211 protein-coding genes and 5 pseudogenes (2 of these 216 running past the window's edge) are annotated in these 227736 nt (G+C 63.9%); 84 read left to right on the top strand and 132 right to left on the bottom strand.

What is annotated here, in order from left to right; translation table 11 throughout:
* Positions 1-534, bottom strand: partial view of an ABC transporter permease gene (locus A6723_RS30440; protein WP_024764976.1) — the 5' portion only. 273 nt of this gene lie to the left of the window's left edge; only the first 534 of its 807 coding nucleotides appear in the window; its start codon is at positions 532-534; the stop codon falls past the left edge of the window.
* A 57-nt stretch (positions 535-591) separates the two neighbouring features.
* Positions 592-1566 carry an ABC transporter substrate-binding protein gene (locus A6723_RS30435; protein ID WP_024764977.1) on the bottom strand — a complete coding sequence of 325 codons (975 nt, stop codon included), beginning with the start codon at positions 1564-1566 and terminating at the stop codon, positions 592-594.
* Between the two features lie 318 nt (positions 1567-1884).
* On the opposite strand from A6723_RS30435, the gene A6723_RS30425 reads away from it, so the two are divergent.
* The 5 genes from A6723_RS30425 to A6723_RS30405 all read left to right on the top strand — a co-directional run bounded on the left by A6723_RS30425 (position 1885) and on the right by A6723_RS30405 (position 8354).
* Positions 1885-4290, top strand: a complete 2406-nt coding sequence (locus A6723_RS30425; RefSeq protein ID WP_054907615.1) for a hypothetical protein — start codon at positions 1885-1887, stop codon at positions 4288-4290.
* Between the two features lie 85 nt (positions 4291-4375).
* Positions 4376-5344, top strand: coding sequence for an AEC family transporter (locus A6723_RS30420; RefSeq protein WP_175405598.1), 969 nt, complete (start codon positions 4376-4378; stop codon positions 5342-5344).
* 143 nt (positions 5345-5487) lie between these two features.
* On the top strand, positions 5488-6024 hold the full coding sequence (locus A6723_RS30415) for a hypothetical protein (protein WP_054907613.1): 537 nt from the start codon (positions 5488-5490) through the stop codon (positions 6022-6024).
* Positions 6025-6255: 231 nt separating this feature from the next.
* Positions 6256-7560 (top strand): CitMHS family transporter, encoded by a 1305-nt coding sequence (locus A6723_RS30410; protein ID WP_054907612.1) that lies wholly within the window; start codon positions 6256-6258, stop codon positions 7558-7560.
* Positions 7561-7592: 32 nt separating this feature from the next.
* Positions 7593-8354, top strand: coding sequence for a TerC family protein (locus tag A6723_RS30405; protein ID WP_054907611.1), 762 nt, complete (start codon positions 7593-7595; stop codon positions 8352-8354).
* Between the two features lie 63 nt (positions 8355-8417).
* On the opposite strand, the gene A6723_RS30400 is transcribed toward A6723_RS30405, so the two are convergent.
* Entirely contained in the window at positions 8418-8891 is a 474-nt protein-coding gene (locus A6723_RS30400) for an LEA type 2 family protein (RefSeq protein ID WP_054907610.1), read from the bottom strand.
* 17 nt (positions 8892-8908) lie between these two features.
* Positions 8909-10216: a sorbosone dehydrogenase family protein gene (locus tag A6723_RS30395; protein ID WP_054907609.1), complete on the bottom strand. Its 1308-nt coding sequence runs from the start codon at positions 10214-10216 to the stop codon at positions 8909-8911.
* 355 nt (positions 10217-10571) lie between these two features.
* On the opposite strand from A6723_RS30395, the gene A6723_RS30390 reads away from it, so the two are divergent.
* Both A6723_RS30390 and A6723_RS30385 read left to right on the top strand, forming a co-directional pair.
* A complete protein-coding gene (locus A6723_RS30390) occupies positions 10572-12296 on the top strand; it encodes a Na/Pi cotransporter family protein (RefSeq protein WP_054907608.1) in 1725 nt (574 codons plus the stop codon).
* 96 nt (positions 12297-12392) lie between these two features.
* Positions 12393-13427, top strand: coding sequence for an AraC family transcriptional regulator (locus tag A6723_RS30385; RefSeq protein ID WP_054907607.1), 1035 nt, complete (start codon positions 12393-12395; stop codon positions 13425-13427).
* A 70-nt stretch (positions 13428-13497) separates the two neighbouring features.
* Here the strand turns inward: A6723_RS30385 and A6723_RS30380 are convergent, their stop codons facing one another.
* Positions 13498-14454: an NAD-dependent epimerase/dehydratase family protein gene (locus tag A6723_RS30380; protein WP_054907606.1), complete on the bottom strand. Its 957-nt coding sequence runs from the start codon at positions 14452-14454 to the stop codon at positions 13498-13500.
* 206 nt (positions 14455-14660) lie between these two features.
* On the opposite strand from A6723_RS30380, the gene A6723_RS30375 reads away from it, so the two are divergent.
* Positions 14661-16034, top strand: a complete 1374-nt coding sequence (locus A6723_RS30375) for a pitrilysin family protein (protein ID WP_054907605.1) — start codon at positions 14661-14663, stop codon at positions 16032-16034.
* Between the two features lie 23 nt (positions 16035-16057).
* Here A6723_RS30375 and A6723_RS30370 read toward each other — a convergent pair whose 3' ends face one another.
* Complete coding sequence (locus A6723_RS30370; RefSeq protein WP_054907604.1) at positions 16058-16609, bottom strand: GNAT family N-acetyltransferase; 552 nt, start codon at positions 16607-16609, stop codon at positions 16058-16060.
* Between the two features lie 124 nt (positions 16610-16733).
* Positions 16734-18023 carry an MFS transporter gene (locus tag A6723_RS30365; RefSeq protein ID WP_054907603.1) on the bottom strand — a complete coding sequence of 430 codons (1290 nt, stop codon included), beginning with the start codon at positions 18021-18023 and terminating at the stop codon, positions 16734-16736.
* A 420-nt stretch (positions 18024-18443) separates the two neighbouring features.
* Here A6723_RS30365 and A6723_RS30360 point away from each other — a divergent pair, with 420 nt between their 5' ends.
* Positions 18444-19094 (top strand): S1C family serine protease, encoded by a 651-nt coding sequence (locus tag A6723_RS30360; protein ID WP_233296842.1) that lies wholly within the window; start codon positions 18444-18446, stop codon positions 19092-19094.
* Here A6723_RS30360 and A6723_RS30355 read toward each other — a convergent pair.
* Together A6723_RS30355 and gltP are read right to left on the bottom strand one after the other, a co-directional pair.
* Positions 19076-20305 (bottom strand): nucleoside recognition domain-containing protein, encoded by a 1230-nt coding sequence (locus A6723_RS30355; protein WP_054907602.1) that lies wholly within the window; start codon positions 20303-20305, stop codon positions 19076-19078. The two genes, A6723_RS30360 and A6723_RS30355, sit on opposite strands and share 19 nt — an antisense overlap.
* Positions 20306-20413: 108 nt before the next feature.
* Positions 20414-21763, bottom strand: a complete 1350-nt coding sequence (gltP, locus tag A6723_RS30350) for a glutamate/aspartate:proton symporter GltP (RefSeq protein WP_054907601.1) — start codon at positions 21761-21763, stop codon at positions 20414-20416.
* A gap of 665 nt (positions 21764-22428) precedes the next feature.
* Here gltP and A6723_RS30345 point away from each other — a divergent pair.
* On the top strand, positions 22429-23088 hold the full coding sequence (locus tag A6723_RS30345; RefSeq protein WP_054907600.1) for a DUF3313 domain-containing protein: 660 nt from the start codon (positions 22429-22431) through the stop codon (positions 23086-23088).
* 189 nt (positions 23089-23277) lie between these two features.
* On the opposite strand, the gene A6723_RS30340 is transcribed toward A6723_RS30345, so the two are convergent.
* From A6723_RS30340 to A6723_RS30320, 5 genes are all read right to left on the bottom strand, one after another.
* Positions 23278-23748 (bottom strand): inhibitor of vertebrate lysozyme family protein, encoded by a 471-nt coding sequence (locus A6723_RS30340; protein WP_054907599.1) that lies wholly within the window; start codon positions 23746-23748, stop codon positions 23278-23280.
* A gap of 40 nt (positions 23749-23788) precedes the next feature.
* Complete coding sequence (locus A6723_RS30335) at positions 23789-23950, bottom strand: DUF1328 domain-containing protein (protein WP_017518828.1); 162 nt, start codon at positions 23948-23950, stop codon at positions 23789-23791.
* Positions 23951-24124: 174 nt separating this feature from the next.
* Positions 24125-24442, bottom strand: a complete 318-nt coding sequence (locus tag A6723_RS30330; RefSeq protein WP_054907598.1) for a hypothetical protein — start codon at positions 24440-24442, stop codon at positions 24125-24127.
* Positions 24443-24720: 278 nt separating this feature from the next.
* A complete protein-coding gene (locus tag A6723_RS30325; RefSeq protein WP_054907597.1) occupies positions 24721-25155 on the bottom strand; it encodes a PA2169 family four-helix-bundle protein in 435 nt (144 codons plus the stop codon).
* Positions 25156-25187: 32 nt separating this feature from the next.
* Entirely contained in the window at positions 25188-26042 is an 855-nt protein-coding gene (locus tag A6723_RS30320; protein ID WP_054907596.1) for a BON domain-containing protein, read from the bottom strand.
* A 227-nt stretch (positions 26043-26269) separates the two neighbouring features.
* Here A6723_RS30320 and algB point away from each other — a divergent pair, with 227 nt between their 5' ends.
* Positions 26270-27616: a sigma-54-dependent response regulator transcription factor AlgB gene (gene algB / locus A6723_RS30315; RefSeq protein WP_054907595.1), complete on the top strand. Its 1347-nt coding sequence runs from the start codon at positions 26270-26272 to the stop codon at positions 27614-27616.
* 2 nt (positions 27617-27618) lie between these two features.
* The gene (locus tag A6723_RS30310; RefSeq protein WP_054907638.1) at positions 27619-29406 is read left to right on the top strand and encodes a KinB sensor domain-containing domain; all 1788 of its coding nucleotides are present in this window, start codon (positions 27619-27621) and stop codon (positions 29404-29406) included.
* Here the strand turns inward: A6723_RS30310 and A6723_RS30305 are convergent.
* The 21 genes from A6723_RS30305 to rpmH all read right to left on the bottom strand — a co-directional run bounded on the left by A6723_RS30305 (position 29403) and on the right by rpmH (position 48436).
* Positions 29403-30185, bottom strand: a complete 783-nt coding sequence (locus A6723_RS30305) for an N-acetylmuramoyl-L-alanine amidase (RefSeq protein ID WP_054907594.1) — start codon at positions 30183-30185, stop codon at positions 29403-29405. The genes A6723_RS30310 and A6723_RS30305 overlap by 4 nt on opposite strands.
* A 22-nt stretch (positions 30186-30207) precedes the next feature.
* Positions 30208-30795: a MarC family protein gene (locus tag A6723_RS30300; RefSeq protein ID WP_017518835.1), complete on the bottom strand. Its 588-nt coding sequence runs from the start codon at positions 30793-30795 to the stop codon at positions 30208-30210.
* Positions 30796-30913: 118 nt separating this feature from the next.
* On the bottom strand, positions 30914-32281 hold the full coding sequence (gene glmU / locus A6723_RS30295; RefSeq protein WP_054907593.1) for a bifunctional UDP-N-acetylglucosamine diphosphorylase/glucosamine-1-phosphate N-acetyltransferase GlmU: 1368 nt from the start codon (positions 32279-32281) through the stop codon (positions 30914-30916).
* Positions 32282-32392: 111 nt separating this feature from the next.
* Entirely contained in the window at positions 32393-32818 is a 426-nt protein-coding gene (locus A6723_RS30290; protein WP_017518837.1) for a F0F1 ATP synthase subunit epsilon, read from the bottom strand.
* 40 nt (positions 32819-32858) lie between these two features.
* Complete coding sequence (atpD, locus tag A6723_RS30285) at positions 32859-34235, bottom strand: F0F1 ATP synthase subunit beta (protein ID WP_045213787.1); 1377 nt, start codon at positions 34233-34235, stop codon at positions 32859-32861.
* Between the two features lie 30 nt (positions 34236-34265).
* The gene (atpG, locus tag A6723_RS30280) at positions 34266-35126 is read right to left on the bottom strand and encodes a F0F1 ATP synthase subunit gamma (protein WP_017518839.1); all 861 of its coding nucleotides are present in this window, start codon (positions 35124-35126) and stop codon (positions 34266-34268) included.
* A 52-nt stretch (positions 35127-35178) separates the two neighbouring features.
* Positions 35179-36723 carry a F0F1 ATP synthase subunit alpha gene (atpA, locus tag A6723_RS30275; RefSeq protein ID WP_017518840.1) on the bottom strand — a complete coding sequence of 515 codons (1545 nt, stop codon included), beginning with the start codon at positions 36721-36723 and terminating at the stop codon, positions 35179-35181.
* An 18-nt stretch (positions 36724-36741) separates the two neighbouring features.
* Entirely contained in the window at positions 36742-37278 is a 537-nt protein-coding gene (locus tag A6723_RS30270; protein ID WP_045213782.1) for a F0F1 ATP synthase subunit delta, read from the bottom strand.
* 12 nt (positions 37279-37290) lie between these two features.
* On the bottom strand, positions 37291-37761 hold the full coding sequence (locus A6723_RS30265) for a F0F1 ATP synthase subunit B (protein WP_017518842.1): 471 nt from the start codon (positions 37759-37761) through the stop codon (positions 37291-37293).
* Positions 37762-37813: 52 nt separating this feature from the next.
* On the bottom strand, positions 37814-38071 hold the full coding sequence (gene atpE, locus A6723_RS30260; RefSeq protein ID WP_043256731.1) for a F0F1 ATP synthase subunit C: 258 nt from the start codon (positions 38069-38071) through the stop codon (positions 37814-37816).
* A 110-nt stretch (positions 38072-38181) separates the two neighbouring features.
* Positions 38182-39051 (bottom strand): F0F1 ATP synthase subunit A, encoded by an 870-nt coding sequence (gene atpB, locus A6723_RS30255; protein WP_017518843.1) that lies wholly within the window; start codon positions 39049-39051, stop codon positions 38182-38184.
* Between the two features lie 16 nt (positions 39052-39067).
* Positions 39068-39475 carry a F0F1 ATP synthase subunit I gene (locus tag A6723_RS30250; RefSeq protein ID WP_037010316.1) on the bottom strand — a complete coding sequence of 136 codons (408 nt, stop codon included), beginning with the start codon at positions 39473-39475 and terminating at the stop codon, positions 39068-39070.
* 151 nt (positions 39476-39626) lie between these two features.
* Positions 39627-40499, bottom strand: coding sequence for a ParB/RepB/Spo0J family partition protein (locus tag A6723_RS30245; RefSeq protein ID WP_054907592.1), 873 nt, complete (start codon positions 40497-40499; stop codon positions 39627-39629).
* A 17-nt stretch (positions 40500-40516) separates the two neighbouring features.
* On the bottom strand, positions 40517-41305 hold the full coding sequence (locus A6723_RS30240; protein ID WP_024765005.1) for a ParA family protein: 789 nt from the start codon (positions 41303-41305) through the stop codon (positions 40517-40519).
* A gap of 18 nt (positions 41306-41323) precedes the next feature.
* The gene (gene rsmG / locus A6723_RS30235; protein ID WP_054907591.1) at positions 41324-41974 is read right to left on the bottom strand and encodes a 16S rRNA (guanine(527)-N(7))-methyltransferase RsmG; all 651 of its coding nucleotides are present in this window, start codon (positions 41972-41974) and stop codon (positions 41324-41326) included.
* Positions 41974-43866 carry a tRNA uridine-5-carboxymethylaminomethyl(34) synthesis enzyme MnmG gene (gene mnmG / locus A6723_RS30230; protein ID WP_054907590.1) on the bottom strand — a complete coding sequence of 631 codons (1893 nt, stop codon included), beginning with the start codon at positions 43864-43866 and terminating at the stop codon, positions 41974-41976. The genes rsmG and mnmG overlap by 1 nt, the downstream gene beginning before the upstream one ends.
* A 546-nt stretch (positions 43867-44412) precedes the next feature.
* Positions 44413-45780, bottom strand: a complete 1368-nt coding sequence (gene mnmE / locus A6723_RS30225) for a tRNA uridine-5-carboxymethylaminomethyl(34) synthesis GTPase MnmE (protein ID WP_054907589.1) — start codon at positions 45778-45780, stop codon at positions 44413-44415.
* Positions 45781-45887: 107 nt separating this feature from the next.
* A complete protein-coding gene (gene yidC / locus A6723_RS30220; RefSeq protein ID WP_054907588.1) occupies positions 45888-47636 on the bottom strand; it encodes a membrane protein insertase YidC in 1749 nt (582 codons plus the stop codon).
* Between the two features lie 2 nt (positions 47637-47638).
* On the bottom strand, positions 47639-47887 hold the full coding sequence (gene yidD / locus A6723_RS31540) for a membrane protein insertion efficiency factor YidD (protein WP_037007231.1): 249 nt from the start codon (positions 47885-47887) through the stop codon (positions 47639-47641).
* Positions 47880-48287, bottom strand: a complete 408-nt coding sequence (rnpA, locus tag A6723_RS30215) for a ribonuclease P protein component (RefSeq protein WP_054907587.1) — start codon at positions 48285-48287, stop codon at positions 47880-47882. Before rnpA ends, yidD begins: the two co-directional genes overlap by 8 nt.
* A 14-nt stretch (positions 48288-48301) precedes the next feature.
* Entirely contained in the window at positions 48302-48436 is a 135-nt protein-coding gene (gene rpmH / locus A6723_RS30210; RefSeq protein ID WP_003100258.1) for a 50S ribosomal protein L34, read from the bottom strand.
* Positions 48437-48957: 521 nt separating this feature from the next.
* Here rpmH and dnaA point away from each other — a divergent pair.
* The 4 genes and pseudogenes from dnaA to gyrB all read left to right on the top strand — a co-directional run bounded on the left by dnaA (position 48958) and on the right by gyrB (position 55156).
* Positions 48958-50487 (top strand): chromosomal replication initiator protein DnaA, encoded by a 1530-nt coding sequence (gene dnaA / locus A6723_RS30205; protein WP_054907586.1) that lies wholly within the window; start codon positions 48958-48960, stop codon positions 50485-50487.
* A 29-nt stretch (positions 50488-50516) separates the two neighbouring features.
* Entirely contained in the window at positions 50517-51623 is a 1107-nt protein-coding gene (gene dnaN, locus A6723_RS30200) for a DNA polymerase III subunit beta (protein ID WP_054907585.1), read from the top strand.
* A gap of 9 nt (positions 51624-51632) precedes the next feature.
* Positions 51633-52735, top strand: a pseudogene (gene recF / locus A6723_RS30195) (DNA replication/repair protein RecF).
* Between the two features lie 3 nt (positions 52736-52738).
* A complete protein-coding gene (gyrB, locus tag A6723_RS30190; protein ID WP_054907583.1) occupies positions 52739-55156 on the top strand; it encodes a DNA topoisomerase (ATP-hydrolyzing) subunit B in 2418 nt (805 codons plus the stop codon).
* 66 nt (positions 55157-55222) lie between these two features.
* Here the strand turns inward: gyrB and A6723_RS30185 are convergent, their stop codons facing one another.
* The 4 genes from A6723_RS30185 to glyQ form a co-directional block, all read right to left on the bottom strand.
* The gene (locus A6723_RS30185; protein ID WP_054907582.1) at positions 55223-55996 is read right to left on the bottom strand and encodes a 1-acyl-sn-glycerol-3-phosphate acyltransferase; all 774 of its coding nucleotides are present in this window, start codon (positions 55994-55996) and stop codon (positions 55223-55225) included.
* 13 nt (positions 55997-56009) lie between these two features.
* A complete protein-coding gene (gene gmhB / locus A6723_RS30180) occupies positions 56010-56540 on the bottom strand; it encodes a D-glycero-beta-D-manno-heptose 1,7-bisphosphate 7-phosphatase (RefSeq protein ID WP_054907581.1) in 531 nt (176 codons plus the stop codon).
* Between the two features lie 101 nt (positions 56541-56641).
* Positions 56642-58696, bottom strand: coding sequence for a glycine--tRNA ligase subunit beta (gene glyS / locus A6723_RS30175; protein WP_054907580.1), 2055 nt, complete (start codon positions 58694-58696; stop codon positions 56642-56644).
* Positions 58696-59643, bottom strand: coding sequence for a glycine--tRNA ligase subunit alpha (gene glyQ, locus A6723_RS30170; RefSeq protein ID WP_015474809.1), 948 nt, complete (start codon positions 59641-59643; stop codon positions 58696-58698). Before glyQ ends, glyS begins: the two co-directional genes overlap by 1 nt.
* A 189-nt stretch (positions 59644-59832) precedes the next feature.
* Between glyQ and A6723_RS30165 the strand changes: the two genes are divergently transcribed.
* A complete protein-coding gene (locus A6723_RS30165) occupies positions 59833-60387 on the top strand; it encodes a DNA-3-methyladenine glycosylase I (protein ID WP_054907579.1) in 555 nt (184 codons plus the stop codon).
* Here the strand turns inward: A6723_RS30165 and xrtQ are convergent.
* Positions 60384-61721, bottom strand: coding sequence for an exosortase Q (gene xrtQ / locus A6723_RS32315; RefSeq protein ID WP_218187769.1), 1338 nt, complete (start codon positions 61719-61721; stop codon positions 60384-60386). The two genes, A6723_RS30165 and xrtQ, sit on opposite strands and share 4 nt — an antisense overlap.
* Positions 61718-63709, bottom strand: coding sequence for a VIT domain-containing protein (locus A6723_RS30155; protein ID WP_054907578.1), 1992 nt, complete (start codon positions 63707-63709; stop codon positions 61718-61720). The genes xrtQ and A6723_RS30155 overlap by 4 nt, the downstream gene beginning before the upstream one ends.
* Positions 63710-63879: 170 nt before the next feature.
* Between A6723_RS30155 and A6723_RS30150 the strand changes: the two genes are divergently transcribed.
* From A6723_RS30150 to A6723_RS30140, 3 genes are all read left to right on the top strand, one after another.
* Entirely contained in the window at positions 63880-64767 is an 888-nt protein-coding gene (locus tag A6723_RS30150; protein WP_045214198.1) for a lysophospholipid acyltransferase, read from the top strand.
* 97 nt (positions 64768-64864) lie between these two features.
* Positions 64865-66178 carry an Nramp family divalent metal transporter gene (locus A6723_RS30145; protein WP_054907577.1) on the top strand — a complete coding sequence of 438 codons (1314 nt, stop codon included), beginning with the start codon at positions 64865-64867 and terminating at the stop codon, positions 66176-66178.
* A 57-nt stretch (positions 66179-66235) separates the two neighbouring features.
* Positions 66236-66502 carry a PilZ domain-containing protein gene (locus tag A6723_RS30140; protein ID WP_024765017.1) on the top strand — a complete coding sequence of 89 codons (267 nt, stop codon included), beginning with the start codon at positions 66236-66238 and terminating at the stop codon, positions 66500-66502.
* Between the two features lie 72 nt (positions 66503-66574).
* On the opposite strand, the gene ehuA is transcribed toward A6723_RS30140, so the two are convergent.
* The 4 genes from ehuA to ehuB form a co-directional block, all read right to left on the bottom strand.
* Complete coding sequence (gene ehuA, locus A6723_RS30135) at positions 66575-67399, bottom strand: ectoine/hydroxyectoine ABC transporter ATP-binding protein EhuA (protein WP_054907636.1); 825 nt, start codon at positions 67397-67399, stop codon at positions 66575-66577.
* 56 nt (positions 67400-67455) lie between these two features.
* Entirely contained in the window at positions 67456-68112 is a 657-nt protein-coding gene (ehuD, locus tag A6723_RS30130) for an ectoine/hydroxyectoine ABC transporter permease subunit EhuD (protein ID WP_024765019.1), read from the bottom strand.
* Positions 68112-68768 carry an ectoine/hydroxyectoine ABC transporter permease subunit EhuC gene (gene ehuC, locus A6723_RS30125; protein WP_054907576.1) on the bottom strand — a complete coding sequence of 219 codons (657 nt, stop codon included), beginning with the start codon at positions 68766-68768 and terminating at the stop codon, positions 68112-68114. The genes ehuD and ehuC overlap by 1 nt, the downstream gene beginning before the upstream one ends.
* Positions 68769-68845: 77 nt before the next feature.
* Positions 68846-69700 (bottom strand): ectoine/hydroxyectoine ABC transporter substrate-binding protein EhuB, encoded by an 855-nt coding sequence (gene ehuB, locus A6723_RS30120; protein WP_054907575.1) that lies wholly within the window; start codon positions 69698-69700, stop codon positions 68846-68848.
* 407 nt (positions 69701-70107) lie between these two features.
* Between ehuB and A6723_RS30115 the strand changes: the two genes are divergently transcribed.
* The 9 genes from A6723_RS30115 (at position 70108) to A6723_RS30075 (ending at position 80491) form a co-directional block, all read left to right on the top strand.
* Positions 70108-71502: a PLP-dependent aminotransferase family protein gene (locus A6723_RS30115; RefSeq protein WP_054907574.1), complete on the top strand. Its 1395-nt coding sequence runs from the start codon at positions 70108-70110 to the stop codon at positions 71500-71502.
* Positions 71503-71799: 297 nt separating this feature from the next.
* Positions 71800-72774 carry a hydroxyectoine utilization dehydratase EutB gene (eutB, locus tag A6723_RS30110; protein WP_054907573.1) on the top strand — a complete coding sequence of 325 codons (975 nt, stop codon included), beginning with the start codon at positions 71800-71802 and terminating at the stop codon, positions 72772-72774.
* Positions 72767-73759, top strand: coding sequence for a cyclodeaminase (locus A6723_RS30105; protein WP_054907572.1), 993 nt, complete (start codon positions 72767-72769; stop codon positions 73757-73759). Before eutB ends, A6723_RS30105 begins: the two co-directional genes overlap by 8 nt.
* A gap of 124 nt (positions 73760-73883) precedes the next feature.
* Positions 73884-75074 carry an ectoine hydrolase DoeA gene (gene doeA, locus A6723_RS30100; RefSeq protein ID WP_054907571.1) on the top strand — a complete coding sequence of 397 codons (1191 nt, stop codon included), beginning with the start codon at positions 73884-73886 and terminating at the stop codon, positions 75072-75074.
* 4 nt (positions 75075-75078) lie between these two features.
* Positions 75079-76095, top strand: a complete 1017-nt coding sequence (doeB, locus tag A6723_RS30095) for a N(2)-acetyl-L-2,4-diaminobutanoate deacetylase DoeB (RefSeq protein ID WP_054907570.1) — start codon at positions 75079-75081, stop codon at positions 76093-76095.
* A gap of 12 nt (positions 76096-76107) precedes the next feature.
* Positions 76108-76596 (top strand): Lrp/AsnC family transcriptional regulator, encoded by a 489-nt coding sequence (locus A6723_RS30090; protein WP_054907569.1) that lies wholly within the window; start codon positions 76108-76110, stop codon positions 76594-76596.
* A gap of 259 nt (positions 76597-76855) precedes the next feature.
* Complete coding sequence (locus tag A6723_RS30085; RefSeq protein ID WP_054907568.1) at positions 76856-77503, top strand: 7-cyano-7-deazaguanine/7-aminomethyl-7-deazaguanine transporter; 648 nt, start codon at positions 76856-76858, stop codon at positions 77501-77503.
* A 134-nt stretch (positions 77504-77637) separates the two neighbouring features.
* On the top strand, positions 77638-79095 hold the full coding sequence (locus A6723_RS30080) for an NAD-dependent succinate-semialdehyde dehydrogenase (RefSeq protein ID WP_054907567.1): 1458 nt from the start codon (positions 77638-77640) through the stop codon (positions 79093-79095).
* 16 nt (positions 79096-79111) lie between these two features.
* Complete coding sequence (locus A6723_RS30075) at positions 79112-80491, top strand: aspartate aminotransferase family protein (RefSeq protein WP_054907566.1); 1380 nt, start codon at positions 79112-79114, stop codon at positions 80489-80491.
* A gap of 161 nt (positions 80492-80652) precedes the next feature.
* On the opposite strand, the gene A6723_RS30070 is transcribed toward A6723_RS30075, so the two are convergent.
* The 6 genes from A6723_RS30070 to def form a co-directional block, all read right to left on the bottom strand.
* Positions 80653-80970: a tetratricopeptide repeat protein gene (locus tag A6723_RS30070; protein ID WP_054907565.1), complete on the bottom strand. Its 318-nt coding sequence runs from the start codon at positions 80968-80970 to the stop codon at positions 80653-80655.
* Positions 80971-81017: 47 nt separating this feature from the next.
* Positions 81018-82469, bottom strand: coding sequence for a TrkH family potassium uptake protein (locus tag A6723_RS30065; protein WP_054907564.1), 1452 nt, complete (start codon positions 82467-82469; stop codon positions 81018-81020).
* Between the two features lie 127 nt (positions 82470-82596).
* The gene (trkA, locus tag A6723_RS30060; protein WP_054907563.1) at positions 82597-83970 is read right to left on the bottom strand and encodes a Trk system potassium transporter TrkA; all 1374 of its coding nucleotides are present in this window, start codon (positions 83968-83970) and stop codon (positions 82597-82599) included.
* Between the two features lie 43 nt (positions 83971-84013).
* Positions 84014-85324, bottom strand: coding sequence for a 16S rRNA (cytosine(967)-C(5))-methyltransferase RsmB (rsmB, locus tag A6723_RS30055; protein ID WP_054907562.1), 1311 nt, complete (start codon positions 85322-85324; stop codon positions 84014-84016).
* Positions 85321-86280 carry a methionyl-tRNA formyltransferase gene (gene fmt / locus A6723_RS30050; protein ID WP_054907561.1) on the bottom strand — a complete coding sequence of 320 codons (960 nt, stop codon included), beginning with the start codon at positions 86278-86280 and terminating at the stop codon, positions 85321-85323. Before fmt ends, rsmB begins: the two co-directional genes overlap by 4 nt.
* 54 nt (positions 86281-86334) lie before the next feature.
* The gene (gene def, locus A6723_RS30045) at positions 86335-86841 is read right to left on the bottom strand and encodes a peptide deformylase (RefSeq protein WP_054907560.1); all 507 of its coding nucleotides are present in this window, start codon (positions 86839-86841) and stop codon (positions 86335-86337) included.
* Positions 86842-86979: 138 nt separating this feature from the next.
* On the opposite strand from def, the gene A6723_RS30040 reads away from it, so the two are divergent.
* From A6723_RS30040 to A6723_RS30030, 3 genes are all read left to right on the top strand, one after another.
* Positions 86980-88005 (top strand): LysM peptidoglycan-binding domain-containing protein, encoded by a 1026-nt coding sequence (locus tag A6723_RS30040; protein ID WP_054907559.1) that lies wholly within the window; start codon positions 86980-86982, stop codon positions 88003-88005.
* Positions 88006-88134: 129 nt separating this feature from the next.
* On the top strand, positions 88135-89235 hold the full coding sequence (gene dprA / locus A6723_RS30035; RefSeq protein WP_054907558.1) for a DNA-processing protein DprA: 1101 nt from the start codon (positions 88135-88137) through the stop codon (positions 89233-89235).
* 41 nt (positions 89236-89276) lie between these two features.
* Entirely contained in the window at positions 89277-89834 is a 558-nt protein-coding gene (locus A6723_RS30030) for an L-threonylcarbamoyladenylate synthase (RefSeq protein WP_054907557.1), read from the top strand.
* A 111-nt stretch (positions 89835-89945) separates the two neighbouring features.
* Here the strand turns inward: A6723_RS30030 and A6723_RS30025 are convergent, their stop codons facing one another.
* Positions 89946-90923: an NADPH:quinone reductase gene (locus A6723_RS30025; protein WP_054907556.1), complete on the bottom strand. Its 978-nt coding sequence runs from the start codon at positions 90921-90923 to the stop codon at positions 89946-89948.
* A gap of 182 nt (positions 90924-91105) precedes the next feature.
* Between A6723_RS30025 and hemF the strand changes: the two genes are divergently transcribed.
* Positions 91106-92020, top strand: coding sequence for an oxygen-dependent coproporphyrinogen oxidase (gene hemF / locus A6723_RS30020; protein ID WP_024763659.1), 915 nt, complete (start codon positions 91106-91108; stop codon positions 92018-92020).
* Positions 92021-92184: 164 nt separating this feature from the next.
* The gene (gene aroE, locus A6723_RS30015) at positions 92185-93006 is read left to right on the top strand and encodes a shikimate dehydrogenase (protein WP_054907555.1); all 822 of its coding nucleotides are present in this window, start codon (positions 92185-92187) and stop codon (positions 93004-93006) included.
* Between the two features lie 122 nt (positions 93007-93128).
* Here the strand turns inward: aroE and A6723_RS30010 are convergent, their stop codons facing one another.
* The 3 genes from A6723_RS30010 to betC are packed head-to-tail and all read right to left on the bottom strand — an operon-like array spanning position 93129 to position 97179.
* Positions 93129-94688: a SulP family inorganic anion transporter gene (locus tag A6723_RS30010; RefSeq protein WP_054907554.1), complete on the bottom strand. Its 1560-nt coding sequence runs from the start codon at positions 94686-94688 to the stop codon at positions 93129-93131.
* A 7-nt stretch (positions 94689-94695) separates the two neighbouring features.
* Positions 94696-95631 carry a choline ABC transporter substrate-binding protein gene (locus A6723_RS30005; RefSeq protein WP_054907553.1) on the bottom strand — a complete coding sequence of 312 codons (936 nt, stop codon included), beginning with the start codon at positions 95629-95631 and terminating at the stop codon, positions 94696-94698.
* A gap of 33 nt (positions 95632-95664) precedes the next feature.
* Positions 95665-97179, bottom strand: a complete 1515-nt coding sequence (gene betC / locus A6723_RS30000; RefSeq protein ID WP_054907552.1) for a choline-sulfatase — start codon at positions 97177-97179, stop codon at positions 95665-95667.
* A 141-nt stretch (positions 97180-97320) separates the two neighbouring features.
* Here betC and A6723_RS29995 point away from each other — a divergent pair, with 141 nt between their 5' ends.
* From A6723_RS29995 to A6723_RS29975, 5 genes are all read left to right on the top strand, one after another.
* Complete coding sequence (locus tag A6723_RS29995) at positions 97321-98217, top strand: LysR family transcriptional regulator (RefSeq protein WP_054907551.1); 897 nt, start codon at positions 97321-97323, stop codon at positions 98215-98217.
* Positions 98214-98552 (top strand): DOPA 4,5-dioxygenase family protein, encoded by a 339-nt coding sequence (locus A6723_RS29990; protein ID WP_054907550.1) that lies wholly within the window; start codon positions 98214-98216, stop codon positions 98550-98552. The genes A6723_RS29995 and A6723_RS29990 overlap by 4 nt, the downstream gene beginning before the upstream one ends.
* 103 nt (positions 98553-98655) lie before the next feature.
* A complete protein-coding gene (locus A6723_RS29985; RefSeq protein WP_054907549.1) occupies positions 98656-99177 on the top strand; it encodes a sigma-70 family RNA polymerase sigma factor in 522 nt (173 codons plus the stop codon).
* Positions 99174-100115, top strand: coding sequence for a FecR family protein (locus tag A6723_RS29980; RefSeq protein WP_054907548.1), 942 nt, complete (start codon positions 99174-99176; stop codon positions 100113-100115). Before A6723_RS29985 ends, A6723_RS29980 begins: the two co-directional genes overlap by 4 nt.
* Before the next feature lie 249 nt (positions 100116-100364).
* The gene (locus tag A6723_RS29975) at positions 100365-102749 is read left to right on the top strand and encodes a TonB-dependent receptor (protein ID WP_054907547.1); all 2385 of its coding nucleotides are present in this window, start codon (positions 100365-100367) and stop codon (positions 102747-102749) included.
* 45 nt (positions 102750-102794) lie between these two features.
* Here A6723_RS29975 and A6723_RS29970 read toward each other — a convergent pair whose 3' ends face one another.
* Positions 102795-103112: a putative quinol monooxygenase gene (locus tag A6723_RS29970; protein ID WP_054907546.1), complete on the bottom strand. Its 318-nt coding sequence runs from the start codon at positions 103110-103112 to the stop codon at positions 102795-102797.
* A gap of 311 nt (positions 103113-103423) precedes the next feature.
* Between A6723_RS29970 and A6723_RS29965 the strand changes: the two genes are divergently transcribed.
* The gene (locus tag A6723_RS29965) at positions 103424-104365 is read left to right on the top strand and encodes an AraC family transcriptional regulator (protein WP_024763669.1); all 942 of its coding nucleotides are present in this window, start codon (positions 103424-103426) and stop codon (positions 104363-104365) included.
* A gap of 122 nt (positions 104366-104487) precedes the next feature.
* Here A6723_RS29965 and A6723_RS29960 read toward each other — a convergent pair whose 3' ends face one another.
* On the bottom strand, positions 104488-104874 hold the full coding sequence (locus tag A6723_RS29960; RefSeq protein WP_054907545.1) for a VOC family protein: 387 nt from the start codon (positions 104872-104874) through the stop codon (positions 104488-104490).
* Between the two features lie 191 nt (positions 104875-105065).
* Between A6723_RS29960 and A6723_RS29955 the strand changes: the two genes are divergently transcribed.
* Positions 105066-106577 carry a YdgA family protein gene (locus tag A6723_RS29955; protein WP_054907544.1) on the top strand — a complete coding sequence of 504 codons (1512 nt, stop codon included), beginning with the start codon at positions 105066-105068 and terminating at the stop codon, positions 106575-106577.
* A 145-nt stretch (positions 106578-106722) separates the two neighbouring features.
* Here A6723_RS29955 and trpA read toward each other — a convergent pair whose 3' ends face one another.
* Together trpA and trpB are read right to left on the bottom strand one after the other, a co-directional pair.
* Positions 106723-107529 carry a tryptophan synthase subunit alpha gene (trpA, locus tag A6723_RS29950; RefSeq protein ID WP_054907543.1) on the bottom strand — a complete coding sequence of 269 codons (807 nt, stop codon included), beginning with the start codon at positions 107527-107529 and terminating at the stop codon, positions 106723-106725.
* A complete protein-coding gene (trpB, locus tag A6723_RS29945; RefSeq protein ID WP_054907542.1) occupies positions 107526-108734 on the bottom strand; it encodes a tryptophan synthase subunit beta in 1209 nt (402 codons plus the stop codon). The genes trpA and trpB overlap by 4 nt, the downstream gene beginning before the upstream one ends.
* Before the next feature lie 304 nt (positions 108735-109038).
* Between trpB and A6723_RS29940 the strand changes: the two genes are divergently transcribed.
* The 5 genes from A6723_RS29940 (at position 109039) to A6723_RS29920 (ending at position 111505) form a co-directional block, all read left to right on the top strand.
* Positions 109039-109935, top strand: a complete 897-nt coding sequence (locus A6723_RS29940) for a LysR family transcriptional regulator (protein WP_054907541.1) — start codon at positions 109039-109041, stop codon at positions 109933-109935.
* 101 nt (positions 109936-110036) lie between these two features.
* Positions 110037-110252 carry a dodecin gene (locus A6723_RS29935; protein ID WP_017518905.1) on the top strand — a complete coding sequence of 72 codons (216 nt, stop codon included), beginning with the start codon at positions 110037-110039 and terminating at the stop codon, positions 110250-110252.
* 118 nt (positions 110253-110370) lie between these two features.
* Positions 110371-110592 (top strand): DUF1161 domain-containing protein, encoded by a 222-nt coding sequence (locus A6723_RS29930; protein ID WP_024763675.1) that lies wholly within the window; start codon positions 110371-110373, stop codon positions 110590-110592.
* 162 nt (positions 110593-110754) lie between these two features.
* The gene (locus tag A6723_RS29925) at positions 110755-111177 is read left to right on the top strand and encodes an OsmC family protein (protein WP_054907540.1); all 423 of its coding nucleotides are present in this window, start codon (positions 110755-110757) and stop codon (positions 111175-111177) included.
* Between the two features lie 91 nt (positions 111178-111268).
* Positions 111269-111505 (top strand): DUF1161 domain-containing protein, encoded by a 237-nt coding sequence (locus tag A6723_RS29920; protein ID WP_054907539.1) that lies wholly within the window; start codon positions 111269-111271, stop codon positions 111503-111505.
* A gap of 168 nt (positions 111506-111673) precedes the next feature.
* On the opposite strand, the gene A6723_RS29915 is transcribed toward A6723_RS29920, so the two are convergent.
* The gene (locus A6723_RS29915) at positions 111674-112114 is read right to left on the bottom strand and encodes a hypothetical protein (RefSeq protein ID WP_054907538.1); all 441 of its coding nucleotides are present in this window, start codon (positions 112112-112114) and stop codon (positions 111674-111676) included.
* A gap of 43 nt (positions 112115-112157) precedes the next feature.
* Positions 112158-112573, bottom strand: a pseudogene (locus A6723_RS29910) (hypothetical protein).
* Between the two features lie 65 nt (positions 112574-112638).
* Here A6723_RS29910 and A6723_RS29905 point away from each other — a divergent pair.
* On the top strand, positions 112639-113730 hold the full coding sequence (locus A6723_RS29905) for an aminopeptidase (RefSeq protein WP_054907537.1): 1092 nt from the start codon (positions 112639-112641) through the stop codon (positions 113728-113730).
* 124 nt (positions 113731-113854) lie between these two features.
* Here the strand turns inward: A6723_RS29905 and A6723_RS29900 are convergent, their stop codons facing one another.
* From A6723_RS29900 to A6723_RS29885, 4 genes are all read right to left on the bottom strand, one after another.
* On the bottom strand, positions 113855-115270 hold the full coding sequence (locus A6723_RS29900) for a DUF1254 domain-containing protein (RefSeq protein WP_054907536.1): 1416 nt from the start codon (positions 115268-115270) through the stop codon (positions 113855-113857).
* Between the two features lie 2 nt (positions 115271-115272).
* Positions 115273-116631, bottom strand: coding sequence for a DUF1254 domain-containing protein (locus A6723_RS29895; protein ID WP_054907535.1), 1359 nt, complete (start codon positions 116629-116631; stop codon positions 115273-115275).
* Positions 116632-116768: 137 nt separating this feature from the next.
* Positions 116769-118292 carry a 3-hydroxyacyl-CoA dehydrogenase gene (locus A6723_RS29890; protein ID WP_054907635.1) on the bottom strand — a complete coding sequence of 508 codons (1524 nt, stop codon included), beginning with the start codon at positions 118290-118292 and terminating at the stop codon, positions 116769-116771.
* Positions 118293-118339: 47 nt separating this feature from the next.
* Positions 118340-119971 (bottom strand): long-chain fatty acid--CoA ligase, encoded by a 1632-nt coding sequence (locus A6723_RS29885; RefSeq protein WP_054907534.1) that lies wholly within the window; start codon positions 119969-119971, stop codon positions 118340-118342.
* A 198-nt stretch (positions 119972-120169) separates the two neighbouring features.
* Between A6723_RS29885 and A6723_RS29880 the strand changes: the two genes are divergently transcribed.
* On the top strand, positions 120170-120955 hold the full coding sequence (locus A6723_RS29880; RefSeq protein ID WP_024763684.1) for an IclR family transcriptional regulator: 786 nt from the start codon (positions 120170-120172) through the stop codon (positions 120953-120955).
* A gap of 444 nt (positions 120956-121399) precedes the next feature.
* On the opposite strand, the gene A6723_RS29875 is transcribed toward A6723_RS29880, so the two are convergent.
* The 6 genes from A6723_RS29875 to A6723_RS29850 all read right to left on the bottom strand — a co-directional run bounded on the left by A6723_RS29875 (position 121400) and on the right by A6723_RS29850 (position 130422).
* Positions 121400-122530, bottom strand: coding sequence for an acyl-CoA dehydrogenase family protein (locus tag A6723_RS29875; RefSeq protein ID WP_054907533.1), 1131 nt, complete (start codon positions 122528-122530; stop codon positions 121400-121402).
* A gap of 10 nt (positions 122531-122540) precedes the next feature.
* Complete coding sequence (locus tag A6723_RS29870; RefSeq protein WP_038803460.1) at positions 122541-123731, bottom strand: acyl-CoA dehydrogenase family protein; 1191 nt, start codon at positions 123729-123731, stop codon at positions 122541-122543.
* A 9-nt stretch (positions 123732-123740) separates the two neighbouring features.
* Positions 123741-125834, bottom strand: a complete 2094-nt coding sequence (locus tag A6723_RS29865) for a 3-hydroxyacyl-CoA dehydrogenase NAD-binding domain-containing protein (protein ID WP_054907532.1) — start codon at positions 125832-125834, stop codon at positions 123741-123743.
* A 476-nt stretch (positions 125835-126310) separates the two neighbouring features.
* Positions 126311-127648 (bottom strand): DUF1329 domain-containing protein, encoded by a 1338-nt coding sequence (locus tag A6723_RS29860; RefSeq protein WP_082450554.1) that lies wholly within the window; start codon positions 127646-127648, stop codon positions 126311-126313.
* An 11-nt stretch (positions 127649-127659) separates the two neighbouring features.
* Complete coding sequence (locus A6723_RS29855; RefSeq protein WP_054907530.1) at positions 127660-129489, bottom strand: DUF1302 domain-containing protein; 1830 nt, start codon at positions 129487-129489, stop codon at positions 127660-127662.
* Positions 129490-129573: 84 nt separating this feature from the next.
* Positions 129574-130422: an AraC family transcriptional regulator gene (locus A6723_RS29850; protein ID WP_054907529.1), complete on the bottom strand. Its 849-nt coding sequence runs from the start codon at positions 130420-130422 to the stop codon at positions 129574-129576.
* A 96-nt stretch (positions 130423-130518) separates the two neighbouring features.
* On the opposite strand from A6723_RS29850, the gene A6723_RS29845 reads away from it, so the two are divergent.
* The gene (locus tag A6723_RS29845; RefSeq protein ID WP_054907528.1) at positions 130519-131445 is read left to right on the top strand and encodes a LysR family transcriptional regulator; all 927 of its coding nucleotides are present in this window, start codon (positions 130519-130521) and stop codon (positions 131443-131445) included.
* Between the two features lie 223 nt (positions 131446-131668).
* Here the strand turns inward: A6723_RS29845 and A6723_RS29840 are convergent, their stop codons facing one another.
* Together A6723_RS29840 and A6723_RS29835 are read right to left on the bottom strand one after the other, a co-directional pair.
* Positions 131669-131953: a hypothetical protein gene (locus A6723_RS29840; RefSeq protein WP_054907527.1), complete on the bottom strand. Its 285-nt coding sequence runs from the start codon at positions 131951-131953 to the stop codon at positions 131669-131671.
* A 71-nt stretch (positions 131954-132024) separates the two neighbouring features.
* Positions 132025-132951 carry a LysR family transcriptional regulator gene (locus A6723_RS29835; protein WP_054907526.1) on the bottom strand — a complete coding sequence of 309 codons (927 nt, stop codon included), beginning with the start codon at positions 132949-132951 and terminating at the stop codon, positions 132025-132027.
* A gap of 212 nt (positions 132952-133163) precedes the next feature.
* Between A6723_RS29835 and A6723_RS29830 the strand changes: the two genes are divergently transcribed.
* Positions 133164-134114, top strand: coding sequence for an alpha/beta fold hydrolase (locus A6723_RS29830; RefSeq protein WP_054907525.1), 951 nt, complete (start codon positions 133164-133166; stop codon positions 134112-134114).
* Between the two features lie 73 nt (positions 134115-134187).
* Positions 134188-135216 carry an AraC family transcriptional regulator gene (locus A6723_RS29825; protein WP_054907524.1) on the top strand — a complete coding sequence of 343 codons (1029 nt, stop codon included), beginning with the start codon at positions 134188-134190 and terminating at the stop codon, positions 135214-135216.
* A 1-nt stretch (position 135217) separates the two neighbouring features.
* On the opposite strand, the gene A6723_RS29820 is transcribed toward A6723_RS29825, so the two are convergent.
* Both A6723_RS29820 and A6723_RS29815 read right to left on the bottom strand, forming a co-directional pair.
* Positions 135218-135673, bottom strand: coding sequence for a GNAT family N-acetyltransferase (locus A6723_RS29820; RefSeq protein ID WP_054907523.1), 456 nt, complete (start codon positions 135671-135673; stop codon positions 135218-135220).
* Positions 135674-135716: 43 nt separating this feature from the next.
* Positions 135717-136634 (bottom strand): LysR family transcriptional regulator, encoded by a 918-nt coding sequence (locus A6723_RS29815; RefSeq protein ID WP_024763695.1) that lies wholly within the window; start codon positions 136632-136634, stop codon positions 135717-135719.
* 97 nt (positions 136635-136731) lie between these two features.
* Between A6723_RS29815 and A6723_RS29810 the strand changes: the two genes are divergently transcribed.
* Positions 136732-137019, top strand: coding sequence for a DUF2218 domain-containing protein (locus A6723_RS29810; protein WP_054907522.1), 288 nt, complete (start codon positions 136732-136734; stop codon positions 137017-137019).
* 243 nt (positions 137020-137262) lie between these two features.
* Here A6723_RS29810 and A6723_RS29805 read toward each other — a convergent pair whose 3' ends face one another.
* Together A6723_RS29805 and A6723_RS29800 are read right to left on the bottom strand one after the other, a co-directional pair.
* Entirely contained in the window at positions 137263-137544 is a 282-nt protein-coding gene (locus tag A6723_RS29805) for a type II toxin-antitoxin system RelE/ParE family toxin (protein ID WP_037011736.1), read from the bottom strand.
* Positions 137541-137768, bottom strand: a complete 228-nt coding sequence (locus tag A6723_RS29800; RefSeq protein ID WP_024763698.1) for a CopG family ribbon-helix-helix protein — start codon at positions 137766-137768, stop codon at positions 137541-137543. The genes A6723_RS29805 and A6723_RS29800 overlap by 4 nt, the downstream gene beginning before the upstream one ends.
* Positions 137769-138008: 240 nt before the next feature.
* Here A6723_RS29800 and A6723_RS29795 point away from each other — a divergent pair, with 240 nt between their 5' ends.
* The 5 genes from A6723_RS29795 (at position 138009) to A6723_RS29775 (ending at position 142507) form a co-directional block, all read left to right on the top strand.
* Entirely contained in the window at positions 138009-139394 is a 1386-nt protein-coding gene (locus A6723_RS29795; protein ID WP_054907521.1) for a sodium:solute symporter, read from the top strand.
* A 27-nt stretch (positions 139395-139421) separates the two neighbouring features.
* Positions 139422-140378, top strand: a complete 957-nt coding sequence (gene speB, locus A6723_RS29790; RefSeq protein ID WP_054907520.1) for an agmatinase — start codon at positions 139422-139424, stop codon at positions 140376-140378.
* A 75-nt stretch (positions 140379-140453) separates the two neighbouring features.
* Positions 140454-141380, top strand: coding sequence for a LysR family transcriptional regulator (locus tag A6723_RS29785; RefSeq protein ID WP_054907519.1), 927 nt, complete (start codon positions 140454-140456; stop codon positions 141378-141380).
* A complete protein-coding gene (locus A6723_RS29780) occupies positions 141377-142090 on the top strand; it encodes a phytanoyl-CoA dioxygenase family protein (protein ID WP_054907518.1) in 714 nt (237 codons plus the stop codon). Before A6723_RS29785 ends, A6723_RS29780 begins: the two co-directional genes overlap by 4 nt.
* A gap of 15 nt (positions 142091-142105) precedes the next feature.
* Entirely contained in the window at positions 142106-142507 is a 402-nt protein-coding gene (locus A6723_RS29775; RefSeq protein WP_024763702.1) for a GFA family protein, read from the top strand.
* Positions 142508-142638: 131 nt separating this feature from the next.
* On the opposite strand, the gene A6723_RS29770 is transcribed toward A6723_RS29775, so the two are convergent.
* The 5 genes from A6723_RS29770 to A6723_RS29750 all read right to left on the bottom strand — a co-directional run bounded on the left by A6723_RS29770 (position 142639) and on the right by A6723_RS29750 (position 145982).
* Positions 142639-144597: a DUF4105 domain-containing protein gene (locus tag A6723_RS29770; RefSeq protein ID WP_054907517.1), complete on the bottom strand. Its 1959-nt coding sequence runs from the start codon at positions 144595-144597 to the stop codon at positions 142639-142641.
* Entirely contained in the window at positions 144594-144929 is a 336-nt protein-coding gene (locus A6723_RS29765; protein WP_024763704.1) for a DUF2388 domain-containing protein, read from the bottom strand. The genes A6723_RS29770 and A6723_RS29765 overlap by 4 nt, the downstream gene beginning before the upstream one ends.
* A 37-nt stretch (positions 144930-144966) precedes the next feature.
* Positions 144967-145260 (bottom strand): DUF2388 domain-containing protein, encoded by a 294-nt coding sequence (locus A6723_RS29760; protein ID WP_024763705.1) that lies wholly within the window; start codon positions 145258-145260, stop codon positions 144967-144969.
* Positions 145261-145371: 111 nt separating this feature from the next.
* Positions 145372-145692 (bottom strand): DUF2388 domain-containing protein, encoded by a 321-nt coding sequence (locus tag A6723_RS29755; RefSeq protein WP_024763706.1) that lies wholly within the window; start codon positions 145690-145692, stop codon positions 145372-145374.
* Positions 145693-145784: 92 nt separating this feature from the next.
* On the bottom strand, positions 145785-145982 hold the full coding sequence (locus A6723_RS29750; protein ID WP_054907516.1) for a DUF1127 domain-containing protein: 198 nt from the start codon (positions 145980-145982) through the stop codon (positions 145785-145787).
* A gap of 283 nt (positions 145983-146265) precedes the next feature.
* Here A6723_RS29750 and A6723_RS29745 point away from each other — a divergent pair, with 283 nt between their 5' ends.
* From A6723_RS29745 to A6723_RS29725, 5 genes are read left to right on the top strand one after another with little or no spacing between them, the layout of a single operon-like run.
* Positions 146266-147717 carry a glycosyltransferase gene (locus A6723_RS29745; protein ID WP_054907515.1) on the top strand — a complete coding sequence of 484 codons (1452 nt, stop codon included), beginning with the start codon at positions 146266-146268 and terminating at the stop codon, positions 147715-147717.
* Entirely contained in the window at positions 147714-149216 is a 1503-nt protein-coding gene (locus tag A6723_RS29740; RefSeq protein ID WP_054907514.1) for a glycosyltransferase, read from the top strand. Before A6723_RS29745 ends, A6723_RS29740 begins: the two co-directional genes overlap by 4 nt.
* Before the next feature lie 39 nt (positions 149217-149255).
* The gene (locus tag A6723_RS29735) at positions 149256-150086 is read left to right on the top strand and encodes a bifunctional 2-polyprenyl-6-hydroxyphenol methylase/3-demethylubiquinol 3-O-methyltransferase UbiG (RefSeq protein WP_054907513.1); all 831 of its coding nucleotides are present in this window, start codon (positions 149256-149258) and stop codon (positions 150084-150086) included.
* 13 nt (positions 150087-150099) lie between these two features.
* Positions 150100-151539, top strand: a complete 1440-nt coding sequence (locus A6723_RS29730) for a hypothetical protein (protein WP_175405597.1) — start codon at positions 150100-150102, stop codon at positions 151537-151539.
* A 53-nt stretch (positions 151540-151592) separates the two neighbouring features.
* Complete coding sequence (locus A6723_RS29725) at positions 151593-152984, top strand: hypothetical protein (RefSeq protein ID WP_139093102.1); 1392 nt, start codon at positions 151593-151595, stop codon at positions 152982-152984.
* Here A6723_RS29725 and A6723_RS29720 read toward each other — a convergent pair.
* From A6723_RS29720 to A6723_RS29685, 7 genes are read right to left on the bottom strand one after another with little or no spacing between them, the layout of a single operon-like run.
* The gene (locus A6723_RS29720) at positions 152976-154073 is read right to left on the bottom strand and encodes an acyltransferase (RefSeq protein ID WP_054907511.1); all 1098 of its coding nucleotides are present in this window, start codon (positions 154071-154073) and stop codon (positions 152976-152978) included. The two genes, A6723_RS29725 and A6723_RS29720, sit on opposite strands and share 9 nt — an antisense overlap.
* A gap of 6 nt (positions 154074-154079) precedes the next feature.
* The gene (locus tag A6723_RS29715) at positions 154080-155168 is read right to left on the bottom strand and encodes an acyltransferase (RefSeq protein WP_054907510.1); all 1089 of its coding nucleotides are present in this window, start codon (positions 155166-155168) and stop codon (positions 154080-154082) included.
* Between the two features lie 28 nt (positions 155169-155196).
* Positions 155197-157062, bottom strand: coding sequence for a hypothetical protein (locus A6723_RS29710; RefSeq protein ID WP_065348221.1), 1866 nt, complete (start codon positions 157060-157062; stop codon positions 155197-155199).
* A 27-nt stretch (positions 157063-157089) separates the two neighbouring features.
* A complete protein-coding gene (locus A6723_RS29705; RefSeq protein ID WP_054907508.1) occupies positions 157090-158952 on the bottom strand; it encodes a hypothetical protein in 1863 nt (620 codons plus the stop codon).
* Between the two features lie 13 nt (positions 158953-158965).
* Positions 158966-159679, bottom strand: a complete 714-nt coding sequence (locus A6723_RS29700) for an SDR family oxidoreductase (protein WP_054907507.1) — start codon at positions 159677-159679, stop codon at positions 158966-158968.
* Complete coding sequence (locus A6723_RS31530) at positions 159676-160959, bottom strand: FAD-binding protein (RefSeq protein WP_256233655.1); 1284 nt, start codon at positions 160957-160959, stop codon at positions 159676-159678. Before A6723_RS31530 ends, A6723_RS29700 begins: the two co-directional genes overlap by 4 nt.
* Positions 160959-161360 (bottom strand): GtrA family protein, encoded by a 402-nt coding sequence (locus A6723_RS29685; protein WP_054907504.1) that lies wholly within the window; start codon positions 161358-161360, stop codon positions 160959-160961. Before A6723_RS29685 ends, A6723_RS31530 begins: the two co-directional genes overlap by 1 nt.
* A 290-nt stretch (positions 161361-161650) precedes the next feature.
* Here A6723_RS29685 and A6723_RS29680 point away from each other — a divergent pair, with 290 nt between their 5' ends.
* The 8 genes and pseudogenes from A6723_RS29680 (at position 161651) to A6723_RS29645 (ending at position 170885) form a co-directional block, all read left to right on the top strand.
* Positions 161651-162556, top strand: a complete 906-nt coding sequence (locus A6723_RS29680; RefSeq protein ID WP_054907633.1) for a GDP-mannose 4,6-dehydratase — start codon at positions 161651-161653, stop codon at positions 162554-162556.
* Positions 162516-163720 (top strand): annotated as a pseudogene (locus A6723_RS29675) (GDP-mannose 4,6-dehydratase). The gene A6723_RS29680 and the pseudogene A6723_RS29675 overlap by 41 nt, the downstream one beginning before the upstream one ends.
* Positions 163721-163723: 3 nt before the next feature.
* Complete coding sequence (locus tag A6723_RS29670; RefSeq protein ID WP_054907503.1) at positions 163724-165160, top strand: mannose-1-phosphate guanylyltransferase/mannose-6-phosphate isomerase; 1437 nt, start codon at positions 163724-163726, stop codon at positions 165158-165160.
* The gene (locus A6723_RS29665; RefSeq protein WP_037011720.1) at positions 165160-165957 is read left to right on the top strand and encodes an ABC transporter permease; all 798 of its coding nucleotides are present in this window, start codon (positions 165160-165162) and stop codon (positions 165955-165957) included. The genes A6723_RS29670 and A6723_RS29665 overlap by 1 nt, the downstream gene beginning before the upstream one ends.
* The gene (locus A6723_RS29660) at positions 165957-167219 is read left to right on the top strand and encodes an ABC transporter ATP-binding protein (protein WP_054907502.1); all 1263 of its coding nucleotides are present in this window, start codon (positions 165957-165959) and stop codon (positions 167217-167219) included. Before A6723_RS29665 ends, A6723_RS29660 begins: the two co-directional genes overlap by 1 nt.
* Positions 167216-168592 carry a glycosyltransferase family 1 protein gene (locus tag A6723_RS29655; RefSeq protein WP_054907501.1) on the top strand — a complete coding sequence of 459 codons (1377 nt, stop codon included), beginning with the start codon at positions 167216-167218 and terminating at the stop codon, positions 168590-168592. Before A6723_RS29660 ends, A6723_RS29655 begins: the two co-directional genes overlap by 4 nt.
* A 1-nt stretch (position 168593) precedes the next feature.
* The gene (locus A6723_RS29650) at positions 168594-169727 is read left to right on the top strand and encodes a glycosyltransferase family 1 protein (RefSeq protein WP_054907500.1); all 1134 of its coding nucleotides are present in this window, start codon (positions 168594-168596) and stop codon (positions 169725-169727) included.
* Positions 169728-170885 (top strand): glycosyltransferase family 4 protein, encoded by a 1158-nt coding sequence (locus A6723_RS29645; RefSeq protein WP_054907499.1) that lies wholly within the window; start codon positions 169728-169730, stop codon positions 170883-170885.
* A gap of 72 nt (positions 170886-170957) precedes the next feature.
* On the opposite strand, the gene A6723_RS29640 is transcribed toward A6723_RS29645, so the two are convergent.
* The 10 genes from A6723_RS29640 to A6723_RS29595 all read right to left on the bottom strand — a co-directional run bounded on the left by A6723_RS29640 (position 170958) and on the right by A6723_RS29595 (position 180920).
* On the bottom strand, positions 170958-171164 hold the full coding sequence (locus A6723_RS29640) for a DUF1127 domain-containing protein (RefSeq protein WP_015474893.1): 207 nt from the start codon (positions 171162-171164) through the stop codon (positions 170958-170960).
* Between the two features lie 357 nt (positions 171165-171521).
* Positions 171522-173018, bottom strand: coding sequence for an acetyl-CoA hydrolase/transferase family protein (locus A6723_RS29635; RefSeq protein ID WP_054907498.1), 1497 nt, complete (start codon positions 173016-173018; stop codon positions 171522-171524).
* Between the two features lie 186 nt (positions 173019-173204).
* Positions 173205-174641, bottom strand: a complete 1437-nt coding sequence (locus A6723_RS29630; RefSeq protein ID WP_065348220.1) for an NAD(P)(+) transhydrogenase (Re/Si-specific) subunit beta — start codon at positions 174639-174641, stop codon at positions 173205-173207.
* 1 nt (position 174642) lies between these two features.
* Complete coding sequence (locus tag A6723_RS29625) at positions 174643-174957, bottom strand: NAD(P) transhydrogenase subunit alpha (RefSeq protein ID WP_015474896.1); 315 nt, start codon at positions 174955-174957, stop codon at positions 174643-174645.
* A gap of 65 nt (positions 174958-175022) precedes the next feature.
* On the bottom strand, positions 175023-176141 hold the full coding sequence (locus tag A6723_RS29620; RefSeq protein WP_054907497.1) for a Re/Si-specific NAD(P)(+) transhydrogenase subunit alpha: 1119 nt from the start codon (positions 176139-176141) through the stop codon (positions 175023-175025).
* A 616-nt stretch (positions 176142-176757) separates the two neighbouring features.
* Positions 176758-177393, bottom strand: coding sequence for an SCO family protein (locus tag A6723_RS29615; RefSeq protein ID WP_054907496.1), 636 nt, complete (start codon positions 177391-177393; stop codon positions 176758-176760).
* Positions 177394-177511: 118 nt separating this feature from the next.
* The gene (gene cyoE / locus A6723_RS29610; RefSeq protein ID WP_054907495.1) at positions 177512-178414 is read right to left on the bottom strand and encodes a heme o synthase; all 903 of its coding nucleotides are present in this window, start codon (positions 178412-178414) and stop codon (positions 177512-177514) included.
* Positions 178415-178489: 75 nt separating this feature from the next.
* Positions 178490-179563 (bottom strand): heme A synthase, encoded by a 1074-nt coding sequence (locus A6723_RS29605; protein WP_065348219.1) that lies wholly within the window; start codon positions 179561-179563, stop codon positions 178490-178492.
* 51 nt (positions 179564-179614) lie between these two features.
* Positions 179615-180178: a hypothetical protein gene (locus tag A6723_RS29600; RefSeq protein WP_054910653.1), complete on the bottom strand. Its 564-nt coding sequence runs from the start codon at positions 180176-180178 to the stop codon at positions 179615-179617.
* Positions 180156-180920 (bottom strand): SURF1 family protein, encoded by a 765-nt coding sequence (locus tag A6723_RS29595; RefSeq protein ID WP_054910652.1) that lies wholly within the window; start codon positions 180918-180920, stop codon positions 180156-180158. The genes A6723_RS29600 and A6723_RS29595 overlap by 23 nt, the downstream gene beginning before the upstream one ends.
* A 44-nt stretch (positions 180921-180964) precedes the next feature.
* Here A6723_RS29595 and A6723_RS29590 point away from each other — a divergent pair, with 44 nt between their 5' ends.
* Positions 180965-181174 (top strand): twin transmembrane helix small protein, encoded by a 210-nt coding sequence (locus A6723_RS29590; protein WP_054910651.1) that lies wholly within the window; start codon positions 180965-180967, stop codon positions 181172-181174.
* Positions 181175-181214: 40 nt separating this feature from the next.
* Here the strand turns inward: A6723_RS29590 and A6723_RS29585 are convergent, their stop codons facing one another.
* The 4 genes from A6723_RS29585 to coxB all read right to left on the bottom strand — a co-directional run bounded on the left by A6723_RS29585 (position 181215) and on the right by coxB (position 185523).
* Positions 181215-182102, bottom strand: a complete 888-nt coding sequence (locus A6723_RS29585; protein WP_054910650.1) for a cytochrome c oxidase subunit 3 — start codon at positions 182100-182102, stop codon at positions 181215-181217.
* A 22-nt stretch (positions 182103-182124) separates the two neighbouring features.
* A complete protein-coding gene (locus tag A6723_RS29580; protein WP_054910649.1) occupies positions 182125-182682 on the bottom strand; it encodes a cytochrome c oxidase assembly protein in 558 nt (185 codons plus the stop codon).
* Positions 182683-182792: 110 nt separating this feature from the next.
* The gene (ctaD, locus tag A6723_RS29575) at positions 182793-184388 is read right to left on the bottom strand and encodes a cytochrome c oxidase subunit I (protein WP_065348218.1); all 1596 of its coding nucleotides are present in this window, start codon (positions 184386-184388) and stop codon (positions 182793-182795) included.
* A gap of 10 nt (positions 184389-184398) precedes the next feature.
* The gene (coxB, locus tag A6723_RS29570) at positions 184399-185523 is read right to left on the bottom strand and encodes a cytochrome c oxidase subunit II (protein WP_082450863.1); all 1125 of its coding nucleotides are present in this window, start codon (positions 185521-185523) and stop codon (positions 184399-184401) included.
* Positions 185524-185940: 417 nt separating this feature from the next.
* Between coxB and A6723_RS29565 the strand changes: the two genes are divergently transcribed.
* Positions 185941-186585, top strand: a complete 645-nt coding sequence (locus tag A6723_RS29565) for a hypothetical protein (RefSeq protein WP_024763723.1) — start codon at positions 185941-185943, stop codon at positions 186583-186585.
* A 3-nt stretch (positions 186586-186588) separates the two neighbouring features.
* On the opposite strand, the gene A6723_RS29560 is transcribed toward A6723_RS29565, so the two are convergent.
* The 3 genes and pseudogenes from A6723_RS29560 to A6723_RS29550 form a co-directional block, all read right to left on the bottom strand.
* Positions 186589-188124 carry a SulP family inorganic anion transporter gene (locus A6723_RS29560; protein ID WP_054910646.1) on the bottom strand — a complete coding sequence of 512 codons (1536 nt, stop codon included), beginning with the start codon at positions 188122-188124 and terminating at the stop codon, positions 186589-186591.
* A gap of 193 nt (positions 188125-188317) precedes the next feature.
* The gene (locus A6723_RS29555) at positions 188318-189034 is read right to left on the bottom strand and encodes a carbonic anhydrase (RefSeq protein ID WP_045213528.1); all 717 of its coding nucleotides are present in this window, start codon (positions 189032-189034) and stop codon (positions 188318-188320) included.
* Between the two features lie 279 nt (positions 189035-189313).
* Positions 189314-190150 (bottom strand): annotated as a pseudogene (locus A6723_RS29550) (PA0069 family radical SAM protein); the annotation flags it as partial.
* 38 nt (positions 190151-190188) lie between these two features.
* On the opposite strand from A6723_RS29550, the gene A6723_RS31525 reads away from it, so the two are divergent.
* The 3 genes from A6723_RS31525 to A6723_RS31520 all read left to right on the top strand — a co-directional run bounded on the left by A6723_RS31525 (position 190189) and on the right by A6723_RS31520 (position 194351).
* On the top strand, positions 190189-191790 hold the full coding sequence (locus tag A6723_RS31525; protein ID WP_082450861.1) for a recombinase family protein: 1602 nt from the start codon (positions 190189-190191) through the stop codon (positions 191788-191790).
* Between the two features lie 268 nt (positions 191791-192058).
* Positions 192059-192472 carry a plasmid mobilization relaxosome protein MobC gene (gene mobC, locus A6723_RS31965; protein WP_024015010.1) on the top strand — a complete coding sequence of 138 codons (414 nt, stop codon included), beginning with the start codon at positions 192059-192061 and terminating at the stop codon, positions 192470-192472.
* Between the two features lies 1 nt (position 192473).
* Entirely contained in the window at positions 192474-194351 is a 1878-nt protein-coding gene (locus tag A6723_RS31520; RefSeq protein ID WP_082450859.1) for a relaxase/mobilization nuclease domain-containing protein, read from the top strand.
* 24 nt (positions 194352-194375) lie between these two features.
* On the opposite strand, the gene A6723_RS31960 is transcribed toward A6723_RS31520, so the two are convergent.
* Positions 194376-194822: a hypothetical protein gene (locus A6723_RS31960; RefSeq protein WP_139093100.1), complete on the bottom strand. Its 447-nt coding sequence runs from the start codon at positions 194820-194822 to the stop codon at positions 194376-194378.
* Between the two features lie 19 nt (positions 194823-194841).
* Positions 194842-195717 carry a hypothetical protein gene (locus tag A6723_RS31955; protein ID WP_139093099.1) on the bottom strand — a complete coding sequence of 292 codons (876 nt, stop codon included), beginning with the start codon at positions 195715-195717 and terminating at the stop codon, positions 194842-194844.
* 571 nt (positions 195718-196288) lie between these two features.
* Between A6723_RS31955 and A6723_RS31950 the strand changes: the two genes are divergently transcribed.
* Entirely contained in the window at positions 196289-196912 is a 624-nt protein-coding gene (locus A6723_RS31950; protein ID WP_024015014.1) for a hypothetical protein, read from the top strand.
* Between the two features lie 53 nt (positions 196913-196965).
* Here A6723_RS31950 and A6723_RS29540 read toward each other — a convergent pair.
* From A6723_RS29540 to prlC, 6 genes and pseudogenes are all read right to left on the bottom strand, one after another.
* A pseudogene (locus tag A6723_RS29540) lies at positions 196966-197217 on the bottom strand (radical SAM protein); the annotation flags it as partial.
* A gap of 227 nt (positions 197218-197444) precedes the next feature.
* The gene (locus A6723_RS29535) at positions 197445-199049 is read right to left on the bottom strand and encodes an inorganic phosphate transporter (RefSeq protein ID WP_054910643.1); all 1605 of its coding nucleotides are present in this window, start codon (positions 199047-199049) and stop codon (positions 197445-197447) included.
* Positions 199050-199267: 218 nt separating this feature from the next.
* Positions 199268-199552 carry a type II toxin-antitoxin system RelE/ParE family toxin gene (locus tag A6723_RS29530; RefSeq protein ID WP_054910642.1) on the bottom strand — a complete coding sequence of 95 codons (285 nt, stop codon included), beginning with the start codon at positions 199550-199552 and terminating at the stop codon, positions 199268-199270.
* A complete protein-coding gene (locus A6723_RS29525) occupies positions 199542-199787 on the bottom strand; it encodes a type II toxin-antitoxin system Phd/YefM family antitoxin (protein WP_054910641.1) in 246 nt (81 codons plus the stop codon). The genes A6723_RS29530 and A6723_RS29525 overlap by 11 nt, the downstream gene beginning before the upstream one ends.
* 118 nt (positions 199788-199905) lie before the next feature.
* Positions 199906-200175 carry a YheV family putative zinc ribbon protein gene (locus A6723_RS29520; protein ID WP_024763727.1) on the bottom strand — a complete coding sequence of 90 codons (270 nt, stop codon included), beginning with the start codon at positions 200173-200175 and terminating at the stop codon, positions 199906-199908.
* A complete protein-coding gene (gene prlC, locus A6723_RS29515) occupies positions 200175-202220 on the bottom strand; it encodes an oligopeptidase A (protein WP_139093098.1) in 2046 nt (681 codons plus the stop codon). Before prlC ends, A6723_RS29520 begins: the two co-directional genes overlap by 1 nt.
* A 76-nt stretch (positions 202221-202296) precedes the next feature.
* On the opposite strand from prlC, the gene A6723_RS29510 reads away from it, so the two are divergent.
* From A6723_RS29510 to A6723_RS29495, 4 genes are all read left to right on the top strand, one after another.
* Positions 202297-202839, top strand: coding sequence for a gamma carbonic anhydrase family protein (locus A6723_RS29510; protein WP_037011704.1), 543 nt, complete (start codon positions 202297-202299; stop codon positions 202837-202839).
* Between the two features lie 248 nt (positions 202840-203087).
* Positions 203088-204248, top strand: coding sequence for a hypothetical protein (locus tag A6723_RS29505; protein ID WP_054910639.1), 1161 nt, complete (start codon positions 203088-203090; stop codon positions 204246-204248).
* Between the two features lie 58 nt (positions 204249-204306).
* Positions 204307-204780, top strand: a complete 474-nt coding sequence (locus A6723_RS29500) for a hypothetical protein (RefSeq protein ID WP_054910638.1) — start codon at positions 204307-204309, stop codon at positions 204778-204780.
* A 56-nt stretch (positions 204781-204836) separates the two neighbouring features.
* The gene (locus A6723_RS29495; RefSeq protein WP_054910637.1) at positions 204837-205481 is read left to right on the top strand and encodes an HAD family hydrolase; all 645 of its coding nucleotides are present in this window, start codon (positions 204837-204839) and stop codon (positions 205479-205481) included.
* Positions 205482-205948: 467 nt separating this feature from the next.
* On the opposite strand, the gene argE is transcribed toward A6723_RS29495, so the two are convergent.
* The 5 genes from argE to A6723_RS29470 all read right to left on the bottom strand — a co-directional run bounded on the left by argE (position 205949) and on the right by A6723_RS29470 (position 211158).
* Complete coding sequence (gene argE / locus A6723_RS29490; protein ID WP_139093097.1) at positions 205949-207100, bottom strand: acetylornithine deacetylase; 1152 nt, start codon at positions 207098-207100, stop codon at positions 205949-205951.
* A gap of 113 nt (positions 207101-207213) precedes the next feature.
* Positions 207214-207888: a DUF1028 domain-containing protein gene (locus tag A6723_RS29485; RefSeq protein ID WP_054910635.1), complete on the bottom strand. Its 675-nt coding sequence runs from the start codon at positions 207886-207888 to the stop codon at positions 207214-207216.
* A 192-nt stretch (positions 207889-208080) separates the two neighbouring features.
* On the bottom strand, positions 208081-208491 hold the full coding sequence (locus A6723_RS29480) for a RidA family protein (protein ID WP_015474916.1): 411 nt from the start codon (positions 208489-208491) through the stop codon (positions 208081-208083).
* 3 nt (positions 208492-208494) lie between these two features.
* Positions 208495-209826 (bottom strand): NAD(P)/FAD-dependent oxidoreductase, encoded by a 1332-nt coding sequence (locus A6723_RS29475; RefSeq protein ID WP_054910634.1) that lies wholly within the window; start codon positions 209824-209826, stop codon positions 208495-208497.
* A 411-nt stretch (positions 209827-210237) separates the two neighbouring features.
* Positions 210238-211158, bottom strand: a complete 921-nt coding sequence (locus A6723_RS29470; protein WP_024763735.1) for a LysR family transcriptional regulator — start codon at positions 211156-211158, stop codon at positions 210238-210240.
* A gap of 137 nt (positions 211159-211295) precedes the next feature.
* Here A6723_RS29470 and A6723_RS29465 point away from each other — a divergent pair, with 137 nt between their 5' ends.
* The 3 genes from A6723_RS29465 to A6723_RS29455 all read left to right on the top strand — a co-directional run bounded on the left by A6723_RS29465 (position 211296) and on the right by A6723_RS29455 (position 214624).
* Entirely contained in the window at positions 211296-212642 is a 1347-nt protein-coding gene (locus A6723_RS29465; protein ID WP_045213504.1) for an aspartate aminotransferase family protein, read from the top strand.
* Complete coding sequence (locus tag A6723_RS29460) at positions 212643-212954, top strand: cupin domain-containing protein (protein WP_054910633.1); 312 nt, start codon at positions 212643-212645, stop codon at positions 212952-212954.
* A 173-nt stretch (positions 212955-213127) separates the two neighbouring features.
* The gene (locus tag A6723_RS29455; protein WP_054910632.1) at positions 213128-214624 is read left to right on the top strand and encodes a CoA-acylating methylmalonate-semialdehyde dehydrogenase; all 1497 of its coding nucleotides are present in this window, start codon (positions 213128-213130) and stop codon (positions 214622-214624) included.
* A 128-nt stretch (positions 214625-214752) separates the two neighbouring features.
* Here A6723_RS29455 and A6723_RS29450 read toward each other — a convergent pair whose 3' ends face one another.
* The 5 genes from A6723_RS29450 to A6723_RS29430 form a co-directional block, all read right to left on the bottom strand.
* Positions 214753-215280: a transposase gene (locus A6723_RS29450; RefSeq protein WP_054910631.1), complete on the bottom strand. Its 528-nt coding sequence runs from the start codon at positions 215278-215280 to the stop codon at positions 214753-214755.
* A 133-nt stretch (positions 215281-215413) separates the two neighbouring features.
* Positions 215414-215866 carry a BRO family protein gene (locus A6723_RS29445; protein WP_054910630.1) on the bottom strand — a complete coding sequence of 151 codons (453 nt, stop codon included), beginning with the start codon at positions 215864-215866 and terminating at the stop codon, positions 215414-215416.
* A gap of 1021 nt (positions 215867-216887) precedes the next feature.
* Positions 216888-217313, bottom strand: coding sequence for a GNAT family N-acetyltransferase (locus A6723_RS29440; RefSeq protein ID WP_054910629.1), 426 nt, complete (start codon positions 217311-217313; stop codon positions 216888-216890).
* A 194-nt stretch (positions 217314-217507) separates the two neighbouring features.
* Positions 217508-217822 (bottom strand): DUF2845 domain-containing protein, encoded by a 315-nt coding sequence (locus A6723_RS29435; protein WP_054910628.1) that lies wholly within the window; start codon positions 217820-217822, stop codon positions 217508-217510.
* Positions 217823-217909: 87 nt separating this feature from the next.
* Positions 217910-218713: an NYN domain-containing protein gene (locus A6723_RS29430; protein ID WP_054910627.1), complete on the bottom strand. Its 804-nt coding sequence runs from the start codon at positions 218711-218713 to the stop codon at positions 217910-217912.
* 202 nt (positions 218714-218915) lie between these two features.
* Here A6723_RS29430 and A6723_RS29425 point away from each other — a divergent pair, with 202 nt between their 5' ends.
* A complete protein-coding gene (locus A6723_RS29425; RefSeq protein ID WP_082450857.1) occupies positions 218916-219473 on the top strand; it encodes a hypothetical protein in 558 nt (185 codons plus the stop codon).
* 56 nt (positions 219474-219529) lie between these two features.
* Here A6723_RS29425 and siaD read toward each other — a convergent pair whose 3' ends face one another.
* The 8 genes from siaD to A6723_RS29385 all read right to left on the bottom strand — a co-directional run.
* Positions 219530-220318: a biofilm regulation diguanylate cyclase SiaD gene (gene siaD / locus A6723_RS29420; RefSeq protein WP_054910626.1), complete on the bottom strand. Its 789-nt coding sequence runs from the start codon at positions 220316-220318 to the stop codon at positions 219530-219532.
* 5 nt (positions 220319-220323) lie between these two features.
* A complete protein-coding gene (gene siaC, locus A6723_RS29415) occupies positions 220324-220704 on the bottom strand; it encodes a biofilm regulation phosphoprotein SiaC (protein WP_065348217.1) in 381 nt (126 codons plus the stop codon).
* A gap of 25 nt (positions 220705-220729) precedes the next feature.
* Positions 220730-221272, bottom strand: coding sequence for a biofilm regulation protein kinase SiaB (gene siaB, locus A6723_RS29410; protein WP_024766249.1), 543 nt, complete (start codon positions 221270-221272; stop codon positions 220730-220732).
* 10 nt (positions 221273-221282) lie between these two features.
* A complete protein-coding gene (gene siaA / locus A6723_RS29405) occupies positions 221283-223271 on the bottom strand; it encodes a biofilm regulation protein phosphatase SiaA (protein WP_054910301.1) in 1989 nt (662 codons plus the stop codon).
* Positions 223272-223461: 190 nt separating this feature from the next.
* Entirely contained in the window at positions 223462-224517 is a 1056-nt protein-coding gene (locus A6723_RS29400) for a chemotaxis response regulator protein-glutamate methylesterase (protein WP_054910300.1), read from the bottom strand.
* A gap of 15 nt (positions 224518-224532) precedes the next feature.
* The gene (gene cheD / locus A6723_RS29395; RefSeq protein ID WP_054910299.1) at positions 224533-225126 is read right to left on the bottom strand and encodes a chemoreceptor glutamine deamidase CheD; all 594 of its coding nucleotides are present in this window, start codon (positions 225124-225126) and stop codon (positions 224533-224535) included.
* Positions 225126-225968 carry a CheR family methyltransferase gene (locus A6723_RS29390; protein WP_054910298.1) on the bottom strand — a complete coding sequence of 281 codons (843 nt, stop codon included), beginning with the start codon at positions 225966-225968 and terminating at the stop codon, positions 225126-225128. Before A6723_RS29390 ends, cheD begins: the two co-directional genes overlap by 1 nt.
* Positions 225969-226335: 367 nt before the next feature.
* Positions 226336-227736 carry the 3' portion of a methyl-accepting chemotaxis protein gene (locus A6723_RS29385; protein WP_054910297.1) on the bottom strand. It continues 624 nt past the right edge of the window, so the window shows 1401 of its 2025 coding nt (coding positions 625-2025); the start codon falls outside the window, past its right edge; its stop codon occupies positions 226336-226338.

The raw sequence follows: 227736 nt of genomic DNA, 5'->3' as shown, positions 1-227736 counted from the left end.
GTTGCAGCCCAGGGTGTAGGAGGCGTTGACCAGGTCCTTGGCGACGCCGCGGGAAACGTCCGCGATCATCACCAGTTGCTGGAAGAACACGCCGAAGATGATCACGGTGACGCGCTGTTCCAGGCCGATGCCGATCCACAGGATGAACAGCGGCACGAAGGAGGTCACCGGCAGGTAGCGAATGAAGTTCACCAGCGGTTCGAGGAAGGCCTGGACAATGCGGAAGCTGCCCATCAACAGGCCCAGCGGCACCGCCACCAGCGAGGAGATGATGAAGCCGATCATCACCACCTTGACGCTGGCCATCACGTGGGTGGCGAGGGTGCCGTCACTGGCCAGGCGCACGCCGGCCGCGAGCACCGCGTCCGGGGTGGGCAGGAACATCGCCGGCACCACGCCGCCATAGGAGAGCCCGGCCCACAGGCCGAACACGAGCAGCCAGCACAGGGTGCCGGCGGACCAGACCAGCTTCAGCGGCAGGTCGACCTTGGGCGTCAGGCAACGGCTGAGCCAGGATTGCGAACGACGAGGCATCGCGGATTCCTCCAGGCGAGCGGCACGGCGCCGCCCGCGGGGACAAGAGTGAGACGGTTACTCGGAGACGAAGCGCGGGTCGACCAGGTCGTCGTAGCTGACTTCCAGGCGCTTGCCCTGCAGGCCGCTCCAGGTTTCGTTGGCGAGGCGGATCAAGCCCTTGATGTCGCCGGGCTTGCCGGGAGTGCCAATGAGTTGCTCGCTCATGGCCTTGTCGTAGAAGCGCACTCCCTTGGCGGCATCGGCCAGTGCCTTGGGATCGGAGAGGTAGCCGCCGACGCCCTTGGCCATGATGGCGTAGGCCTCGTCCGGGTGCTCCTTGGTGTACTGCACGGCCTTGTACAGGCCTTTCACCAGGGCCTTGACGTCCTCGGGCTGCTTCTCGATCACGTCGCAGTTGAGGGCGACCACGTCGACGATCACACCGGGGGTGGTGGAACTGTCCACCAGCACCTTGCCCTGCTGCTTCTCGCGTACCAGCGAGAGGTGCGGTTCCCAGGTCACAGCGGCGGGTACGCGGCCGGCGATGAAGGCGCTGGCGGCATCGTCGGCGGTCATGTTCTGCACCTTGATGTCGCTCATGCTCATGCCGGCGTGCTTGAGCAGGTAGGCCAGCCAGAACTGCGAGACGGAGCCTTCGTTGACCGCCACTTCCTGACCCTTGAGCTGGGCCAGGGAGGTGACGTCCTTGCCCACCAGCACGCCGTCGCCACCGTGGCTGTCGTCCAGCGCAGCCACGGCCTTGAAGCAGAACTTCGGCCGGTACTTGAGGATCTCGTCGATGGTGGAAGCGGAGCCGGAGAGCTGGCCGGAGGCCTGGGCTGCCATGTACATCGAGGCTTCCTCGATGGTGGTCAGTTGCAGGTCGAGGCCCTGCTCCTTGAAGTAGCCCAGGTCGCGGGCGAGGTAGAGCGTGCCGTAGCCAACCCAGGTGGTGTGGCCGATGGACAGGGTGCCGGCCTGCGCGCCAGAAGCGGCGGCGAGAGCCAGGGCGGAACACGCGATGGAACGCACGAGCAAGGACTTGATCATGAAGCACTCCCACAGCCGTTTGGCTTTGTTGTTGATTTACTGCGGCAGTGGCCAGGAGGCCGGTAGAACCGGGACATGGGCGGCATCGGGCTCTATGGCCCAGCGTCTGAAGGCTTTGTCTCGCGACATGTCTGACAGGCCGATGGTGGCCGAAGCGGGAGGCTCGGAAAATTATTAAATATGTCGTTGCGCCATAAGAAAAAGCTGCCTTGCCGGCGAAATTGCACCAGCATGGCGCAGGGGAGAGCTCGGCCGCGCGCGGGTTGTTCCGCGCTGCACTATGGTTGAACGCAGCTCTCCTCAAGGAAGGTTTCCAGCATGGCCCCCCGCCCCATTCTCTCAGCCCTGGCGCTCGTCGCCGGGCTGTCGTTGCATCCCGCTGCCGCCGTTGCCGCCCAGGGCCAACCACAGGCCAGTGCGCCCGTTCCGCCGGCAGCCGCCGAAGAACTGAAATGGCCACGGGATTTCGCCCTGGGCGACCAGCACGTGCAGATATTCCAGCCGCAGATCGAAGACTGGGACGGCACCCGCATGGGCGGCCGGGCGGCCATCGCCATCGGCGCCGCCAATGCCGCGCCCACCTACGGGGTGGCGCAGTTCTCCGCCGCCGCCGCCATCGACAAGGCCAGCGGCCTGGTGCAACTCACCGACCTGCGCATCGAAAAGGTCGAAGTCCCCACCGCACCAGACAGCGCCGACAAGGTGCGCGATGCCCTGGTGGCGCGGCTGCCCAAAGAAGGCCTGACAGTCTCCCTCGACCAATTGCAGGCCAGCTACGCGGTGAACCAGCAACTGGACAAGCTGCGCCACGTGGAAGTGAAGAACGACGCACCGCAGATCATTTTCGCCAGCACCCCGACCGTGCTGGTGATGATCGACGGCCAGCCGAAGTGGCAAGCCCTGACGGGCAGCGACTTCGAACGGGTTATCAACAGCCGCGTACTGCTCCTGCGCGACGCCCAGGGCAACAACTACCTGAACGCCGCCGGTAACTGGTACACGGCGCAGGCGCTGGACGGCACCTGGCTGGTGCTCAGCCAACCGCCCAAGGCGCTGGTCAGCGCCCAGCAGGCGGCGGAGAAGGCCGGCCCGGTGGACGCGCTGCTGCCCAAGAACGGCAAGAAGCCGGGCAAGGCGCCGGCCGTGCGGGTGGCCACGCAGCCCACCGAACTGATCGTCAGCGACGGCACCGCGCAGATGGCGCCGGTGGACGGCGTCAGCCTGCTGAGCCTGAACAATGCCGATCACGCGGTGTTCGTCGATCCGACCCACAACACCTGGTACGTGCTGGTATCCGGCCGCTGGTTCAGCGGCCCAGGTGAGAAAGGCCCGTGGACCTATGTGCCCGGCAAGGACCTGCCCGCCGACTTCGCGAAGATCTCCGCCAAGGACCCGAAAGCCAACGTCCTCGTGTCGGTTCCCGGTACGCCCCAGGCCAAGGAAGCCGCCATCGCCGCGAGCATCCCGCAGACCGCCAGCGTCTCGCGCAGCAAGGCCACGTTGAAGGTGACCTACGACGGCGCGCCGAACTTCCAGCCGATCACCGGCACCAGCCTGAACTATGCGGTGAACACGCCGACGCCGGTGATCGAAGTGGCGGCTAACCAGTTCTTCGCCGTAAGCAACGGCGTCTGGTTCACCGCGCCCAGCCCGACCGGCCCGTGGCAGGTGGCAGCCGAAGTACCCGCGGCGATCTACGGCATCCCGCCCAGTTCGCCGGTGTACTACGTGACGTATGTGCACATCTACTCGGTGACCCCGCAAACCGTGGTTGTCGGCTACACGCCGGGCTACCTGGGCGTGGTGGTCAACAGCGACGGCACGGTGGTGTACGGCACGGGCTACACCTATCCCGCCTATGTCAGCAGCACCACGTACTACGGTTATCCACCGACCTACGGCTATGGCGCAGGCTTTGCCGTCGGCGCGCTGACCGGCTTCGCCTTCGGCTATGCCGCCGGAGCCTGGTGGGGCTCGCCGGAGCCTTGCTGGGGACCGTACTGGGGACCTTATCCACAGGGCGGCTGGAGTTATACCAACATCAACCAGGCCAACTTCTACGGGCGCTGGGGCCAGGGCACCGTCACCCATGCCTATGGCTACAACGCCTGGACCGGCACCCAGTGGCAGGGCAGCTCGGCAGCCGGCTACAACCCGCGCACCGGTACCCGCTTCGCCGGCAGCCAGGGCGCGGCGTTCAACCCCTATACCGATCAGGGAGTGGCCGGGCGGCGCGGGGCCTATTCCAATGCTTCCACCGGTATCTCCGCCGCAGGGCGCAGTGGCGTGGCCTACGATGCCGATAGCGGCGACTTCAAGGCCGGCCAGCAGGGCGTGAAGCACAACGCCCAGACCGGTCGCACCACCATCGCCGAACGCGGGGTATCCGGCGATGTGGATGACGGCCGCGGCAGCTACGACCACGACAACCGTGGCGTGACCTACAACCGGCGCACCGGCAACGCCGTGGCCTGGAAGAATGGCGACGTCTACGCCGGCCACGATGGCAACGTCTACCAGCACACCGACAACGGCTGGCAGCAACACACCAGCAATGGTTGGCAGCCGGTCCAGCCGAACCAGGCCAACATGCGTGGGCAACTGGAGCAGCAGTACCAGTCGCGGCAGGTCGGCCAGCAGCGCTTCAACCAGACGCAGCGGCAATGGGGCGGCGGCGGGCATTTCGGTGGCGGCCACATTGGCGGCGGCGGTTTCCGCCGCTGAGGGTGTGGACAAGGTTTTCCACACCGCCTGAGCCTGTGGAAAACCACGTCGGGCAAGGATCGGCACTTATCCACACGCCTTGCCCTTGCCCACTCACCCTCGGCAAGATGCCCGCTCCCACCACCCTCTCGGGGTTGCCGTGACCGCTCTGTTCCAGGCCCTGTGGCCATTGTTCGCGTTGATCGTCGGCGGCTTCGTGCTGCGCCGCAAGGGTTTCCCCGGCGAGGCCTTCTGGCCGGCGGCCGAGCGGCTCAACTACTTCATCCTGTTCCCTGCGCTACTGGCCAGCAGCCTGGCCAGCGCGCCGCTGAACGACCCCGGCCTCGCCCGCCAGGCACTGGCAGTGGTGCTCGGGCTGGGTATCGCCTGGATTGCCCTGCTCATCGCCAAACGCCTGCGCAGCTGGAATGCGGCACGCTTCGGCGCCATCGCCCAGGGCGTGCTGCGCTTCAACACCTACCTGGGGCTGGCTGCCGTGGGCAGCCTCTATGGCAAACCGGGCCTGACCCTGGCCGCGCTGATGCTGGCGCTGATGGTGCCGACAGTGAACGTGATGTCAGTCTGGGCGCTGACTGCCGAACGCGGCATCAGCCTGCGTTCGCTACTGCTGCCGATCATCAGGAATCCACTGATCCTCGCCTGCGTGGTGGGTGCGTTGCTGAATGTGAGCGGCATCGGCCTGCCCGGCGGCACGGACCGGCTGTTCAACCTGCTGGCCGTAGCGAGCCTGCCGCTGGGCCTGCTCTGCGTGGGGGCAGCGCTGCAGCCCCAGGAGCTGCGCGCGGAAGCCTCGGCACTGGGCTGGAACTGCGCGATCCGCCTGCTGGCCATGCCCTTGCTGGCCTTCGCCATCGCTCGCCTGCTGGCGCTGCCGCCGCTGGAGAGCGCGCTGCTGGTGATGTTCTTCGCCTTACCCACAGCCCCGACAGCGTACGTACTGACCCGCCAGCTGGGCGGCGAAAGCGGGCTGATGGCGGGGATCATCACCCTGCAGACACTGCTGGCCGGCGCCAGCCTGCTGCTGGTGATAGGTGCGATCCAGGCGCTCAGGTGATCGCTACGCACCAAAGGCCCGGGGCGCTTCCATTTGCCGCGAAAACCGCGTCAACGTGGCGATCGCCCAGTGGACCATCGCAAGAGTAGGATGCCAGCAAGCGATATTATCCACAGAGCCTGTCCATCGAATAAGGAAGTTTCATGCGCCACTGGCTATCTCTGCTGCTCTTGCTGGCGATGCCCGCTGCCTACGCCACCGGGAAGGACTATCTGACCTTCGACAACACCGCTTACCTTCATCGCTGGAGTTACTCCGGCCAACATGAGTTCACGCCAAGCGGTCAGGAGAATCTGGAAAAGTGGTCGGACATGATCACCCTGCAACGCTATGACAAGGTGAATAGCCTTGAGCGGTTGACGATAGCGGCCAACACCGTGCTAGAGGCGTACCGGAAAGCTGGTGCAACCATCCTCAAGGTGGAGTCGCAGCCCGCGGCCAACGACCGCCCGCCAGAGTTTCTGCTCGTCGCGGTGATCCCCCAGAGCGACATGCTCGAAGCGGTGTTCAGCCGATTCAGGCTGGTGAATGGAGTTGGAACAAGCACCCTCTATTCGCATCGCCTGTACGGTCATGACATCAACGACAACATGATCACCTGGCTGAAGCAGAACATGGATTCCAGAGCTCGGCTGTTGATGGCCTGGCAGCCTGACACGCAGGCCTACCAGGATCGCTGATCCTTCCTCTCATCCCGTCAACAGGCTTGCGAAAGCCTGCTGAAAGCTTGACCCCCTAGCATCGCCGCCTCGGTCCTCCCGGCCGGACCTGCGTTCGCGCAGCGTACAAAAACAACAATCGGTGATCGCTCATGCCCCGTTTCCTGTCCGCCCCCGCTCCCACTCCGTCCGCACCATTGGTGCTTATCCACAGCCGCTGCTGAACCCCTGCGCCGAGACGGAGTTATCCCCATGCTGACTTTCCTCGCCTTCGCCATGGTGGCGACCTTCATGTTCCTGATCATGACCAAGCGGCTGTCGGCGCTGATCGCGCTGATCCTGGTCCCGATCGCCTTCGCCCTGCTCGGCGGCTTCGCCAAGGGCCTGGGGCCGATGATGCTGGACGGCATCCGCACGCTGGCGCCAACCGGCGTGATGCTGATGTTCGCCATCCTCTACTTCGCCATCATGATCGACTCCGGGCTGTTCGACCCGGCGGTGCGGCGCATCCTCAAACTGGTGAAGGGCGACCCGCTGAAGGTGTCGATGGGCACCGCCGCGCTGGCGATGATCGTCTCGCTGGATGGTGACGGCTCGACCACCTACATGATCTGCGTGGCCGCCGTGCTGCCGCTGTACAGCCGCCTGGGCATGAGCCCGCTGCTGATGGCCTGCCTGATCATGCTCTCCAGCGGCGTGCTGAACATGACGCCCTGGGGCGGCCCCACCGCCCGCGCAGCCAGCGCGCTGCACGTCGACCCGGCGGACATCTTCGTGCCGATGATCCCGGCCATGCTGGCCGGGATCGCGGCGATCTTCGCCCTCGCCTGGGTCTACGGCAAGCGCGAGCGCGCCCGCCTGGGCGAGCTGCACCTGCCGACCGACCACGAAGCGATGGCGGACGTAAGTGTGTCGCAATACCCCGAGGCGCGTCGGCCGAAGCTGCTGTGGTTCAACGCCGTGCTGACCGTTGTGCTGATGGGAACCCTGATCGCCGGCCTGTTGCCGATGCCGGTGCTGTTCATGATCGCCTTCGGGATCGCGATGATCGTCAACTATCCCTGCATCCTTGAGCAAAAGAAGCGCATCGGTGCTCACGCCGAGAACGTTCTCGCGGTGGTCTCGCTGATTTTCGCCGCGGGCGTATTCACCGGGATCCTCTCCGGAACGGGCATGGTCGAAGCCATGTCCAAGAGCCTGCTGGCGGTGATCCCGCCGGCGCTGGGGCCGTACCTGGCGACCATCACGGCGCTGGTGAGCATGCCGTTCACGTTCTTCATGTCCAACGACGCTTTCTACTACGGCGTGCTCCCGGTACTCTCCCAGGCCGCCGCGCAGTACGGCATCACGCCGGTGGAAATGGCCCGCGCCTCCATCGTCGGCCAGCCGGTGCACCTGCTCAGCCCGCTCGTGCCCTCGACCTACCTGCTGGTAGGCCTGGCCAAGATCGACTTCGGCGATCATCAGCGCTTCACCCTCAAATGGGCCGTGCTGGTGTGCCTGGCGATCCTCGCTGCCGCGCTGCTGCTGGGCCTGTTCCCGCTGTTCAATGACTGACCGATCAACGACCGACTTCGAGTACCGCGACAATGGAATGGCTGACCAGCCCTGAAATCTGGATTGCGTTCTTCACCCTGACTGCCCTGGAAATCGTCCTGGGCATCGACAACATCATCATGATCTCCATCCTGGTCGGCCGCATGCCCAAGCACATGCAGCCGCGCACGCGCTTCTTCGGACTGGCGCTGGCGATGGTCACGCGCATCCTGCTGCTGCTCTCGATCACCTGGGTCATGCGCCTGACCGCCGACCTGTTCCACGTATTCGGCCAGGGCATCTCCGGGCGCGATCTGATCCTGTTCTTCGGCGGCCTGTTCCTGCTGTGGAAAAGCAGCAGCGAAATCTTCCACGGCCTGGAGGGCGAGGATGAAACCGAGGGCGAACCCAAGAGCGTGATGGGCGGCTTCATCGGCACCATCATCCAGATCGCCATCATCGACATCGTGTTCTCGCTGGACTCGGTGATCACCGCCGTGGGCATGGTTTCCAATGTGCCGGTGATGGTCGCGGCCATCGTCGTCGCGGTGATGGTGATGATGCTCTGCGCCGGCGCCATCAGCGATTTCATCGACAAGCACCCGTCGTTGAAGATGCTCGCGCTGTCCTTCCTTATCGTGGTCGGCACCGTGCTCATCGCCGAAGCCTTCGAAGTCCATGTGCCCAAGGGCTACGTCTACTTCGCCATGGCCTTCTCGCTGGCGGTGGAAGCGCTGAACATCCGCATGCGCACTGCGCGTGGGAAGAAGGAAGTGGACCCGGTGAAACTGCGCAAGGACATCCCAGGCCAGTAGTCCACAGGCAGGCAATAAAAAACCGGGCTATCCACAGCCCGGTTTATCCACAGCAAGGTCCCCTCAAGGGCGTGCGACCGGCTCCGGCCAGTTCAGCACGCCCTTGTCGTTGAAGCGCACCGTACCGAACAACCCACCGGCCAGTTTGCCGCTGATCTCGTAGGGCATGCCCTGGCGCGGCGGGCCGCCGGACAGGCCCCAGGCCTGGCGGAGCGCAGAGAAAGCCGAGATGCTCACCGGCACACTGATCACCGTTTCGCCGAAACGCGGCACCTGCCCGCTGGCGTCGCTCACCCCGCTGGCCAGCGGCTGGCCGTTCACTGAAAGGTCCAGGGCGATACCGTTGTAGTCGATGACCTGGTCATTGGGGTTCTGCACCCGCAGCTTGACCGTGAAGCGCGCTTCCATGCCCTGCCCGGTCGCCGGTTCCAGGCCGACCAGATCGATGCGCAACGGATCGCGCGTGCCGAACAGACTGCTGCACGCGCCCAGCATCAGTAGCGCGGCCATCAGGATCAGGCGATGTAGCTTGGCCATGCGGTCTCCTCGTCGATTCACTTCAGGGTAGCCGGGCGCAGCCGCCACACGGTGTTGCCCACATCATCGGCCACCAGCACGCCGCCAAACTTATCCACAGCGACGCCGACAGGACGGCCCATGGCTTCTTCCTGGTCGTTGACGAAACCGTCCAGCACCGTCACCGGCTGGCCGTTGGGCTTGCCGCTGCCGAAGGGGATGAACACCACCTGGTAACCACTGCGTGGCTTGCGGTTCCACGAGCCGTGCTGGCCGATGAACACGCCGCCACGATAACGCTCCGGCAGCAGGCTGCCCTGATAGAAGGCAAGGCCGAGGGAGGCGGTGTGTGAACCCAGGGCGTAGTCGGGCACCAGGGCCTTCTGCACCATGTCCGGGCGCGGCGGCTCGACGCGTTTATCCACATGCTGGCCGAAGTAGCTCCAGGGCCAGCCGTAGAAGCCGCCGTCCTTCACCGAGGTCATGTAGTCGGGCACCAGGTCGTTGCCCAGTTCGTCGCGCTCGTTCACGGCTGTCCACAGCGCGCCGGTGTTCGGCTCCCAGCCCAGCCCATTGGGGTTGCGCAGGCCGGAGGCGAACACCCGCACGTTACGGTTGGAGAGGTCGATCTGCAGGATCGCCGCACGGTTCTTCTCCGCGTCCAGCCCGTTCTCGCCGACGTTGCTGTTGGACCCCACGGTGGCGTACAGGTAACGGCCGTCAGGGCTGGCGAGGATGTTCTTGGTCCAGTGGTGGTTGATCGGCCCGCCCGGCAGGTCGACGACCTTTTCCGCCGGTGCGCTGATCGTCGTCTCGCCAGTCTTGTACGGGAAGCGCACCACGGCATCGGCGTTGGCCACATACAGCCAGTTATCCACAAGCGCCATGCCGAAGGGCGAGAACAGGCCTTCCAGCAGCACGCTGCGCTGTTCCGGCACGCCATCGCCATCGGCGTCGCGCAGCAGGGTGATGCGGTTGGCGCTGGGTACCGAGGCCCCGGCCTTGGCCATGACCTTGCCGGCGACCCAGTCCTTCAACCCGCCGGACTCTTCCTTGGGCGGTGCCGAGCTTTCCGCCACCAGCACATCGCCGTTGGGCAGCACGTAAAGCCAACGCGGGTGTTCCAGCTTGTCGGCGAAGCGCTGCACCTCCAGGCCTTCAGCAGCACGGGGCATCTGCCCGGCGGGCCAGCCGGTGGCGGTGGCGATGTTGACGGTGGGCAGCACGCTGCTCTGGGGTTCGGGCAATTGCGGTTGAGGTCCGGTGCCGGCGGTGAACGGCAGCGCCGACTTGTCGCCGCAACCGGCCAACGCCAATACGATCAGGAGGGGGAACGACCTACGCATGCGACTTCTCCTCGGCCTGTGGCGCATCCATGTCGATTAGCACTTCTGTCAGCAAATGGTTAGGCAGTCTAGACATATCCGCCCGCCGATCCGTGCGAAATAACCGATGCAAAGCCTCTCGCACCCGTGTTTGATCGGCTTTACTGACAGACAGGAATCCCGGCAAATCAGAGATTTGGCGAACCCTCAGGGAAGAACGAGGGTCTACCATGACAGTCTTGTGACAATCGCCTGAATGCTGCCGTGTCCTTCTCGGCCCTCCGCGCTGTCTGTACGGAGCCGCGGGCGAGGTCGTTACAGGGTCCGTCGACGGACGCTCCGCCCGCGGGCCCATTTGCGTGCAAGGGGGCCCGACATGCTCAAACTGCTCGATCTGCTCTCTGCCGTCGCCCTGTTGGTGTGGGGCACTCACATAGTCCGCACCGGCATCCTCAGGGTCTACGGCAGTAATCTGCGAAAAATCCTCAGCCGCAGCGTGGAAAAGCGCCCGCTGGCCTTCGCCGCCGGCATCGGTGTCACCGCGCTGGTGCAGAGCAGCAATGCCACGGCGCTGCTGGCTACCTCCTTCGTCGCCACCGGGCTGATGGCCCTGGCGCCAGCGCTGGCGATCATGCTCGGCGCCGACGTCGGCACGGCGCTGATGGCGCGGGTGCTGACCCTGGACCTGTCGTGGCTGTCACCGCTGCTGATCTTCTTCGGGGTGGTCTTCTTCCTCGGCCGACAGAAGTCGCGCCTGGGCCAGCTCGGCCGGGTGTTCATCGGCCTGGGGCTGATCATCCTGGCGCTGCAGCTGATCGTCGCGGCGGCGGAGCCGATGACCCAGGCCAAGGGCGTCAAGGTGCTGTTCTCCAGCCTCACCGGCGACGTGATGCTGGATGCGCTCACCGGCGCGCTGTTCGCGATGATTTCCTATTCCAGCCTGGCAGCCGTGCTGCTTACCGCGACGCTGGCGGCCTCCAAGGTGATCTCGCTGAAAGTGGCGCTGTGCCTGGTGATCGGCGCCAACCTGGGCAGCGGCATCCTGGCGATGATCAGTGCCTCCTCGCAGAACGCCGCCGGCCGCCGCGTGGCGCTGGGCAGCCTGCTGTTCAAGGTTGCCGGCTGCGCCCTGGTGCTGCCGCTGGTCGGCCCGCTGGCCGACTGGATCGACCACTGGCAGTTCAGCACCGCCGAACTGGTGATCGCCTTCCACGTGCTCTACAACACCACCCGCTGCCTCGCCTGCCTGCCGCTGACCGGGCAGATGGCGGCCTTCTGTACGCGCATCATGCCCGACCGCCATTCGCCGGAAGATGTCGTGCGCCCGCGCCACCTCGATCCCGGCGCGCTGGACACGCCGAGCCTGGCGCTGGTCAATGCGGTGCGCGAAACCCTGCGCATGGGCGATATCGTCGAGCAGATGCTGAACAACCTGATGCAGGTTATCCACAGCGGCGACCCGCTGCTGGGCAAGGAGATCCGCAAGCAGGACGACGACGTCGACGCCCTCTACACTGCGATCAAGCTGTACCTGGCACGCATGCCCCGCGAAGACCTGAGCGAAGCCGACAGCCGTCGCTGGGCGGAGATCATCGAACTGGCGATCAACCTCGAGCAGGCGGGCGACATCATCGAGCACATGCTCGGCGCCGTGCAGGACAAGAAGACCTCGCGCAGCCGATCGTTCTCCGACAATGGCCTGGAAGAGATCACCGTGCTGCACGGTCAATTGGTGGCCAACCTGCGCCTGTCCCTGTCGGTGTTCCTCAATGGCGACCAGGAAGGCGCCAAGCGCCTGCGTCGTGCCAAGCAGCGTTTCCGCCTGCAGGAGCGGCGCTTCGCCCACTCGCATGTCGACCGGCTGCGCCAGCAGGTGGTGCAGAGCATCGAGACCAGCTCGCTGCACCTGGACCTGATCAGCGACATGAAGCGCTTGAACTCGCTGTTCTGCGCCATCGCCTATGCTGTTCTGGACAACCCGGATGCCAGCAGTTCGGCAATCACTGAACCTGGGGAAGACGATGACTTCGTCGAACGCGAAGTCGAAGCGGTACAGGATCAGCAGCGGCCGGCTCCGCCCGGCTCCAGCGCGACGGGTTGACGGCCAGGGACTGGGCGAGCGCTTCGTCGGAGCGTTCGCCTGCCCCTACAAAGTCCTGATATCACGACGCCCAGGGTTCGGGCAGAATCCGCCGCCATGGAAGCATGCACTCAATCCCAACGCCCTCCCTCGGTCAGCGCCAGCCTGACCCAGGCCATTCTGCTGGCGGCCGTGCGTCTCGGTATGAACCGCGATGCGCTGCTCGCTGCCAGCGGCATTCAGGAATCCCAGCTCAGCGATCCGGATGCGCGTATCGACTTCGCGCTGCAGGAGCGCATGTGGCAGGTGATCCAGTCCGACCTGAAGCACGATGAGCCCGGCCTGGCCATGGGCCGCGCCCTGTCGCCGGCATCCTTCAGCGCGCTGGGCTATCTGCTGCAGTCGAGCACCACGCTGGGCGACGCCCTCGAGTCGGCCATGCGCTACCAGCGCCTGGTTGGCGAAGGCGGCCAGGTGGCCATCGAGGCGCAAGCCGAGATCATCTGGGTGACCTACCGCCCGCTGAGCCCCGAGCCGCCAGCGACTCGCGCCCGCGCCCTGGCGCTGCTGGGGTTCTGGGCGCGCCAGCTGCGCGCCCTGCTCAGCGGCCTGCAACTGGCCGGCTGCCGCTTCATGCACAGCCAGCCGGAGAATCTCGGAGAATATGAAAAGGCCTTCGGCTGCCCTCTGCAGTTTGAAGCGCCTGACTATGCCATGGGGCTGCCCAGGGCACTCATCGACGCACCACTGCCCCAGGCCAATCCGCCGTTGCGCGACCTGCTGCGCCAGCACGCCGAAGGCCTGCTCGCCCGGCTGCCCAGCGCCAGCATCAGCGGCCGTGTCGTCGCCCTGCTGGGTGAGCAACTGGCCCGCGGGGAACCGGGCCGCGCGTCGGTTGCCAACGAACTGGGCCTGAGCGAGCGCACGCTGCAGCGCCGGCTGGCGGAAGAAGGCAGCAGTTATCAACAGCTGCTCGCCGACACCCGCCGGCAGTTGGCCGAACGCTACCTGGGCGAAGGCAACCTGCCGGCCACGGATATCGCCGCCCTGCTCGGCTATTCCGAACCCAGCGTATTCTTCCGTGCCTTCCGTCACTGGACCGGACTGACACCGGGCGAGTACCGCCAGCGGAGGCGGCAGTCAGGGAGTTAGCCGGCATCGACAAGCAGCGGCCAGCAAGCTTTTCAACAGACTTGTCTACAAGATATCCACAGCCAGAGATTCAGCCGTTCGGTCCCCGCGCGGCGAGATAGGCCAGGAAGGCCTCGCGGCTGGAATAGCGCGGCTCGTAGCCGAACTCTTCCTTCAACCGGCGATTGTCCAGCACTGGCCGATAGCGCAGGTAGTCCACCTGCTCCGGGCCGAAGCGCGACAAACCCAGCGGCTTGAGCAGCCCCAGCCCCATGCGCATCAGGCCTGCAGGCATGGACCGATAGGGTTTGTTGAGCAGGCCGGCGATTTCGCGCAAGGACAACGCACCATCGCCGGCGAGGTTGTAGATGCCCTCGCTACCGCGTTCCAACCCCTGGCGGATCACGTTCACGACATCCTGGTCCCAGATGAACACGAAGCGGCTGCGGTGCCCCAGCACGCCCACCATGGTGGGCCGGGCAAAGAGTTCACTCAGCGGGTTATGCACACGTCGACCAAGGATGGTGCCGGGACGCAGGATCAACTGCTTGAGCTGTGGATAACGTTTCCGCGCATCAGCCAGCAGTTGTTCAATCTCCTGCTTGCAGCGCGCATGGAGCAGTTGGGGGTGTCCGCGCAGCGGATGGGATTCGTCGATCCATTCGGCGTTGTCGCGGTGGAAGCCATAGGCGACGCCGGAGCTGGTGACTATCAGTTGCTGGACGCCGGTCTGCCGTGCCGCCTCGATCAGCGCGCGAGTACCACCGACTTCGATGGCATGCAGCTTCTGCGGGGTCATTTCCCGCGGCGGGTTGACCACGGCGGCGAGATGGACGATGGCGTCCGGTCGCCATTGTTCTACGCACGCATTCACCTGCGCAGCCACACCCAGGTCCAGCGCAACCGGCTCGATGTTGGGTCGCAGGCCCTGGGTATTGATGCGCCTGACGTCTCCAGCGATCAGCGTCCAATCCAGGTGCTGCACGGCCAGTTCATTGAGCAGGCTCTGCCCCAGAAAGCCAGCGGCGCCGGTGATCAATACGCGCATGAAACCTCCAGATCGCTCGGGCATGCAGCGAACTTTGGGCTATTGAAGGGGTGCGTGCTTGCAGCGTAGTTCCACTGCGCCAGCACCGACAGTGACCTCACAAGCCAGCCCCATGACCAAAGATGCCACCCGACAAAGGTTGAACGCGGTGGGTTCACGTCGGTCAATCCGCTATCCTCACGGCTTTGCGTCCAGGCTCACCGCTCATGCGTTGGTTGTTCGTCCCCCTGCTGTCCCTGCTGCTCAACACCTGGTCCCTTGCCGACCAGCGACAGACGGTCGAGGCCTATCAGCTGGAGAACGGCATGGGCGTGCTGTTCAAGCCCACCCGCGAAAAGGGCCACGTGTCGATCCGCCTGATCGTCGGCGTTGGCTTCAGTGATTTCGCTTGCCGTGACCGGCAGCTTCCGCACCTGATGGAGCACCTGTTCTTCAGCGGCCTGGATGGCGGCGACGAAGCCGACCTGGAAGCGCGCATGCAGGCCCTGGGCGGCCAATGGAACGCCTACACCAGCGAGGGCGACACCGCTTTCGTCGTCGAATCCCCCGCTACCACCCAGCGCCAGGTGCTGGACCTGCTGCTGGAAATCATCACCCGCACCCAGCTCGACCAGCGCAGGATCGACTCCGCCAAACAGGTGCTGGTGCGCGAGGACGGCGGCCATTATTCGCACCTGCAGCGCTGGCTGGACCACCAGAACGTCAGCCGCGCCGGCCAGGAACAGCTGGCCGTGGAACTGGGGCTGTCGTGCGACGAGCGCGCGCCTGTGGATAACCTGACCCAGGCCCAGCTGGAGCAGTTGCGCAAGGACTGGTACGTCCCCAGCAACATGACCCTGATCATCGTCGGCGACCTCGACCCGCGCCTGCCGGTCTACCTGGGCCGTACCTACGGCGCCCTGGTCGATCACGACACCCCGGAGCGCCGCGACCTGCCCCAGATGAAAAAGGGGGCCGAGCGCCAGCGCAGCCTGACCACCGGGTTGTTCGGCGAAAGCGCCGTACTGCACTGGATTTTCCCCGAGCCAGCGGAAGCCGACGGCGCCACGCTTGACCTGCTGCAGGCCTACCTGAACGATGCGCTCTACACCGAGCTGCGTGTACGCCGGGAGCTCTCCTATGGCCCCTGGAGCGAACGCACCGCCTGGGCCAACCAGGGCTTCATGAGCCTGAACGCCGATGTCGAGCGCGATCAGGAGAAGGTGACCCAGCAGGCCCTGAAGGACCTGGTGGACAAGATCCGCCACGACGGCCTCGACCCACAGCGCTTTGCCCGCATCCAGCGCGTGGCGCGCGCGCAACTGGCCTGGAGCACGCCGGGCAACTCGACGCTGGCGGATTACTACTGGGGCGCGCTGGCGGACTTCGACGACGGCAAGTTCCCCGACGAGGACAAGCGTCTGGCAAGGGTCAGCCTCAAGCAAGCCAACGACGTGGCGCAGCAGCTGTTCAAGGACGAGGGGTATCTGCGTATCGAGAAACCGCTGCTGGACGACGATATGGTCTATCCACTGGCAGCGCTGGGCGCGCTGCTGTTGGCGGTACTGGTCGGGCTGGCGCTCTGGCGCCGGCGGGGCTGATTACCCGCCGGGCCGGATAAGCCTCAGAGGGCGAGGCGGCGGATGACCTGGCAGGAATCGTCCGGGTCGACCTGGGCGCGGAAGCCCAGCTCGCGGGCCATGTCGCGCATGTCGCGGTCCATGGACGAGTCGATCGAATACATCTGGTGGAAACCATTGCGCTTGGCCACGTCGATCAGGTGGCGCATCAGTGCGAGGCCGAGGCCCAACTGCTTGAACTCGTCGGCGATGGTCACCGCACATTCGCACTGCTGGTTATCCACAGCCGCATAGCGGCTGATGCCGACTTCGCGCAGCTCACCGTCCACATGGGTCAGGGCGATGAAAGCCATGGTGGTCTGGTAGTCCACGTCCATCAGGCGATCGAGCAGTCTGTCGTCGATCTTCACTTCTCCGTGGAAGCGGAATTTTCGGGTCATGGGGGACAGGCGCTCGAGGAACAGACGCTCGCGCTCGCGGTCTTCCGCGCGCAACGGTCGGATCAGCACATGGCTGCCGTCTTCGAGGGTTTCTATCCAATGATCGGCGCCAACAGCCCCGAGGGCTGCGAGCTCGGCGGTGGGGTGGGTGATCATGTCGCGTTCTCCGCTGGAGAAGAGGGATTGGGTTGACCCTATCCTTCTCCCGCGCGGTCCGGGCAAGCCTGACTTGAGTCAATGCCGCCCGAAACCGCGCTGGGGCAGAACGTCGCAGAGGGTCTCAGACCCCAGCGGCCAGCGCCCCTTCCCGCGCACGGGCGCCCTTGCGGAATAGCACCAGGGTGGCGAGCAGGCCCAGGGCCGCCGCGCCACTGAGCCAGATTCCCGGCGCGGCCTTGTTGTCGAGGGTGTGGATAAGCCAGGTGCAAACCGCCGGGGTGAAGCCGCCGAAGGTCGCAGTCGCCAGGCTGTAGGCCAGGGAGAAGCCGGTGGTGCGTACATCGGCCGGCATGATCTCGGTGAGCGCGACGACCATCGCACCGTTGTAGCTGCCATAGAGGAAGGACAGCCACAGTTCCACTTCCAGCAGGCGAGCGAAGCTGGGCTCCGCCACCAACCAGGACAACATCGGGTAGGCGGTGACCAGCGCCAGCACGGTGGCGGCCAGCAACAGCGGCTTGCGGCCGATGCGATCGGACACCGCCCCCATCAGCGGCAGCCAGATGAAGTTGGACAGGCCCACGCACATGGTCACCAGCAGGCTGTCGAAGTCCGACAGGTGCAGTTCGTTCCTGCCGAATGTCGGGGTGTAGGCGGTGATCAGGTAGAACGACACGGTGGTCATTACCACCATGGCAGTGCCGGCCAGCACCAGGCCGAAGTTCTGGCCGATGGAGCGCATCACCTGGCCCAGGGTCGGACGATGCTTGCGCTGCTGGAACTCCGGGGTTTCCTCCAGCGAGCGACGGATGATGAACAGCGCGGGGACGATCAGGCAGCCAATGAAGAAGGGCACGCGCCAGCCCCACTCGCCCATGTCCTGCGGGCTCAGCCAGTGGTTGAGGATCACGCCCAGCAGGCCGGCAAACACCACGGCGACCTGCTGGCTGGCCGACTGCCAACTGACGAAGAAGCCGCGCTTGCCCGGGGTGGCGATTTCCGCGAGGTAGACCGACACACCGCCCAGCTCCACGCCGGCGGAGAAGCCCTGCAGCAAACGGCCGAACAGCACCAGCAAGGGTGCTGCGACACCAAGAGTGGCGTATCCCGGAACAAAAGCGATCAGCAGGGTGCCCATGGCCATCAGGCCAAGGGTAATGATCAGGCCCTGGCGGCGACCGTGGCGGTCGATATACGCGCCAAGGAAGATGGCGCCCAACGGGCGCATCAGGAAGCCGGCGCCGAAGGTCGCCAGCGACAACATCAGCGAGGCGAAGGGGTCGTCGCCGGGGAAGAAGGTCTTGGCAATGGCGGTGGCGTAGAAGCCATACACCATGAAGTCGTACATCTCGAGGAAGTTGCCACTCACCACGCGGAAGACGGCTTTGGCTTTGGAATTGTTCGAGGCCATGGGGACATCACTCAGGCTGACACACGGGAAATTTCCACGAGGGAAATCGACAGTCGCCGTCCGGGTGGATCGGGGCAGTGGTATTTGTAACCCTATGTGTAATGACCGCCATCAGACAATCGAAAAATGGCTGAAAGGTGTGAATTACATGGGTTTGAAAGTTTCGTGAAAGCTTCGATGCTGTTCGTCGGCAAAAACCATCAACGTCTTGACAGTGACAAATGGCTACTTGGTTTTTTGACACACTAGTTTATTCCTGAAACTTTACATCAACTTCCTTCAGAAACTTCCTAGGAAACTTTCGCCATATAAGATTATTAACAAGCTATTTTACTGATTAATAAATCCTAATTTTATATAGGAATTTTCTTTCAATAATCATTAACTTTTCCCACAAATTAAACGGAAAAGGCTAATGATATGAAATGGAGTTTCCTGCTCATCCTGACATTGACAGGATGCAATGGCTGGGTATCGCCGGAAACCGACAGTCGCTTGACCGAGCGGTACTTTCAGGTCCTGTCAGGCCCGCCGCTGCCCGGCCTGCTGGTTGCTTCCGCGGTGCAGTGGAACGCCGACTACGCAGTGACCGCCGCCCACACCCCTTTTCTGATGAACCAGGCGTACCGCTGCAGCACCGGTTGCGACCTGCTGTTCATCGCTCACAAGGCTGCGGGTGAAGTTCCGCACTGGCGGGATTTCCGCCCGGGTGAGCGGGTGACTGCCATCGGCAGCAGCACGCTGATGATCCCGGTGAGTTCCCAGGGTCGGGTCTGGCCGGTCCCGTTCATCAACTCCGGATCACAAAGTACCGAGCGCTACGGCGTGCACGATGCCGCGATGGCCAAGGGCATGTCCGGCGGCCCGCTGCTGGCCGGGGATGGCAGCGTGCTCGGGATCAACATCGGCTACCGCGCCGGCTGGACGCCACCGGCGAACCGACCGGAACTGGCCGGAATGGAGCGGCTCAGTGTCTTCGTGCCCTATCAGGTGATCCAGCGCGAATGGCTGCTGTTCCAGGAGCAGACGAAGCGCGGGGCGGCCCGCCAGCTTCAGGCGAAGAACCAGTAGCACACACCGATGGACGCCAGCACGCCGGCCAGGTCTGCCAGCAGCGCGCAACCCACGGCATGGCGTGCACGCTGGATACCAACGGCGCCAAAGTACACAGCCAGCACATAGAAGGTGGTCTCGGTGCTGCCCTGCACGGTGGCGGCTACCAGGGCCGGGAAGCTGTCCACGCCATGGGATTGCATGGTCTCCAGCAGCATCGCCCGCGCGGCGCTGCCGGAGAACGGCTTGACCAGCGCGGTGGGCAGCGCATCGACGAAGCGGGTATCCCAGCCCACGCCCTCGACCACCCAGCGAATGCCGTCCAGTGCCATCTCCAACGCACCTGAGGCGCGCAACACGCCGACGGCGCAGAGCATCGCCACCAGGTACGGCAGCAGGCTCTTGGCAACGTCGAAGCCTTCCTTCGCGCCTTCGACGAAGGTTTCGTATACCGGCACCTTCTTCAGCCAGCCGACCACGAGGAACAGCATGATGATGCCAAACAGCGTCAGGTTGCCCAGCAACGAGGACAGTTGCGCCAGCGCGGTGGCAGACAGCCCGGCGAGCAGCGCCATGAAGGCACCCAGCGCCAGCGCGCCGGGAATCAGGTAGGCCAGCACGACCGGGTCCCACAGTCTCAGGCGCTGCATGACGGCAACGCTGAGCAACCCGACCAGGCTGGAGGCGCTGGTGGCCAGGAGGATCGGCAGGAACACCAGGGTCGGGTCCACCGCGCCCTGCTGGGCGCGGTACATGAAGATGGTCACCGGCAGCAACGTCAGGGAGGAAGCGTTGAGCACCAGGAAGAGGATCTGCGCATTACTCGCAGTGGTGCTGCTGGGGTTGAGCTCCTGCAGCGCCTTCATGGCCTTGAGGCCGATCGGTGTGGCGGCGTTGTCCAGGCCCAGGCCGTTGGCGGCGAAGTTCAGGGTAATCAGGCCGATGGCCGGGTGGCCGGCGGGCACTTCCGGCATCAGGCGGCGGAACAGCGGGCCAAGGACGACCGCGAGCTTTTCCACCAGCCCGGCCTTTTCGGCGATGCGCAGGAAGCCGAGCCAGAGGGTCAGGGTGCCGAACAGCAGCACCATGACTTCCACCGACAGCTTGGCCATGGCGAACAGGCTTTCCACCATGGCGGCGAAGACGGTGGCTTCGCCCCCCAGCAGCCAGCGGGAAAGCGCGGTGACCGCCGCCACAATGAAAAAGCTCAGCCACAGGCCGTTGAGCATGGATCGTCCCCCTTGGAATGGCCCGGATGATAGCGGCACGGGCCCCACCGACGCCAGAAACGACAAGGCCCCGGACGCTGCCGGGGCCTTGTGGATAACCCTTGCGGGTCAGTGCGCGGCGGGGCTTTCCTTGCCATCCGCGCTCTCGCCTTCGAGGAAGGCTTCAACGCGACCGTTCTGCATGGCCTGCCAGTAACGGGCACCTTTCTGCGCGTCGTACACGCCTTCCCACTTGGAGATGACCAGTACCGCCAGGGCGTTGCCGATCACGTTCAGTGCGGTGCGCGCCATGTCCATGATGCGGTCGACGCCGGCGATGAAGGCCAGGCCTTCCAGCGGAATGCCCACGCTGCCGAGGGTCGCCAGCAGCACCACGAAGGAAACGCCCGGCACGCCGGCGATGCCCTTGGAGGTGACCATCAGGGTCAGCACCAGCATCAACTGCTGGCCGATGGACAGGTCGATACCGTAGAGCTGCGCGATGAAGATCGCCGCGATGCTCTGGTACAGGGTCGAGCCATCGAGGTTGAACGAGTACCCGGTGGGCACCACGAAGCTGCTGACCGCCTTCGGCGCGCCGTAGGCTTCCATCTTCTCGATGATGCGCGGCAGAACGGTCTCGGAGCTGGCGGTGGAATAGGCCAGGACCAGCTCGTCCTTGAAGATGCGCATCAGCTTGATGATGGAGAAGCCGAACAGCCGTGCGGCCAGGCCCAGCACCATGAAGGCAAAGAAGGCGATGGCGAAGTACACCAGCACCACGAGCTTGGCCAGCGGCAGCAGCGAGGCGAAGCCGAAGTTGGCCACCGTCACGGCGATCAGCGCGAACACACCGATCGGGGCGTAGCGCATGATCATGTGGGTGACGCGGAACATGGCCTCGGCCACGCCCTGGAACATCTTCACCAGCGGCTCGCGGGTCGGCGCCGGCAGCGAGGACAGGCCCAGGCCGAACATCACCGAGAAGAAGATGATCGGCAGCATTTCGCCACGGGCCATGGCCGCGAAGATGTTCGACGGGATCAGGTTGAGGATGGTCTCGATGAACGCGTGGTGGTGTTCGACTTCCTTGGCGGTCTGCGCGTACTGGGAGATATCCACAGTGCCCAGGGTACTCATGTCGATGCCGGCGCCGGGCTGGAAGATGTTCGCCAGCAGCAGGCCGACCACGATGGCGACCGTGGTGATGATCTCGAAGTAGATGATGGTCTTCAGGCCGATCCGCCCGAGCTTCTTCGCATCACCCATGCCGGCGATGCCGACGATGAGCGAGGAGATGACGATCGGAACGACAATCATCTTGATCAGGCGGATGAAGATATCGCCCGCCGGCTGGAGGATGTTGCTGATCCACCAGGCCTTTTCCGCGCTGAAATGGTTGAGCGCGGCGCCCAGTGCAATTCCGAGTACCAGGCCGATGAGGATCTGCCAGGCGAGGCTGAGCTTGGCTTTGCCCATAGTGAGTCACCCTTGATTCTTGTGGAAGTCGGGGTCGCCGAACCATCGGGATGCCGACGGCCAGCGAAAAAAGGGGCGCATGATTCCGACCCACCCCTTTCCCGTCTAATGCCGGAAACGCCTACCCCATGCACAATCGGCATAGGAAAAGGCATCTGAAACCTTGGTTCCAGGTCGTAAGACCCTTGATTTTCTGCATGACCCAGGTTCCTCGATGCCTGTCACGCAGCGCTCTGCAAAGCCGTCTAGGCTTGGTGCTGATTGGCCATCAATGGCCCGGATTGTTCGGATAAGAAGTCCGCGCGCGCTCACGGGCGGGTTCTTGTTACCGGATGTACGGTCGCCGCCAGGGGACCGTCATGGATGGCCGAGGGCGAGGAAAAGGGCCCTTCGACTGCGAGGCTGGCGGGAAAGCAGGCACTGTGGATAAGTGTCGGATTCCGCTCTTCATTATTGGGATGCCGGACGGCCGTCGATTCGGCCGACGGGGATCGGCGATGCATTTTAGGACGGATCCGTCGGAGTCTGAATTGACCGACATCAGTGAAGTTCGAGCGGGTTCGAGCAAGGGTGCGGATACCCTGCCGCCGCGACAGCCGGGTAAGCAATGGGTTGTTCGATGTGGTGAAAACACAACGCGGTGACACTCTGAATAAGGACGCTCCATGACGCGACGCTCTGTAGTACCCACCCTGCTTTTTGCCGGCGCACTTGCGCTGGCCGGTTGTTCCAGCCAGAAACCGGACGCCTCGCAGTACTCGGGCTTCCTCGGCGACTACTCGCAACTCAAGCCCGCCACTTCGCCCAGTGGCCAGCCGGTGCTGCGCTGGGTCGACCCGAACCTGAAGCTCGCAAACTACAGCTCGGTGCTGGTCGAGCGGCCGGTCTACTACCCGCCGCCCAAGCCGAACGAAAACCTCGATCAGAAAACCCTCAACGAAATTCCCGACTACCTGAAGAAGCAGGTCGAACTGCAGTTGGGCAGCCGCTACCGCATCGTCCAGCAGGCTGACCGCGACACGCTGGTGCTGCGCACCGCGATCAGCGGTGTGGACGTATCGAACGAAGGCCTGCACGCCTATGAAGTCATCCCGATCGCTCTGGTGGTAGCGGCAACATCGACCGCCATCGGCACGCGTGACCAGGACACCGAGGTTTTCGTGGAATTCGAGGCATTGGATGGCGCGACCAGCAAGCCGGTCGCCAAGGTGGTGCGCAAGGGTGCAGGCAAGACGCTGGAGAACTCCAGCACTCACCTCACCCTCGACGACCTGAAGCCGGTACTCGATGGCTGGGCGCGCGACGCGGCCAACTTCAAGCCCTGACCTGTGATGGCGCTCCGGAACCGGTGCGAGCGCGTCGCCCCGGTTCCGTACGCCTTGCCTGACCCAGCCCGCTGACGCGGAGGTACTCCCTGTACCCCTAGGTCGCTCAAGACATGGCGCATCCCGAACGTCCCGGCCCCCTGGCCATGCGTACGCCGTAATGGCGACGCGGTATTCGAAATCGGTGCATCAATACCAGTTGGGATCGCTCTTGAGCTGGTCGTCGAGGATCCGTTTCACCGAATCGTCCGGCTCGCCGAGCCAGCGGAAACTGGCGTGCTTGCTCGGCGACTTGTCCGCCGGCAGGTTCTCGGGAACCTTCACGTACAGCGCGTAGGCCTTGTCCTTGTCCCAGGTGAAGGCCACGTACAACCGTTCGGCGGCGCAGTTGTGCTGCTCGCACAGCTGACCCACCAGATACTTGTCACCCTGCTCGTCCACCGCCTGCATCGGCGTGGCGGTGCCGCTGAGGTTCATCACCCAGTCCGGCAGGCGGCTCTCGTCCTTGACTACCGATTGCCAGGTTTCACGGTACTGCTCGTCAGTGGCGATCAGCTCGTTGAGGCGGTACTGCGCGTCCTTGTCCGCCTCGGCGGCCAGGGCATTCGCCCCGGCGCCGGCAAGCAGAAGGGACAGCAGGAGGCTGCGGGTAAAACTCATCGGTAAGCTCCTTGCTCGTCTTCAGCCTGATCCGTGGGCATCAACCTCGACGACGACCCATGAAGAACGACACGATGAACAGCACCAGGAAAATCACGAACAGGATCTTGGCGATACTGGTGGCTGCGCCTGCGATACCACCGAAGCCCAGGACTGCGGCGATGATGGCGATGATCAGGAATGTCAGTGCCCAGCTAAGCATGGGGTCTCTCCTCTTCTCGTTGTCGGTTCGGCACCCACTCCAGGTGCCTGCTCCAGTGAAAGCCCGCGGAGTATTCGCAAGGCAGCCTCCGGAAGGCTTTGTCCGCCCGGGCGCTTCCGGGCACTGCGGACGTATCGGGCAGGCCCTCGGCCCGCCGGCGATTCATGAATTCGGTCAGAACACCCAGCCGCCCTGCGGTCGCGCCATCGGCTGCACCTGCGCCTGGGTCTGTGCCTGCGGGGCAGGCAGCACCTGGGGCTGGTTGCGAGCCGGCGCGGTCTGTCGATAACGCGAAGCTTCGCGGTACAGGCCAGGCGTGCTGGAGGTGGTCGGCACGTAAGCGGCCGTAACGCTGGCGGCCTGAGTGCGGGAGACCTGCATCTGCAGCTGCACCTGATTGATCAGCAGCAGCACAAGGGCACCGGCGAAGAAGATCCGGCTCCAGACATCGATTCGTGCGACTTGCACCTGGCTGTTCATTCCGCTGTTCATCCCGTTTCTCCTGCCCGCCTCCGGTCTTCTTGTTCGAGCTTCGGTCCGTTTTCTATCGGACTTTTCGCTCTCGCCGCCGCGGGTGGTTTGTTGACTGGCTTATCAGAGAAATTGCACGCCGCGTGCCAGTCTTGAATTTTCTGTTTTTCCCTTATAAATCAATAACTTGAATATAGTACCAAGGTCCCTTTGAGCTGCATCCTGCACGATGGGGGAGGATTGGTCGTGCGTTTTGCAACCCCGCTTCCAGGGCGCGTCCCTGCGCCCTGTGAACCACGTCACTTCAGCGAGTGCTTGAGCTGGCTCATCTGGTCATGGCAGGCCCGCACCTTGGGCAGTTCGGCACGCAGCAACGCCTGGGTTTCCGGCGTGCCTTTCTCCATGGCGTCCTCGAAGGCATGGAGGATGCGATCCTCGGTTTCCTCCAGCTGGGCGACGTAGGTGGCGCCTTCGTCGCTCGCCAGGGTGGCGCGGGTGTCGGCGTAGACCTGGCGCAGTTTGCCCAGCAGGGTGCCGCCGGTGGCGGGGTCCTCATGGTTGGCGGCAACCTTGCCGGCGAGAGCATTGATCACGTCGGTCTTGGCCTGCGCCATGGACTGGAACAGCCTCTGCAGACGAGCGTCCTTCACTTCCTGGATGGCGTGCTGGTAGAAGCGCTGGCCGTCGCGGGTGATCTCGATAAGTTCGTTGAGCTGACTGGTCATGCGGGACATGGGAGTTACTCCTGCAGGGAAGGGTGGAAGCGTTAGGCGGCTTGGCCGGCCACCTTCAGCGCGGTGGCGTCCACCTCACGCACACCGCGGGTCTTGCGCGCGGAATCGATCAATTGCTGGCGCTCATCGGCGCTCGGTACCTGGCCACTGAGGGTCACCACGCCATCGCGGGTGGACACACCGATGGACAGGCCATCCAGCGCGTGGGCTGAGAGGATGCCGGCCTTGATCTGACTGGTTATCCAGGCATCGCTGACGGCGGCCTGGGCATCGCCGACGGATTTCTCCAGCTTCTGCGTCGACGCGGCATCCGGGTCGACCTTGAGGCGGTTATCCACAGAGGTGACGCCTTCGGTCTGCGCGGCGAGGTGGGCAGCCTGCTGGCTGGCGTCCTCGCTGGCGGCCGTGCCCTCCAGCGTGATGGCGCCGGAGCGACTGGTGACCTTGATATCCAGGCCGTCGGCGCGTTTTTCCAGCAACAGCTTGGATTTCACCTTGGCAGCGAGGGTCGCGTCGTCCCAGCGCTGGACGACGCCATCGTCCTTGGCGGCATCGCCTTTCTGCGCATCCGCCAGGGAGGCATCGACGGCCAGTTGGTTATCCACAGCGCTGATGCCTTCGACACTGCCGGCAATCTGCCCGGCCAGCGCCTTCTGCTCCTCACTGGCGACAGCGCCGGTCAGTTGTGCGCGTCCGTTCTCGACGTCCACCTTGATGGCGTAAGGCTTGAGTTCGCGATTGAGATTGATGGCCGTCCAGATCGAGCCCTCCTGGCGGGCTTCGGCCAACTGGGCAGTGATTCCGGCTTCGGCAGCGTGGCTGGCGAGCGGCTGCAGGGCGAGCAGCGCGGAACCCAGGGCCAGGGCAAGGATCTTCGGGTTAGGCATGGCGGTCTCCGTCCAACGATGTTTCGCTATTGGATTCGCAAGCCCCATGCCAGTGCGTTTTTTAGAATAAAAATCTTGTAATTCAATGTCTTGGGGATTTCATACAGCCCCCCTGACTGTGCACCCTGCCCGAGGGGAGCGAAAGATTCTTGCAACTTGCACGAAAATCCTTGGACTAAGCAAAATCCCACACTTAACAACAACGATTCACACGAGGAAAACGCTGAATGGACGCAACGCCTGAACAGCAGGGCCGCATCCTTCTGGTCGATGACGAGTCCGCCATCCTGCGCTCGTTCCGCTACTGCCTGGAGGACGAAGGCTATAGCGTGGCGACCGCCAGCAGCGCACAGCAGGCCGAGAACCTGCTGCAACGTCAGGTATTCGATCTTTGCTTCCTCGACCTGCGTCTGGGCGATGACAATGGCCTGGACGTTCTGGCGCAGATGCGGGTGCAGGCGCCCTGGATGCGGGTGGTGATAGTCACCGCGCATTCGGCAGTGGACACCGCCGTGGACGCCATGCAGGCCGGCGCCGCCGATTACCTGGTGAAACCCTGCAGCCCCGACCAGCTGCGCCTGGCCGCCGCCAAGCAACTGGAGGTGCGCCAGCTGACCGCGCGCATCGAGGCGCTCGAAGGCGAAATGCGCAAACAGGGCGACGTGCTGGAATCCCACAGCCCGGCCATGGCCGCTGTGCTGGAAACCGCCCGCCAGGTCGCCGCCACCGACGCCAACATCCTCATCCTCGGCGAGTCCGGCTCGGGCAAGGGCGAATTGGCGCGGGCGATCCACAACTGGAGCAAGCGCGCGAAGAAATCCTGCGTGACGATCAACTGCCCGTCCCTGACCGCTGAACTGATGGAAAGCGAGCTGTTCGGCCACAGCCGCGGTGCCTTCACCGGCGCCACCGAAAACACCCTCGGGCGCATCAGCCAGGCGGATGGCGGCACGCTGTTCCTCGACGAGATCGGCGATTTTCCCCTTACTTTGCAGCCAAAGTTGCTCAGATTCATCCAGGACAAGGAATACGAGCGTGTCGGTGACCCGGTAACCCGCAACGCCGATGTGCGCATCCTCGCCGCCACCAACCGGGATCTGGCCGGCATGGTCGCCCAGGGCGCTTTCCGCGAAGACCTGCTCTACCGTCTGAACGTCATCGTGCTGAACCTGCCGCCGCTGCGCGAACGCGCCGAGGACATCATCGGCCTGGCCGAACGCTTCCTGGCGCGCTTCGTGAAGGACTACGGCCGCCCTGCCCGCGGCTTCACCGACGAGGCCCGCGCGCTGCTGCGCCGTTACAACTGGCCGGGGAACGTGCGGGAGCTGCGCAACGTGATCGAACGGGCAAGCATCATCTGCAATCTTGATCTCATTGGCGTGGAACAGCTCGCCATCGGGGAACAAACCGCCAACTCCGCACCGCGCATCGGCGAGGCAATGAGCCTCGAGGAACTGGAGAAAGCCCACATTGCCGCCGTGATGGCCTCCAGCGCCACCCTCGACCAAGCGGCCAAGACCCTGGGGATCGACGCTTCCACCCTCTATCGCAAGCGCAAGCAGTACAGCCTGTGAACTTGCCTATCCCGATGACGCTGCGCACGAGGCTGTTTCTCAGCATCTCCGCACTCATCACGGTAGCCCTGCTGGGCCTGCTGCTGGGCCTGTTCAGCGTGGTGCTGACCGGCCGTCAGCAGGCCCAGCTGATCCAGCGCAACTTCGAAGCCATCGAGGTCAGCCAGCACCTGCGCCAGGCGCTGGGCGACGAACTGGTGCAGGTTCTCAGCGCGCGACCGAGCGCTGAACATCTGGAACTGGCCCGCACGCATTTCTCCCAGGCACTCGAGCGCGGGCGCGCGATGGCGCGTACCAGCGGCGAACGCCAGGCCATGACGGAAATCGCCGACGCCCACCGGCTGTTCGTCGCGGCGACCGACACGCCTGGGCCGGGCCGCCCGGAGTTGCTCGAAGACAGCGACCTCAGCCGCACCCTGGACGTCCTGCGCAACCGTTTGCTGGCGCTGCACCAGGTGGCGATGGAAAACATCAGCAACGACGAACGCTCGGCCCGTGACCGAACCTTGCTGATCAGCGGCCTGCTCGGGCTGATCGGCATCGCCATCCTGGTCGTCGGCTTTATCACCGCCCATAGCATCGCCCGGCGCTTTGGCGCCCCGATCGAGACGCTGGCCAAGGCGGCGGACAAGATAGGCCAGGGGGATTTCGACGTGACCTTGCCGGTCTCCGGCGTCGCCGAGATGTCTTCCCTGAGCCGCCGCTTCGGCCTGATGGCCGAAGCACTGCGCCTTTATCGGGCGAGCAACACCGAGGCCCTGGGCTCAGGGCGCAAGCGCCTGCTGGCAGTGCTGGACAGCATCGATGATGGCCTGGTGATCCTCGATCGGCACGGCCGCATCGAGCACGCCAACCCGGTCGCCACACGCCAGTTGTTCTCCCACGGCGACCCCCAGCGCCAGGACCTCGGCACAATGCTGAACAACCCGGCACTGACCCAGGCAGTGCAGCGCGTGCTGAGTGGCAACCTGCTGGAGGAGACCCCGCAGGACCTGGTAGTGGAAGTGAGCGGCGAAAGCCGGCTGCTCACCTGGGGCATTTCGCCGGTCAGCCATGACGACGGCCGCAACATCGGCGCGGTGATGGTGGTGCGCGATGTCACCGAGCAGCGCGCCTTCGAGCGCGTGCGCAACGACTTCGTGCTGCGAGCCTCACACGAGCTGCGCACCCCCATGACCGGCATGCACATGGCCTTCGGCCTGCTCGCCGAGCGCCTGAAATTCCCCGCGGAATCCCGCGAGCGAGACCTGGTCCGCACCGTGGACGAGGAAATGCACCGTCTGGTACGGCTGATCAATGATCTGCTGAATTTCTCCCGCTACCAGAGCGGCACTCAGAAGCTGGAGCTGCAGCCCTGCGACGTTGCCGACTTGCTTCGCCAGGCGAACCATCGCTTCACCGGGCTCGCCGCGGAGAAGCGCATTGAGCTGGACCTGGAGATCGCCGAGGGCCTGCCACCCATCAACATCGACCGCACGCAGATCGAACGGGTGCTGGACAACCTGATCGGCAACGCCCTGCGCCACACCCCTGAGGGCGGCACCATCCGCCTGCAGGCGCGTTGCCAGGACGAGCGCGTGGCAATTGCCGTGGAAGACAGCGGCGACGGCATCCCGCTCAGCCAGCAGGGGCGTATCTTCGAGCCCTTCGTGCAGGTGGGCCGCAAGAAAGGCGGCGTCGGACTCGGCCTGGCGCTGTGCCGGGAAATCGTGCAATTGCATGGCGGGCGCATTGCCCTGCGCTCGCAACAGGGCAAGGGCTCTCGCTTCTACCTGCTGTTGCCGGTTTAAGAAGTCGGGACGGCCAGCAGCAGAGCTGCGGTTTCCAGATCCGGCTCGCCGTCGAAGCGCGCCGGGCGGAAACGCATCTGAAACGCCGCGATTACGTTGCGGGTTTCGTCATCCATCACGCCATCGAGCGGCACCGCGTAACCGTGGCGTGCCAGCTGCTGCTGGAACCAGACCGGCGCCGGCAGCTGCCCATTCAGCTCGGCCAGCCGGCGCGACAGCTCGCCTGGTTTCGGCCAGGGAATCAGCCCGGCGTCGGCCAGCTTCTTCCAAGGGAACAGCGGGCCCGGGTCGACCTTGCGCTGCGGGGCGATGTCGCTGTGCCCGAGGATATGTTCCGGAGTGATGCCCTGGCGCTTGGTGATGTCCTTGAGCAAGGCAATCAGCGCGTCGATCTGCGCATCCGGATAGGGGTACCAGATCTTGCCACTGGGGGTGTCACGGTAGCCGGGATTCACCAGTTCAATGCCGATGGACGTGGAATTCAGCCATGTCCGGCCTTGCCATTCGCTGGCGCCGGCGTGCCAGGCGCGGCGGTTTTCGCCCACCAGCTGGTAGATGGTCGCCGGGTTGTCGCCGATCAGGTAGTGCGCACTCACCTCGCCGTGGGTCAGCAGCGCCAGCGAACGCGGCAGATCGGCCGAGGTATAGTGGACGATGACGTACTGGATGCGGCTGTCCTGATTCCTCGATACATGCTCGCGATCGATCTGCAGGCCCTTGTCGGCGCAGCCGGCGAGCAGTGTGGTGAGGAGCACGAAGGTCAGGACACGCAGGGTCATGGCAGTTCTCAAGGGGACAGCATCAGGCAGCGATATGCAGGAAGCTGCGCACGTTCTGCAGGAGCATGTTGACGCTGAGCATGATCAGCAGCATGCCCGCCAGACGCTCCACCGCCATCAGCCCGCGTGGGCCGAGGAAGCGCTGGAGGAATGCCGCCTGCATCAGGATGAAGGCAGTCGCGGCCCAGGCCAGGATCACCGCCAGATACAGCTCCCACAAGGGACCAGTGTAGGTGCTGCGCAGGGTGATCAGCATCGCCAGCGCCGACGGCCCCGCCACGGCCGGGGTGGCCAGCGGCACGAACAGTGGCTCATTGTCCGGCATGTCGCCCAGCACGCCCTGGGGCGTGGGGAAGATCAGGCGCATGGCGACCACGAAGAGGATGATGCCGCCGGCAATGCCGGTGGCTTCCTTCGAAAGCCCGAGCCCGGTGAGGATGTGCTCGCCCAGGGTCAGGAACAGCAGCAGCAGACCCAGGGCAAACAGCAGTTCGCGAAGCGCCACCTTCAGACGGCGTTCGGCGGGGACCGACTTGAGGGCAGCAAGGAAGACCGCGATGTTGCCGAACGGGTCGGTGATCAGAAAGATCAGGATGGCGACGCCAAGCATGGCCGGGAAAACTCCAGGGATAACCAGCCACTGCGCCAAGGCGAAACAGGCTGTGGATAATCGATTGACGTCATCGCCCTGTGGATAACGACTTACCCACAGGGCGATGCGTTGTAAATCAGGATTTCTTGATCTTTTCCGGGCGCTTCCAGCCTTCGATCACCCGCTGCTTGGCGCGACCGACGCCCAGGGTGCCGGGCGGGACTTCGGCGGTGATGGTGGAACCCGCGCCAGTTGTGGCCCCGGTGCCGATATCCACAGGCGCCACCAGCGAATTGTTGGAGCCGATGAAAACGTCCTCGCCAATGGTAGTGCGCCACTTGTTGGCGCCATCGTAGTTGCAGGTGATGGTGCCGGCACCAATGTTGGAGCGCGCACCGACTTCGCTGTCGCCCAGGTAAGTCAGGTGGCCGACCTTCACGCCATCCTGCAGGTGTGCATTCTTCAGTTCGACGAAGTTACCCACATGTACCTTGCGCTCCAGCACGCTGCCCGGACGCAGGCGGGCGAACGGGCCGACATCGCTGTCGGGGCCAACATGTGCGCCTTCCAGGTGCGAGTTGGCCTTGATGATCGCACCGCGACGCAGGGTGCTGTCCTTGATGTAGCAATTCGGGCCGATCTGCACGTCGTCCTCGATCTCCACCTGGCCTTCGAGAATAACGTTGATGTCGATGCTGACGTCGCGGCCGACGCTGACTTCGCCACGAACGTCGAAACGCGCCGGGTCGATCAGGGTCACGCCCTGGGCCATCAGGCGGCGCGCCACGCGCTGCTGGAAGAAGCGCTCCAGCTCGGAAAGCTGCAGGCGGTCGTTGGCGCCCTGGGTCTCCATGGCCACCTGCGGCTGGGCAGTGGCCACGCGCAGGCCGTCACCCACCGCCATGGCGATGACGTCGGTGAGGTAGTACTCGCCCTGGGCGTTGGAGTTGGACAACCGCGACAGCCAGCCCAGCAGGCGCTCACGGGGCGCAGCGAGGATGCCGGTGTTGCCTTCGCGGATGGCACGCTGCTCGGGGGTAGCGTCCTTCTGCTCGACGATCGCCTGAACCTCGCCATCGGCACCGCGGATGATGCGGCCGTAGCCAGTGGGGTCGTCCAGCTCGACCGTCAGCAACGCCAGCTGTTCCGGCGTGGCCTGGGCCATCAGGCGATCCAGGGTCGGTTGCTCGATCAGCGGCACATCGCCGTAGAGGATCAGTACGTTGTCTGCACTCAGGAACGGGGCCGCCTGCGCCACAGCGTGGCCGGTGCCCAACTGCTGTTCCTGGATCACGAAATTCAGGTCATCCGCCTGCAGGCGCTCACGCACCAGGTCGGCACCATGGCCAATCACCACATGGATGCGCGACGGGCCAAGGCCACGGGCGGTGTCGATCACATGGGCGAGCATCGGTTTGCCAGCGACCGGATGCAGGACTTTCGGCAGGGCCGAGCGCATGCGGGTGCCCTGGCCGGCAGCAAGAATGACGATTTCGAGAGACATGGGTGGGAGACCGTCCTGGTGAGCGGGATTACCCGCGAGTGGAAAAAGAAAAAGGGTAGCCAAGGCTACCCTTTTCCCATTTGACGCTGAAGTCCCGAAGGACCTCGCGGCTTAGCCGCCGTACTTTTTGCGAACCTGCTGGACCGTGCGCAGTTGCGCTGCGGCTTCGGCCAGGCGGGCTGCGGCGGAGCTGTAGTCGAACTCTGCACCTTTACCTTGCAGAGCCTTCTCAGCTTCCTTCAGTGCGGTCTGGGCAGCCGCTTCGTCGAGGTCGCCTGCACGAATCACGGTGTCGGCGAGAACCTTGACCATGTTCGGCTGTACTTCGAGGAAGCCGCCGGAGATGTAGTACACCTCCTGCTCGCCACCCTGCTTCACCAGGCGGATCGGACCCGGCTTGAGCTCGGTGATCAGCGGCGCGTGGCCCGGAGCGATACCCAGATCGCCCAGGGAGCCGTGCGCTACGACCAGCTCAACCAGACCGGAGAAGATCTCCGCTTCGGCGCTGACGATGTCGCAGTGGACAGTAATAGCCATACCCTTGCCTCACGTAAGCGCCCGTTGCCGGGCGCACGGATTACAGCTTCTTCGCTTTCTCGATGGCTTCTTCGATGCCGCCGACCATGTAGAACGCCTGCTCGGGCAGGTGATCGTAGTCGCCGTTGAGGATGCCTTTGAAGCCAGCGATGGTGTCCTTCAGGGAGACGTATTTGCCCGGCGAGCCGGTGAATACTTCAGCCACGAAGAACGGCTGGGACAGGAAGCGCTGGATCTTACGAGCACGGGCCACCAGCAGCTTGTCGGACTCGGACAGTTCGTCCATGCCCAGGATCGCGATGATGTCCTTCAGCTCCTTGTAGCGCTGCAGAACGTACTGCACGCCACGAGCGGTGTCGTAGTGATCCTGGCCGATGACCAGCGGGTCCAGCTGACGGGAAGTCGAGTCCAGCGGATCCACGGCCGGGTAGATACCCAGCGAGGCGATGTCACGGGACAGTACGACGGTGGCGTCCAAGTGGGCGAAGGTGGTCGCCGGGCTCGGGTCGGTCAGGTCGTCCGCGGGAACGTAGACGGCCTGGATCGAGGTGATCGAGCCTTTCTTGGTGGAGGTGATGCGCTCTTGCAGAACGCCCATCTCTTCGGCCAGGGTCGGCTGGTAACCTACTGCGGAAGGCATACGGCCCAGCAGTGCGGATACTTCGGTACCGGCGAGGGTGTAACGGTAGATGTTGTCGATGAACAGCAGTACGTCACGGCCTTCGTCACGGAACTTCTCGGCCATGGTCAGGCCGGTCAGTGCAACGCGCAGACGGTTGCCCGGCGGCTCGTTCATCTGGCCGTAAACCAGGGCTACCTTGTCCAGTACGCCGGAATCCTTCATCTCGTGGTAGAAGTCGTTACCCTCACGAGTACGCTCACCCACACCTGCGAACACAGAGTAACCGCTGTGCTCCATGGCGATGTTACGGATCAGTTCCATCATGTTTACGGTCTTGCCGACACCGGCACCACCGAACAGACCGACTTTACCGCCCTTGGCGAACGGGCAGACCAGGTCGATTACCTTGATGCCGGTTTCCAGCAGGTCGTTGCCGCCAGCCTGGTCAGCGTAGGACGGAGCGTCGCGGTGAATACCCCAGCGCTCTTCTTCGCCAATCGGGCCCGCTTCGTCGATCGGGTTGCCCAGCACGTCCATGATACGGCCCAGGGTCTTGGTGCCGACCGGGACGGAGATGGCTGCGCCGGTGCTTTCCACGTTCAGGCCACGCTTGAGGCCTTCGGTGGAACCCATCGCAATGGAACGAACCACGCCGTCGCCCAGCTGCTGCTGAACTTCCAGAGTGGTTTCGACGCCCTGAACTTTCAGGGCCTCGTAGATGCTCGGCACGGCATCGCGCGGGAATTCCACGTCGATCACGGCGCCGATGATTTGAACGATACGTCCGCTACTCATGTCTGGTTCCTCTGAATTTTGAACCTGTTCTTACACCGCGGCAGCGCCGCCGACGATTTCCGAGATTTCCTGGGTGATCGCCGCCTGACGTGCCTTGTTGTAGATCAGTTGCAGACCACTGATCAGATCACCGGCGTTGTCGGTAGCGTTCTTCATTGCAATCATCCGGGCCGCCTGCTCACAGGCGTTGTTCTCAACCACGGCCTGGTACACCTGGGATTCCACGTAGCGCACCAGCAGGCCGTCGAGGAGGGCCTTGGCGTCGGGTTCGTAGAGGTAGTCCCAGTGGTGCTTCAGCTCGGCATTGTCCTCGGCCACCAGCGGAATCAGCTGTTCCACGGTCGGCTTCTGGGTCATGGTGTTGACGAACTTGTTGGAAACCACGTACAGGCGATCGATACGACCTTCCAGGTAGGCATCCAGCATGACCTTGACGCTGCCGATCAGATCGTTGATCGACGGCTCTTCGCCCAGGTGGCTGATAGCTGCAACCACGTTGCCGCCATAGCTCTTGAAGAAGGATGCACCCTTGGAGCCGATCACGCAGAGATCAATCTCCGCGCCACGATCGCGCTGCCCGCTCATGTCCTTGACGAGCGCCTTGAACAGGTTGATGTTCAGGCCGCCAGCCAGGCCACGGTCGGAGCTCACCACGATGTAGCCGACGCGTTTTACTTCACGCTCGACCATGAACGGGTGACGGTATTCCGGGTTGGCGTTGGCCAGATGGCCGATCACCTGGCGAATGCGCTCCGCGTAGGGACGGCCGGCCGCCATGCGCATTTGTGCCTTGCGCATCTTGCTCACCGCCACCTTTTCCATGGCATTGGTGATTTTTTGCGTGCTTTTGATGCTCGCAATCTTGCTGCGAATCTCTTTTGCGCCTGCCATTTCACACCTATCGGTTTAGCAGGCGGGGGCCGTCACCGACCCCCGCTGCGGCTTACCAGGTTTGGGTGGCCTTGAACTTCTCGATGCCGGCCTTGATGCCTGCGTCGATTTCGTCGTTGAAGTCACCCTTCTCGTTGATCTTCGCCAGCAGAGCGGCGTTCTCACGTTGGAAGTAGGCGATCAGCGCTTGTTCGAAGGCGCCCACCTTGGCGATCTCGACGTCCTGCAGGAAGCCACGCTCGGCGGCATACAGGGACAGCGACATCTCGGCGATGGACATCGGCGCGTACTGCTTCTGCTTCATCAGCTCGGTAACGCGCTGACCATGTTCCAGCTGCTTGCGGGTCGCGTCGTCCAGGTCCGAGGCGAACTGGGCGAAGGCCGCCAGTTCACGGTACTGGGCCAGGGCGGTACGAATGCCACCGGACAGCTTCTTGATGATCTTGGTCTGGGCCGCGCCACCTACACGGGATACCGAGATACCGGCGTTGACGGCCGGACGGATACCCGAGTTGAACATGGCGGATTCCAGGAAGATCTGGCCGTCGGTGATCGAGATCACGTTGGTCGGAACGAACGCGGAAACGTCGCCGGCCTGGGTCTCGATGATCGGCAGGGCGGTCAGGGAACCGGTCTTGCCTTTCACTTCGCCGTTGGTGAACTTCTCTACGTACTCTTCGGAAACGCGGGAAGCGCGCTCCAGCAGACGGCTGTGGAGATAGAACACGTCGCCCGGGTAAGCTTCGCGGCCCGGCGGACGGCGCAGCAGCAGGGAGATCTGGCGGTAGGCAACAGCTTGCTTGGACAGATCGTCATAAACGATCAGAGCGTCTTCGCCGCGGTCACGGAAGTACTCGCCCATGGTGCAGCCGGAGTACGGAGCCAGGTATTGCAGAGCGGCGGATTCGGAAGCGCTGGCAACCACCACGATGGTGTTGGCCAGGGCGCCGTTTTCTTCCAGCTTGCGAACGACGTTGGCGATGGTCGATTGCTTCTGACCGATGGCAACGTAGACGCAGCGGATGCCGCTGTTCTTCTGGTTGATGATGGCGTCGATGGCCAGAGCGGTTTTACCGATCTGACGGTCACCGATGATCAGCTCGCGCTGGCCACGGCCAACCGGGATCATGGCGTCGACCGACTTGTAACCGGTCTGAACCGGCTGGTCTACCGACTTACGCCAGATCACGCCCGGTGCCACTTTCTCGACAGCGTCGGTCAGTTTGGCATCGATCGGGCCTTTGCCATCGATCGGGTTACCCAGGGCATCGACAACGCGACCCAGCAGTTCCGGACCAACCGGGACTTCCAGGATGCGGCCGGTGCACTTGGCATTCATGCCTTCTTTGAGGTCCTGGTATTCACCCAGTACCACAGCACCGACGGAGTCTTGCTCCAGGTTCAGCGCCATACCGTAGACGCCGCCCGGGAATTCGATCATCTCGCCGTACATGACGTCGGCCAGACCGAAGATGCGCACGATGCCATCGGAAACACTGACGATGGTGCCTTCGTTGCGCGCTTGCGAGGCGACGTCGAGTTTCTCGATGCGCCCCTTGATGATTTCACTAATTTCGGAAGGATTGAGTTGCTGCATGCCGCTGCCCCTTCAAACTCAAGATTTCAACGCTTCGGCCAGTTTCGCGATTTTGCCGCGCACCGAGCCATCGATTACCAAGTCACCGGCGCGAATAACCACGCCGCCGATCAGGCTCGCGTCTTCCGACGCATGAAGTCGCACTTCGCGACTGAGCCGGGCGCTGAGAGCCTTGGCGAGTTTGTCCTGCTGTTGCTGGTCCAGGGCGAAGGCACTGGTGACCTCGACCTCGACCAATTTTTCCTGCTCGGCCTTGAGTTGCTCGAACATCACGAAGATGGTCGGCAGCAGGTCGAGCCGCTTGTTTTCAGCCACAGTCCGGACGAAGTTCTGGGCCGGAGCATTGAGCTTGTCGCCACACACGTCGATCAGCGCGTCAGCCTTGGCTGCCGCGGTCAGCTGGGGCTCCTTGAGCAGCTGGCGCACGGTGTCGTCCCGCGACACTGCAGCCAGCACACCCAGAGCAGCGGACCAGTCGGCCAGTTGCTGATGAGCCTGGGCGTACTCGAAAGCCGCCTTCGCGTATGGACGAGCCAATGTGGTCAGTTCTGCCATATCGCCCTCTGCTTAGATCTCGGCGGCCAGTTGATCAACCAGCTGCTTTTGCGCGTTGGCATCGATCGAAGCACCCAGGATCTTCTCGGCGCCGGAGACAGCCAGGGCACCCACTTGGGCACGCAGGGCGTCTTTGACGCTGTTGAGTTCCTGTTCGATCTGGGCTTTGGCCTGAGCGATCATGCGATCACCTTCGGCACGGGCCTGATCACGGGCTTCGTCAACGATCTGGTTAGCGCTCTTCTTCGCCTGCTCGATGATTTCGGCTGCTTGAGCCTTGGCTTCGCGCAGTTGCTGACCCGCTTTCTCGTGAGCCAGTTCCAGGTCACGAGCCGCGCGGTTGGCAGCGTCCAGGCCGTCGGCGATCTTCTTCTGACGCTCGTGCAGAGCCGCGATGACCGGAGGCCATACGAACTTCATGCAGAACAGGACGAAGATGGCGAACGCGATGGCCTGGCCGATCAGAGTTGCATTAATGTTCACGCCAATACCTCGCTCGTTCGTTGTTCAGTCACAGATTTCCGCTGTTCGGAAATTAGTGGGCAACCTGAGCAATGAACGGGTTAGCGAAGGTGAAGAACAGAGCGATACCAACGCCGATCATGGTCACGGCGTCGAGCAGGCCGGCGACGATGAACATTTTGACCTGCAGCATCGGAACCATTTCCGGCTGACGAGCAGCGCCTTCCAGGAACTTGCCGCCCAGCAGGCCGAAGCCGATGGCGGTACCCAGAGCGCCCAGACCGATCAGCAGTGCAACGGCGATAGCAGTGAGTCCAACTACAGTTTCCATTTTTCCTCCCGACTTTTTTGTCGTGTTGGTTAAAGGTTGAAGCAAGTTAAGGTGGTGAAGCTCTTCTTACGCCCACTCCCGCGAGGGAGTGGGCGCATAGAATCTTTGGATCAGTGGCTGTCTTCGTGGGCCATCGACAGGTAGACGATGGTCAGCATCATGAAGATGAAAGCCTGCAGGGTGATGATCAGGATGTGGAACACGGCCCACGCCCAGTTCAGCACCACGCCCATGCCGCCCAGCCAGAGGATGCCGGAACCGAACATCACGGCGATCAGGATGAAGATCAGCTCGCCGGCGTACATGTTGCCGAACAGACGCAGTGCCAGGGATACCGGCTTGGCGATCAGGGTCACGAACTCCAGCAGGAAGTTCACGGGGATCAGGATGATCTGAACCACCATGTTGCTGCTGTGGAACGGGTGCAGGGTCAGTTCGCCGAGGAAGCCGCCGATGCCCTTGACCTTGATGCTGTAGAAGATGATCAGCGCGAACACTGCGATCGACATGCCGAAGGTGGCATTCGGGTCGGTAGTGGCTACTGCGCGGAAGAACAGGTGCTCGTTGCCGGTGACCGCCTGGGCCGCGAGCGGCAGGAAGTCCACGGGCACCAGGTCGATCAGGTTCATCAGGAAGATCCAGACGAACACGGTCAGCGCCAGCGGTGCGATGAGCGGGTTACGGCCGTGGAAGGTGTCCTTCACGCTGCCGTCGACGAACTCCACGAGAACTTCAACGAAGTTCTGCAGGCCGCCAGGTTGACCGCTGGTGGCCTTCTTGGCTGCCATGCGGAAGATAAGGATGAACACCAGGCCGAGGAATACGGACCAGCCCAGGGTATCAACGTGGAATGCCCAGAAGCCCATTTCCTTGGCTTGTTCGGCGGTGTGGGCGAACCCCCAGGAACCATCCGGCAGACGACCCAGGGTCAGGTTCTGCAAGTGGTGCTGGATGTAACCCGAAGCGCTTTCTGCTGCCATGTTTGCCTCAATCGCTCTAAGGTCTTGTAAATGTGTTTCGCATCAGCAGGGGTGCAAACCAGCTGACCGCGAGGGTCAGCAGGTAGAGGCCGAACAGCGCCAGGGGCGCCAGCGGCTTCACACCTGCGAACGTCAGTGCGAAGAGCACTGCCGTCAGAATCAGTTTTCCCGCCTCACCGGCATAAAAGGACCGGACTATCAGCTGGGCAGAACGCGCGCCGCTATAACGGAACGCCTTGCGAGCAAAGTACAGATTCGGCAACCACGCAATCAGGCCTCCGAGCAATCCGGAATAACCTGCGACCGATCCCCGGGCAAACCACAGGGTTGCTGCACCGATAAGCAGCACCACCAGTTGGACGAGCAACAGGCGAAACGCCGGTTGACGATGGAAGGGCAAACGATTGGGCTTGCGGGGTTCCATCTGAGCTCACAGTCCTCTGGTGTCGGCTTCACAAATCAACAACTTGGCATACTTTGTGCCGACAAAATTGCGCGCAGAGTATAGGGGGCGCCGCATACCCGTTCAACCGTCAGGTAGTGATTTCCGACGACCCCCTACATAGCCTTTCGTATCAGCGTATGTGGGCGAGCACACCCTGCAGCTCGTCGAGGGAGTTGTAGCGGATCACCAACTGGCCCTTGCCCTTCTGCCCATGGCGAATCTGCACGGGAGCGCCCAGGCGCTCGGCCAGGCGCTGTTCGAGGCGGCTGATGTCCGGGTCGGTCCTGACCGTTTTGACAGGTTCCTCGGATGTAGTGAGCCACTGGCGCACTAGTGCTTCGGTCTGACGCACAGTGAAACCGCGTGCGACAACATGTCGCGCACCCTCAACCTGCCGATTCTCCGGCAGTCCGAGCAAGGCGCGGGCATGGCCCATTTCCAGGTCGCCATGGGAGAGCAGGGTCTTGATCTCTTCCGGCAGGGCGATCAGCCGCAACAGATTGGCCACGGTTACGCGGGATTTGCCCACGGCGTCGGCGACCTGTTGCTGGGTCAGCTGGAATTCCTGCTGCAGGCGCTGCAGGGCAGCCGCTTCCTCGATGGGATTGAGGTCTTCGCGCTGGATGTTCTCGATCAGCGCCATGGCGATGGCAGCTTCGTCGGGCACTTCGCGGACCATCGCCGGGATCTTGTCCAGGCCGGCCTGCTGGGTGGCGCGCCAGCGGCGCTCACCGGCGATGATCTCGTAGCGACCGTTGCCGATGGGGCGCACCACGATGGGCTGCATCACGCCCTGGGCCTTGATCGACTGGGCGAGCTCCTCGAGGGCCTGCGGGTCCATGTCGCGGCGGGGCTGGTACTTGCCGCGCTGGATCAGGTCCAGCGGCAGGTGTTGCAGCTCCCTGCTGTCCACCTGAACGGCTTCTTCCTGCAGCGTAGCGGCGCTGGAGCCACTGAGCAGGGCGTCCAGCCCGCGTCCGAGACCTCGTTTCTTGGCGGCCATGCGGGTTCCTTAATCTCTTAGGCGGGTGCGGTAGTGCGGGCGGCGCGCTGACGGCGCACCAGCTCGCCGGCCAGCGCCAGGTAGGCGAGGGCACCGCGCGATTGCTTGTCGTAGACCAGCGCCGGCATGCCGAAGCTGGGGGCTTCAGCGAGTCGCACGTTGCGCGGGATCACGGTGGTATAGAGCTTGTCGCCGAAGTGTTCCTGCAACTGCGCGCTGACGTCGTTGGTCAGGCTGATGCGCGGGTCGTACATGGTACGCAGCAGGCCTTCGATCTTCAGCGCCGGGTTCAGGCGTTCGGCGATACGCTGGATGCTGTTCATCAGGTCGGTCAGCCCTTCCAGTGCGTAGTACTCGCACTGCATGGGGATGATCACACCGTCCGAGGCGGACAGGGCGTTGACCGTCAGCATCGACAGCGACGGCGGGCAGTCGATGAGGATGAAGTCGTAGTTCTCGCGAATCGGCGCCAGCGCGTGGCGCAGGCGGTGTTCCTTCATGTCCATTTCCAGCAACACCACTTCCGCCGCGGTGAGGTCGCGGTTGGCGGGCAGCAGCTGGTAACCGCCGTGCTCGGAGAACTGCATGGCCTGGGCCAGGTCGCATTCGCCGGTGAGCACGTCGTAGATGGAATGGTCCAGGGACAACTTATCCACACCGCTGCCGGTGGTGGCATTGCCCTGTGGATCGAGGTCGATCAGCAGCACGCGTCGCTTGGTGGCGACCAGCGATGCTGCGAGATTTATACAGGTCGTGGTCTTGCCGACGCCGCCCTTCTGGTTGGCGATCGCGAATACCTTAGCCATGGTTTTCCCCACTCCCCGTCATGCAGTGCGGCGCAGTATCAGCAGATGGCGCTGGCCTTGGCAACCCGGCACCGCCAGAGCGTGTTCGGCTTCGACCCGGAAATCCTCCGGGAGTGCCGCGAGCTCGTCGCTGGGGTGCACGCCTTTCATGGCCAGCCAGTTGGTTCGAGTGTCACCCAGGTGACGCGTCCAGTTCGTGAAGTCTTCGAGGCTGCTGAAAGCCCGGGAGACGATCCCGTTGAACGGCTGCTCGGGCTGGAAGGCTTCCACACGGCTGTGGATAACCTGCAGGTTGTCGAGCTTGAGCTCCAGCTTCACCTGGGTCAGGAAGCGGGTCTTCTTGCCATTGCTGTCCAGCAGGGTCAGGGACTTTGCGGGGAACAGGATGGCCAGCGGGATGCCGGGCATGCCTCCACCGCTGCCGACATCCAGCCAGCGCTCACCGCCGGCGGCTTCGAATTGCGCGACGATGCTCAGGCTGTCGAGCAGGTGGCGCGAGACCATTTCATCCACATCACGCACGGCGGTGAGGTTGTAGGCCTTGTTCCACTTGGCCAGCAGGGCCAGGTAGTCCAGCAGTCGTTGCTGGGTGGCGGCGTCGATATCCAGGCCGAGCGTCTGGATGCCACGCGCGAGTTCGTCGGCGTGGCGGGCAGTGACCAGGGACATCAGGCGCTCTGCTCCAGCTGACGACCAGACGAGCGTTTCTTCAGATGGATCAGCAACAGGGAAATCGCCGCCGGGGTCACGCCAGGGATGCGGCCGGCCTGACCGAGGGTTTCCGGCCGGGCATTACCCAGCTTGAGCTGGATCTCCTTCGACAGCCCGGAAATGGACTGGTAGTCGATATCCACAGGCAGGCGGGTGTCCTCGCTGGCACGCAGGCGAGCGATCTCTTCCTGCTGGCGATCGATGTAGCCGGCGTACTTGGTGCGGATCTCTACCTGTTCGGCGACCTGCGGGTCTTCTGCGCCAGCGCCGGTCACGTCGGCCAGGCTTGCGTAGTCGATTTCCGGGCGGGCCAGCAGGTTGAGCAGGTTGTATTCGTGAGCCAGCGGAGTGCCGAAGCGTTCGGCGATAGCATCGCCCTGCGCAGTGTTGGGGCGAACCCAGGTGCTCTTCAGGCGCTGTTCTTCACGCTCGATACCTTCGCGCTTGGCTTCGAATACAGCCCAGCGCTCGTCGTCGATGAGACCCAGCTCGCGGCCCTTTTCGGTCAGGCGCAGGTCGGCATTGTCCTCGCGCAGGATCAGCCGGTATTCGGCGCGCGAGGTGAACATGCGGTACGGCTCCTGGGTGCCGAGGGTGATCAGGTCGTCGACCAGTACACCGATGTAGGCCTCGTCACGACGCGGGCACCAGCTGTCGCGGCCTTGCGAACGCAGCGCGGCGTTGGTGCCGGCGAGCAGGCCCTGGGCGCCGGCTTCTTCGTAGCCGGTGGTGCCATTGATCTGGCCAGCGAAGAACAGGCCGTCGATGACCTTGGTTTCCAGGCTGTACTTGAGGTCACGCGGATCGAAGTAGTCGTACTCGATGGCGTAGCCCGGGCGAACGATATGCGCGTTCTCCATGCCGCGGATCGAACGGACGATATCCAGCTGCACATCGAAAGGCAGCGAAGTGGAGATGCCGTTCGGATACAGCTCGTGCGTGGTCAGGCCCTCGGGTTCGAGGAAAACCTGATGGCTGTCCTTGTCGGCGAAGCGATGGATCTTGTCTTCGATCGACGGGCAGTAACGCGGGCCGACACCTTCGATCACGCCGGAGTACATGGGCGAGCGATCGAGGTTGGACGCGATGATCTCGTGGGTCCGCGAGTTGGTGTGAGTGATCCAGCAACTGACCTGGCGCGGATGCATTTCCCTGGAACCGAGGAAGGACATCACGGGAATCGGGGTATCGCCCGGTTGCTCGGTCATCGCGCTGAAATCGACGCTGCGACCATCGATGCGCGGAGGCGTACCCGTCTTCAGGCGGCCGACACGCAGCGGCAGTTCGCGAAGTCGCTTGGCCAGGGCGATGGACGGCGGATCGCCTGCGCGGCCGCCGGAGTAATTCTGCAGACCGATGTGGATAAGTCCGCCGAGGAAGGTACCGGCGGTAAGCACGACGTTATCTGCATGGAATTTCAGACCCATCTGGGTCACCACGCCGCGCGCCTGATCCTGCTCGACGATCAGGTCATCGCAGGACTGCTGGAATATCCAGAGGTTGGGCTGGTTCTCCAGGATTTCCCGCACCGCTGCCTTGTAGAGGATGCGGTCTGCCTGTGCACGCGTAGCGCGTACGGCCGGGCCCTTGCGGCTGTTCAGGACTCGGAACTGGATGCCGCCTTTATCGGTGGCCAGCGCCATGGCGCCGCCCAGGGCATCGATTTCCTTGACCAGATGGCTCTTGCCGATCCCACCGATGGCGGGATTGCAGCTCATCTGGCCGAGGGTTTCCACATTGTGGGTGAGCAGCAGCGTCTTCACGCCCATGCGTGCAGCCGCTAATGCGGCCTCTGTGCCGGCATGGCCGCCGCCGATCACGATCACGTCAAAACGGGAAGGGAAATCCACCACGCACCTCGTGCCTGTTGATCAAGGAGAAAGAAGAGAGCCGGACAGTATAGGGGTTAAGGGCTTTCGATTGAAGGCACCTGAACAAAAAATAGCCAATGGCCGCGATGGGCTTCTATAGAAAATAAAAGAGAGGAACTTTTTTAAATCTTTTTAGAGCTTGTGTTTATGTATGGTGAAGCGGTTTTCTGTGGATAAGCTGATGCAGGCCTTGAATCATCAAGGTTTCAGCCGATGACAACCCTGTGTCGATGCTGTCAGGTTGCAGGGGATCTCCCGTGTTCAGCCTGTGGATGAAGTGGCGTGTTATCAACAGGTGGATTTACCCACAGGATGGTGCAGGGGTTGTCTACTGAGCTGTACGGTACTTTTCCACAAGGTTCACGAATGCCTGTGGAAGCCCCTTTTATTCTCTGAAAGCCACGTATAACTAGGCGTCAGCTGAATTCATGGCTGTGGATAGATTTTCTAGAGGGAAAATGGGGACGGCAGGACGCGCGGTGACGGAATGGCTCCGTCACCGGTAGGGAAAGGCTGGGTTGTGGATTACTTGCCGATGCAGAAGCTGGAGAAGATTCGGCCTAAAAGATCGTCCGGCGTGAAGGCGCCGGTAATCTCCCCAAGTGCCTGCTGGGCCTGGCGCAGGTCCTCGGCCAGCAGTTCACCTGCGCCGCTCAGGGTGAGCTGTGCGCGGCCATGCTCGAGGCTATCTCCTGCCTGGCGCAAGGCCTCCAGGTGCCGCCGGCGGGCGCTGAAGCTGCTCTCTGCGGTCTGCTCGAAGCCCATGCAGGCCTTCAGGTGCTCGCGCAACAGATCCAGCCCATTCCCCGAGCGGGCGGACAAGGCGATGGTGACGTGACCGTCAGCGCTCTCCAGTAGTCCGACGGACTCTGTGGATAAATCCGCTTTGTTGCGAATCAGGGTCACGTGCGCCGGATCGGGTCGGCTGTCCAGGAACTCTGGCCACAAGGCGAAGGGGTCGCCGGCTTCCGGCGCGGTGGAGTCCACCACCAAAAGTACGCGGTCGGCTTCGCTGATTGCCTTCAGCGCGCGTTCCACGCCGATCTTTTCCACATGATCATCGGTGCTGCGCAGACCGGCGGTGTCGATAATGTGCAGCGGCATACCATCGATGTGGATATGTTCGCGCAACACGTCGCGGGTGGTGCCGGCGATATCGGTGACGATGGCGGCTTCGCGGCCGGCCAGGGCGTTCAGCAGGCTCGATTTGCCGGCATTGGGACGCCCGGCGATCACCACGGTCATGCCATCGCGTAGCAGCGCGCCCTGGCCAGCCTCGCGCAATACCGAGGCAAGCTCTGCGCGCACCGCATCCAGTTGCGACAGCACATGGCCATCGGCGAGGAAGTCGATTTCCTCTTCCGGGAAGTCGATGGCGGCCTCGACATACATGCGCAGGCCGATCAATTGATCGGTCAGGCTGTGCACGCGGCGGGAGAACTCTCCTTGCAGTGAACGCACGGCATTGCGCGCAGCCTGGGCCGAGCTGGCCTCGATCAGGTCGGCGATGGCTTCAGCCTGGGCCAGGTCGAGCTTGTCGTTGAGGAAGGCGCGTTCGCTGAACTCACCCGGACGGGCCTGGCGCGCTCCCAGCTCCAGGCAACGTTGCAGCAGCATATCCATCACCACCGGGCCGCCGTGGCCCTGGAGCTCAAGCACATCCTCGCCGGTGAAGGAATTCGGGCCGGGGAAGAAGAGCAGCAGGCCTTCGTCGATGACGTCGCCATCATCGGCATGGAACGGCCCGTAGTGCGCATGGCGTGGCTGCGGCTCGCGCCCGCTCAGGGTAATGGCCATGGCGCGGGCGCGGGGACCGGAGACGCGGACAATGCCCACCCCGCCACGGCCCTGAGCGGTGGCAACGGCGGCGATGGTTTCACGGGCTGTATTCATGTCGGCGGTCTCGCGGTTGTGTTCGTGGCACGCGGGAAAGCAAAGTTATCCACATAGCAAAACGCCCCACGAGGGGGCGTCTTGTCGATCGGTGTCTGGCTGCGATATCAGGCGGAAGCCTTCTTCGCGGAAGCCTCGATCCGACGGGTAATGTACCACTGCTGCGCGATGGACAGGCAGTTGTTCACAACCCAGTACAGAACCAGACCAGCCGGGAACCACAGGAAGAAGAAGGTGAAGATGATCGGCATCAGCTTCATGACCTTGGCCTGCATGGGGTCCGGCGGAGTCGGGTTGAGCATCTGCTGAACCAGCATGGTGGCGCCCATGATGATCGGCAGGATGAAGAACGGATCTTTCACCGACAGGTCGACGATCCAGCCCAGCCACGGAGCCTGGCGCATCTCGACGCTTTCCAGGAGTACCCAGTACAGGGAGAGGAAGACCGGCATCTGCACCAGGATCGGCAGGCAGCCGCCCAGCGGATTGATCTTCTCCTTCTTGTACAGCTCCATCATCGCCTGGGACATCTTCTGGCGATCGTCGCCGTGCTGTTCCTTCAGAGCTGCCAGTTTTGGCGACACGGCGCGCATACGGGCCATGGAGCGGTAGCTGGCGGCGGACAGCGGGAAGAAGGCCAGTTTGATGACGATGGTCAGGAAGATGATCGACCAGCCCCAGTTACCCACCAGGTTGTGGATATGTTGCAGCAGCCAGAAGATCGGCTGGGCGATGAACCACAGCGGACCGTAGTCGACGGTCAGTTCCAGGCCCGGGGACAGTTCCTTCAGGTACGCCTGCAGTTTGGGGCCGGCGTACAGGGTCATGCTGGTTTCGCCCTTGGCACCCGGCGCAACCGTCAGGTTGGGGCCGGTGTAGCCGACGATGTAGTTGCCCTGGGCGTCCTTGCGGGTCATCACGCTGTGGGTATCGCCCTTGGCGGGAACCCAGGCGGTGACGAAGTAGTGCTGCAGCCAGGCTACCCAGCCACCCTGGACGGTTTCCTTGAACTGCTCCTTGTCCATGTCCTTCATGGACACTTTTACGTAAGGCTTTTCAGGGGTCCAGACCGCAGCGCCGAGGTAAGTCGACACACCGGTAGCGGTGGTGGAGGACGGGTCGACGCTGGCATCACGCTTGAGCTGGGCGAACAGCGAGGCGCTCCACGGTTTGTCGCTCTGGTTGTCGATCAGGTAGCTCACGCCGACCTGATAGGCATTGGGGTTGATGCACTCGAGCTTCTTCTGCGCCTTTTCCTTCTCGGTGCAGTCGTTTTTCAGGCCGCGGTGGAAGGTGAAGCGCTTGATGTAGCTGACGCCGTCCTGTGCATAAGTCAGGTCGACGACCATCTGGTCCTGGCCGTCCGCCAGTTCGTAGACGGGTTTCGCCGAAGCATAGAGCGGGCGTCCACTGGCAGCGGCGTCCGGACCATTGGCACCGGTCAGGCCGCTCTGGGCCAGGTAGGTACGCTGGTTGTCACGCTCGAACAGCGGGAATGGTACGTCCGGGCGGTCCTGGCGCAGTGGGTACTGGGTCAGCCCGAGTTTGATCACGTCGCCGCCGCGCGGGTCGATGGTCAGGTCCAGGACATCGGTCTTCACGCGGATCAGCTGTTCGCTGGCGACCGCCGGCTTCTGCTCATTGGGCAGGCTGGCCTGGGCGTTCTGCGTGGTGGGTACGTCAGCGTTGGCCGCGTTGCCGGCAGGCACGGAAGTGTCCGGCAGGCCTTCAGTCTGATTGAAGGTCGCGGTCTGCGCCGGCAGTTCGGGCTGGCCGTAGTCCTTGTTCCACTGGAGGACCAGTGCGTAGGACACGATTGCCAGGGCGACGAATAGGATTGAACGTTTGATGTCCATGGTTACTCGGCCGTCGAGGAAGGGGCGGGCTTGGAAGGATCTGGCGGTACCGGGTCGTAGCCACCGGGGTGCCAGGGATGGCAGCGGCCTAGGCGACGAGCGGCCAGCCAGCCACCACGCAGGAAGCCATGGATTTCAATGGCCTCCTGCGCGTAGCAGGAACAGCTGGGGTAGAAACGACAGTGCCTGCCCATCATGGGACTGATGGCGTAGCGGTAAAACTGGATCAGTAACAGCGCCAGTCTACGCATGGGAACTGTCGGCCACTCCCGGGGATTCTGTCGCGGGTTCCGGACTTGGCCGATTGCGCAACAGGCGCTTCCAGAGTTTGCCGAACTGCTGGTGCAGCTCCGGTTTCTCCAGATCGCCAAGGCCCTTGCGCGCGATCACCACGATATCCAGACCAGCCAGCTTCTGCTGGTTGAGGCGGAAGGAATCGCGGAGAAGGCGTTTAAGGCGGTTACGCTCGACGGCGAGCTTGACGTTCTTTTTGCCGATCACCAGGCCGAGGCGGGGATGATCGAGACCGTTTTCGCGCGCCAGCAGCAGAATGTGCTTGCCGGGAACCTTGGAGGTGGGGGAGTCGAAGACTGCTGTGAATTGCCGGGCTGTCAGAAGACGTTTTTCCCGGCTGAAATCCTGACTCACCACCTGTGTCGGACAAATCAGACGGTCAGACGCTTGCGGCCCTTGGCGCGACGACGCGACAGAACCTGACGACCGTTCTTGGTGGCCATGCGAGCGCGGAAGCCGTGAACGCGAGCGCGCTTGAGGGTGCTGGGTTGGAAAGTACGTTTCATGATTCGGTACCTGGGTTTGACGACATGAGGTCGCAGTGACCCCGTTTAAAGAGACCGGCGATTCTAGTGAAATCACGCGGTCAGGTCAATTTCCAACCAGCATCGGAAACAAAATCTATAGAAAGGAAGGAAATCTCTTTTTTAAAAGATTGAAGTGATGATTATGTTTATGCGGGCATCTGCCTGTGCATAACTCATCCCAGGGTACGGGATGAGTGGGGCACGGCGAATGATAACCCTGTCGGGAAGTGGTGCGCTGCTTGTGTGGGGCCGGTTGGAAAGCTGGGTATGGAATGCGGATTTTTCCACAGGGATTTTTTCCACAGATTGATCCCCTGTGTCGTCCCCTGCCCCATCAAGCTGTTATCCACAAGGTTCAAGGCGCTATTACCCGACCGCCGGTAAAATCATTAACACCTTGATTTTGCTTGTGTCCTGGCGCGCTTAACTGTGGATAAGTTGGTCTGGCGGGGATACAATGGCGGTCTGTTTCGCTTTGCGACTTCTTTTGGGGGATATCCGTGTCCGTGGAACTTTGGCAGCAGTGCGTGGAGCTTCTGCGCGACGAGCTGCCGTCCCAGCAATTCAACACCTGGATTCGTCCTTTGCAGGTCGAGGCCGAAGGGGAAGAGTTGCGCGTCTACGCACCCAACCGCTTCGTACTCGACTGGGTCAATGAGAAGTACATGGGGCGCCTGCTGGAGCTGCTGGGCGAGCGTGGCAATGGCCAGATCCCGGCGATTTCGCTGCTGATCGGCAGTCGCCGCAGCCGCACGCCAAGGCCTGCCCTGGTGCCGACGCCTCAGGTCAACGTGCAACCGGTGGCACAACCTCCGGCTGCGCCGATGTCCTTTGCTCCGGCGCCCGTTGCGATGCCTGTTTCCGAGCCCCAGCCAATCCAGGCGCCGCCGGTACAGACCATCGCCGATCTCGACGAATCGAGCCCGGGGATCGACCCGCTGGCGGCCGCTATGCCCGCAGCTACTGTGCGCACCGAACGCAACGTGCAGGTAGAAGGTGCGCTCAAGCACACCAGCTATCTCAACCGCACCTTTACCTTCGAGAACTTCGTCGAGGGTAAATCGAACCAGTTGGCACGCGCGGCAGCCTGGCAGGTAGCGGACAACCTCAAGCACGGCTACAACCCGCTCTTCCTTTATGGGGGCGTCGGCCTGGGTAAAACCCACTTGATGCACGCTGTGGGTAACCACCTGCTGAAGAAGAACCCCAATGCGAAAGTCGTGTACCTGCATTCGGAGCGCTTCGTCGCGGACATGGTGAAAGCGCTGCAGCTGAATGCCATCAACGAGTTCAAGCGTTTCTACCGTTCGGTAGATGCTCTGCTGATCGACGATATTCAGTTCTTCGCCCGCAAGGAGCGTTCCCAGGAAGAGTTTTTCCACACCTTCAACGCCCTCCTCGAAGGCGGCCAGCAGGTCATCCTGACCAGCGACCGTTACCCGAAGGAAATCGAAGGCTTGGAAGAGCGCCTGAAGTCTCGCTTCGGCTGGGGACTGACGGTGGCGGTGGAGCCGCCGGAACTGGAAACCCGCGTGGCAATCCTGATGAAGAAGGCCGAGCAGGCCAAGGTCGAGTTGCCGCACGACGCTGCGTTCTTCATTGCCCAGCGCATTCGCTCCAACGTGCGAGAGCTGGAAGGCGCGCTCAAGCGCGTGATCGCTCACTCCCACTTCATGGGTCGGCCGATCACCATCGAGCTGATCCGCGAGTCGCTGAAGGATCTGCTGGCCCTGCAGGACAAGCTGGTCAGCATCGACAACATCCAGCGCACCGTCGCCGAGTACTACAAGATCAAGATCGCCGACCTGCTGTCCAAGCGCCGTTCGCGCTCGGTGGCGCGTCCGCGCCAGGTTGCCATGGCACTTTCCAAGGAACTGACCAACCACAGCCTGCCGGAAATCGGCGTGGCCTTCGGCGGTCGGGATCACACCACGGTGCTGCACGCCTGTCGTAAGATCGCTCAACTCAAGGAATCCGACGCGGATATCCGCGAGGACTACAAGAACCTGCTGCGTACTCTGACCACCTGACGCAGCCTCACGAGGCAAGGGACTAGACCATGCATTTCACTATTCAACGCGAAGCTCTGTTGAAACCCCTGCAGCTGGTCGCTGGCGTCGTCGAGCGCCGCCAGACGCTGCCGGTTCTTTCCAACGTCCTGCTGGTCGTCGAAGGTCAGCAACTGTCGCTCACCGGCACCGACCTCGAAGTCGAGCTGGTTGGCCGTGTCACGCTGGAAGACGCCGCTGAGCCGGGCGAAATCACCGTGCCGGCGCGCAAGCTGATGGACATCTGCAAGAGCCTGCCCAGCGATGCCGTGATCGATATCCGCGTCGACGAGCAGAAGCTCCTGGTGAAAGCCGGCCGCAGCCGCTTCACCCTCTCCACCCTGCCCGCCAATGACTTCCCCACGGTGGAGGAAGGCCCGGGCTCGCTGACTTTCAGCCTGGTGCAGAGCAAGCTGCGTCGCCTGATCGATCGCACCAGCTTCGCCATGGCGCAGCAGGATGTTCGCTATTACCTCAACGGTATGTTGCTGGAAGTTGGTGGCGGCACCTTGCGCGCCGTGGCTACCGATGGTCATCGCCTGGCGATGTGCTCGCTGAGCAATGGCGTACCGGAAGCACAGGATCGCCATCAGGTGATCGTGCCGCGTAAAGGCATCCTGGAGCTGGCTCGTCTGCTGACCGAACAAGACGGCGAAGTCTCCATCGTTCTTGGCCAGCACCACATCCGTGCGACCACCGGCGAGTTCACCTTCACCTCCAAGCTGGTGGACGGCAAGTTCCCCGACTACGAGCGGGTGCTGCCCAAGGGCGGTGACAAGCTGGTGATCGGTGATCGCCAGGTGCTGCGCGAAGCCTTCAGCCGTACTGCGATTCTTTCCAACGAGAAGTACCGCGGTATCCGTCTGCAGCTTTCCAATGGCCTCCTGAAAATCCAGGCGAACAACCCGGAGCAGGAAGAGGCGGAAGAAGAAGTGCAGGTCGACTACAACGGTGGCAGCCTGGAAATCGGCTTCAACGTCAGCTATCTGCTGGACGTCCTGGGTGTGATGGGTACCGAGCAGGTACGCATGATCCTCTCTGACTCCAACAGCAGTGCTCTGGTGCAGGAAGCGGACAACGACGACTCTGCCTACGTCGTCATGCCGATGCGCCTCTGACGCGTATCGATGTCCCTTACCCGCCTTTCGGTCACCGCGGTGCGCAACCTGCACCCGGTGACCTTCTCCCCCTCCCCCCGCATCAACATCCTCTACGGCGAAAACGGCAGCGGCAAGACCAGCGTGCTGGAAGCCATCCATCTGCTCGGCCTCGCGCGCTCCTTCCGCAGCATGCGTCTGCAACCTGTCATCCAGTACGAAGAACCGGCCTGCACGGTGTTCGGACAGGTACGTCTGGGGAATGGCTTCGATAGCAGCCTGGGTGTTTCACGGGATCGCCAGGGCGAGTTCCAGATTCGCATCGATGGGCAGAATGCACGCAGTGCTGCCCAGCTCGCCGAGACCTTGCCGCTGCAGTTGATCAATCCGGACAGCTTTCGTCTGCTGGAAGGTGCGCCGAAGATTCGCCGGCAGTTTCTCGACTGGGGTGTGTTCCACGTGGAACAACGCTTTATGGTTGCCTGGCAAAGACTGCAGAAGGCCCTGCGGCAGCGGAACTCGTGGCTCCGGCATGGTAGACTGGACGGTGCTTCGCAAGCTGCGTGGGACCGGGAGTTGTGCTCGGCGAGCGACGAAATCGATGCGTATCGCCGGTCCTATATCCAGGCCTTGAAACCCCAGTTTGAGCAGACTCTGGCTGAGCTCATCCAGATCGATGACCTGACGCTCAGCTATTACCGGGGATGGGACAAGGAACGCGAATTAAGCGAGGTGCTGTCCTCCAGCCTGCTGCGTGATCAGCAGATGGGCCACACCCAGGCGGGGCCTCAACGGGCGGATCTGCGAATTCGTCTGGGAGGACACAATGCCGCGGAGATCTTGTCCCGTGGCCAACAGAAATTGGTGGTCTGCGCGTTGCGGATTGCCCAGGGGCATTTGATCAATCAGGCGAAGCGCGGGCAATGCGTCTACCTGGTGGATGACCTCCCCTCCGAATTGGATGAGAAGCATCGGTTGTCTTTGTGCCGGCTTCTCGAAGATCTGGGTTGCCAGGTATTCATCACCTGCGTCGACCCGCACTTATTGAAAGACGGCTGGCGAATGGAAACGCCGGTGTCGATGTTCCACGTGGAACATGGGCGCGTCTCTCAGGACACTACCATCGGGAGTGAAGAATGAGCGAGAACACCTACGACTCTTCCAGTATCAAGGTACTGAAGGGGCTGGATGCCGTACGTAAGCGTCCGGGCATGTACATCGGTGATACCGACGACGGCACTGGCCTGCACCACATGGTCTTCGAGGTCGTGGACAACTCGATCGACGAAGCGCTGGCGGGCTACTGCAGCGAGATCAGCATCACCATTCACACCGATGAATCCATCACCGTGCGCGACAACGGTCGCGGCATTCCGGTGGATATCCACAAGGAAGAAGGGGTCTCCGCGGCCGAGGTCATCATGACCGTCCTTCACGCCGGCGGTAAGTTCGACGACAACAGCTACAAGGTCTCCGGCGGTCTGCACGGCGTAGGTGTGTCGGTGGTGAACGCCCTCTCCCACGAGCTGCGCCTGACCATCCGCCGTGAAGGCAAGGTCTGGGAACAGGTTTATCACCACGGTGTCCCGCAATTCCCGCTGCGCCCGGTGGGCGATACCGAAGGTTCGGGCACCGAGGTTCACTTCAAGCCCTCTCCGGAAACCTTCCACAACATCCATTTCAGCTGGGATATCCTGGCCAAGCGGATCCGCGAACTGTCCTTCCTGAACTCCGGCGTGGGCATCGTCCTGCGCGATGAGCGTGCCGGCAAGGAAGAGCTGTTCAAGTACGAGGGCGGCCTGCGTGCCTTCGTCGAGTACCTGAACACCAACAAGACCGCGGTGAACCAGGTCTTCCACTTCAACTGTCAGCGTGAAGAAGACGGCGTCGGCGTGGAAGTTGCCCTGCAGTGGAACGACAGCTTCAACGAGAACATCCTCTGCTTCACCAACAACATTCCCCAGCGTGACGGCGGTACCCACCTGGCAGGCTTCCGCTCTGCCCTCACCCGTCACCTGAACAACTACATCGAGCAGGAAGGCCTGGCGAAGAAGTTCAAGATCGCCACCACCGGCGACGATGCCCGTGAAGGTCTGACCGCGATCATTTCGGTGAAGGTGCCGGACCCGAAGTTCAGCTCGCAGACCAAGGACAAGCTGGTTTCCTCGGAGGTGAAGACCGCCGTGGAACAGGAGATGGGCAAGTACTTCGCCGACTTCCTGCTGGAGAACCCGAACGAAGCCAAGGCCGTGGTCGGCAAGATGATCGACGCCGCCCGCGCCCGTGAAGCTGCGCGCAAGGCTCGTGAGATGACCCGCCGCAAGGGCGCGCTGGACATCGCCGGCCTGCCGGGCAAGCTCGCCGACTGCCAGGAGAAGGACCCTGCCCTCTCCGAACTGTACATCGTGGAGGGTGACTCCGCGGGCGGTTCTGCCAAGCAGGGCCGTAACCGCAAGACCCAGGCGATCCTGCCGCTCAAGGGCAAGATCCTCAACGTCGAGAAGGCACGTTTCGACAAGATGCTGTCCTCCCAGGAGGTCGGCACGCTGATCACCGCACTGGGCTGCGGTATCGGTCGCGAGGAGTACAACATCGACAAGCTGCGTTACCACAACATCATCATCATGACCGATGCTGACGTCGACGGTTCGCACATCCGTACCCTGCTGCTGACCTTCTTCTTCCGTCAGCTGCCGGAGCTGGTCGAGCGCGGCTACATCTACATTGCTCAGCCACCGCTGTACAAGGTCAAGCGCGGCAAGCAAGAGCAGTACATCAAGGACGACGTGGCCATGGAAGAGTACATGACCCAGTCGGCCCTCGAAGAGGCCAGCGTGCATGTCAACGAAAGTGCCCCGGGCCTGTCCGGCGAAGCGCTGGAGAAGCTGGTCAACGAGTACCGCAACGTCATGCGTACGCTGTCCCGCCTGTCCCGTCTCTATCCGCAGGACCTGACCGAGCACTTCGTCTACCTGCCGCGCATTGATGTCGACCAACTGGGCGACCAGGCTGCCATGCAGGGCTGGCTGGACCAGTACCAGGCTCGCCTGAAGGCCGCGGAGAAATCCGGTCTGGTGTACAAGGTCAACCTGCGGGAAGACCGCGAGCGTCACCTGTGGCTGCCGGAAGTCGAGATGGTTGCCCATGGCCTGTCGAGCTACGTCACCTTCAACCGCGACTTCTTCGCCAGCAACGACTACCGGTCGGTGACCGAGCTGGGCGCCAAGCTGAACAGTCTGTTGGAAGAAGGCGCCTACGTGCAGAAGGGCGAGCGCAAGAAGGCCGTCAGCAGCTTCAAGGAAGCCCTGGAGTGGCTGATGACCGAAGGCACCAAGCGTCACAGCATCCAGCGATACAAAGGACTGGGCGAGATGAACCCGGACCAGCTGTGGGAAACCACTATGGACCCGAACGTGCGCCGCATGCTGAAGGTGACCATCGAGGATGCCATCGCCGCCGACCAGCTGTTCAACACCCTGATGGGCGATGCCGTGGAGCCGCGCCGCGACTTCATCGAGAGCAACGCCCTGGCGGTATCCAACCTGGACGTCTGATTCGGGAAAGCTACAGGCAAAAAGAAAGGGCCCTTCGGGGCCCTTTTCTTTTGTCGGCGGGAAGCGTCAGGAGGCTTCGGCAACTGCCTGTGGCGTGGCATCGACCGGCAGCTCGCCCATCTCGCGCAGGGTCTGCGCAACCCAGTTCTCGGCGCGCTGGTTGAGCTCGGTAATGGCGCGTGCGCCCTCGCCTTCTGCATACATGGCCGGGCCGATCACCACCTGGATGGTGCCAGGGAACTTCGCCCAGCCGTTCTTCGGCCAGCAGTGCCCGGCGTTGTGCGCGATCGGCAGAACCGGCAGGTTGGCGTTGACCGCCAGTGCCGCGCCGCCGCGGGAGAACTTGCCGATCTGGCCCGTGGGAACGCGGGTGCCTTCCGGGAAGATCAGTACCCAGGCGCCCTGCTTGAGGCGCTCGTCACCCTGTTTGGCGATCTGCTTGAGGGCCAGCTTCGGTTGATCGCGGTTGATCGCAATGGGCTTGAGCAGCGCCATGGCCCAGCCGAAGAAGGGAACGAACAGCAACTCGCGCTTGAGTACCTGGCTGAGCGGCTCGAAGTAGCCGGTGAGGAAGAAGGTCTCCCAGGTGCTCTGGTGCTTGGCGAGGATCACACAGGGCTGGTCCGGGATGTTCTCCGCACCCTTGAGTTCGTAGCGCACGCCGACCATCACGCCGGCGAGCCAGACGGCGAACTTGCACCAGGCCTGCGCGATGAAGCGGTAGCGCGCGCGGAATGGCAGGAAGGGCGCGATGAGCAGGCTGAGGGTGCCCCAGACGAAGGCGCTGGACGACAGCAGCAGGTAGAAGAGAACGGTTCTGATGGCCTGCACTATCGACATGGGAGATGGATCCTCAGGAAAGTAGGTGGTCGGCAACCGCTGCCAGATCGTCGAATACCAGCGTGCCTTCTGGCAACGTCTTGGCCAACGTACGCTCGCCCTTGCCGGTCTTTACCAACACGGGCAGACAATCGACGGCCAGCGCAGCGTCCAGGTCACCCCGGCTGTCACCGACGAACCAGACGCCCTTCAGATCTACGCCGTAGTGCTGGGCTATCTGCCGCAGCATACCGGGTTTCGGCTTGCGGCAGTCGCAGCCGTCGTCGGGACCATGGGGACAGTAGACCACCATCCCGAGTTCACCGCCCTGCTCCGCCACCAGTTCGCGCAGGCGCGCGTGCATGCTTTCCAGCGTGGCCAGGTCGTAATAGCCCCGGGCGATGCCGGACTGGTTGGTGGCCACGGCTACGGTCCAGCCGGCTTTGCTGAGGCGCGCGATGGCAGTGATGGCGCTGGGGATCGGGATCCACTCGGCGAGGGATTTGATGTAGTCGTCGGAGTCCTGGTTGATGACGCCGTCACGGTCGAGGATCAGTAGCTTCATGGGGGCTTCGGTAAGTCAGGCGCGTGGAGAAGTCGGAAACGAAAAAGCCGGGAGTCCGTTACGGCGAACCGTTTCGAACTCCCGGCTTCCTCAGGCAGGCATCAGCCCAGCAGCGAGATGTCGGCGACGCCGAGGAACAGCCCGCGAAGCTTGGCCAGCAGTGCGTAGCGGTTGGCCTTCACGGCGCTGTCGTCCGCGTTGACCAGTACTTCCTCGAAGAAGGCATCGACCGGCGCGCGCAGGGCCGCCAGTTGGGCCAGAGCTGCGCGATAATCGCGAGCCGCGGCCAACGGAGCTACCTCTGCCTCGGCGCTTGCCACGGCGCTGCCAAGGGCCTTCTCGGCGGTCTCGGCGAACAGGCTGGCGTTGACGGTGGCAGGCACCTCGCCTTCTGCCTTGGCCAGGATGTTCGACACGCGCTTGTTGGCAGCGGCCAGGGCTGCGGCTTCTGGCAACTGGCGGAACGCCTGAACGGCCTGCACGCGCTGGTCGAAGTCCAGCGGAGCGGTCGGCTTGAGCGCGCGCACGGCCTGGTACACGGCAACGTCCACGCCTTCGTCCTCGTAGCGAGCACGCAGGCGATCAAAGACGAAGTCCTGTACCTGCTCGGACAGACCCTCGGCTTTCACCTTGTCGCCGTACTGGGCCACGGCGACGCCGATGGCGTCGACCAGGTCCAGGTCCAGCTGCTTTTCGATGAGGATGCGCAGCACGCCCAGGGCGGCACGGCGCAGGGCGTACGGGTCCTTGCTGCCGGTGGGCAGCATGCCGATGCCGAAGATGCCGACCAGGGTGTCGAGCTTGTCGGCCACGGCGACTGAGGCGCCGGTGAGGGTGCCCGGCAATTCCGCGCCAGCGCCGCGCGGCATGTACTGCTCGTTCAGCGCCAGGGCGACGTCCTTCGCTTCGCCACCGGCAGTGGCGTAGTAGTAACCGGCGATGCCTTGCATCTCCGGGAACTCGCCGACCATCTCGGTGGCCAGGTCGCACTTGGAGAGGATGCCGGCGCGGGCGGCGTTGGTCGCGTCACCACCGATGCGCTCGGCGATGTAGGCGGCCAGCTTGGAGACGCGCTCGGCCTTCTCGTACACGGTGCCGAGCTGGGCCTGGAACACCACGTTCTTCAGGCGAGCGTTGAAGGCTTCCAGCGGCTGCTTCTGGTCCTGCTTGAAGAAGAACTCGGCGTCGGTCAGGCGCGGGCGCACGACCTTCTCGTTGCCGGAAACGATGTTCTCCGGCGCCTTGCTCTCGACGTTGGCCACGGTGATGAAGCGCGGCAGCAGCTTGCCGTTGGCGTCCAGCAGGCAGAAGTACTTCTGGTTGTCCTGCATGGTGGTGATCAGGGCTTCCTGCGGCACGGCGAGGAAGCGCTCCTCGAAGGAGCACACCAGCGGCACCGGCCACTCGACCAGCGCGGTCACTTCATCCAGCAGGTCGGCCGGGACGATGGCGCTGCCCTTCTGCTCGGCGGCCAGTTCGGCGACGCGCTTGGAGATGATCTCGCGGCGCTCGGCGAAGTCAGCCAGTACGTAGGCGCTGCGCAGGTCTTCCAGGTAGTTGGCCGGAGCGGTGATGCGCACGTTGGCCGGATTGTGGAAGCGATGGCCGCGGGATTCGCGACCGGCTTTCTTGGTGAGGATCTCGCAGTCGACGACGTCATCGCCGAACAGCATCACCAGCCACTGGGTCGGACGCACGAACTCTTCGCGACGGGCAGCCCAGCGCATGCGCTTGGGAATCGGCAGCTCGTTTAGCGAGGTTTCGACGATGCCCGGCAGCAGGCCCACGGCGGGCTGGCCGGCGATGGTCTGGCTGAACTTCAGCTTCGGGCCGCTCTTGTCGATCAGCTCCAGGTCCACGCCGCACTTCTTGGCGAAGCCCAGGGCGGCCTGGGTCGGATTGCCGCTGGCGTCGAAGGCAGCCTGCACCGGCGGGCCGTCGAGGTTCACGGTACGGTCGGGCTGCTGCACGGCAAGCTGGTCGATCTGCACGGCCAGGCGGCGCGGCGCGGCGTAGCAGCGTGCGGCGGCGTAAGTCAGGCCGGCGGCCTTCAGGCCCTTCTCGATGCCGGCCAGGAAGGCTTCACCGAGGCTCTTCAGCGCCTTGGGTGGCAGCTCTTCGGTGCCCAGTTCGACGAGGAAATCCTTCGCGCTCATTATTCGGCCTCCTTCAGCTTGGCCAGTACTTCGTCACGCAGTTCGGGTGTGGCCATCGGGAAGCCGAGGCGGGCGCGGGCCTGCAGGTAGCTCTGCGCCACGGCACGGGCCAGGGTGCGCACGCGCAGGATGTAGCGCTGACGCTCGGTCACTGAGATGGCGCGGCGGGCGTCCAGCAGGTTGAAGGTGTGCGAGGCCTTGAGGACCATCTCGTAGGTCGGCAGCGGCAGCTGCAGCTCGATCAGGCGGTTGGCTTCGCTTTCGTAGAAGTCGAACAGCTCGAAGAGTTTCTCGACGTTGGCGTGCTCGAAGTTGTAGGTCGACTGTTCTACTTCGTTCTGGTGGAACACGTCGCCATAGGTGACCTTGCCGAACGGGCCGTCGGCCCACACCAGGTCATATACCGAGTCGACGCCCTGGATGTACATGGCCAGGCGTTCCAGGCCGTAGGTGATCTCACCGGTGACCGGGTAGCACTCGATGCCGCCCACTTGCTGGAAGTAGGTGAACTGGGTGACTTCCATGCCGTTCAGCCAGATTTCCCAGCCCAGGCCCCAGGCGCCGAGGGTCGGCGATTCCCAGTTGTCCTCGACGAAGCGGATGTCGTGCACCAGCGGGTCGATGCCGATGGCCTGCAGCGAGCCCAGGTACAGCTCCTGGAAGTTTTCCGGGTTGGGCTTCAGGACCACCTGGAACTGGTAGTAGTGCTGCAGGCGGTTGGGGTTCTCGCCGTAGCGGCCGTCGGTGGGGCGGCGGCTGGGTTGCACGTACGCCGCGTTCCAGGTTTCCGGGCCCACGGCGCGGAGGAAGGTGGCGGTGTGGAAGGTGCCGGCGCCTACTTCCATGTCGTAGGGCTGCAGCACCACACAGCCCTGATCGGCCCAGTATTTTTGCAGGGCGAGGATCAGGTCCTGGAAGGTGGGCACGGCGGGCGTAGTCTGGCTCACGAATTTCACCTGTGCTGGATATGCGACTAAAACCCGGCAGTATACCCCAAGACGCTTGCAGCTTGGGCTTCTCAGCGATTTCCGGCCGCCCGGCGGGAGTTCACGAATCGAGCGGAAAATTCTCCAGGTAACTGTATTTTCATACAGTGAATTGTCTATAGTCGGACTTTCCTTGTCAGGACGATCGCCATGCCCCGCTGCTTCTGGTGTAACGACGACCCGCTGTACATCGCCTACCACGATGCCGAATGGGGCGTGCCCCAGCGCGATGCGCGGGCGTTGTTCGAGATGCTCATTCTCGAAGGCGCGCAGGCGGGGCTTTCGTGGATCACCGTGCTGAAGAAGCGTGAGCGCTACCGTGAGGTGCTGTTCGGCTTCGATCCCGAGCGCCTGGCGCGCATGAGCGACGAGGAGATCGAGGAGCGCATGCAGGACCCGGGCATCATCCGCAACTTCGCCAAGCTCAAGGCGGCGCGGCAGAACGCCCGGGCCTGGCTGGAGCTGGATGACCCGGTGACGTTCCTCTGGTCCTTCGTCGGCGGTAAGCCGAAGGTCAATCACTTCAGCGAACGTGGCCAGGTGCCGGCGGTGACGCCCGAGGCCGAGGCGATGAGCAAGGCGCTGCGCAAGGCCGGTTTCAACTTTGTCGGCCCGACCATCTGCTACGCCTTCATGCAGGCCACCGGCATGGTGATGGACCACACCACCGACTGCGACCGCTACGCCCAGCTGACCCGCGCCTAAGGCAGCGGGCTGGCCAGGGTGACGGCCAGCCATGGTCCCGTGGAACGCCCGGAGAGTGCCGACCAGTACCAGGCCGAAGTATCGGAGAAGGACTGGCCGGCAGCGTCCTGAATGTAGTCGCAGACCTGCAACGTCACGCCGTCGCGCGTGACGACGAAGCAGCGCTGCAAACCTTCTGCTCCCACGCGCTTGTGCAGTTGCGTCTGCTCGATGTGGTAGCCGATGGCGCGGAAGCAGTCTTCCGCCGGGTGCAGCTTGCGCGTCGGCCGCAGCACCTGGCGCAGCACGATGCTGCGCTGGCCATCGGTGAAGCGGCCGAGCTGGCCGGGGAAGCCTTCAGCAAAGCGTTGCTCCACCGGAGAAAGAGCGAGTGGCCGCAACAGCCGACCTTCGAACTGCGCCGGCCATTCGTGAGGCGCGCTCACATTTGCGGCGGCGGAACCCGGCGCCCACAGCGGCCAGATGATTGCCAGCAGCAATGCGCCCAGGAAAGTTGCCTGGACGCTTGCCGGTGCCGTGGAGCACGCTGAATCGCCCAGCGCAGGCGCCTCGAATGAACGCCGCCCGATCACCCGCAGGATCACTCCGCACACCACCGCGAACACCAGCAAGCCGACGCCTTCGTGCGCCCAGCCGGGAAATCCACTTGCCCTGCTTTCGCCCCACACCAGCAGCGTGTTGCGCAGGATATTGCCGCCCAACACCAGCATGCCCACCAGCGGCAACCGGCGCAGCAACAGCCGGTCTGGCAGGCGCAGCCAGGCCGCCAGCGCGCAGGCGGCGAAGTAGCCGACCCAGGCCATCTGGATGCCCGAGCAGGGCGCATCGACCATGATCCACTGGCCATCGACCAACAGCGCGCTGCCCTGCCGCTCCACCGACCAGGGGCCGAGGCGCAACAGCCAGGTGCTGACCTCGGCGGTGATCACCCGCAGCGGATAACCGACGAAGAATTGCAGCGACGACAGCAGCGGCAGAGACAGGAAACCCAGGCCGAGCCAGGACAGCCAGGGTTGATCGGGCGAGCGCAGGCTGAGGATCACCAGCAACAGTGCCAGCACCGAGGCCAGCCCGCGCAACAGCGGCGGCAGCAGCGACTGGCTGAGCGTCGCCACCAGCAGCAAGCCCACCGCGAGCGCCAGCCATATCAGCCGCGGCTGCGCCCGCAGGCTGGAGCGGTCACGCCAGAGCAACAGTCCCAGCGCCGCCAGGGCGATGATTCCCAGCGGATCGTCCGAGCCATCGCCCAGCCGGCGTACGGCCCACAACCAACTGGGCCAAGCGGCGAGCGCGGCGAGTGCCAACCAGCTCCAGCCAGGCAGGCGGCGCGTCATGCCGCCTTCCTCCGCCACCACCATGCGCCAAGGCCGGCGAACAGCAGCATGGCCCAGACGCCGGGTTCGGGTGTGCCCGGCACCGTGCTGCCGATAGCGCTGTTGTTCACGCCCTGGGGCAACGGCAGGGGTTGATCAACGGATTGGATCGCCTGCGGATCGGGGTTGCGCACTTGCTGGTCGACGGCGATGAACGAGGTATAGGGCGTGAGCAGCTGATACTTCAGGCCGAGGTCGAGAATCTGCGAGCTGAATTCAAAGCCGCCATCGAGGGCTTCCTGGTCCATCAGGCTGGCCAGCCGTTTACGCGCCCAGAGGTGAGCGAGGGCGTCGCGGTTCTCACCGAGACCGGTTGCGCTGATCGGCAGGCGTGCCTGGAACGGGCCATCCGCCGCGTGGGCATCGATTCGCAGTTCGCCGCGGGGCTCGCCCTTCCATTTGCCGAACAGCACCAGTGGGCGATTGGCGAAGAGGTCGGGCAGTTGCTGCGGTTCGACGTCGTAGACCTCCAGCCCTTCGAAGCTCGCGCGAAGACCTTGCAGCAGCGGGCTGTCGATCATGCGGCGCAAGCGCTCGGCCTGCTCCCCGGCCGATGCCTTGTCGGTGACGATGAAGGGCTCGCCCTGCCGCGCCCGCGCCAGGCCTTCGATCAGGCTACGGTTCACTGAGGTACCGATGCCAAAGGCAAACAGGTTGGCCTTGCCCAGGTTCTCGCGGACCAGTTGATAGGCGTTGCTTTCGACGCTGACGAAACCGTCGGTAATCACCACGAAGCTGCGCGAACGCTCCGGGTCGGTGGGCATCGCCAGCGCTTCGCGCAGGGCCGGCATCAGTTCGGTGCCGCCGGCGCCCTGTTCGCCATTGAGCATGTCGGTGGCGCGGCGGAGGTTGGCCGGCGTGGCCGCGAGGGAAGTGTCGGCGAGCTTGCGGTTGTCGCCGGAGAACAGCAGCAGGTTGAAGGTGTCGCTCGGGCGCAGGCGGCCGATCAGGTCGCGCAGCAGGGCCTTGGTGGTGTCCAGCGGGAAGCCGTTCATGGAGCCGGATACGTCGACGATGAACACATAGTCCCGCGGCACGATGAGCCTGGCATCCGGCGTGCGCGGTGGCGTGACCATGGCGAGGAAGAAGTTCTCCTGCGCGCCGCGCGACAGTAGCAGGCCGCTTTGCACCTGATCGCCGCCCAGACGATAGTCGAGTATGAAGTCGCGGTTGTTGCCGGCAGCCTCGTCGGCGGCCAGGTGGAGGGTGGCGCGCTGACCGTCACGCTGAATTTCGATGTGGTGCGAGGGCGAAGCAATCTCGCCGATCTGCACCGGTGCGAGCAACTCCATCTGCAGGGCGAATTGCGTGGCGGAGGCCTGGCCCTGTTGCAGGTAGGGCGTCGAAATCCACGGCTGGTTGCCGCTGCCGGAAGTGCCTTTGCCGTTGTAGCGCGGGCCGACCACGGTGGGGAATACGAACTGATAGCGTCCGTCAGTGGGCACCAGCAGCTCGCTGTAGCGCAGCTCTACCTGCACCACGTCGCCGGGCAGGATGTTGGCGACCTGCATCTGGAACACGTTCTCGCGCTCTTGCTCCAGCAGCGCGGCGGTCTTGCCCGCGCTCTTGGCCTGTTGGTACTCGGCCTGGGCCTTCTGCTTCTCGCGGATCTGCGCCTGGATCACCCGTTCGCCCAGGCGCACGGTCATCCCGTGGACGGCGGCGCGGGTCGAGGCAGGGAAGACATAGCGCGCTTCCAGCGGCGTCGCGCCCTGGTTTCGGTACTCCTGGGTCACCCTCACCTCGGCGATGTTGCCGAGCACGCGGGCATCCACGCGGGTCGCCTTGAGCGGCAGTGCATCGACGGACGCGTCGGCGCTCTCGACGAAGAAGTAGGGGCTGGCATTGTTTTCATTCAAGGCGCTGTCGTCGTCGGCCAACGCCGCCAGGCTGGCGCTCATGGCCATCAGCAGGCAGCACAACTGTGCAAGTAAGGTTCGGGTACGCATCGCGGGCCTCCGGGCCTGTGGATCGGATGGCTGCAGGTTGCGCGCGCGGTGTGGGCGCCGCGTGTTCGCTCTGTGCTGATTGTGTGGAGGCAAGGTGGAGGCGGCCGGCGATGCCCGAAATACCGGCGCGAGCGGCTACAATGGCCGCCATATGCTTGAAGGAGTTTTCCGTGGAGAAATTCAAGGGCGCACTGGTGGTGGGCTTCCTGCGGTTGTTCGCCATGCTGCCGTGGCGCGCGGTGGGCGCATTGGGCGCGGGCATTGGCTGGCTGATGTGGAAGCTGCCCAACCGCTCCCGCGAGATCGTGCGGATCAACCTGTCGCACTGCTTCCCCGAGCTGTCCGAAGCCGAGCTGGAAAAGCTCGTCGGCCGGAGCCTGATGGACATCGGTCGCACGCTCACCGAGAGCGCCTGCGCCTGGATGTGGTCGCCGCAGAAGTCGCTGCAGTACATCCGCGAAGTGGAAGGCATGGAAGTGCTGGAAGAAGCGCTGGCCTCCGGTGACGGCCTGGTCGGCATCACCAGCCACCTGGGCAACTGGGAAGTGCTCAACCACTTCTACTGCTCCTACGCCAAGCCGATCATCTTCTACCGTCCGCCCAAGCTGAAGGCGGTGGACGACCTGCTGAAAAAGCAGCGCGTGCAACTGGGCAACCGCGTCGCGCCGTCCACGCCCGAAGGCATCAAGAGTGTGATCAAGGAAGTGAAGAACGGCGGCTGCGTCGGTATTCCCTGCGATCCGGAACCGGACCTCGGCTCGGGCCTGTTCGTGCCTTACCTGGGCACCACGGCGCTGACCAGCAAGTTCGTGCCGTCGCTGCTCTCGCGCGGCAAGGCGCGCGGGGTGTTCTTCCACGCCGTGCGCCTGCCCGATGGCAGCGGCTACAAGGTGATCCTCGAAGCCGCGCCGGCGGACATGTACGACAAGGACATGGAGGTGTCCGTGGCTGCGCTCAGCCGCGAGCTAGCCAAGTACGTGCGTGCGTATCCGAGCCAGTACATGTGGACCATGAAGCGCTTCAAGAAGCGGCCCGAAGGCGAGGCGAAGTGGTACTGAGCGCGCCCCGCTCAATCGACCCGATAGGCGCGGCGCCCCTGGATTGTTGAAGCGCGGGACGTCAGGCTGAACGTCCCACGCTCCAGGAACCTCGCCCATGCTCGGCCTGCCGACCACCGCCACCGCGCCGTTCTGCCCCTCGGAAGTCAAAGGCAGCATCCAGGTCGCGGCCAGCGCGCCACTGTGGAAGCGCATCCTGCAGTTCGCCGGCCCCGGCCTGCTGGTCTCCATCGGCTACATGGACCCGGGCAACTGGGCCACCGCCATCGAAGCCGGCTCCGGCTTCGGCTACCAGTTGCTGTTCGTGGTGCTGCTGTCGAGCCTCGCCGGCATGGTCCTGCAATGCCTGGCCATGCGCCTGGGCATTGTCACCGGGCAAGACCTGGCGCAGCTCTCACGCAGTCGCTACAGCCTGGGCGGGGCGCGCCTGCAATGGCTGCTGGCTGAACTGTCGATCGTCGCCACGGACCTTGCCGAAGTGCTCGGCTGCGCCCTCGCCTTCCACCTGTTGCTGGGTGTCGACCTGGTCACCGGCGTCATCCTCACCGCCTTCGACACGCTCATCGTGCTCGGCCTCAAGGGCCAGCGCTTCCGCCACCTGGAAGCGATCATGCTCGGCCTGATTATCACCATCAGCGGTTGCTACCTGGTCGAGCTGCTCCTCATCAAGCCGCACTGGCCGGACGTTGCCGCCGGCTTCCTGCCCAGCTGGGACGCCATCAGCCAACGCGAACCGCTGTACCTGGCCATCGGCATCCTTGGCGCCACGGTGATGCCGCACAACCTCTACCTGCATTCCTCCATCGTGCAGACGCGCCAGGTAAGCGGCAGCAACGGCAAGGCCGCGGCGATCCGCCTGACGCGCATCGACACGGTGGTCTCGCTGAGCCTCGCGTTGCTGATCAACGCCGCCATCCTGATCCTCGCCGCCGCGGCCTTCCACGAAACCGGCCACACCGGCGTCACCGAAATCCAGGACGCCTACCGCCTGCTCGAACCGCTGGTGGGCACCGGGCTGGCGGCGATTCTCTTCGGCGTTGCGCTGCTCGCTTCGGGGCAGAGTTCCACCTTCACCGGCACCATCGCCGGGCAGGTGATCATGGAAGGCTTCCTGCAGATGAAGATCCCCTGCTGGCAGCGCCGCCTGATCACCCGCGCGCTGGCACTGATCCCGGCGCTGATCGGCGTGCTGATGCTGGGCGACAAGGCGATCGGCAAGCTGCTGGTGCTCAGCCAGGTGGTGCTCAGCCTGCAACTGCCCTTCGCACTCTGGCCGCTGATCCGCTTCACCAGCGATCGCGCGCTGATGGGCGAGTTCGTCAACAGCCTGCTGACCCGCGTGCTGGCGTGGACCTTGTTCTGCGTCATCAGCGCCGCCAATCTCTGGCTGCTGCTGCAACTGCTGGCTTGACCTGACCCATGGGTTTGAGGCCCATTAATGCGCTGACATTCAGGACGGATGCCATCCATGGCCAACCAAAGGCAGTACCCGCGGACCCCGATGAAGTGCCGGATCAAGATCAGCCACCCCGACTTCGGCGACGTGTTCGGCCACACCCGTGATTTGTCGGACGGCGGCGTCTACGTTCGCCATGAAGTGCTCGCCGCACTGCCCGCGGGGACGCGGGTCACCGGCCAGGTGCAGGACATGCCCTTCGATGCACCGATTCTTGAGATGGAAGTGATGCGCACCGACGCCGAAGGCGCCGGCTTCCGCTTCGTCGCAGACGCCTGAAGGCTGCTTTTTGTAGGAACGAGGGCTAGGCGCCCCCTCGGTCCAACAGGTAAGGCAAAGCCTCCGAATCCATCAGTTCGCCTCGTTCACCGCACTCAGGAACGCCCGCGTCCGCTCGTGCTTCGGGTTGCCGAAGAACTGCTGCGGGCTGCCCTGCTCGAGGATGCTGCCCTGATGGAAGAAGCACACGCGGTCGGCGAACTCGCGGGCGAAGCCCATCTGGTGGGTAACCATGAGCATCGTCAGGTTGTGCTCGGCGCCCAGCTTGCGCACCACGTTGAGCACTTCGCCGCACAGCTCCGGGTCCAGCGCCGAGGTCACCTCGTCGAACAGCATCACCTTGGGCCGCATTGCCAGCGCGCGGGCGATGGCCACGCGCTGCTGCTGGCCGCCGGAAAGCTGCGAAGGATAGTGCTCGAGCTTGTTGCCCAGGCCGACCATCTCGAGCAGCTCCACCGCCCGTTCGCGCGCTTCGTCGCGGCGCATGCCGAGCACTTGTACCGGCGCTTCCATCACATTGCGCAGCGCGCTCATGTGCGGGAACAGATTGAAGCTCTGGAACACCATGCCGATCTTGCTGCGCACCTTGCGCACGTGGCTTTCCGGCGCGCGCACCAGGGCGTCGTTGCGCTTGAGGTGGGTCAGCGGTTCGCCGTCCACCTCGATCACGCCGCTGTCGATGGTCTCCAGGGTCATCAGCGCGCGCAGCAGGGTCGACTTGCCCGAGCCGCTGGGGCCGATGATGGCGACCTTCTCGTTGGCGCCCACTTCCAGGTTGAGGTCCTTGAGCACGCTGAAGCTGCCGTAGCTCTTGCACACGTTGCGGAAGCTGACCATGGGCTGGGCTGCCTCGGCGCGCGCGGTCGGCGAATCCTCGGTGGCGACGCGGGAGGACATGGCTCCGGCAGTTTGCAGGGAGTGAACAGTCATCGGTTTTCCTCCGGAAGAGTCAGTCATGGCAGCGCCGTGCGTTTTTCCACCTGGCGCACGACGCTGGCCAGGCTGATGGAGATGAGCAGGAAGAACACCCCGACCAGGGTGATCGGCTCCAGGTAGCGGAAGCTGTCGGAGCCGATGTTCTTCGCCTGCTGCATGATTTCCACCACCGTGATCGCGGAGAGCACCGGGGTGTCCTTGAACATGGCGATCAGGTAGTTGCCCAGCGCCGGCAATACCGGGCGGATGGCCTGGGGCAGGATCACTTCGCGGTAGGCCTTGAAGGGCGAGAAATTCAGCGCGGTAACCGCCTCCCATTGCCCGCGCGGCACCGCTTCCAGGCCGGCGCGGTAGACCTCGGCGGTGTAGCAGGCGTAATGCAGGGCGATGCCCAGGGTGCCGGCCACCAGTGCGGTCATGCTCAGCCCGTAGAGCGGCAGCACGTAGAACAGGAAGTACACCTGGATCAGCAGCGGCGTGCTGCGGATGAACTCGATCAGCCAGGCCGCCGGCCACGACAGCCAGGCGTGGCGGCTGCGCCTGGCGATGGCGAAGAGCAGGCCGAACACCACCGCCAGGGCGAAGCCCACCAGGGTGATGGCGATGGTGCGCAGCGACGCGTGCAGCAGTTGCGGCAGGATCTGCCAGGCGAAGTCCCAGTCGAAGAGTTTCATCACAGGCCTCCGTGGCTGCGGCCGTGCCCCAGCCAGCGCTCCAGGCGCCGCATGAGGAAGACGATGAGCTGGGCCATGACGAAGTACAGCACCAGGGTGAGGGCGAAGATCTTCATTGTCTCGAAGGTCGCCTGGTCCAGCTGGCGCGCCCGGAAGGTCAGGTCCGAGAGGGTGATCAGTGACACCAGCGAGGTGTTCTTCAGCAGCTCGATCAGCAGGTTGGTGCCCGGCGGAATCGCACAGAGCAGCGCCTGCGGCAGGATGATCCGACGAAAGCGCGTGAACGGAGTCATGTTCAGCGCCAGCGCCGCCTCGTACTGCCCCTTGGGCACCGAGCCGATGGCGCCGCGCATGACTTCCGCGCCGTAGGCACCGATGTGCAGGCCCAGGCCGATGATCGCCACGCTGTAGGCGCTCATCTCCAGGTTGAACGGCGGCAGCGGCAGCACGAAGTACAGCCAGAACAGCTGCACCAGCAGCGATGTGCCGCGGAACAGCTCGATGTAGCCGATCGCCAGCCAGCGTACCGCCGGCCACGGCGCGAGCCGGCCGAGCGCGGCAAGAATGGCGGCGGCCACCGCCAGCAGGGAACCGAAGACAGTCACCTGAACGGTGACCCAGGCGCCCTGCAGCAGCAGAGGAAGTAATTCACCCATGATGCGCATCCTGTAACGACAGGTTCGACTCAATGGCCGGCCGGGCGCGTCCTATGGCAGGCGCGCGCCCGCGACGGTCACTGTTTGCAGAGCTCGGCAGCGGTCTTGTCGGTGACGTTGGACTTGTCGAAGCCAAACGGTTTCACCGTCGCCAAGTGCTCGGTGCCGCCCAGCCAGTCCTTGAGCTGCTGGTTCACCGCGTCGCGCAGGTCCTTGTCCTCCGGGCGGAAGGCCAGGGCGCCGTAGCCGATGTGCGAAGGGTCGTCCTTGAAGTCGGTTATGGCTTCCACCGCGTCACCGCCCTTGGCAGCCAGGCCCTTCATGGTCAGCGCGGTACCGACGCTGGCATCGGCGCGGCCGGCGCGCACGGCCTGCAATTGTGCGGTGGTATCCGGCACCTGGACGATCTGCTCTTCCGCCACGCCTTCGGCGCGGGCGTAGCCCATCTCGGCGGTGCCGGACATGATCGCCAGCTTCACGTCCGGATTGTTCTTCACGTCGGCGTAGCTGTGCAGGTTCTTCGGGTTGCCCTTCTTCACCAGCAGGGTGTCGGGAATCTGGTAGTGGGGGTCGGTGAAGATCACCTGCTGGCAACGCGGCGGGGTGATGTACATGCCGGCGGCGATCACGTCGAAGCGGCCAGCGCGCAGGCCGGGGATCAGCGCGCCCCATTCGGTGAGTACCGGCTCAATCTTCTTCACGCCCATTTTCGTGAAGATCTGCGTGGCGATTTCCGGGGATTCCCCGGTGACCTTGCCGGACGTCTCGGTGTAGGCGAAGGGCGCTTCGTTGGCGTAGCCGATGCGCACGGTGCCGGTGCTCTGGATGCGTTCCAGTGTGGTTTCGGCGTAGCTGCCGACGCTGGCCAGGGCGCCGGCGGCGAGGGTACAGGCGAGGCTCAGGCGGCGCAGGAAAACAGGGGCGGTACTCATCTTCGGATCTCCTGGACTTCTCTTGCCGAACGCTCATGGCGCGCGGCGATGGATGGCAGGTAGCAATGTCGTACGACTGTTGTTCTTGTAGGTCGGGCCCTGGGTGGGGCCTTCCGAAGTTCTCTCGGCGCTGTCGCAGACGTTGCCGAGAAGCTCGACGCCAGACTAAGGCCGGGCGCCTTGCGGCTCTTCCCGATCGACAGCTGCGCGGCGGGAAAAAGCCACCGTCGCGACGAACGCATCCGGCGGTTTTTTCTGCGCGGGCCTGACAATGCGGCCCGGTGTGCCATGCGGTGTCCTGCGCCCGAGCATACGCAAGCCACTTCTTTATCGACATTGCACTAGGACAATTGCCGCCGGTGTGCTGGTCGGTCACTCTGCACCCCTGACCAGACGGAGCGCTGAAGATGGAAGCCTGGCGTCGCGCCCTGGCCGACCTGCGGGTCGGCGAATCCAAGTACAAGACATTGGTGCAGGCCATTGCCGGCGACATCGAGCAGGGCCGCCTGAGCGACGGCCAGCGCTTGCCGCCGCAGCGCCACGTCGCCGATGGCCTGGGGATCAGCGTGCAGACGGTGACCAATGCCTACAAGGAACTGGAACGCCAGGGTCTGGTGCGCTGCGAGGTGGGGCGTGGCAGCTTCGTCTCGCGGCGGATGACCGAGGGCATGGCCCATTACATGGTCGACCACCCCGAGCGCGCATTGGTGGATTTCTCCATCGCCAGCATCGTCCACACGCGCGAGCACGACCGCCTCTGGCAGGACACCTGCCGCGCGCTGGCGCAGGAAACCGACCAGCCCTGGATGCGCGCCTGCCGCCCGGTCGCCGGCTTCGATGCGCACCGCGATGCCGGTGTGCAGTGGCTGTCGCAGCTGGGCCTGCAGCGCGAGCGCGATGACGTGCTGATCACCAACGGCGCCGCCCACGGCATCTTCCTGGCGCTCGCCTCACTGGCCGGGCCGGATGACGTGGTGCTCTGCGAACAGCTCACCGACCACGGCGTGATCGGCAATTCCCAGGTACTGGGTTTTACCCTGAAGGGCGTGGAGATCGACAAGCAGGGCATCGACCCCGAGCACTTCGAAGACCTCTGCGCGAACGAGCGCATCACCGCGCTGGTCTGCACGCCCAACCTGAACAACCCAACCTCCTGCCTGATGCCCGACGCGCGCCGCCGCGAGATCGCCGCCATCGCCCAGCGCTACGGCGTTCACGTGATCGAAGACGACGTCTACGGCCCGCTGCTTGGCGAGCGCCGCCCGCCACCGCTCAGCCACTACCTGCCGGACTTGTCGTTCTACTGCACCAGCTTCACCAAGAGCGTGCTGACCGGCCTGCGCATCGGTTACCTGGCCATGCCGCGGCGGCTGGCGCTGCGCACCGAGAGCATCCTGCGGGTGAACAGTTGGATGGCCACGCCGTTGCTGGCGGAAGTCGCCTCACGGTGGATTCGCAATGGCAACGCCCAGGCGCTGATCAGCCTGCAGCGCCAGGTTCTGGAGAAGCGCCAGGGCTTGGTGCGCGACCATCTTGGCGAGCATCTGCGCGGTTGCGATCCGCACTCCCTCAGCGCCTGGATCGGCATCCCCGAGCATTGGGAGCTGGACAGCCTGGTGCGCGAGCTGCGCCACCGGCACATCGCCGTCACGCCACCCGATCCCTTCATGGTGCGCGGCACGCCCAGGCCTCGCGCGGTGCGTTTGTGCATGGGGGCGGAATGCAGCGACGAGCGCATGGTGTCCGCGCTGGAGGACATGCGCGAGCTGTTTGGGCAGTACCCGAAGATTCACGACTTCTGAAGCGGCTGGTTTGTAGGAGCGAGCTTGCTCGCGAAGCGGACTTCCCGTCGGCTCTGACGCTGGGCGGGTTCGCGAGCAAGCTCGCTCCTACGCGAAACATTCTGCGCGAACCTCAGGCCTTTTCCCGCCGGCTTACTGCAGCGGAGAACGCTGGCGCGTTATGCGCCCTACGAAAGCTCTTGGCTGTTGCGCCCCGTCCTGCGGAAATCACTGCTGAAGACGACATCGTCCTAGTACATTCATCGCGACAATTTCCCGCCCCTACACTCGGCCCCACTGCATTCCCCGGAGGTCGAGATGGAGCCGATTGCCCTCGTCGAGCTGTACCGAGCACGCCAGCGCATCCAGGGCCTGGTGCGGCAGACGCCGCTGGAGCATTCGCCCAGCCTGTCGCGTCTGCTCGGGGCGCCGGTGTACCTCAAGCTCGAATCCCAGCAGATCACCGGCAGCTTCAAGCTGCGCGGCGCGAGCAACGCGATCGCTCAGCTCAGCGATGAGCAGAAGGCCAAGGGCGTGGTCGCGGCCTCCACCGGCAACCACGGCCGGGCACTGGCCCACGCCGCGCGCGTGCTCGGCGTGCACGCCACCATCTGCCTGTCGCAGTTGGTGCCGGCGAACAAGGTCCAGGCCATCCGCGAACTGGGCGCCGAGGTACGCATCGTCGGCAACAGCCAGGACGACGCCCAGGCCGAAGCCGAACGCATTGCCCGTGAGCAGGGCGCGGCGCTGCTGCCGCCCTTCGATCACCCACAGATCATCGCCGGCCAGGGCACCCTGGGCCTGGAAATCCTCGAACAACTGCCGGACGTGCGCCAGGTGCTGGTACCGCTCTCCGGCGGCGGCCTGTTCGGTGGCGTGGCGCTGGCGCTCAAGCAGGCGGACCCGAGCATCCGCGTGCACGGCATCAGCATGCGCCGTGGCGCCGCCATGGCCGCCAGCCTCGCCGCCGGTCACCCGGTGGACGTGGAAGAGTTGCCGACCCTGGCCGACTCCCTCGGCGGCGGTATCGGACTGGACAACCGCTACACCTTCGCACTCGCCCGTGACTACTGCGACCAGTTGCACCTGCTCGACGAGCCCTCCATTGCCGCCGGTATCCGTCACGCCTACCGCGAGGAGCGGCAGGTGGTCGAAGGCGCCGCCGCCGTCGGCATCGCCGCGCTGCTCGACGGCCTGATCGCGCCGGTCGGCCCGGTGGTGGTGGTGGTCAGCGGCCGCAACATCGCCATCGAACAACACCAACAAATCCTCGAGGAATCTGCCCATGGCTGACGTCACCCTGCTCAGCGAAGCCGACCTGCGCGCCTGCGTGGCGATAGACCGGGAGAGCCTCGACGCCGTCGAACAGGCCTTCCGCCTGCTGGCCACGGCGCCGGTGGCGATGCCGCCGATCCTTCGCCTGGACGTGCCCGAGCACAACGGCGAAGTCGACGTGAAGACCGCCTACCTGCCGGGCCTGCCGCGCTTCGCCATCAAGGTCAGCCCCGGCTTCTTCGACAATCCCAAGCTGGGCCTGCCCAGCCTCAACGGCATGATGATGCTGCTGTCCTCCAAGACCGGCCTGCTCGACGCGCTGCTGCTGGATAACGGCTACCTCACCGCCGTGCGTACCGCCTGCGCTGGCGCAGTGGCGGCCAAATGGCTGGCCCGCGAGGACTCGCGCCAGGTCGCGCTGATCGGCGCCGGGGAACAGGCGCGGCTGCAGCTCAAGGCGCTGTGCCTGGTGCGGTCCATCGAAGGTGCCAGCGTCTGGGCGCGGGACATCGCCAAGGCGCGGCAATGTGCGGAAGAGCTGAGCGGTAGCCTGGGCATTGCGGTCACGCCTTGCGCCAGCATCGACGAAGCGCTGGAAGGCGCCGACATCGCCATCACCACCACGCCCAGCCGCGAACCGCTGATCCAGAAAAAACACCTGCGCCCCGGCTTGCACATCACTGCCATGGGTTCGGACGCCGAGCACAAGAACGAGATCGCCGCCCAAGCGCTGGCCGCCGTCGACCACTACGTCGCTGACCGCCTCAGCCAGACCCTGGTGCTGGGCGAGCTGCACCACGCGGTGGCGGCCGGCAGCGTCAGCCTCGACGCGGATTTCGCCGAGCTCGGCCAGGTGATCGCCGGGCTGCGCCAGGGCCGCGTGCGCGCCGAGGACATCACCCTCTGCGACCTCACCGGCACCGGCGCCCAGGACACCGCCATCGCCGGCCTGGCCTTCCAGCGGGCACAGCGGATGGGCAAGGGATTCAAGTTCCACAGCTAATCACTGACCTGTAGGAGCGAGCTTGCTCGCGAACGGGTTCCCCGGCAGCGCTAAAGCTAGGCGGGTTCGCGAGCAAGCTCGCTCCTACAAAAGCAAAAAACAAAAACCGAAAGAGGATTTCCGCATGTCCGAAATCGTCGTCAACCTCCCCTTCAGCCGGGAGGAATATGCCCAGCGGATCGCCAAGGTCCGCGCCAGCATGCAACAGCGCGGCATTGAACTGCTGCTGGTTACCGATCCATCGAACATGGCCTGGCTGACCGGCTACGACGGCTGGTCCTTCTACGTGCACCAGTGCGTGCTGCTGGCGCTGGACGGCGAGCCGGTCTGGTTCGGCCGCGGCCAGGACGCGAACGGCGCACGGCGTACCGTGTTCATGCAGGCGGACAACATCGTCGGCTACCCCGACCACTACGTGCAGTCCACCGAGCGTCACCCGATGGACTACCTGTCCCGCGAGGTCATCGCCGCGCGCGGCTGGGCGAGCCGGAGCATCGGTGTGGAGATGGACAACTACTACTTCAGCGCTGCCGCCTTCGGCTCGCTGCAGGCGAACCTGCCGAACGCCAGGTTCGTCGACGCCACGGCCCTGGTGAACTGGCAGCGCGCGGTGAAGTCGCCGCGCGAGATCGAGTACATGCGCGTCGCCGCGCGCATCGTCGAGAAGATGCACGCGCACATCGTCGAGCGCATCGAGCCGGGCATGCGCAAGAACGAGCTGGTCGCCGAGATCTACAGCACCGGCATCCTCGGCGCTGACGGCCACGGCGGCGACTACCCCGCCATCGTCCCGCTGCTGCCCACCGGCGCCGACGCCAGCGCGCCGCACCTGACCTGGGACGACACGCCCTTCGAGCGCGGCGCCGGCACCTTCTTCGAGATCGCCGGCTGCTACAAGCGCTACCACTGCCCGCTGTCGCGCACGGTGTTCCTCGGCAAGCCGCCGCAGCATTTCCTCGATGCGGAAAAAGCCGTGGTCGAAGGCATCGCCGCGGGCCTCGACGCAGCGAAGCCGGGTAACACCACCGGCGACATCGCCCGTGCCTTCTTCGGCGTGCTGGAGAAGTTCGGCATCCACAAGGACAGCCGCTGCGGCTACCCCATCGGGATCAGCTACCCGCCGGACTGGGGCGAACGAACTATGAGCCTGCGCCCGAGCGACAACAGCGTGCTGGAACCGGGCATGACCTTCCACTTCATGCCGGGCCTGTGGATGGATGACTGGGGTCTGGAGATCACCGAAAGCATCCACATCACCGAGCGCGGCGTGGAGACCTTCTGCAACTACCCGCGCCAGCTGTTCGTGAAGGAGTGAGGCGATGACACAGTCCCTGGATAAAGAGCTGCGCGAAAACCCCATCGCCGCCAGCGTCGACTTCCAGCGCGACGGCGTGCAGCACGGCCACCTCAAGCTGCCCTACTCGCGGGACGATTCGGCCTGGGGCGCAGTGATGATCCCGGTCTGCGTGGTGAAGAACGGCGACGGCCCCACCGCGCTGCTCACCGGCGGCAACCACGGCGACGAGTACGAAGGCCCGGTGGCGCTCAGCCGCCTGGCCCAGGAACTGCGCACCGAGGATGTGCGCGGCCGGGTAATCATCGTGCCGTTCATGAACACGCCGGCGTTCCATGCCGGCAAGCGCACCTCGCCCATCGACGCCGGCAACCTCAACCGCAGCTTCCCCGGCCGCCCGGACGGCACGGTGACGCAGAAGATCGCCGACTACTTCCAGCGCACTCTGCTGCCGCTGGCGGACGTGGTGCTGGACATCCACTCCGGCGGCCGGACCCTGGATTTCCTGCCCTTCGCCGCCTGCCACGTGCTGCCGGACAAGGCCCAGCAGGAAGCCAGCGAGGCGCTGATGCGCGCCTTCGCCGCGCCCTACGCCATGCGCATGCTGGAGCTGGATGCGGTGGGCATGTACGACAGCGCCGCCGAGGAACAGGGCAAGCTGTTCGTCACCACCGAACTGGGTGGCGGTGGCACCAGCAGCGCGCGCACCGTGGCCATCGCCCGGCGTGGTGTGCGCAACCTGCTGGTTGAGGCTGGCATTTTGCGCGGCGAGATCGAGCCGGCGAAGTCGGTGATGCTCGACATGCCCGACGCTGACTGTTTCGTCGCCAGCGAGCATGGCGGCCTGCTGGAGATGTGCCGCGACCTGGGCGAGCGTGTCGAGCGTGGTGAAGTGCTGGCGCGGGTGCATGACGTGCTGCGCACCGGCGCCGCGCCGGTGGAGTACCGCGCCAAGCGCAGCGGCATCCTCGCCGCGCGGCATTTCCCCGGCCTGGTGCAGAGTGGCGACACCCTGGCGGTGGTCGCCGAGGTACTGGACTGAACGGAGCCCGTCATGATCAAGCTCGACCGCTACGACCTGAAGATCCTGCGCATCCTCGCTGGCGACGGGCGCATCACCAAGTCGAGCCTGGCCGAGGCGATCAACCTCTCGGTCAGCCCGGCCTGGGAGCGTGTGCGCAAGCTGGAGGAGGCCGGGTTGATCAAGGGCTACCGCGCGCAGATCGACTGGCCGGCGCTGTTCAAGCAGCAGCAGGTGCTGGTGGAGATCACCCTGGCGCGGCATACAGCGCAGGACATGAGGCGTTTCGAGCAGCGCCTGCAGCAGTCGCCGGAGGTCGGCTTCTGCTACGCCACCGGTGGCGGGGTGGATTACATCGCGATGATCCAGGCGCGCGACATCGACCACTACCAGCGCTTCATCGACCAGCTGTTGCTGGAGGACGTGGGGATCGAGCGCTACTTCACCTATATCGTCACCAAGGTGATCAAGACCCAGGAGGCGGCGATTCCCGCCGAGGCGCTGGAGGCAGGTTCCCTGTAGGAGCGAGCTTGTTCGCGAACCCGCCCAGCTCCAGCGCGGCCGGTGAATCCGTTCGCGAGCAAGCTCGCTCCTACAAAACCAAAGACCGCTGACCCGCGGGAGAGGGCTGGGGCGAAGAAGGCCCCGTGCACCTAAATTCAGCTGAACAAAAATTGCACAACAAAACCTGACTTTGAGGTCCGAATCGTATACAATGCGCGCCGCTCGGCATGGTGCCGGGCATGGGTTCCCTCACCCCATCGACGAAAAAGGCCCAAGCATGTCGGCATCCCTTCCGGCGGCACGGCGCGGCGCACTCGCCGGCCTGGTCGCGTTCCACATCCTGATCATCATCGCCAGCAACTACCTGGTGCAGCTGCCAATGACCCTCTTTGGCTGGCACACCACCTGGGGCGCGTTCAGCTTCCCGTTCATCTTCCTGGCCACCGACCTCACCGTCCGCCTGCTCGGCAAGCGCCCGGCACGGCTGGTCATCGCGCGGGTGATGATCCCGGCGCTGTTGGCTTCCTACGTCATTTCGGTGATCTTCCAGGAAGGCGCCTTCAGAGGCTTCGCCTCGCTGGGCGAATTCAACACCTTCGTGGCGCGGATTTCCCTGGCCAGCTTCCTGGCCTACGTGTTCGGGCAGATCCTCGACATCCAGGTATTCGATCGCCTGCGCCGCATGCGCCAGTGGTGGATCGCCCCGGTGGTCTCGACGCTGTTCGGCAACCTGCTGGACACCTTCACCTTCTTCTCCATCGCCTTCTGGCACAGCGACAACGCCTTCATGGCCGAGCACTGGGTGGAGATCGCCTGGGTCGACTACGGCGTGAAGCTCGCGGTCATGCTGATGCTCTTCGTGCCGCTCTACGGCATGTTGCTCAGCGCCATCACCCGCAACCTGCGTCGCGCCGCAACGGCCTGACGCCACCCGAAAAAGCCCAACAGCGGCGGCAGAACTGCAAAAAGATTTGCCGCCGCCGTCCCCCGCTTAGGAAAAAACCGCGCGCCCGCGGCCCCTAGGATGGTTCCCATGCCATCCGCCAAGGAGCCGCCGCCATGTCCTACGCCCATCCCCTGCTGTTCAAGTCGCTCTGCTACGTGAACGGCCATTGGCTGCACAGCGCCAGCGGCGCCAGCATCGCCGTCGACAACCCCGCAACCCGCGAAGCCATCGGCCACGTGCCGCTGCTCGACCGCGAACAGATCGTCGGTGCCATTGACGCCGCCGCCGCGGCCTTCCCGGCCTGGCGAGCGCGCAGCCTGGATGAGCGTGGCGCCCTGCTGCGCCGCTGGGCCGAACTGATCCTCCTGCACCGCGACGACCTTGCGCAGATCCTCAGCCTGGAACAGGGCAAGCCGCTGGCCGAGGCCCTTGGCGAGATCGACTACGCCGCCAGCTTCATCCCCTGGTTCGCCGAAGAGGCGCGCCGGCTGAACGGCCGCAACATCCCCAGCCACATCCCCAATGCGCACCTGGGCACGGTGGTCGAGCCGGTGGGCGTCGCCGCGTTGCTGACACCGTGGAACTTCCCCTCGGCGATGATCACCCGCAAGGCCGCTGCCGCCCTCGCCGCCGGTTGCAGCGTGGTGGTCAAACCGGCACACGAGACGCCTTATTCCGCGTTCGCCCTGGCACAGCTGGCCGAAGAAGCCGGCTTCCCCGCCGGCGTGTTCAACGTGGTGCTGGGTGAGCCGCAGATGGCCATGGAAACCCTGGTCGGCGACAGCCGCGTGCGCGCCGTGAGCTTCACCGGCTCGACCCGCGTGGGGAAGCTGGTGCTGCAAGCCGCCGCCCGCGACGTGAAGAAAGTCGCCCTGGAGCTGGGCGGCAACGCGCCCTTCATCGTCCTGCCGGACGCCGATCTGGAGCAGGCGGTGAAGTTCGCCATCGACGCCAAATTCCAGACCTCCGGGCAGGACTGCTGCGCGGCCAACCGCATCCTGGTCGCCCGCGAACTCTATGAGCCCTTCCTGCAGCGTTTCGCCCGCGCCGTGCGTGAGCTGCGCGTCGGCCCGGCCAGCGATGCGCGCAGCCAGATCGGCCCGCTGATGCACCAGGGCGCCTTCGACGTGACCTGCGAGCGCGTGCGGGACGCCGTCGACCAGGGCGCGCGCCTGCTCGCCGGCGGCGAACCCCATGCACTCGGCGGCTGGTTCCACCAGCCAACCGTGCTGGCCGACGTCACCCGGCAGATGCGTATCTGGCGTGAGGAAAACTTCGCGCCGATTGCCGGTGTGAGCGCGTACGACGACCTGGACGAAGCCGTCCGGCAGGCCAACGACACCGAGTACGGCCTGGCTGCCTACCTTTGTGGGCAACGCCTGGATCACATCTGGCCGCTGATGCGGCGCCTGGAGTTCGCCATGGTGGCGGTCAACGGCGCCAAGTTCACCGGCCACCCCATTCCCTTCGGCGGCATGAAGGCCTCTGGCCTGGGCCGCGAAGGCGGCAGCGAGGGCTTCGAGCCCTTCGTCGAAACCAAGTACTTCGCCTTGCACCACGGCGCCATCTGACCGGGAGAACACCGCCATGACCGACTACGCCAAGCTGTTCATCGAGGACCGCGCGCACTTCATGCACCCCTCGACTCACGCCCACGATCACGCCAGCGGCTCGCTGCTGGGGCGGATCATCACCGGTGCCTCCGGCGTGCGCATCCGCGACCACCAGGGTCGCGAGCTGCTCGATGCCTTTGCCGGCCTGTACTGCGTGAACATCGGCTACGGCCGCACTGAAGTCGCCGACGCCATCCATGCGCAGGCCACGCAGCTGGCCTACTACCACACCTACGTGGGGCACTCTTCCGAGGCGATCATCGAGCTGTCCGCGCGGATCATCCGCGACTGGGCGCCGTCCGGCATGAAGAAGGTCTACTACGGCCTCTCCGGCTCCGACGCCAACGAAACCCAGGTCAAGCTGGTGCGCTACTACAACAACGTGCTGGGCCGGCCGCAGAAGAAAAAGATCATCTCGCGCCAGCGCGGCTACCACGGCTCGGGCATCGTCACCGGCAGCCTCACGGGGCTGGCGAGCTTCCACCAGCACTTCGACCTGCCGGTGGAAGGCGTCAGGCACACCCTGTGCCCGCACTTCTACAAGGCGCCGGCGGGCATGGACGAGGTGAGCTTTGTCCGCCACTGCGCCCAGGAGCTGGAAAACCTGATCCTCGCCGAAGGCCCGGATACGGTGGCCGCCTTCATCGGCGAGCCGGTGATGGGCACCGGCGGCATCATCGTCCCGCCCAAGGGCTACTGGGAGGCGATCCAGGCGGTGCTGGCGAAGTACGACGTGCTGCTGATTGCCGACGAAGTGGTCTGCGCGTTCGGTCGCGTCGGCGACAAGATGGGCAGCCAGCGCTACGGCATGCGCCCGGACCTGATCACCACGGCCAAGGGCCTGACCAGCGCCTATGCGCCACTGTCGGCGGTGATCGTCGGCGAGAAGGTATGGGACGTGATCGATAGCGCGTCCAGCCGCGAAGGCGCCATGGGCCACGGCTGGACCTACTCCGGCCACCCGATCTGCGCCGCGGCGGCGCTGGCCAACCTGAACATCCTCGAGCGGGAGAACATCACCGCCAACGCCGCGGAGGTTGGCGGCTACCTGAACCAGCAACTGCGCCAGACTTTCGAGGGCCACCCGCTGGTGGGTGAAGTGCGCGGCGACGGCATGCTGGCCGCGCTGGAGTTCATGGCCGACCGCGAGGCGCGCACGCCCTTCGACCCGGCGCTGAAGGTCGGCCCGAAGGTGTCGGCTGCTTGCTTGGAGCGCGGCATGATCGCCCGCGCCATGCCCCATGGCGACATCCTCGGTTTCGCTCCGCCGCTGGTGCTTACCCGCGCCGAGGCGGACGAGATCGTCGGCATCGCCAAGTCGGCAGTGGATGCGGTGGCTGCCGAGGTGCTGTAGAGGCTTTGCGTAGGAGCATTGCTCTTTGTAGGCGCGAGCTTGCTCGCGAACGGGCCTGGCACCTTAGCCGCCGGGAGAACCGTTCGCGAGCAGGAGCTAGGCGCCTCCCTCAGTCCTACAGGTATCCCAACCGGATTGCGTGGCGGCACCGAAAAGGGCGCTTACGCGCCCTTTGCCTTGTCCAGCTTGCGCAGGAACACCGTCATCTCCTTCTCCGCCTGCTTATCGCCATGGGCCTGGGCGGCGGCCAGCCCGTCGGTCCAGGCGGTGCGGGCGCCGTCCAGGTCACCCTCGGCCTGCAGTGCCTTGCCCAACAGCTTCCAGGCGGCGGAGTACTTGGGGTCCTGCTCCACGCAACGGCGCAGGTGCTCGGCGGCCTTCACCGCGTCGCCGGCATCCAGGTAGCCCTTGCCCAGGCCGAAGCGCAGCAGCGAGTTGTCCACGCCCTTGGCGAGCATCTTTTCCAGTGAATCGATCATGGCGGGTCTCCGTCAGCAGGCCGCCATTCTGCCCCAAGATCCGTGCCTCATGTGCGCCAGAAGGCGGGCGTGAGCAGGATCAGCAGCGAGAACACCTCCAGCCGTCCCAGCACCATCGCCAGGCTCAGCACCAGCTTGGCACTGCCCGGCAGATGGCCGTAATGCACGGCCGCTTCGCCCAGCGCCGGGCCCAGGTTGTTCAGGCAGGAGGCGAGCGTGGAGAACGCCGTGAGCTGGTCCACGCCCAGGGCCAGCAGCACCAGCATCAGGGTCACGAAGGTCAGCAGGTAGATGGAGAAGAACGCCCACACCGACTCCACCACCCGGTCGGACACCGTGCGCCGCCCGAGCTTGACCAGGAACACCCCGTTGGGATGTAGCAGGCGGAGGAATTCGCGCATGCCCTGACGGTACACCAGCAGCATGCGCATCACCTTCATGCCGCCGCCGGTGGAGCCGGCGCAAGCGCCGATGAAGGTGCTGTAGATCAGCAGATACGGCAGCAGGGTCGGCCAGGTGCTGAAGTCGGCAAGACCGAAGCCGGTGGTGGTCGCCACCGAAATCACCATGAACGCTGCATAGCGGATCGCCTGCAACGGCGAGTCGTAGTGGTGCTTGAGGATCAGCGTTGCCGCGGTGATCAGGAACAGCACCAGCAGGATGCCCAGGTACGCCCGGCATTCCGGGTCCTTCAGGTAGTGGCTGACCTTGCGCTGGCGCCAGGCGAGGAAGTGCAGGCTGAAGTTGATCCCGGAAATCACCAGGAAGGTCATGCAGATCAGCTCGATCAGCGGACTGTCGAAGTAGCCGATGCTTGCATCGTGGGTGGAGAAGCCGCCAATGGCGATGGTGGAGAAGCTGTGGCCGACCGCGTCGAACAGGCTCATTCCCGCGGCCCAGTAGGCCAGAGCGCAGGCCAGGGTCAGGCTGCAGTAGATCAGCCAGAGGGTCTTGGCAGTATCGGCGATACGCGGCGAGAGCTTGTGGTCCTTGAGCGGGCCGGGCATCTCCGCGCGGTACAACTGCATGCCGCCGATGCCGAGCATCGGCATCACCGCCACCGCCAGCACTACGATGCCCATGCCGCCCAGCCACTGCAGCTGCTGGCGGTAGTAGAGGATGGCGTGGGGCAATGCATCGAGGCCGGTGAGCACGGTCGCGCCGGTGGTGGAGAGGCCCGAGAAGGACTCGAACAGCGAGTCGACCAGGCCCATGTGCGGTGCGTCGGACAACGCGAAGGGCAAGGCGCCGAAAGACCCCAGGACGATCCAGAACAGCGCCGTGACCAGGTAGCCATCGCGGATGCGCAGGTCCTGCTTGTGCTGGCGGCACGGCCACCAGAGGGCGAAGCCGGTCAGCAAGGTGACCAGGAAGGACAGCGCGAAAGGCTGCCAGGAGTGCTCGGCGTAGTGCAGGTCCACGAGCAGTGGCGGCAGGTGCGTAACGCTGAACAGCATCAGCAGTACGCCGAGGATTCGACCGATGGAGGAGTAGCGCATGACCTGAGGCAGACAAGCAGGAACAGGCCGCGCAGGGTGACAAGGGAGGCTGGATGGCGCAGTAGGACCTGTCTGAAAGAGCGTCGGAATTAACTGGCAGGGCCGCCTTGCGGCGGCCCGGGGTCGATCAGAAGAAGGTCAGGCCGGCCTGGAACAGCCGCTCGACGTCGCGGATGCGCTTCTTGTCCACCACGAAGAGAATCACGTGGTCGCCGGACTCGATCTTCGTCTCGCCGTGGGCGATCAGCACGTCGTCGTCGCGGATCACCGCGCCGATGGTGGTGCCCGGCGGCAACTGCACTTCGTTGATCCTGCGGCCGATGACCTTGCTCGACTTGGCGTCGCCATGGGCGACCACCTCGATGGCCTCGGCGGCGCCACGGCGCAGGGAGTGCACGCTCTCGATGTCGCCGCGGCGCACGTGGGTCAGCAGGGTACCGATGGTGGCCAGTTGCGGGCTGATGGCGATGTCGATCTCGCCGCCCTGCACCAGGTCCACGTAGGCGGGGTTGTTGATCAGCGTCATCACCTTGCGCGCGCCCAGGCGCTTGGCCAGCAGCGAGGACATGATGTTGGCCTCGTCGTCGTTGGTCAGGGCGAGAAACAGGTCGGTGTCGCCGATGTTCTCTTCCAGCAGCAGGTCGCGGTCGGAGGCGCTGCCCTGGAGCACGATGGAGCTGTCGAGGTTGTCCGAGAGGTGCCGGCAGCGCGCCGGATTCATCTCGATGATCTTCACCTGGTAACGGCTTTCGATGGCTTCGGCCAGACGCTCGCCGATGTTGCCGCCGCCGGCGATGATGATCCGCTTGTAGCTGTCCTCCAGGCGGCGCATCTCGCCCATCACCGCGCGGATATGGGCCTTGGCGGCAATGAAGAATACTTCGTCGTCGGCCTCGATCACCGTGTCGCCCTGGGGAATGATCGGCCGGTTGCGCCGGTAGATCGCTGCCACGCGGGTATCCGCATTGGGCATGTGCTCGCGCAGCTGGCGCAGCTCCTGGCCCACCAGCGGGCCGCCATAGTAGGCACGGATGCCCACCAGCTGCGCCTTGCCTTCGGCGAAGTCGATCACCTGCAGGGCGCCGGGATATTCCACCAGGCGCTTGATGTAGTTGGTCACCACCTGCTCGGGGCTGATCAGCACGTCGACCGGGATCGCCTCGTTGTCGAACAGCCCGGCGCGGGTCAGGTACGCCGCCTCTCGCACGCGGGCGATGCGCGTCGGGGTGTTGAACAGGGTGTAGGCGACCTGGCAGGCCACCATGTTCACCTCGTCGCTGTTGGTCACGGCCACCAGCATGTCGGCGTCGTCGGCGCCAGCCTGGCGCAGCACGGTGGGGAACGAGGCCTTGCCGTGGACGGTGCGGATGTCCAGGCGGTCGTTGAGGTCGCGCAGGCGTTCGCCGTCGGTGTCGACCACGGTGATGTCGTTGGCTTCGCTGGCGAGGTGCTCGGCCAGAGTGCCGCCGACCTGGCCGGCACCGAGGATGATGATCTTCATGGGAGCGGCGTGCTTTCCGTATCGGACTGCGTTGCGCCCGCTGTCAGCGGGCGGAAATCTTGATCAGCTTGGCATAGTAGAAGCCGTCATGCCCGCCCTGCTGCGCAAGCAGCTGGCGGCCGTGGGGCTGCTTGATGCCCCAGGGGCCGGGCAGGTCCAGCTCGCGGGCGCCGGGGGTGCGACCGAGGAACGCGGCGATCTGTTCGCTGTTCTCCTGCGGCATCACCGAGCAGGTCGCGTAGACCATCACGCCACCGACTTCGAGCGTGGCCCACAGGGCATCGAGCAGCTCAGCCTGCAGTTGCGCCAGCGCCTCGATGTCCTCGGCGGTGCGGGTCAGCTTGATGTCCGGGTGGCGGCGGATCACGCCGGTGGCGGAACAGGGGGCGTCCAGCAGGATGCGCTGGAAGGGTTTGCCGTCCCACCATTTGGCCGTGTCGCGGGCGTCAGCGGCGAACAGCTGGGCATCGAGTTGCAGGCGTGCAAGGTTCTCGCGGACGCGCACCAGGCGGCTTTCTTCCAGGTCCACGGCGACCACGCCAGCCAGTGCGGGCTCGGCCTCCATCAGGTGGCAGGTCTTGCCGCCGGGAGCGCAGCAGGCGTCCAGCACGCGCTGGTTCGGCGCCAGCTCGAGCAGGTCGGCGGCTAGTTGCGCGGCCTCATCCTGCACGCTGACCCGGCCTTCGGCAAAGCCTGGCAGTTCGCGGACGTCACAGGGTTGCACGAGGTTGATGCCGTCACGACTGAACTCGCAGGCGGTCGCTTCGAAGCCGACGCGGTTCAACTCTTCCAGGTAGGCATCGCGGCTGCCGTGGCGGCGGTTCACCCGCAGGGTCATCGGCGGGTGGGCGTTGTTCGCGGCGCAGATGGCCTCGTACTGCTCCGGCCAGGATTTCTTCAGCGCTTTCTGCAGCCAGCGTGGATGCGCCAGGCGTGCAGCCGGGTCCTTGTCGACCTCGGCCAGCAGGGCTTCGCTCTCGCGCTGGGCGCGGCGCAGCACGGCGTTGAGCAGGCCCTTGGCCCAGGGCTTCTTCAGCTTGTCCGCGCAGCCGACGGTCTCGCCAATGGCCGCGTGCGGTGGAATGCGGGTGTAGAGCAACTGGTACAGGCCGACCAGCAGCAGCGCCTCGACGTCACGGTCGCCGGCCTTGAACGGCTTCTGCAGCAGGCGCGCGGCGAGGGTGGACAGGCGCGGCTGCCAGCGGGCGCTGCCGAAGGCCAGCTCCTGCACCAGGCCACGGTCGCGCGGCTCGACGTTCTCCAGCTGGGTCGGCAGCGAGCTGCCCAGCGAGGCGCGGCCGGCCAGTACGGCGGCCAGGGCGCGGGCCGCCGCCAGGCGTGGATTGGTACTCATGCGTCCGGCCCTTGCTGGCCAAGGGTCTGGCCAGCGGCAAACTGTTCGCGGCGGCTGTTGAACAGGTCGGCGAAGGCCAGCGGCTTGCCGCCAGGCAGTTGCAGTCGGGTCAGCAGCAGTGCGCCTTCACCGCAGGCGACCAGCAGGCCGTCGCGGCTGGCGTCGAGGATCTTGCCCGGTTCGCCCTTGCCTTGCGCGGGCTGGGAGCCGAGTACTTTCAGCGCGGCGTCAACGAGCGTGGTGTGGCAAACCGGCCACGGCGTGAAAGCTCGGATGCGGCGCTCCAGCTCGTCGGCCGGGCGCGACCAGTCGATGCGCGCCTCTTCCTTGTTCAACTTGTGCGCGTAGGTGGCCAGGGCGTCGTCCTGCACCTCGCCTTTGAGCGTGCCGGCGGCGAGGCCGGCAATGGCCTCGATCACCGCCTTCGGGCCCAGCTCGGCGAGGCGGTCGTGCAGGCTGCCGCCAGTGTCCTCGGCGGAAATCGGCGTGCTGACCTTGAGCAGCATCGGCCCGGTGTCCAGGCCGGCTTCCATCTGCATCACGGTTACACCGCTCTCAGCGTCGCCGGCTTCCACTGCGCGCTGGATCGGCGCCGCACCGCGCCAGCGCGGCAGCAGCGAGGCGTGGCTGTTGATGCAGCCCAGGCGCGGGATATCCAGCACCGCCTGCGGCAGGATCAGGCCGTAGGCCACCACCACCATCAGGTCCGGCTTGAGCGCGGCCAGCTCGGCCTGGGCGGCGGGATCGCGCAGGGTTGGCGGCTGCAGCACCGGCAGGCTATTCGCCACGGCGAGTTGCTTGACCGGGCTGGGCATCAGCTTCTGGCCACGGCCGGCCGGGCGGTCCGGCTGGGTGTAGACGGCCACCAGCTCGTGGGGGCCGCCCAGCAGGGCCTTTAGGTGCTCGGCGGCGAATTCCGGGGTGCCGGCGAAGACGATGCGCAGTGCTTGGCTCATATCGGGCTCTTCAAAAAGAAAAGGCTTGCCGGGGCAAGCCTTTGGGAGATGGGGTCACGCCTGTTGCCGGTGCTGCTTTTCCAGCTTCTTGCGGATGCGGTCGCGCTTGAGGTTGGACAGGTAGTCGACGAACAGCTTGCCGTTGAGGTGGTCGCACTCGTGCTGGATGCACACGGCGAGCAGGCCCTCGGCTTCCTCCTCGAAGGGATTGCCATCGCGGTCCTGGGCCTTGATCCGCACTTTCTGCGGGCGGTCTACATTTTCGTAGAAGCCGGGCACCGACAGGCAGCCTTCCTGGTACTGGTCCATTTCCTCGGTGAGGTAGTCGAACTCGGGGTTGATGTAGACCCGGGGTTCGGACTTGTCCTCGGAGAGGTCCATCACCACGACGCGCTTGTGTACGTTGACCTGCGTTGCCGCAAGACCAATGCCCGGCGCCTCGTACATGGTCTCGAACATGTCGTCGATCAGCGTACGCAGGGCGTCATCGAAGACCGTGACCGGCTTGGCGATGGTCCGCAGGCGCGGATCGGGGAATTCGAGAATGTTCAGAATGGCCATATACGTTTGTGATGCACTTGTGGAATAAAGTCAAAATCGGCTGCTAATATGCTGAGCAGCATCGAAAAACGGCTGGAAAGCGCGGTAGGGGCGGCTTCCAGGCGTTTCATGTGTACACATAATAAAGGGATTCACCGCATGAGGAAAACACTACTCGCCCTGCTGCTGCTCGCTGCAGGCGGGATGGCGCAGGCTGCCGTGCAGCTCAAGGAAGGCCATCCGGATCGCTATACCGTAGTGAAGGGCGACACCCTCTGGGACATCTCCGGCAAGTTCCTCAGCAAGCCGTGGAAGTGGCCGGAAATCTGGCAGGTGAATCCGCAGATTCAGAACCCGCACCTGATCTACCCGGGTGACGTGCTGAGCCTCACGTACATCGACGGCCAGCCGCGCCTGATGCTCAACCGCGGCGAGTCCCGCGGGACCATCAAGCTGTCGCCGCGGGTGCGCAGCACCCCGATCGCCGAGGCGATCCCGACCATTCCGCTGGACAAGATCAACGCCTTCCTGCTGTCCAACCGCATCGTCGATAGCGACTCCGACTTCTCCAACGCTCCCTACGTGGTCGCAGGCGATCAGGAGAGCGTGATCAGCGGCGCCGGTGACCGTGCCTACGCCCGCGGCGATTCGCTGTCCGAAGAGAGTAGCTACGGCATCTTCCGTCAGGCCAAGGTCTATACCGACCCGGAAACCAACGAAGTCCTTGGCATTGACGCCATGGATGTCGGTGGCGCCAACGTCACCGCGAAGGAAGGCGATATCGCCACCCTGATGCTGACCCGCACCACCCAGGAAGTCCGCTCGGGCGACCGCCTGTTCCCCACCGAGGAACGCGCGATCACCTCGACCTTCATGCCCAGTGAGCCGAGCACCCCGATCAAGGGCACCATCATCGACGTGCCGCGCGGCGTGACGCAGATCGGCAAGTACGACGTGGTGACCATCGACAAGGGCACCCGCGATGGCCTGGCCGAAGGCAACGTACTGGCGATCTACAAGCTGGGCGAGACCGTGCGCGATCGCGTCACCGAAGACATGGTGAAGATCCCGGACGAGCGCTCGGGCCTGGTGATGGTCTTCCGTACCTACAACCGCCTGAGCTACGGGCTGGTGCTGACCGCTACCCGCTCGCTGGAAGTCAACGACCGCGTCCAGAACCCGTGATACGCGCGTGACTTGAAGAAACCCCGCTTCGGCGGGGTTTTTTGTGAGCGTGATCCGGAAGGGTCCGACAGCGACGGAACCAGCAGGCGCGACATAGTCCGGCGATCTCCTTGCACCGAGGATTTCGCCATGCCCGTTGACCCAACTCTCTCCCCGGCCGAACTCGAAGCGCGGCTGCGCCTGCATGCCTTGCCGGAACTGGGGCCACGACGTTTTCGTCGGCTGCTGGACGCCTTCGGCTCGGCGTCTGCTGCCTTGAGCGCGCCAGCGGCGGCGTGGCGCTCCCTGGGGCTGCCCGCCAGTTGTGCAGAGCCACGTCGCGACGCGCGCATTCGCGAGCAGGCGGCGCAGGCCATGCGCTGGCTGGAGGCGCCGGCGCAGCACCTGCTCATGTGGGATTCACCGGGCTATCCGGCACTGCTCGCAGAATTGGAGGATGCACCGCCTCTGCTGTTCCTGGCTGGCGAGCCTACCGTGCTGGAGCGGCCGCAGCTCGCGATGGTCGGTAGCCGCCGGGCCAGCAAGCCGGGGTTGGATACCGCGCGGGCCTTCGCCCGCAGCCTGGCCGGCGGTGGTTTCGTGATCACCAGCGGGCTGGCTTTGGGGATCGACGGGGCTGCCCATGAGGGCGCGCTGGACGGCGGCGGCAAGACCGTCGCCGTGCTGGGGACAGGCCTGGAGCACCTCTATCCGCGCCGTCATCTGGGCCTGGCGAGGCGTATCGTCGAGCAGGGCAGCGCGCTGGTTTCCGAGTTTCCGCTGTACACCCCACCCCAGGCTTCGAACTTTCCCCGGCGCAACCGGATCATCAGTGGCCTGTCCCTAGGCACCCTGGTGGTGGAGGCCAGCCCGTCCAGCGGTTCGCTGATCACGGCGCGGCTGGCCGCCGAGCAGGGCCGCGAGGTCTATGCGATTCCCGGCTCGATCCATCACCCCGGCGCGCGCGGCTGCCACGAGCTGATCCGCCAGGGCGCGACGCTGGTGGAGACGGTCGAGCACATTCTCGAGGGCTTGCAGGGCTGGACGCGCAGCGCGCCGAGTGTGGAAGCCGCGCCTTCGTGGCCGTCCCACCCGCTGGTCGATCTGCTGCGCGCTGCCCCGCAGAGCAGCGAACAACTGGCATTGCGTAGCGGCCTGGAGCTACCGCAGGTGCTGGCTGAACTCACCGAGCTGGAGCTGGACGGGCGGGTGGCCTGCGAGGCCGGCGTCTGGGTGCATCGCGCCACATGAGCACGTAAACTGCCGCGCATCGCAGATCCGAGGAACTCCCGATGTACAGCAACTGGCGTACCCAGCGCATGGCCCACGTCGTGCGCGATGGCGGTGTGATCGCTTATCCGACCGAAGCCGTCTGGGGCCTGGGCTGCGACCCGTGGAGCGCCGACGCCGTGTACCGCCTGCTGGCGATCAAGGCGCGGCCGGTGGAAAAAGGCATGATCGTGGTGGCCGGCGACATCCGCCAGTTCGACTTCCTCCTCGAAGACCTGCCCGAAGCCTGGCAGGACAAGCTCGCCGCCAGTTGGCCCGGCCCCAACACCTGGCTGGTGCCGCACCAGGGGCGCCTGCCCGAGTGGGTGACCGGCGAGCACGATACCGTCGCCCTGCGCGTCACCGATCATCCGCTGGTGCGCGAGCTTTGCCGTTACACCGGCCCGCTGATCTCCACGTCGGCCAACCCCGCCGGCCGCCCCGCCGCGCGCAGCCGCCTGCGCGTCGAGCAGTACTTCCGCGGCGAATTGGACGGCGTACTCGGCGGCGCCCTGGGCGGGCGCCGCAATCCCAGCCTGATCCGCGACCTGCGTACCGGCGAGACCGTTCGTCCGTCGTAAGCCGGTCGCCGCGACGCGACCCGGTTCGCGAGCAAGCTCGCTCCTACAAGAGCGGATGCACCCTGTAGGACCGAGGAGGCGCCTAGTCCTTGCTCGCGAACGCTGTTCAGGTCAGGGCAGCAGAATGGTCGAGCCGGTGGTACGCCGCGCGGCCAGTTCCGTCTGCGCCTTGGCCGCCTCGGCCAGACTGAAGCGCTGGTTGATCTCCACCTTCACCTTGCCGCTGGTGATCATGCCGAACAGGTCGTCCGCCATGGCTTGCAGGCGTTCCGGCGTGCTGGCGTAGCCGAACAGCGTCGGGCGGGTGACGTAGAGCGAGCCCTTCTGCGAAAGGATGCCCAGGTTCACCCCGTCCACCGGGCCGGAGGCGTTGCCGAAGCTCACTACCAGGCCGCGCGGTGCGGTGCAGTCCAGTGAGGTCAGCCAGGTGTCCTTGCCCACCGAGTCATAGACCACCGGGCACTTCTTCCCGTCGGTCAGCGCCAGCACGCGCTCAACCACGTTCTCGTGGCTGTAGTCGATGGTTTCCCAGGCGCCGTGGGATTTCGCCAGGTCCGCCTTGGCCGCCGAGCTGACGGTGCCGATCAGGTGTGCGCCGATGGCCTTGGCCCACTGGCAGGCGATCAGCCCGACGCCGCCGGCGGCCGCGTGCCAGAGGATGGTCTGGCCCGGCTGCACGTTGTAGGTCTGGCGCAGCAGGTACTGCACGGTCAGGCCCTTGAGCATGACGGCGGCGGCCTGCTCGAAGGTGATCGCATCGGGCAGCTTCACCACGCTGGCGGCCGGCAGCGTGTGCTGCTCGCTGTAGGCGCCCAGCGGGCCGGTGGCGTAGCCGACGCGGTCGCCGACCTTCACGTTGGTCACTGCGCTGCCCACCGCCTCCACCTCGCCGGCGCCTTCGGTGCCAACCCCGGACGGCATCGCCGGCGCGGGATACAGGCCGCTGCGGTAGTAGGTGTCGATGAAATTCAGGCCGATGGCGCGGTTGCGCACCCGCACCTCGTTGGGGCCGGGCTCGGCGGGGGTGTAGTCGACGATTTCGAGGACTTCCGGGCCGCCGGTCTTGGCGAATTGAACACGCTTGGCCATGTCGCTCTCCTGATGGCGCGAGGCTCTGCCTCGCCGGGGAAAAGACTTTCATCCAAGCCGCCAGCTTGACGGCCGTCAAGACCAGCTTTGCCGGCGGCGATGGTATGCTTGCGCCCGTTTTCGCTCTTAAATCCCGCTCCGGCCCGCGCCACGCGTGGCTTTCCCGCTCCAAGGTGATTCTCGTGACCGACCGCATCGAGGCCGTGAAGGCCTACCTGCTCGACCTGCAAGACCGCATCTGCGCCGCACTCGAAGCCGAGGACGGCAGCGCACGCTTCGTCGAAGACGCCTGGCAGCGTCCGGCCGGCGGCGGCGGTCGTACGCGGGTGATCGGCGACGGTGCCCTGATCGAGAAAGGCGGGGTGAATTTCTCCCATGTATTCGGCAGCGGTTTGCCGCCGTCCGCCAGCGCACACCGGCCTGAGCTGGCCGGCCGCGGCTTCCAGGCGCTGGGCGTGTCGCTGGTGATCCACCCGACCAACCCGCACGTGCCAACCTCCCACGCCAACGTGCGCTTCTTCATCGCCGAGAAGGAAGGGGAAGAGGCCGTGTGGTGGTTCGGTGGCGGTTTCGACCTGACGCCCTACTACGCCCACGAAGAAGACTGCGTACTCTGGCACCAGGTCGCCCGCGACGCCTGCGCGCCCTTCGGCGAGGATGTCTACCCGCGCTACAAGGAATGGTGCGACCGCTACTTCCACATCAAGCACCGCAACGAGCCGCGCGGTGTGGGTGGCCTGTTCTTCGACGACCTGAACCAGTGGGACTTCGACACCAGCTTCGCCTTCCTGCGGGCCATCGGCGATGCCTACCTCTCCGCCTACCTGCCCATCGTGCGCAAGCGCAAGAACACCCCGTACACCGAGCAGCAGCGCGAGTTCCAGGCCTTCCGCCGCGGCCGCTACGTCGAATTCAACCTGGTCTACGACCGCGGCACCCTGTTCGGCCTGCAGTCGGGCGGGCGTACCGAGTCGATCCTCATGTCCCTGCCTCCGCAGGTGCGTTGGGGCTATGACTGGAAGCCGGAGCCGGGCAGCGAGGAAGCGCGCCTGACCGAGTACTTCCTCACGGATCGGGACTGGTTGGCGCAGGCCTGATCCTTCGTCTTTCGGGCAGTTCGCGAGCAAGCTCGCTCCTACGAAAAGCCCGCGAGCCGGACCGCTCTTTGTAGGAGCGAGCTTGCTCGCGAACATGGCTTGGCACCCAAACCGAAAAGTCGCAATCTCTGCGCCTTCTTGTACTTCACGCTTCAGGATTCTGAATGGACCGCTACTGCGTCTTCGGCAACCCCATCGGCCACAGCAAGTCGCCGCAGATTCACCGTCTGTTCGCCGAGCAGACCGGCCAGGTGCTGAGCTATGACGCGCACTTGGCGCCGCTGAATGACTTCGCCGGGAACGCCCGCGAGTTCTTCGTTGAGGGCCTGGGCGGCAACGTTACCGTGCCGTTCAAGGAAGACGCCTACCGCCTGGCCACAGAGCTGAGCGAGCGCGCGCGCCGGGCCGGTGCGGTGAATACCCTGAAGAAGCTGGAAGGCGGCAGACTGCTGGGCGACAACACCGACGGCGCCGGGCTGACCCGCGACCTGACGGTGAATCACGGCGTCGTACTGCGCGGCGCGCGCATCCTGGTGCTGGGCGCCGGTGGCGCGGTACGCGGCATTCTCGAACCCTTCCTTGCTGAGCAGCCGGCTTGCATCGTCATCGCCAACCGCACCGCGTCCAAGGCCGAGCAACTGGCCGAGGAGTTCAAGGACCTGGGTAATGTGTGCGGCGGCGGATTCGATCTGCGCGACGAGCCCTTCGACCTGATCGTCAACGGCACCTCGGCTTCCCTGGCCGGCGAGCTGCCGCCCATCGACCCGGCGCTGCTCAAGTCGGGCCATACCGTCTGCTACGACATGATGTACGGCAAGGACGTCACCGCGTTCAACCGCTGGGCCGCCGAGCACGGCGCCGCGCGCTGCATCGACGGGCTGGGCATGCTGGTGGAGCAGGCGGCGGAGGCCTTCCTGCTGTGGCGCGGTGTGCGGCCGGACTCGGCGCCGGTGCTGGAAGAATTGCGCCGGCAGCTCAAGGGCTGAGCGCTCGGCAGGGCGTGTGACCACTTGTAGGAGCGAGCTTGCTCGCGAACCAACGCCCAGCAGCGAAGTCGCCTGGAGAATCTATTCGCGAGCAAGCTCGCTCCCACAGATGAAGCCCGGCGCTATTCCTCGACCAGCAACACCCCGCCCTTCCCCATCTGCTTCTCCAACTCCGCGCGCACCCGCGGCCGCGCATTGCGCAGCACCAGGCTGCGGCCCTCGCTGGCCAGTCGGCGGGCTTCCTGCTGGAGCATCTGCGCACCGGCGAAATCGATGAAGTTGACGTGGTGGGCGTCCAGTACCAGGCGTTCGCCGCGGCTGTGTTGCATCAGTTTCTGCAGGTAGTCGCAGGCGCCAAAGAAGATCGAGCCCTCGATGCGCAGCACCTCTTCATTCTCGCCCTCCCACTGCTGTACACGTGGCTGCGAGGTGCGCTTGAGGTAGAAGAACAGCGAGGCGAGCACGCCGGCGTAGATGGCGTTCTGCAGCGGCAGCAGCAGGGTCGCGGCGAGGGTCAGCAGCATCACCAGGGATTCGGCGCGGCTGCCTTTCCACAGGGCGCGCAGCGCCGGGCGATCAACCAGGTTCCAGCAGATCAGCAGGATGCCGGCCGCCATCGCCGGCAGCGGGATATGGGTGATCAATCCGGCACCTGCCACGGCCAGCAGCGCCACCCACAGTGCCGAGAAGACCCCGGCCAGTGGCGTGCGTGCGCCGGCATCCTGGTTCAGCCCGGAGCGGGTGAAGGAACCAGCGGACAGCGTGCCCGACAGCCACGGGCCGATCAGGTTGGAGAGCCCCTGGGCGCGCACTTCCTGGTTGGCATCCAGCGCCTGGTGCGAGCGCGCGGCCAGCGCGCGGGCTATGGACAGGCTGGTGACCAGCCCGAGCATGCCACAGGCCACGGCGGCGGGGAGCAACTGGGCGATCGCCGACAGATCGAACGGCAACGGGCTGAGTGGCGGCAGTGCGCTGCGGAAGGCGGCCACCCTGGCGACGCCGGCAAAGGTCGCCGGCATCGCCCAGACCAGCGTGCTGGCGCCGATCAGGCCGACCAGCAGCGCCGGTCCGCGCCGCCACAGGCACTTCATCAGCAGGCTCAGTGCGAGGCTGAACAGGCCGACCAGCAACGAAGGCCCGTGGAACTGCGGCAGCTTCAACCACAGCGCGGCAGCACTGGTCAGCGCCGTGCCCTGCCCGCTCGTGGTGATCCCGAGCAGATAGGGCAACTGGCCAATGACGATCACCAGCGCGGCGCCGCAGGTAAAGCCCAGCAGCACCGAGTGCGAAACGAAGTTCACCAGCACGCCGAATCGCAGCATGCCCAGCAGCCATTGGAACAGCCCGGCGAGGAAGGTCAGCAGTAGCGCGTACTGGATGAACTGCGCGCTGCCCGGCGGCGCCAGCGGGGCGATGGCGGTGAACAGCACCACCGAAATTGCCGCCGTCGGCCCGCCGACCATGTGCTTCGACGAGCCCCACAGGCAGGCGATCAGCACCGGCAGCATCGCTGCGTACAAGCCGTACTCCGCCGGCAGCCCGGCGATCAGCGCATAGGCCATGGACTGCGGCAGGGCGAGCACTGCACCGGAAAGGCCGACGCCCAGGTCACGGCGCACATCGCGCCCCGTGACCTGCGGCAGCCAGGCAATGAAGGGCAGCAGGCGGATCAGACGTTCCATCGAAGGCCTACAGCTTGGCCTTCACGGCGGCCAGCGCGTCACCGCCGTCGCGGGTCTCCACGCCTTCAAGCCAGGTGTCGAGGCTCTGCGGATTGGCCTTGATCCAGGCCTTCACCGCGTCGGGGTTCTTCATATTCTTCTCCAGCACCTGGGCCATGATGGCGTTCTCCATCTTCAGGTCGAAGGACAGGTTCGCCAGCAGCTTGCCGCTGTTCGGGCACTGCTCGGCGTAGCCGTTGCGCGTCACGGTGAACACGTTGCCGGTGCTGCCGAAGTACTTCTCGCCGCCGCTGAGGTACTTCATGTCGACCTTCACGTTCATCGGGTGCGGCGTCCAACCGAGGAAGACGATCCAGCGCTCGCGCTTCACCGCGCGGCCCACCTCGGCGAGCATCGCCTGCTCGCTGGACTCCACCAGCTTCCACTCGCCCAGGCCGAATTCGTTACCGCTGATCATCTTCCGGATCGACTGGTTGGCCGGCGCGCCGGAGCCGATGCCGTAGACCTTCCTGTTGAACTGGTCGGCATGCTGGTCCAGATCGGCGAAGGTCTTCACCCCGGCGTCCCACACATAGGTCGGCACGGCGAGGGTGAACTCGGTGCCCTGCAGGTTTTTCGCCAGCTGGGTGACCTGTTTGCTGGCGATGAACTGGTCGTAGAAGCCCTGCTGCGCCGGCATCCAGTTGCCGAGGAAGGCGTCCACCTGGCCGTCGCGCAGGCCGCCGTAGGTGATGGGCACCGAGAGGGTGTCGATCTTCACCTTGTAGCCCAGACCTTCGAGCAGAAAGGCGGCGATGCCGTTGGTGACGGCGATGTCGGTCCAGCCCGGATCGGCCAGCTTCACCGTACTGCAGGCTTCATCTTCGGCCCGGGCCAGCGGGCCGCCCAGCGCGAGTGCGCCGGCCAGCAACAGCGTCGATGCTCTTCGTACGGTGTTCTTCATGCTCCCTTCCCCTTCGGCTTGTTGTGCTTGTTGTCACGGTTGCGGATAGCGGGCGCGGCGCTCCAGATCGTCGAGGTCGATGTGGTTGCGCATGTACTGCTGGCTGGCGTCGACCATGGGCTGGTGGTCCCAGCTCCTCAGCGTGCCGTGGGTCAGCGCCTCGGCCACCAGGCGGCGGCGACGCTGGCTGGCCAGCACTTGCCGGGTGATGGCCGGGACATCCCAGCGCGCGCGGGCTTCACCCAGCAGGTCACGCACCAGGTTGGCGTGGGCGGGCGAATCGACGAGGTTTTCCAGCTCGCGCGGGTCGTTCTTCAGGTCGAACAGCAGGCACGGGTCCTGCTCGGAATAGACGAACTTGAAGTCGCCGCGGCGGATCATCATCAGCGGGCTGACGGTGCCTTCGGCGGTGTATTCGCCAATCACTTCGTCGTGGCCGCCGGTGCCCTGCAAGTGCGGCAGCAGCGAGCGGCCATCAAGGTTGATGCCGGGTTCGACCTGTCCGCCGGCCAGTTCGACGAGGGTTGGCAGCAGGTCGACGGTGGACACCGACTGGCTGACCCGGCGCGGGGCGAAGCGCCTGGGCGCGTGCACCAGCAGCGGTACGCGGGCGGCCATCTCGAACCAGTGCATCTTGTACCAGAGGCCGCGCTCGCCAAGCATGTCGCCGTGGTCGCCGGAGAAGACGATCAGGGTGTCATCGCCCAGGCCGCAATCCTCCAGGGTTCGCAACAGTGCGCCGATCTGAGCGTCGACATAGCTGCACGCGCCGAAGTAGGCACGGCGCGCGGCGCGGACTTTCTCTTCGGGCATTTCCTGGCCCCACAGGTCGATCACCTTCAGCAGCCGCCGGGAGTGCGGGTCCTGCTCGCCCTGGGCGATCTGCACGGCAGGCAGCGGGATGTCCTCGTCGCGGTACAGGTCCCAATACTCGCGCGGGATGGTGTAGGGGTCGTGCGGATGGGTCATGGACACGGTCAGGCAGAACGGCTGCTCGGGGTGTTCGCGCACGTGGTCGTAGAGGTACTGGCGCGCCTTGAACACCACCTCTTCGTCGAAGTCGAGCTGGTTGGTGCGCACGCACGGGCCGGCCTGCAGCACCGAGGACATGTTGTGGTACCAGCTTGGGCGCACGTCCGGCTCGTCCCAGTTCACCGCCCAGCCGTAGTCGGCCGGGTAGATGTCGCTGGTCAGGCGCTCTTCGTAGCCGTGCAGCTGATCCGGGCCGCAGAAGTGCATCTTGCCCGACAGCGCGGTGCGGTAGCCCAGGCGGCGCAGGTAGTGCGCGTAGGTGGGGATGTCGGCAGCGAAGTCGGCGGCGTTGTCCCAGGCACCGATCTTCGTCGGCAGCTGGCCGCTGACCAGGGTGAAGCGCGACGGCGCGCAGAGCGGGCTGTTGCAGTAGGCCGAGTCGAACACCACGCCTTCGCCGGCGAGGCGCGAGAGGTTGGGTAGCTTGATCGGCGACTGGGCGTCGTAGAAGGGCAGGAGCGGCGCGGCCATCTGGTCGGCCATGATGAAGAGGATGTTCGGGCGCTGGCGCTTCATGGCGGTGGGCTTATCCTGTTGGCGCTGTTATGGGATGCTGTGCTTTTGCAGAGCTGCATCGAGTCTGTTTCCAGCTGGACCGGGGGTAAACCGCATGGTGCGACATGCTTCGGATAACGCGTGCTTATGTGAGATCCGGGCATGAGCGTGCCCCTTGAGCTGCTGCGTGTGTTCGAGTCCGCGGCCCGCCTGCTGAGCTTCACCGCCGCCGCCGGCGAGTTGGGCACCACCCAGCCGGCGGTCAGCCAGCAGATCAAGCGCCTGGAGAAGCAGCTGGCAGTGCGCCTGTTCGACCGCATCCACCGCGGCATCGCGCTCACCGAAAGCGGGCAGGTCCTGCAACAGCATGTTCAGGCCGGCCTGGAAAGCATCGACGCCGGTATTGCGGCGGTCACTGCGAAGCATCCCCACGAAGTGCTGCAGGTCGCCACGGACTTCGCCTTCGCCGCCTACTGGCTGATGCCGCGCCTGCCGCGCTTCCGCCAGGCACACCCGGAGCTGGATGTCGGCCTGATCAGCAGTGATCGCAGCCCGATTTCCCTGCGCAGCGATATCGATGTCGCCATTGCCTTCGGTGACGGGCGCTTCAAGCATGGCGAAGCGCTGCGGCTGTTCAGCGAGGAAGTGTTCCCGGTGTGCAGCCCGCGCCTGGTGGCAGGCCGCGAGCTGCCGCTGTCGCCCCAGGCGCTCACGGCCTTGCCGACGCTGCACCTGAAACCCGAAGCCTCCAGTCGGTGGTTCGACTGGACTGGCGTCTATCGCGAACTGGCCATCGACTCGGCGCCGGGCCCGGCCGGGTTGCGCTTCGACAACTACACCCTGCTGATCCAGGCGGCCATCGCCGGGCAGGGCGTGGCCATCGGCTGGCGGCACCTGGTCGACGAACTGCTGGAACAGGGGTTACTGTGCCGGCCCATCGCCGGGTCGCTGCAATCGCGATTCGGCTATTACGCCGTGCTGCCCGAACGCAAACGGCGCATGCGCCTGGTGCAGCGCTTCGTCGACTGGCTGCAGGCGGAACTGGAGCAGGACCGATGAACGACACCCCGATCAAGGATTTCCACGCCCACGTCTATTTCGACGCGAGCAGCCTCGCGCGCGCCCGCGCCCTGTGCGAAGAGGCGGCGCGCCGCTTTGGCGCGAAGATGGGCCGGGTGCACGAGCGCCCGGTGGGGCCGCATCCGGACTGGAGCTGCCAGCTGGCCTTCGACAACGCCACCTTCGCCACCCTGGTGCCGTGGCTGGCGCTGAATCGCGATGGACTGGTGATCTTCATCCATCCCAACACCGGCGATGACCTGCGCGACCATCGCGACCACGGCCTGTGGATGGGCGAAGTGCGCCCGCTGGACCTCTCGCAGTTCACGAGCTGACACGTTTTTGCATTCGATAATAATTCTCGATTCGGTGTATGCTGCCGTCCCTTCGCATCGGTCTGACAGACGTTGGCCGGTTTTTCGGGGTATTTCGGCCATCATGCGGCGCTTCGCCTCCTCCTCCCTGCTGCAGAGCTTCCAGGCGCATTACGCGGACCTGATGCGCTTCCTTGCGCGGCGGTTGGGCGATAACCAGCGCGCGGCAGACGTGGCCCAGGACACCTGGTTGCGCCTGGCCGACCACCCTGCCGAAGCCGAGGTGCAGGACCCGCGCGCCTACCTGTTCCGCGTCGCCGGCAACATCGCCATCGACAACCTGCGCCGCGAGGGCCGGCTGGCCGAGCTGCATGTCGATGAAGCCGCCGCGGATGACCTCAGCGATCCCGCGTCCGGGCTGGAGCACCGCCTGCTCGCCCATGAGGCGCTGGAGCACCTAGATGCCGCCCTCGACCAACTGCCCGCCAATGCCCGCCAGGCGTTGCTGATGAACCGCCTCGACGGCCTCACCCACGCGCAGATCGCCCAGCGCCTGGGCGTTTCCGAGAGCATGGTGGGCAAGTACATCGTCCAGGCGATGCGCCATTGCCGCGACTGGGCGCAGCGCCAGGGAGACGCGCCATGAGCCGCGTCGAACAGAACCCGCTGGGCGATGAAGCCATCGAGCGCCTGGTGCAGCTGCATTCGGGCAGTGCCGGTGCTGGAGAACGCATGGAGTTCCTGCGCTGGCGCGGGCAGAGCCCGGAGCACGAGCGTGCCGCCCGCGAGGCCGAGGCGCTGTGGGGGGCCTTGCCGGAAACCCGCCACGCCGAGGATTACCGCCGCCGCGCCCGGCGCCCGCGTCGCTGGCTGGCGCTGGCCGCTGCCGCCTGTGTCGCGGCAATCGCCGTCACCATCGCACTGCCCGAGCCGCTGGCCGGGCTGTATTCCGACTACGCGACCCGCACGGGTGAGCGGCGGATGCTGCAGCTGGCCGATGGCAGCCGCGTGTGGCTGAACAGCGACAGCGCCTTGTCCGTCGACTTCAGCCCGCAGCAGCGGCGCCTGCGCCTGCACACCGGCGAAGCCTTGTTCGAGGTGGCGAAGGATGCCGCGCGGCCCTTCATCGTCGAGGCCAGGGGCGGCGAGGTGCGCGCCGTGGGTACGCGCTTCGACGTGGACAGCCGCGGGCCGCAGGTGCGCGTCGACGTGACCGAAGGCGTGGTGCAGGTGAACAGCGCCGGCAGCGCGCCGGTGCGGCTGTCCGCCGGCGAGCGCCTGAGCTACCGCGAGCGCACCGCGCCCGAGCCGGCGCAGCCGCTGGACCTGTCCAGCGCCAGCGCCTGGCAGCGCGGCAAGCTGATCTTCAACCAGCGCCCGCTGGGCGAGGTGCTCGACGAGCTGGAGCGCTACGTGCCCGGCCGCATCGTGCTGACCGACAGCGCGCTGCGTCAGCACAAGGTTAGCGGCGTGTTCGACCTGCAGGACCCCGGTGCCTTGCTCAAGACGCTGGAGCGGTTGCAGCCGGTGACGGTCACGCATCTGCCCTGGCTGGTGCTGATCCGCCCGGCGCCCAAAGCCTGACCGTTTTTTGTAGGAGCGTGGGGGACGCCTAGTTCTTGCTCGCGAACCGCCCAATCTCGGAGCTGCCGGGAAATTCGTTCGCGAGCAAGCTCGCTCCTACAGGAAGGTCTCGCTGTGGTTGCCCAAACAAGAAAATGAAAATATTTTTCATTCAGCACTGCAAGGTTTGCATGACCGTTTCGTCGTAGGCAGGAACGCGAAAAATTCTCAATACGCGACCCTGCCCACACAAGAACGGATTTCACCCGCATGCATTACCGTCCTTCCCCGCTGCACCGCGCGATCCTGCTCGCTTCCCTGCTTGGCGCCGCCGCGCCCGTCGTCCATGCCGCGAACGCTGCCGCCGTCGAGCTGCATATCGCCCCGCGCAGCCTGGACAGTGCGCTGACCCAGTTCGCCGACCAGGCCGGGCTGCACCTGCTGTTCAACTCCGAGGACATCCAGGGCCTGCAGAGCGAAGGGCTGGACGGTACCTACACCACCGAGGAAGCGCTCAACCAACTGCTTTCCGGCAGCGGCGTCAGCTGGCGCTTCACCGACGAGCGCACTGTGCTGCTCAAGCGCGAGAAGGGCGATTCCGCCGCCCTGAGCCTGGCGCCGATGCAGATCAGCGTGGCGGCGCGCACGCCCACCGATATCAGCTCGATCCCCGGCACCGTCTGGGTGGTCGACCAGACCCAGCTGCGTGAACAGCTCGATACCGGCGTCAGCCTGAAGGAGGCTGTGGGAAAGCTGGTTCCCGGTCTTGACCTGGCGCCCGAGGGCCGCACCAACTACGGCCAGAACATGCGCGGGCGCAACGTGCTGGTGATGATCGACGGCGTCAGCCAGAACAGCTCGCGCGGCCTGTCGCGCCAGTTCGACAGCATCTCGCCGTTCAACGTCGAGCGCATCGAGGTGCTCTCCGGCGCCAGCGCGATCTACGGCGGCGGCGCCACCGGCGGCATCATCAACATCATCACCAAGAAGGGCGCGGCCGGTGATGCGCGCTTCGAGACGCAACTGGGCGCCACCAGCGGCTTCAACAACAGCGATGACCTGTCCACTCGCGCCGCGCAGTCCGTCAGCGGCGGCAATGACCGCGTGGCCGGCCGCCTGGGGATTTCAGCGGAGAAGAACGAGGCCTTCTACGACGGCGGCGGCAACCAGATCTTCATCGACAACACCCAGACCGACCTGCAGTACAACCGCACCGTCGACGTGATGGGCAACCTCACCGCGCAGTTCACCGACGAGCAGAGCCTCGACCTGCTGGCGCAGTACTACGATTCGGGCAACGACGGCAGCACCGGCATCTACTTTCCCAACCTGAAGTACCAGGGCCCGTCGAACCTGGAAGATGCGGAAATCCGCAGCGGCCTGGACACCGACCTGGAGCCGCGCTCGCGCCGCGTGCTGCTCAACGCCAACTACCACCACAGCAACCTGCTGGAGCAGGACTTCTACCTGCAGGCGTACTACCGCAAGGAAGACGACAACTTCTATCCGTTCCCCTACTACAACACCGGCAAGCCGACCGGCTCCAAGGGCGTGTACTTCGCCGGCTCGCAGCAGAACTTCGAGGTCAGCGGCCTGAAGGGCCTGTTCAGCAAGCAGTGGGATGCGTTGAAATTCACCTACGGCGTGGACCTCGACCACGAGCGCTTCAACGCCGAGCAGAAGGTCTTCGACCAGCGCCTGTCCTCCGAGAGCGGCGGCCTGGACCTGGAAACCGCCAGCAGCGCGCCGCGCTACCCGAGCTACATCGTCGATGGCCTGTCCTTCTACGGCCAGCTGGACTGGAAGGCCACCGACAACCTGACCCTCTCCGGCGGCGCGCGCCACCAGAAGATGGACGTCGAGGTGGACGACTTCAAAGGCGTGCCCGGCGGCAGCAACGACTATCAGGTCAACCTGTTCAACCTCGGGGCGATCTACGACTTCAAGAACGGCCATCAGGTCTGGACCAACTACAGCGAAGGCTTCGACCTGCCCGACCCGGCCAAGTACTACGGCAAGGCTGGCCTGTCGGTGGACGACAACCCACTGGCTGGCATCAAGAGCCGCCAGGTCGAGACCGGCTGGCGCTACAGCGACATGCAGTGGCAGGCCCAGGCGGCGGTCTACTACATCTGGTCGGACAAGATCATCACCACCGACGCGGCGACCCTGACCATCGACGTGGAAGACCAGAAGAGCCGCGACTTCGGCTTCGAGGGCGCGGTCACCCGTTACTTCGACAACGGCTGGCAGGGTGGTACCACGTTGCACCTGGTGCGTTCGGAAGAAGAGGATGCCGATGGCGACTGGATCAAGCGCGATGCGCGCTACGCGTCGCTGTCCAAGTCCACCGCGTTCGTCGGCTGGGGCGATGGTGAGCGCAGTGCCCGCCTGCAGGCCCAGCACGCGTTCAACCTGAAGGACGATGCGGACCACGAGATCGACGGCTACACCACCTTCGACCTGATGGGCGAGCAGAAGACCGGCTTCGGCACCTTCAGCGCCGGTATCCAGAACCTGCTGGACAAGCAGTACAGCACCGTCTGGGGCCAGCGCGCCGCGCTGTTCTATTCGCCGACCTACGGGCCGGCCTATCTCTATGACTACCAGGGCCGTGGCCGCACGTTCACCCTGGGGTGGAGCCTGGAGTACTGAAGGGCCTGAAAGCTCTCAACCTGAAAGCTCTCTACCTAAAAAGACTCAGGCCACCTTTCCGGTGGCCTGATCGAGGGTTTCCACTATGCCGCCGCTGAGACTTCGGCAGTGGCACAAGAGCACCTCGCCGAGCAGCTGCAATGAGGGTGTGGCGAAGTAGTCCAGCAGGGCGTCTTCGTTTTTCCAGCTGCCTTGCAGCAGCCACGGCTCGCCGCTCTCACGGGCGACCAACTGGCAGCGCAGGCACCCCGGTGCGCGGCGGGCGCCGTCGACCAGGTTGTCGATCAGGGCGCCGAGTTCCGCCTCGTGCCCCGCCCGGGGGTGGATCTGCAATTCGTGTTCGATGGGGGTTTGCCAGTGCATGTCCTGTCCTCCGCGTTACAGGAAGAAGTCCGAGGTGGCTCCTCGGACGACTGACAGTAAGAGTACGGCCCCGCCAGCCTCGGGCGTTATCCGGATGCTGTCGGCTTCTTGCCTGATCCTGCGGCAGGTTCGCCAACCTCTGTAACAGGCCGTTTCCAGGCCATGCACCGCCGCGGTGCGTGCGTGAATGGCGCTGCGGCTTGTCCATTCCTGCCGATTGCTTGCCTGATCCTCCAGCGGCTGCCTTACTGTCACACTCGCGCACGCGTCGCAAGCGTAAGCTTCGAGCGCCGCCACTGGAGGTCCTGTGCATGTCCCAGTCCGTTCCCGCCTACGATCCCATTGCCGCCGGCCGCCAGGAGCTGGCCGACATCATCCAGCGCCATTGCCAGGGTGAAGGCGTCTTCGAGACCGCCATCGATTCCCTGCTGGTCGGTCGCAGCGACTGCCCCCACGAGGGCCGCATGCCGACCCTCTATCGCCCCGCCCTGTGCGTGATCGCCCAGGGCTGCAAGGAAGTGCGCCTGGGCAGCGAGGTGTATCGCTACGACGAACTCAACCTGCTGGTGGTGTCGGTGACGCTGCCGGTATCCGGCCAGGTGATCGAGGCCTCGCCGGAGAAGCCCTACCTGTCGATCCGCCTGGACATCGACCCCGGCGAGCTGACCCGGCTGATCGCCGAGGCCGGCCTTGCCGGCAGTGCGCCGCGCCCGGCCAGCCGGGGCATCTATCTGCAACGCCTGGACTGCACCGTGCTCGACGCGCTGCTGCGCCTGATGCGCTTGCTGGATACCCCGCGCGACATCGAGATGCTCGCGCCGCTGTTCGTCCGCGAAATCCTCTACCGCCTGCTGCGCGGCCCGCAGGGCCACCTGCTGCACGACCTGGCGATGACCGACAGCCAGACCCACCGCGTCACCCGCGCCATCGAGTGGCTCAACCGCAACTACGACAAGTCCCTGCGCATCGAGGACCTGGCCCGCGAGGTGAACCTCAGCGTGTCCACCCTGCACCACCGCTTCAAGGAAGTGACTGCGCTGAGCCCGCTGCAGTACCAGAAGCAGCTGCGCCTGCAGGAAGCGCGGCGGCTGCTGCTCTCCGAGGGGCTGGAAGTGGCAGTGGCCGGGCATCGCGTCGGCTACGAGAGCCCGTCGCAGTTCAGCCGCGAATACAGCCGCCTGTTCGGCGCGCCGCCGCTGCGTGACCTGGCGAGCCTGCGCGGGGCGTTGGACAGCGAGGCCGTGCCGGCCTGAGCCGATTCAGGGGCACTTTCGTAGGATGGGTGGAGCGTAGCGATACCCATGCTGTAGGCGAACCGAATTGATGGGTATCGCTACGCTCCACGCCATCCTACAAAGGCGTTGGCCGGAGGCAATCAGCGCTCGTAAAGCTCCAACGGCAAGTCATCCGGATCGGCGAAGAAGGTGAAGCGCTTGCCGGTCAGCTCGTCCTCGCGGATCGGCTCGCAGGCCACGCCGTGGCTCTGCAGGTGGGCCACGGCGCTCTCCAGGTCATCCACGGCGAACGCCAGGTGGCGCAGTCCCTGCGCCTCGGGGTAGGACGGTCGCGCTGGTGCCCCGGGGAAGGAGAACAGCTCCAGCCGCGCATCGCCCAGCTCCAGGTCGAGCTTCCAGGAGTCACGCGCCGTGCGGTAGGTTTCGGCGGCCACCTTCAGCCCCAGCACCTGGGTGTAGAAGTGCTTGGAGCGCGGGTAGTCCGAGCAGATCAGGGCGACGTGGTGGAGGCTGTGCAGCAGGGTCATGGCGTGGGCTTCCCGGACGGTCTGAGCGCTCTATCCTGACAGCCGTCCCCTGCGGGTCAATGCTGGCGCTGTGAAGTCGGTCGCCAACGGCGCTGGAGTGATGGCAGTGCGCCTGCTAGCATCCCGCCGCCACCCCCACAATCACGGTCGACAGGACGTCCCCCGTACGGCCGCACTTGAAAGGAATCAGCATGAAGAAGACCGCCCTGGCCATCGCCATCCCCGTTGCCATCGTCGGCGCTGCCGTTGCCGGCGCCTGGTACACCGGCAGCCGTGTCGAGCAGGAAGTGAACCGCGGCATCACCGAAGCCAACGAACTGTTCCAGCAGGAAGCTCCCGGCCTGGGCGCACACCTGACCCTGGTGGACATCCAGCGCGGGCTGTTCTCCAGCACCGCGCGCTACAACCTCTCCTTCACCGGCAAGGAAGGCGAAGAGCCGCAGATCCTGGTGTTCACCGATCGCCTCGAACACGGCCCCTTCCCGGCCTCGCGCCTGGCGGCGGGCAAGCTCGCGCCGGTCATGGCGCAGAGCCATTTCGCCCTGGAGCAGAACGAACTCACCGCTCCCCTGTTCACCGCCGCTGGCGGCAAGGCTCCGCTGTTCGGCGAGCTGACCATCCATTACGACCAGAAGCAGGAAGGCGCCGTCGAGACCGCAGCCCTGGAATTCGCCAAGGACAGCGACAAGCTGCGCCTGTCCCCGGCCAAGATCACCTTCAACGTCTCCGGCGACAAGAAGGACGTCAGCGCCGTGGGCAACCTCGCCGAGGTCGACCTGGACTTCACCGACGAGAACACTGGCCAGCCGGCGCGCGTACAGCTGCGCGACCTGGGCATGCAGGGTGACAAGAAGGAAAACGCCAACGGCTTTGCCCTCGGCCCCAGCTCTGCCACCATCAAGAGCCTGAACATCAAGTCGCCGGGCGCGCCGGAAGTCGAGTTGCGCGACGCCGTGGTCGAAGAGACCCTCAAGCAGGGCGGCAAGGGCCTCGACCAGAGCGTTTCCTACCGCGTCGGCAAGGTTGTGGTGCAGGGCCAGGAAATCGGCGGCGTGAAGCTGGACCTGAGCCTGCGCAACCTTGACGAGGGCGTGCTCAAGACCTTCAAGGAGTCCTACAACAAGATGGCCCTGGACAGCCTGGAAAGCACCGAGCTGACTCCGGCGCAGGAAGAGGAACTCAAGCGGCTGGGCCTGGCCCTGCTGGAAGGCTCGCCGGTGCTGTCGCTGGACGAGCTGTCCCTGCAGACCAGCCACGGCGTAGCTAAGGCTTCGCTGTCGGTCGACCTGCGCAAGCCCAACGCTGCGGCCGCTACGCCGGACGAGATGGCCCGCAGCATCCTCGCCGCGCTCAAGGCTGACCTGAAGGTGGACAAGGCGGTGATCGGCGACATCGTCGCGCTGCAGGGCTCGCTCGGTGGCGAGGCTGCCGGCAGCGTCGACCCGGTGGCGCTCAAGCAGCAATCCGACGCCATGACCGACCTGTTCAGCGGCATGGCCCTGAACTCGCAGTGGGCCGTGCTCGATGGCAACGCCCTGTCCAGCTCGCTGGCCTACGCCAACGACCAGGTGAAGTTCAACGGCAAGGACATGAGCGTGCCGGAATTCATGGCCTTCGCCATGGGCTCCGCGCAGGGTCTTGGCCTGGGCGGTGGCGCGGCTGCCGGCGCCGAGGAAGAGCCGCAGGAAGAAAGCGTGGAGTAAGCCGCGCCTGAAACAAAAAAGCCCGGCATTCGCCGGGCTTTTTCATGCTTCCTGTAGGAGCGAGCTTGCTCGCGAACCTTCCCAGCATCGGAGCTGCCGGCAATAACTGTTCGCGAGCAAGCTCACTCCTACAAAAGAGCAATCTTCAGCGAGCGTTGCGCACACCTTCGGCCAGCTGACGGCACAGGCCGAGTACGCCCTGCACCGCATCGGCGGAGCTGGTGGCCTCGGCGATCTTGTCGATCAGCGCCGAACCTACCACCACGCCATCGGCCAGGCGGGCGATGCTCGCCGCGTGTTCGGCGGTGCGGATGCCGAAGCCGATGGAGACCGGCAGGTCGGTGTGGCGGCGCAGGCGCGCCACGGCTTCCTCGACGTGTTCCAGGGTCGCCGCACCGGCGCCGGTCACGCCGGCCACCGAGACGTAATAGACGAAGCCGGAGCTGCCCTCGAGCACGGTGGGCAGGCGCTTGTCGTCGGTGGTCGGAGTGGTCAGGCGGATGAAGTCGATGCCCGCGGCCTGGGCCGGGTGGCAGAGGTCTTCGTTGTGCTCCGGCGGCAGGTCCACGACGATCAGGCCGTCGACGCCGGCTTCCTTCGCGTCGGCGATGAACTTGTCCACGCCGTAGTAGTGGATCGGGTTGAAGTAACCCATCAGCACCAGCGGGGTGGTGTCGTTGCCGGCGCGGAATTCGCGGACCATCTTCAGGGTCTTGGCCAGGTTCTGGCCGTTGCCCAGGGCGCGGATGTTCGCCAGCTGGATCGCCGGGCCATCGGCCATCGGATCGGTGAACGGCATGCCCAGTTCGATCACGTCGGCACCGGCTTCGGGCAGGCCCTTGAGGATGTCCAGCGAGGTCGAGTAGCCCGGGTCGCCGGCGGTGATGAAGGTCACCAGGGCAGCGCGGTTCTGCTGTTTCAGTTCGGCGAAGCGGGTCTGCAGGCGGCTCATGCTTGCGGCTCCTGTTGCATGTGGTGCATGACGGTCTGCATGTCCTTGTCGCCACGACCGGACAGGTTCACCACCATGATGTGGTCCTTGGGCAGGTTCGGCGCGCGCTTGAAGACTTCGGCCAGGGCGTGGGAGGACTCCAGCGCCGGGATGATGCCTTCCAGGCGGCAGCACTGGTGGAACGCGTCGAGGGCTTCGTGATCGGTGATCGAGGTGTACTCGACGCGGCCGATGTCATGCAGCCACGCGTGTTCCGGGCCGATGCCGGGGTAGTCCAGGCCGGCGGAAATGGAATGCGCGTCGATGATCTGGCCGTCCTCGTCCTGCAGCAGGAAGGTCCGGTTGCCGTGCAGCACGCCCGGTACGCCGCCGTTCAGGCTGGCCGCGTGCTTGCCGGTCTCGATGCCGTGGCCGGCTGCTTCCACGCCGATGATCTTGACGCTGGTGTCATCGAGGAACGGGTGGAACAGGCCCATGGCGTTGGAGCCGCCGCCGATGCAGGCGACCAGCGAATCGGGCAGGCGCCCTTCCTTCTCGGCCAGTTGCTCGCGGGTTTCCTTGCCGATTACCGCCTGGAAGTCGCGGACCATCGCCGGGTACGGGTGCGGGCCAGCCACGGTGCCGATCAGGTAGAAGGTGCTGTCGACGTTGGTCACCCAGTCGCGCAGCGCTTCGTTCATCGCATCCTTCAGGGTGCCGGTGCCGGCGGTGACCGGGATCACCTCGGCGCCCAGCAGCTTCATGCGGAACACGTTGGCCTGCTGGCGATCGATGTCGGTGGTGCCCATGTAGATCACGCATTGCAGGCCGAAGCGCGCGGCTACGGTGGCGGTGGCCACGCCGTGCATGCCGGCGCCGGTCTCGGCGATGATGCGCTGCTTGCCCATGCGCTTGGCCAGCAGGATCTGGCCGATGCAGTTGTTGATCTTGTGCGCGCCGGTGTGGTTCAGCTCTTCGCGCTTGAGGTAGATCTTCGCGCCGCCACAGTGCTCGGTCAGGCGCTCGGCGAAGTACAGCGGGCTCGGGCGGCCGACGTAGTCGCGCTGGAAGTAGGCCAGTTCCTTGAGGAATTCCGGATCGTCCTTGGCCTTCTCGTACTCGCGGGCCAGGTCGTGGATCAGCGGCATCAGGGTCTCGGCGACGTACTGGCCGCCGAAGCTGCCGAACAGGCCCTTGGCGTCTGGACCGGTGCGCAGTGTGGACATGGGATCACTCCTGGTTGGAACCTGCCTCTTTCCGAGACATTGTGTCTGGGCTTCCCCTCTCCCCAGCCCTCTCCCTGAAGGGAGAGGGAGCCGTATGTGCCGGCTGATACCAAGGTTTCATCCTGCACCGAACGGTCCCCTCTCCCGCTTGCGGGAGAGGGTTAGGGAGAGGGGCTCTGATCTTGTAGGGGCGGACCATGGCGGCGCGGCTCCTACGAATGGTGCTCAGGATACGGCTGTGTGGTGACGGGGAAAAGCGATAAGATCGCCATGACATGTCAGAAAAACTCACAGGTTGAATGCCATGAGCCGCGACCTTCCGCCCCTCAATGCGCTGCGCGCCTTCGAAGCCGCTGCCCGCCTGCGCGGCGTGAGCGCAGCGGCGGATGAGCTGAGTGTCACCCATGGGGCGATCAGCCGGCAGATCCGCCTGCTGGAGGAAGAACTGGGCGTCGCCCTGTTCGTCAAGGAGGGGCGCGGCGTAAAACTCACCGATGCCGGCGTGCGCCTGAGCGAAGTGGCCAGCGATTCGTTCGAGCGCCTGCGCAGCGTTTGCGCCGAGTTGCGCCGTCAGGCTGGCGGTGACGCGCCGTTCGTTCTTGGCTGCCCCGGCAGTTTGCTCGCCCGCTGGTTCATCCCGCGCCTGGATCGCCTGAACCGTGACCTGCCGGACCTGCGCCTACAACTATCGGCCAGCGATGGCGACCTCGATCCGCGCCGTGGCGGCCTCGACGCCACCCTGTGCTTCGCCGCGCCGCCGTGGCCGGCAGACATGCGCGTGCTGGAACTGGCGGTGGAACGCATCGGCCCGGTGCTCAGCCCGCGTTCGGCTCGCTTCGAACAACTTCGTGCGGCACCTGCCGAGGCGTTGCTGGGCGAGTCTCTGCTGCACACCGTCTCGCGCCCGCAGGCCTGGCCGGAGTGGGCCGCGCGCCACGGCCTGGAGCCGGCGCGGCTAAAGCTGGGGCAGGCTTTCGAGCACCTCTACTACCTGCTGGAAGCCGCGGTGGCCGGGCTGGGCGTGGCCATCGCGCCACAGCAACTGGTGGCCGACGATCTTGCCGCCGGCCGCCTTGCCGCGCCCTGGGGCTTCGTCGAAACCACCGCGCGGCTGGCGCTGTGGGTGCCCGAGCGGCGCGCCGATCCGCGTGCCGAGCGCCTGGCGCGTTGGCTCCAGGTGGAGTTGAAGGGCGTCGCATAAAGACTGAACCGGACCGTTTGCCCTGGGTCCACCCCTCTACTACTGTCCTTTAAGTGCGCTGGCAATCTGCCTGCGTTGCTCGGCGAATGAGGAGAGGCGTCATGTCCAATCACCACACCTACAAGAAGATCGAGCTGGTCGGCTCCTCGCGCACCAGCATCGAGGACGCGATCAACAATGCCCTGGCGGAGGCGGCCAAGAGCATCGACTTCCTGGAGTGGTTCGAGGTGGTGGATACCCGCGGGCATATCGAGAACGGCGCGGTCGGTCACTACCAGGTGACGATCAAGGTCGGTTTCAGGATTGCCAACAGCTAGGTCTTTTTTGTCACGCGCCGCTGCCATGCTGGTGCGGCGCGTGGATGTGCGCACCGGGGTATCCCGGTTTTCCGGCCCGTTCGGGCCTTTTCCTGTGAACGACGAGGGAGCGTTACCGATGAAGAAGTTCCTGTTGGCTGTGGGGATCTTCGCCCTGGCGGGCCATGCGATGGCTGCCGGCAAGCCGTGCGAAGAGCTGAAATCGGAGATCGAGGCGAAGATCAAGGCCAAAGGCGTCGCCTCGTTCAACCTGGAGGTCGTCGACAAGGGCAGCGCGGGCGGCAAGCAAGTCGTCGGCTCCTGTGAAGGCGGCACCAAGGAAATCGTCTATTCGAAGTGATTCCCGGCGAACGCCGGCAGGCCGGGCACCCGCGAGGGGCCCGGCCTTTTTCATGCACCGGCGTCCCCCCTCGATCCTGCGAAGAGCCTTTTAGAAAAGCTGAACCCCTGCCCTCGCGCCGGCCTCGAACGTCCTGACTGCAATCCGAACGGAGGAAGCGACATGAAAAAATCGGCATCGGCCCACTGGCAGGGCGGCCTGAAGGACGGCAAGGGCACGATTTCCACGCAGAGCGGCGCGCTGAAGGAACAACCGTACGGCTTCAACACGCGCTTCGAGGACAAGCCGGGCACCAACCCCGAGGAGCTGATCGGCGCGGCTCACGCCGGCTGCTTCTCCATGGCGCTGTCGATGATGCTGGGCGAGGAAGGCCTGACCGCCGAAAGCATCGACACCCGGGCCGAAGTCAGCCTGGAGAAACTTACCGATGGCTTCACCATCACCGCCGTGCACCTGACCCTGAAGGCGAAAGTGCCGGGTACCGATGCGCAGACCTTCCAGGCCATCGCCGACAAGGCCAAGGCCGGTTGCCCGGTCTCGCGGGTGCTCAACGCACGCATCACCCTCGACGCCAGCCTCGAATGAGCCTGCCGGGCACTCTGTCCGGCGGTGGCGGTCCACCGTTAGGATAGGGTGCCCCGCCGTGGGGCTTTGACGAGGGAATGTGATGACGACGATGAAGTGGGCCGTGGCGACCGGTGCGGCGCTGCTGCTGGCGAGCGGCACGAGTTGGGCGGCAGTGAAGCCCTGCGAGGAACTCAAGGCCGAGATCGAGACCAAGATCCAGGCCGCCGGGGTGACTTCCTACACCCTGGAGATCGTGGACAAGGCCGAGGTGAAGGACCCGAACATGGTGGTTGGCACCTGCGACAACGGTAAACGACGGATCATCTATCAGAAGAACGACGGCTGAGTTTCCCCTCCACGCCGGGACGACGTCCGCCGCCATGAGATGCCTCTGCGCTTGGGGCGGCCCCTGCTCTCTCAGGTGCGGGGCGCGTAGTCAGGGGCGGGGTGAGGGGGATGCATCGGTACGGGCTTCCCGAGAAAGACCGTTGCGCCCACGAAGCCTGCTATTCCGCTAGAACGGCCCGCAACTCACCGGTCCCTGGAAATCCGTCTTCGCCACCAATTGCCCATTGGCGTCGGTCAGCAATGCCAGGGCGCTGCGCAATTGCGGGCGCAGCTCCAGTCGGTAGCGCTGGCCGGCGGCGAAATCGTCGTAGGTCACCTTGACCCGGCAGGTCAGCTCCGAAGGGTCGCTCATCGCGCCCATGCCGCCACCGCTGGGGATTTCGTACTGGAAGCGCACCAGCAGTTCGTGGCGGCCCGGCGTCACCTGGTAGTAGCGCCCGTCGTTCACCGACTTGCCGTCCAGGCGCTCGGCCATCAGGGTCCTGCCGGCCGCGGTGTAGAGATCGATCCAGGCCAGCTGCGGGTCGTGGGCGGGCAGCGGGCTGGCGCAGCCGGCGAGCAGGGCGAGGCTCAGCGGGACGAAGGCAGGCAGGAAGCGCGGGCGCATGAAGAGTTACCGTGGACTGTAGTCAGTCCACAGCATACCCCGCTCAGGCTTTCGCGCAGCCCCGTTCGCGACCACGGGCGATCTCGCCGCCTGGGCGTCGTAGAGCTTGGCCCAGGGGCGGAAGCCGATGCTGCCGGTCTCCAGGCGGTAGCGCTGGCCGGCGCTGAAGTCCTTGTACTGCACGGTCATCTCGCAATCGCGCCACAGCGATTCGGCGACCGGGCCGATGTCCACCGGCTCGACCTGGAACTGGAAGCGCACGCGCAACTCGTGGGAGCCGGGGTCGACCTCGAAGTAACGCGTGCTGGACCACTCCTTGCTGTCCACCTCCATGGCGGCCAGGTCGCTCTGGCTGTTGGTGTCCAGGTCGACCCAGGCGCGGTTCGGGTCCGGCTGGGGCATCAGCATCGAACAGCCGCTCAGGGCGAGCAGTCCGGCAGGAATGAGGAGGGTGCGCATCGAGGTGGCTCCTGGTCAGAAAGGGGCGGCAGCGAGCGGACCAGGCGCTGTGCTATGTTCCGCGCATGCCCTTCCGCCTTCTTATCCCGACACTCGACCGCCGCCTGTGCCGCTGGGTTCCCTGCCTGGCGATCTGGGCGCTGAGCGGTTGTTCCACGGTGAGCTACTACGGCCAGTTGGCGGACGGCCAGTTGCGCCTGCTCGCCGCCCGTGAGCCGGTGGCCGAGGTGGTCGCCGACCCGAGCCGTGACCCCGCGCTGCGCCAGCGCCTGGCGCAGTCCCAGGAGGCGCGCGCCTTCGCCAGCGCCGAGCTGGGTTTGCCGGACAACCAGAGCTATCGCCTCTACGCCGACATCCATCGGCCCAATGTGGTGTGGAACGTCTTCGCCACGCCCGAGCTGTCGCTGCAGCCGCTGACCCACTGCTTCCCCATCGCCGGTTGCGTGGCCTATCGCGGCTACTACGGCGCCGAAGGCGCGCAGGCCGAGGCAAAGCGCCTGAAGGGCGAGGGGCTGGACGTCTATGTCGGCGGCGTCGAGGCCTATTCGACCCTGGGCTGGTTCAACGACCCGATCCTCAGCAGCATGATGCGCTGGGGCGACCAGCGCCTGGCGGAAACCATCTTCCACGAGTTGGCGCACCAGAAGTTCTATCTGCCCGGTGACACTGCCTTCAACGAGTCCTACGCCTCCTTCGTCGAGGAAGAAGGCGGCCGCCGCTGGCGTGCCGCGCGCAACCTGCCGGATGAATCGCCCCTGCTGGACGAGCAGAGCAAGCGCTTCACGCAGCTGGTGCTCGATACCCGCGAGCGCTTGCAGGCGCTGTACGCCAGCCCGCGCAGCGACGCGGAAAAGCGCGCCGGCAAGGCCGCCGAGTTCGAGCGCCTGCGCCACGACTATGCACAGATGCGCGATCGCGATTGGGGCGGCAAGGCGCCGTTCGATGCCTGGGTCAACGGCCCGATGAACAATGCCAAGCTGCTGCCCTTTGGGCTGTATGACCAGTGGGTGCCGGCGTTTGCCGCGTTGTTCAGGCAGGTGGGCGGCAACTGGCCGGCGTTCTATGCGCGGGTGGAGAAGCTCGGGGCGCTGCCGGCGGATCAACGCAAGGCGGCGCTCGAACGCCTCGCTGCCGGGGAGCGCGTCACCTTTCGTTGAGCTCTGGTGTGGCGCGGGTTCGCGAGCAAGCTCGCTCCTAAACAGAGCATCGATTCAACCTGTAGGAGCGAGGGGGACGCCCAGTCCTTGCTCGCGAACCAATGCATGACGGTGGCGGCTTGCGTCAGACCCGCTCCACCCCCGGCATCTTCCACTCCCCGCCCACAACGGCCGGCTCCGGCCCGTAGATGCGCAGGATGACGTTGAACGGACCCTGCTGGGTCGACGGCAACCAGTTCGCCTGCAGCGCCTGGCCGGGCGAATCCGCCTGGAGATACAGCGTCACTCCGCCGTTCGCGTCGCGCGCGAGGTGATCGCGGCTGCTCAGGCAGTAGCGCTGGATCGGGTTGGCCACCAGTTGCCGGTCCGGCAGGTCGTAGAGGGTGATCGACCAGAACTCCTTCGCCGGCGGCAGCGCGTCGGCCGGGAAGTGCAGGCGGTAGCGCTGGCCGCCCACCAGCGGTTGCTGGCTGCTGTCGCTGCGCGTGCCGAAGTAGATCGCCTCTTCCACGCTGTTGCCGTAGATGCCGCTGGCCGCCGCGGCAGCGCGGCTGAGGTAATCGTTGTGCATCGCCGAGCGGGTACCGAACAGGCCGGCGGATGAACGCAGCGTCGCCACCTTCGCCTTCAGTTCTGCCACGCCTTGCTGGATACCGGCGCCCAGCGCCGTGCGCTGCGCAGGCGAGAGGGCGGCAGGGTCGAAGGCCAGCCCGGCGCCAATGCCGACCTGGGCAAAGCGCTTGCGCAGTTCGACCTCGCTCGGGTCCACCGGGCAGAAGGCGAGGATCTGGTTCAGGTGCGGGATAAAGCCCGGCCCCAGGTCGCGGGGAAATTCCCACGGCAGCCAGTTCACCGCCGGAGGGGCCGTCGGCGCCGTGCTGCCGGCGAACTCGTGCAGCGGTCGCAGACGGTACTGCTGCTGCAATGCGCGCACGGCCGGCAAGTCGTTGGCATCGCGCAGGCCGGTGCGGCCCAGGACCATGGCGATCTGCGTTTCGCTGCGCAGCACCTGGCGGATGCCGGCCGGCGTCTTGCCTTTCCAGTCCGGCCCGGCGATCAGGTAGTCACCGGCTTCGCGGCCGGTGCTGAGCACGCCCACATAGCCGAAGTTGAAGGTGTACTGGTCCACCAGCTGGTGCACGTAGTAGCGGTCCTCGGCCACCGCCGGCACGCTGAGCACCCAGGGCTCGGCGCGCAGGTCGAGCCAGGCCCAGGAATAGGGCGTGTCGTTGTTCGGCGTGACGATGTCGCGGTTGTTCGGTGTGAACAGTTCGCTGTAGTGGCGGAATACGCCGAAGCCGCCGACATACTCCGGCGATTTCGCATCGAGCGCCTGCTTCTGCATCGTCTGGTAGTGCATCAGCATCGGGTAGGCATAGAGCCACGCCTGGCGGACGGTTTCCTGGTCGATTGATGCTTCGGGCATGGCCGGATCACTCGTCTGGGAAGAAGCCGCGAGCAGCCAGTCGGGAAGCGCCAGGCCGAAGCCGAGCGCACCGCTGGCGCCGATGAGACGGCGGCGGGTCAGGATCGGATTCATGGCTACTCCTTGCTGGTGATCGCGCTGGTGGCGATGGGCTGGACGGCCGGCGGCTGGTATTCGCCCTTGAGCGCCTTTGCCTGCGGCAGGTACATGCGCAGGATCAGGTTGAACGGCCCCGGCGGCGCCGGCAGCCAGTTGTCGGTGCCGGCCGGCTGGGCATGCTGGATGGTCAGGGTCAGGCCGCCGTCGGCGTCCTTCTTCAGGTCGCTGGCGCTGTTGATGGCGTAGCGGTTGAGCGGGTTCGCCGCGAGCATCTGGGTCTTGCCGTCGTAGAGCGTGACGGACCAGAAGGCATCCACCGGCGGCAGCTGGCCGGGGGCGAAGTGCAGGGTGTAGGCGCGGCTGCCGTCCAGGGCCTGCCCGGCAGCGTCGACGCGGGTCAGCGGGTACATCGCCTCGGCCGGATCGTTCGCGTAGATGTACTTCCAGGCGACCGCCGCGCGTGTCAGGTCGTCGTTGCCGTAGTGGCCGATATTGGTCGGCGAATTCTGCCAGCCGTTCACCGGCGCGGCGAAGCGCTCGGTGGCCGCACGGATCTTCTCGCGGCCGTCCTCGGCGCCCTGCTCCACCGCCTGGGCGATGTCCGCCGGCAGCTGCTTGGCGTCGAAGGGCTTGCCGGTGCCCACGCCGATCTGCGCGAACTGCTTCAGCCGCGCCTGTTCTTCCGGCGTCCAGGCGTGCCAGGCTGACAGTCCGTTGAAGTCGATGAAGGCGTTTTCCGCCAGGCCTTCCTTGGTCGGCAGGTACTCCGGCACGTCCATCTTGTGCGGCAGCAGCGTCGGCTTGGTGCTGCGCAGCTTGTAGCCGTCCATCACGGCCTTGGCGGCGTCGAGGTCGGCTTCGCCATCGACCGCGGTGCGGCCGAGCAGGAAGACGATGCGGCTGGGTGAACGGATCACCTGGCCCTTGAAGCCCTCGGGCGTCTGGCCATCCCAGTCGGGGCCGGCGATCAGGAAACTGCCCGCCGCGCGCCCGGTGGCGCGGGTGCCGATGTAGTCGAGGTTGTTGGTGCGCATGTCGATCAGCTGGAAGCTGTAGTAGCGCTGCGGCACGGCCGGCACATCGAGGACCACCGGGTGCTCGCGCAGGTCGAGCAGCGCATAGGAGTAGAGCGTGTCGTTGTTCGGCGAGACCACGGTGCGGTCTTCCGGGCCGAGCAGCGCAGTCTTGTTGTACAGGTAATTGACCGGCAGCTTGGCGGCGATGGCCTGCAGGGTCTTGCCGTGCTCGGCGGTGGCGAAGGCGAACAGATAGGCCTGCGAGGCCAGTTCGCGGGCCTCCTGTGGCGTTGGCCCGGCAGCCCAGGCGTGGCCGGCGAGCAGGGGCAGAAGGGCGAGTGCGGGCAGCCATTGGCGCATGACATGTTCCTCGTTGTTATTGTTCTCGCCCGGCCCCGTCGCGCGCGCCGGCGCCAGGCATCGCCGCAGAGTGCGCCACGCCGAGCCGCCGGCCGTAAGCGCCAGCGGACAGAAAACGATCATCGCTGCCGGTGGAACTACTCCGCCCGATCCGGGCTGTGCAGCGGCAAGTCTAGTTGCACGCGGCGGCGCAGCCAGGGGCTGGGCCGGTAGCGCGCCTCGCCGTAGCAGGCCTGCAGGCCCTGGAGGATGGTGAGGATACGTGCCGCGCCATAGTGCTCGCCGAAGGCCAGCGGGCCGAACGGATAACCCAGCGCCAATTGCACTGCGCGGTCCAGCGTCACCGGCGTGGCGATGCCGCGCTGGGCGATCTCGCAGCCGAGGTTGACGATGCCGGCGATCACCCGCTGGCAGATGAAGCCGGGCGAGTCGTTGATCACTTCCACCGGCACCCCGTCGCTGCCCAGGGCCTGGCGGGCCTGGGCCTCCAGCGCCGGGTCGAGCGCCGGCTGGCGCATCAGCACGCGGCGGCGGTCCAGTTCGGTGAAGGTTTCCAGCGCCAGGCTGCGATCAGGCGGCAGGCCGAGGGCGTCGATGCGGGTGCTGGCATCCACGCCCAGCGGCGTGACCAGGCAGATGGCGCGGGACGACGGCCCCTCGCCGGTCTCCAGCACCACGCCGCCGAGGGTGAGGATCGCGGCGACGCGGTGGCGCAGTTCGGGGTCCTGGCTGTCGAGCCAGTACGGGCGATTGAGCAGTACGGTGTCGTGCTGCTCTTCGAGCTCACGTATCGGCTGGCCTTCGCGGTAGCGATAGAAGCCCTCGCCGCTCTTGCGCCCGAGCAGGCCGCCGGCAACACGTTGCGCGGCCAGCGGCGACGGGGTGTAGCGCGGGTCCTGGTAGAACTGCTGGTAGAGCGATTCCATGACCGCGTGGGAGACGTCCAGGCCGGTCAGGTCGAGCAGTTCGAAGGGCCCCATGCGGAAGCCCACGCCGTCGCGCAGGATGCGGTCGATCTGCGCCGGGCTGGCGATGCCTTCGCCGAGGATGCGCAACGCTTCGGTGCTGAAGGCGCGGCCGGCGTGATTGACGATAAAGCCGGGGCTGTCCGGCGACACCGCCGGGAAGTGCCCGGCCTGCTCCGCCAGCCGACTCAGGCGGCGCACCACCGACTCGTCGGTGCGCTGGCCGCGCACCACTTCGACGATGCGCATCAGCGTCACCGGGTTGAAGAAATGGAAGCCGGCGACCCGCTCCGGATGCCGGCAGCGCGCGGCGATGCGGGTGACCGACAGCGACGAGGTGTTGCTGGCGAGCACGGCGTCCGGCGCTACGCGTTTTTCCAGCTCGGCGAGCAACGCCTGCTTGGCGCCGAGGTCCTCGATGATCGCCTCGATCAACAGGTCGCAGTCGGCCAGTTCGTCGAGGCTGTGGGTTGGCAACAGGCGCTGCATCGTCGCCGCCAGCGCTTCCGGGCTGAGCTTGCCCTTGGCCACCGCGCGTTCCAGCAGCTCGCGGTTGAAGGCCAGCGCCTGCTCCACGGTCTGCGGGTTGCTATCGTACAGGCGCACCGGCAGGCCGGCGCTGGCGAACAGCTGGGCGATGCCACGGCCCATGGCGCCGGCGCCGATGACGCCGATACGCTGGAAGGACTCGGTCATGCGGCGGGTCTCGTCGTGCGAACCTGCTTCAACCATAGACCCTGCGCTCACGCGGTGGTCCTTTTCGCCAGCTCCAGGTCGCGCAGCTGACGGCGCAGCAACTTGCCGACGCTGGTCTTGGGCAGCTCGTCGAGCACTTCGACGAAGCTCGGCACCTTGTAGCCGGTGAGGTGCTCGCGGCAGTGGGCGATGATCTGCGCCGGCGCCAGCGACTCATCCTTGAGGCTGACGAACAGCTTCACCGACTCGCCCTTGCGCTCGTCCGGCACGCCGATGGCCACGCACTCGCGCACGCCGGGGTGGCGCATCACGGCGTCTTCCACCTCGTTGGGGAACACGTTGAAGCCGGAGACCAGGATCATGTCCTTCTTGCGGTCGACGATCTTCAGCATGCCGTTGGCGTCCAGTTCGGCGATGTCGCCGGTCTTCAGCCAGCCGTCCACGGTCAGCACCTGGGCGCTTTCCTCCGGGCGCTGCCAGTAGCCCTGCATCACCTGCGGGCCACGCAGCCACAGCTCGCCGGGCTGGTCGGGGCCGGTGTCGTTGCCCTCCTCGTCCACGGTGCGCAGCTCGGTATCCACCAGCGCCTGGCCGACGTAGCCCTCGCGATACGGGCTGTGCAGCGTGCCGGTGGAGACCACGGGCGACGCCTCGGTGAGCCCGAAGCCTTCGCGCACCGGCGCGCCGGTCGCGGCCTCCCAGCGGCGGCCCACTTCGCGGTTCAGCGGTGCCCCGCCGGAGGTCACCCACTTCAGGTGGCTGAAGTCGACGGCGGGGAAATCCGGGTGGTTCATCAGGCCGACGAACAGGGTGTTGATCCCGCTCATCAGGGTGAAGGGATAGCGGCGCATGGCGCCGATGATCTCGTCGAGGTTGCGACCGTCGCGGATGAACACCGTGTGCAGGCCCATGCCCACCGAGGACAGCAGGTTCGTCGAGAACGCCATGATGTGGTACAGCGGCAGCGGCGCGATGCGCACGTCGGTGGCCGGCTCCAGCAGGCCGGGGCGCAGGAACAGCTCCAGGGTCTGCACGACGTTGGCGACCAGGCTGCGGTGGCTGAGCATCGCGCCCTTGGAGACGCCCGTGGTGCCGCCGGTGTATTGCAGCAGCGCGAGGCGATCCAGCCCCGGCTCGATGGGCACCGGCGGCGCTTCGGCGCCCAGGCGCAGGGCCTGCTGGAAGCGCGTGCAGTCGGTTTCGTCGCTGTCGAACTGGGGGCGCTCCATGTCGTCGATCGAGGTCAGCAGGATCTGCCGCACCTCGCTGTGCGCCTGTACGCCGCGCAGCAGCGGCAGCAGGCGGTCGAGCAGCAATACGGCGCTGGCGCCGGAGTCGGCCAGTTGGTGGCGCAACTCGCTGGCGGTGTATTGCGGGTTGGTGTTCACCAGCACCACGCCGGCCTTCAGCGCGCCGAAGGTGGCGATGGGGTACTGCAGGGAGTTGGGCAGCATCAGCGCCAGGCGGTCGCCGGGTTGCAGGCCGGCGTGGTGGCGCAGGTAGCGGGCGAAGGCGTCGGCCTGGCGGTCCAGTTCGGCGAAGGTGAGATGGCTGTCGCCGCAGGAGAACGCGTGGCGTTCGGGGAACTCGCGGGAGGCACGTTGCAGCAGGTCGTACAGGTTCTGGTAGGCGTGGCGGGCGATCTCGCTGGCCACGTATCCGGTCGCAATGGCAGGCATCGACTTCTCCGTACTTTTTCTCTGAGCTTCGAATTGTTGTTCTGCACAGTGAAACAGCGTGTCGAAATTGATGGTATGCGATAGGCTTGCCTGGCGCAACGAGCAGGCCGGGACCGCTGCGGGGAATGGGGTCGATCTGCTATCGTTCGCCCGCGCCGCGCGCGGCGCTCGTCCACCCGAATACCCCGCCGAGGCCCCATGAGCGACGACGTCGAAGACAGCAGCAACCCCAAGGACCGCAAGTACGTCGAGGCGCTCGCCCGCGGACTGGACGTGCTGCGCGCCTTCACCCACGGCTCGGTGGTGCTCGGCAACCAGGAAATCTCGCGGATCACCGGCCTGCCCAAGGCAACGGTGTCGCGCATGACCTACACCCTGACCCAGCTGGGCTACCTCTGCTACTCGCAGCAGCACGAGAAGTACCAGCTCGATTCAGGCGTGCTGGCGCTGGGTTACGCGTACGTTTCCAACCTGCGCGTGCGCCAGTTGGCCAAGCCGTACATGGACGCCTTCGCCCGCCGCACCAACACCACGGTGGGCCTGACCTGTCGTGACTGGCTGTCGATGATCTACGTGGAAAACTGCCGCCCGCCGGAAGCGACGTCCCTGCGCATGGACGCCGGCGTGCGCCTGCCGCTGGCCACCACCGCCGCCGGCCGCGCCTACCTCGCCGCCACGCCGCAGCAGGAGCGCGAGCATCTGCTGTCGGCGCTGCAGGAGCGTCACGAAGGGGATTGGTCGGTGATGCGCGCTTCGCTCGATGCGTCCTTCGAGGAGTATTACGAGCATGGCTTCTGCCTGTCGCTGGGCGACTGGGACCGCAACGTGCGCGCTGCCGGCGTACCGCTGCGCCTGGCCGACGGCGGGCTGATGGCGTTGACCTGCGGGGCGCCGTCGTTCCAGCTCAGCGAAGAGACGCTGCGCGGGTCGCTGGCCCATGAGCTGGAGATTCTGGCGCGGGATATCGAGAGCCTCGGGGCCTGATTTTTTCCGCGATGCTTTTCGTTGGGTGTTTCTGCGCCGCTTCGGCGTGTGCTGATGGATTTGGTTTCGCCTCCCGGCGAGTTCCTTTTGTCAAACGCCACAAAAGGAACCAAAAAGTCTTGCCCCTCCATCCGGTTTTTCGCTTAGGCGAAAAATTCCCTCGTTGAATCGAAGTTTCAGGGGCACGCCRCGACGGGCCATCCCTGGCCCATCGTGGCTCTCGCGACATCCATGTCGCTCAACCCCTGAAACTCCGCTTCAACGAGGCCTCCTGAAAGGGGCGGTCTGGAGTGCGCGGATGTTTCTCTGGAAGTCTTCGAGGGCAGAAGCCGGAGCCGGGACGCGGGACAGGCTTTTCCTGTTGGAGCGAGCTTGCTCGCGAACCGCCCAGCGCCCGTATCGCCGGTGAATCCGTTCGCGAGCAAGCTCGCTCCTACAAGTGCGTTACGCCACTTCCATCAGTCCTGCGTAAACCTTCAGGTGATGGTCGTCATCGCCCAGTTGATGGCTGAGCATCACCAGCCGCTTGGCGTGGTGCGCGAGGACGTATTCCCAGGTCATGCCGATGCCGCCGTGCAGCTGGATCGCCTGCTCGGCGACGTAGCGTGCGGCGCGGGTGACGATGAACTTGGCCGCTGCCAGGGTGCGGCTGCGCTCGGCGCTGTCGGGCTGGTCGGCGACGCAGGCGGCGAGGATCGCCATGCTGGTGGCCTGTTCCAGTTCGCTGCGCATGTCCACCATGCGGTGCTGCAGCACCTGGAACTTGCCGATGGGGATGCCGAACTGCTTGCGCGTCTTCAGGTAGTCCAGGGTCAGCGCGCAGGCTTCCTGCAGGCTGCCGAGGGCTTCGGCGCATTGCCCGGCGATGGCGCGGCCCTGCTGGTAACGCAGCGCCGCTAGCGCGTCACCCGGCGTGCCGAGGGCTTCGCCGAGGGCGCCGTCGAGGAACAGCTCGCAGGCGCGCTGGCCGTCCACGGTTGGGTACTCGCGACGAGTGACGCCGGCCTGCTGCGGATCGACCAGGAACAGGCCGATGCCCGCCTCGTCCCGCGCATTGCCGGACACCCGCGCCGACACGAGGATCGCCGTGGCGCTCTGCCCGCCGATCACCACCGCCTTGCGGCCACTCAGTTTCCAGCTATCGCCGGCCTGTTCCGCGCGCGTCTGCACGTCGTGCAGCTGGTAATGGCTTTGCGGCTCTTCCAGCGCGACGGCCAATTGCGCCTCCGCGCTGGCGATGCGCGGCAACCAATGCTCCTTCTGCGCCTCGCTGCCCAATTGGGCGATCAGCCCGCCGGCATGCACCACCGATTGCAGGTACGGCTCCAGGCACAGGCCACGCCCCAGTTCGGTGAGCACCAGCATGCTTTCCACGCCGCCGCCGAAGCCGCCGTGGCTTTCCGGCAGCGACACTGAGGTCAGCCCCAGCTCGCCGAGCTGGCGCCAGAACTCGACGCTGTAGCCCCGCTCGCTCTGGCTGAAACCCTCGCGCTTGTCGAACGGATAGGCGTCGCGCACCAGGCGCGCCGCGGTGTCCTGCAGCATCTGCTGCTCTTCGCTCAGTTTGAAGTCCATGCTCGGTGCCTCACAGTTCGAGAATCATCTTGGAGACGATGTTCTTCTGGATTTCGTTGGAGCCGCCGAAGATCGACAGCTTGCGCAGGTTGAAGTACTGGCTGGCGGGCGCCGCCGAATAGTCCGCGTGCAGCGGCTCGGCGCCCAGCTCGAATTCGTCTTCGATGAAGGGCAGCGCGTAGGGGCCGAGCACCTTGCGCAGCAGGTGGCTGATCGCCTGGCGGATTTCGGTGCCCTTCACTTTCAGGATCGAGCTTTCCGCCCCCGGCACGCCGCCTTCGCGGGCGGCGGCGAGGATGCGCAGGGTGCTCATCTCGATGGCCATCAGCTGCATTTCCACCTCCGCCACCTGGGCGCGGAACAGCGGGTCTTCGAGCATCGGCTTGCCGTCGCACAGCTCGCGGCTGGCCACGCGCTTGAGGTGCGCGAGTACCGCCTTGGAGGCGCCGATGCCGGCGAGTCCGGTGCGCTCGTAAGTGAGCAGGTACTTGGCGCAGGTCCAGCCTTCGTTCTCGCGGCCGACGAGGTTTTCCACCGGCACGCGCACGTTGTCGAAGAAGACCTCGTTGACCTCGTGCTCGCCGTCCAGGGTGATGATCGGGCGCACGGTGATGCCCGGTGTCTGCATGTCGATCAGCAGGAAGCTGATGCCGCGCTGCTGCTGCGCCTCCGGGTCGGTGCGCACCAGGCAGAATATCCAGTCGGCGTGCTGGCCGAGGGTGGTCCAGGTCTTCTGGCCGTTCACCACGTAGTGATCGCCGTCGCGCACCGCGCGGGTCTTCAGCGAGGCGAGGTCGGAGCCGGCGCCCGGTTCGGAGTAGCCCTGGCACCACCAGTCGGTGCCGTCGAGGATGCGTGGCAGGTAGTGCGCCTGTTGCTCGGGCGTGCCGAACCTGATGATCACCGGGGCGACCATGTTGACGCCGAACGGCACGGTGCGCGGTGCGCCGAAGGCGGCGCATTCTTCTTCGAAGATGTGCTTCTGCACGGCGTTCCAGCCGGTGCCGCCGTACTCCTCCGGCCAGTGCGTGGCGTACCAGCCCTGCTCGGTCAGCACGCGCTGCCAGCGCTGGTGGTCGCCCTTGTTCAGGTGCTTGCCCAGGCGCACCTTGGTGGCGATGTCCTTGGGCAATTTGGCTTCGAGGAAGGCGCGGACTTCATCGCGGAAGGCCAGCTCGTCGGGGGTGAAATGGATGTCCATGGTGGGTCCTCAGAGATCGGCGAAGCGGCGGCCTTCGGCCACCAGGCGTTCGAGTAGCGGCGCGGGTTTCCACCAGGCGCCAAGGCGCTGGTGGAACTCGCGGATTCGTTCGAGCACGTGGGCAAGGCCGACGCTGTCGGCATGGAACAGCGGGCCGCCGCGCCAGGCGGGGAAGCCGTAGCCGTTGAGGAAGATCACGTCGACGTCGCCGGCGCGCTGGGCGATGCCTTCGTCGAGGATGTTCGCCGCCTCGTTGATCAGCGCGTAGATGCAGCGCTCGACGATTTCCTCGTCGCTCACCGGCCCACGGCTGATGCCACGGTCGGCCGCGGCCTGCTCCAGCATGGCCGGCAGCGCCGGGTTGTCCTGCGGGGCGCGACCGCCTTCGCCGTACTGGTAGAAGCCGGTGCCGGTCTTCTGCCCGAGCATGCCGGCGGCGATCAGGTGGTCGAGCACGGTGGGCAGGGTCTGGCCGGGTTTCAGGTTCAGCCGCTGGCGCGAACGGATCGCGTGGCTGATGTCGAGGCCGGACAGATCGCGCACCGCCAGCGGCCCCATGGCCATGCCGAAGGCGCGCAGCGCGCGGTCCACCTGCGCGGGTGTGGCGCCCTCCTCCAGCAGGAACTCGGCCTGGCGGCCGTACTGGAAGATCATGCGGTTGCCGACGAAGCCGTCGCACACGCCGACCACCACCGCGACCTTCTTCAGGCGCTTGCCCAGTTGCATGGCGGTGGCCAGCACGGCGTCCGAGGTGGCCTTGCCCCGCACCACTTCCAGCAGGCGCATGACGTTGGCCGGGCTGAAGAAGTGCAGGCCGACCACGTCCTGCGGCCGCTTGGTGAAGGCGGCGATTTCGTCGAGGTCCAGCGAGGAGGTGTTGCTGGCGAGGATCGCGCCGGGCTTGCACACAGCGTCCAGTTGCTCGAAGACCTGGCGCTTCACGTCCAGGCTTTCGAACACGGCTTCGACCACCACGTCCACGTCGCCCAGCGCGGCGTAATCGAGTACGCCACTGATCAGGCCCATGCGCCGCTCCATCTCCTCGGCACCCAGGCTGCCGCGCGCCACACTGGCGGCGTACAGGCTGCGGGCTCGGTCGAGGCCGCGTTGCAGGACTGCGTCGTTCACCTCCAGCAGCTGCACCGGGATGCCGGCGTTGGCAAAGCACAGGACGATGCCCACGCCCATGGTGCCGCCGCCGATCACCGCGGCGCGGCGCACCTCGCGCGGTTGAGTCTCGGGCGCGAGGCCTTCGACCTTGGCCGCTTCGCGCTCGGCGAAGAAGGCGTGGATCTGCGCGGCGCGCTGTGGCGACTCCATGCATTGCTGGAACAACGCGCGCTCGCGGGCGAGACCTTCGCGCAGCGGTAATTGGGTGGCGGCTTCGACGGCGTCGATGCAGCGCTGCGGGGAAAACTGGCCGGGCAGGCGCTTCTGCACCTCGCCGCGTTTGTGGGCGATCACCTCGGCGAGGCCGGTTTGCTGCACGCGCTCGTTGCGCTCGCCGGTGCGGCGCGGGCCCTTGCCGGCCGCCAGCAGGCGCTGGGCGAAGGCGAGGCCGGCTTCGCTCAGGTCAGCGTCGAACAGTTCGTCGACGATATTGAATTCGAGGGCTTCCGGCGCGCGGATCGGTGTGCCACTGACGATCATGTCGAGGGCTTTTTCCACACCGGCCAGGCGCGGCAGACGCTGGGTGCCGCCAGCGCCGGGGAGCAGGCCGAGCTTCACTTCCGGCAGGCCGACCTGGGCATCGCGGCGGGCGATGCGGTAATGGCAGGACAGCGCCACTTCCAGGCCGCCGCCCAGGGCGGTGCCGTGGATCACCGCGACGCTGGGCTTGGTCGAGCCTTCGATGACCTCGACCACTTCCGGCAGCGAAGGCGCCTGCGGCGGTTTGCCGAACTCGCGGATATCGGCGCCGGCCATGAAGGTGCGCCCGGAACAGACCAGCACCACCGCGCGCACCTGCGGATCGGCCTCGGCCTGCTGGAAGGCGGCGAGCAGCCCGGCGCGGACGGCGTGTCCGAGGGCGTTTACCGGTGGGTTGTCGACCGTCACCAGGGCGATGTCACCCCGGCGTTCGAGCTGTACCGCTTCTGACATGCTGTGCTCCGTCTTTCTTTTGTTTTACGGAATCGTGTTTCGCTGTGCAGAATACGATGCTGATTTTTTCTTGTCGATAGGAACGACGAGGGAAGCTTTTCGTAGGAGCGAGCTTGCTCGCGAACCGCTTTGCACCGGAGTCCCCGGAAACCCCATTCGCGAGCAAGTTCGCTCCTACAAGGGGGTAATTGTGCTCGGGCTTGCCCTCACCCCAGCCCTGGCTGCGCGTCCCGCTCCTGAGGGAGAGGGGGCCGTTCGGTGCGCGGCTATGTTTCTGAGTTAGTTGGCTAACGCCGAATGAGCAGCTCGCTCAGGGCAGTCCCCTCTCCCTCTGGGAGAGGGTTAGGGTGAGGGAACGCACTCGCGCCGATCTGCCCAGCAGCACCCCGCCAAAAAAAACAAAAACGCCCTCTCCGGATTCCGAAGAGGGCGCAACAGCCCCGGCTACGCCCAGCCGGGACAAGGGAGCGCAGGTCTTACTTCGCCCAGCGCCGCAGGTCCGAAGGTGTGTAGTCGCTCATTTTCGCCGTCTGCCCGGTCTTCAGCCCGCTGCTCTCCTCGTTCATCAGGCCATTGACGAAGTAGCGCCCGCTGATCAGGTCGAAGGCTCCCGCCAGCGCCTCGTAGGTGAACTGCTGGTCGTAGTACGGCATGGCATGGGACTGGTAGTTGCGCCACAGCTCGCCACGGCTGTCGTAGAACTCGCCGAGAACGATGTTCCAGCTGTCCTCGTCGAGGTAATAGCGGCGCTTGCTGTAGATGTGCCGCGCGCCGGGCTTGAGGGTGGCTTCGACGACCCACACGCGGTGTTTCTCGAAGCGCGCCAGGTCCGGGTTGAGGTGGTTGGTCTTGAGGATGTCGGCGTACTTCACCGAGCGGTCGTAGAGGCGGAAGCTGTTGTAGGGCACGAACAGTTCCTGCTTGCCCACCAGCTTCCAGTCGTAGCGATCCGGTGCGCCGTTGAAGCCGTCGAGGCTGTCGGCGGTGATCATGCCGTCGCTGTAGCGCGCGCTGTTGTCATAGGCGATCAGCGGGGCACGACGTACGCGGCGCTGGCCGGGAATGTACTGCCAGGCGGCGCGCGGTTCGGCGACCTGGTCCATCGGCTCGTGGGACAGCACGGCTTCGCCGGACAACCGCGCCGGTTCCAGCACGCGGGTCTTGAACAGGTAGAGGATGTTGGCGTCGGCCGGCAGGTCGGAAATCGTCTGGGCGTAGTTCATTTCGGTCTGCGAGCGCACCAGGCTGTAGACGCCGTTCTCCTTCACGTTGGCCGAGCTGAAGGTGCGCTCGATGCTGCCGCCGCGGTAGCGGGTGATGTGGTTCCAGATCGCCTCGACGCCCTCCCTGGGCAGCGGGAACGGGACGCCCCGGTGGTAATTCAGCACGCCGTTGCCGCCGTCGGCGAGCTTGCTCTGCTCGGCGTTCCTGCGGGTTTCGGCGTTGATCTCGTCAGGCAGCCGGGCGCTGCGGTGGCTGGGGTAGACGTTGATCCTGTAGGTATTCGGGTAGCGCTTGAGCATCGCCTGCTCGCCAGGGCTGAGCCACTGGCTGTACTGCGCGGCGTTGGCCGGAGTGATGGTGAACAGCGGCTTCTCGGCGGCGTAGGGGTTGGCGTAGCCGCCCTTGGCGTCGACCTGCCCGGCGTTGGGCGCCAGGCCGCCGTCCCAGGCGGGGATGCTGCCGTCGGCATTGGCGGCCTTCTCGGCGCCCACCGGGGTGAGTTTGCCGCCCAGGTCGGCGGCGGTGTCGGCGTGGGCGCCAACGGCCAGGCCCATGGCCAGCGCCAGGGCAGTGATTCGCATGAGTTGCATCGGCAGGTTCCTCAGAAGTCGACCTTGGCGCTGACGCTGTAGAAGTCGCGGTCGTCGAGCGTGCTGTACTTGTTGTTGCCGAAGAAGGCGTTGTAGCCGAACTCCAGGCTGTAATCGTTGAGGTAGTTGAAGGCCAGGGAGAGGCCGGCCGCCATCTGCCCTTCCTGGAACGGGCCACCCGGATCGTAGGAGTAGCCCTCCACGTCATGGCGGAAGTTCAGGCTGGGCAGCATGTTCACGCCCGGCAGCACATCGCTGTATTCCAGGCCGGCGCGCAGGCGGTAGCCCCAGGACCAGGGCGTGGTGAAGCCGTCGTCGGTGCAGTAGCGGTTGGTCACGCCGGTGCTCGGCGCGTTGCAGGCGGCGCCATCGAGGCGCGCGCTGCGGCCGAAGGCGGCGTTGCGCCCCAGTCGCTCATCGCCCAGGTCGCCGACATGCACCACGCCGGCTTCGCCCAGCAGGGTCAGGCGCGTGGCGCCGAGCACGTTGTCGATGATCTGGGTGGCCGAGGCCGTCATCTGCCACACCGGCTTGCGCACCCAGCCGTCCAGACTCTGGCCGGTGGTGGTGGCGCTGGCCGGAATGCCTTCGATGGCCGAGCTGCCGGATGGCCCGGTGATCATCGCCACGTTCATGTCCGGGCCGTTCATGGCCACCGGCATGTTTGGCCGGTAGCTCAGTTCCGCGCCCAGCGAGGTGCCCCAGCCGGGCAGCGCGCCGTTGATGCTCAGGCCATAGAGATGGATGTTCTCCGGGAACGCAGCGGCGTACACCGGGCCCTGCACGCGGCCGATGGGGAAGTTGCCGGGCTTGCTGGCGTCGCGTGCGGTCAACTCCAGGTACGGCAGGCGGGCGTGGTAGTTGACGTAGTAGAAGGCTGCCTCGGCGTCGTTCAGCGAGCTGATCAGCGTGCGCAGCGCGACACCCCACTGGCCCTGGTCGGAAGGGTCCTGGTCGTCGCCGTGGGCGGCGTACAGGCCGGCGGCCTGCATCTGCGTGTCGGTCTGCGTCTGGCTCAGGTACAGCGGCCCGCAGCCGGGCTGGATGGCGTCGCTGGTGGCGAAGAAGGTGCCGCAACCGTCCAGCACGCTGGGTCGCCAGTTGTACTGGTAGAAGCCTTCGAGGTTGACCTTGTCGGTCAGGCCGAGGTTGAACGAGAGCATCTCCACCGGCAGCTGGCCTTCCTTGATGTCCACGCCGGGCTTGTTGAAGGCGCTGTAGTCCAGCGGGTTGATCACGTTGATGCCGTTCTGGATCAGGATCGCCTCGCCCCAGGACAGCACCTGCTTGCCGAGCTTGAGGTTCAGCGGATGCTCGTCGACGTCGAAGTCCTTCCACACGTAGGCATCGAGGGTATCGAAGCCGTGGTAGCGCGCCAGGGTCGGCCAGCCGCTGTCGTCGAAGTCCTTGAAGCGACCGTCGCCGGTTTCGTAGGCGTTGTCGTACCAGTACTTGAAGCGGATGAAGGCGCCCTGCCCCTGGCCATCCAGGCTGAAGTCGGTGAGGCCCTTGAACATCTGCGAGATCGGGTCGCCCTTCTTGAAGTTCAGGCGGTTGTCGTCGGCGCTGACGCTGGTGCCGTCGGCGTTATTGATGTGCTGGGCCTGTACCGCGTTGGCGTGGGTCATCAGGTGCCGGTCCGGGTCCTGCGCCGACCAGCTGGCGCCCAGGCTCAGGGTGGTCTTGGTGGACAGGCTCCAGTCGTCGTTCAGCTCGAAGGTGGTGGCCTGCGCGTGGCTGGCGCCGGTCACCGCGAGGCTCAGCAGGAGAGGTTGGGCAAAGCTGCGTGGGCGCCGCCCCCGGCAGACGGGGGGAACGGCGGCCGGATGGATTCTTGTCATTATGGGCTCCGGGTATGAGGTACCGCGGGAGCACCATGACGGCGGCGGCCCTTTCAGCCACAAGCCGGGAGCGACAAATTTCGATCATGCGCCGATCGACTGGCCCAGGCGGAACTGCTTGGGCGTGACGCCAAAGCGCTTGCGGAAGGCGCGGATGAAGTTGCCGCTCTGGCGGTAGCCGATGCGTTCGGCGATGCGCTCGATGGGCTGGTCGGACGAACGCAGCCAGATGCGCGCCAGGCTCAGGCCATCGCCCTCCCCGGTCTGCGCGGCGCCGCACCATTGGCGGTGCAGGCTCTGGTAGAGGAACTCGTTGGCACCCGGCAGCGGCGTGCCCAGCAGCGCAGTGGGCAGTTGCAGGAATGGCGTCGGCGTGACCTGCCGCGGCACATTCCAGAGCGTCAGCATTTCCTCGCAGCGCTGCCGCGGGCCGATCCCCACGGCGTTGAACACGCCCTGCGGCGAGCGGCCGATTCGTCGCGAGATATTGCGGATCAAGGTGAGCACGGCGGCGTCGAGGCCGAAGTGGTGCAGGTCCTGGGTGACCGGATCGAGGACCAGGCGAGTGTTCTCGCCATCGAACTCCAACCGCGCGTCCACGCAATTGGTCACCGACGGCACGTGCTCGCAAAACGCGCGCAGGCTGGTGCCCAGGTCCGGCGCGGAATCCAGCAGGATATTCAGCCCCTGCAAGCAATGGGTCGCCATGCCGTTGACCAGCTCGCAGCCGAAGTGTGGATTGCCGCTGGCCAGCTCGCACTCGCGCCACAGCTGCTCCACCTGCAGCGCTGGAATGCGCCCGCGGTGGTCTTCCAGCAAAGCTTCGGCAATGCCGGCGCGCAGGCGCAGGTCGACGGCGCTGAGCCCGAGCCGGGCGGCGTGCAGCAGGATGGTGCTGGCGAAGGCACTGGAGGCGAAGAGCAGGGGCGACATGGCGGGGTACCGGTTCAGCGACCGGTTTACTAGATCAGCTCGCTCTGTTATCCATCAAATTCATTCGACTCAACTCTTTGATGCGCAGGATGCATGATGGAACTTCGACAGCTTCGCCACCTGGCCGCCCTCGCCGACTTCCAGAACTTCCAGCGCGCCGCCGATGCCATCGGCCTCAGCCAGTCGGCGCTGAGCCGCAGCATCCAGACCCTGGAGCGCGATCTCGACTGCGAGCTGGTGGACCGCCAGAGTCGCGACTTCCGCCTCACCGGCCAGGGCCAACTGGTGTTGCAGCACGCCCGTCGCCTGCTCAGCGGCACCCGTTCGCTGCGCAACGAACTGGAGCAGTACAACGGCCTCAATGCCGGCGAACTGCGCTTCGGCTGCGGTCCCTACCCCGCCCAGCTGCTGGTGCCCGAGGCGATGGCGGATTTCATCCGCGCACACCCGGCCATCGACGTCGGCTTCCTGATGGGCGACTGGGAGCAGATGGCCCAGTTGCTCAAGGAAGAGCAGGTGGAATTCTTCATCGGCGATGCGCGCAATTTCGCCGGCGACCCCGACTACCAGGTGCGCTGGATGGACCTGCGCCCGGGGCGCTTCTTCTGCCGGCCGGGGCACCCGCTGACCGAGCAGGGCACGCTGCGCCTGGCCGCCCTGCTCGATTACCCGCGCGTCGGTACGCGCATCCCGCCGCCGCTGCGCAAGGTGTTGGCCGAGGTGCTCGGCGAGCGTGACTTCCACATGAACGTCGAGTGCGCGCAGTTCGCCGCGATCCTGCATATCGTCGCGCGTTCCGATGCAGTGGGCCTCGCCGCGGTGGAGGCTCTGCACGATCCGGTGCAGCGTGGCGAGGTGGCGATCCTGCAGATCGTCGACGTGCCCCAGGACCGCCCCGAGCTGCGCCTGCACTACGGCATCGTCAGCCGCGCCGGCTACGGCTTGTCGCCGGCGGCGCAGGCAATGATCGAGGCGATCTTCGCGGCCGATCGGCGCTTGCCGCGCGGAGGCTATGCGGGGTGACGGGGCGCACCGACGAGATGCTTCTGCGCTTGGGTCGGCCCTCACCCTAACCCTCTCCCAAGGGGAGAGGGGACCGTTCGGTGCAGGATGAAACCCCGGTGTCAGCCGGTACGGGCGGCTTCCTCTCCTTCAGGAGCGGGGCGCGCAGCCAGGGCTGGGGTGAGGGGAAAGCATCGGCACGGGCTTCCCGAGAAAGACAGTTGCTCCTATGCCTGCTGGACCATCAGGGATGCTGCGTGCTGCCGGCCACCAGCAGGTCGCCATGCAGCTCGCAGAAACACTCGTCATGCCAGCCGTAATGAGGATCGCGGCAGATCGAATGCTTCACCGGCCCGGTCAACTCGCCCAGTGGAACGCGGAGGCTGTCGCGCAACGCGGCGTAGATTGAGCCGGGCTGCGGCCAATCCGTGCGTAGCGGTCCTTCGCCCAACTGGTTGCCGGCACTCAGCTCCGCGCGAAGGATCGCGTCGAGTTCGGGGCACAGGCTGGCGGTAGGGATTCGCTTCATGGGGTTCCCGCTGTCGATGGCATCCGTTGGCGGCAAGCTTATCCACCGGCCGCATGCCTGGGAACGCTCGCCTAGCGCTCCAGGGCGATGCGTTGCTGCGGCGATTTCCGCAGGCCGGCGAACGCCTGCTGGATACAGGTCAGTGCCCGCTCCATCGCGTTCTCGAAGCGGTAGCGGCCTTCCACATAGAGACACAATTCCAGGCACAGCGGCTGCTCCAGCGGCAGCGGGCTCTGCTGCAGTCCCAACAGCTCGGCGACGCGGCTGGGCAGGGTCAGGCCGAAGGGCTGGCGGTCGGCGATCAGGCGTGCGGCCAGTGCGCTCTGCACGCTCACGGCGATGCTCCGGCGCTGGCCACGCAGGCCCAGCTCCAGGTCCACCGGCGCAAGCCCATCGCGGCGCTGCGACACCTGGATCTGCGGTACCCGCAGGTATTCCTCCAGCGTGCGCGGCGCCTGCTGCAAGGCCGCGCCATGGGCGAACACATAGTGGTCGCTGAGCAGGGGCAGCTTGCGCAGGCCGCTCTGCTGGGAAATCGGCTGGTCGATGTCGATCAGCAGGTCGAGCTTGCCGGTGGCCAACTCCTGCAGCGCCTCGCGGCGACGGCTCTGGTAGTAGCGCACCTGCCAGTCCTGCTCCGGCTGCTCGCACAGCGCATCGAGCAGCAGCGGCTGGAAAGCGTCCGGGCAGCTCAGGCGCAGGCTCCGCGTGGGCGTTGTGGCCAGCGCCGCGGGTGTGTGGTGCAGGGCGTCACGCAGGCTGTCGAGGGCGTCGCGGACGTGCCCGGAGAGCCGGTGCGCCACCAGCGTCGGCGCCACGCCCAGGTGCGTCTTGACGAACAGCGGGTCCGCGCAGAGCAGGCGCAGGCGGCGCAGCGCGTTGCTCATCGCCGGCTGGGTGAGGTTCATCACCTCGGCCGCGCGGGTGATGCTGCGTTGGTGGTAGATGGCGTCGAAGGCCAGCAGCAGGTTGAGGTCCAGTTGGCGCAGGTCGAGCATGGCGGGTACCGCATTGGGCGCGAAAGCGAGCGGTGGATGCTAGTGAGCGCCCTGCCCCGCGCCGCCAGCGCTACAGGACAATTTCCGATCATCCGTGTGCTGCGCCGATGAACGCGGTGCCGGCATTCGGCCGATGAATGCGCTTCGGCGATGTGCGCGAGACTTGGCATAGTGGTTCTCCCTGTGTCATCACCTTTCGCGGGAGCCCGGCCATGAACGAGTTCGAACACCAGCTGCTGGCGGTCAACGGCATCCAGCTCAGCCTCTACAGCTGCGGCCCGCTGAGTGGCAAGCCGGTCTGGCTGCTGCATGGCTTCCCCGAGTGCTGGCACTCCTGGCAGCACCAGATGCGCGTGCTCGCTGCCGCCGGCTACCGCGTGTTCGTGCCGGAGATGCGCGGCTACGGCCAGACCAGCGCGCCCGACGCGGTGGATGCCTATGACGTGCTGACCCTGTGCGCGGATATCCAGGGAGCGATGGATGCCCTCGGCCACGAGCGCGTAGCGATGGTCGGCCACGACTGGGGCGCCCCGGTGGCCTGGCACCTGGCGCTGCTGGAGCCGCAGCGCGTCGATGTGCTGGCCACGCTGTCGGTTCCCTTCGCCGGCCGCGCCAAGCGCCCCGCCGTGGAGATCATGCGCGAGGTGTTCGCCGGCAAATTCTTCTACATCCTCTACTTCCAGCAGCCGGGGCGCGCCGAGGCCGAGCTGGACGCGGACGTCGCCATCAGCCTGCGGCACTTCCTCGGTGACAACGTGCGCCTGGCGCCCGACCAGTCCCCCGATGGCCGCCTGTTCGACGGCCTGCCGACTCCGCCGCAGCACCCGAGCTGGTGCAGCGCCGAGGACTTCCAGTACTACGTGCGAACCTTCCAGGGCCGCGGCTTCCACGGCGCGCTGAACTGGTACCGCAACTTCGAGCGCAGCTGGCAGCGCACCGAACCGCTGGCCGGACGCAAGGTTGAGCAGCCGACGCTGTTCCTGATCGGCGACCGCGACCCGGTCGGGCGCTTCGAGGCGTACACCGTGCAGCGCATGCCCGAGCATGTGCCGAACCTCGAACAGCATGTGCTGGAGGACTGCGGGCACTGGATCCAGAACCAGCAGCCGCAAAAGGTGAATGCCTACCTGCTGGACTTCTTCACGCGCCATTACCCGGCCTGAATTCGTTGGCGCTTGTGGGCATCGGGCGCAATGCGTAAGGTCGGTCGCGCCGCTATCCCGAGCTGCCGAGCCCATGAGCCCACGTCCCGCCGACCTGTCCAACGCCTTCTATGCGCCGACCCTGCTGCCGGCCATCGAGGAGCTGTTGGCGCGCGGTGTGCCGGGCGATGAGCTGGAGGCGAGCTTCCGCCGCACGTTGCTGGAGCTGCGCACGCCGCTGGTGCGGGTACCGCTGTTCCTCTCGCGGCGCTTCTGGGACCACGCCGAAGCGGCCAGCGGCGAATCGGCTATCGGTCTGCTGGCGGGCAAGCGCTTCGCCTCGACCCTGACCAACGGCCTGACCTACCTGTTCGACGTGGCGCCGACCCTGGAGTCAGCCTGCGCCTACTTCTGCGAGTACTTCCCGTATTTCAACGGTTCGTTGCGCGCCGAGTTGCGCGAGGACCGCGGGCAGATCGCCCTGGTACTCAGCGAACAGGGTGCGCTGTTGTCCGGGCGGCAGAGCAGTGAATACACCGTGGTGGGTATCTGCAGCCTGTTGCGGCGCAAGCTGTCGGCCAGCGGCATTCCACTCGATCCCCTGCTGGCCATCGACTTGCCCGGCGTCGAGCCGGCCAGTCCGCATGTCTACCAGCAGGCGCTGCGCGTGCCTCTGCGCTGGCGCTCCGAGGCGGTGGTGCTGCACCTGGCACCGGAGCTGTACCGCCGCCCGCTGTCGCCGCCCAATGCCGAGCTGGAGGCCACCCTGGTCGGCCTGCTCGACCAGGCGCGCAGCCAGACCCAGCGTACCCTGCTGGACGAGGCCGCCGACTACATTGCCCGCGAACTGCCCCAGGGCGCGAGCTTCCAGGCATTCTGCGAGCTCCGCCATCTGACCGAGCGCACCGCCGCGCGGCGATTGCTCAGCCACGGCTGGCGCTACAGCGAACTGCTGGACGAGCAACGGCGCTTCCGCGCGCTGGACCTGCTGGAGGATCCGCAGCTGTCACTGGCACAGATCACCGACCAACTCGGCTACGGTGACTTGCAGAGCTTTTCCCGCGCCTTCAGCCGTTGGTACGGCACCAGCCCCGGTGCCTGGCGCGACGCCCTGCCCCGCTGAGTCAGGCGGTGCGGCGCATGCCGATGTGCGGAATGTCGTCTTCCAGATAGACCTCGGTCACCGGCGTGAACCCGTAGCGACCGTAGTAGCCCTGCAGGTGCGCCTGGGCCGAGAGGTAGATCGGCAGGCCGGCCCAGCGCTGGGCAATGGCTTGCAGCGCCTGCTCCATCAGCTGGTGGCCAAGACCGGTGCCGCGCCCGGCCGGCGCGATCACCACGCGGCCGATCACCACGTCGCCGTCATGGCGTTGCGGATCGAGCAGGCGCAAGTAGCCGATCAGTTGGCCATCCTGCTCCACCATCAGGTGACAGGTGTCGCCGACCAGGTCGAGGCCGTCGACTTCCTGGTACGGGCATTTCTGCTCCACCACGAAGACTTCGGTACGCAGTTGCAGGATGGCGTAGAGCTCTTCCTTGGTCAGGTCGCGGTGGTGCTTGCAGGTCCAGTTCAGGGCCATGTTCTGTTCACTCCGATCATCGAGAAGGCCATGGTAACGCGGCTCACACCGGCGCGTGGAAGCGCAGTGTCGCGGACCCGCCCAGGTGCCGGCGCAGCGCTTCGATGGCGACCTTGACCTTGGCCGGCTGGGCGTCGCGGCGCGGGGTGACGGCATAGATGCCGAACGGCGGCAATGACCACTCCGGCAGCAGGCGCACCAGCCTGCCCTCCTCCAGCGCCTCGCGCACTTCGGGTTCCGGTTGGCAGGAGACGCCGAGGCCATCGAGGGTGAACTGGCGCAGGGCGATCATGCTGTTGGCGGCGACGCGCGCCTCCAGGCGCAGTTTGCAGGTTTCTCCGCCCGGCCCGCTGAAGGTCAGGTAGGCCTGGTGCGCTACGGTGTTCAGTGCCAGCCAATCCACGTTCTGCAATTGCTGGGGATGGTCGATGGCGGCGATGCGCCGAAGGTAGGTGGGTGCTGCGCAGATGACGTTGTTCCATTCCGCCAGATGGCGCGCCACCAGGCTGGAGTCGGAGAGGCTGCCGACACGGATGGCGAGGTCGATGCGCTGTTCGATCAGGTCGATCTGCTCGTCATGGAAGAACAGCTGCAAGCGCAGTTGCCGGTGGTTCTCCAGCAGCGGCCGCAGCGCTTCGGTGATCAACTTGCCGGAAAAGCCCACCGGTGCCGCCAGCCGCAGTTCGCCCACCGGCGCTTCACGCCATTCGCCCAGGCGTTGCTCGGCTTCCTCGGCAATCGCCAGCATCTGCGCGCAGCTGCGGTAGAAGGCCTCGCCGGCTTCGGTCAGCGTCAGCTTGCGGGTGGTGCGGTGCAGCAGCGTGACCTGGGCGTGGGCTTCGAGCTTGCGAATCTGCTGGCTGACCGCCGAGGGCGTCATGCCGAGGGCCTCGGCCGCGGCGGCCATGGAGCCGCGCGAGACCACGGTGGCGAACACCGCCATGCCGCGAAGATTGTCCATTGTGAAGCTCCGCTAAAGAGTGAAAGGCAAAATAGCGGGTTTTTCCCTTGATTGCCGGCGCCTAGGATGTCATCTCCCAAAATGGAGAAGAGAAACGATGCCTTCGAGCCGTGCCACCGTCCCTACCCCCGATGCCGCGCGCTACCTCAAGCGCCTGTGCAACCACTTCGCCCACAAGCTGCCGGTCGAACTGACCGAAGACCAGGGCGTCCTGACCTTCGATTTCGGCACCTGCCGCCTGCACGCCACCGCGCAAGCCCTGCTGATGGAAGCCGAGTCCGCTGATGCCGAAGGCCTTGAGCGCCTGCAGAACGTGGTAGTCAGCCACCTCGACCGTTTTGCCTGGAAAGAAGGCCAGCTGCCGGTGAACTGGCAAGCCGCCTGAAATCACCTAGCGGAAAAGCGCAAAAACTGAAAAACCCGGCCAAGGCCGGGTTTTTTGTTGCCTGGAAAACGCCAGACGTCGCTCAGAGATTTTGACTGAATATTACCGGCTGGTCACAAAATATTCGTTCTTATCACTGAATGCTGCTGATTGACCAAGCAATATGCTTTTGTTCTATTGATCAATTTATGATCAATAAGAAAAGTCAATGCCTTGAAACATCTTGTAACCGTGTGGCCACTTTTACCCCGGGTTATCCACACGGTCGATGCGCAAAATCTGTACAGAGCGGCCCTTTACCCGGAAGGCGGCCTGGTACGGCCAGCGCTCGACACCCAGTTCACGCACGCCGGGGACTTCGCTCGGCACGCCGCTGCTGCTCAAGTCCAGGTTCGCCAGCGGGCTGACCTGCTCGACGATGTCCTGGATCGCTCTTAATGCCTTCTCCGGGCCGATCAGCACGACGTAGTGGTCATAGATGGCGTCCAGGTCGGCTGCGGCCTTGTGCGTCCACTGCAGGCTCATGCCAGCCCCCACTTGCCTTCAATGGCGGCGTGCTCCAGCAGGTGGCCGGCATCGGCGTCTGCCACGCCTTCATCGATGGCCGCCACGTGCCAGCTCTGGCGCTCCAGGTACTGCGCCAGGGCCTGGCGCAGGTGATACGGCCGGTCCCGGTGGGTGGCGCGGGCCAGTTGGTCCAGCGCCGCCACGAGGCTGTCATCGGCGCGGAACGAAACAACGGTGGTCACTTTTTGAACAGCTCCGTTTACGCTGTATACAGTGTTTACAACGATAACATACGTATACGAATCAAGCACTTGGCTTGAGCAGGTTTTTCTTCGGCAGACGCGACCAGGGCGCGCCAGGCGCGGGACAGGCCGCCACTTTCGCGCCGGCGAAAGTTGGCTTCCGGCATTGGGGATTTGTTGGCGAGGCGGGGCGCATCAGGCTTGCCGGGCGGCCCACACAACAACAACAGGAGCCCCGCGATGCTGCTCGATTACCTGATCATGCTGGTCTACGCCCTGGGCATGCTTGCCCTGGGCTGGTACGGAATGCGCAAGGCGCGCAACCAGAACGACTTCCTCGTCGCCGGGCGCCGGCTCGGCCCGGGCCTGTACCTGGGCACCATGGCCGCCGTGGTGCTTGGCGGCGCGTCCACCATCGGTACGGTGAAGCTCGGCTATCTCTACGGGCTGTCCGGCCTGTGGCTGGTGTTCATGCTGGGCCTGGGGATCATCGTCCTCAGCCTGGTGTTCTCGCGGCAGATCGCCAGGCTCAAGGTCTACACCGTCACGCAGATCCTCGAGCAGCGCTATCAGGCGTCGTCGCGGCTGATCGGCGGCATCGTGATGGTCGCCTACGACCTGATGGTGGCGGTCACCGCGACCATCGCCATCGGCTCGGTGACCGAGGTGGTCTTCGATGTGCCGCGCATCCCGGCGATCCTCTGGGGCGGCGGCATCGTCATCTTCTATTCGGTGATCGGCGGCATGTGGTCGCTGACCCTCACCGACATCATCCAGTTCGTGATCAAGACCCTCGGCATCTTCGCCGTGCTGCTGCCCATGTCGATCCACGAGGCGGGCGGCCTGTCGCGGATGCAGGAGGTGCTGCCGGCGGGCTTCTTCGACCTTGGCCACATCGGCCTCGACACCATCCTCACCTACTTCCTGCTGTACTTCTTCGGCGCGCTGATCGGCCAGGACATCTGGCAGCGTGTGTTCACCGCGCGCAGCGAGAAGGTGGTGCGCTACGCCGGCCTCGGCGCCGGTATCTACTGCATGCTCTACGGCCTGGCCTGCGCGCTGATCGGTGCCGCCGCCCACGTGCTGATCCCCAACCTGGCGGTGCCGGAGAACGCCTACGCCGAGGTCACTCGGCAGGTACTGGAGCCGGGCGTGCGCGGGCTGGTGGTAGCGGCAGCGCTGTCGGCCATCATGTCCACCGCCTCCGGTTGCCTGCTCGCCGCCGCCACCGTGCTGCAGGAGGATGTCTATGCGCGCTTCCTGCGCCCCGGTGCGCCCAACGGCCTGCGCGAGAGTCGCCTGTTCACCCTGCTGATGGGCGTGGTGATGCTGGTCCTGGCGTGCCTGGTGAACGACGTCATCGGTGCCCTGAGCATTGCCTACAACCTGCTGGTGGGCGGCCTGCTGGTGCCGATCCTCGGCGCCCTCCTGTGGCGCCGTGCATCGGCCCGCGGGGCGATCGCCAGCATCGTCGTCGGCAGCCTGGTGGTGGTTCTGTTCATGGCCATCGACGGCATCCTCGCCAATACCCCCATCGCCTATGGCCTGCTCGCCAGCCTGGTCACCTTCGTGGTGGTCAGCCTCGCCGGCAAGCCTGCCATCGGCCTGCAGCCGCAGGCCGACTGAATCCCTTTCGCAGCCAGGAGACGCACCGTGACCCACGACTTCCCCCAACCGTTGGACGCCGCCGAAATTCCCCGCTTCGCCGGCATTCCCAGTTTCATGCGCCTGCCCATCTTCGAAGACCCGGCGCAGCTGGACATCGCGCTGCTCGGCGTGCCCTGGGACGGCGGCACCACCAACCGCGCCGGCGCCCGCCACGGCCCGCGCGAGGTGCGCAACCAGTCCAGCTTGATGCGCAAGGTGCACCACGTCAGCCACATCGCCCCCTACGATCTGGTGCGCGTCGGTGACATCGGCGATGCACCGGTGAACCCCATCGACCTGCTCGATTCGCTCAAGCGCATCGAGGGCTTCTACCGGCGCATTCACGCCGCTGGCGCCATCCCGCTGTCGGTGGGCGGCGACCACCTGGTGACCTTGCCGATCTTCCGTGCGCTGGCCGCCGAGCGACCCATCGGCATGGTCCACTTCGACGCCCATTCCGACACCAACGACCGCTACTTCGGCGATAACCCCTACACCCATGGCACACCGTTCCGCCGCGCCATTGAAGAGGGGTTGCTCGATCCGAAGCGCACCGTGCAGATCGGTATCCGCGGCTCGATCTACGACGCAGACGATGAAGCCTTTGCCCAGGAGTGCGGCATCCGAGTGATCCACATGGAAGAGTTCGCCGACCTCGGCGTCGAGGCGACGCTGGCGGAGGTGCGTCGCGTGGTGGGGCAGGAGCCGACCTACGTGACCTTCGACGTCGATGTGCTCGACCCGGCCTTCGCGCCCGGCACCGGCACGCCGGAGATCGGCGGCATGACCACGCTGCAGGCGCAGCACATGATCCGCGGCCTGCAGGGCCTGAACCTGATCGGCGCGGACGTGGTGGAGGTGTCGCCACCGTTCGACCAGGGCGGGGCGACCGCACTCGTGGGCGCGACCATGATGTTCGAGCTGCTCTGCGTGCTCGCCGATTCACTGGCCGCTCGCCGCTGAGCGTCGTGGGGGTTCACGCGGCGGCGTCCTCGGCGCTATAACGAAAGGCCTGCGCCCGCCGCCGCGAGAACCCCCATGCTGGGCAATCTTTCCGATATCGACCTGCGCTTGCTGCGCACCTTCTGCACCATTGTCGAGGCAGGCGGCTTCACCTCCGCCCAGGTGCGCCTGAATACCAGCCTGTCGCGCCTGAGCGTGCTGGTGCGCGATCTCGAACTGCGTCTGGGCTATTCGCTCTGCCGGCGCGGCAGCAGCGGCTTCCAGCTCACCGATGAGGGCCAGGAGCTCTACGACGCGGCGCTCGGACTGTTCACCGACATCGAACGCTTCCGTGAGCAGGTCACCGGCCTGGGCGGGCGCAATCGCGAGATACTTCAACTGGGTTGCGTGGATGGCGTGCTTGGCCAGCACTGCTGGCCGCTGCCGCTGGCGATCCAGCTGTTCCGCCGGGACAACCCGCGGGTGCGCCTGAACCTGCATACGCAGCGCCCCGACGAGCTGGAGAACGCGGTTCTGGAAGAGCGCCTGCAACTGGCCATTGGCGCTTTTCACCATCGCTTGTCCGGCCTGCGCTACCAGCCCCTGTTCCGCGAGGAGCAGAACCTCTACTGCGCCCGTGAACATCCATTCTTCGCCCGCCAGGACGACGAGCCGACGCTGGAGCAGATCTGCGCTGCCGAGTATGTCGGGCGCGGCTACATGGGCGAGAGCCGGCGGCCCCACGGCCTGGTGTTCAGCCGCGCGACCAACGCCTACAGCATGGAGGCGATCGCCAACCTGGTGTTCAGCGGCACCTTCATCGGCTACCTGCCGAGCCACTATGCCGGCGAGTGGGTGGCCGATGGCCGCTTGCGCGCGATCCGTCCGGCGCAGTTGGCGTATGTCTCGGAATTCCACTGCGTCACGCGTCAGGGCGCGGAGCCCGGCGAGTCGCTGGCGGCCTTCCTCGATGCGCTGGAGCGTGCCCAGGCGCGGCTGGGCAGCGGCGTGGCGCCGGTGTGAACGCGCTGCGTGCCCTGCACGAGGACGGCTTCGTCCTGCTGCGCGGCCTACTGGACGCGGCACAGGTCGCCGAGGTGCGCACGCTGATCGACGGCCTGCGGCCGCTGCACTGGGATTACGAAGGGCTGGTGGACCACTACAAGTGTGTGTTCAACCGGTCGCCGCGCTGGCTGCCGTACCTCGATCCGCCGGGGCTGATCGAGCTGGTCGAAGCGGCGCTGGGCGGTGACTGCCATGTGATCGGCCAGACCGCCTGGCGCTGCCATCCGGGGTTCATCGGTGCGGAAATGCACCAGGACTACCTGCCTGTCGCGCTGCCCGCCGTCGACGTGCCGATGTTCATCTGTACCGCGCAGATCTACCTCGACGACATCGACGAGGCACTGTGCCCGACTTGGGTGATTCCCGGCAGCCACCGTGCCGGCCGCGCGCCGGGCCCGGACGAGTGCGCGTGGCAGGGCAGGGCCGCCGAACCGGTGCTGTGCCGCGCCGGTGACTGCCTGCTGCTTCGCAGCGACCTGTGGCACGCCGGCAGCCGCAACACGAGTCAGCGCACGCGCTACCTTTTGCAGGTGCACTATGGCCGGCGCATGGTCGCGCAGAAGTTCTCGCCCTACCTGGAGTGGACCTTCAACCCTGAGGTGCTCGCCGCCTGCACACTGCGGCAACGCCGGCTGCTGGGCGACCACGACGCGGCCGAGTACGACTGACCGGGAGGATCAACGATGAGTGCTGTACATGCCGGCGGCTGCCATTGCGGCCAGTTGCGCTACGAGTGCGATGCCGAGCTGAAGGACGTCGCCCACTGCCATTGCTCGATCTGCCGGCGCACCACCGGCGGCATCGTCACCACCTGGGTCACGGTGCCGTTGAAGAGCTTCCGCTGGACCCACGGCAAGCCTGCCGAGTACCGCTCTTCACCGCCGTGCGTGCGCTACTTCTGCCGCAACTGTGGTGCCCAGCTGGCTCTGTTCACCGACCAGGCGCCGGATACGCTGGATATCACCACGGCGACGCTGGAGGAGGTCGCCACCGTGGTACCGGATCGGCATATCTGGGTGAACAGCCGGCTGCCGTGGATTCATCTGGACGAGCAGCTGGAAGAGGAGTGGGAGGAGAAGCTCTAGTGCTCCGAGAGGGCGTCAAGGTGAAGCCTTCGTAGGATGGCGTGGAGCGCAGCGATACCCATCGCTAGCGGCTCAGCGGCAGCATGGGTATCGCTGCGCTCCACCCATCCTACAAGAGCAGTGGCGGAGTCTCAGGGCAACTCCAGCCCACCCGCTGCCTTGTGCAGCTCGCGCAGGTGCGCGCCGATCTGCTTGGTGTTGGTTTCCAGCGCGGCGAGCTCGTCGCGGCGCTCCGGGGTGAGCAGGGCGCGCACTTCGCGGTCGAGGTTGTCGCTGAGCTGGCGCAGGCGTTGCTGGCGCTGCTGGGTCTGCTTCTCCAGGGTCGCCGTCTCCGGCGCCTGGGGCAGGCCGTAGCCGCCGTCGAGGAGTTCGGCAGGGCGGCTGAGGAAGCCGCTGTCGTCGAGGATCTGCTGCAGCGTCTTGCCGGCGGCGGCGAGGTCGGGCTTGCTCTTCATGGCGTCCGGGTTGCTCAGGTACAAGCGTTTCAACTCATCCTGGGCCAGCAGCAGCTGGCGGCGCAGTGACGCCTGTTCGAGCAGCAGCAAGGCGGCGCTGGAGCGCAAGTCCGCCTTGTCGAACCACGGGCGGCGCTCGACAGCGGGGAGGGCGAGCCAGTCTTCGACCTTGTCCTGCGGCACCTTCATGCGCGTCTTCAGCACATCGAACATGGCCTGGTAGCGATCGCGGAAGGAATCGAAGCGATAGCCCAGGCGCAGCGCTTCCTTGGGGTTGCCCAGCACGCTGGCGTCGGCGATGCCCTTGTTCTCCAGCAGGCCGAGGACGCCATAGGGCGTAATGCTGTCCATGGTCTGCAGGCTCTGGCGCTGGATGCCGCTGCGCAGCAGCTTGAGCGTCTCCACCGCGCAGTTGTTGGACAGGAAGTAATAGTTGCCGTCGTAGCTCCAGTGGCTCTGCGCGGAGCGCTCCACCAGGCTGTTGACCTCGTCGCGGCTGAGCCTGAGCGGGATCGAGGCGAGGCTGCGCAGCTCGACCTTGGTGTACTCCTCGATCACTTGCGACAGTGGCAACACGAACAGGCGCGAGGGGTAGGCGCCGGTCAGGCCGTCCCAGCTGGACAGCTGCAGGTCGCCGACGAAGGCGCGGTAGGACAGCACCAGGTGCTGGTCCAGGTCCAGGCGGCACGCCGGGCCGCGCGGGCGGCCCGGCGCACAGACCACCAGGCGCAGCATGGTGTGGCCCCAGCGGCTGGCAATCTCGTTGTTGGCCTCGGCGATCAGGTAGTCGACCTCGTAGACCCGTTCGGGGTCGAGATAGCCCAGCGGCTGGCGGCCGAAGTCGCGGCCGGCGTTCAGGTAGGCGTACTGGGTCGAGCACTCGTCATGCGGGCGCTCGCCGAAGCGCTCTGCGTAGTAACGATAGAGCGTCGGGCGGCGGCAGGCGAAGCTGCGGTCGAGGAGGAAGTACTCCATGTTCACCGCGACGTACTCGCGCGGGTTGGTCAGCTCGTATTTGTCCGGGCTGCGCAGCAGGAAGCGATTGTGCTGCTCGCGCTCGCCATGTTTGCCGGCGTACTGCGGCCAACCGGCAAGGTCGAGCAGGCGCGGGTCGTCCGAGAGGGTGAAGCGGCGGCGGGTCTGGCCACGGCATTCATCCGGCGCGCCAACGCGGCCGAGGCTCTTGTCGCGCATCGTGCAGCGGCGGATCACCCGGCCTTCGTCGGTTTCCCAGAGGCGGGCGCGGTCGTAGAGGTGGGTCAGCTCATGGAGCAGCGTGGCCAGCAGTTCCCGGCGCAGGGTGCCATGGGTGCGGCCGGTCTGCTCGGTGGCGGCGGTGCCGTCGGTGAGCGGGCCAAGGTAGCGGGTATTCAGCGCGATGGCGCCGGGCCGCAGGGTGCGACCCATGCCGTTGCTGGGCAGGTCGTCGCGCCACTGCACCTGGACCTTGCGATCCAGGCGTGCGACGAAGCTGTCCGGCAGAGTATGCAGGGCCTCGTCGAGCAACTGCTGGCTGGCCTGGCGCTGCGCCGCGTTCAGGCCTTCGTCAGCCAGCTCCAGGCGGAGCGCGGCGTGGCTGCTGGCGGCGACGGTCAGTGCCAGGGCCGCCAGCCAGCGGCCAGCCCGGAGTCTCACAGAGCGAGGATGGCTTCAGCCAGGTCCTGGTCGGAAGCTTCGCGCGCCTGCGGCACCTGCTCGCGCAGCACCTTGAAGGCGGCTTCGAGCTGGGCGCCACGGATCGCGCCATCGCTGCCGACATAGCTGGCGGCATCGTCGCGGGCTTCGCGGACGACCTTCATGTCGCGCACGGACGTGGTGGTGTCCGAGGTGAAATCGATGCTGCGGGCGAATGCGTTGGTGGTGATGTTGAACACGCGGACCACCGACTGGGCCTGGGCGGTGGACGCGCAGGCGGCGAACAGCAGACCGAGGATCAGAGGGCTCTTGGACAGCGAACTGAGGCGCATGGATGTCTCCGAAAGGGCAGCGAGGGCTGCTCACAACTTATTTGGCAAGAATGGCTTCGGCCAGTTCCCGATCATTCGCCGCCAGCCCGGGGTGTTCCCGTCGCAGCCAGTGCAGGGCCGCTTCCAGGCGCGCACCGCGCAGGGCGCCGTCGGAGGCAACGAACAGCGCCGCGTCATCGCGGGCGCCGCGCAGCAGCTTGTTGTCGAAGGGCGCGCTGGTGACCTGGCTGGTGGCGTAACTGGTACCCACCGGAAACTGGGTCGTCTGGTCGAATGCCTGGGCAGGCAGGGAACAGGCAAGCAGCGGCAGCAGGAAGAACAGGGTACGCATGGGCTCGGACGATCGGAAAAGCACGGCCGACAAGGCTAACGGAATGCGCTGTGGAGAGCCAGCGCAGAGCGCCGGGCGGAGCGCCCGGCGCGGCAGGGGTCGAGCGGTGGATCAGATGGTCAGGATGGCCTGGGCCAGCTGCTGGTCGTTGGCGGCCAGGGTCGGCAGCTTGCTGCGGATGTGGGCGAGGGCGGCTTCCAGGTGCGCACCGCGAATCTGACCCTGGCTGGCGACGAAGGTGGCGGCGTCGTCACGGGCTTCCAGGACGATCTTGTCATCCTTGAAGGAGTTGCTGATATCCGAGGTGCCGTCGGAGGTGGCACCGGTGGCGCGTACCGACAGGTCGGTGGTGTAGACGAAACTGGTGGCGAAGGCGCCGGTGGTGCAACCGATCAGGGCGGCGGCGGCAATCAGGCGAAGGCTGTTCTTCATGGAGTGGCTCCGGATAAGACCAAACAGAGGTGGCCGGGGCGGCCACTCTAACTGTGGTCAGACTAGCCAAGACTGATCGGCGTCACCAGCATTCAGCGCCAGAACGGTTTCGAGATTTCTCTCACACGCTCACTGGGACTGATGCCCAGGTCGGCCAGTTGCAGGCTGCTCAGCTCGGCAAGCTGGCGGCGGGTGCGGGCGTTTTGGTGCCACAGGTGCAGCAGTTTCCAGACGGTCCGTTGCGACCCGGAAAGGGATTCAGCGGGCACTGAGGTGAGGGCGCGCTCCATGGCTGTGTGTCCTTCGGCTCCAGATGGCGAGCGAGTGGTATGGGAGGACATGATCAGCCCGAGTGGCGATGACTCTCCAGTCACAGGAGGGGGAGATTGTTCCGGGTCAGTTCCCCGATTTTCACAACTGTACGGCCCCGTTATCGCCTCAGCTGTACTCAATGTATCCGGATGCTTGCCAGCGCCTCGAAGAACTGGTGCTATGCACCAATTCCTTCAAAACGAACCGGTTTAACCGTTCGTTCCATAACAAAAACAACGCAGGAACGGGGCCTGCGTACGCATGACGGATCTGCTTATTCTCATTGGCTCGAAAATCAGCCAGGACACCATCCACAGCTCGCTGGGCAAGCCGGAATACAGTTACTACTTCCTGTTGAAGGAGTTCCTGCCAGCCTTCCAGGCGATCGGCACGGTGGTCGAAGTGCGCAGCATCGCCGAGGTCGAGTCTCTCTACGATCAGCACCATGCAACCGGTCGTCCGGTGGTGTTCATCAGTGTCAGTCCGCCGCAACAGACGCCGTTGGGCCTGCGCTGTCCGACCATTCCGCTGTTCGCCTGGGAGTTCGACAGCCTGCCCGATGCAGCCTGGGACGGAGATCCCCGCAACGACTGGCGCTATGTCTTCGAGCGCGTTCAGGGTGCCATCGCGACCAGTCGCGAGGCGGCCGCGCTGGTGGCTGGGCAACACCAGCAACTGCCTGTGCTGGCCGCTCCCGCTCCGATCTGGGAGCGTTTCGGTGCGGGGACGGTCGCGCCCGTTCGCCCGGCCCAGGGCGAGCGCCGCATTCCATTCTCCGGCGTCGTCATCGACAGCCCGTTGCTGGGCCTGTGTGCCGATGGCCTAGTGCGTCGCCCCGACGCCCAGGCGCCCGAGCCGGCAGCTGTCGTGGAGCCCCCGAAGCCGCCTTCGCGCTGGAAACAGCGGCTGGAAATCGGCCGGATCCTGTTCGACGGCTGGCGCCGGGAGGTATTCGGCACGGTAGAAACCGTGGCGAGCAGTGCGCCGGCGCTGGTAGCGTCGCCCATCCGTGACGTCCAGGTTCAGGGTGTGGTTTACACAACGGTCCTCAACCCTGCCGACGGCCGGAAGAACTGGATCGACCTGATCACCGCCTTCTGCTGGGCTTTCCGCGATACGCCCGATGCGGTGTTGCTGGTGAAGATGACCCACCACGACCTGGAACATTATCGGGTCGTGCTGATGACACTGCTTTCCCGCCTGGCGCCTTTCTCCTGCCGGGTGGTCGTCCTGCACGGTTTCCTCGAGGACGACCAGTACCAGGCCATGGTTGCGGCCACCGATTACTACGTGAATGCCTCGTCGTGCGAAGGCCTCTGTCTGCCGCTGATGGAGTTCCTGAGTGCGGGCAAGCCGGCGCTGGCCCCACGACACACGGCGATGGCCGATTATCTGGATGAGCGCATGGCGTTCGTCGTCGAGGGAGCCTTGGAGCCGACCTGCTGGCCCCATGACCCCACAGGAATGCTGGTCACCCATCGGCATCGGTTGAACTGGGAGTCGCTGATGCAGGCGTTTCGCCGCAGCCATGCGCTGGCGACCGGTGAGCCGCAGCTCTATGCGCAGATGTCTCGCGCCGCCAGCCGCCGCATGGAGGCGTTCAGTTCGTTGCAGGTCGTGGCCGGCGCGCTGGAGGCCTTTATCGCCGAGGTCCTGGATACCGAACGCTCGGTGCCTGCCCCAGCCCGTGTCGCCGGAGGAATGGCGGAATGAGATTCCTGGTTCACTCCGAGGTCAACAGCGCGCGTATCGAAGCGAGCCTGGGGCTGCCGGATTACAGCTACTACTTCGTGCTCAAGGAATTCCTCCCGCTGCTGCGTGGCCTGGGCGAGGTAAGGGTGGTGGAGCAGGTCGAGGAAGTCGATTCGCTCTACCGGCAAGCCCGCGAAGAGGGCGAGGAGTGCGTTTTCCTCAGCTTTGCGCCGCCGCACAAGACGCCGCTGAACCTGCAATGTCCGACCGTTCCCGTGTTCGCCTGGGAGTTCGACTCCATCCCCAACCAGCAGTGGCTGGAGGATGATCGGCAGAACTGGGCGGCGGTGCTGCAGCGTTGCGGGCGCGCCATCACCCATTCCGGACTGACCGTCGAGGCCACACGGGCCGAGCTGGGCGCGGCGTTCCCGGTGGTTTCCATCCCCGCGCCGGTGTGGGACAAGTTCGCACCCTTGCGCCAGCAGCCCGCGGGCTTGCCGAGCGAGCCGATAACCCTGACCGTTCGTTCCGGCGTTGTCATGGATACCCACGACCTGTCGCTGGCTCCCTACATTCCCAACGCCGATGCAGTCACCCGTGCTGTTGCCAGTGCGCGTGCGCGGGAGTTGCCGGTAGCCGCGGTCAAGGCCGAAGTTTCCGAGCCCGAGGCCAAGGCGCGCCAGTCGCTGGCACGCATCACGCTGCGCTATCTGGTGGAGTGGTATCGCCTGGCCTGGCGAGCGCCGGTTGCGCCGGTCGCTGCCGAGCCAGCCCCTGCGCGGATGGAGCCGCCCAACCCGGTGGAGCCCGGTGGCCTGCCGGATGTGGCAGTAGACGAGGAGGCGATGCCTGCGCTGCCGTTTGGCGAGCATCGGCTGACCCTGTCCGGCGTGGTCTTCACCGCGGTGTTCAACCCGTACGACGGCCGCAAGAACTGGGTCGACATGCTCACGGCGTTCTGCACGGCGTTCCGCGATAACCCGGAGGCCACGCTGCTGTTCAAGCTGGGACATCACGAGTACGAGTCGGCCATGAACGACATGCTGATGTGTATGGCGCGCATGCCGGCCTTCGAGTGCAGGGTTGTCCTGCTGCACGGCTATCTGGATCGTTCCGAGTTCGACGAGCTGATCCGTCACACTGCGTATATCGTCAACGCCTCCCATGGCGAGGGCCAATGCCTGCCGCTGATGGAGTTCCTCAGTTGCGGCAAGCCGGCGGTTGCGCCGCGCCATTCAGCGATGGTCGATTACATCGACGAGAGCGTCGCCTTCGAGGTGGCAACCTGGCTGGATGCGACTGCCTGGCCGCACGATCCGCGCCTGGCCTATCGCACGCTGCGCCACCAGATCGACTGGGCCTCGCTGGTCGAGGCCTACCGTGCTGCGTTCCAGTGCTATACGCAGCAACCGGAGCGCTATGCACGCATGTCGAATGCGGCGATAGAAAGAATGCGGACGCACTGCTCGCTGGAGGCCGGTCGAGGTCGCCTCGAGGCGTTTCTGGCGGCGTGCGCCTGAGGGCGCCGCGGCACACACGAAGTCATTGCGGGAGCAGACATGCTGGAGTTCATCAAGAGCCTGGGGCGCAAGCCGGCGCCCGTCACCCAGCCGCAGGAGGCCACGCCGCCTCCAGCAGCGCCGGCGGAGGATCTGTCGACGCTGACCGATACCTACCTCAGTGGCTGGTTCCACCAGGAAACCGATGAGCTGTTCGAGGGATTCCCGATCAGTTCTGAAGACTCTGTGCTGGACATCGGTTGCGGCGACGGGCCTTTCGTTGCCTTCTGCGCCCAGCGCGGCGCCGAGGTGATCTTCGCCGACATCGACGCCGACAAGGTAGCCGGCGTCGAGCGGGCATTGCAGGGGTCCAATGCCCGCGCCATGCTGCCCCTGGTCACCGACGCCAATCCGATCCCCCTGCCAGATGCGCGGGTGGACAAGGTCGTGGCGATGGAAGTGCTGGAACACGTCGAGGATCCTGCGCAGTTCATGAGCGAACTGGTCCGCGTCGGCAAGCCCGGCGCGCTCTACCTGATCACCGTGCCCGATCCGCTGGGCGAAAGCGTGCAGAAGGAACTGGCTCCTGCCGCCTACTTCGAGCACCCCAACCATATCCGTGTCTTCGAGCGCGACGCCTTCGAGCAGTTGATCCGCGACGCCGGCCTGGTGATCGAGCGCCAGGCGCATTACGGCTTCTACTGGTCGGTGTGGTGGTTCTTCTTCTGGGCCTGCAAGCAGGACCTGTCGCCGCCCTGGCACCCGCTGCTCGATAGCTGGACGCGCACCTGGAACATGATGCTTGCCACGGAAGAAGGGCCGCGCATCAAGAAGGCGCTGGATCGGGCAATGCCCAAGAGCCAGGCGATCATTGCGCGCAAGCCTCTCTGACAAGGATGTAGCAATGACTGGAGTCACGCGTATCGGCACCCTGCTGAGCTGGCTGGGCGGCCGACACGGACAAATGGCAGCCGCGCTGCTGGTGCTGCTGGCAGCCTTGGTGGTTCGTGTGGGAATGGGCTTCGAGTTCCCCATTCCCTGGAATGACGAGACGGCCTTCACTTCGCAGGCGTTCGAGTTCAGCCGAACCGGCAGCTTCTTCGTCTATGGACTCAACGCCGAGCGCATCGTCATGTGGATGCCGCCAGGCTACATGCTGCTGCTGGCCGGCATATTCAAGGTATTGGGCTATAGCTTTGACTTGGCGCGCTGGGTATCGACGTTGCTGTACCTGGGCAGCTTCTGCGTGGCGCTGGGCATCTTGCGCAGTCTGCGCCTGGATGGCTGGAAAGCGGGCATCGCAGTGTTGCTGACGCTGATTGCCTTCCTCTCGCCCTATACGCTAGCCATTTCCAACATGGCGCGGATGGAGGCTTTTTACACTCTGATCTTCCTTGGCTCTCTCTGGGCCATGTTGCGCGAACGTCCTGGATTGGGCCTGGCGTTGGTTCTGCTGGGGGCGACTGTCCATTTCAACGCTGTCTACATGCTTCCACCCTATGCATTGCTCGTCGCCTGGAAGATCCTGCGGCGCGAGGATTTGCTGATTCGCCCGCTGGAGTTGCTGATGCTGGTGCTGGCGGCTGTCGCGTTGATGGCATACGGACTGTTCGCGGTGAAGCACATTGGTGCGTTCGCCGACGATATGCGATTCCAGTTTGCCTTCAAGATGGGCTCCCCGGTCATGGATGGCCCGGGTGGCTGGTTGAAGGTGGGCTCGCTGTTCGTGCTGGCGCTGGTGCAACTGGTCGCACGCAGGGACCTGGGCAAGGACGTGGTGCTTACGTTCTACGGCGCAGGCTTTCTGGCGTTGTCGCTGAATGGCCACAATATGTGGTACAGCTTCGCGTTGATCTTCGCCATCTGGCTGGTATTGCTGGGGCTGCTGCAGAGTATCCAGGATCTGCATACGCAGCTCTGGGCGCGTGGGGCGACTGCCGTGCTGGCCGTCGCGCTGCTCTACCCGCTGGGTCATTACGCCTGGGCCCGTACTTCCCTGTTCGAGCCGATGTGGCCGCGCGCAGCCCTGCTGCACCGGTCGTTCCTGGCGCCGCGGGAGGTAGAGAAGATTCGTGTCTGGGTTGCGGCGTTACCGCCGGGCACAACGGTCTCGTTCGGCTATTCCGGTGTCGAACCGTTCTTCTTCAATGAGTTCGCAAAATCCGGGGCACGTTGGAGCATTTCCGGGGACAGCATGATCCAGGTTGCTCCGCCGCGGACGAACGACTACCGGGTGTTTTGTGACAGCGCGCTGTTCCCGCCTTATCTGGCGGTGTATGACTGGGACGGCTATCCCCGCAAGAGTCAGGACACAGGTTGCAGCATCATTCGGCAAGGTAAGTGAGCAATATGAAAGCAATGCCAGCGGCAGCCGCTCGGCGTTCGTCAGTACTCTGGGTGAACAGCCTTGTCGGGCTGCTGGTCCTGTCGTTTTCCTGGGTCACCGCACGATACGCATTGCGCAACAGCTACTTTATCGGTGATGACTACGACCACTTTCAGTTGATTGGTTCGATGTCGTTCCTGCAGTACCTGTTCACTCCGATCGATGTTCACTTTGTGCCGTTGCACCGACTGTTCAGTTGGTTGCTGCTCAAGCTCGCGCCTCTGAATTTTGACCTGGCGCTGCTGATATTGATGGCATTCCAGCTGCTTTCCACCCTGATGCTAGCGCTCCTGCTGCGACGTCTGCGTCCCGCCGGCCCTTGGAACGGACCGCTGCTGGTGCTGTTCGCCTGCAGCAGCCAGATGCTGCCGCTGCTGGCATGGTGGAGCGCGGGGATTCATCGGTTTCCTTACTTGCTGATGTGTATCGCCTGTCTGTATTTCTACTTGGGGTATCGGGAGCACGGGCGTTGGCGCGATCTGCTGGCTTCCTGGGTCTGCCTTGTTCTGGCTTTCGGTTTTTACAGCAAGGCCGTGCTGATCCCGGTCTACGTGCTGGCACTGGAGTTTTGCCTGAGCTGGCGTCTGGGGTTCGCCGTGCTGCGCCGCTATACGGTCGGGATGGCGATGTTGCTGGCAGTCGCGGTCTATATCGGTTGGTACCTGCTCTACGCACCGGTTCTTCGGTTGCAAGGAGCCTCGTCGATCACGGTCGCCTCCGAGATCACTCTCGCGTTCATGCGCACATTGGCTGATGTACTGGTTCTGCAGCAACCTGGCCCATGGAGCTGGCGCGGGGCTCTGGTGCTCGCCTGTTTGGCACTGGTCGTCTTGGTGACTTGCCGCGGACGTCGGGAGAACCTGATCTACTGGCTGTTGCTGCTGGCGTTGGTAGGACTGAACTTCGTCATGATCAGCAGCTCGTCCCGCGGTCAATTGTTCGGTACCAAGTTGGCCATGATGCCGCGCTACTACTTCGAAGTGCTCTTCATTCCGGTGATCTTCTTGTGCCTGATCCTGAACCCGGCTGATCCGGGGCGCAGTGGTAACGGTCGCAGACAGCGTTCCACGGGTGTCTTGGCAGTCAGCCTGGCTGTGCTTTATCCGCCGCTTGCCTATCAGGCTTCAAAGGCGCAGTTCACCGAATTCGGGGTGGTCTACAAGCAGACGCACCGGTATATGAATCGGCTGCTTGCCAGTCTGGACGCATTGCCGCCGGATCACCCGGTGCGGATCGTCGAAGGAAGCCTGCCTTTGTACGTCTATGGCGATTGGCTGCACATCTACAAGCCCTATGCTGCCGTGCTGCCGTTGCGCAATGCGAAGCTCGAGTTCGTTCCGCGCGACTTGGCCCAGTACGAAATCGATCAGGATGGCCAGGTGAAGCCCCTGCCGTCACCCTGAGTGCCTGTCGGTTCTGGTGCTCGACTCTTCCTCGGCGGTTTTTTCCTGGCGATCGGTTCTGCCGGGGCTGGCCAGGTGCAGTAGCCACGTCTTGCCCGGCAGCTCGATCCAGCGGTAAGTCGCCATCGAGTAAACCAGCAGCCCGCCAAGGTAGATGGGCGTAAGTGCGGCGTGGCTCAGTCCAAGCCCCTTAAGTCCAGTATCCACCAGCATCAGTACCACCAGATGGTTGAGGTAGATGGAGTAAGAGATCGTGCCAAGCCACTGGCAGCGTGCGATCAGTCGGGCCGGCAGACCCTGCTCCAGGGCAAAGAGCGTTACCACCGCAGCGAAGACCCAGGGCGCAAAGATCTGCATGGATTGCATGCTTTCGCCACGGCCGAAGAAGAGCGCCAGCACGCAGAGGATGGCGATCAGCTCGGCCAGCGTGATGGCTCGAGGTTGCCAATCCTGATTACGGGCCCAAAGCCAGCCGCGATAGGCCAGAACGCCGAGCACAAAGGACGACCAGCCGCGCAATAGCCCGGAATTGATTACCTGGAAATAGTTCTGGTAAGTCGTGTCGATGCTCCCGGTCATCCCGTGGATGATCACCAGTCCGGCGATACTCATGATCAGCAGGCTCAGGCTGCTGGTGGAGCGGCGCACCCAACAGAAGAACACCAGGTTCAACCAGAACTCCACGGAAATGGACCAGCTCTGCACGTTCCAGGTCTGGCCGTGGGGGTTCAGGCCGATATTGTGGGTCATGGTCAGTTGCTGGACGAAGGTGAACAGCGTGCCATCGGGATAGCGGGGAATGCTGCCGGCCAGCAGGGTATAGACGACCGCGTAGCTGAGTAGGCCGAACAAGTGCATTGGGTAGAGACGGGCGATGCGGCTCAGGACGAAGCGACCTGTGCTGACCTCGCGTTCGGAATACAGATACCGATGGGCGAGGATGAAGCCGCTGAGTACCAGGAAGAAGTCTACGGCGAGGAATCCGGCAAAGCTCAATAACCAGTGGAATAGCGCGACAGCGACAGCGGCGATACCGCGCAAGCCATCCAGTGCATGGAAATAGGTCTTGCTGTTCTGGGGTTGATTCATGCGCTGTCAGATCTCGCGGCCATGAGGAAAAGTCCCGGGGGCGGGAGTGTTGAGCTTGCCCGGAGCCATGCTGGAGAAGCCTCGCCGCTGCAGGCGATAGTTGTCGATGAGGGTCTGCAGCTTCATCAGGACGAGTGAGATTGCCAGGCAGATAAGAATGCAGGCGGGAATTGCGGCTCCTTCCTGTCCCTGGAAGCCCAGCCATTTTTCACTCAGGTAGAAGGCCAGGAAGTGGCTGATGAAGACTGGATAGGCAAGGCGCCCCAGTCGATTGTCCAGGGCCTTCAACCAGGGCTCACTGATTTGAGCCCGCAGAGCGGCGGCTACCAGCGGCCAGGCAAGTACCGCCCCCAGCAGCGCCTCCAGGGCAAAACGGTTTTTGAATAGCCCAAGCGTTGGCGCCACGCCAATCAACATCAGTGCATAGATCGTCCAGACAGTCTGCAGCAGCAGCCGGTAGAAGGTCTCGGTAGTGCTGCGCGCGTAAGCGCAGCCGGCCAGGAAGAACACCAGCACGCCAAAGATGAATCGGTAGCCGAAGTTGTCACTGTTGAAGGAGCCGCTGCCGAAGAACAGAGCGCTGATCTGAATCACCAGCGCTGCGCCGGCCAGCATCGCGAACCGATTGCGCGGCAGCATAAAGATCAAGGGCAGGAGCAGGTAGAAATGAAATTCGCTGGCGAGCGACCAGGCAGGTGGAATGATCGGGTGAGGGAGGATTCCCTCGATCGTCAGGGGTGGAAATACATAGTTGGCGGGCAGCAGCGCCAGATTGAGTGCAATCTTGACCAGGCTTGGTTCCTGGTTGAGGAACAGCACGTGCTCGGCGGGGCCGAACCAGGCAATGGCGGCAAAGCTGGTGAGGGCGACCAACGCATACTGGGGGAACAGCTTTAGTATCCGGTCGGCATAGAACGACCGGATCGGTGTGCTGGAGTGCTCGATGAAGCGCGTGTAGCTCCGCTGCATCAGATAGCCGCTGGTGAAATAGAAGACGATCACGGAGACTACACCGGGATTAAAGGTGAATCCCGCGCCGGTCGTATGTGAGAGCAGTACCAGAATGGCCAGGAAAAAGCGCGTGATGCCCAGCATGGTCGTAATTGCCGTCTTGTAGTTATGCCTAGAGCCGCTGCAGGCTGACTCGATGGATGGTCAGAGAACCTTGCGCATACAGGTAGGTTCGGACTTCGATTTCATGACGCTGATCGTTGGTGAACTCGGTGCTCATTACCTCGCGGGTACCATCGGTGCCGGTCAACTCGCCCTTGCCGAGCATCCCTTGCCCTCTGTCGAATGCAATGTCCCATTGGCCGGCCTGCGTGCCGCGCGCAAGGCTGGTGGCGAATTCGATCTCGATCCGGTAGCGACCCGGGGGCAACTGCACATAAGGACCGAAGGTCACCAGACCGCTCCTGCTTGAAGTGACTTCGCAGTCTGCGCTGACGCTACTTGAATCCAGTCGGGGCAGGTTGCATGCGGGGTAATCGATTCGCCGCTGTTCCGCACTGAATGGCGGACGATCGAGCGCCAGGGTCGCTGTTGTGAACAGGCAATCCGCTACGCAGGCTGTGGCTTTCACCAGTTGCACATCGGCGACTGCCCCGGGAGCACAGACGCCCTTGCGGGAGAACAGGTAGTCCATTTCCGGGCGGGCGACGCAAGCATCCACGCCATGGTCTTTCAGGTATACCAGTAATCCGGCGGTGCTGGCCCAGAGCGCTTCGTCCTGGGCAGAGTAATCCAGAGCGACCTGATGGCCGTATCGACTGACAAGAAAGCCGCCGATCTCGCCGATCTCGCCATTGCGCTCCAAAGGGGGCGCCGGGTGACTCGCGAGCCAGATGGCACCGGCGGCGCCCAGGCACAGGGTGAGGGCTCTGCGCAAGGTCCTCTGGGCAATGCTGAGCAAGCCTGCCTGGATGAGCAGGCATCCCAGCGTCGCGGGAATCGCAAGATAGTACAAGCCCATGAAGGGGTATAGCGGCTTGGGCACCTTGAGGTGATAAAGCGTGAAAGTGGCGCTCATGACTATTGCAACAAGTGCTGCGTGCCCCAATACCTGGTGCCGCTGCGAGGTGGCGTTCGAGTTGGAGGCCAGCCAGAAGAGTGTGGCCGGAACGACCAGGGCACCGGCCAGGTTCCAGAATGACAGGGTGTAGCTCAGGGACTCCGCCAGCTTGGCCGTTTCCATGCCGTTGAGGGCTTGCTGTGCTCTGAGAACCCGCAGTGGATTGCTGTCGGCGTGAAGCAGCACGTCAAGCAGGATCGGCAGGAAGAAGAGCGCGCCGATGATCAGGCTGACGGCCAGCCAGCGCAGCGACCAGTCGTGTTGCACACCGTCGCGTCGCAGTACCACGAGTGTTACCACGGCCAGTAATGGGAGCGTGGCGATCGGCATGCTGATGTAGCCATGATTCAGCACACATGCCATCAGCATTGCCAGTGGCAGATAGCGCAGGCCTTTGCAGAGCACCAGCAGGATGGACAGGTAGAACACAGCAAAAGGCAGGATCAGGCGGTAGGGCATCCACGCAGAAACCAGATTGCCGCCGATCAGTATTGCTATTGGCAGCACGACAGTGACTGCCGTTGCTGAAAGGCACTGCCCGAACAGTCGGGCGATGCACCAACTGGCCAATAGCAGGAAGCCGAAGTTGAAGGTCAGGGCGCAGAGCAGCCAACTGCTTGACCGTGGCAGATGGAAAACGGCGCCCACCTGTTCGAACAGGGCATTGGCGTACAGGAACACGGGGCCCGGGTGGTTGAAGCCGTAGCGCGAATAGTGTCCCGTTAGCAAGTAGCCCTCGTCGTGCAACTGATTCACCAGCAGCATGTCAGCGGCGAAATCCTCGACGGGAAGCACCTCCTGTCCCAGCCTGCCTGCTGCGCCATGCAGCAGCGCATAAAGGCTCAGCGCAACAAAGAGAGCGCAGACCAGCGATCTGAAGGATGGCCATGCGGAGCTGAGGGGGACGCTTAGAGTCATCGATTCCTTTCCGTGGGCAAGAGGAAGTCAGTGCAGGCGCTCAATGGCCAGCGATATCACCCTCAGTTCCGCGCCCCCGGGCCAGGACACGCGAAACTCGTAGGGTTCCAGTCGTGAACGTTTCACGCGGAACTCGATCTCCTGGCGGGCTTCGGCCCCGGATGTGCCAGGCAGTGATACCGTCGTGAGCACGGGGTCGCTCGAGCGGGGGCGATAGACGTCCCAGGTGGCCACGGATTCGCTCGAAGGGGCGCTTCCCTGATAGTTGATACTCAGGCGATAGCGGCCCTGGGGAAGCATGATGTAGGGACCGAAAGATACGAAGCCGGGAGCGTCACGCTGGGGCAGGGCAAGCCTGCCCCAGCCGTCCATCTGACCGGTCAACGAAGGCAGTGTCGCGGCAGGGAACTGCAACGGCGGCTCGTCATAATGGCTGAGCGAACCGGTCAGCGGCACGAGGAGTATGACACCGGCCAGGATATTACGCGGGCGCAGCAGGCCAGCGGTCGAGCTTCTACAGAAGACATGCCAGCCGTAGGCCATCATCAGCGGCAGCAGAAGAGCGAATAGGTAATTGGGCGCAAAGGTGGGCGCCCATTGGATGTCGTACAACGCTGGCAGCCAGGTGCTGAAACGACCATAGAAGATCGAATAGGCGCTCAGCCAGGTTTCCGCCGGGCGCTGATAGAGATTGATCCCGGACCAGGCGTAGCACTTGAATGCGTATGCCTGTAGGAGGATGAAGGCGATCAACAGAACGATCATGGGCCGCTTTCCGATGCGCTCCATGAGGGGAGGAATGGCCGCCAGGGTGGGCAGGAACAGGCATAGGGCAGCGGACCAGCCGAATCGCCCGGAAAACGAACCTCCGCCATACCAGTTAGGGTGCATGGCGTTGGGGACCAGCAATGCCAGGAACACCAGCAGCCAGGTGATCATCAGCCTTGGCTCGCGTCGTGTCAGGGGGAGGACGAACATCGCTCCCAGCACCAGCATCGGGTTCTGCATTAGCATGCCCTGGTTCTGATCGACCAGCAGGCCCACCAGCACCATCAGCGCGTTCGCACTGATTTCCAGTGCATCGCTTTGATATGGCCCGCTCATCTTGCCGTAGGCGTAGAGGTTGTAGCTGGCCAGCAGGAAGAGGGATGTCCCCAATGACACCGGCCACAGCAGTGTCTGGATGGCGCCGCGCCGCTGTTGAATGGACAGCCATGCGCCAGCCAGCACCAGGACGAGTGCGGCAGCGCTGAACTTGATTTGCAGCCAGGGCAGGAGGGCTACTGCCAGGGCGTGCCCAAGGTTTGTCAGAGAGCGCCGCTGATAATGTGCGGTCGCCAGCCAATACAGGCCGCTCAGACAGATCAGGCCGGCCAGAAGGTCGGGGTAGATCTGGTTCGCGGCGGGAAGCATCGGCAGTCCCGTCGTTAAGGCGACGACCGCCAGCGTGGCTACATTTGGCGAGGCCCCGTAGTGGCGGGAGAGCTTCCAGGCCAATACCACCCCCCAACTGCTGAGCAAGATCATGAACAGTTTGCTGCCCAGAGTCCCGCCCAGCTTCAAGGGCAATGCCATCAACAAGGGAAGGCCGATGTTATGGCCGCTGAACAGCCCATTCGGGCCGGGAAGCCCGTGGGTGTTGGAGGGTCCGGGCACAGCATCGGCAGGCGCCAGCCCCGCTGGAAAAATACGGCGCTTGGCGAACTCGCGCGAATAGGCCTGGCTCACGTCGAAACTCGCGTCGCGGACAATGCCGTCGGCGATGATCAGGTAGTGGGGTTCGTCCCCCGTGACCTGGTTGATGCCCTTGTGCTGCCACAGGGCCAACGTGATGACGGCGAGGGTCAGATAAAGTCCGAGGCAGAGCCAGAGCCCTGTTTGCTTCAACATGTGCCGCCTCGTCTTAGAGCGATAGCCGCTTGAAGATGAACTCCGACATGGAGAGGATGATCGCCATGATCAAGTACCAGAGTCCCAGCGTGTAAAGCACGTCCTTGTTCTTGCTGATGGCTTTTTCAATGTCACCCGCGACCTTTTCCGGAGTCGCCCAGAGCGGGCCTTTGGGAACGGCTGCGGTGGTCATCGGTGTGTCGACGAAGCCGGGCTTGATGGTGAGGACTTGAACATCCGGCTTGTGCAGGCGATTGCGCAAGCCCTGGAGGAAGATGCTCAGCGCGCCCTTGGCGGTGCCGTAGATGCAATTGGACTGGCGGCCACGGTTGTCGGCGACCGAGCTGATCGCGGCGATGCTACCATGGCCCTGCCGCTCGAAATCGTTGGCCAGCGGGGTCAGCAGACTGATTACGCTCAGGGCGTTGGTGTTGAGTTCGCTCAGGGCCGGCGCCGCGTCCTGTTCGCAGACCTTCTGGTCGGCCAGGGTGCCGTGTGCGATAAGTACCTGTTCGGGTCCGACCAGTTGCTCGATCACGGCTGTGTGGCGGGCGTAGTCATCGGCGTCGAAGATCTCGCTATGGATGCTGCTGACGCCACGCACCTTGAGGTCTTCGCTCCGGTTCGTCAGGCGCTCCTGATTGCGCGCCAGCAGGAACCGTTCGGCGCCGCGGGCAGTCGCTTCGGCGATGGCAGAGGTCGTGCCGATGACGAGGATATTTTTCATTGTTGTCCTATTCCAGTCCTAGACGTTGGGCTTGCAGGGAAGCGAACTTGCCGAGCGCGCCTTAGCGCTCGCACAGCGCCTGGAATTCCTTCCCGCGCGAATAGCTTTGGCGGAAGGTGTCCGCGCTCATGCGTGCGTCGTTGGCCAGGTAGAGACGACCGCTGTGTTCCAGGACCTAGCGGTCCAGTTCGTCGAGTAGTGGCAGCAGGTCGCTTTGCATCTTGAAGTCCAGCGCCAGGGTTTAGCCTTTCAGCGGGAACGACAGGGGCGAGTCGTTGCGTGGCCCGAAGGCCTTGAGTACGGCGAGGAATGCACCCGCGACCTGACGCAGCGATTTGCTTCAGGATGCCGTTCAGGCCCTCGATGCCGGTTTTGCGGGGTAGGGCAAACTGGTACTGGACGAAGCTGTGGCGCCGATACAGGCGATTCCACTGGCCAATCCCATCCAGCGGAAAGAAAAAGTTCCGGTAATCGACTCGCTGCTGGCTGCGTTGGCGGCGCACTCGGTGATAGAGCAGGCTGTTGAAGGCCTGGATCGAGTAATGGCTGAGCAATGCCGAGAGAGCGTCGGCCGGAATGCTCAGGGGCAGCCCGGTACGGACGTGACGATTCTGGTCGCGGGCATGTTCCCCGATCATTAGCAGCAAGCGACCCAGGGCGATGCAGTCGAACCAGGCGACCGAATAGGTGTTGCGATGATGCTCTTCGAACAGCTCCAGCGCTTGCCGAAGGTTCTGTGCCTTGAAAGTTACCTGCTTGATATGGGCGCTGCTGATGCCGCGCAGTCGCAGGGCCGCTTCCGGAATGACCCCGGTCAGTCCCATGCCACCGCAGGTAGCCAGAACCAGCTCCGGGGGTTCGCTGTGCGAGCAGTGTCGGACCTGGCCGTCGTCGCAGGCCAAGGTCAAGGAGTCGACGAATGCGCTGAAGCTGCCGTCCAGGTGGTGGTTCTTGCCGTGAGCGTCGCTGGCGATGGCGCCGGGGACACTGACCAATCGCGGGAACCAGCCTCGGGGCAGGAACACGTCGACGATCTCTGCCAGTGGGGCACCGGCATCGCAACGCAGGCCGCCGCTCTGTTCATCGAAGGCTCGCAGGCGATCAGGCTTGCGCGTACCCAGCAAGGTTCCGCCGGGGGCGGCATCGCCATAGCTACGGCCCATTCCCCGAGCTAGCAGCAGTGGTGTCTCGGCGATCATCTGGAGAGCGGGCGTTTTACCCAGGGGCGATAGCAGATTGCAGTCACTGCGCGAATAGTGTCCCCATCCGGACAGCTCCATCAGGCTACTCCTTGGCGAAAGACGAAGCGGCGGTCCAGTTCGTACTTGGTGACGTAGCCGATGGCCAGTCCGATGATCGCACCCAGATAGCGCATTTCCTTGGTGGCGAACAGGTGCTCGAAGCCGAATTCGAAACTCCAGAAGATCACGGTGGTTACCACGCCCATCAACGCGTACAGGATGAATGTCTTGCCGTCATGCGCTGCATCGCGCGCGGTGAAGCGGAAGATGTAACGCTTGTCGAGGATGTACTTAACAACCAGCCCGACTCCCGTGCCGATCAGGATGGACAGGGTAATGGCGTAAGGGCCGGTGTACAGCTGGGTGGTGATGTCCTGGGAGAATATGTTGGCAACGGTTGCGATTACCGCCAATAACGTGTAGATCAGGGCGAGTTTCATCGAGATGTCTACAGAGGCCGTCCAGGGTTGGGTGGCGTGAATGCTACCGTACGGTGCCGTCTCCCTCTAGTGCGTCGACGCGATGTGCACTCCTCTGTTTCTTCCCCGCGCAGACCAAGCTCTTGGAGGGCGAGGACCCTCGCATTTTCTGGCAGGAACGAGTGCCTTCGAGGCGAGTCACATCTACCATTCGAGCACCCCGGCAGACTGCCAGGTAGTTCGGGTAGGAATGACTGACCGGTCAGCCCTTGCGGGTTTTTTTCTTCCAGAGCAATCAGAGAGACTGGCCATTGGACAAGCGACTCCTCGTCACGGGACTTTCCGGTTTTGTCGGCACGCACTTGCAAACGATGGTGCCCGCCTCCTGGCAACTGATGGACGTGCCCCGCATAGACCTCAGCCAGCCCGGTAGGCTGGACGACTTCCTCGCCGGCGGCCCGCCCGATGCGGTGATTCACCTGGCCGGCCAGACTTTTGTGCCGCAGTCGTTCCGCGATCCCGCCGGTACATTGCAGGTGAACCTGCTGGGAACGTTGAACCTGCTGGAGTCGCTCAAGCGCAGTGGTTTTTCCGGAGATTTCCTGTTCGTGAGTTCCGGGGATGTTTACGGGCAGGTGGTCGAAGAGCGGTTGCCCATTACTGAGCAACTGATGCCCAGGCCGCGCAACCCCTATGGGGTGAGCAAGGTTGCCGCTGAACTGCTTTGTCAGCAGTGGAGCTTCACCGAGCCTTGGCGCATGATGGTGGCACGTCCGTTCAACCATGTGGGCGCGGGCCAGAAGGCCGATTTCGTGATACCGGCGGTTGCAAGACAACTCGCGCGTATTCGTCATGGATTACAGGATGCGTGCATCGAGGTGGGGGATATCGACGTCACCCGCGACTTCCTCGACGTACGTGACGTACTGGCAGCCTACTTCGCATTGCTCGAAAAAGGGCAGTCGGGGGAGGTATACAACGTCTGCTCGGGCCAGGAATATCGCCTGCGTGACGTGATCGGCCAGATGGCCTTGCTGGCGGGAGTGGATCTGCAGATCCGCCAGGACCCGCAAAGGATGCGCAAGGCCGAGCAGAGGCGTGTGCGCGGCAGCAGCGCGAAGCTGCAGAGTGACACCGGTTGGAAACCGGTCCACGGGATGGAGCAGATCCTGCTGGATGTACTGGCTGACTGGGATGTCCGCGCTTTGCAGGAGTGATACCGGTCGCGGAGTATTGGCGACCAGGCGGTGTTACCGCCGCCGGTTCAAGACCCCGCCAGGCCTGCCAGGGGGAATGGGGTCACAGGTAACTTGCAGTACTCGGAGGCACGTACGGGTGGAAACCGATCGAGTCTCCGGCATAACTACAACGAGCTCGCAGCGCTTTCATCTGCGAGCCACCACGGATGCTAGAAGAATGACAAAAAGTGCTCTGATCACCGGCCTGACCGGACAGGATGGCGCCTACCTTGCGAAGCTGCTGCTGGAAAAGGGTTACAAGGTCCACGGACTGGTAGCGCGACGCAGCAGCGATACGCGCTGGCGGTTGCGTGAGCTGGGGATCGAGTCCGAGGTGGTCTACCTCGACGGCGATCTGGCAGACGCCTCGTCCGTGCAGCGGGCAGTCATCAAGGCCAAGCCGGACGAGCTCTATAACCTGGGTGCACAGAGTTTCGTCGGTAGCTCCTGGGACCAGCCGGTGACCACCGGTATCGTCGATGGCCTGGGCGTGACCCATCTGCTGGAAGCCATCCGTCAGTTCAGCCCGGAAACCCGCTTCTACCAGGCGTCCACCAGCGAGATGTTCGGCCTGATCCAGGCCGAGCGGCAGGACGAGAACACCCCGTTCTACCCGCGCAGCCCCTATGGTGTTGCCAAGCTCTATGGCCACTGGATCACCGTTAACTATCGCGAGAGCTTCACGCTTCCAGCGGCATCCTCTTCAACCACGAATCGCCGCTGCGCGGCATCGAGTTCGTGACCCGCAAGGTCACCGACGCGGTAGCGCGCATCAAGCTGGGCAAGCAGAACGAACTGCGCCTGGGCAACATCGACGCCAAGCGCGACTGGGGCTTCGCCGGCGACTACGTCGAGGCCATGTGGCTGATGTTGCAGCAGGATCAACCGGATGACTATGTGGTCGCCACCGGCGTGACGACCACCGTCCGCGATATGTGCCGTATCGCCTTCGAATATGTAGGTCTGAAGTACCAGGATCATGTGGTCATCGACCCGGCGTTCTTCCGCCCCGCGGAAGTGGATGTGCTGCTGGGCAACCCTGGAAAGGCCGAGCGCGTGCTGGGCTGGAGCCCGAAGACCAGCCTCGAGCACCTTATCCACATGATGGTCGACGCCGACCTGCGTCGCGTTGACAAGGAGTGATCCATGCTCGTCCCTGTCATCCTTTCCGGTGGAGCCGGTACCCGGCTGTGGCCGGTCTCTAGAGAAGGCCAGCCCAAGCCGTTCATGGCGATGCCCGACGGGCAGTCGCTGCTGAGCAAGACATACCGGCGCGCGGCCAGCCTGCTGGGTGCGGACGGACACATCGTCACGGTGACCAACCGCGACTATTACTTCCAGAGCAAGGACCATTTCCAGTCGGCCAAGCTGCGCCAGCGGGGCCACTTCATCCTCGAGCCGGCCGGGCGTAACACCGCTCCGGCCATTGCGGTGGCTGCGTTGGCGCTGCGTGCGCTGCACGGCGATGACGTCACCATGGTGGTGATGCCGGCGGATCACCTGATCCGTGACGTCGAGGTCTTTGCCCGTTGTGTCGAGCACGCGGTGGAGCTGGCGGAAGCAGGACAGCTGGTGACGTTCGGTGTCGTGCCCAACGCTCCGGAAACCGGCTTCGGCTACATCGAGATGGGAGATGCCCTGGACTCCAAGGGTGGCAGCCGCGTGAAGCGCTTCGTCGAGAAGCCCGACCTGGATACCGCCAGGGGCTTTCTGCAGGCGGGTACCTTCCTGTGGAACTCCGGCATGTTCTGCTTCACCGTCGGCACCTTCATCAGCGAGCTGGAAAAGTACGCTCCGCAGATGCTCGAACAGGCCATCGCCTGCCAGATGGCCAGCCAGCCGGCGGACTTCGGCAGCCTGGTCCAGCAGGAGCTGCCCTCGGAGCATTTCTGCGCGCTGGAGGACATCTCCATCGATTATGCGCTGATGGAACGTTCCGACCGCGTCGCCGTGATCCCGGCGGCGTTCGACTGGAGCGATATCGGCTCGTGGACCGCCATGAGCGCCCTGGTGGACGCCGATGCCGACAACAACCGCGCCGCCGGCAATGCCATCTTCGTCGATAGCCGTGACAACTACGTACAGAGCGAAGGTCGGCTGATCGCCACCGTCGGCGTCGAGGGACTGGTCGTGGTCGAGACCGCCGATGCGATTCTGGTGGCGCGGGCCGACCGCGCGCAGGATGTGCGCAAGGTGGTCAAACAGCTCAAGGACACCGACAACGAAGCATATCGCCTGCATCGGACCGTCAGCCGGCCCTGGGGCACCTACACCGTCCTCGAGGAAGGCCCGCGCTTCAAGATCAAGCGCATCGTGGTCAAGGCCGGCGCAGCGCTGTCGCTGCAGATGCACCATCACCGCAGTGAACACTGGGTCGTGGTGCAGGGCATGGCCAAGGTTACCAACGGCGAGTCTGTACGTCTGGTGAACAGCAACGAATCCACCTACATCCCCGCAGGTCACCGTCATCGCCTGGAGAACCCCGGAGTGATCGACCTGGTGATGATCGAGGTGCAGAGCGGCGAGTACCTGGGCGAAGACGATATCGTTCGCTTCGAGGATATCTACGGCAGGATCGTCTGATGTCGCTGAGCAGTTTGAAAGGCACCTGGCAGTACCGTGGCTTCATTGCGGGCAGTGTGCGTCGAGAGTTCGAGTCGCGTTATCGCGGCTCGTTGCTGGGGGCGGCCTGGACCGTCCTCAATCCCCTGGCGATGATCTTGGTGTACACCGTGATCTTCTCCGAAGTGATGCGCGCGCGCTTGCCGGGTGTGGACGACAAGATGGCCTACAGCGTGTTCCTGTGCGCGGGCCTGCTCACCTGGGGATTGTTCTCCGAAGTGGTCAGTCGCTGCCTGAACATGTTCCTGGAGAACGCCAACCTGCTGAAGAAGCTGAGCTTCCCGCGCCTCTGCCTGCCGGTGGTGAGCGTCTGCAACGCGTTGCTCAATTTCGCCATCATCTTCGCCTTGTTCATCGGCTTCCTGCTGATCACCGGGCGCCTGCCAGGCGTGGCATTGCTGTCGTTCCCGCTACTGCTGGCCCTGCAACTGGTGTTCGCCGTCGGCCTGGGCATGCTGGTTGGCGTGCTCAACGTGTTCTTCCGCGATGTCGGGCAACTGTTCGGGATTCTCCTGCAGTTCTGGTTCTGGCTTACCCCCATCGTCTACCCGCTGACCATCCTGCCGGAGTCGATCGGCCGGCTGGTACAGCTCAATCCGCTGACCGGCCTGATGCAGGCCTACCAGAACCTGTTCCTCCACGGCCAGTGGCCGCAGCTGTCGCAGTTGCTGCCGGTCGCGGTGTCCGGAGTGCTGCTGTGCGTGCTGGCCATGGCCTTGTATCGCGCCCGCGCGGGTGAAATGGTGGACGAACTCTGATGGGCCATATCCGCATTCAGCAACTGGGCAAGGCCTATCGTCAGTACCCCAAGCGCTGGTCGCGCCTGGTCGAGTGGATGGCTCCCGGCGGCACGCCGCGGCATCACAAGCATTGGGTCCTGCAGAACATTTCCCTGGAGATCGAACCGGGCGAGGCGGTCGGCATCGTCGGCTCCAATGGAGCGGGCAAGAGCACCCTGCTCAAGATCATCACTGGCACTACCCAGCCCACCAGCGGTACCTGCGAGGTGGGCGGAACGGTATCTGCCCTGCTCGAACTGGGCATGGGTTTCCATCCGGAGTTTACCGGTCGGCAGAACGTCTACATGGCTGCGCAACTGCTCGGGCTGCAGCGCGGAGAGATCGACGCGCTGTTCCCGGAGATCGAAGCCTTTGCCGAAATCGGCGCCGCCATCGACCAGCCGGTGCGCACCTATTCCAGCGGCATGCAGATGCGCCTGGCGTTCAGCGTGGCCACCGCGCGGCGACCGGACGTGCTGATCATCGACGAGGCTCTGTCGGTCGGCGATTCGTATTTCCAGCACAAGAGTTTCGAGCGTATCCGCAGCTTCCGCCGCGCCGGCACCACGCTGCTGATCGTCTCCCACGACCGCTTCTCCATTCAGTCCATCTGCGATCGCGCAGTGCTGCTGGAGTTCGGCCAGGTGGCGATGCAGGGCGACCCGGAAATGGTCATGGACTACTACCACGCGCGCATGGGCGAGGGGCTCAACCACCTCGTGCGCCAGGAAATGCTGGCCAACGGCAAGGCTCGAACCATCTCAGGCACCGGTGAGGCTGAAATCGAGTCGGTGCGGCTGCTCGATGCGGGTGGCAAGGACATCGACCTGGTGGAGGTCGGCCACGACGTCGTGCTGGAGGTCGGCGTTCGGGTCTGCCAGGACGTCGATCGCCTGGTCCTCGGCTTCATGCTCAAGGACCGGCTCGGCCAAGCGATGTACGGCATCAACTCGCACCGCCTCAAGCAGGTGCAGAAGGGCCTGAGGGTGGGGGACCGGCTGGTTTACCGCTATGCATTTCCCATGCGTCTGGGGGCCGGCAATTACTCGGTGTCGCTGAGCCTTTCGCGGCTCGACTCGCACCTGGACGGCAACTACGAGTGGCGGGACTGCGCGATGATCTTCCATGTGGTCAACAGCACCCGCGAGAACTTCATCGGCTATTCCTGGCTGGACGCCCGCGCCAGCATTGAGCACTTCCCCAGCGATTCCCTGGTTCAACGCAGTGGAGAGCACTCCTGATGCGCCTGCTCGTCGAATGCACCTATGTCTTCGAACATCCGCACGTGAATTCTGGCATCCAGCGCGTGGTGCGCAACGTCATTCGCCATCTTGAGGATGCCGAAGGCGGAGTCGAATGCATTCCGGTGGCTTTCATCAATGGTCGTATGCATCGGGTACTGCACCTGGCGCCGTTGTCGACCGAGGAGCTGCCCTGGCACAGCCGCATGAAGATCGCGCTGGAACAATGGCGCAACGATTACTGGGTTCGCCATGCGAGCCTGGAGCGGCGCTGGCCGATGAATCGTTATCACAATGCACGCCGGGCACTCTATGTGCTGTGCAAGATCGCCAGCCTGGCGATCACTCTGCCATTGCGCTTTGCCATGTTCGCGTCGCGCAATCACATTGTGCCCGAACGCCTGGAGCCGATGGACGTCCAGCCCGGCGACCAACTGCTGCTGCTCGATTCGTCCTGGCACGCCGACTTCTTCCCGGTTGCGGAAAAGCTCAAGGCGAAAGGCGTCGGGATGATCTCGGTGATCTACGACCTGATTCCCTGCACCCACCCGCAATTCTGCGATGCCGGACTGGTGAAGGTGTTCGACCGCTGGTTCGACTGGATCGTTGAAATGGCCGACGGCTTCATCTGCATCTCCACCACCATCCGCGACCAGGTGCGCGCCGAGATCGTTCGTCGTCGAGGCGAGGAGGTTGCGCAGGGCCTGTGGTTCGAGCACTTCTACCTCGGCTCGGAACTGGACCTGGTGCACGATGCCTCGCAGCTGGACGGCAAACTGGTGCAGATGTTCGAGGACGGTGCGCCGGTCTACCTGATGGTCAGCACCATCGAGCCGCGCAAGAACCATGCGTACCTGCTTGATGCCTTCGAGCGACTGTGGGCGGCCGGCTCTTCCGCGCGGCTGTGCATCATCGGCCGCTACGGCTGGAAGTGCGAAGACCTGATGGCGCGCATCCGTGGCCACGCGGAGCTGAACAAGCGCCTGTTCATGTTCAACAAGCTCAATGACCGGGGCCTGGAGTACGCCTACGCCAATGCCCGGTCGCTGGTTTTCCCGTCCTATGTCGAAGGCTTTGGCCTGCCGTTGGTGGAGGCCATGCAGCGCAACCTTCCGGTAATGGCCAGCGACATTCCGGTGTTCCGCGAGGTAGGCGGCGACTTCGTGGCCTACTTCGATCTGCAGCGCCCGGAAAGCTTGGCCGAACTGGTGCAGGAGTTCGAGAACAGCGATCGCTTCCCGGCAAGCCGTGCGAGCGCAGATTGGAGTTGGTTGACCTGGCGCGATGCCAGCCGGCAATTGGTCAGCCGCGTGCTGGGCGCCCTGACGTCGCGCAGGCCAGCGCAGTCTGCGACCGAAGTGGAAGTGGGGTAGCGTGCACGTCGCCCTGAACGCCCGCATCCTCCAGGCGCCGAAAACCGGCATCGGCCAGTATGTGTCTGCCCTGACGCAGGCACTGCAGGATCAGGCCGAGGTCAGCCTGCAGCTTTTCCTAGGTCGCCAATGGGCCGTCGATCTTCCCCCGGCATCGCTGCCCGGCTATTCCCGCCGTACAGCGCTGGCCAAGCGAGTGCCGGGTGCCTACCGCATTCGTCGCTGGCTGGAGCAGGGCAGCTTCGACCGTGGGCTGCGCCAGCGCTCGATCGACCTTTACCACGAGCCCAGCCTGTGGCCGCTGGAGTTCGACGGGCCGATGGTCATGACCCTGCACGACTTGACCCATGTGCACTACCCGCAGACCCAGCCCGCTGATCGTCTGGCCGAGATCGAACGCCATGTCGGCCGTGGCGTCGAGCGGGCGCAATGTGTGCTGACGGACTCCGAGTATGTTGCCGGAGAGATTCGTCGCCATTTCGCCTTGCCGGATGAGCGAGTGGTGGTCGCGCCGTTGGGATATGCGCCACGCTTCAGGCCCCGTGCGAATCCGGAGCTTGCGCCCGCGTTGGCCGCGTTTGGATTGTCGGCGGGGCAGTATCTGATCTGCGTTGGAACCTTGGAGCCACGCAAGAACCTCCAGCTGGCGCTGCGTGCCCATGCCCTGCTGCCGGAGTCGCTGCGCACGCGCCTGCCGTTGGTGATAGTCGGAATGCCAGGCTGGCGCAGCGAGGGACTGGATGAGACGCTGGATGTCGCCGTGAAAGGTGGCTGGGCAAAGGTGCTCGGCTACCAGAGCGACGAGGTGTTGGCCGCGTTGCTGGCCGGGGCAAGGGCGTTGCTCTTCCCTTCGCTCTATGAAGGCTTCGGCCTGCCTGTGCTCGAAGCGATGGCCAGTGGGGTACCGGTATTGCTGACTCGAACCTCCTCGTTGCCGGAAGTGGCGGGAGAGGCGGGTATCTATGTCGATGCCCATGATCCGCTGGAGATGTACTCCGCTCTGCAGGAGCTGGAGGAGAACCCTTCTCTCAGACAGCGTTGTCGGGCGCTGGGGCTGGAGAGGGCCCGGGATTTCAGTTGGCAACGTTGCGCCCGGATAACCAGCGACGCCTACCGAATGGCTGTGGGAGGCTGAATGCGCGTACTGCATTTCTTCAAGACGTATCTACCGGATTCCGTGGGCGGCATCGAGCAGGTGATCAATCAGCTCTGCCGGACGGGTCGACACCATGGCATCGAGCACCAGGTGCTCACCCTGAGCGCCAACCCCGAGCCTGCGGAGCTGATGGTCGATGGGCATGCTGTCTACCGGGCGCGCCTCGATCTCCAACTGGCCTCCACCGGCTTCTCCTACAGCGTCATACCGCAGTTCCGCAAGCTCGCGGCGGAAGCGGACATCATCAATTTCCACTTCCCCTGGCCGTTCATGGATCTGGTGCATCTGTTGGCGGGCATCGACAAGCCGACGGTGGTGACCTACCACTCTGACATCGTCCGCCAACGGCACCTGTTCAAACTGTACCAGCCGCTGATGCATCGCTTCCTCGGCAGCGTGGACCGCATCGTCGCGGCCTCGCCCAACTACCTGGGCTCCAGCGAGGTCCTGCGCCGCTACCAGCACAAGGCAGAGGTCATTCCCTACGGGCTGGACAAGCAGGCTTATCCGCTCCCGGCACAGGAATGCATCGAGCGCTGGCGTCGTGAGGTAGGGGAACAGTTTTTCCTGTTCGTCGGTGTGATGCGCTACTACAAGGGCCTGCATATCCTGCTGGACGCTGTGCAAGGCACCGGATACCCGTTGGTGATAGTGGGCGCCGGGCCGCTGGAGCAGCAATTGAAGGCTCAGGCCGCGGCCTTGGGCGTCGAGTCGCACGTACGTTTTGTCGGGCGGGTGAGCGAGGAAGACAAGGTTGCCCTGTTGCAGCTATCGCGGGCCATCGTATTCCCCTCGCACCTGCGCTCGGAAGCTTTCGGCATTTCCCTTCTGGAAGGGGCGATGTATGGCAAGCCGATGATTTCCAGCGAGATCGGCACCGGCACCAGCTTCATCAATGCCAATGGGGTGACCGGACTGGTGGTGCCACCCAGCGATCCCCTGGCCTTCCGGCAGGCGATGAAGTGGTGTTGGGATAATCCCGAGCAGGCGGCAGAGATGGGACGTCAGGCGGAAGCTCGCTACCAGGAGCTGTTCACGGCTGATGCGATGGGGCGTGTCTGGGCAGATCTGTATCGCGATCTACTGGACGGGCGGGCGGAGAAGGAAGGGCTGCTGCCCGAGGGCCGCTCTGGCTGAGCGGCCGGGGCAACGAACTTACCAGTACAGTTACGGCGAGCCTGGAGAGTGTGGCTCAGTTGTACTGTTGAATCAGCGCCAGAACGGCTTGTTCAGTTCGGCGTAACGCTGGGCTTCGCTGATGCCGGCGTCGGCCAGCAGGCGGGAGTCCAGGCGGGCCAGCTGGCGGCGGCTTTCCATGCGGCGCTGCCACAGGCGAACGGTGCCGACGAGGCCACGATGGGCGCTGGAGGTGCTACGGGTGGTGCTCAGAGCTGCGGAACCGAGGGTACGTTCCATGGTGGTCATCCTTCTCGCTTGTGGCGAGTAGTCAGTTGCTGAATGGATTGAGCATATGATCTGACTTTTCAGTCAGAGATGACAGGTACAGTTGTGCTGTATTGCAGTTGGTCAGCCGATTGTAATTTCGAACTGTAATGGTCTTTTTCGGGGCGAACTGTACCGTTGCGCTCCATTCTGGTGCGCAATTGGTGGGCGTATGTGGCTTGTTGCGTGTGCCGGCCAGGTTGGCGGCGGGGGAAACTGAACAGTTGGAGCGGGATAAAAATCTGTTCAGGAGTGTTTTTACGTGGTTTTTTTCCGGCTGTAAACCCTGGCGGGCCATTCATTGCTGAATGACCCGCCAGCGGCTCCGGATCAGCTCGCTGCCAGCATGTGGCCGCGTTCTTCCAGATTGATGTGCCACTCCAGGGCCTCGCGCAGGATGTGCGGAGTATGCCCGCCGCGCTCGCAGGCAGCGTCGAAGTAACTGTTCAGGGCATCGCGGTAGGACGGGTGCACACAGTTGTCGATGATCACCCGGGCGCGCTCGCGCGGTGCCAGGCCACGCAGGTCGGCCAGGCCTGCTTCGGTGACCAGGATGTCCACGTCGTGCTCGGTGTGATCGACGTGGCTGACCATCGGCACCACGCTGGAGATATTGCCGCCCTTGGCGATGGACTTGGTAACGAAGATGGCCAGGTGCGCATTACGGGCGAAGTCGCCCGAGCCGCCGATGCCATTCATCATCTTGGTGCCGCCCACGTGGGTGGAGTTCACGTTGCCGTAGATGTCGAATTCCAGCGCGGTGTTGATGCCGATGATGCCCAGGCGACGAACCACTTCGGGGTGGTTGGAGATTTCCTGCGGGCGCAGGACCAGCTTGTCCTTGTAGCGCTCCAGGTTGCCGAACACCTCGGCGTTGCGGCGCGCAGACAGGGTGATGGAGCTACCCGAGGCGAAGCGCAGCTTGCCCGCATCCATCAGGTCGAAGGTCGAGTCCTGCAGTACTTCGGAGTACATGGTCAGGTTCTCGAACGGCGACTGTATCAGGCCACACATCACAGCGTTGGCGATGGTGCCGACGCCAGCCTGCAGCGGGCCGAGGCTGTTGCTCATGCGGCCGGCGTCCACTTCACGCTTGAAGAAGTCGATCAGGTGGTTGGCAATGGCTTGGGTTTCGCTGTCCGGCGGCAGCACGGTGGACGGGGAGTCCGGCTGGTCGTTGACGACGATGGCGACGATCTTTTCCGCCGGGATCGGGATGGCGGTGCTGCCGATGCGATCGTCGACCTTTGTCAACGGGATCGGCGTGCGGGTCGGGCGGTAGGTCGGGATATAGATGTCGTGCAGGCCTTCGAGGTTGGCGTTGTGCGCGACGTTGATCTCGACGATCACCTGCTTGGCGAAGATCGCGAAGCTGGCCGAGTTGCCCACCGAGGTGGTCGGCACGATGTGGCCTTCCTCGGTGATGGCGACAGCTTCGATGACGGCGATGTCCGGCAGCTTGAGCTGGTGGTTGCGCAGTTGCTCGACGGTTTCCGACAGGTGCTGGTCGATGAACATGACTTCGCCGGCGTTGATCGCCTTGCGCAGGGTGCTGTCGACCTGGAAGGGCATGCGGCGGGCCAGCACGCCGGCTTCGGTGAGTTGCTTGTCGAGGTCGTTGCCCAGGCTGGCGCCGGTCATCAGGCTGATGCGCAGCGGCTCCTGCTTGGCGCGCTCGGCGAGGGCCTTGGGTACGGCTTTGGCTTCGCCGGCGCGGGTGAAACCGCTCATGCCGACGGTCATGCCGTCCTTGATAAGGGCCGCGGCCTGGTCGGCAGTCATCACCTTGTCCAGCAGGGAGGACATACGCACGCGATCACGGAACATGGGAAAACCTCGGGCAGTAGGAAGTGCGAGGCCGCCAGTCTAGGGACTCGGCGATTTTTGGCTCTTATACCAAGGTCGAAAAATCGCCCGGCCGGGGCCTTCTTACTACCAATGTCCAGCGCTTTTCGTTTTGCCCGAAAGCAAGACACCGGCGCGAGGCCGGTGTCTTGTGGATCAGCGGTCGTCTTATTCGACGGCCTTGACCATGTCTTCGATGACTTTCTTGGCGTCGCCGAAGACCATCATGGTCTTGTCCAGGTAGAACAGTTCGTTGTCCAGGCCGGCGTAGCCGCTGGCCATCGAGCGCTTGTTGACGATCACGGTCTTGGCTTTGTAGGCCTCGAGGATCGGCATGCCGGCGATCGGCGACTTCGGATCGTTCTTCGCCGCCGGGTTCACCACGTCGTTGGCGCCCAGTACCAGCACCACGTCGGTCTGGCCGAACTCGGAGTTGATGTCTTCCATCTCGAACACCTGCTCGTAAGGCACTTCGGCCTCGGCCAGCAGGACGTTCATGTGGCCCGGCATACGGCCGGCAACCGGGTGGATGGCGAACTTCACGTTGACGCCGCGATGGGTCAGCTTCTCGGCCAGCTCCATCAGCGCGTGCTGGGCACGGGCCACCGCCAGGCCGTAGCCAGGAACGATGATCACGCTGTCGGCGTTGGTCAGCAGGAACGAGGCGTCGTCGGCCGAGCCGGATTTCACCGGGCGGGCTTCCTTGGCACCGGCCGGGCCGCCAGCGTCCGCTTCGGCGCCAAAGCCGCCGAGGATGACGTTGAAGAACGAGCGGTTCATCGCCTTGCACATGATGTAGGAGAGGATCGCGCCCGAGGAGCCCACCAGGGAGCCGGCGATGATCAGCATCGAGTTGTTCAGCGAGAAGCCAATACCTGCCGCGGCCCAGCCGGAGTAGGAGTTCAGCATCGACACCACGACCGGCATGTCCGCGCCGCCGATCGGGATGATGATCAGTACGCCGAGGACGAAGGCCAGGGCCAGCATCACGACGAAGGCGGTCAGGTTGCCGGTGAACATGAACAGCAGGCCCAGGCCCAGGGTGGTCAGGCCCAGCACCAGGTTGAGCATGTGCTGGCCGGCGAACTGCACCGGGGCGCCCTGGAACAGGCGGAACTTGTATTTGCCCGACAGCTTGCCGAAGGCGATCACCGAACCGGAGAAGGTGATGGCGCCGATGGCTGCGCCGAGGAACAGTTCCAGGCGGTTGCCGGTGGGAATGGTATCGCCCAGGTTCTGCACGATGCCCAGCGACTGCGGCTCGACCACGGCGGCGATGGCGATGAACACGGCGGCCAGGCCGATCATGCTGTGCATGAAGGCGACCAGTTCCGGCATCTTGGTCATCTCAACGCGCTTGGCCATGATCGAACCGGCGGTGCCGCCGGCCAGCAGGCCGACGATCACGTAGACGATGCCGGTGGTGGCGATTTCGCTGCTGATCTTGAACACCAGTGCGACGGTGGTCAGCGCGGCGATGGCCATGCCGATCATGCCGAACAGGTTGCCGCGGCGCGAGGTGGTCGGGTGCGACAGGCCTTTGAGGGCCTGGATGAAGCAGACCGAGGCGATGAGGTAGAGGAGGGTGACGAGGTTCATGCTCATGTCAGTGCTTCTCCGCCTTCGGCGCTTTCTTCTTGAACATTTCCAGCATGCGGCGGGTGACCAGGAAGCCACCGAACACATTCACGGCAGCCAGGGCCACGGCCAGGGTGCCCATGGCCTTGCCCAGCGGGGTGACGGTCAGGGCGGCGGCCAGCATGGCGCCGACGATCACGATTGCGGAAATGGCGTTGGTCACTGCCATCAGCGGGGTGTGCAGCGCGGGGGTGACGTTCCAGACCACGTGGTAGCCGACGTAGATCGCCAGCACGAAGATGATCAGGTTGTAGATGCCGTGGGAGATCAGCATGTCTTCCATAGTTTCTCACCGGTCTTGAGGCCGGGCTCGCGCCCGGCGTTCATATATAAGAAGGGCGTTGTGCGTCAGCCGTTCTTGCGCACGATCTGGCCGTCGCGGCACATCAGGCAGGCAGCGACGATGTCGTCTTCCATGTTCACCGTGAAGCCTTCGGCGGTCAGGGTGAGCTTGAGGAAGTCGAGCAGGTTGCGTGCGTAGAGTGCGGAGGCATCCGCCGGTACCAGCGCGGCCAGGTTGCTCAGGCCGACGATGGTCACGCCGTTCTTGACCACCACCTGGTCGGCTTCGGTCAGCGGGCAGTTGCCGCCTTGCGAGGCCGCGAGGTCGATGACTACCGAGCCTGGCTTCATTTCCGCGACGGTCGCTTCGTGCAGCAGGGTCGGTGCCTTGCGGCCCGGAATCAGTGCGGTGGTGATGACGATGTCCGACTGCTTGGCGCGTTCGTGCACGGCCTTGGCCTGGCGTTCCATCCACGAGGCGGGCATCGGGCGGGCGTAACCGCCGACGCCTTCGGCGCACTCGCGCTCTTCATCGGTCTCGTAGGGGACGTCGACGAACTTGGCACCCAGGGACTCGATCTGCTCCTTCACCGCCGGACGAACGTCCGAGGCCTCGATCACCGCACCCAGGCGCTTGGCCGTGGCGATGGCCTGCAGGCCGGCAACGCCAGCGCCGAGGATCAGCACGCGGGCAGCCTTAACGGTGCCGGCGGCGGTCATCAGCATGGGCATGAAGCGCGGATAGTGGTGGGCGGCGAGCAACACGGCCTTGTAGCCGGCGATGTTGGCCTGGGAGGAGAGCACGTCCAGGCTCTGCGCGCGGGAAGTACGCGGCGCGGCTTCCAGGGCGAAGGCGGTGATACCGCGCTCGGCCATGCGGGCGATGTTCTCGTTGTTGAACGGATTGAGCATGCCGAGCAGCACGGCGCCGGATTTCATCTGCGCCAGCTCGCTTTCGCTGGGCGCGACAACCTTCAGCACCAGTTCCGCGCCGAGCGCATCGGCGGCAGTGCCGATCTTCGCGCCGACAGCTTCGTAGGCGGCATCCGGCTGGCTGGCGCTGACGCCCGCACCGCTCTGGATGACCACCTGATGGCCTTGCCCGATCAGTTTCTTGACCGTCTCCGGCGTTGCTGCGACCCGCGTCTCACCGGCTTGGGTCTCGAGGGGTACACCGATCTGCACTCGCAAATCTCCTGCGTGATCCTGGGATTGTCCGGGCTACTACGTTGGCGACCCGGGATATCGAACTGGCAACGGTCTTGTTGTTTTAGTGGCCGGGTTTTGTGACCCGGTGGCCGCGGCATTGTGCAATCGAACCTGGAGGGCATCAAGAAGTTCTGGAGTGGTACGAAGCGATAACTACAAGTCACGTTTGGACCCGCGGTTTTCCGGTCGCCACCGAGGCCGCGTGGACCCTGGCGTTTAGCCTAATTGCCTATTGTGACCGGACGGAAATGTCATCCTCGCCGTGAATGACCACCCATCAGAGGCTCCCCATGCCCACCGAAAGGCCCGGTAATCCTGCAACAGGCTCAGGCATAGGTGTTAATTAATGTTTCTAATATGGAGTATGAGTCATTCCTGATGCCTGACTTTCTGTAGCAGATTTTTTACATTGACTACGGGGTCAGGAAAATCATCCGGAAGCTTCAAGACCGCGTATTACAACGCGCCAGAGCCATGAGATGAGGTTTAGCAGAAAGTTCGCGTTTGTCTGGTATCGAGACGAATGACGCAGAAAAAACAACGGCCACCTGTATCGGGTGGCCGTTGGGGGTGAGACACGGTGTCGCGGGGCTCAGTTGGCGGCGCTGATCACGCTGGGGAGCTGGGCGACCAGCTTGTCGTTGTGCAGCGGGGCGCGGATGAAGCCGTGTTGGGTGCCGTCCGGGCCGATCAGCACCAGGTTGCCGCTGTGGTCGACGGTGTAGTTGGGCTTGCTGGTGTCGGCCGGGATGTAGGGAATGCTCATGGCATTCGCCAGTTTCTGCACGTTCTCTTCCGAGCCGGTGATGCCCTTGAAGCCGGCATTGAAGAAGCCGAGGTATTCCTTGATGCGCGGCGCGGTATCGCGGTGCGGGTCGACGCTGACGAACACCACCTGCAGGTTCTTCGCCACTTCCGGCGGCAGCTTGGTCTGCAGCTCGCGCAGTTGCGCCAGGGTAGTGGGGCAGACGTCCGGGCAGAAGGTGTAGCCGAAGAACAGCAGGGACCACTTGTCCTTCAGGCTGGCGGTCTGGAACGGCTGGCTGTCCTGGTCGGTGAAGGTCAGGTCGGGGACGCTGCGGGTTTGCGGCAGGATCACGATGCCGGCGTCGAGCAGCACGGTCGGGTCGAGCTGGTGCCGCTGGTTGAGCACCTTCTGGACAGTGAGGCCGAGGATCACGGCGACGATGGCGACGAGGATGAAGACGGTCTTGTTGACTCGGGTCATGGGGTACTCGTGGGTCGGGACGTCTGGAATGAAGCAGAGAGGTTCGCGAGCAAGCTCGCTCCTACAGGGAAACACCTTGCAGGAGCGAGGGGGACGTCTGGTTATTGCTCGCGAATCCTCAGTAGTTCAGGTGCAGCGGCAGGTAGTGGTCCACCAGCAGCGCGATGAACAGCAGGAACAGGTAGGCGATAGAGTACTTGAAGGTCTTGATCGCTGCATGGGGTCGGCTGCCGCAGTAGAGCGCCCAGGCCCAGTCGAGGAAGCGCGCGCCCAGGGCCAGCGCGGCGAACAGGTAGACCAGCCCGGCCATGTGGATGGCGAAGGGCATCAGCGTCACCGCGAACAGCACCAGGGTGTAGAGCAGGATGTGCAGCTTGGTGTAGTGCTCGCCATGGGTCACCGGCAGCATCGGGATGTCGGCCTTGGCGTACTCGTCCTTGCGGTGCAGGCACAGCGCCCAGAAGTGCGGCGGGGTCCAGGCGAAGATGATCAGCACCAGCAGCAGCGGTTCGGCCGAGACCTGCCCGGTTACCGCGACCCAGCCCAGCAGCGGCGGGGCGGCGCCGGCGAGGCCGCCGATGACGATGTTCTGCGGCGTGGCGCGCTTGAGAAAGCCGGTGTAGAGCGCCGCGTAGCCCAGCAGCGAAGCCAGCGTCAGCCAGGCGGTCAGGGCATTGGTGAACACCAGCAGCACGGCCATCCCGGCCACCGACAGCAGCATGGCAAAGCCCAGCGCGATGGGTGGCGAGACGCGCCCTTCGGCCAGCGGGCGCTTGTGGGTACGCGCCATGATCGAGTCGATGCGCCTGTCCACCACGTGGTTCACCGCCGCCGCGCCGCCGGCGCACAGGCCGATGCCGAGGTTACCGAAGACCAGCACCTGCCAGGGCACGCCGGCCTTGGTGGCGAGCAGCATGCCGATCAGCGAGGTGATCAGCATGAGCAGCACGACCTTGGGTTTGGTCAGTTCGAGCAGGTCGCGCCAGCTGGCTTGGCTGGAAGTGCTGATGACGCTGGCCATGGGTATTTCTCCATCGGGTGAATGGGGGCCGGCGCGCCTTGGCGCCGGCCGGCCGTCGTGCTCAACCGTGCAATCTCATCCCTGCGAGGGATAGGCCACCGGGCGCTCCAGGGCGTCCAGGGCGATCGGGCCGCCGGCGGGCAGCTCGACGCGTTTCGTTGCGGGCGCGCGCACCCGGTAGTTCACCAGCACCAGCATCAGCAGCAGGAAGGCGCCGCCGCCGTTGTGCGCCACTGCGACGGGCAGCGGCAGGTGCAGCAGGACGTTGCTGATGCCCAGGCCGATCTGGAACGACAGCCCCAGCAGCATCAGCGCGGTAATGCCGATCAGGCCGTGGCGCTGGAGGTTCCAGGCCAGCAGCAGGATCACCGCGGTCACGCACAGCGCGCCCATGCGGTGGGTCATGTGGATGGCCGTGCGTGCGTCGCTGTCGAGCTGGCCGCCCAGGTAGTTGGGGCCGATGTGCTGGGTAAGGTGGAAGCCATTGGCGAAGTCCATGTTCGGCCACCACTCGCCGTGGCACATCGGCAGGTCGATACAAGCCACCGCGGCATAGTTGCTGCTGACCCAGCCACCGAGGGCGATCTGCCCGATCACCATCAGCAGGGCGAGGGCTGCCAGTGCACGCAACTTCGACGGCAGCTGCAGCGGAGCGAAGGCGCCGGACAGGCGGAGGCTGAGCAGGAACAGCAGCGACAGCGTGGTGAAACCGCCCAACAGGTGCGCGGTGACGACCTGCGGCCAGAGCTTGAGGGTGACCGTCCACATGCCGAATGCGGCCTGGGCGATCACCACGGCGAGCAGCAGCAGCGGCAGTCGCATCGGCTGGCCGTCGCGGCCCCGGCGTACCAGCGCGTGCACCGCCAGCCCGAGGATCAGCAGGCCGAGGCTGCCGGCGAAGTAGCGGTGGATCATCTCGTTCCAGCCCTTCTGCGCTTCCACCGGCGAGTCGGGGAAGTGCATTTCGGCATGAGCGAGTTGCGCCTCATTCAGCGGCACGTGGACGAAGCCGTAGCAGCCGGGCCAGTCCGGGCAGCCGAGACCGGCGTGGGTCAGGCGGGTATAGGCGCCCAGCAGGATGACCACAAAGGCCAGCGCCGTGGCCAGCACGGCGACGTAGAAGGCGGGTTTGCGTCTTGCCTGGATCATGCGTCGCTCCCGATCTTGTTGTTGTCTGGGGCTGGCGATGTCTCAACTGACTTAACCGATGTTGGACAGCTTCAGCAGCAACTGCAGGTCCTTAAGGATCGACTTGCCGTTGGCCTTGGCGTCGTAGCGCAGCACCAGGTTGCCGTGCGGGTCGACGATCCACAGCTGCGGCTGGGCGCCGGTGTGCTGGTTGGGCGACAGGCCCAGGCGCTGCAGGCGCGGGTAGTCCTTGTCGAGCAGGCCGGTGAACTCGGCCGGTAGCGGCTTGGCAAAGGCCAGCGCGTGTTCGGCGCGGCTGGCTTCGCGGCCCAGGCCGATATTGATCTGGCGCGCCAGGTAGACCAGTTGCTGGCAGTCGCTGGTGCAGGTTTCCGGTGCGGTGACCAGCAGCTGCCAATGCTCGCTCGACTTGTCGGCCTGTACGCCGAGGTCCGCCGGGGTCTGTCCGGTGGCAATCAGGTCGCCGCTGTAACTGCGGCCTTCCGGCACCCAGAACTGCAGCTTGTACATGGCGGTGGCGAGCAGCATCGGCCCCAGCACCATGCCGAGGATCAGCAGCAGTTGCACGCGCCCGCGGCGGCGGGCGGTGGAGTCAGGCAGAGTCATGGCGGTCATGGTCGAAGGTCTCCCGTGCGCGACGGATGCCGAGGTAGAGGTAGAGGGCGGAGAGCGCGATGGCCAGGGCGAACCACTGCACGGCGTAGCCGACGTGGCGCTCCGGGCGCATGGCGACGATCGGCCAGTCGGTGTCGAAGGCGGCGTCGCCCGGCTCCAGGCGAATTTCCATGGCCTGGCCCTCGCGGCCAAGCTGGTCCCAGAGGAAGGGCGCGTCGACCTGGGTGATCAGGCGCGGCCAACCGGCGACCGGAACGGTTGGCGTGGCGGGCGGCGGGACGTAGGTCCAGGCATCCAGCAGCAGGTCATGATTGGGCGTGTCGACCTTCGGTGGTACGCGGCGGTCGGGCCAGGGCACCCAACCACGGTTGACCAGCAGCCACTGGTGGCCGACGCGGTCGAAGAAGGGTTGCAGCACCTCGACGCCGGCCTGGCCGTTGCGGGTGCGGTTGTCGAGCAGGGCGGTGTGCTCGGCGTCGAGCTGGCCTTGCAGGCGTACACGAACGTAGCTGCGCGGCGGCTGGCGATCGAGCTCGGCGATGCTGATCGGGTCCTGCTGGCGTTGCACCTCGGCAGCGGCGAGGAGGGTGCGTTTTTCGGCGGCGCGGGAGAGTTGCCAGAAACCCAGGCCGATCAGCACCGGCAACAGCGCGAGGACCACCAGGGTCGGCGCGATGCCGGGCCGGAAGGCGCGCGTGGTACGGCCCTGACGGTGCTCGGTAGCGTGCTGGCTATACTGCAAGACATCCCCCTCAACCCCAGTCCCCTGCGGACAGGAGGCCGGTAGTGCTCAAAGCTGCGATCGTTCTGTTGTTGCTGGCGACCGTCGTCAGCCTGTTCAGTGGCCTGTTCTTCCTGGTCAGGGACGAGGGCCACGGTTCACGGGTGGTCAATGCGCTGACCGTCCGTGTCACCCTCACTGCCCTGACTCTCGCTCTTATCGCCTGGGGCTTCTTCAGCGGCCAACTCGGCAGCTCTGCGCCCTGGCATTTCTGATCTCAAAAAAGGCGCGGGCCTTGGCCCGCGCCATCGCGCCTCACAGCACGTAAACGAAGATGAACAGCCCGATCCACACCACATCGACGAAGTGCCAGTACCAGCTGGCCGCTTCGAAACCGAAGTGTTTGTCGGCGTCGAAGTGCCCGCGGATGATGCGGATCAGCATGATGCTCAGCATGATCGCGCCGATGGTCACGTGGGCGCCGTGGAAGCCGGTGAGCATGAAGAAGGTCGCGCCGTAGATGCCCGAACCCAGAGTCAGGCCCAGTTCGCTGTAAGCCTCGTGGTACTCATACGCCTGCAGCACCAGGAAGCACGCGCCCAGCGCCACGGTCAGCGCCAGCCACATTTTCAGCGGGCCACGATGGTTCTTCTTCATTGCATGGTGAGCGAAGGTCACGGTGAAACTGGAGGTCACCAGCAGCAAGGTGTTGATCAGCGGCAGCTTCCACGGATCGATCACTTCCTTGGGCGGCGGGAAGAGTTTGTTGTCCGGGTTGCTCAGCTGCGGCCAGCCGGTCTCGAACTGCGGCCAGAGCATGTGCGAGATGCCGTGATGCCCTTCGCCGCCCAGCCACGGGTTGACGAAGTGGCGTACGTAGAACAGGGCGCCGAAGAAGGCGGCGAAGAACATCACCTCCGAGAAGATGAACCAGCTCATGCCCCAGCGGAACGAGCGATCCATCTGCGGGCTGTAGAGCCCGCCGCGGCTTTCCTTGATGACGTTGCCGAACCAGCCGAACAGCATGTACGCCAGGATCAGCCCGCCGGCGAAGAAGATCCACGGGCCGTGGGAGTGCTCCTTGCCGGCGCTCATGTCGTTCATCCAGGTGCCAACGCCGAACAGCGTCACCAGCATGCCGACGGTGGCGATGATCGGCCACTTGCTCTGCGCGGGGACGTAATAGGGATCGTGGGTTGCCATTGTTCTTGTTCTCCTTTGCCCTTCAGCGCTCGTTACTGGCCACGGGTGGCTTGCGGGCAGTGATGTCGAACAGCGTGTAAGCAAGCGTCAGGTGACGCACATCCTTGGGCAGGTCGCGGTCGACAATGAAACGCACCGGCATTTCGATGCGCTCGCCCGGCTGCAGGACCTGCTGGGTGAAGCAGAAGCATTCGGTCTTGTGGAAGTAGGTGGCCGCCACCGACGGCGCGATGCTCGGGATCGCCTGGGCGGTCATCGGCTTGTCGGTGGGGTTGCGCGCCACGAACAGCATCTGGTTCACCGCGCCCGGGTGCACCACCAGCTGTTCCGACTCGGGGTGGAATTCCCAGACCATGTCGATGTTGTTGTTGGCGACGAACTGGATCTTCACCTCACGCGACTGATCGACCACCTGGCCATCGCCCTGGTAGGCGGTGCCGGAGGTCTTGCCGTTGATGCCCAGCGCCTTGCACATCACGTCGTACAGCGGCACCAGGGCGAAGCCGAAGGCGAACATGGCGATCACGGCAATGACCAGCCGGGTCACCAGCTTGCGCGTTTCGATGTTGCCGTCGCTCATCTTGTTGTCCTCTTTTCGTAGGAGCGAGCTTGCTCGCGAACCACCTGAAGCCATGGCCTCCGGGGGGAGGCCGGTTCGCGAGCAGGCTCGCTCCTACAAGAGCCAGTTCCTCACTTCACCTCGGGCGGCGTGGTGAAGGTGTGGTACGGCGCGGGCGACGGAATCGTCCACTCCAGGCCTTCCGCGCCATCCCAGGGTTTGGCCGGCGCTGCCGGGCCGCCACGGATGCACTTGATGACGATGAACAGGAACAGCAGCTGCGTGGTGCCGAACATGAAGGCGCCGATGGACGAGACCATGTTGAAGTCGGCGAACTGCAGGTTGTAGTCCGGAATCCGCCGCGGCATGCCGGCCAGGCCGACGAAGTGCATCGGGAAGAACGCCATGTTCATGCCGATGAAACTCATCCAGAAGTGCAGCTTGCCCAGGGTCTCGTCGTACATGTGGCCGGTCCATTTCGGCAGCCAGTAGTAGGCCGAGGCGAAGATGCCGAAGATCGCGCCGGGCACCAGCACGTAGTGGAAGTGCGCCACCACGAAGTAGGTGTCCTGGTACTGGAAGTCCGCCGGGGCGATGGCCAGCATCAGCCCGGAGAAGCCGCCGATGGTGAACAGGATGACGAAGGCCACGGCGAACAGCATCGGCGTCTCGAAGGTCAGCGAGCCCTGCCACATGGTCGACGCCCAGTTGAACACCTTCACCCCGGTGGGCACGGCGATCAGCATGGTCGCGTACATGAAGAACAGCTCGCCCACCAGCGGAATGCCGACCACGAACATGTGGTGCGCCCACACGACGAAGGACAGGAAGGCGATCGACGCGGTGGCGTAGACCATCGAGGTGTAGCCGAACAGCGGCTTGCGGCTGAAGGCCGGGATGATCGAGCTGACGGCGCCGAACGCCGGCAGGATCATGATGTACACCTCGGGGTGGCCGAAGAACCAGAACACGTGCTGGAACAGCACCGGGTCGCCGCCGCCGGCCGCGCTGAAGAAGCTGGTGCCGAAGTGGATGTCCATCAGCATCATGGTCACGCAACCCGCCAGCACCGGCATGACCGCGATCAGCAGGAACGCGGTGATCAGCCAGGTCCAGACGAACAGCGGCATCTTCATCAGCGTCATGCCCGGTGCGCGCAGGTTGAGGATGGTGGCGATCACGTTGATCGCGCCCATGATCGAACTCATGCCCATCAGGTGGATGGCGAAGATGAAGAAGGTCACGCTGTGCGGCGCGAAGGTGGTGGAGAGCGGCGCGTAGAAGGTCCAGCCGAAGTTCGGGCCGCCGCCGGGCATGAACAGCGTGCTCACCAGCAGGCCGAAAGCCGCCGGCAGCAGCCAGAAGCTGAAGTTGTTCATCCGTGGCAGGGCCATGTCCGGCGCGCCGATCATCAGCGGCACCATCCAGTTGGCCAGGCCGACGAAGGCCGGCATCACCGCACCGAAGACCATCACCAGGCCGTGCATGGTGGTCATCTGGTTGAAGAACGCCGGCTCGACGATCTGCAGGCCCGGCTGGAACAGCTCGGCGCGGATCACCATGGCGAAGGAGCCGCCAAGCAGGAAGGCGCAGAAGCTGAACCACAGGTACAGCGTGCCGATGTCCTTGTGGTTGGTGGTCAGTACCCAGCGCATCAGGCCCTTGGCGGGGCCGTGGTGGTGGTCGCCGGCGTGAGAATGGTCGGGGTGATCGATCACTGTACTCATCGCGGCCTCCTTATTGTTGTTTCTGCTTGTAGGCGACCACGTCCTGCGGGGTCACCATGTCGCCGTCGTTGTTGCCCCAGCTGTTGCGCTCGAAGGTGATCACCGCGGCGATGTCGACTTCCGAGAGCTGCTTGCCGAAGGCCGCCATGGCCGTGCCCGGAACGCCGTTGAACACGGTTTCCAGGTGGTGCTCCTTGGGCCCGGTGACGATCTTCGAACCCTTGAGCGCCGGGAACATCGGCGGCATGCCCTGGCCTTCAGGCTGGTGACAGGCGGCGCAGATGGTGTGGTAGACCTTGTCGCCACGGGCGACCAGCTCTTCCTTCGTCCATTCCTTGCTGGTCAGCTCCTTGAGCTTGACCGCCTCTTCCTTGCGCTCGGCCAGCCACTTGTCGAAGTCGGGCTTGGACTTCACGTCGACGACGATGGGCATGAAACCGTGGTCCTTGCCGCACAGCTCGGCGCACTGGCCGCGGTAGACGCCGGGCTGGTCGACCTTGGTCCAGGCCTCGTTGACGAAGCCGGGAATGGCGTCGCGCTTGACCGCGAAGGCCGGCACCCACCAGGAGTGGATCACGTCGCTGGAGGTGACCAGGAAGCGCACCTTGACCCCGGCCGGCAGCACCAGCGGGTTGTCCACTTCGAGCAGGTAGTGCTCGTCCTTGTCGGCCTTGTTGTGGATCTGGTCCTGGGGCGTGGCGAGGTTGGAGAAGAACTCCACATCCTGGCCCAGGTACTTGTATTGCCACTTCCACTGGTAGCCGGTGACCTGCACGTCCAGCTCGGGCTCCGAGGTGTCGTACATGTGGATCAGCGTCTTGGTGGCCGGGACGGCCATCACCACCAGGATCAGGAAGGGAATGACGGTCCAGAGGATTTCCACCGTGGTGCTCTCGTGGAAATGCGCGGGCTGCTGCCCGGTGGACCGGCGGTGGACGATCATCGACCAGAACATCGCGCCAAAGACGACGATGCCGATGACGACGCAGATCCAGAAGATCGTCATGTGCAGATCGAAGACGTTACGACTGACTTCTGTCGCACCGGGGGCCATGTTGACCGTCCAGGCGGCGTTTGCCTGACTGAAAGCCAAGAGCAAAAGGAAGCCCATCCAGACTCGTGGATGTCGCAGCATTCGGGTTCCCCTTATCGTTGTTTTTATCCCGCCGGCATAGCGCCCTAGCTGCGATCCCCATTGCAGAGGGGTCGAGCCTGAACAAGCCAACGGCCAAGGGAGTGACCGCCAAGACAACTTACTTTGACGTCTTACCTCGGCAGCACGCAGGGCAGGCCGGGTCCATCAGGTTTTCGGTGTGTCGAAGCGGAGTATAGCCACGGGTTGCGACATAACAACGCAGAGTAAAAACTGTGTTTGAAAGACCGAAGTGCGATCTCAAAGCCACGGACGGCGCGGCTTTGGAGTACCATGCTGGCCGTCTGATATGCCGTGTCGGCATAACCAGTTCATGAATATGACAATCGCGTCTTAGCTACGCCCGGGGTGCGGCTAAGGTCTTTCTTCACTTTCCAAACCCGTTGTCTTGGAGTTGTCATGAACACCGCTGCACTGCGTGAGCTGATCCGGAATGCCCATCTGCTCGAATCCCGCCATGGGCATCTCGCCCGTCTGATCCAGAGCCAACTGCAAAGCCTGCACCCGAGCATCGCCCTGGCCGGCGAGGACCCCAGCGGTACGCTGACGCGCTTCGTGCATGCCTATATCGAGCAGGTGCCGGATTTCCTCGATGCCGCCAACGCCGTGGCGCGAGCAGCCGGCATCGAGGACCGCATCAAGCCGGTGCTCAAGCTCGCCGAACAGTTCTTCCTCACCCCGCCAGCGCTGCTCGACGGCCACGACGGCCTGGACGCGCTGCTGGACGAGTCCTACCTCGCCCACCGCCTGGTGGAGGAAGTGAACGACCGCTACATCGCCCACTTCAACCAGCCGCTGATCCCGCTGGACACCACCGTGGCCAACCTGGTGGCGCACCAGCTGATCGGCGAGCCCTTCGCCAACCAGCTGGATGAAGCGGTGCACCATGCGGTCAACGGCATGCTCGACGACAGCACCTTCAGCGCCGAATCCGCCATCAGCTACCGCGCCCGCCTCAACGACCCGCAGGTTGTGATGGCCTGGCAGCAGTGGCCGTGCCTGTCGCGGCAGTTCGGCGTCGAGCTGGAGCTGGGCCGCGACTGAGGCTCAGCCTGCGCTCTGCAGCGCGCGCACCCGGCCCTCCACGCGGCGACGCAGGCCGTTGCCTTCCATGGACAGTCGGCAGTCGCTGGCCGCGGCGCTGCGGCCCCAGTCTTCGAGCAACTCCATGCACGCGTGGTCGATGTAGCTCAGGTGCTGCAACGGCACGCGCAGGTGCGTTCCCGGCTTCACCGACTGCAGCGCCTGGGACAGCGCCGGCACCTTGAGGAAGGTCGCTGCGCCCACCAGCCGCAGTTCGGCGCCATTGCCTTCATCGTCGTAGCGCAGATTGATCTTCAGCCGTGCGGCCTTGAATACCAGCTTCAGTACCGTCAGCGCGAAGCCCAGCAGCACGCCGGTCAGCAGGTCGGTGGCGACAATCGCCAGCGCGGTCACCGCATGCACCAGCACCGGCATGCGCCCATAGCGGCCCAGCGAGCGCAGCGCCTTGAGGTCCACCAGCTTGATGCCTGTGTAGACCAGCACACCCGCCAGGCTGGCAATGGGGATCTGCCGCAGCAGCCCGCCCAGCAGCACGACGAAACCCAGCAGCCAAAGCCCGTGGAAGATCGCCGAGGCGCGGCTGCGCGCGCCCGCCTGCACGTTGGCCGAGCTGCGCACGATCACGCCGGTCATTGGCAAAGCGCCAACCAGCCCGCAGAGCATGTTGCCCACGCCCTGGGCGCTCAGCTCGCGGTCCATATCCGATCGAGGGCCGGTGTGCATGCGGTCCACGGCAGCGGCAGAGAGCAGCGTCTCGGCGCTGGCAATGAAGGCGACCACCACGGCGGCCAATAGAATAGTCGGGTCTAGCAGGGCGCCGAGATCGCCGAGGCGCAGCCAGTCGATGGCATCTCCAAGGTTCTGCGGCACGCTCACGCGCAGCACATCGAGTTCCAGGGCGATGCTCGTCAACGTCGCCAGGCTCACGCCGATCAGGGCGCCGGGCAGCATGCGCAGCCGGCCCGGTTTGAAGCGGTCCCACAGCGCCATGCAGGCCATGGTGCCCAGCCCGAGCAGTGCGGCATCGAAGCCGCTCGCCTCGGACAGTAATGCCGTGGGGAAGGCCAGCAGGTTATCCAGCCCGGATGCCTGGGGCTTGAGGTCCAGCATCACGTGAACCTGCGACAGCACGATGAGGATGCCGATGCCGGCGAGCATTCCATAGACCACGGCCGGCGAGGTCACGCGGAACCAGCAGCCCAGGCGCAGCCTTCCCGCCACTAGCTGAAGCGCGCCGGCCAGCAGCAGGATGGGCCCGAGCATGGCCATGCCATGAGCGCGCACCAGCTCGAAGACCAGCACCGCAAGCCCCGCCGCCGGCCCGCTCACCTGCAGCGGCGAGCCGGCGAGAAAGCCGACGACCAGGCCGCCGATGATGCCGGTCACCAGCCCCTTGGCCGGCGGCATGCCCGAGGCGATGGCGATGCCCATGCACAACGGCAGGGCGACGAGAAAAACCACCACGGAAGCGAGCAGATCGCGTGGCAGCACTTGGCGTAGCTGGGAAAATCCGCATGGAACAGAGTGGGGAGCCGACATGGCGCTGTTCTCCTGAGCATTTTTCGGGCGCGCGAAAGCCCACGATGCCGGTCTCGACCGCATCGACACGCGCAATTCAAAGGGACGGCGTACGCGGTGGAAGCGTGCGCCTCAGGCAGGGATCAAGTAGAGAAGGGCGCGGCGTTTGTTCTGGAGGGCCGCCGCGCCCTGGGAGCTCGCTGGTATCAGCAGCTTACTGCGGGGAATAGCGCGGGCGCGGGGTGGCGCTGGGCGTCGGGCCTTCGCCGTCGAGGGCACGGAAGCGGCCTTCCTGGGCGTCGTAGGCCTTGATGGCGCTGGTCTCGATGTCGTACACCCAGCCATGGATGAACAACTGGCCGGACGCCAGGCGCGCGGCCACGGACGGGTGGGTCTTCAGGTGATCCAGCTGGGCGACCACGTTCTCTTCGGTCAGCACACCCAGATGCTCCTGGGTCGCGCAACCGCAGGTCTGCGCGACCACGGTGCGGGCTACTTCGGCGTGGCGCAGCCAGGCTTTTACCGTCGGCATGCCTTCCAGCGTCTGCGGCGCCAGCACTGCTTTCATCGCGCCGCAGTCGGAGTGGCCGCAAACGATGATGTGCTGCACGCCGAGCGCCATGACCGCAAACTCAATGGCGGTGGACACGCCACCGTTCATCTGGCCGTAGGGCGGCACGACGTTGCCGACGTTGCGGGTAACGAACAGGTCGCCCGGCGAGCTCTGGGTGATCAGCTCCGGAACGATGCGCGAATCGGCGCAGGTAATGAACATGGCGCGCGGGTTCTGCGCATGGGCCAGCTTCTTGAACAGCTCTTCCTGTTGCGGGAAGACGTCGTGACGGAACTGGCGGAAACCCTCGACGATATGGCGCAGCGCCTCGTCAGCGGTTTCGTGGGCGTGATCCTCACCGTGCGTTTTGTCGTTCATGTATCAGCCTCGAAGAATGACGAAGAATTTTCCCACGTCAGCCGACGCTCTCCCTGGGGAGAAAAGGCACAGCCGTGGGAAAAAATCTGGCGTGACCGGTAAGTCACTTTGTGCTCAAACCCTAGGCGAAGAAGATTAAACCAAAATTAAAAACCCGCTCTGGAATGAGCTTTTGCATGATGTTTCGGCGACATTCCAAGATGATATCGGCAAGCTATCATGGCATTGCGAGAGTGCGGCGATGCTATTCCGCTTGTCGACATTTCATCGGCTGCAAACTCAGAACAGGCTCATCTGGCTGCGCGGCGGGGCGAACGCCGTGCAGTCCAGGTTGAAGCTGCCGCGCCGGCCCAATCCCAGGCGGCGCATGGCGACCTCAAAGCGTTTGGCCAGCAGGTCGGCGAATGGGCCTTCGCCGCGAAAGCGGTGGCCGAAGCGGCTGTCGTAGATTTCCCCGCCGCGCAACTGGCGGATCAGGCTCATCACGTGGTTCGCGCGCTGCGGGTAGTGCGCCGCCAGCCATTCCTCGAACAGCGGGCCGACCTCGCGCGGCAAGCGCAGCATCATGTAGCTGGCGCTCTGGGCGCCGGCGTCGTGGGCGGCTTCGAGCAAGGCCTCCAGCTCGCGGTCGTTGATCATCGGAATCATCGGCGAACACAGCACGCCGACGGGAATGCCCTGTTCGCGCAGCACGCGGATCGCCCGCAGGCGCGCGGAGGGCGCGGCGGCCCGAGGCTCGAGGACGCGCTTGAGCTCATCGTCCAGCGTGGTGAGGCTGATCATCACGGCGACCAGGTTCTGTCTCGCCAGCTCCGCCAGCAGGTCGAGGTCGCGCAGGATCAACGAGCCCTTGGTGACGATGGTCAGCGGGTGGCGGAAGCGCAGCAACACTTCGAGGATTTGCCGGGTCAGGCGCTGCTGGCGCTCGATGGGCTGGTAGGGATCGGTGTTGGCGCCCAGGTTGATCGGCGCGCAGACGTAGCCCTTGCGGCTCAACTCCTCCTCCAGCACTTCGGCGGCGTTGGTCTTGGCGATCAGCTTCGTCTCGAAATCCAGCCCTGGCGACAGGTCCCAGTACGCATGGCTGGGCCGCGCGTAGCAGTAGATGCAGACGTGCTATGTTATTGGTTCCACTCTCCAAGATTGGTTAAAAAATGACCAAAAAGTGCTTTCCTTATGTTCGTTTCTCATCTACCCGCCAGGAAGATGGATCAACGAGAACACGCCAAAATGAGCTTATAGAGGCGTTTGTGGCCAAGCACGGCTTGGAGGTAGATCGACACCTTGAAGACGCCGGAACGTCTGCTTTTCACGGTAAACACGCTGGTTCCGATGGTGTGCTTGGTCAGTTTCTCAAAGAGGTAAGGAAAGGAGAAATTGAAAAAGGTTCTTATCTACTTATAGAGAACTTTGACCGATTATCACGGGATAAAATCGTTCGTAGTAATAAGATTTTTACTGACCTTTTATTTTCAGGCATCAAGATAGTCATTCTTGATAAGAATAAAATTTATGATGCCGATAATCTTGATTTTGGTGATTGGATTACTGCTCTTGTTGAATTTGAAAGGGCTAACGCAGAAAGTCAGCGTAAAAGTGATTTTTCAAGCAAGGCTTGGAAACTCAATAGAGATAAGATGCACAATGGTGAAATCGTCACTAAAAAAGTTCCTACTTGGTTAAAAGTAGAAAACAACACATTCATCATTGATGAAGTAAAAATAGACAGAATAAGAACACTTTTCAGGCTTTCCCTTTCCAAAGGCTTACAGGAAGCAACCAAAGAATATAATTCACTTTATGGTGAAAAACTTGCTATTCATCAGGCTCAATATCTATTGAGCAATAGAAAGTTAATTGGTGAGCATCAGCCGCAAAAAATTCATTACAACGAAAATGGTCGGCTCATTAGAAAAGATGAAGGAAATCCTATTCCAGACTATTACCCGCAGGTAATAGATGAAGATTTATTCTTAAAGGTTCAATCCGTCATCACATCAAGGAAACCATTTTCAGGTAGATATTCAGCCCAAAGATATAATGTTTTCCGTGATTTAATTTTTTGCCGTTTTTGTGGCGGAACTATTCGCTATATGAATAAAGGCGAAAGAGATTATTTTATCTGTACAAACTCGATGACAGGTAAATGTGGTTTAAAAGGCCAGCAATCAATTCGTGGTAAAAAAGTATTTAGCCGCTTTTTTAAATTCACCAATGGCATCAATATTGGAACTCTATTAGAAGAAAATACCAATGCCGATGAAATCAAAAATGAATTGATGAAATTGGAGAACCAAAAAAACAAAATTTCTAATCGTCTTGATGATTTTAAATCTCAAATCAAAAAGATGGTTATGGAAGGTGAAACCATTCCAGAAACATACAATGAGATTATTGTTGATTTAGAAAATAGCATCATAAAATATGATGCTGAAATTGAAATCAAAAACAAAGAACTCGACAAGATTATTTCTTCATTTAGGTCATTCTATGATTTACAAGGAATTGATATTGAAAAAATCATCTATGACAAATCACAAGAAGCAATTGAAAAACGAGTTCAATATAACAATGAACTAAAAAACATCATCAAGAAAATCCAGATTGATTACTTGAATGATATTTTACATGTAGAGTTTTCCAATGGTGTTAATCGCCACATTCTCAATGATGAATTGGCAAATGAATACAATAAAGATGAAATTGAAAATTCTTGGGCTAGCGTAGTTAAATCTATTGCTCAAAAAACTAATTAACCAGTTTTATTTTCAGTTATCCAAGGCCACTAAATAGTGGCCTTTTTTGTTTCCATTATTTTGTTATCAATTTAAATGGCAGTCCACGCCACTTGAAAACATTAAAATATATGATACAACATTTATATGGCATTCTAATTATATGCGAGCAATAACAATGGAGTGCCACTTCGTGGACTTCCATTGTTGCTCGATTTTCTGCACTTCGTTTAGAAAATATAAAAGCGGAAAGACTGCCAAAATTAAGATAACAATTTAAGGTGATTATATGAGTGATTTATTTCCAGATAAGGAGAAGAAAAAAGCAAACAGAAGTAAAGGTTCTACCATAACAATTAGAACAACAGAAAAGACTGCACTTGCATTCCAAGAATTAAAAATTAAAACCGGCTTAACCTATGAGCAGTTGATTGAAAAAATAATTACAGATGGTTTTGGTTTGATTGTTGAAATTAACAACCCATCACTAAAAGCCACATATGAAAGTTTTGAGAAAAAAATATCTGAGCCATACAACAATCTTAATCAAATAGCCAAGCATCTAAATAGTGGTGAGGTTGTTCCAGAACACCTTTGGAAAACATTAGAGAAAATTGACTTTATGTTTACAACTTTAAATAAATTACTCCGTGACCAAAGTAAATATGTAAGGATAGAAAAGAACATCAACAACAAGGAGTAATATGATAAGAAAAAAAGCCAGCAGCCAAAAAACAAAAAGAGGAATTAAGAGAACAGCCAATTACATTCTTAAAGATAAAGGCTGCTGCCTTTATGAAGCCAGTTTTATTCATAGACCAAACATCATCAAAGACGATTTAGTAAATAGATTATCAAGTGAAATTGATGATGATGTTAATTTTTACAACAACAATAGAAAACAAGGTTCTACCCAGCAAGTAAGAACATATCACGATATAGTAAGTTTTCACACTAATGATGATATGAACCCACAAAAGGCATTACAGATTGCAAAAGAACTTTATGAAAAAACTCATAATCTCAGCAATCGCAAATACTTGATGGCTGTTCATAATGACACAGATGAAATGCACGTCCATATCATTTGGTCAGTTAGAGATAACAACGGAAAGACTTACAAGCAAAAAGATGATTATCGCATCATTGAAATTGAATGCGATAAGTTAGAAGATAAACACAAATTGATTAAGCCAAAAAATAGAAAAGCAACATCTAAAAATAAAAATGACATTGAAAAACTTCCATCTACTAATGAAAGAATGCTTGATGTTAGAGGTATAGTTTCTAATAAGCAGAAAATGAAAGACGCTTTAAAGCCTTATCTTGATAATGCTTCCAGTCCTTCCGACTTTATCAACCAAATAACCGAAAATGGCTTTAATGTCATTCATAATGGGAAATCATCTTTCTCCATTCAACTCGATGACCAAATATTCAAAGCATCAGAACTAAACCTTTCTTACAAGACCTTAAAAGCAAAACTTGGAGAAGATGAAGAGTTTGAAAATACTCTATCCAAAAAACATCAGGTAAAAAAACAAGCCGAAGATTGCTTTTTATTATCCAGTGATACAAAGCCTGATTTTATGAATAGGGTAAACCCTAAATCAGTGTTAAGCACGAAATTCAAATATGAACAACACAATGACAAGGTTGAGTATTTCTATAATACATACAACAGCAAAAAATCTTTTGAATACTATAAAGACCCTTCAAAAGTCTTATTTAATGACACATCAAGACAATCAGCAAAAGCAGGTTTGCAAAGATTGCTTGCTGATTCAAACCCACCAAGCACCTTTACAGTGAGTGGCGGGAACCATTTTAAGAAAAATATATGGCTTGAATTTCAGTTAATGGGATTGGAAGCCAAAGGCTTTACCTTGGAAGGTTATCAACCTAAACCAGCCGATTTAGAAGAATTGAAGAAAATCCAAGAGCAATACGCTTCAATGAATAAAAAGGTTGAGCCTAAACAACCAGAAATGGCCATAGAAGCCCCTAAACCAGTTTTCCCTATACCTACCCAGGAAAAACCTAAACCACTTCAAAAAGCACCAGAGAAGCCACCAGTTGAAGAGGTTGACCCCGTTCGCAAGCAATTTAATGACTTGTTGAGCAGTATAACCCCTGCAATGCTTTGCGTTGCTCATAAAGCCCTTACATGTAAATCTTGTTTTGGTTCTAATTTTGAGAATGCACCAGAGCAAAAGATTGAAGATTTCCGCCGTGTTAATCGTGAATTACCACAATTTAAAGAAGAATTTTCGAAAGAAATTGAAGAGAGAAAAGCCTTTCTTGAAAATCAATTCAGTTTTCAGCGTAGATATAACAACTACCAACAAGAAAAGAGAATTGAAGAAGAAAGAAATAAACCAGTTCAACCAGTTGAAAAACCTATTCAACCTGAACCAGTTAAAAAACAAAATTCAACAGAATTTGGAAATTCCAATTCTTATGAAGAAATGATTAGAAGAATGGAAGAACAAGAGAAATTGAAGAGAGAAGCACAAGCAAGAAATGAACAAGAGAAAGAAAAAAAGCAGAAATCAAGGAAAACAAACAGTTACAGACCTTAATAATAAAAGCCCATCAGGGCTTTTTTAATTACATTCTCCATAGTAGTTCAGCATAATCTTTTCAATACCTAATGATTGAACGCTGCCGCTCACTGCCATTGCATAGTCATCATTAGAAGTGCAGTAAAACCCTTTTGAGTTAGGTAGTTCAATCGTCACCTCACAACCTTCCACATCTGCAAAGCCAACACCCGGAACAAATTGCTTAAAAGTAGTAAATCTATGGGAAACATAATTCACATCTGGATATGTTGAAGATAGAAGCCCAGGAACATTAGATGCTTTGTCATCACACTCTTTTGCCTTATCTACTGGCTCAATTTCAGTTTCACCAGTAAATACTATTGAACCATTAGGTAAGTGTCCACCACCATCTATTTCAAGAGGTATTTGCATTCTAAAACCAGCATTCGCAGAGAATGCTGTAATCATCATTGTTGTTGCTAATATTGCTTTAATTTCATTTCTCATATAGTCCTTATGTTGTTAATTAAAATGGTAATTCTTCATCACAGATAGATAATTCATCAGTATTGCTTTTAGGTTTTTCTGCTACCGTTGGTAAAAAACCTTTTCTTACTTTTTCAAACTCAACCAAATAACCAGTTAATTCTCTCCCTTCCTTGATAGGCTCAACAGATTTCAAGAACTCTATTTTAATTAGTTCTTCGTGAGCTTTCTTTATATACTCATATGTTTTTGTCTTTGTTGAAAAATTGCTTTGCAACCTATCTAATATGTCGGAAATCTTAAATCTAACACTATCAGCGTAGTGATTAGTTAGATAAAACATATATAGAACCCTTGCATAATCCCCTTCAATTTCTTTGAACTTATCGAACTTAAAATTAAAGATTAGGTCAGTGTCGTGTTTGTAAAAATTCTCAAATTCTTTATTGAATGTAATGACTGTATTTTCTTTATCGTTAGCATCTTCAACGATATTATTCAGCAAATGACACTTGTAAGTAATAGAGTCATATCTAAATTCAAGATAAAATTTCATCATATTCTTTAATGATTTTCTTAACTTCTCTATATACACCTTTTTATTGCTTGGGTGGACTTTATGAAATTTCATAAAGTGCTTCATATTTATTGTGAATGTGAGCTTGTCTGACTTCAATTTCTTTTGAAGAATGTAATAGAAAACATCAAAATCGAAATTCACAGACAAAGGTATAAAGTCCATTTCAACATCTTCATAAGAATAAAATTTGTCTATTTTTATAGTTACTCTTTCTTTTTTTGAGTTCTTTACAGATTGAAAAATTGGAAGATGAAGGATTGACTTTGCAAAAGTCATATACTTGTCTTGTGCATAAATACTTTTTGAAGTTTGAAATTGATTAAATATTAAATCCATAGGGCATCCTTTTATTGATTATATACATATATCAAACCATAGATTTTATATAAGTCAATAGAACTACGCGGGGAGTATTCGATTAGCACTATAATGCTACATATTACGCGGGGAGTATTTTACATATAATGCGGGGAGTATTTACATATTACGCGGGGAGTATCTGCATATTACGCGGGGAGTATTGGTTGTATTTTTGGCTTAAAATCAGCATAAATCAGTACCCTTAAATACTCTTAAATACTTTTATTGAATTCGAATGTGTTTTTTTGATTTCAGCAGAGCACGCCCTAACGGGCTAAAACCACTGGAATAAGCGAACAAAGTTCGCAGATTTGAGAAGCGAAGCGAAGCAAATCATAAAACGAAGTTTTTCAGTGCGTTTTGCATAATGGTTATTTACAGATAATTACATATTACGCGGGGAGTATTTAATACAAACCCTAGAAAATCCGGTGCATAGAGCCACCCATATATCTCCTGAAAATATATTTAAAAAGTTCCTCCGACTTTCTTGACATTATATATTTATATGGGAAAATATAAGTAAGAGAATAAGAAAGAGGAATATATGAGTGAAGATAATAGAAAGTTTGATAAGTATATTGGTGAAATAAACGACCTTTTAGTTTCTTATGTCAATAAAGAAACTGCTTATGATGTTTGTAGTGTGTATTTGATTGATGATTATGACGCTTATTTGTCAATCATCGAAAAAGTAAAAGAGATTGAAAGCAAGTATTCATTTGCTAGAAAAATCTCTTTTATTGAAGTGCCTAGTAAAACCTTCGCAAAGATAAACGCAACGAATTTCCCATCATTTAAACTTATTAAGTCAAAGAAGTGCTCTGCTCTTCTTCTTAATAGTTATGTGAGTGAAAACCCTAATCTTGCAGAAATTTTCACAATGGAAAATGTGAGTGCAGGGAAAATCAAATTATATGAGAAGGTTTTCCAAGATTGTCTTTATCTCTCATATAAAGATTATGCGACTAAAGAAACAGTAATAATCAAAAGAAATATTGGAATTGGAACTGTAATTTTCTCCAATAATCATTTTGCTACTGAAAGAAAAGCAACAATGATGAGAATTGATAGAAAAGAAAATCAGCCAAATGTCATCAAATACAGGGATTGGTATTTGTTAGAAATGGACGATGACATTCAACAATTGGTCAATATGGTTGATTGCTGATACTGGTCATTTAGAACGCTTGAACGAGTTCAACCGTCCTAAAAGACCTTGATGGAACCTTTTGCAGAGCATATCCAGCCATGCTCGCAGCCGCGATAGGGATTGATCGAGCGGTCGAAGGGCAGGTCCGGCGACTGATTGCGCGAGATCACCGTCTTCGCCCGCTCGGTGCGGATTTCGGTCACCTGGGGCTTGGGCACTTCGTCGTACCAATCGTTATCCACAGGCACCGAGGTGGTCGGCGCGAAGCGGTTGTGCGGATTGCTGGCGGTGCCCCGGCCGCGGGGTGGGAGGGAAGTGGACATGTGGGAAAGCTCTGAAGAAATACTGTATATGAATACAGTAATCCACGGAGTTTTCCACAGCCAGCAATAACTGCTCGGCGGTCGGCGCTGCTCACTGGACGCGCCGTCTTTGTACGGAAACGGGTTCTTTGCAGGAGCGAGCCTGCTCGCGAACCGCTTGGCTCCCAGGCAGTCGGGAAATTCTGTTCGCGAGCAAGAACTAGGCGTCCCCCTCGCCCCTGCAGGGTTTACATCAGCCGGGTGAACAACCAGTACAACCCCGCCGCCAGGGCGATGGCGGCTGGCAGCGTCAGTACCCAGGCCAGCAGCATGTTGCGGATGGTCGGCCATTGCAGGCCGCTGCCGTTGGCCGCCATGGTCCCCGCCACTCCCGAGGAGAGCACTTGCGTGGTCGACACCGGCAGGCCGAAGCCATCCGCCGCGCCGATGGTGAGCATGGCCACCAGTTGTGCCGAGGCGCCCTGTGCATAAGTCAGCGGGGTCTTGCCGATGCCTTCGCCCACCGTGGTGACGATGCGCCGCCAGCCAACCAGCGTACCCAGCCCCAGCGCCAGGGCGACTGCGACCTTCACCCACACGGGAATGAAGCGGATGGTGCGGTCGGCCTCATGGCGCAGCGCCTGCAGGCTGCTCCAGGTGTCCAGGTCGAAGCGCTGGCCGCTGCGGTCCAGCAGGCGGATGGTTTCCAGGCTCAGGTAGAGGTCGTTGCGCAGGTCCTGCACCTCTTCGACGGGCACCTTGTCCAACTGCCCGTGGCGCTGCAGCCGTGCGCCAATGTCGCCGATCACGCTGCCCAGCGATGGCAGCAGTTCGGGATGCACGACTTCGTCTTTCTGATAGCTCAAGAGGGCCTGGCGCGGGTCCGCCGCAGGCGTGCCGCCGCTGCGGTGCAATTGCTCCTGGCTGGTCTGGAGGAGGGCGAGCAACTGGCGGTATTGCTCCGGTGAATGGGCGCGATCCACCGCGAAGGCCAGGGGAACGGTGGCAATCAGGATCAGCATGATCAGGCCGATGCCCTTCTGCCCGTCGTTGGAGCCGTGGGCGAAAGACACACCGGTACAGGTGAGGATGAGGATCGCGCGAATCCATCGGGGTGGCGGCGTGCGGCCTTCCGGTGCATGGAACAGCGCGCGGTTGCGGATGGTGGAACTCATCACGCGTAGCAGCACGAACGCGGCGAAGAAGCCCACCACCGGCGACAGAAAGAGTGCGTAACCCACTGTCGTCAGCTGCGACCAGGCGTTGCCCGATATGCCGATGTGCCCGGCCATGGCGCCGTGGGCCAGGCCGATGCCGACGATGGAACCGATCAGCGTGTGCGACGAGGACACCGGCAACCCCAGCCACCAGGTGCCGAGGTTCCACAGGATCGAGGCGATCAGCAGGGCGAAGATCATCGCTAACCCGGCGCTGCTATCGACCTTCAGCAGCAGGTCCAGCGGCAGCAGCGAAACGATGGCAAAGGCCACCGCACCGCTGGAAAAGAGCACCCCGAGAAAATTCCACAATCCCGACCAGGCCACCGCGAATCGGGGTGGCAGTGCATTGGTATAGATGACCGTGGCCACCGCGTTGGCCGTGTCGTGGAAGCCGTTGATGAACTCGAAGCCCAGGGCGATCAGCAACGCGACCACCAGTACCAGCACTGACCAGCCAGGCTCCAGGTGGGTGCCGCTGGCGCGGATGTCATGGCCGAGCGCGGCAAAGGTGAAGACCAGCGCGCCGGCCAGCAGCAGGAAGAAGGTCAGGCGCCCCTTGAAGCCATGGGTTTCGCGCAGCACGGGGCTGATCGGGAACTGCGTCAGGCGCGAGGCGCGCATCACCTCCAGCATGCCAAAGCGGTCAAGCACGTGAGGGCTTCCTTCGGGTCGGTGGGGACGTCTGGGTCACGGCGGACTCCTTGCGGCGATGCTCTACAGACTAGCCGGCCGTGACGATCATGGACTGGAAGGCAGAGCGGGATCGACGTTCATGCTATGCCGATGGGGAATCAGGATTCCTTGATGTCGATGCTGGCGACGGGTGTTTCGTCGCGCCGATGCGTTCAATTTCAGCGACGCTGTTCAGCCGCACTGTAGACCTCGCCACGTTCTCGCTTGCCGATGGCGACTACCGAGACCACAACACGCTCGTCTTCGACGCGATAGACCAGGCGATAACCCGCCGAGCGCAATTTTATCTTGTAGTGGTCTGCCAGGCTGTGGAGGGCATCGGCCTGGACGCGAGGCTCCTTCAGGCGCTCGCCCAGCTTTCGTTTGAACTGCTCGCGCACCGCATGACCCAGTTTGTGCCATTCCTTCAGCGCGGCTGGCAGGAACTCCAGTTCATAGCTCATCGAGCGATACCGGGACGCCTTTGTCACCCAACCTCGCACGAGCGATTTCTGCCAGCTCCAGGTCCTCAAGACGTTCGAGGATCGATTCGAACAGTTCGGCCGGCACCATGTAGCCCATCACCTTGTTGTGATTGAGTACCGCCACCGGTTCGCCGCCGGATTCTGCCAGCACAGCGGAAGGATTCTTCTTCAGTTCAGAAACGCTGACGGCGGTGCTGGCAAGCAGGGTCTGCATAAATAGCTCCAAATAATGGATCAATTTTTGGTCATTATAGGACGTGCCGGCAAGCTTGATCTGGCGGAAAAAGAAATGCCCCGGCAAGCCGGGGCATTTTCCATGACTCAGTCGAGCCTTATTCCTGCGGCTTCTTCAGCTTCGGATTAGGGAAGAACTGAACCCCCTGCACCTTCGGGTCCTTGGGCTTTTCCAGCGCGCTGGTGTTGACGCGGGTGGACAGCTCTTTCGGCACCGACTGGCCCTGGGCGTTGAGGGTATCGGCGTAGCCACAGGCCACGCATTCGCGGTGCGGCACACCGTCGACGTCCCACATGACGATCTTGTCCTGCTCGCTGCACGCCGGGCAGACGGCCCCGGCGATGAAGCGTTTCTTCACCTCGCTCATCACGCCGCCTCCTCGGAGAGGCCCGAGTGGCGCAGCAGGGCGTCGATGGACGGTTCGCGGCCGCGGAAGGCGACGAACAGCGCCATCGGCTCCTGGGAGCCGCCCTTGGCCAGGATCGCGTCGCGGAAGGCCGCGCCGGTCGCCGGGTTGAGCACGCCTTCTTCCTCGAAGCGCGAGAAGGCGTCGGCGGACAGCACTTCGGCCCATTTGTAGCTGTAGTAACCGGCGGCGTAACCGCCGGCGAAGATGTGCGCGAAGCTGTTGGCGAAACGGTTGTACGCCGGCGGGCGCATCACCGCGACTTCAGCGCGGATCGCCTCGATCACGTCGAGCACGCTGCGGCCGTCGCCATGGGTGGCGTGCAGCTCGAAGTCGAACAGGGAGAACTCCAGCTGGCGAACCATCATCAGGCCGGACTGGAAGTTCTTCGCGGCGAGCATCTTCTCCAGCAGATCCTGCGGCAGCGGCGCGCCGGTTTCGTAGTGGCCGGAGATTAGCGCCAGGCCTTCGGGCTCCCAGCACCAGTTCTCCATGAACTGGCTCGGCAGCTCCACTGCGTCCCAGGCCACGCCGTTGATGCCAGAGGCGCCGGCGTGCTCGACGCGGGTCAGCAGGTGGTGCAGGCCATGGCCGAACTCGTGGAACAGGGTGGTCACTTCATCGTGGGTCAGCAGCGCAGGCTTGCCGCCGACGGCTGGAGTGAAGTTGCACACCAGGTAGGCCACCGGCGCCTGCAGGTCGCCGCCAGCGGTGCGGCGACGGTCGCGGGCGCCGTCCATCCAGGCGCCGCCACGCTTGTTGGCGCGGGCGTAGAGGTCGAAGTAGAAGCGGCCGACGTGCTGGCCGTTTTCCTCGATCTCGAACAGGCGCACGTCCGGGTGCCAGCGCTCGAAGTCGTTCAGTTCGCGGATCTGGATGCCATAGAGCTTCTGCACGATGGCGAACAGGCCGCCAAGCACCTTGTCGATCGGGAAGTATTCGCGCAGGGCTTCCTGGGACACGCTGTAGCGCGCCTCGCGCAGCTTCTCGCCGAAGTAGCTGGCGTCCCAGCTCGACAGGTTCGGGCAACCCTGCTCGGCGGCGTAGGCCTTGAGCTGCTCCAGGTCCTGGGCGGCGAAGGGCTTGCTGCGCACGGCCAGGTCGCGGAGGAAGTTCAGCACTTGCTCGGGCGTCTCGGCCATCTTGGTGGCCAGGGACAGCTCGGCGAAATTCTTGAAGCCCAGCAGGCGCGACAGCTCCTGGCGCAGGTCGAGGATTTCCTGCATCACCGGGCCATTGTCGTTCTGCCCGGCATTCGGGCCCTGATCGGAGGCGCGGGTGCAGTACGCGGCGTAGACCTCTTCGCGCAGGGCGCGGTCTTCGGCGTAGGTCATCACGGCGAAGTAGCTGGGGAATTCCAGGCTGATCAGCCAGCCGTCGAGTTCCTTGGCCTGCGCGGCAGCCTGCATCTGCGCCTTGGCCGAGTCGGTCAGGCCGGCGAGGGCGGCTTCGTCGGTGACGTGCTTGGTCCAGGCCTGGGTGGCGTCCAGCAACTGGTTGGAGAAGCGGCTGCCCAGCTCGGACAGGCGCGTCTGGATCTCGGCGTAGCGCTGCTGCTCGTCGGCCGGCAGGTCGATACCCGACAGGCGGAAGTCGCGCAGGGCGTGTTCTAGGATGGTCTTCTGGGCGACGTCGTAACCCTTCGACTCGGGGCTTTTGGCGAGCGCCTCGTAGGCCTTGAACAGCTCGGGGTTCTGCCCCAGCTCGGTCCAGTAGGCGGACAGCAGCGGCAGGCAGCCTTCATAGGCGTCGCGCAACTCGGCGCTGTTGCACACCGCGTTGAGGTGGCTGACCGGGCTCCAGGCCTTGCCCAGGCGGTCATGCAGTTCGTCCATGGCCAGCACCAGGCCGGCCCAGGTCGGGGTGCCGTTCTGCTGGGCGAGGATACGCGCGATGGCCGCGCGGTTGTCGGCGAGGATCTGCTCGATGGCCGGCTTCACGTGTTCGGGGCGAATGGACGAGAAGGGCGGCAGGTCGTAGCTCTGCAGAAGAGGATTCGCGCTCACGGTGGCACCTTGGCTGAAGAAACACTCGGCCATCTTAAATACAATCGGGCCTATTCGCAGCCAGAGAGACTCTATCGTGACTATTCGTTCGTATCAGGGCAAAACGCCATCTCTCGGCGAGCGCGTCTTCGTCGACGCCAGCGCCGTGGTCATCGGTGACGTGGAGATCGGCGCCGACAGCTCGGTCTGGCCGCTGGTGGTGATCCGCGGTGACATGCACCGCATCCGCATCGGCGCGCGCACCAGCGTGCAGGACGGCAGCGTGCTGCACATCACCCATGCCGGCCCGTTCAACCCGGACGGCTTCCCGCTGACCATCGGCGACGAAGTGACCATCGGTCACAAGGTGCTGCTGCATGGCTGCACCATCGGCAGCCGCATCCTGGTGGGCATGGGTTCGATCGTGATGGACGGTGCGGTGATCGAGGACGAGGTGATCCTCGGCGCCGGCAGCCTGGTGCCGCCGGGCAAGGTGCTGGAGAGTGGCTTCCTCTATGTCGGCAGCCCGGTGAAGAAGGCCCGTCCGCTGACGGACAAGGAGCGTGCGTTCTTCAGCTATACCGCCGGCAACTACGTGAAGCTGAAGGATCAGCATATTGCCGAGGGGTTTGCCGGCTGACCGCACCTGCGCCCATGTTCTGATCGTGCTCATTCGGTTGGGCGGTTCGCGAGCAGGCTCGCTCCTACAGGACGCCATGCGCTCTTTGTAGGAGCGAGCTTGCTCGCGAACCCCGGCCAAACCGCCAGACGGCCCGCCGCGCCAGACCTCGCACCCTATACTGAGCCAAGGTGACCGGACGCCAGGGCGTGCCCGGCCGAAGTCAGTAGCGGGCGGCGCCGGGGATGCCGCCGAGCCGGCGGGCGGCCATGAACAGTCTGTGCTCTTTCTGCTCCACCGTTTCGCCCTGGCGGCGTGGCGGTGTCGTTGCGCTGCTTCTGCTGGCGCTGGGCGGCTGTGCCCATCACCCCGCCACACCCACCGCTCCGCTCACCGAGGCCACCTGGCGCCAGGTCGATGCCGACATCGGCGCCGCCTCCCTGGCCGCCACCTCCCAGGCCCGCGCCTACGCCGAAGAAGCCATGCAGCAGTGGATGGACCTGGTCTACCAGCGCACCGACGAAAAATTCATTCCCTGGTTCTCCAGCTACTGGACCCAGCAATGGCTCGGCATGAAGGTCGCCTGGTACAAGATGGGCTCCCACGGTGACCTTGACCCCACCGTCGACAAGCTGGCCGTCTACCTGCAGGAGCAGTACCGCAAGCAGGTGCTTGTCCCGGTCGCCAAGCAGGTCGACCCCGACGCGGTAATGGAGAAAGCTACCCGGCACTACGTCGAACTGCTGACCGTCGCGCTGAAGGAAATTCCCCAGCGCCGCGGCATTCCGCAGAAGGCTTTCGATGAACACCTGATGGGGATTCCGGCGATCAGCCTGGGGCCGCCGTCCAGTCGCGATGCCTCGCTCTACGACGTGGTGCACGCCAAGGACATCGGCAAGCTCCCGGCCTTCGCCGCGTTGATGCAGGAAATCCGCACGGCGTCGGGCAAGGCTGGCGCCGGCACCAGGGTCAGCGGCGTGTCGCCGGTCGCCCAGCGCACCAGCGCCAAGCTGGTCAACGAACTGAAGAACCGCAGCATTGTCGGCGTGGTGGCCGGCGCGGCTGGCAAGGTCGCCGGGTCGGTAATCTCCGTCGCCTTCACGCTGTTCAGCATGGCCGGCAACGACCATGCGCGGCCCGAGGTGGAAACCCAGTTGCGCAAGGAGATCAACGCCGCGTTCGACGAACAGTGGCTGGCGCTGATGCGCGACCCGGACGGCGGCGTAATGGCCGGCGTCGATCACCTCGGCGGCCGCGTGCAGGAAAAGCTCGCCGGCCAGCTGGCCCAGCCGGAGGATGAGCCCGAGTCGGATGCCACCGTGCAGACCTACGGCGTCGGTGGTGATCCGCCGGTAAATGTCAGCGGCAGCTTCCGCATACTGCGCCAGGGGAAGGGTTATGCGCCTGACAGCGACCTTCAGGGCGAATGATGGCAAGGGAAGGGTGCGCCTTGCATACTGGGGAACGATTGCAGGTCAGGGAGCTGGTATGACTCCGCCCTATTGCGCAGTTTGCGGCAAGGATTTCCGTGGGGAGTACTTCCACACCGGCAAGGGTGGCGACCTGCTGCGCTTCCGCGACTATGCGCCGCTAGCCGATGGCGCAGTGGGTATGCCCCGCGGCGCTGCGTGGTTCTGCCGGATGCACCTCGAAGACGCACGCACCCTCGATGCTCAGCCACTGGGCGAAGCGATCGAGGTGCTGCGTCGACGCTTCGGTGGCTTTCCGCCTCCGGCCATCGGTCCCATGCCGGACCCCGAGCTCTGGGTTGTATGTGCCGGGAGCAACCTGGCTGCCGTTCTGCGGCTGGTCCGCTCTTCATCTGGCTGGACGCCGGCCCAAGCGCGCGAGCGGCTAATGGCGGGGCCGTTCTGCTTGGCTTCAGGCTGGCCCTGCGAACTGGCCCCGTGGGTCGAGCTTCTCCGACAGGCGGGGGCGAGCGTGGAGATTCGATATCCCTGAATGCCGGGAGGCGCGTTATTCTTCCCGCCCGACTTTCGCGGCCGGACGCTGATCCCATGCATTACCAGAACATCCTCTTCGACCTCGACGGCACCCTCACCGATCCGCGCGAGGGCATCACCCGTTCGATCCAGTACGCCCTCGCCCAACTGGGCATCGACGAGCCTGACCTGCGCCAGCTCGAACACTTCATCGGCCCGCCGTTGCTGCAGTGTTTCATGAGCACCTACGACTTCGACGAGGCGCGCGCCTGGGAGGCGGTGAACCACTACCGCGTGCGCTTCAAGGACACCGGGCTGTACGAGAACAAGGTATTCGACGGCGTTGGCGAGCTGCTGCAACTGCTCGGCGGCCAGGGCCGCACGCTGTACATCTGCACCAGCAAGCCGACCGTGTTCGCGGCGGAAATCGCCCGCCACTTCGACTTCGCCAAACATTTCAAAGTGATCTACGGCAGCGAGCTGGACGGCACGCGCACCAACAAGGTGGAGCTGATCGAGCACCTGCTGGGTATCGAGAAGCTGGACTTGGCGCAAACGCTGATGATCGGCGACCGCAAGCACGACCTGATCGGTGCGCACCGCAATGGCCTGTCCGCGGCCGGTGTCGGCTATGGCTTCGGCAGCCGTGAAGAGCTGATGGCGGAAAGCCCGGCGCACTACTTCGCGAGCATGGACGAGCTGCGCGCGGCGTTTGCCTGATATTCCTGTGCCGGGACTGTTCGCGAGCAAGTTCGCTCCCACGAAGAGCAATTGCTCCCTGTAGGAGCGAGCTTGCTCGCGAACCGACGTGACAGCCCGTACCGTGGTATGCCCCCGTGCGTTCCCAACCAGATTTGCGGCCGGCTCAGCGTGGGGGGGCTGTTGTAGGAGCAACCGTCTTCTCTGGATAGTCCGTCGCTGCGTCTTCCCCCCTCACCCCAACCCTGGCTGCGCGCCCCGCTCCTCAGGGAGAGGCGGCAGTTCGAGCCGGCTGACGCGAAGGTTTCATCCTGCACCGAACGATCCCGTCTCCCCTTGGGAGAGGGCTAGGGTGAGGGGATGGCCCAAGTGCGGAGGTATCTCGTAGGAGCGAATTCATCCGCGATCGATTCCCGGCCGCTCCGAGCAAGCTGGTTGCACATCGCGGACGCAGCCCGCTTACGCTACCGGGTACACCGCGTGGTGCGTCAGCTGCGCAGCCACTCCGCCAGCCGCCCCATCATCTCGTCGCACCTGGCCAACTGCTCCAGGCTGACGAATTCGTCCGGCTTGTGGCCCTGGTCCATGCTGCCCGGGCCGCAGACCACGGTGGGAATGCCGGCCTGGTCGAACAGCCCACCCTCGGTGCCGTAGGCGACGGTGGTGAAGTCGCGCGAACCGCTCAGCAGCGCGATCAGCTCGGCGGCCTGGGCCTGCTGGTCGGTGACCAGGGCGGGATAGGCCGAGAGTTCGCTGAAGCGAATATCCGTCTCGGCCTTCACCGCGCGCATCTTCGGCAGCAGCTCGGTTTCAGCGAAGGTGCGCAGGTCATTGGCGACCTGTTGCGGATCGTCGCTGGGCAGCGCGCGTACTTCGAAATCGAACTGGCATTCGGCGGGCACGATGTTCAGTGCGCGGCCGCCGCTGATCACGCCCGTCTGCACGGTGGAGTAGGGCGGATCGAAGCGTGGATCGTGGCGCTCCGGCGCGGCCAGGCGGGTGCCGATCTCGCCGAGGCGGCCGATCAGCTTCGCCGCATACTCGATGGCGTTCACGCCCTGCGGCGCATAGGCCGAGTGGCACGGTGCACCGTGCACCTGGCAGCGCATGGCGAGCTTGCCCTTGTGGCCGAGCACCGGCTTGAGCTCGGTGGGTTCGCCGATGATGCAGACCATCGGCTTGTGCTCGCGGTGCTCCAGCGCGGCGAGCAGCGAGCGCACGCCGAGGCAGCCGACTTCCTCGTCATAGGAGAACGCCAGGTGTACCGGCAGGCGCAGCGGTTGGGCGAGAAACGCCGGCACCGCCGCCAGCACGCAGGCGATGTAGCCCTTCATGTCCGCGGTGCCGCGCCCGTAGAGGCGGCCGTCGCGCTCGGTCAATTCGAACGGCGGGACCGTCCATGGCTGGCCGTCGGTCGGCACCACGTCGGTGTGGCCGGACAGGCACACGCCGCCGCGGTCCTGCGGACCCAGCGTCGCGTAGAGATTGGCCTTGCCGCCTTCGGCGTCGTGGAACAGCTCGCAGGCGATGCCGAAGCCGGCGAGGTAGTCGCGGATGTAGTGGATCAGCGCCAGGTTGGAATTGCGGCTGACGGTGTCGAAGGCGATCAGGTCGGCAAGGATTTCACGGCTGGAAGGCATGGTTGGGTCCTGCATTGGGGCTTTCATTGTCAATGCGCGGTTTCGGTATTTGGGCGAATACCCTCTCCCCAGCCAGGATCAGGGAGAGGGGCTCTCGCAGGTAAGGCATGGCGTTACTCGTCGCCCGGCACACCGTAGCTCGGCGCCTTGGTCGGGTCGAGGGCGCGCACGAGGTAGTCCTCCAGCTGCGGCTTGTAGGCCACCCAGAGTTTTTCCAGCTCATCGATGGGCGCTTCGTCCGCCCAGTCGACGCGCAGGTCGACGATCGGCCAGACCAGATCGCCGACGACCTTCAGCGCCGCCGAATGCACCGGGCCGGCTTCGCCACCGGCGGCCATCGCCGCCTGCATCGCGGCCAGCAGGCGCTCGGCCAGGCAGCCGTTGGCGCCTTCGAAGGCCTGGGTCATGGCCTCGATCACCACGGTGGACGACAGCAGGTTGCCGGCCGCCACGCAGTTCTCACCCGCCACGGCGTTGTACACGCCCAGCGCCTCGCTGCCGGTGAACAGCGCGACCTTGCCGTGCTGGTCGATCACCGTCACCTGGCGGTACTGGCTGTAGCCGTTGCTGGAGAGCGCCTTGTCCAGCGCCGCGCTTGGTTCGAGGCCGGCTTCGATCTGGTCGAGAATCTGCGGGCCGAGGGCCGGCAGGGTGATGTTCTGCGTCGCCACCGCGCCGACGCCGGCGCGTACCCAGGGGCAGCGGGCGCCCACGGCGATGCTCGAGGAGCTGATGGCGATACCCAGTTGTCCGGTTTCGGCGCAGCGGCCGACGATGGAGAAGGTCATGGTGGCTCCTTGCTTGTTCTAATAGCTAAAACGACAAAGGGCGATGCGGAAAATCCGCATCGCCTGCACGCTTGAAAGCGTCACGAGCGACGGCCAGGCAAGGCGGGGTTGGGCGAGAAAAGCGGAGTTTGCTGTAGCAAATGAGCATTTTCTCGACCGGCCCCAACGCAGCATGGCCTAGCGCAGTAGCTTTCAGTCCGGAATGACGGCGATGACATCGATCTCCATCAGCCACTGCGGCTGACCGAGGGCCGATACCACCAGGCCGGTGGAGATCGGGAACACGCCCTTCAGCCACTTGCCGACTTCCTGGTACACCGGCTCGCGGTAGCGCGGGTCGATGAGGTAGGTAGTGGTCTTGACGATGTGCGACAGGTCGCTGCCGGCTTCTTCCAGCAGTTGCTTGACGTTCTTCATCGCCTGTTCGGCCTGGGCACGCGGGTCACCCAGCCCTACCAGGTTGCCCTCGAAGTCGGTACCGACCTGGCCGCGCACGTACACGGTGTTGCCGGCACGCACGGCCTGGCAGAGGTCGTTGTCCAGGGTCTGGTTCGGGTAGGTGTCCTTGGTGTTGAACATGCGGATGCGAGTATGGGTAGGCATCTCTTACTCCCAGGATGCGGCTTTCTGAACGGAGGAGCCTTCGCGCTGCGAGGCGTCCTGGTATTCGACATAACGGCGTTGGGTGGCGATGTGGCCAGCCACATGCTTGGCGTCGTGCCACACGCCCCAGATGAAGGTGGAGCCGCGACGGGACAGCCACGGCAGGCCGACGAAGTACACGCCCGGCTCGCGGGATACGCCGCGCTGGTGCTTGGGCTTGCCCTTGTCGTCGAAGGCATTCACCTGCAGCCAGTTGAAGTCCACGGCGTAGCCGGTGGCCCAGATGATCGCGGTGATGCCGGCGTCGGCGAGGTCCAGCTCCTGGATCGGATTGCGGATGCACTCGGCGTCTGCGTAGACCTTGCGGGCCTCCGGCTCCAGCGGCAGGTCGAGGCCGTTGCGCTCGATGTAGGCGTCGGCGGCGTCGAGCAGGCCGAGGTAGTTGTCATCGCCGGCCTTCAGGTTGGCCACCAGGTCGTCCTGGAAGCTCACCTTGCCGTCGGCGAAGGCCTTGGTCAGGCCGGTCAGGGTGATGCCCTCGTTGGCCAGGCGACGGAAGTCGATGGTCTCGCCGCCGCGGGCACCGCTCACGGCGATGGTCACGTGCTCGCGGCCCGGCTGCACTTCCTCGGCGTCCCACAGGCCGAGCACGCCCAGCCACCAGACGAAGTCGCGGTTGCGGTAGGAGCGCGGCGGGCGGTCATGGGCGCCCACAGACAGGAAGACCTTCTTGCCAGCGCGGTTCAGCTCGTCGGCGATCTGCACGCCGGAGGAGCCGGCGCCGATCACCAGCACGGCGCCTTCGGGCAGTTGCTGCGGGTTGTAGTACTTGGCCGAGTGGATCTGGTAGAGGCCTTCGTCCTTCGGTGCGATGGCCGGGATCACCGGGCGCTGGAACGGGCCGGTGGCGGAAACGATGCGCAGCGCCTGGAGGGTGCCTTCGGAGGTTTCCACGGTGAAGCCGGGGCGGCCTTCGTTGCGGGTGACCTTCTTCACTTCCACGCCGGTGCGGATCGGCGCGTTGAACTGCTTGGCGTAGGCGACGAAGTAGTCCGCCACCTGCTCCTTGTGCGGGAAGTCATCCGGGCCAACCGGGAATTCCATGTTCGGGAAGCGGTCGTGCCAGGCCGGGCCGTTGGCTACCAGCGAATCCCAGCGGCCGGTGCGCCAGGCTTCGGCGATGCGGCTTTTTTCCAGCACGATGTGCGGCACGCCCTGTTGGGTCAGGTGCTCGCTCATGGCGACGCCGGCTTGTCCGGCGCCAACGACCAGCGTGTCGATTTCCAGGTTATCAAGCGACTTCTTGCCGAAGGCGCCTGGATTCAGGTCGGTCATGGCTTGCTTCCTCAGACTCTGATCACGTTTGTTCTTGTTGCGGCTAGGGAGGAGGTGTTGGCCGCATTCTGTTCAGAGGCTGTGAATAGCGAAATTATGTTTTTTGTAGTCGCAGGCTAGGGAAAAGCTGCACCCACGCAAACCCCGCGGCCCGCGGGCTACAGGGGAGGGGGTATAGGATTTTTGGTGGCTGGGGCGACAAATTGGATAGGCAGGAGGTGCCTTGTGCGTGCCCTGCCTGTTCCGATCAAGTCAAAAACACCCTCACCCCAGCCCTCTCCCAGAGGGAGAGGGAGCCGATCGTGCTGGCGGACACCGTGGATTCATCCTGCGCCGATCAGTCCCCTCTCCCTTCGGGAGAGGGTTAGGGCGAGGGGCCGCAGGCCTGCCGTGCCCCTGAAAGTGTCAGGCTCAGCGGCTCTGCGCCACCGCCTCGAGGAACCGCTCCAGCACCAGGTTCGGCCGGCGGCCCTTGCGGGTCACCACGGTCAGCGGGATGTCGTAGTGGAAGCGCTCCGGGCGCAGCGCGCGCAGGCGGCCCTGGGCGACCCAGTCGGCGGCGTAGTGGTCGGGCAGGTAGCCGATGTAGCTGCCGGTGAGAATCAGGAAGGCCATGCCCTCGCGGTCCGAGGCGGTGGCGCTGCCGGAGAGTTCCTGGTGCCGCTCCTGCGCCTCGGCCGGGATGCGGTAACTCGGCGCCACCGCGTCGCAGGCGTGGATCTCCTGCACGGTGATGCCCGCATCGTCGCGCTCGAACAGCGGGTGCTCCTGGCTGCAGAACAGCAGCGAACGCTCCTCGTATAAAGAGGAGTACTCCAGCCCCGACAGCGGGCTGATGAGCGGTACCACGCCGACATGCAACCGTCCGTCGAGAACTCCCAGCTCGATCTCGTTGGGCGTGGTCATGCCGATATTGATCCGCACACCCGGCCCGCTGGCCTTCAGCGCGCGCAGGGCATGGGTGATGCGCATCTGCGGCAGGGTCACCAGGTTGTTGATGATGCCGATGTTCAGCTCGCCGCGCAGGTGCTGGTGCAGCTCGTTGACCTCGGCGCGGAAGCCCTCCAGCGCCGCCAGCAGCGACTGGGTCGCGCGGTAGACCTCGCGGCCCTCGTCGGTCAGTGCGAAACCCGCCCGGCCGCGCTGGCACAGGCGCATGCCCAGGCGCTTTTCCAGGTCTCCCATGTGCAGGCTGATCGCCGAACGGCTGATGCCCAGCGTGCTCTCGGCGGCCGAGAAGCTGCCGCACTCGACTATGGTTTTGAAGATGCGCAGCAGGCGGATCTCGAAGTCGCTGACCTGGCCCAGGGAAGGCGCCCGTTGTTTCGCCATTTTAGTTTTACCAATCCAAAACTGAACGTAAGAAGAATAAGCTTTAACTCACGTTAAGTCAGGCCCAATCTAGTCCCATCGCACCAGGCCCGCCGCGGCCTGCGCGCCCAACAAGACTGTCTTCGAGGACAAGCTGCATGAACCAGCAAGTGAACGTCACCCCGTCGGTGGCCAGCGAACTGAACCTGAAGGCCCACTGGATGCCCTTCAGCGCCAACCGCAACTTCCATAAAGACCCACGCATCATCGTCGCCGCCGAAGGCAGCTGGCTGGTGGACGACCAGGGCCGCAAGATCTACGACAGCCTGTCGGGCCTGTGGACCTGCGGCGCCGGTCACTCGCGCAAGGAAATCGCCGACGCGGTCGCCAAGCAGCTGACCACCCTCGACTACTCCCCGGCGTTCCAGTACGGCCACCCGCTGTCCTTCAAACTGGCCGAGAAGATCACCCAGCTGACCCCGGCCGGCCTCGACCATGTGTTCTTCACCGGCTCGGGCTCCGAGTGCGCCGACACCTCGATCAAGATGGCCCGTGCCTACTGGCGCCTGAAAGGCCAGGCGCAGAAGACCAAGCTGATCGGCCGCGCCCGTGGCTACCACGGCGTGAACGTCGCCGGCACCGCCCTGGGCGGCATCGGTGGCAACCGCAAGATGTTCGGCCAGCTGATGGACGTCGACCACCTGCCGCACACCCTGCAGCCGGGCATGGCCTTCACCAAGGGCATGGCCGAAACCGGCGGTGTCGAGCTGGCCAACGAACTGCTGAAACTGATCGAACTGCATGACGCCTCCAACATCGCCGCCGTGATCGTCGAGCCGATGTCCGGCTCCGCCGGTGTCCTGGTTCCGCCGAAGGGCTACCTGCAGCGCCTGCGCGAAATCTGCGACCAGCACAACATCCTGCTGATCTTCGATGAAGTGATCACCGCCTTCGGCCGAATGGGCAAGGCCACCGGCGCCGAGTTCTTCGGCGTGAAGCCGGACATCATGAACGTCGCCAAGCAGGTCACCAACGGCGCCATCCCCATGGGCGCGGTGATCGCCAGCAGCGAAATCTACGACACCTTCATGGGTCAGAACCTGCCGGAATACGCCGTCGAGTTCGGCCATGGCTACACCTACTCCGCGCACCCGGTCGCCTGCGCCGCCGGTCTCGCCGCGCTGGACCTGCTGGAAAAAGAGAACCTGATCCAGCAGTCGCTGGAACTGGCTCCGCACTTCGAGAAGGCCCTGCACGGCCTGAAAGGCGCGAAGAACGTCGTCGACATCCGCAACTGCGGCCTGGCCGGCGCCATCCAGATCGGCGCCCGTGACGGCGATGCCATCGTGCGCCCGTTCGAAGCCAGCATGAAGCTGTGGAAAGAAGGCTTCTACGTGCGCTTCGGCGGCGACACCCTGCAGTTCGGCCCGACCTTCAACGCCAAGCCCGAAGACCTGGACCGCCTGTTCAGCGCCGTCGGTGACGCCCTCAACGGGGTGGCGTAAGTGAGCGAACGTCCGAAGGCCGTCCCGACGGTACAGATCGACAACGACAAGGTCCTGGTCACCGAGTGGCGCTTCGCCCCCGGTGCCGAGACCGGCTGGCACCGCCACGGCATGGAATACGTCGTGGTCCCGGTGACCAACGGCGAGCTGCTGCTCGAAACCCCCGAGGGCGAGCGCCGTGCGCCGCTGGTCCTGGGGGCGAGCTACACCCGCCAGATCGGTACCGAGCACAACGTGATCAACCCGTGCGATCACGAAGTGGCGTTCATCGAGATCGAGCTCAAGAGCGACGACCACCCGCACAGCCACTGAGCGCGCGGGCACGCGAGAAGGCATGCCGCGACGAGTCACCTTAGAGTGACTGCCGGCGTGCCTTGCAGCCCACGCTTCATACCGAACAATCCCCTCTCCCTTCAGGGAGAGGGCTAGGGAGAGGGGCTCCTCGCGAGCCCCGCCCCAATACTTTCAGCGAGAAGAGACTTCCCATGACCACCGTCAAGCACCTGATCGGCGGCGAAATGATCGCCGACACCGGCCGCACCGCCGACGTCTTCAACCCGTCCACCGGCGAAGCCATCCGCAAGGTTCCGCTGGCCAGCCGCGAAACCGTGCAGCAGGCCATCGACGCCGCCAAGGCCGCCTTCCCGGCCTGGCGCAACACCCCGCCGGCCAAGCGCGCCCAGGTGCTGTTCCGCTTCAAGCAACTGCTCGAAGCCAACGAAGCGCGCATCAGCCAGCTGATCAGCGAAGAACACGGCAAGACCCTGGAAGACGCCGCCGGTGAACTCAAGCGCGGCATCGAGAACGTCGAATACGCCAGCGCCGCCCCGGAAATCCTCAAGGGCGAATACAGCCGCAACGTCGGCCCGAACATCGACGCCTGGAGCGACTTCCAGCCGATCGGCGTGGTCGCCGGTATCACCCCGTTCAACTTCCCGGCCATGGTGCCGCTGTGGATGTACCCGCTGGCCATCGCCTGCGGCAACACCTTCATCCTCAAGCCGTCCGAGCGTGACCCGAGCTCCACCCTGCTGATCGCCGAACTGTTCGAAGAAGCCGGCCTGCCCAAGGGCGTGCTGAACGTCGTGCACGGCGACAAGACCGCCGTGGACGCGCTGATCGAGGCCCCGGAAGTCAAAGCCCTGAGCTTCGTCGGTTCGACCCCGATCGCCGAGTACATCTATTCCGAAGGCACCAAGCGCGGCAAGCGCGTACAGGCCCTGGGCGGCGCCAAGAACCACGCCGTGCTGATGCCCGACTGTGACCTGGACAACGCCGTCAGCGCCCTGATGGGTGCGGCCTACGGCTCCTGCGGCGAGCGCTGCATGGCCATCTCCGTTGCCGTTTGCGTGGGCGACCAGATCGGCGACGCGCTGGTCGAGAAGATCGTCCCGCAGATCAAGGCCCTGAAAATCGGCGCCGGCACCTCCTGCGGCCTGGACATGGGCCCGCTGGTCACCGGCGCTGCCCAGCAGAAAGTCACCGGCTACATCGATACCGGTGTCGAGCAGGGCGCCCAGCTGCTGGTCGACGGCCGCAACTTCAAGGTGGCCGGTCACGAGAACGGCTTCTTCGTCGGCGGCACCCTGTTCGACAAGGTGACCCCGGACATGACCATCTACCAGGAAGAAATCTTCGGCCCGGTGCTGTGCATCGTGCGCGTGAACAGCCTGGAAGAAGCCATGCAGCTGATCAACGACCACGAATACGGCAACGGCACCTGCATCTTTACCCGTGACGGTGAGGCTGCCCGCCTGTTCTGCGACGAGATCGAAGTCGGCATGGTCGGCGTCAACGTACCGCTGCCGGTACCGGTGGCCTACCACAGCTTCGGCGGCTGGAAGCGTTCGCTGTTCGGCGACCTGCACGCCTACGGCCCGGATGGCGTGCGCTTCTACACCAAGCGCAAGGCCATTACCCAGCGCTGGCCGCAGCGCAAGTCGCACGAAGCGGCGCAGTTCGCCTTCCCCAGCAATGGCTGATGGTGAATAAGCGGTAAGAGAAAGGCCGGTCCAGTGACCGGCCTTTTTCATTTGAGAGGATGCTGGGCAGTCCACTCGCCATTCCGGCGGACGCATTCGTAGGATGGCGTGGAGCGCAGCGATACCCATCATTCCCCTGCGTCGATCTCTCCCATCGAGCTCCCGCCCCAGCCCTTCGCCAGCAGGCCATCGCGCACATATCGATGAAGCGAAGACCATCGCCAGTCCTCTGCGCGTAAGACATGGCCGTGTTTGCAGGGATTGAAATGGATGTAATCCACGTGCCGTGCGAAATCGGCGTCATCGCGAATCCGGTGCTCCCAGTAACGGCGCTGCCAGATGCCGCGTTCAGCGCTTTTGTGGCGGCTGGCGGAAATAGCCTCGCGCTTTGGCATTGCCCGCGAGAACTCGGTCTTGATCAGCCTCCAGCGGAGGGCGTAATCGGCGTCGCCTTCGGGCAGGGTGCAGATGGCATGCAGGTGATCGGGCAGGATGACGATAGCGTCGATCTGCCAGGGATGACGTTGTTGCGTGTAGCGGAAGGCTGCGCGGAGCAGATCGACGTTTTCCACCAGCAAGTGTGAGCGACGATCGGCCAGGGTGAGGGTGAAGAACCAGGTGGCACCCTCTGTTCTGTCGCGGCGGTATGAGGTCATGGTGCGCTCTGTCGGAATTGATGGGTATCGCTGCGCTCCACGCCATCCTACGTTCGAGGTCGCTTGCGGCTTTGCGGGAGCCGGCTGAAACCTTTGTAGGATGGGTGGAGCGTAGCGATACCCATGCTGCGGCTCAGGCGTGATCAAGCATCCGGGGGATTTCTTCCCAGCGCATCCACAGGCCGCCTTGCCAGTTCAGGAGCATGAGGCGGCGGGTGTCCCAGGTGAGATGGACGCGGCGCGGTGCGTCGGTTTCCGGGGTGTGCTGGTCGCGCAGGGTGGGGATCACATCCTGTGACAGCCAATGGTCGAGGGATTCGAGTTCCGGGTGGCCGAAGCGGACGAGGGCTTTGTAGGCGGCGGCTTCGCTGACCAGGATGGTTTCTTCCGTGCTGCCGGTGCGGTAGGTGAGGTGGACTGTCTGGACTTCGTGGGGGAAGAAGCGGTGGTGGAAGCTGTCGGGGTATTGGACGGACAGCAGGCGGGCGATATCGCGGGAGACGAACCAGGCCTGGTTGTCGATTATCAGGCCGCGCAGGAAGCGTTTTTTGCGGGTGAAGAAGGTTGGGGTGTAGGTGTCGTGCATAAGTGGAACTCCTAACGATTAAAGGAGCCGCACCTATGTCGCCAAACATAGGAGGCGGACCGCGCGGGGTTGGCGAACCGGACGTCAGGTCCCGGCAGACCCGGAGGTCTCCCCGCGCGATCCGCCATAAGCGTTGCAGAAATTTCTGCAGGGTGCGCGGGGGCCTACAAAAACATTCGCTGTTTTCGTAAGCACCTGTGGGCGCTATCGCGCCTGACGTCTCTGGGTCGCCAAACCCAGGTCACGGATGTGACAGGGCGAGGATAGGAATGGCAGGTGTGCTCAACAAGAAGCCGTTTCCGGCGTGCGTGTAGGAGCGAGCTTGCTCGCGAACAGCCCAGCACCGGAGTTCCCCGTGTAGCAGCGGACCTTGTCCGCGATCGCGCGGACAGCGCTCCCGCAGGTTGGCTTCTGTGCTTGAGTATTGTTGGCGTGTCGTCCGGATGATCAGCGTCGCTTCGGCATGCGCGTGGGCTTCCTGTTTCGCCCCCTCGGGCGAGTCACTTTCTCAAACGCCAGAAAGTAACCAAAGGTCTTGCCCCTCCATCCGGTTTTTCGCTTAGGCGAAAAATTCCCCCGTTGAAKCGAAGTTTCAGGGGCACGCGCTGACGGGCCATCCCTGGCCCGRCAGCGCTCTCGCGGCATCCATGCCGCTCAACCCCTGAAACTCCGATTCAACGGGGCCTCCTGAAAGGGGCGGTTCGGAGTGCGCGGGTGTTTTTCTGGAAGTCTTTAGGAGCCGGAGCCGGGAGGTAGGGCGAATAACCCGGAACGGGTTATCCGCCAAAACGGCGGATAACGCCGGGGCCGTTATGCGCCCTACGGGAGCTGTTCGTGCCGGCTGACACGGTGGTTTCGCTATGCACCGAACGGTCCCCTCTCCCTCCGGGAGAGGGTTAGGGTGAGGGGTGGCCGAGCCCGGGCGTCATGCGGGGCGCTGGCTATCGGAAATGCGCCGAGAGGGCCGGCGTCGGTCGGGTTCGCGAGCAAGCTCGCTCCTACAAGAGCGGGAGAGCGGGAATCAGCCCAGGTGTTTCTTCAGGTAGATGCGCTGGTGCCCCGGTGGGCAATCTTCGAGCACGCCCATGCGCTCGAAGCCTTGTTTCTCGTAGAAACCGGGAGCCTGGAAGCTGTAGGTGTAGAGGAACAGGCCGACGCAGCCGCGGCGGCGGGCTTCGTCTTCGGCCAGGGCGATGAGCTGGCTGCCCAGGCCGCTGCCGCGCTGGTCGTCCTGCAGCCAGAGGTAGTCGATGTAGAGCCAGCCCATGCCGGATTGGCCGAACATGCCGCCGACCACTTCGCCTTCCGCGTTGCGGGCGTAGAGTTCGAAGTCGTCGTAGGTGTTGCTGCGGCCCATCTGCCCGAGGTTGTAGGCGAGCAGGCCCTTGACCACGACGTCGCGCGCCTGCGGGTCGATGCCGAGGGTGAAGTTGAAGGTGGTTTGCATGGTGCCCTCCGGATTGGCGAAGGCGACCAGTCTAGGGAGATGCCGCCGCCATGGGTAGGCGTCTTTGGTAGCGGCGGGTACGGTGACGCGCAAGCGCAAGGAGCATTGCAGGCGGGGTGTGCTTCTGCATGGGGCCTGATCATGCCGTCCTGGCTTATCGGCGGATAACCCGTGCCGGGTTATCCGCCCTACGCTCAGAGTTCTTCCTGGCGTGAAGTCCGCACCAGCTCGAGCGTGGTGTCGCGGAAGCGCAGGTAGCGGTATGCGCCGTTGTTCGGGCCGTACATCCAGGTTTCCAGTTGCGGGCTGCCGGGGATGAACTTGCCGTCGGGCCCACGGCGGGGTGGAGTGGGTGGGACGATGGCGCGCTTGTCCGGTTGCCCGCACTTGGCGAGGACTTCGTCCATCGGGTCGCCTTCGTTGATCAGGCTGGTGCCGCAGCGCAATGTCCCGGCATGCGCGCCGCTCGCAGCGAGCAGGGCCAGCAGGGGGATCAGCAGGAAGCGCATGGGATTGCTCCGCAGAGATGCTCACGCCCGACTTTAACCGTCAGGCGTGGCGTGTTCGTTGAGCGGGGGCAGTGCAGGGCGACGTTCTCAGCGCGTGGTGCCCACGTTGCGCACATAAAGGTCCTTGCCGCCGCTACCGCCGCCGCGTGCCTGCAGCTCGAAGCGCTTGGGATGGCCCTTGATCAGGTCGCTGAGCTTCTTGAAGCCGTAAAGGCGCGGGTCGAATGCAGGCTGCAGCTTGCCGATGTTCTGCCCCAGGGCGCCCAACTGGACCCAGTCGTCATCGTCGCCGTCGATGTCGTCGAGCACCTTGGCGATGAAGTCCAGCGGGACCTTTTGCGATTTGCGCTTGGCCGCGGGTTTGGGCGCGTCGTTGGCGCTCGGGGCGGCCGTCTTGTCGGTGACGGGCACCGGCTCGACGGGGGCTTCGGGCGTGGCGCGGAGGATTTCGGTGTAGATGAACTTGTCGCAGGCGGAGACGAACGGCTTGGGCGTCTTCTCCTCGCCGAAGCCGTAGACGGTCAGCCCTTCCTCGCGCAGGCGTGCGGCCAGGCGGGTGAAGTCGCTGTCGCTGGAGACCAGGCAGAAGCCGTCGAAGCGGCGGGTGTAGAGCAGGTCCATGGCGTCGATGATCAGCGCGCTGTCGGTGGCGTTCTTGCCGCTGGTGTAGGCGAACTGCTGCATGGGCTGGATGGAGTGGTCCAGCAGTACCTGCTTCCACTTGCCCAGGTTGGGCTTGGTCCAGTCGCCGTAGATGCGCTTGACGCTGGCGACGCCGTACTTGGCGATCTCCTCGAACAACCCCTCGACGATGGCGGCGGGGGCGTTGTCGGCGTCGATCAGGACGGCGAGGTGCGTCTGCTGGCGCGGAGTGGGGGATCTGGTGGCCATGCTGCATCCTTTCCTGTGATTCACACGACCATAGTGCGCCGGGCCGCTCACCACAACCTTGCTGCAAGTCCGGATTTGCGAAAGATGTCATTGCGCCACTATGGTGGCGGGCTTATTCTCCGCCACCGTTCAGGGAGGGACGCGGCGGTGTCATTGGATCGTGAACTGCCTGCGCACCCTATTCGCCATCGAAGGAATGACTATGTTTCGCTTTTTCTGCGTTTCCCTTTTCGCGGTTCTGCTGACCGGCTGCGCCTCTTCGGCGAAGGTCGAGAACATGCAGATCAATGACCAGCAGGCGCACACCCAGAGCTACGACGCCGCACTGCGCGACAACCTCCAGGTTGCTGATGTCGAGGGTGGCAAGAAGACCAACCCGATGTGGACCTCGCAGATCGATGGCGCCGATTTCCGCGCTGCGCTGGAGCAATCCCTGGGCAAGGCCGGCCTGCTCGGCCAAGGCGACAAGGCTGCCTACTCGCTGCGTACCAAGCTGGTCAGCCTCGACCAACCGGTGTTCGGCTTCAACTTCACCGTCACCTCGACCGTCGAGTACAGCCTGGTGGAAAACGCCGGCGGCCGCGTGGTCTGGCAGGAAACCGTGAAGGAGCCCTTCACCGCTGGCGTGGGCGATGCGTTCTACGGCGTGACGCGGCTGCGCCTGGCCAACGAGGGCTCGGCCCGTGCCAACATCAACACCCTGCTGCAACGCCTGGGTGGCCTGAAGCTGGGCGCCGGTCAGGTGTCGCTGCAGAACTGATTGCGCGCCACAAGGAAAAGCCCGGCCATGGCCGGGCTTTTTTCATGGAGCCGCCGTTACGCCGTGGCGAACTCGCACTTGTCGCGCCCGCTGCGCTTGGCGTCCAGCAGCGCGGCGTCGGCGCGGCTGAGGGTCTGGGAGTAGCTCTCGCCCGGATGATGCTCGGCGACGCCGAAGCTGGCGGTGACCGACAGGGCGTTAGTGCCCACGCGCACGGCGAGGCAGCGGATGTCGTTGCGCACGCGCTCGATGATCGCGGCGGCGTCGGTGAGGCGGGTGTCCGGCAGGATCAGCAGGAATTCCTCGCCGCCCCAGCGGCCGCAGAGGTCGTACTGGCGCAGGGCGGACTCCATGGCGCGGCCGATTTCCACCAGCACGCGGTCGCCGACCTCGTGGCCCCAGGTATCGTTGACCTGCTTGAAGCGGTCGACGTCGAGCATGGCCAGCACGTAGGACTCGCCGTGGCGCTGGGCGCGCTCGCTTTCCTCGCGCAGGCGCTCCATCAGCAGGCGCCGGTTGGCGATGCCGGTGAGAGTGTCGTGGGTCGAGGCTTCCTTCAGCGCGACGTTGAGGTCGCGCATCATGTCCTGGTAGCGGTCGGAGATGCGCGCGACCTTTTCCAGCTGGCGCAGCTGCTTGTGGTAGCGCTCGGACAGCGTGCTGTTCTGCTGCCGGGCCATGGACTGGAAGCCGTCGGAAATCCGCGCGATGCGCTCCAGGCGCGCGAGCTGGTCGAGGGACTGCTGGTGCTTCTGGTACAGGGCCTCGCGCAGGGGGTGCCCTTCGTACTGTGGGTCGGCCAGCAGGTCTTCGATCAGCAGGTCCAGCTCGCGCTCGCTAGTCATGGCTCTTACTCGTCGTAGGCTTGGATGACGAACGGGAAGGTACAGTCCTCGCGGAATTCCTCGGCCAGTTCGGCGACGCGCTCGTTGCGTCGGTCGTAGTGCCACGCCACGCGGGTGGTGCGGCCCTGGCCGTGGGCTTCTTCGAGCAGGTCGAAGATGTCCATCATGGCCTTGATCGAGCTGGTGTTGAGGTACAGCAGGCGCAGGTCGAGTTCCAGCGGGCGCTGTTCCTCGGTGAGGAAGCGTTCGACCCACTCGATGACCTGGCCGAACAGCTCATAGGAGTTCTCCGGGTAGGAGTCGCCCTGCATCGCGAGGATGCCGGCCTGCCAGTCGCCGTGGATCTGTGGGGTGGATTGGGTACCGTTGACGTGGAGATCGCTCATATCGGGTCTTCCTGAATTTCGCAGATCAGATCACGGCGCGCAGGCTGAAGAAGGCGCGGCCGTCGGGTTGTTCGGTGAGAGAGGTTTTCAGGGGCGCGCTGGACTTGCGGGCAATGTCCAGCAGGCCCAGGCCGGCGCCGGTGGAGGCTTCAGCGTCGCGCGGGCGGCGCAGCTGCTCCTTGTAGGCGGCCTTGAGCTGGGCCTTGTCCAGCCCGGCGATGGCTTCGATGCTGCGCACCAGGCCCTGGCCGTCGGCCAGCTCCACCAGGTTGCCGGCGGAGACCACGTAGTGGCCTTCGTCGTCGCGGGCAATGGCCACGGTGGCCGAGGCTTCCTGGTCGTTGTAGCCGCGCAGGGAAGCGTAGTGGCGGATGTTCTGGGTCATCTCGATGTAGACGGCGAACACGTCCATCGCTTCGCTGGGGTGTGCCTGCTCGGCCTGCATGTAGTTGCGCAGCGCGTGGCCGATTTCTTCGATCAGGCTGCGCGAGATGGGCCCGTTGAAGCAGAGCAATATGCGTTGCCGGGTGTAGCTTTCGCGCATGGCCAACAGATCTAGCGATTCCATGGAATAACCCCTAGTCGAAGCGGAAAGAAAGAATGGTGATGTCGTCCCGTTGCGGCTGCTCGCCCTGGTACTGGGCGAGGGTAGCGGCGAACACGTCAGCCTGCTCGGCCAGCGGCCTGCGCGCGTGGTTGCGCAGCAGGTCGGCGAAGCGGCTGTTGCCGAAGCCGAAGCCGTGCTCGCCGCCGGCCTGATCGAGGAAGCCGTCGGTGCACAGGTAGTAGGTCCAGCCGGCTTCCATCGGGATTTCCACGTCCTGATAGTCGCCCTGGCGCTTGTCGCCGATGGCGCGGCGCGCGCCCTTGTACTCGCGCACGTCGTTGCCGTCGCTGGCGAACAGGGAAATCTTCGCCCCGGAGAAATGCAGCAGCTTGCGCTGGTGGTCGACTCGTACCAGGCCCGCGTCCATGTTGGTGGCCAGCGAGTTGGTGAACTCTTCCTGGCCGAGCATGCCGCGCATGACGTGGTCGGTCTCGCGCAGGATGGCCGCCGGGTCGTGGCTCTGCACGCTGTCGATGGCGTGGTCGATGGCCGCCAGGGCGAGCATGGTCATCAGCGCGCCGGGCACGCCGTGGCCGGCGCAGTCGACGACGCCGATCAGGCTGTCCATGGGGCCTTCGCGGTAGATGTAGAAGTCGCCACCGACCACGTCGCGCGGCTTCCACAGGACGAAGTGGTGCTCGCCCAGTGACGCCTGCAGCTGGCGGTCGGGGAGGATGGCGCGCTGGATCAGGCTGGCGTAGTCGATGGAGTCGCCGATCTTCTTCTGTGCGGCGGCCATCTCGCGGTTGGCCTTTTCCAGTGCCTGAGTGCGCTGCTGGACCTTGTCTTCCAGCTCCTCGGTGTGCCGGCGGACCTGGTCGGCCATGCTGGCGAAGGCGCTGGACAGCTCGCCGATCTCGTCCGGGCGGGTGCGCGGCAGCGGGCTGTCGTACTGCCCGGCGGCAATCGCCTTGGCCGACTGCTTGAGGCCGCGCAGCGGGCGCAGTACCAGCAGGTCGACGGTGTAGGCGAAGCCGATCAGCAGGATCGCCAGCAACCCGGCGAGGGTGCCCACCAGCGGCCAGATCCAGCGGCTGTCGAGTACCTGGGCGGCGTGCAGGTCGATGGCGCTGAGCACGTGCCAGCGCAGCTGCGGGATGTAGGCGGTGGCGATCAGCTGTTCCTTGCCGTCGATGGTGCCCCACATGGTTTCCACTTCGCCGGGGTTGGCCTCGGCCTGGCGCAGGGTCTGGCGCAGGGCGGTGCGTTCCTGGTCATTGCCCAGCAGGTCGAACACGTGGTGCTTGGCCTGGCCACTGGAGCCGGAGGAATAGGCGATCAGCTTGGTGTCGGGGTGCGCCTGGATGGCGCCGTCCGGGTCGACGATCATCGGCGTCACCCCGGCCTCGCGGCGCGAGATGAACTGGTCGAGGAACTCGGTGAGGTCCAGGCCGCCACCGGCCAGGCCGACCTTCTCGTTGCCGGCGCGCACCACCATGTTGAACCAGACCTTGGTGACCTTCAGCTTGGCGTCGTAGTTGACGTTGATGTTGTAGGTCTCGTCGCGGGCCAGGGTATCGAAGTACCAGCGGTCCTGCGGGTCGGTATCGCTCAGGGTGTAGCGCGGGGAATTGGAGAGTGGCGAGCTGGAGTCGTTGAAGTAGTAATGGCGCGAGGAGTCCACCACGACGAAATAGGAGTAGTTGTGCTGGTCCGCGCGGAAGCCTTCGGCCTCGCGGAAGAACAGCGAGCGGCGCGCCGGATCGTTCTCGGCCAGCAGCCAGTCCTGGGTGACCACGGACTCCGCCAGGCGCCGCGAGAGCGCCAGCTCGCGGATCACCGGTGCGATGATCTTCTGCTGGTTGAGCAGCGTGAAGTTTCTCGCGAAGGCGAGGCCGAAATGCGTGCGGATGTCTTCCATGGCCTTCCAGCCCAGCATGACTGCCGGTACCAGCGCCAGGAGACAGGCGATGAGCAATGCCACCACCGATTTGCCGCGCAACCCCCATCTTGCCGCCATGGCTATCTCGTTTCCCCGTGTCGCCCGCCGTGTGCCGGTCTTTTGGCGAAAGCTCAATTGTGCATTTTGTATACGGGCACAATCAAACCAAATTGATATCGGATCGCCATATATTTGGCGCCGGTCAATTGGCCTGAGTCTAGACCCTGTGTGAAAAGTCGCTCGGCAGTGCGGGGCGATTCCCGCAGAACTAGACGCGATTCCCACTTCCGCTCTGCCGCGCCTGCTGTAGGAGCGAACCGGCTATGCGCTCCAGCGGCAGGACTTCCTTGGCCGCACCCAGCTCCACGGCCTCGCGGGGCATGCCGTAGACGACGCAGGTCGCCTCGTCCTGGGCGACGGTATGGCCGCCGGCCTGGCGGATCGCCTGCAAGCCCCGGGCCCCATCCTTGCCCATGCCGGTGAGCAGCGCGGCGATGAGGTTGCGCCCGGCGCAGCGGGCGAGGGAGTTGAACATCACGTCCACCGCCGGCCTGTGGCCATTCACCGCAGCCTCGCGGTGCAGCCGCACGACGTAGTTGGCGCCGCTGCGCTGCACTTCCATATGGAAATCGCCCGGTGCGACCAGCACGTGGCCGGGGAGGATGCGGTCGCCATCGCGGGCTTCGCGCACGGACAGGCGCGTCTGTCGGTCGAGTCGTTCGGCGTAGGACTTGGTGAAGCCTGGTGGCATGTGCAGGGTCACGACGGTGCCGGGGCAGTCCGGCGGCAAGCCGAGCAGGACTTCCTTGATGGCCTCGGTGCCACCGGTGGAGGCGCCGATGGCAAAAATCTTCTCGGTGCTCAGCAGCGGCGCGCTGCTCGTTGCCGGTGCACCCGCCACGGTGGCGGGGCGCGCGCGGGGCAGCCGGGCGCGGGCGGCGGCCTTGAGCTTGGCGCAGATTTCCTCGGCGTAGGCCTGCATGCCTTCGGCGATGCCCAGGCGCGGCTTGGCGATGAAGTCGATGGCGCCCAGCTCCAGGGCGCGCAGGGTGGCTTCGGAGCCCTTCTCGGTCAGCGAGGAAATCATCAGCACGGGCGTCGGTCGGCCCTTCATCAGCTTGTCGAGGAAGGTCAGGCCGTCCATGCGCGGCATTTCCACGTCCAGGGTGATGACGTCCGGCGAGTGCTGCTTGATCAGGTCGCGGGCGACGAAGGCGTCGGGCGCGGCGCCCACCAGTTGCAGCTCCGGGTCGTTCTGGATGATGTCCTTGAGCAGGCTGCGAATCAGCGCCGAGTCGTCGACGATCAGGACCTTGACGGCCATCGGGCGTCCCTCCGTTCAGAACAGGTCAATGCTCCCGCCGCGCTCCCGACGGGACAGTTGCTGGCAGTACTGCCGCTCGCGCTGCAGCACCGTGTCGTTGGCCAGGGTGCGCAGCTTGCGCACCAGCACCCGACCGCTGCCGGGAAAGAAGTAGACCTTGCGCGGGTGCACGTCGAGCAGATCCTGGGCGAGCAGGGGGATGCCCTCGTTCTCCAGGTACTGCAGGACGAACTCGACGTTGCGCTGGCCGACGTCGGCGCTGAGGTTCTTCAGCACCGAGCCGCCGCCGAACACCTTGGCCTCGAAGTGCCTGCGCTGGGCGCCGCGGCGCATCAGGCCGTTGATCAGCAGGTCCATGGCATGCACGCCGTAGCGTCCGGAGTTGGACATCAGGCCCTGCACGCCGGTATCGCCGGGCAGCATGAAATGGTTCATGCCGCCCAGCCCGCTACTGCGGTCGCGCAGGCAGACCGAGACGCAGGAGCCGAGCACGGTGACCAGCATCAGCGGCTCGGCGGTGACGTAGCACTCACCGGGCAGCAGCTTCACCGCTTCCATGCCGAAGCGCGGGTCGTAGTAGCGATTGGGTTGGTCCAGGGCTGCGCCCATCAATGGCTCCCCACCGCCTGGTAGGTCGTGCGCCCTACCGAACGGACCAGGTGGCTGGCGTGGACGAAGTTTTCCGAGTGCCCGGCGAAGAACAGCCCGCCCGGCCGCAGCAGGCGCACCATGCGTTCGAGCAGGCGGGTCTGGGTCGGCTTGTCGAAATAGATCATCACGTTGCGGCAGAAGATCGCGTCCAGGTTGCCGGGGATACCCCAGTCGCGGTCCAGCAGGTTGATCTGCCGGTAATCGATCATCTGCCGCAGCTCGCGCACCACCCGCGCCTTGCCGGCGTTGCTGCCGGTGCCGCGGAGGAAGAAGCGCTTCTTCTGGGCCGGAGTCAGCGCTTCGAGGCGCTCCAGCGGGTAAATGCCCTGGCGCGCGTGGCCGAGTACGCCGGTGTCGATGTCCGAGGCGATCAGCTCCAGCGGCGGGCTGAAGCTGCCCAGGGCGTCCACCAGGGTCATGGCCATGGAGTAGGGCTCCTCGCCGGTGCTGGAGGCGGTGGACCAGAAGCGCAGCGGCTGGTGGTCGCGCAGTTGCTCGGCGGCGAAGCGGCCCAGGTGGTCGAAATGATGCTTCTCGCGGAAGAAGGCGGTGAGGTTGGTGGTCAGTGCGTTGACGAACTGCTGCCACTCGTCCTCATGGCTTTCCAGGTAGGCGAAGTACTCGGCGAAGCTGCCCAGGCGCAGGCTGCGCAGGCGCCGCGAGAGACGGCTGTAGACCAGTTGCTGCTTGTTCTCCGAGAGGCTGATGCCGGCGTGCTGGTACAAGCGCTCACGCACCTGCTGGAAGTCCCGGCGGGTGTAGTGGAATTCGTGCTCGGGGGCGGGCAGGTGGATGGGCATTGGTTGGTCTCGCAGGTGAGCGGATTGCGTAGGGCGCATAACCTCGAACCGGTTATCCGCCGCGATGGCGGATAACGCCTGTGGCGTTATGCGCCCTACTTCGTGGTATCGGGAAAGTTCTGCGCGGGGACTACCCTCACCCCAGCCCTCTCCCAGAGGGAGAGGGGGCCGTACGTGCCGGCTGATGCCTTGATGTACTCCTGCGCCGATCAGTCCCCTCTCCCTTCGGAGCGGGGCGCGCAGCCAGGGTTAGGGTGAGGGGCTCTTGGCTCCTCCATCAGCGGTCATCGCCTGACCATCCCTGGTCCGCCCGCGGCGGCCGACCCTCCCATTGCTCCGGCCGCCGCCATCCCTCAGCCCCGCCCGATCAGAACTCTTCCCAGTCGTCTTCCTTGCCCTTGGCGCGCACCGCCTTGGCCACGCCGCGGGCGGCGCGCGAGGTGTGCGCAGTCGGTTCGGCGCGGGCCGGGCGGGCAGAGGCCAGCGGCACCACGGTGGCCGCGATGGTCTCCAGCTTGAACACCCCGACCTGCTGGTTGAGCATGCCGGCCTGCTCCTGCAGGGCTTCGGCCGACGCAGCGGCCTCTTCCACCAGGGCAGCGTTCTGCTGGGTCATCTCGTCCATCTGCGACACGGCGCCGTTCACTTCCTCGATGCCGCTGCTCTGCTCGGCAGAGGCGGCGGCGATCTCCGCCATGATGTCGGTGACGCGCTTGATCGCGACCACGATGTCGCTCATGGTCTGGCCGGCCTGGGCGACCAGGGTGTTGCCGCTCTCGACCTTGTCCACCGAGTCGTTGATCAGCGTCTTGATCTCCTTGGCGGCGGCGGCGGAGCGCTGCGCCAGGGTGCGTACTTCACCGGCCACCACGGCGAAGCCACGGCCCTGCTCGCCGGCGCGCGCCGCTTCCACCGCGGCGTTGAGCGCGAGGATGTTGGTCTGGAAGGCGATGCCGTCGATCACGCCGATGATGTCGGCGATCTTGCGCGCCGAATCGTTGATCGCGGACATGGTGCCCACCACCTTCTGCACCACGCTGCCGCCCTCGGTGGCGACTTCCGAGGCGTTCACCGCCAGCGAGTTGGCCTGGCGCGCGTTCTCGGCGTTGAGCTTCACGGTGCTGGTCAGCTCTTCCATGCTCGAGGCGGTTTCTTCCAGGCTGGAGGCCTGCTGCTCGGTGCGGGTGGAGAGCTCGGCGTTGCCGCTCGCGATCTCGCTGGCGGCGGTGTGGATGGTGTCGGCCGCTTCGCGAATCTGCCCGAGCATGCGCGACAGGCTCTGTGCGGTCTCGTTGGCATAGTCCTTCAGCTCGCCGAAGGTGCCCTGGTAGTCGGCGTCGATGCGCTGGGTCAGGTCACCCTGGGCCAGGGCGCCAAGTACGCGGGTAACGTCGCGCAGGCCCTTGTCGGCGGTGTCCACCAGGTTGTTCAGGCCGGTGGCGATCTTCAGGAAGAAGCCCTCCTTGTTCGAGGCCTCGATGCGCTTGCTGAAGTCGCCGGCAACGGCGGCGTCCACCAGTTGCGAGACTTCCTGCTCTGCGCGGAATTCCTCGGTGCGGTCGGTCCACTGCACTGCCGAACCCAGGCGCTCGCCGGCATCGTTGAACACCGGCACCACGTCGAGGGCGAAGCGGCGGCCGCCCAGGTTCAGCTCGGCCTTATGCCGCGCGGTGAGGTGCGCGAGCATGCCGCGCTGGTGCGCCGGGTTCTTGTGGAACATGTCGATGTTGGCGCCCATCAGGCGGCTGGCGTTGAAGTTCGGCAGCTG

It is taken from the genome of Pseudomonas sp. AU11447 (assembly GCF_001672555.2).
Classification (GTDB): Bacteria; Pseudomonadota; Gammaproteobacteria; order Pseudomonadales; family Pseudomonadaceae; genus Pseudomonas; species Pseudomonas nitroreducens.
This window is presented reverse-complemented; position numbering and strand designations above follow the sequence as displayed.

Coding starts and splice junctions, on each gene's coding strand:
- A6723_RS30435 (WP_024764977.1), bottom strand. CDS start 1,566: ATGATCAAGTCCTTGCTCGTGCGTTCCATCGCGTGTTCCGCCCTGGCT.
- A6723_RS30425 (WP_054907615.1), top strand. CDS start 1,885: ATGGCCCCCCGCCCCATTCTCTCAGCCCTGGCGCTCGTCGCCGGGCTG.
- A6723_RS30415 (WP_054907613.1), top strand. CDS start 5,488: ATGCGCCACTGGCTATCTCTGCTGCTCTTGCTGGCGATGCCCGCTGCC.
- A6723_RS30410 (WP_054907612.1), top strand. CDS start 6,256: ATGCTGACTTTCCTCGCCTTCGCCATGGTGGCGACCTTCATGTTCCTG.
- A6723_RS30405 (WP_054907611.1), top strand. CDS start 7,593: ATGGAATGGCTGACCAGCCCTGAAATCTGGATTGCGTTCTTCACCCTG.
- A6723_RS30400 (WP_054907610.1), bottom strand. CDS start 8,891: ATGGCCAAGCTACATCGCCTGATCCTGATGGCCGCGCTACTGATGCTG.
- A6723_RS30395 (WP_054907609.1), bottom strand. CDS start 10,216: ATGCGTAGGTCGTTCCCCCTCCTGATCGTATTGGCGTTGGCCGGTTGC.
- A6723_RS30390 (WP_054907608.1), top strand. CDS start 10,572: ATGCTCAAACTGCTCGATCTGCTCTCTGCCGTCGCCCTGTTGGTGTGG.
- A6723_RS30385 (WP_054907607.1), top strand. CDS start 12,393: ATGGAAGCATGCACTCAATCCCAACGCCCTCCCTCGGTCAGCGCCAGC.
- A6723_RS30380 (WP_054907606.1), bottom strand. CDS start 14,454: ATGCGCGTATTGATCACCGGCGCCGCTGGCTTTCTGGGGCAGAGCCTG.
- A6723_RS30375 (WP_054907605.1), top strand. CDS start 14,661: ATGCGTTGGTTGTTCGTCCCCCTGCTGTCCCTGCTGCTCAACACCTGG.
- A6723_RS30370 (WP_054907604.1), bottom strand. CDS start 16,609: ATGATCACCCACCCCACCGCCGAGCTCGCAGCCCTCGGGGCTGTTGGC.
- A6723_RS30365 (WP_054907603.1), bottom strand. CDS start 18,023: ATGGCCTCGAACAATTCCAAAGCCAAAGCCGTCTTCCGCGTGGTGAGT.
- A6723_RS30360 (WP_233296842.1), top strand. CDS start 18,444: ATGAAATGGAGTTTCCTGCTCATCCTGACATTGACAGGATGCAATGGC.
- A6723_RS30355 (WP_054907602.1), bottom strand. CDS start 20,305: ATGCTCAACGGCCTGTGGCTGAGCTTTTTCATTGTGGCGGCGGTCACC.
- gltP (WP_054907601.1), bottom strand. CDS start 21,763: ATGGGCAAAGCCAAGCTCAGCCTCGCCTGGCAGATCCTCATCGGCCTG.
- A6723_RS30345 (WP_054907600.1), top strand. CDS start 22,429: ATGACGCGACGCTCTGTAGTACCCACCCTGCTTTTTGCCGGCGCACTT.
- A6723_RS30340 (WP_054907599.1), bottom strand. CDS start 23,748: ATGAGTTTTACCCGCAGCCTCCTGCTGTCCCTTCTGCTTGCCGGCGCC.
- A6723_RS30335 (WP_017518828.1), bottom strand. CDS start 23,950: ATGCTTAGCTGGGCACTGACATTCCTGATCATCGCCATCATCGCCGCA.
- A6723_RS30330 (WP_054907598.1), bottom strand. CDS start 24,442: ATGAACAGCGGAATGAACAGCCAGGTGCAAGTCGCACGAATCGATGTC.
- A6723_RS30325 (WP_054907597.1), bottom strand. CDS start 25,155: ATGTCCCGCATGACCAGTCAGCTCAACGAACTTATCGAGATCACCCGC.
- A6723_RS30320 (WP_054907596.1), bottom strand. CDS start 26,042: ATGCCTAACCCGAAGATCCTTGCCCTGGCCCTGGGTTCCGCGCTGCTC.
- algB (WP_054907595.1), top strand. CDS start 26,270: ATGGACGCAACGCCTGAACAGCAGGGCCGCATCCTTCTGGTCGATGAC.
- A6723_RS30305 (WP_054907594.1), bottom strand. CDS start 30,185: ATGACCCTGCGTGTCCTGACCTTCGTGCTCCTCACCACACTGCTCGCC.
- A6723_RS30300 (WP_017518835.1), bottom strand. CDS start 30,795: ATGCTTGGCGTCGCCATCCTGATCTTTCTGATCACCGACCCGTTCGGC.
- glmU (WP_054907593.1), bottom strand. CDS start 32,281: ATGTCTCTCGAAATCGTCATTCTTGCTGCCGGCCAGGGCACCCGCATG.
- A6723_RS30290 (WP_017518837.1), bottom strand. CDS start 32,818: ATGGCTATTACTGTCCACTGCGACATCGTCAGCGCCGAAGCGGAGATC.
- atpD (WP_045213787.1), bottom strand. CDS start 34,235: ATGAGTAGCGGACGTATCGTTCAAATCATCGGCGCCGTGATCGACGTG.
- atpG (WP_017518839.1), bottom strand. CDS start 35,126: ATGGCAGGCGCAAAAGAGATTCGCAGCAAGATTGCGAGCATCAAAAGC.
- atpA (WP_017518840.1), bottom strand. CDS start 36,723: ATGCAGCAACTCAATCCTTCCGAAATTAGTGAAATCATCAAGGGGCGC.
- A6723_RS30270 (WP_045213782.1), bottom strand. CDS start 37,278: ATGGCAGAACTGACCACATTGGCTCGTCCATACGCGAAGGCGGCTTTC.
- atpE (WP_043256731.1), bottom strand. CDS start 38,071: ATGGAAACTGTAGTTGGACTCACTGCTATCGCCGTTGCACTGCTGATC.
- atpB (WP_017518843.1), bottom strand. CDS start 39,051: ATGGCAGCAGAAAGCGCTTCGGGTTACATCCAGCACCACTTGCAGAAC.
- A6723_RS30250 (WP_037010316.1), bottom strand. CDS start 39,475: ATGGAACCCCGCAAGCCCAATCGTTTGCCCTTCCATCGTCAACCGGCG.
- A6723_RS30245 (WP_054907592.1), bottom strand. CDS start 40,499: ATGGCCGCCAAGAAACGAGGTCTCGGACGCGGGCTGGACGCCCTGCTC.
- A6723_RS30240 (WP_024765005.1), bottom strand. CDS start 41,305: ATGGCTAAGGTATTCGCGATCGCCAACCAGAAGGGCGGCGTCGGCAAG.
- rsmG (WP_054907591.1), bottom strand. CDS start 41,974: ATGTCCCTGGTCACTGCCCGCCACGCCGACGAACTCGCGCGTGGCATC.
- mnmE (WP_054907589.1), bottom strand. CDS start 45,780: ATGAATACAGCCCGTGAAACCATCGCCGCCGTTGCCACCGCTCAGGGC.
- yidC (WP_054907588.1), bottom strand. CDS start 47,636: ATGGACATCAAACGTTCAATCCTATTCGTCGCCCTGGCAATCGTGTCC.
- yidD (WP_037007231.1), bottom strand. CDS start 47,887: ATGCGTAGACTGGCGCTGTTACTGATCCAGTTTTACCGCTACGCCATC.
- rpmH (WP_003100258.1), bottom strand. CDS start 48,436: ATGAAACGTACTTTCCAACCCAGCACCCTCAAGCGCGCTCGCGTTCAC.
- dnaN (WP_054907585.1), top strand. CDS start 50,517: ATGCATTTCACTATTCAACGCGAAGCTCTGTTGAAACCCCTGCAGCTG.
- gyrB (WP_054907583.1), top strand. CDS start 52,739: ATGAGCGAGAACACCTACGACTCTTCCAGTATCAAGGTACTGAAGGGG.
- A6723_RS30185 (WP_054907582.1), bottom strand. CDS start 55,996: ATGTCGATAGTGCAGGCCATCAGAACCGTTCTCTTCTACCTGCTGCTG.
- gmhB (WP_054907581.1), bottom strand. CDS start 56,540: ATGAAGCTACTGATCCTCGACCGTGACGGCGTCATCAACCAGGACTCC.
- glyS (WP_054907580.1), bottom strand. CDS start 58,696: ATGAGCGCGAAGGATTTCCTCGTCGAACTGGGCACCGAAGAGCTGCCA.
- A6723_RS30165 (WP_054907579.1), top strand. CDS start 59,833: ATGCCCCGCTGCTTCTGGTGTAACGACGACCCGCTGTACATCGCCTAC.
- xrtQ (WP_218187769.1), bottom strand. CDS start 61,721: ATGACGCGCCGCCTGCCTGGCTGGAGCTGGTTGGCACTCGCCGCGCTC.
- A6723_RS30155 (WP_054907578.1), bottom strand. CDS start 63,709: ATGCGTACCCGAACCTTACTTGCACAGTTGTGCTGCCTGCTGATGGCC.
- A6723_RS30145 (WP_054907577.1), top strand. CDS start 64,865: ATGCTCGGCCTGCCGACCACCGCCACCGCGCCGTTCTGCCCCTCGGAA.
- A6723_RS30140 (WP_024765017.1), top strand. CDS start 66,236: ATGGCCAACCAAAGGCAGTACCCGCGGACCCCGATGAAGTGCCGGATC.
- ehuA (WP_054907636.1), bottom strand. CDS start 67,399: ATGTCCTCCCGCGTCGCCACCGAGGATTCGCCGACCGCGCGCGCCGAG.
- ehuD (WP_024765019.1), bottom strand. CDS start 68,112: ATGAAACTCTTCGACTGGGACTTCGCCTGGCAGATCCTGCCGCAACTG.
- ehuC (WP_054907576.1), bottom strand. CDS start 68,768: ATGGGTGAATTACTTCCTCTGCTGCTGCAGGGCGCCTGGGTCACCGTT.
- ehuB (WP_054907575.1), bottom strand. CDS start 69,700: ATGAGTACCGCCCCTGTTTTCCTGCGCCGCCTGAGCCTCGCCTGTACC.
- A6723_RS30115 (WP_054907574.1), top strand. CDS start 70,108: ATGGAAGCCTGGCGTCGCGCCCTGGCCGACCTGCGGGTCGGCGAATCC.
- eutB (WP_054907573.1), top strand. CDS start 71,800: ATGGAGCCGATTGCCCTCGTCGAGCTGTACCGAGCACGCCAGCGCATC.
- A6723_RS30105 (WP_054907572.1), top strand. CDS start 72,767: ATGGCTGACGTCACCCTGCTCAGCGAAGCCGACCTGCGCGCCTGCGTG.
- doeA (WP_054907571.1), top strand. CDS start 73,884: ATGTCCGAAATCGTCGTCAACCTCCCCTTCAGCCGGGAGGAATATGCC.
- doeB (WP_054907570.1), top strand. CDS start 75,079: ATGACACAGTCCCTGGATAAAGAGCTGCGCGAAAACCCCATCGCCGCC.
- A6723_RS30090 (WP_054907569.1), top strand. CDS start 76,108: ATGATCAAGCTCGACCGCTACGACCTGAAGATCCTGCGCATCCTCGCT.
- A6723_RS30085 (WP_054907568.1), top strand. CDS start 76,856: ATGTCGGCATCCCTTCCGGCGGCACGGCGCGGCGCACTCGCCGGCCTG.
- A6723_RS30080 (WP_054907567.1), top strand. CDS start 77,638: ATGTCCTACGCCCATCCCCTGCTGTTCAAGTCGCTCTGCTACGTGAAC.
- A6723_RS30075 (WP_054907566.1), top strand. CDS start 79,112: ATGACCGACTACGCCAAGCTGTTCATCGAGGACCGCGCGCACTTCATG.
- A6723_RS30070 (WP_054907565.1), bottom strand. CDS start 80,970: ATGATCGATTCACTGGAAAAGATGCTCGCCAAGGGCGTGGACAACTCG.
- A6723_RS30065 (WP_054907564.1), bottom strand. CDS start 82,469: ATGCGCTACTCCTCCATCGGTCGAATCCTCGGCGTACTGCTGATGCTG.
- trkA (WP_054907563.1), bottom strand. CDS start 83,970: ATGAAGATCATCATCCTCGGTGCCGGCCAGGTCGGCGGCACTCTGGCC.
- rsmB (WP_054907562.1), bottom strand. CDS start 85,324: ATGAGTACCAATCCACGCCTGGCGGCGGCCCGCGCCCTGGCCGCCGTA.
- fmt (WP_054907561.1), bottom strand. CDS start 86,280: ATGAGCCAAGCACTGCGCATCGTCTTCGCCGGCACCCCGGAATTCGCC.
- def (WP_054907560.1), bottom strand. CDS start 86,841: ATGGCCATTCTGAACATTCTCGAATTCCCCGATCCGCGCCTGCGGACC.
- A6723_RS30040 (WP_054907559.1), top strand. CDS start 86,980: ATGAGGAAAACACTACTCGCCCTGCTGCTGCTCGCTGCAGGCGGGATG.
- dprA (WP_054907558.1), top strand. CDS start 88,135: ATGCCCGTTGACCCAACTCTCTCCCCGGCCGAACTCGAAGCGCGGCTG.
- A6723_RS30030 (WP_054907557.1), top strand. CDS start 89,277: ATGTACAGCAACTGGCGTACCCAGCGCATGGCCCACGTCGTGCGCGAT.
- A6723_RS30025 (WP_054907556.1), bottom strand. CDS start 90,923: ATGGCCAAGCGTGTTCAATTCGCCAAGACCGGCGGCCCGGAAGTCCTC.
- aroE (WP_054907555.1), top strand. CDS start 92,185: ATGGACCGCTACTGCGTCTTCGGCAACCCCATCGGCCACAGCAAGTCG.
- A6723_RS30010 (WP_054907554.1), bottom strand. CDS start 94,688: ATGGAACGTCTGATCCGCCTGCTGCCCTTCATTGCCTGGCTGCCGCAG.
- A6723_RS30005 (WP_054907553.1), bottom strand. CDS start 95,631: ATGAAGAACACCGTACGAAGAGCATCGACGCTGTTGCTGGCCGGCGCA.
- betC (WP_054907552.1), bottom strand. CDS start 97,179: ATGAAGCGCCAGCGCCCGAACATCCTCTTCATCATGGCCGACCAGATG.
- A6723_RS29995 (WP_054907551.1), top strand. CDS start 97,321: ATGAGCGTGCCCCTTGAGCTGCTGCGTGTGTTCGAGTCCGCGGCCCGC.
- A6723_RS29990 (WP_054907550.1), top strand. CDS start 98,214: ATGAACGACACCCCGATCAAGGATTTCCACGCCCACGTCTATTTCGAC.
- A6723_RS29985 (WP_054907549.1), top strand. CDS start 98,656: ATGCGGCGCTTCGCCTCCTCCTCCCTGCTGCAGAGCTTCCAGGCGCAT.
- A6723_RS29980 (WP_054907548.1), top strand. CDS start 99,174: ATGAGCCGCGTCGAACAGAACCCGCTGGGCGATGAAGCCATCGAGCGC.
- A6723_RS29975 (WP_054907547.1), top strand. CDS start 100,365: ATGCATTACCGTCCTTCCCCGCTGCACCGCGCGATCCTGCTCGCTTCC.
- A6723_RS29970 (WP_054907546.1), bottom strand. CDS start 103,112: ATGCACTGGCAAACCCCCATCGAACACGAATTGCAGATCCACCCCCGG.
- A6723_RS29965 (WP_024763669.1), top strand. CDS start 103,424: ATGTCCCAGTCCGTTCCCGCCTACGATCCCATTGCCGCCGGCCGCCAG.
- A6723_RS29960 (WP_054907545.1), bottom strand. CDS start 104,874: ATGACCCTGCTGCACAGCCTCCACCACGTCGCCCTGATCTGCTCGGAC.
- A6723_RS29955 (WP_054907544.1), top strand. CDS start 105,066: ATGAAGAAGACCGCCCTGGCCATCGCCATCCCCGTTGCCATCGTCGGC.
- trpA (WP_054907543.1), bottom strand. CDS start 107,529: ATGAGCCGCCTGCAGACCCGCTTCGCCGAACTGAAACAGCAGAACCGC.
- trpB (WP_054907542.1), bottom strand. CDS start 108,734: ATGTCCACACTGCGCACCGGTCCAGACGCCAAGGGCCTGTTCGGCAGC.
- A6723_RS29940 (WP_054907541.1), top strand. CDS start 109,039: ATGAGCCGCGACCTTCCGCCCCTCAATGCGCTGCGCGCCTTCGAAGCC.
- A6723_RS29935 (WP_017518905.1), top strand. CDS start 110,037: ATGTCCAATCACCACACCTACAAGAAGATCGAGCTGGTCGGCTCCTCG.
- A6723_RS29930 (WP_024763675.1), top strand. CDS start 110,371: ATGAAGAAGTTCCTGTTGGCTGTGGGGATCTTCGCCCTGGCGGGCCAT.
- A6723_RS29925 (WP_054907540.1), top strand. CDS start 110,755: ATGAAAAAATCGGCATCGGCCCACTGGCAGGGCGGCCTGAAGGACGGC.
- A6723_RS29920 (WP_054907539.1), top strand. CDS start 111,269: ATGAAGTGGGCCGTGGCGACCGGTGCGGCGCTGCTGCTGGCGAGCGGC.
- A6723_RS29915 (WP_054907538.1), bottom strand. CDS start 112,114: ATGCGCCCGCGCTTCCTGCCTGCCTTCGTCCCGCTGAGCCTCGCCCTG.
- A6723_RS29905 (WP_054907537.1), top strand. CDS start 112,639: ATGCCCTTCCGCCTTCTTATCCCGACACTCGACCGCCGCCTGTGCCGC.
- A6723_RS29900 (WP_054907536.1), bottom strand. CDS start 115,270: ATGAATCCGATCCTGACCCGCCGCCGTCTCATCGGCGCCAGCGGTGCG.
- A6723_RS29895 (WP_054907535.1), bottom strand. CDS start 116,631: ATGCGCCAATGGCTGCCCGCACTCGCCCTTCTGCCCCTGCTCGCCGGC.
- A6723_RS29890 (WP_054907635.1), bottom strand. CDS start 118,292: ATGACCGAGTCCTTCCAGCGTATCGGCGTCATCGGCGCCGGCGCCATG.
- A6723_RS29885 (WP_054907534.1), bottom strand. CDS start 119,971: ATGCCTGCCATTGCGACCGGATACGTGGCCAGCGAGATCGCCCGCCAC.
- A6723_RS29880 (WP_024763684.1), top strand. CDS start 120,170: ATGAGCGACGACGTCGAAGACAGCAGCAACCCCAAGGACCGCAAGTAC.
- A6723_RS29875 (WP_054907533.1), bottom strand. CDS start 122,530: ATGGACTTCAAACTGAGCGAAGAGCAGCAGATGCTGCAGGACACCGCG.
- A6723_RS29870 (WP_038803460.1), bottom strand. CDS start 123,731: ATGGACATCCATTTCACCCCCGACGAGCTGGCCTTCCGCGATGAAGTC.
- A6723_RS29865 (WP_054907532.1), bottom strand. CDS start 125,834: ATGTCAGAAGCGGTACAGCTCGAACGCCGGGGTGACATCGCCCTGGTG.
- A6723_RS29860 (WP_082450554.1), bottom strand. CDS start 127,648: ATGCAACTCATGCGAATCACTGCCCTGGCGCTGGCCATGGGCCTGGCC.
- A6723_RS29855 (WP_054907530.1), bottom strand. CDS start 129,489: ATGACAAGAATCCATCCGGCCGCCGTTCCCCCCGTCTGCCGGGGGCGG.
- A6723_RS29850 (WP_054907529.1), bottom strand. CDS start 130,422: ATGTCGCCCCTGCTCTTCGCCTCCAGTGCCTTCGCCAGCACCATCCTG.
- A6723_RS29845 (WP_054907528.1), top strand. CDS start 130,519: ATGGAACTTCGACAGCTTCGCCACCTGGCCGCCCTCGCCGACTTCCAG.
- A6723_RS29840 (WP_054907527.1), bottom strand. CDS start 131,953: ATGAAGCGAATCCCTACCGCCAGCCTGTGCCCCGAACTCGACGCGATC.
- A6723_RS29835 (WP_054907526.1), bottom strand. CDS start 132,951: ATGCTCGACCTGCGCCAACTGGACCTCAACCTGCTGCTGGCCTTCGAC.
- A6723_RS29830 (WP_054907525.1), top strand. CDS start 133,164: ATGAACGAGTTCGAACACCAGCTGCTGGCGGTCAACGGCATCCAGCTC.
- A6723_RS29825 (WP_054907524.1), top strand. CDS start 134,188: ATGAGCCCACGTCCCGCCGACCTGTCCAACGCCTTCTATGCGCCGACC.
- A6723_RS29820 (WP_054907523.1), bottom strand. CDS start 135,673: ATGGCCCTGAACTGGACCTGCAAGCACCACCGCGACCTGACCAAGGAA.
- A6723_RS29815 (WP_024763695.1), bottom strand. CDS start 136,634: ATGGACAATCTTCGCGGCATGGCGGTGTTCGCCACCGTGGTCTCGCGC.
- A6723_RS29810 (WP_054907522.1), top strand. CDS start 136,732: ATGCCTTCGAGCCGTGCCACCGTCCCTACCCCCGATGCCGCGCGCTAC.
- A6723_RS29805 (WP_037011736.1), bottom strand. CDS start 137,544: ATGAGCCTGCAGTGGACGCACAAGGCCGCAGCCGACCTGGACGCCATC.
- A6723_RS29795 (WP_054907521.1), top strand. CDS start 138,009: ATGCTGCTCGATTACCTGATCATGCTGGTCTACGCCCTGGGCATGCTT.
- A6723_RS29785 (WP_054907519.1), top strand. CDS start 140,454: ATGCTGGGCAATCTTTCCGATATCGACCTGCGCTTGCTGCGCACCTTC.
- A6723_RS29775 (WP_024763702.1), top strand. CDS start 142,106: ATGAGTGCTGTACATGCCGGCGGCTGCCATTGCGGCCAGTTGCGCTAC.
- A6723_RS29765 (WP_024763704.1), bottom strand. CDS start 144,929: ATGCGCCTCAGTTCGCTGTCCAAGAGCCCTCTGATCCTCGGTCTGCTG.
- A6723_RS29760 (WP_024763705.1), bottom strand. CDS start 145,260: ATGCGTACCCTGTTCTTCCTGCTGCCGCTGCTTGCCTGTTCCCTGCCT.
- A6723_RS29755 (WP_024763706.1), bottom strand. CDS start 145,692: ATGAAGAACAGCCTTCGCCTGATTGCCGCCGCCGCCCTGATCGGTTGC.
- A6723_RS29750 (WP_054907516.1), bottom strand. CDS start 145,982: ATGGAGCGCGCCCTCACCTCAGTGCCCGCTGAATCCCTTTCCGGGTCG.
- A6723_RS29745 (WP_054907515.1), top strand. CDS start 146,266: ATGACGGATCTGCTTATTCTCATTGGCTCGAAAATCAGCCAGGACACC.
- A6723_RS29740 (WP_054907514.1), top strand. CDS start 147,714: ATGAGATTCCTGGTTCACTCCGAGGTCAACAGCGCGCGTATCGAAGCG.
- A6723_RS29735 (WP_054907513.1), top strand. CDS start 149,256: ATGCTGGAGTTCATCAAGAGCCTGGGGCGCAAGCCGGCGCCCGTCACC.
- A6723_RS29730 (WP_175405597.1), top strand. CDS start 150,100: ATGACTGGAGTCACGCGTATCGGCACCCTGCTGAGCTGGCTGGGCGGC.
- A6723_RS29720 (WP_054907511.1), bottom strand. CDS start 154,073: ATGAATCAACCCCAGAACAGCAAGACCTATTTCCATGCACTGGATGGC.
- A6723_RS29715 (WP_054907510.1), bottom strand. CDS start 155,168: ATGCTGGGCATCACGCGCTTTTTCCTGGCCATTCTGGTACTGCTCTCA.
- A6723_RS29710 (WP_065348221.1), bottom strand. CDS start 157,062: ATGACTCTAAGCGTCCCCCTCAGCTCCGCATGGCCATCCTTCAGATCG.
- A6723_RS29705 (WP_054907508.1), bottom strand. CDS start 158,952: ATGTTGAAGCAAACAGGGCTCTGGCTCTGCCTCGGACTTTATCTGACC.
- A6723_RS29700 (WP_054907507.1), bottom strand. CDS start 159,679: ATGAAAAATATCCTCGTCATCGGCACGACCTCTGCCATCGCCGAAGCG.
- A6723_RS31530 (WP_256233655.1), bottom strand. CDS start 160,959: ATGGAGCTGTCCGGATGGGGACACTATTCGCGCAGTGACTGCAATCTG.
- A6723_RS29685 (WP_054907504.1), bottom strand. CDS start 161,360: ATGAAACTCGCCCTGATCTACACGTTATTGGCGGTAATCGCAACCGTT.
- A6723_RS29670 (WP_054907503.1), top strand. CDS start 163,724: ATGCTCGTCCCTGTCATCCTTTCCGGTGGAGCCGGTACCCGGCTGTGG.
- A6723_RS29665 (WP_037011720.1), top strand. CDS start 165,160: ATGTCGCTGAGCAGTTTGAAAGGCACCTGGCAGTACCGTGGCTTCATT.
- A6723_RS29660 (WP_054907502.1), top strand. CDS start 165,957: ATGGGCCATATCCGCATTCAGCAACTGGGCAAGGCCTATCGTCAGTAC.
- A6723_RS29645 (WP_054907499.1), top strand. CDS start 169,728: ATGCGCGTACTGCATTTCTTCAAGACGTATCTACCGGATTCCGTGGGC.
- A6723_RS29640 (WP_015474893.1), bottom strand. CDS start 171,164: ATGGAACGTACCCTCGGTTCCGCAGCTCTGAGCACCACCCGTAGCACC.
- A6723_RS29635 (WP_054907498.1), bottom strand. CDS start 173,018: ATGTTCCGTGATCGCGTGCGTATGTCCTCCCTGCTGGACAAGGTGATG.
- A6723_RS29630 (WP_065348220.1), bottom strand. CDS start 174,641: ATGAGCATGAACCTCGTCACCCTCCTCTACCTCATCGCCTCGGTCTGC.
- A6723_RS29625 (WP_015474896.1), bottom strand. CDS start 174,957: ATGGAAGACATGCTGATCTCCCACGGCATCTACAACCTGATCATCTTC.
- A6723_RS29615 (WP_054907496.1), bottom strand. CDS start 177,393: ATGACCCGAGTCAACAAGACCGTCTTCATCCTCGTCGCCATCGTCGCC.
- cyoE (WP_054907495.1), bottom strand. CDS start 178,414: ATGGCCAGCGTCATCAGCACTTCCAGCCAAGCCAGCTGGCGCGACCTG.
- A6723_RS29605 (WP_065348219.1), bottom strand. CDS start 179,563: ATGATCCAGGCAAGACGCAAACCCGCCTTCTACGTCGCCGTGCTGGCC.
- A6723_RS29600 (WP_054910653.1), bottom strand. CDS start 180,178: ATGACCGCCATGACTCTGCCTGACTCCACCGCCCGCCGCCGCGGGCGC.
- A6723_RS29585 (WP_054910650.1), bottom strand. CDS start 182,102: ATGGCAACCCACGATCCCTATTACGTCCCCGCGCAGAGCAAGTGGCCG.
- A6723_RS29580 (WP_054910649.1), bottom strand. CDS start 182,682: ATGAGCGACGGCAACATCGAAACGCGCAAGCTGGTGACCCGGCTGGTC.
- ctaD (WP_065348218.1), bottom strand. CDS start 184,388: ATGAGTACAGTGATCGATCACCCCGACCATTCTCACGCCGGCGACCAC.
- coxB (WP_082450863.1), bottom strand. CDS start 185,523: ATGCTGCGACATCCACGAGTCTGGATGGGCTTCCTTTTGCTCTTGGCT.
- A6723_RS29565 (WP_024763723.1), top strand. CDS start 185,941: ATGAACACCGCTGCACTGCGTGAGCTGATCCGGAATGCCCATCTGCTC.
- A6723_RS29560 (WP_054910646.1), bottom strand. CDS start 188,124: ATGTCGGCTCCCCACTCTGTTCCATGCGGATTTTCCCAGCTACGCCAA.
- A6723_RS29555 (WP_045213528.1), bottom strand. CDS start 189,034: ATGAACGACAAAACGCACGGTGAGGATCACGCCCACGAAACCGCTGAC.
- A6723_RS31525 (WP_082450861.1), top strand. CDS start 190,189: ATGACCAAAAAGTGCTTTCCTTATGTTCGTTTCTCATCTACCCGCCAG.
- mobC (WP_024015010.1), top strand. CDS start 192,059: ATGAGTGATTTATTTCCAGATAAGGAGAAGAAAAAAGCAAACAGAAGT.
- A6723_RS31520 (WP_082450859.1), top strand. CDS start 192,474: ATGATAAGAAAAAAAGCCAGCAGCCAAAAAACAAAAAGAGGAATTAAG.
- A6723_RS31960 (WP_139093100.1), bottom strand. CDS start 194,822: ATGAGAAATGAAATTAAAGCAATATTAGCAACAACAATGATGATTACA.
- A6723_RS31955 (WP_139093099.1), bottom strand. CDS start 195,717: ATGGATTTAATATTTAATCAATTTCAAACTTCAAAAAGTATTTATGCA.
- A6723_RS31950 (WP_024015014.1), top strand. CDS start 196,289: ATGAGTGAAGATAATAGAAAGTTTGATAAGTATATTGGTGAAATAAAC.
- A6723_RS29535 (WP_054910643.1), bottom strand. CDS start 199,049: ATGCTGGAGGTGATGCGCGCCTCGCGCCTGACGCAGTTCCCGATCAGC.
- A6723_RS29530 (WP_054910642.1), bottom strand. CDS start 199,552: ATGAGCTATGAACTGGAGTTCCTGCCAGCCGCGCTGAAGGAATGGCAC.
- A6723_RS29525 (WP_054910641.1), bottom strand. CDS start 199,787: ATGCAGACCCTGCTTGCCAGCACCGCCGTCAGCGTTTCTGAACTGAAG.
- A6723_RS29520 (WP_024763727.1), bottom strand. CDS start 200,175: ATGAGCGAGGTGAAGAAACGCTTCATCGCCGGGGCCGTCTGCCCGGCG.
- A6723_RS29505 (WP_054910639.1), top strand. CDS start 203,088: ATGAACAGTCTGTGCTCTTTCTGCTCCACCGTTTCGCCCTGGCGGCGT.
- A6723_RS29500 (WP_054910638.1), top strand. CDS start 204,307: ATGACTCCGCCCTATTGCGCAGTTTGCGGCAAGGATTTCCGTGGGGAG.
- A6723_RS29495 (WP_054910637.1), top strand. CDS start 204,837: ATGCATTACCAGAACATCCTCTTCGACCTCGACGGCACCCTCACCGAT.
- argE (WP_139093097.1), bottom strand. CDS start 207,100: ATGCCTTCCAGCCGTGAAATCCTTGCCGACCTGATCGCCTTCGACACC.
- A6723_RS29485 (WP_054910635.1), bottom strand. CDS start 207,888: ATGACCTTCTCCATCGTCGGCCGCTGCGCCGAAACCGGACAACTGGGT.
- A6723_RS29480 (WP_015474916.1), bottom strand. CDS start 208,491: ATGCCTACCCATACTCGCATCCGCATGTTCAACACCAAGGACACCTAC.
- A6723_RS29475 (WP_054910634.1), bottom strand. CDS start 209,826: ATGACCGACCTGAATCCAGGCGCCTTCGGCAAGAAGTCGCTTGATAAC.
- A6723_RS29470 (WP_024763735.1), bottom strand. CDS start 211,158: ATGGCGAAACAACGGGCGCCTTCCCTGGGCCAGGTCAGCGACTTCGAG.
- A6723_RS29465 (WP_045213504.1), top strand. CDS start 211,296: ATGAACCAGCAAGTGAACGTCACCCCGTCGGTGGCCAGCGAACTGAAC.
- A6723_RS29455 (WP_054910632.1), top strand. CDS start 213,128: ATGACCACCGTCAAGCACCTGATCGGCGGCGAAATGATCGCCGACACC.
- A6723_RS29450 (WP_054910631.1), bottom strand. CDS start 215,280: ATGACCTCATACCGCCGCGACAGAACAGAGGGTGCCACCTGGTTCTTC.
- A6723_RS29445 (WP_054910630.1), bottom strand. CDS start 215,866: ATGCACGACACCTACACCCCAACCTTCTTCACCCGCAAAAAACGCTTC.
- A6723_RS29440 (WP_054910629.1), bottom strand. CDS start 217,313: ATGCAAACCACCTTCAACTTCACCCTCGGCATCGACCCGCAGGCGCGC.
- A6723_RS29435 (WP_054910628.1), bottom strand. CDS start 217,822: ATGCGCTTCCTGCTGATCCCCCTGCTGGCCCTGCTCGCTGCGAGCGGC.
- A6723_RS29430 (WP_054910627.1), bottom strand. CDS start 218,713: ATGGCCACCAGATCCCCCACTCCGCGCCAGCAGACGCACCTCGCCGTC.
- A6723_RS29425 (WP_082450857.1), top strand. CDS start 218,916: ATGTTTCGCTTTTTCTGCGTTTCCCTTTTCGCGGTTCTGCTGACCGGC.
- siaD (WP_054910626.1), bottom strand. CDS start 220,318: ATGACTAGCGAGCGCGAGCTGGACCTGCTGATCGAAGACCTGCTGGCC.
- siaC (WP_065348217.1), bottom strand. CDS start 220,704: ATGAGCGATCTCCACGTCAACGGTACCCAATCCACCCCACAGATCCAC.
- siaB (WP_024766249.1), bottom strand. CDS start 221,272: ATGGAATCGCTAGATCTGTTGGCCATGCGCGAAAGCTACACCCGGCAA.
- siaA (WP_054910301.1), bottom strand. CDS start 223,271: ATGGCGGCAAGATGGGGGTTGCGCGGCAAATCGGTGGTGGCATTGCTC.
- A6723_RS29400 (WP_054910300.1), bottom strand. CDS start 224,517: ATGGCCGTCAAGGTCCTGATCGTCGACGACTCGGCGCTGATTCGCAGC.
- cheD (WP_054910299.1), bottom strand. CDS start 225,126: ATGGGCGCAGCCCTGGACCAACCCAATCGCTACTACGACCCGCGCTTC.
- A6723_RS29390 (WP_054910298.1), bottom strand. CDS start 225,968: ATGCCCATCCACCTGCCCGCCCCCGAGCACGAATTCCACTACACCCGC.